Origin of the sequence: Kribbella sp. NPDC058693 (assembly GCF_042715335.1) — a bacterium.
Lineage (GTDB): Bacteria > Actinomycetota > Actinomycetes > Propionibacteriales > Kribbellaceae > Kribbella > Kribbella jiaozuonensis.
In genome coordinates, this window is record NZ_JBHXSQ010000005.1 from 168,479 (window position 1) to 387,776 (window position 219,298).

Consider the following 219,298-nt stretch of genomic DNA (forward strand, 5'->3'; position numbering starts at 1 on the left):
GCGGGCAAGAGCGGTGCGGGCAAGAGCGGTGCGGGCAAGAGCGGTGCGGGCAAGAGCGGTGCGGGCAAGAGCGGTGCGGGCAAGAGCGGTGCGGGCGAGAGCGGTGCGGAGGAGGCGTCGGGGAGCTCGTTTCGGGAGGCGGCGTACCAGGTGATCTGGGGTGAGGTGAGCACGCCGCAGTCGGATCGCGAGACCACCACCGGACAGGTCTCGATCGCGACTCCCCGGCCTGAGGCCCCGCTCGAGCCGCGCACCGAGCAGTCCGCGCAGCCGTCAGGCGATCCAGTGTCGATCGGCTCGCCGTCAGGCGAATCAGTGTCGAGCGGCTCGCCGTCAGGCGAATCCGTGTCGATCGGCTCGCCGTCAGGCGAATCGGTGTCGAGCGGCTTCCGGCGTGCGTCGTAGATGGTTGCCTACAGCAATGCATCCGTGGCTCGCCGTCGTGGGACCGCGAGCTCTCGTTCGACGGACCTCTGCGCCTGCTGTGGGTTGGCGCTGCGGGTGCGGGCACGTGGTCGGGAGTCCGCCAGCAACCATGCGTGCGGAGACCGCCAGCCATCACGCCTTGGAAGAGGCAGTCGGCAACTACGCCCTTGGAACAGCCTGTCGGCAACCACGCGCGAGGGCATTCCGTCTGCGACCGCACGAGGCCAGTCCGTCTGCGGCCACGCGTGGGTGAGTCCGTCGGCGGGCTTGTCGACGGGCTCACGTCGGCGCAGTAGACGTCCGCAGCCGATCGGCCGGCGACGCTCCTCAGCGAGATGACCGAGGAGCCCGACGGGGACCGGGTGTCAGGTGCGGGGGACTTTGAGTTTGTCCCAGGTTTCGGCGCCGGGGATTCCGTCGGCGTCGCTGCCGGGTTGGGAGACTGAGCCGTGGAAGCCTAGTTTTTGTTGCCAGGCTGAGTACGACTTGAGGTCGCCGGTGCCCCAGGTGTCCTTGTTTGTTTGGGTTTCGTACTTGTTGCAGCCGACCGCGACCAGGCGTGCGTGCATCGCGGCGATGATCGGGCTCTTGCGGCCCATTACGAAGAAGGACTTGCCCGGGAAGGTGACGAAGCCGGTGCGTGGTTCGGTGGAGTGCACGTACGACGGGCGGCCGTATCCGGCGATCACGTCCGACTTGCGGGTGTGGCGGTCGCACTTGTCGTCGAAGTTGCCTTCGATCGTGTAGATGTTCGCGCCGCTGACACCGGTGACGATGCCGACGTGGTCGATCTTCGACTTGACGTCGGTGCCGCCCCAGTCGAAGAACACGATGTCGCCGCGCTGGATGCCGGCGACGTCCTTGTGCCATTGGCTGTGGTTCTTGAAGGCGTGGGCGTGTGCGGTCGTCAGGGCGTAGTACCCGCCGTACGTCACCGCGTTCTGGTTGCCCGAATGCCAGGCCCAGTACGTGATCGACGCATCGCACCACGGGAAGTTGCCGCTGAAGGCCGAGCCGTTCTGGTCGCGGTACCACTTCTGGATCTTGTTCGGCTCGGTGAGGCCGAGGTCGAGTTCGGCCTGATGGACCATGTCCTCGATGCCGCTCATGAGCCGGTGCTCCCGCTGTACTCAGGCTCGGCAGCGGGTGGGCGTCCGTACCCGCCGCGTTCGGGTGGGCCGAACTCCTCTTCCAGCAGTTCGGATTCGTTGTCGAGCCGGTGATCGAAGCTCGGCTCGGTGAGCAGTCGGGCCTGCTCTTCCTGGGACATCTCGTCCGGGTCGTCCTCATACGGTCCGTCGGACCGCACGTCATCCATGGTCACAGCTCCCCCTCAAGACGTACTGAAGCCCCCAGCCTTGATCTGTTCATCATGCTCCGGCCCATGGTGTTCGTCCACGGGCCGGAGCATGCTCAAACGCTTCATCGACAACCAGTGTTAGAGCTCCCTGAAGTACACCGCGACCGGGAGTTTCACGCAGCCGAGACTCTCGTAGAACGCACGCGCCGGCGCGTGGAAGTCGTCGCCGCCAGTGCCGATCTCGACGTACTCCGCCTGTTCGGCGCGCATCGCCTCGAACGCGTGCTCGCACATCGCGGTCCCGGCATTCGACCGCCGGTACGCGGCTGAGACCGCCAGCAACTCGACCGTGCCTTTCGAGCGAACCGCGTCGACGTTCCAGGCGACGTACCCGAGCAAGACGTCATCCGATTCGGCGATCGCGACGTACTTGTGCTGCGCCGGGTCGTGCAACCCGGCGACCTCACGGTGGTAATCGCCCCGCCAGTCACCGTGCTGGTGCGTGAAGATGGTCTCGCCGACCAGCGGTCGGAACGAGTCTTCGAAGAACGGCCCGAAGGTGTCGATGGTCAGGTCGATGAGCCGGGCCAGGTCAGCGTCGACGTACGAACGAATCTGCATGGAGTGTGCCTCTCACAACGAAGGTGGAATCCGGGCAGGCGTCACCGGCGCGCCGCGCGTGCGGCAGCGGCGGGCCGGTGTCAGCGCCGAGTACGCCCGGCGGCGAAGCACTCCATGCGGAGGATCTTACCGACCGACGCTGACCGGGACGGTGAAGATCTGGCCGGTGCGCGGTCCGTTCTTCAGGCGGTCGAGGTTGTCGGTGATGCTGTCGTCCGCGTGCCACTCCGAAGTCAGGATGCAGAGGGTCGGGCCGTTGAAGTCGGCCAGGGTGAGCGCGAACGGCGCGCGGTTCTCGGGGAGGTCGATGTGCTGCAGGATCTCGCCGCCGTCGGCGACGCGTACGACGGCGTTTCCGCCGGTCTGTACCCAGATCGCGCCCTCGGCGTCGAGACAGATGCCGTCCGGGCCGAGGTTCTCCGCGAACACGCGGCGGTTGGACAACCCGCCGTCCGGCTCGACATCGAACGCGGACAGGCGGCCGGCGAACGACTCCGAGATGACCAGCGTCCGGCCGTCGTGCGTGAGGACCATCCCGTTCGGGAACTGGATCTCGTCCGCGACCTGGCGGACCTGCCCGTCCGGCGTCACCAGCTTGATGTAGCCGGGTTTCGGCGCCTCGCCGCCGGCGAAGTTGAAGTCTGCGCCGTTCAGATAGATGTTGTCGTGCGCATCCAGGACCAGCTCGTTCGCCTTCTGCTCGGCGAGGACCGTGACTGATCCGTCGGGTTCGTAGCGCCGTAGCTTCTCGCCGGTGGTCAGCATCCGGCCGTCGGCCAGCCAGTCGATCGACCAGCCCATGAGCTGTTCGACCGGCACCGGGAAGTACTCCGTCTTGCCGTCGGCGTCGACGGCGACCACCTGCTGCTCGATCCAGTTGCAGAACCACAGCCGCCCGTCGTGCCAGCGGCCCGACTCGGGCATCGCCAGGTTGTCCAGGAAAATCGTCGGTTCGGACATCACGTCACCTCATTCGTCGATCGGGTCGTTTCACCCCCTACACGAACGAGGTCCGGCCGGATCGACGGCTGAGCAGAAAAAGTACGGCGATCAGCGGCAGCGTTACCAAGTACGCCGTACGCAGATCGACAGCTCGTGCCAGTACGGCGAGGACCGCCGGCGCGAGCAGGATCGCCGTACCGGAGGCCAGTGCGCCGACTGCGGACAGGCGGGCTGAGCTGAGGCCGGGCGTCGCGACCAGGGATGCGAGGGTGACCGGATAGAGCGGCGCGACGCCGAGACCGGCCACCACCAGGCCGACGGCGACGATCGCCGGGGTGTCGAACAGGCTGACCATCAAGGTGCCGCAGGCCGCCAGCGCACCTGAGGGCAGTACGGGTGACCAGTTGCGCCAGCGGATCGGGCCGATCGCCCGGCCGACCGCCATCCCGATCGGGAACGCACTCCCGAGCAAAGCGGCGGTTGCCGTCGGCAAACCAGTTGCCACCAACCGCGCGACCGCCCAGACCACGAAGCAGAACTCGACCGAAACCGAGAGCACGACGCGCAACCACCCGATGCCGACATCGACAACCACCTGACGCCCCACCCGTCCGCGCCACTTCCGCCCCAACCCCACCGCCGGAGCCGAATCAATCAGCACTGCCACGGGCTTATCGACGCGCCCACCTGGCCGTCGGCCGTCGGTCGGTGTGACCGGGGCGATCGGGTTGGTGCGGCGAGTGAGAACGGCGAGGAGCAGCAGAGGTGGCGCGGCGGCGAGCATGGCTAAGCGGCCGCTGGGACCCAGGCCGTCGATGGCGCCGATCGTGAGTGGTGCGAGGATGCCTGCCCCGCTGGCGACCGCGTTGACGCGGCTCAGTCGCACTGCGGCTGTTGGTCCGTTGAGCATGAGCGGTGCGACCAGTGTGAGCATCGCTCCACCCAGTCCGACGCACAGTGCGCCGGCGATGACGACGGTGTACGCCGGGGCGAGGGCGAGCAGCCCCGCGCCGAACGCGCAGACAACAGAGCCGAACGCCATGGCCGTCGGGATCGACCACGAGCGCAGCAACCGCGGGCCGATCACCGCGACAACGAGCAGACCGACCGCGAAGCCAGACGACAACAGCGCGAGCCGGCCCGGTGGCTCGTCGAGGTCGCGGGCGAGGATGGCGACGCACGCGCCGAGGCCGGCCAGGACGAACCCCATCGCCGACAGGGCGATGCCGATCCGGATCTCGTCGCCGCGAGGTCCGGAGTCAACCCGCGCCTCCGTGGCCGCGGTCATTCCGAGCCTTTGAACAGCCTGCCGAGCTGGTGGAGGTCAGCCAACTCGATGTCGGCGACAATGCCCTTCAGCCCAGCGGTCAACGCACCAGATGCCCGGCCCGCAGTCAGGCCGACCACGGTGTCCTCGACGACCAGGCACTGCACAGCCGGTACGCCGAGCAGCTCCGCCGCCCGCAGATACCCCTCAGGATCCGGCTTGCCCCGCTTGACGTCGTCGAGCGTCACAAGGATCGACGGCGAGATCCCGACCGCGTCCAGCCGGACCTTCGCCAGCCGGGTCGAGGCGCTCGTGTAGACCGCCCACGGCAGACTCATCTCATCCAGCAGCGCAGTCAGCTCGAGGGCGCCCGGCGTGGCCACGACATCGGACACGTCGTCGCACTCGATGTCCAGCACCCGCGCGACCGCGGCCGCGCGTTCGGCCGGCGAGAGGTCGGGCCGCATCCGCGTGATGGTCGCCTCGGCCGGGTTCCCGTGCGCGATCGCGAGCACGTCGGCGGCAGGTACGCCGTACTCCGTCGCCCAGCGGCTCCAGCTCCGGTCGACGACCGCGTCGGAATCGACCAAGGTGCCGTCCATGTCGAACAGGACGGCGCGGATGTCCCGGATCTCCATGACCCCTCCCATTAAACTCGTCCCACGAGCATAAACTGCTCCGGGGACAGAACGAAAGGCAGCTATGAATCCTGTGCGTCGAGGACAGTGGCAGACGGCTTCGGACGTCTTGACCCAACTGACCCGTCAGCCGGGGATCACCCGCGCCGCGGTGGCGCGGACGCTGCGATTGAGCACGGGTTCGGCGACCGAGGTGACGGCTCGGCTACGCGACGTACACCTGGTGACCGAAGTACCAGCGCCCAGTCAGGGGCGTGGTCGGCCGACCACGTTGCTGCGGGCCCATCCGGAAGGACCTGTGGTGCTGGCGCTCGACCTGCGGCAGAGCAGTTGGCGGAGTGCAGTCGTGACGCTCGACGGCTCCCTGCAGGACCCGCAGTACCGCCGTCATCGGAGCAGGCGGCCGCAGGTCGTGCTGAACAATCTGCGACGCCTGGTGGAGCAGGCCCGGCAGCAGTACGGCGACCGGCTGCGGATGGTGAGCCTCGCCGTACCAGGAACCATCCGGGACAACCACCTGATGCAGGCGCCGACGCTGGAGTGGGCCGAGCTGGATCTGGAGACCATCACCGAAGGCACTGGGCTGCCGCTACTGGCCGGCAACGACGCGACGCTGAGTGGGGTGGCTGAGGCGCGCACGGGTGCTGCGGCGGGGGCGGGTACGGCGCTTCACCTCATCATCGAGGTGGGCATCGGCGGGACTCTGCTGATCGACGGGGTGCCGGCGCAGGGGGCGTCGGGGGCAGGTGGCGAGTACGGGCACATGCCGTTCGGTGACCGCTCCCGGTCCTGTCCGTGTGGCGCTCGTGGGTGCTGGGACCTGGAGATCGACGGGCGTGCGCTGGCGCGGCATCTGAAGCAGGGGCGGCCGGACGATCCGTACGCCTACACCGAGGACGTGCTGCGGCGTACGGACCGGAATGCGCGCGCTGCGGTGACCAAGGTGGTGGCGGCGCTGGGCAGTGGCATCGCAGGTCTCGTGAACGCGCACGACCCGGACGTGATCACCATCGGCGGGCTCGCGATCCCGCTGCGGGCGGCTGCTGAGCGGACCTTCAAAGAGGCGTACGAGGGTGGGTTGATGACGTTCCATCGCGGGACTCCCCCGCCGGTGCTGCCTGCGACGCTGTCCGATGGACCGCTCCGGGGCGCCGCCGCGCTGGCCCTCGACCAGCTCACGACTGAGCCCGCGATCGCCGCGTGGGTGGCGCAGCGCTAGTCGGCCACTTCCACTACCTCGTCCGCTGCCTCTTCTGCGACGTCCTCAACCTCTTCGACCTTCGGCTTGGGGACGATCGGCGGCTCGACCTTCGCCAGGATCTCGACGATGTCGTTCCGGTGGTGCTGGATCTCGTGCGCGGTGTGGCGGATGATCCAGCCCAGCGTGCGCGGCGCCCGCACCGGGTAGTTGTACAGCCCCAGCTTCCCCAGCTCCTGCGGCCGCAGTACTCGCGCCGCCGCACCGAAGTCCTTGGCGTTCCGCACCAGCGCGGCCGCCACTTCCATCGGGTCCTGGTTCTCGTACTTCTCCTGCTTCACCCGACCGGTCCGGTCCATCGGCGCGTACACCGGCCGGTCCTCCGCCAGGCACTGCGCGATCCGCAGCCGCTGCACCTCGAGTACGTCGCGCACGTGGCACGCGTACTCGATCGCCGACCACACGTCCGGCTCGGGCCGCAGGCGCACCACGTTCGCGTCCGGGCCGGCCGCGGCCTTGGTCAGCGCCATGCTGCAGTCCGCCGACTGCCGGATCAGCAGGGTCACAGTGCCCTGCAGGTCACCAGTGTCGTAGTTGAAGCCGCACTGCTCGCAGTACCCGTCGACCGGGGGCTGCTGCTTGGTCAACTGCTTCTCCCTCGAAATCTCCACGCATGATCGACCGGTCCGATGCCATCACCGAGCGCGAACCCGGCTGCGATCGCTCCGGTCACGTACTCCTTCGCGGCGCCGACCGCACCGGGTACGTCGTACCCACGTGCCAGGTACGACGCTATGGTGCTCGCCAGCGTGCATCCGGTGCCGTGCGTGTGCCTGTTGTCCGCGCGAACCGCACTGTACGAGCGCCGTACGCCTGGACCGTGCAGCACGTCCACTGCCGCCGTACCGACGTCGTGGCCGCCCTTCACCAGTACCCACTGCGCACCGGCGTCCAGGAGCAGCTTTGCCGCGAGCTCTCGGTCCTCGATGGTCTCCAGCTCGACACCGGCGACCGGTCCGAGCTCGGTGAGGTTCGGAGTGAGCACAGTAGCCAGCGGGACGATCTCGGTGCGTACGGCGTCCATCGCGTCAGCGGCCAGTAGTGCGTCTCCGTGCTTGGACACCGACACCGGGTCGACCACGATCGGCACGTCGTCCGGCAGCGTGCGCAGCAGCGAGGCGACGACCCGGACCATCGACTCGGAGGCGAGCATGCCGGTCTTCACCGCGTCTACCCCGATGTCGTCGACCACGCTGTGGAACTGGGCGCGCACCTGCTCCTCCGGCAGCTCCCAGGCGCCCTGGACGCCGAGGCTGTTCTGCGCGGTGATCGCGGTCAGCACGCTCATGCCGTGCACGCCGTTGGCGAGCATCGCCTTGAGGTCCGCCTGGATCCCGGCCCCGCCGCCGGAGTCGGACCCGGCGATGGTCAGCACTCGCGGCGGTGCACTCCCGACCGGCATCTCAACTCCTGAAGTGGGCGTGGCCTGTCTCGTCAGCATACGGCGAGCCGTCCACGGTCACGGTCCCGGCCGGGCGTTCCTCGTTGCCCTCAGCAACCGACCCGATGACGGTCCAGCCCTCGGGCACGTCGGCCGGTTCGAATGTGCCGACCAGGGCGTGGTCCTCACCGCCGGTCAGCACGAACTTGAGCGCGTCCACACCGGTTGCGGCCGCGACCGCCTGGAGTGGCTCCGGCACAGTCAGCGCCTTCGTGTGCACGTCGATGATCACCTGGCTCGCCTCGGCGATGTGGCCGAGGTCGGCGAGCAGTCCGTCGCTCACATCGCACAGCGAGGAGGCGCCGGCCAGCGCGGCGCGGGGACCTTCGGCGTACGGCGGTTGCGGGCGGCGATGCGCTTCGACCACGGCTCGCGGCGAGCGGAACCCGCGGGCGAGAACGGCCCAGCCCGCCTCGGCCCAACCCAGTCGGCCGACGTACGCGACCTCGTCGCCTGGGCGGGCACCTGAGCGCAGTACCGGTTGGCGTCCGTCCAGTGAACCGAACGCGGTGACCGACACGACCACCTTGTCCGACTGGACCGTGTCGCCGCCGACGATGCTCGCCTCGACCAGCTCGCACTCGTCGACGATGCCCTGGTTGAGCTCCAGCGCCCAGGCGGTCGGCAGGTCGGCAGGGCCGCCGAAGCCGACCACGAGAGCAGTCGGCCGCGCGCCCATGGCCACCACGTCGGCCAGGTTCTGAGCGGCGGCCTTGCGGCCCACGTCGTACGCGGACGACCAGTCCTGGCGAAAGTGGCGTCCCTCCACCAGCAGGTCGGTGGTGATCACCATCCGGCCGTCCGGCACCGCCATCACGGCCGCGTCGTCACCTGGACCGACCAGGACGTCCTCACCTGTGGACAGCCCTTTGGTGACGGCCGCGATCAGGCCGAACTCACCTGTGCTCCCCAACGTCTCTGTCACGTCAGCAGACCTCCCATATCGCTGACCGGAGTCTAGGCGGTACCGTGACCGGGCAACTATGAGTACGCCCGGCTGTCTCGCAGTACCGCCGTACAGCGGTGCGCACCGGCAGTTGGAGCCAGCTGAGGACGACTGAGTGGAGAACGACGTGGTGGTCCAGGCCTACATCCTGATCCAGACCGAGGTCGGCCGCGCGGCCGACGTCGCCGCGCAGATCGCCGAGGTCCAGGGCGTCACCCTGGCCGAGGACGTCACCGGTCCGTACGACGTGATCGTCCGCGCGGAAGCCCGCAACGTCGACGAACTGGGCAAGCTGGTGGTTGCCAGGGTCCAGAACGTTCCCGGCATCACGCGTACGCTGACCTGTCCCGTCGTCCACATCTGAGCCGTCCACACGAGGACCCGCCTGTTTTCGGTATGCCCAAATTCCTGCTCGCTGCACTCGGCGTGATCGTGCTCGCCGGGTGCAGCCCGGGTCCCACGCCCGTCCCGGTCCCCTCCCCCGCGCCTGCGGTCGCCGCCGCCTGCACGCAGCTCATCCAGGCGATGCCGGCGAAGGTTCTCGACCAGAAGAAGCGGAAGACCTCGCCCGAGAGCCCGCTGACCACGGCGTACGGCAACCCGTCGATCGAGGTGACCTGCGGCGTGGCGCCCCCGGCCGGCATGGCCGAGGCGCAGTCCCAGTGCTTCCAGGTGAACGGGGTCGGCTGGTTCGCCAAGCAGGTCCAGAACGGCTACATCTTCACCACCATCGGCCGCGAGCTCTACCTCGAGATGGCCGTCCCGTCGAAGTACTCCCCCGAAGCCAACGCCCTCACCGACGTCTCGGACGCTATCCACAATCACAACAAACTCGTCACGCCCTGTACCTGACGAGTGCATACTCCCTGGCGAGATCGAAAATCGTCTGCTGGTGGTGTCCGGTTGGGGGCCTCGGGGGCGACGTCTCGGGTGGAGGCGCCTGCGTGGGCGTCCTGACGATGGGAGACAGCGGTGAAGTACATGATCCTGACGTATGCGTCGCAGCAGGACTATGACGGGATGGCCGGGAAGGAAACCGGGAAGCCGGCGTGGACGCCGGAGGATTTCGCGGCGATGGGCGCGTTCATGGAGAAGTTCAACAACGACTTGGCCGAGTCGGGCGAGCTGGTCGAGACGCGGGCGTTGGCGGCGCCGGTGCTGACACGGCGGTTCGGGTCCAAGGACGGGCAGTCGGTGGTGACGGACGGGCCGTACGCGGAGACCCAGGAGGTGCTCGCGGGGTACTGGATCGTCGAGTGCGAGTCGTTCGATCGGGCGACCGAGATCGCGTCCAGGCTCGCGGACACGCCGGCGCCGGAGTTCCTGCGCGCGACGGCGTACGCCGATATCCGGCCGATCGTCGAGGGCCAGGACGAGCTGGTGGAGTGAGGCTCGGGGATGCGGTGAGGTGATCGACATGGCCGTCGCGGTCGAGGATCGGGTGGGGTGAGCGGGATGACCGTCGCGCTTGGGGAGCTGCTGCGGGAGCTGGCGCCGCAGGTGTTGGGCGCGTTGGTGCGGCGGTACGGGCACTTCGACACGGCCGAGGACGCGGTACAGGAGGCGCTGCTGGCGGCGGCCGAGCAGTGGCCGGTCGATGGCGTGCCGGACAGTCCTCGCGGGTGGTTGATCACGGTGGCTTCTCGTCGGCTGACGGACCTGCTGCGGCGGGAGCAGGCTCGTCAGCGGCGGGAGGATCGGGTCGCGCAGTGGGCGCCGCAGGGTGAGCCGGTCGGGGGTGCGGACGACACGCTGGTGCTGCTGTTCCTGTGTTGTCATCCGTCGTTGTCGCCGGCGTCGCAGATCGCGCTGACGTTGCGGGCGGTCGGTGGTTTGACGACGGCGGAGATCGCGCGGGCGTTCCTGGTGCCGGAGGCAACCATGACGCGGCGGATCACCCGGGCGAAGGCGAGCGTGAAGGAGAGCGGTGCGCGGTTCACGATGCCGGTCGATCGCGAGGAGCGGTTGGGGGCGGTGTTGAAGGTCGTGTATCTGATCTTCAACGAGGGTTACGCGAGTACGACGGGTTCAAGCCTGCAGCGGGTGGAGTTGGCGGCTGAGGGGATCCGGTTGGCGCGGATGCTGCATCGGCTGTTGCCTGACGACACCGAGGTGGCGGGGTTGTTGGCGTTGATGCTGTTGACGGATGCGCGTCGGCCGGCGCGGACCGGGCCGCTCGGGGAGCTGGTGCCGATGGCGGAGCAGGATCGGTCGTTGTGGATCCAGGAGTCGATCCGGGAGGGCGTCGAGCTGATCACGGCGACGCTGCCGCGGGGGCCGGTCGGGCCGTATCAGTTGCAGGCGGCGATTGCTGCCGTTCATGACGAGTCACCCAGTGCAGAGGAGACTGATTGGCCGCAGATCGTTGCGTTGTACGAGGTGCTTCTTCAGTTGACCGATAACCCGATGGTTGCGCTCAACCACGTGGTCGCCGTCGCGATGGCGCGCGGCCCGGGCGAGGGGCTCGCGCTGCTGAGTTCGATCGAGGACGACGACCACCTCGCCAAGGACCACCGGTTGGCGGCGGTCCGGGCGCATCTGCTGGAGATGTCGGGCGACGTGGCGGGAGCCCGGACGGCGTACGAGGAGGCCGCGGGTTGGGCGACGAGTCTTCCCCAGCAGCGTTACCTCCGGGCCCGGGCGAGCCGGCTATGACTGCGGGACGGGAGCATTTGGCCGCGGGGCGTCGGAGGGAGGTCGGGCGTCGTTACCGCCTGAGCGCGGTCGGGGCAGCGGGGCCGTGCGGTCAGCTGATCAGATCGGCGAACACGACGAGATTGGCCTCGTACTTCGCCGACTCGTAGTCGAGGCCGCCGCAGGTGATGAGCCGCAAGCCGGCGCGGTCGATGTCGCCGTAGACCGCGGCGCTCGGGAAGCTGGTCTTGGGGTACTGCTGAACCCGGGTCACCCGAAACACGGCGTTCGAGTGGTCCTGTCGGGTGACGACGATCGTGTCGCCGGGCTTGAGTTGTGCGAGTCGGGCGAAGACGCCTGCGCGTCCGGACCAGTGGACGTGGCCCGCGATGACGGCCGGGCCGCGCTCGCCCGGTGTGGGGGCGCCGGTGAACCAGCCGGCTGGGAATCCGTTCGGCGGGACCTGGAGAGTGCCGTCGCGTTTGAGGCCGAGGCGGATCAGGCCCGAGTCCACCCCGATCGCGGGGATCCTGACCCGGATCGGGATGGACTTCCGCATCGGAGCCGACTGTCCGCGTCCGCGGCCGGGGGGTGATGGCCGTTGGGACGGTGCAGTGGATGGCCCCGAGCGGAGCGCTGGGGTGTGGGGGCCTGCGGTGGTGCGTTGCGGCGTGCCTGCGGCAGGTGCCCTCGGTGTGGGGGTGATGACGGTGGTGGTTGGCGCGGTCGGGGTTGGCGCGGCGGTACCGCCGCGCGCGATCTCGGCCGGCATCGCATCGGGCTGAGTCGGCCCCGTGCCTGACTCAGCTGTGCAGCCGGCGACCGTCATGACGGTCGCGAGGAGCAGGACCGCCGCGCCGGTCCTCATGGGGTGCTGATCCCGCTCCCGCTGAACCAGTTGAGCCCGGCGACGCTCCAGCTGGACCAGATCAGTCCGGGGGCGCTCCAGGTGAACCAGGTGGGTCCGGATGCGCTCGGCGGCCTGATGAGGACGATCGACAGGCCGGACGCGTCACCTGTTCCGACCGAGCCTTGCGGGGTCTTGGTTACCTGAGGCGGCCTTGGCGAGACCGTTGGCGGGGAGGCGGTGGGCCGTGGGGTCGGCCGAGTCGATGGCGCGGTGGGGGTCGGCCGCGTCGGCGCGGTCGTCGGTGGGGCCGTGGGCGTTCCGGTCGGCGGCGTAGTGGGTGGAGTCGACGTCGTCGGTGGGGTCGTGGGCGGCGTCGTAGGCGGGGTCGTGGGCGGGGTTGTCGGTGGGGTCGTCGGCGGCGTTGTAGGCGGGGTCGTGGGCGGCGTTGTCGGCGGGGTGGTGGGCGGCGTTGTTGGTGGGGTGGTGCAGGTTGGTTTGGTGAGGGTGTTGGTGTCGAGGGTTACCGAGCCGTTGCGGGCCAGCATTCGGCCGACGGCGGTGGCGCCGGTGTTCATGGTGATCGAGGCGAGTGCCAGGACGGTTCCGCGGAACTGGGTTGCGGTGCCGATGGTGGCCGAGCTGCCGACCTGCCAGTACACGTTGCAGGCCTGGGCTCCGTTCGTCAGCACCACGCTGCTGCTGCTCGCGGTGGTGAGGGTCGAGCCCGCCTGGAACACGAAGACCGCCCCCGCATCGCCCTCCGCGTCCAGGGTCAGCGCGCCGGTCAGCCCGATCGAGGAGGCCGAGTTGTAGACGCCCTGGGTCAGCGTCTTTCCGCCCAGGTCGTCGGTGATCGGCGTACGCGGCGACTCCCCGGCGGCGACGTTGTAGGCCGTGACCAGGTCCTTCTTCGCCTCCTGGGTCACGGCGTCGCCGGCGTGGTTGGTACCGGTGATCGTCATTGTTCCGGTGCCGCTGATCGCCGGATTCGGGAAGCTGCCGATGTCTCCGGTCAGCACGGTCGGTCCGGTGTTGGTGATTCCGGCACCGCCGAGGATCACGAAACTCCCGGCGGTGCCGAGCGGTACGGCCACGGCTGCGGTCTGAGCGTTGCCGCTGGTGGCCAGGAGTCCGCCGGCGGAGGCGACGAGCGCGGCCGCTACGGCGAGTGCGCTCAGCCGCAACCGACTGCCGGGTATCGCGTAGGTGGAAGACTTCATAGTTGGGTTTCACCCTCAGTCCATCGTTGAACCGCGACCGGATCCGGTGGATCGGCGCGGCTCGTTACCCGAGCGGTTCATGGAGAAGGAGGATCCGCGGTCGCAAGAACGACATCGAGCGATCCGGGACAGGTCCAGGGCCCGGTAACAGGACATCGGGAGACCGCCACGAGCGGCAGGACAGGAGTTTCCCGAACCTGGCGCGTTGATGGCGTGGTCGCACCCCGTTGGATCGGCAGCTACAGCACGGGACTGTTTCGGGCCGATCACTATTCGTTACTGAAAGCTGACGTTATGTCAATGCTGACGCAGTGTCAACGACCTGTCGATGCATCCGGCAACCAGTTGAAGTAGTTGCCTCATTCAACCAAGCCGACCACCAGCCGTCCGCGCCACCCAACGGGCGCGGACCGGAACTGGGTCAGCGCAGGCCGGTGGGGCGGGTCATCGCCAGGGAGAGGAGGTGTTCGACGAGGGTTGCGTAGTCCTTGCCGGAGGCGGCCCACAGGCGGGGGAACATGCTGGTGGGGGTGAAGCCGGGCATGGTGTTGATCTCGTTGATGATCACGCGGTTGTCGGCGTCGAGGAAGAAGTCGACGCGGGCGAGGCCCTCGGCGTCGATGGCGTCGAAGGCGGTGAGGGCCTTGGCGCGGACCTCGGCGGCGATCTCCTCGGGGAGGTCGGCCGGGACCGAGAGCGCGGTGTACTCCTCGCCCTCGGGCAGGTACTTGGTCTCGAAGTCGTAGAAGTCGTGGCCGCCGCCGGAGATCGCGATCTCACCGCAGACGCTGACCTCGGGCTTGGCGCCGTTCAGGCCGCCCAGTACGCCGACCTCGATCTCGCGCGGGTCCTTCGCCGAGGCCTCGACGATCACCTTCGGGTCGTGGGCGCGGGCCACCGCGACCGCTTCGTCGAGTTCGTCGAGGCTGTTCACCTTGCTGATCCCGAGGCTCGAACCGCCACGGCAGGGCTTCACGAAGACCGGGTAGCCGAGCGCGTCGACCGCCTCGCGGCAGGCGTCCTGGTCCCGCGTCCAGTCGCGGTCGCGGATCACGACGTACGGCGTGACCTCGAGGCCGGCGGCCTGGAAGACGACCTTCATGTAGTGCTTGTCCATGCCGACCGCGCTCGCGAGTACGCCGGAGCCGACGTACCGGATGTCGGACATCTCGAGCAGGCCCTGGATGGTGCCGTCCTCGCCCCACGGGCCGTGCAGCAGCGGGAAGACCACGTCGACCTGGCCGAGGGTGCTCGGGACCTGCTCGGGCTCGCTGATCACGAGCTCGCGGTTCGCGCCGAACAGCACCGGCATCGCGGTCACGTCGACCTCGGGGAGCTTGCCGTCGGTGATCGACAGCCGCTCCGGGTCGCCGCTCTCCAGCACCCAGTGGCCGCTGGTGCTGATGCCGATCGGGACCACGTCGTACTTGTCCCGGTCGATCACCTGCAGGACGTTGGCCGCGGTGACGCAGGAGATGGCGTGCTCGCTCGACCGGCCACCGAAAACGACGGCGACGCGGGGCTTGCGCTGTTCTTCGTTCGAGTACTCACTCACCGGCTCGACTGTAGCGGCCCGGGGATCAGGTTCCGACCAGGGTTCGGTTAAGACCCCTTCAGATCGCGCTCCGTAGTGATCAGCAAACGGGTCAGTCCCAGGTGACTGGCAACGCTGTCACTCCGTACACGAGCGTGTTGTTCCGGTACTCGACTTCTTCGAACGGTACGGCGAGTCGCAGCGTCGGGATCCGCGCGTACAACCGGGTGAAGACCTCGTGCAGCTCGACCCGTGCCAGCTGCTGACCGAGGCACTGATGCGGCCCGAACCCGAACGCGACATGCGCCGGAGCCTCCCGCCGCAACTCCAGCCGATCAGGATCCGGGAACGCCTCCGAGTCCCGGTTCGCCGAGGACAGCGCAGCGATCAGGAAGTCGCCCGCCTGCAACATCGCTGCCCCGACTGGCAGGTCCTCCGTGACGTGCCGGAACAGCCCGAACTGGACGACCGACAGATACCGCAGCAGCTCCTCGACCGCCGCCGGCGCCAACCCCGGGTCAGCCCGCAGCGCGTCGAGCTCCACAGGGTTCCGCAGCAGTGCGAGCGTGCTCAGGGCAATCATGTTCGCTGTCGTCTCATGCCCGGCGATCAGCAGCGTGATCCCGATCGACACCAGCTCCGGCAGGCTCAGCGGCTCCCCCAGCTCCTCGCCACGAGTGATCACCCGGGACAGTAGGTCGTCCGAGCGCTCGGCCTGCTTCGCCAGCACCAGCCCGACCATGTACTGGTTGAGCTCGTCGCTGACCCGCATCATCTCGTCGCGATCCCCGTCGACCCGGACCAGCATCGCGCTCCGCTCCTGGAACTCGGCGCGGTCCGCGTACGGGACGCCCAGCAGCTCGCAGATCACCAGCGACGGGATCGGCAGCGCGAACGCCTGCACCAGGTCAACCGGCCCGCCGGCGGCGAGCATCGTGTCGAGCTGGCTTTCGATCATCTCGGCGATCCGCGGCCGCATCGCCTCCATCCGCTTGACCGCGAACTCGGTCGCCAGGATCCGCCGCAGCCGCCGGTGCGCCGCACCGTCCACATGCAGGATCGAGCCCGACTCGGCCTCCCGGTCCAGATCGGCGCCCGGTACGACGTGGTCCGACGGCGCCGACCGCGAGCTGAGCCGGCTGTCCCGCAGCAGCGTGCGTACGTCGTCGTACCGGCTGACCACGTAGGCGTCGACTCCGGCCGGGGTGGAGACCTTGGCCAGCTCGGGCGTACGGCGGAAGCCGGCGTACTCCTGAGCCGGGTCGAACGGGCACCCGGTCGGACGGCCAACGGGGAAGCTCTCGGTCATGAACCCTCCCAATCGATTCTGGTAGTGACTACCATATGGCTGAGTCATCCAAAGAGGAGCAACATCCGGCGAGTCGGCGAACCGGTACCCTGCCCGCGGAGGTGCTGATGGGACTGCGCGAGGTGAAGCGGGAGCGGACCCGCCGGCTGATCGCGGACAAAGCGTTCGAGCTGTTCAACGACAACGGCTTCGGCCGGACCACGGTCGAGCAGATCGCGGCGGCGGCCGAGGTCGGGCCGAGCACGCTGTACCGGTACTTCCCGACCAAGGAGACGCTCGTGCTCGAGTTCGTCGAGGACTGCCTCGGCGACGCGGTCGACTGGTTCCGCGAGCAGCCCGAGCTCGAGCTGACGGCCGGTCTGCAGGCGGTGATCGAGCGTGTCCTCGAGCAACTGGAGACCAATCCGGACCGGGTGCGGGCCGTGTTCGACCTGGCCGCGCAGACCGCGTCGGTGAGCGCCCATCTCAACGAGCTGATCTGGCGCTTCCGCACCGACCTCGCCGACGAGCTGGTACTGCGGCTGCCGGCCGACCACCGAGCCGAATTCACCGGCGCGCTGGCCGCCGGGATCGCGATGAACATCATCGAGACGGTCGTCCGCGTCTGGGTCGACACGCCCGACACCACCGACGCGAAGTCGCTCGCCCGCCAGGCGATGAGCCTGCTGCGCAGCGGCGGCATCCCCCTGCCCGCAGCTACCTATCGCGTCAGCGACAATTCGGCACATGAGTCTTGATCCGTCCACGGTCGTCGTTCATGCCGGGAGGCCGGAGCGGGTGCCGAATGCGCCGGTCGGCGAGTCGCCGGTGTTCAGCTCGACGTACGTCGCGGGCGGTGACCGCGGGTACGGGCGGTTCGGCAACGACGCGTGGTCGGCGCTGGAGGAAACGCTCGGCGAGCTCGAGGGCGGTCGCGGGCTGACGTTCGCGTCGGGGATGGCGGCGGCCGCGGCGGTGATCGACCTGGTCCCCGTCGGCGGGCGGGTCGTCGCGCCGCAGCACGCGTACTCCGGCGTGGTCGCCCTGCTCGATCAGCAGACCGAGACCGGCCGGCTCACCGTCGTACACGTCGACGTCGCGGACACCGAGGCCGTCAAGCAGGCCCTCGACGGAGCCGACATGCTCTGGATCGAGTCGCCGACCAACCCGGCGATGGAGGTCGCCGACATCCCGGCACTTGCCGAAGCCGGGCATGCAAAAGGTGCGACTGTCGTCGTGGACAACACGTTCGCCACTCCCCTGCTCCAGCAGCCGCTCCGGCTCGGCGCGGACGTCGTGATGCACTCGGCGACCAAGTTCATCTCCGGCCACTCCGACGTCATCCTCGGCGCGGTCATCACCGCGGACGACGACCTGTGGTCCGCAATCGAACTTCGCCGCCGCAGCCTCGGCGCGATCCCCGGCCCGATGGAGGCCTGGCTCGCGCTACGCGGTCTGCGCACGCTCGCCCTCCGCCTCGAGCGCGCCCAGTCGAACGCCGCGTTCCTGGCCGAACGCCTCCTCGAACACCCCCGCGTCAGCCGCGTCCGCTACCCCGGGCTGCCGAGCGATCCGGGCCATGACCGCGCCGCCGCCCAGATGTCCGGCTTCGGCGCGATCCTCGCCGTCGAGCTCGGCGGCGACGCGGCCCTCGCCCAGCAGGTCTGCGAGCGGACCGAACTGTGGGTGCACGCAACCAGCCTCGGCGGGGTCGAGTCGATGCTCGAACGCCGCCGCCGCTGGCCGATGGAAGTCCCGACGATCCCTGAGGACCTGATCCGCCTGTCCGTCGGCATCGAGCACCCGGACGATCTCTGGGCCGACCTCGAACAAGCCCTCAGCTAGCGTCCTGCTTCTTCAGCACCGGTCCGCCGAAGAACGTCAGTACGCACAGCACGACCGGCAGGATGAACGCGATGTTCAGCGGCATCCAGTGCGCGAGTCCGCCGATCAGCGCGGGCCCGGCGAGCAGTCCGACGTACCCGAGGCCGACGACGCGCGCCATCAGTGCACCGGAGGACCGCGGGTCGAGGTTGCCCGCCGCGGTGAACAGCTGCGGTACGCCGCCCGCGAGGCCCAAGCCGAAAATGGCCCAGCCGACAAGCGCGACCGGCACCCACGGTACGACGATCACCAGCGTCAGACCGACCGCCGCCATCGCCGCACCCCACCGCACGATCGCGGCCGGCCCGACGACGGCCGCGACCCGGTCGGTGAGGAATCGGCCGACGGTCATCGCGACCGCGAACGCGCCGTACGCGTAGGCCGCCGTACTCACGGATGTACCGAGGATGTCGCGGAAGTGCAGTGCGGCCCAGTCGTTCGCGACGCCTTCGGAGAGCATGAGCCCGAACGCAAGCCCGCCCAAGGCCCAGACCAGTTTGGCGGGAGGCCTCGCTCGCTCCTCCTCGACGTGATCCTCCGGCGGGACGGTTGCCTCTAGCAAGAACCTGCTGGCGACGAGCGACAGCACGATGCACAGCACACCGGCAGAGGCGAGCGTGATCTCCGGCGGTACGTCGGCCCGCAGCGTCGCCGCACCGACGACCGCGGCGATCGCGCCGCCGATCGACCACATGGCATGGAAGGCGGCCATGATCGGGCGCGGGTAGCCGCGTTCGACGACGACCGCCTGCGCGTTCATGCCGACGTCGATCGAACCGTTGCCGAAGCCGATCAGTATCAGCGTCAGACCAAGCGTCCACCAGTTCGTCGCGAGCCCGGGCCCGGCGAGCGCGATGCCGAGCAGGATGCCGGCGGCCGGGACGAGCCGGCGCTGACCGAGCTTGTCGACGAGCGGACCGGCGACCTGCATGCCGGTGAACGCGGCTCCGCCGAGCACCAGTAAGAGCAGGCCGAGCGTGCTATGGGTGATGCCGGTCTTCTGTTCGATGCTCGGGATGTGTACGACCCACATCCCGACCGCGAACCCGTTCAGACCGAAGTACATCCAGGTGGCGACCCGAGCGGCGCGCGGCGGCGCGGTCTGCAGTCGCGTGTCGGTCGCGGTCAAGAGGCCACCTCTACGATTACGCCGCGTTGGGTCAGGAGTATGCGTTGGTCTTCGGGAGCCGACTCGTCGGTGATGATCAGGTCCGGGCGGTCGGCGGGGCAGACGTAGGCGAGGGCGGAGCGGTCCCACTTGGCGCCGTCCGCGAGTACGACGGTGCGCGTGGCGACGGTCATCGCCTCCTGTTTGACCTCCGCATCGCCCAGGTCGAACGCAGTCAGCCCGGCATCGAGACTGAAGGCGCACGGGCTCAGTACGGCGGCGTCGAAGCGCAGCGCCCGCAGCGAGGCGACTGTCAGCGGACCGACCAGCGACAGCTCGCCCTTGCGCGCCTCGCCGCCCGGCATCAGCAGCCGGATCCGCGGCGCATCCGCCAGCTCATGCGCAACGTGCAGCGACAGCGGCATCACGGTCATAGCGCGGTCGTGCAGCAGCCGCGCGGTCTCCAGCGCCGTCGTACCGCTGTCGAGCACGATCGTCTCGCCGTCGTGGAGGTGCGCGACCGCGGCCCGCGCGATCGCCTGCTTGGCAGCGACAGCGGCCTGGGCGCGCAGCGAGTGCGGCGGCTCGAGGCCGGACGGCAGCGAGGACACGGCGCCGCCATGGACGCGCTTCAGCACGCCCTGCGCCGCCAGGAAGTCGAGGTCGCGGCGAACCGTCATGTCCGATGCCTCGGTCGCCTCGACCAGCTCCTGGACCGACACTCGGTCGACGACTCGTAGTCGTTCTACGATCACTTGATGCCGTTCTGCACTTCTCACGTGCAAAAAACTACCATCCGCCTGATCGTTCAAACAGATAGTGTGTTTGCTTGTGACCGATGACACCGCCCTCGTCAAGCGCTCCCGGTACGCCGTGGCCGCCGTCTTCTGCGTGCACGGATCGGTGACCGGGTCGTTCGCGACCCGGGTGCCGTGGATCCAGGAGCACGCAGGCGTGTCCGCCGGCCAGCTCGGGCTGGCGCTCGCGTTCCCGGCGCTCGGCGCGGCGGTGATGATGCCGCTCGCCGCCCGGGTCACCCACCGGTTCGGCAGCCGGAACGCGTTGCGCGGTCTGCTCGCGCTCTGGACCCTCGCGCTGATCCCGCCGTCGTTCGCACCCGGTCTCCTGACGTTGTGCGTCGCCCTCTTCTTCTACGGCGGCACGGCGGGTATGGCCGACGTCGCGATGAACGCGCTCGGCGTCGAGATCGAGCACCGGCTGAAGAAGTCGATCATGTCCGGGCTGCACGGGTTGTGGAGTGTGGGCGCGCTGATCGGCTCGGCAGTCGGGACGGTGGCGGCGCATGCGAATGTCAGTGCGCAGGTCCATCACGTGGTGGCGGCCGTCGTGCTGACGGTGGTCGGTGCGGTGGTGTGTCAGTTCGTGCTGAACATCCATCCCGAGGAGGACGAAGAGCCGCCGGCGCGGTTCGCGTTGCCGCCGAAGTCGGCGTTGCTCATCGGGGCGGTCGGGTTCTGCGCGGTGTTCGCGGAGGGCGCGAGCCTGGACTGGTCGGCCGTCTATCTGCGGGACATCCTCGACAGCACGGCGGGTGTCGCGGCCGGTGCGACGACCGGGTTTGCGTTGACGATGGCAATCGCGCGGTTGACCGGTGACGCGGTGGTCGACCGGTTCGGCGCCGTACGGACGGTGCGGTGGAGTGGCGTGATCGCGACGCTCGGCGGCTTGCTCGTGGTTGTTTCGCCGACGGCGGCCGTTGCGATGGCCGGGTTCGGCCTGATCGGTGTCGGGATCGCGGTCGTCGTACCGCTTGCCTTCGCCGCGGCCGGCCACACCGGGCCGAACCCGAGCCAGGCCATCGCGGGCGTCGCGACCATCACCTACGCGTCCGGCCTGGTGGCGCCGTCGATCATCGGCGGCATCGCGCAGGCCAGCAACCTGACCATGTCGTTCATCGTGGTCACCGCGCTGACGGCCGGACTGGCTGTGTTCGCGCGCGTGCTCGCACCGCGTCCGTCAACCACGGCAGGAGCTGGACCAGTCCAAAGCTGACCTCGAACACGAGGAACAGCACCAGCAGTTTGGTCGCGCCCTGTGTGAGCGCGTACGTCTGCCAGGTCGCGAACAGGACGCGCGCGATCCCGTCGTACAAGCCGTGCAGTGGCAGCGTGCGGAACAGGCGAAGGAGTGCCCAGACGACCACGACCGAGCCCATCAGGTTCGCGTAGAGGATCTGGATGGTGTCGGTCGGCGGGAAGGTCCCGAGCGATGACAGGGCGCGGTGGACGAGGACGTAGGTCCAGGGCGTGGCGAAGCCGGCGGTGACGACCAGGTCGTACCAGGCGCTGGCGCGAACGATGCGGAGATAACCGCTGGTTTGGGGAGACACGCATTCGAAGGTAAACAGTGGAGTGCTGTCCAAGGTCAAGCCCGACGGAGGCCCCACGTGCGCATCGGTGAGCTCGCCCAGCAGACGAATCTGTCCAAGGACACCATCCGCTTCTACGAGCGGATCGGCCTCGTCGAGGGCGAGCGGCGGCCCAACGGCTACCGGGACTTCCCCGCGGAGATGGTGCCGTGGCTGCACTACGTCCGTACGGCGCAGGCGCTCGGCTTCTCGCTCGCCGAGATCGGCAAGCTCGGCGACCAGGTCCGCGACTCCCCCGACTCGGCCGCCGCCCTGTCCGCGCTGCTCGTCGAGAAGGTCGAGATCATCGATCAGCGGATGGCTGAGCTGGCCACGCTGCGCGCCGACCTGGCCGAGCGCATCGGGACCGGTTGTCCGCTCAGTCCAATAGGCGGTTGAGTACGTCGCCGGCCTCGTCGTATCCGGCGTCGCTGATGCGCTGAAGCTCCCGCAGGTCCTTCGCGGCGGCAGCCCGGCGGGTGAGGTGTTCGCCTGCGCGGTCGGAGCCCTCGTCGAGTAGCTCGTTCAGGGTCTCGACGTCGTCGCGCTCGTCGGCGAGGTCCGCGAGGCGTTCGAGGGCCTTCTCGTTGCCGTCGTCGGCGAGTGCGCGCAGGGTGTCCCAGTCGGTCATGGCCCCATGGTGCGACATTGCCCTAGGGGCAAGGTCAAGAATGGTGTCGTGCTCACCATCGGACAGCTGGCGCGGTACGTCGGGGTGTCGACGAAGACCGTCCGCGTCTACCACGCGAAGGGCCTGCTGCCCGAGCCCGAGCGCGATTCGTCCGGATATCGCCGGTACTCCGCTCGGGCGGTCGTCGAGCTGGTCCGGATCCGCATGCTGGCCGACGCCGGCGTACCTCTCGCCCGGATCCGCGAGCTCAGCTCAACCGACGTATTGGGCCCCGCGCTCGAGCAGATCGACGCCGACCTCACCGCCCGCATCAAGCGCCTCCGCGACACCCAACGCCGACTCCGGATGCTGGCCGCCGGTGACATCCGGATCCTGCCCGCGAACGTGGAAGCGCATCTCGTCGGGCTGGCCGCACTCGGCTTCACCCAGCGGTGGATCGCGATGGAGCGGGACCTGTGGATCGTCGTCTACGCAACCCACCCGGACCTCGCCGGCACGTTGTTCGAGGACCAGGCGCAGTCGCTCACGGATCCGGACTTGAGGAGCCTGTACCTCGCCGCCGATCACGCCCACGACCTCGACCCGGACGACCCGTCCCTGACCGAGCTCGCCGACCGGATCGTTGCCGCCAGCATCGAGCGCTACGGCACCGAACCACCCGGGGCCTCCGTGGATCCCGCCATCCCCGACCTGCTGCAAAGCACCCTCAACGCATCCTCACCCGGCTGGCAACGGCTCGACTCGTTGATCCGCCGCCGGCTCGCGGACGCCGGGTTCACCCTTCGGACAAGCCCTGATGGCGACGACCGCGAGTGATACGAATTCGAGAGTGAATGAGCTGCGGTTTCGCACGGCTGGGGCAGATGACGCGGCGGCGGTGGCCGAGCTGCACGGGGACAGTTGGCGGCGGCACTACCGCGGTGCGTACGCCGATGCGTTCCTCGATGACGAGTCGGCCGAGTACCTCGGCGCGATGTGGGCCAAGCGGCTGGCCTCACGGGAAGGCACGCACACGACGGTTGCGGAGTACGACGGGAAGCTCGTCGGGCTCTCGCATCTGATGATCGGCGCCGACACGAAGTTCGGCGCGCTCGTCGACAACCTGCATGTCCGCGCCCCGCTCAAGCGGCAAGGCATCGGGACCCAGCTGCTCGCGTTGACGGCGCAAGCCCTGGACCAGGCATCGCCGGGCTCTGGGCTGTACCTGTGGGTGCTGGAGCAGAACACCGCCGCGCAAGGGTTCTACGAGGCGCGTGGCGGCATCCGTGGTGACCGCAAGGACGTCCCGCCGCCCGGTGGGGAGCAGCGGCGGCTCAACGGTCGGCCGGCCTGTTTCAGGTACTACTGGCCGGATCCTTCGCTTCTTGCTTGATGGTCTCGATCAACGCGTACGACGCCTGACTCGCCGCCTCGGGATCACCCGCCCGCATCGCCTCGAGTACGTCGACATGCGCGTCGAGGATCCGGTGGTCCTCGGGCATCGTCGCGGTCTGGTGGATCGACTCGGTCAGTACTTCGGCGATCGCGTCGTACAGCCGCAGCAGTAACGGGTTCCCGCTGGCGACCACGACGCCACGATGGAAGTCTGCGTCCACGGCAACAAAGGCCTCGAAGTCACCGGCGACCAGAGCGGCGGCCCGGGCATCGAGAGTGGCGGCGAGGGCAGCCAGGCTGTCCGGATCCGGATGCTGCGCGGCCAGGCGAGCGGCTGCGGCCTCGATGCCCGCGCGGGCGTCGAGCACGTGCGTCAAGGACGCGGAGAGCTCGTCCCGGACCAGCACGCCGCTGATCTCGTTCGTTGCGCGGACGTACGTGCCGTCGCCGACGCGTGGCTCGAGCAGGCCGGTCAGGCTGAGCGACCGCAGGGCCTCCCGTACCGTGCCGCGGCTCACGCCCAGCTCGGTCGCGAGCTGGTTCTCGCCGGGGATCCGCGAGCCGCGCGGCCAGGCCCCGGACTCGATCTGCGCCCGGAAGCGCTCCGACACCTGCAGTACGAGCGGCACCTGCCGCACAGGTCCTTCGAGTGACACCGAGATCGGCCTCCCTTCGCGAGTAGCGTACAGTGTAAATGTAGGACATCTACAGGGAAGCCTAGAGAGAGGTGTGTCGTGGCGGTGTTGACCGAACCAGGGACTCGGGAGCGGTCGGCGCTGATCACCGCGACTGCCTTCGTGGTCGCGCTGAGCCTCCGGCCGGCGCTGACCGCGGTCGGTCCGGTGCTGCCGCGGATCGGTCTCGACCTGCACCTGGGCGAGGCCGCGCAGGGTCTGCTGGGCACGCTGCCGCTGCTCGCGTTCGCGGTCGCCTCCCCGCTCGTCCACCTCGCCTCCCGCCGCTTCGGAATGGAGCGTGCGGTCTTTGTCTCGCTGCTGGTACTCGCGCTCAGCAGCGCGCTGCGCCCCTACACAGGCCCAGCAGGTCTGTGGATCGGTACGGCGGTGGTCGGCGCCGCGATCGCGGTCGGCAACGTGCTGGTCCCGGTCATCATCAAGCGGGACTACGCGGGCAATGTCTCGCGGGCGACCGGGATCTACACGGCGTTCATCACCGGCGGTGCCGCGATCGCCTCGATCCTGGCCGTACCGATCGCGGACGCCGTCGACTGGCGGTTGTCACTCGCGGTCTGGGGCGGTCTGGCCGTGCTCGTCGCGGTGATCTGGCTGCCGCGGACTCTCTCGCCGGAGCCGATGCCGGCGGCGAGGACTGAGGACGGCGCTCCCCCGGTAAGCGTGTGGCGGCAGCCGACGGCGTGGCTGGTGACCGGCTTCATGGGGCTGCAGTCCACGGCGTTCTACCTGTTCGTGAACTGGCTGCCGACCATCGAGATCTCCACCGGCGGCGTGTCAGAGCGAGCGACCGGCGTACACCTGTTCCTGTTCCAGGTCTTCGGCCTGATCGGCGGCCTCAGCATCCCGTTCCTGCTGAAGCACCCGACCAATCAGCGGGTCGGTCTGATGACGGCGAGTACGCCGATCCTCGTCGCACTGCTCGGTCTGCTGCTGGCGCCACACCTGGCGATCGTCTGGGCGATCGTTGGCGGGCTGGGCCAGGGCGCCGGGCTGGTCGCCGCGCTGTCGCTGATCAGTCTCCGCGGCCGCGGGCACCATGAGACCACGCAGCTGTCCGGGATGGCCCAGGCGGTCGGCTACACGCTGGCCGCGGCCGGACCGGTCGTCGCCGGCTACTTGACCCAGGTGACCGGCGGCTGGAGTACGACGCTCGTCGTCTTCGCCGTACTCGCAGCCATGCAGGTCACGCTGGGATTCGTCGCCGGGCGCGACCGGCGCTAGGGACTACTTGTCGGTCGCGAAGGCCGCGTCGAAGGCAGCAGTCGGCTTGTCGAAGGCGAGTGCGCGGATGACGTTGACCGCCTCCGCGGCGCCGACCTTGCGCTCCATGCCGGCGTCCTCCCACTCGACCGAGATCGGGCCGTCGTAGCCGATCGAATTCAGCACCCGGAAGCAGTCCTCCCAGTTCACGTCGCCGTGACCGGTCGAGTAGAAGTCCCAGCCGCGCCGCGGGTCGGCCCACGGCAGGTGCGAACCGAGCCGGCCGTTGCGGCCGCCGCCGACCCGCATCTTGGTGTCCTTGCAGTCCACGTGGTAGATCCGGTCCTTGAAGTCCCAGAGGAACGCGACCGGGTCGATGTCCTGCCAGACCATGTGCGACGGGTCCCAGTTCAGCCCGAACGCCTCCCGGTGACCGATCGCCTCCAGCGCGAACGTGGTGGTCCAGTAGTCGTACGCGATCTCCGACGGGTGCACCTCGTGCGCGAACCGGACGCCCTCCTCGTCGAACACGTCGAGGATCGGGTTCCAGCGGTCGGCGAAGTCGCGGTACCCGGCCTCGATCTTCTCGGCGGGCACCGGCGGGAACATCGCGACGTACTGCCAGATCGACGAGCCGGTGAAGCCGATGACCGTGTTCACGCCGAGCTTCTTGGCCGCGCGGGCGGTGTTCTTGAGGTCCTCGGCGGCGCGCTGCCGGACGCCCTCGCCGTCGCCGTCGCCCCAGATCCGGGACGGCACGATCGCCTGGTGCCGGAAGTCGATCGGGTTGTCGCAGACCGCCTGACCCACCAGGTGGTTGGAGATCGCGAAGACCTGCAGGTTGTACTTCTCCAGGATGTCCTTGCGGCCCTGGACGTAGGTGTCGTCGTCGACGGCCTGCTGGACGTCGAAGTGGTCACCGGAGCAGGCGATCTCGACGCCGTCGTACCCGGCCTCGGACGCGAACTGGCAGACCTCCTCGAACGGCAGGTCGGCCCACTGACCGGTGAACAGCGTGATCGGGCGTGGCATCTGACTAGCTCCTAAGCGTTGTTGTCGACGGTGATCCAGGCAGAGTCCGCCGCGGCCGAACGCAGTACTGCGTCGACCACGCGAGCGGACCGCGCTCCGGCGGCGAAATCGGGCAGGCCGTCCGGGTGGTCACCCAGTACGGCGGCATAGCTGTCGGCGACGAACGAGTCGAACGCGTCCTGGTACCCCTGCGCGTGCCCAGCCGGGAGCCGGTTCACCCGCGCGGCGGGCGGGCTGAGCGTCTCCGGATCGCGCGTCAGCAGCTTGCTGGCTTGACGGCGGCCGACCCACAGCCGGTCCGGGTCCTCCTGGTCGAAGCCGAAGCTCGACTCGGTGCCCGACACCTCCAGGTACAGGCGGTTCTTCCGGCCGGCCGCGACCTGGCTGACCACGATCGTCCCGACCACTCCGGCCTCGGTCCGGAACTGTGCGGTGGCGAGGTCCTCGGTGCGTACTTCGACTCCACCACGCTGGGCCCGGACCGTCCGCAGTTGCGCGCTGATCGCGGCGATCCGGTCGCCGGTGACGAACTCGGTCAGGTCACACCAGTGCGACCCGATGTCGGCGAACGTCCGCGACGGACCGCCGGTCGTGTCGTCGACGCGCCAGTTCTGGTCGTCCGCGCCGGCGAGCCAGTCCTGCAGGTACGAGCCGTGCAGGCTGGTGATCGTTCCCGCGTCGCCGGCCGCGATCCGGGTCCGCAGCTCGCGGACCATCGGGTGGTAGCGGTACACGAACGGTACGGCGCCGACCAGGCCCGCCTCGAAGGCCGCTGCCTGCAGCCCGGTGGCATCGCCGACCGAGGTGGCCAGCGGCTTCTCGCAGACCACGTGCTTGCCGGCCTCGAGCGCCTTCAGCGTGACGTCGCGGTGCGTGTTGTTCGGCGTACAGACGTGGACAACGTCGATGTCGGAGGCGAGCAGCTCGTCGAGGGTCGCGAACCCGCGCTCGGCCCCGGTCGCCTCTGCGGCAGCGTCAGCCCTTGCGGGCGAGGAGCCGACCGCACCCACCACGGTCGCGCCGGAAACCAGCGCAGCCCGGCCGTGGACCTGGCCCATGAACCCGCCGCCGACAATCCCGACCCGAAGCTTGCGCGCATTGGTGGACACGTCGAAGGACGCTATGGGACCCTTTTGAACCCTGTCAAGCAAAAGTCCACGGCCAGTACGACGAAAGTCCGGTGATGAGCGATCTCGGTACTGCGGACGCGGTCCTGCGGCTGCTCCTCGACGGACAGGCCCGGACCCGCGCCGAGCTGATCGACGACACCGGCCTGGCCCGATCCACGGTCACCGGCCGGATCGAGGCGCTGCTCGCGGCCGGTCTCGTCGTACCGTCGGGTGAGGCAGCGTCGACGGGTGGACGGCCGCCGGCCCGGTTCCGGTTCAACCCGACGGCGCGACTCGTTCTCGCCGCGGACGTCGGCGCGACGCACCTGTCCGTCGCCGTGACCGACCTGGCCGGCGAGATCCTGCACCGGTCGACGACACCGCTCAAGATCGCCGAAGGACCCGAGGTCGTCCTCGAGGCAGTCGCCCGAGCCGGGCATGCGTTGCTGCGAGAGGCGAACAGGTCGCCGGACGATCTGGCCGGCACCGGCGTCGGACTGCCCGGACCGGTCGAGCACAGCACCGGCCGACCGAACCATCCGCCGATCATGCCCGGCTGGGATTCGTACGACGTGGTCGGCCGGCTGAGTCGTGAGCTTCCGGGTCCGGTGCTGGTCGACAACGATGTGAACATCATGGCGCTCGGCGAGCACGCGACGGCGTACGCGGACGTCGAGCACCTGTTGTTCGTGAAGGTTGCCACCGGCATCGGTGCGGGCGTGATCAGCGGCGGCCGCCTGCACCGCGGAGCTCAAGGTGCGGCCGGCGACATCGGCCACATCCAAGCGCCGGGCCACACCGAACTCTGCCGCTGCGGCAATATCGGCTGCCTGGAAGCAATCGCCTCCGCAGCGGCACTCGCCAATACGCTCGGCGTCGAGACCAGCAGGGACATCGTCGAACTCGTCCGCGCGGGCAACACCACCGCGACCACGGCCGTCCGTCAGGCAGGCCGCGAGATCGGCACGATCCTCGCCGCCGCGGTCAGCCTGCTCAACCCCTCGGTGATCGTCGTCGGCGGGTCGCTGTCGCAGGCCGGTGACAGCCTGCTGGCCGGCATCCGGGAGACCGTCTACGCCAGGTCGTTGCCCTTGGCTACCACTGACCTGCAGGTCCGCACCTCCCGGACCGGACAGGACGGCGCGCTACGTGGCGCCGCCATCCTGGTCCTGCACCACGCCCTCAGCCTCTGACCGGCTCCGTCCACTGCACGGCGAGTTCGTCGACGAAGGCAACCATCTCGTCGCGCTTACCGCCGCTCCGGGCGCGGCCGAATCCGTACCGCCGACCCCAGAACGCCGTCTGGACCATGTTCAGCTGAGCCCACCGCCGGATCCGTTCGGGATCGAGCTCGGCGACGTCGGCGAACAGTTCGAGCTCGCGGTCCAGCACGTTGATCAGGTCGTCGACGCCGAGCTGATGAGCGGCACGGGTGCGCAGGAACGTGGTCGCGTCGTACGCCGGGTCGCCGACGTACCCCTTCGGATCGACCGCCAGCCAGGGCTCGCGCTCGGCGCGGAGGATGTTGCGCGGGTGGAAGTCCCCGTGGATCAGGATCTCCGGCTGATCGCGACCGAATTCGTCGACGACAGCAAGGGCCGCGTCCACGACGTACTCCGGCAGCGGGTGGTCGAGCTCGGCGGCATCCTTGCGGAGTTCTTCCTCCCAGTCGTCGGCCCGCTCCGACATGCGCGGCAGACCCTCCGGAGCTGGGATCGTCAACCGGCGATGCAGCTCTGCGGCGATGGCAACGACGTCGTCGTTGTGATCGAAGAGCGTCGTGGGGTGCGCGCGTTCGAGCAGCATCGCGTATCGGTCGTCGTCGCGTTCGTGGAGCTGGACCGCACCGCGTCCGCCCCACGCCACGAAGGCGTCGGCCTCGTAGTCGTTCCCCGGATGCGGGAACGAGATCTTCACGACCCGATCGTCCTCGACCGGGATGACGACGCCCACCTGGCCGTGCATCGCCTCGCCGGTGGGCGTACATTCCCAGACCGTCAGAACATCGTCGATGATCCCCGGCAGCGAGGCCAGCCAGGCTTCGCCGACGGCGCCTTCACGATCGATGGTGGCCTTGGCGAACGCGGCCGGGATCATCCCCAGCGCTCCGGCTTGGCCGAGCGGGAGACCAGGCTGAACAGCATGTCCTTCGGGGTCATCTCGCCTGCGATGACCTTGGTGACGTGTTCGGCGATCGGCATCTCGACGTCGTGGTGGTGCGCCAGCTCGGAGATCGATGCGCAGGACTTCACGCCCTCGGCGACCTGCCTGGTCCCGCCGGCGATCTCCGCGACGCTCATGCCCTGGCCGAGTTTCTCGCCGAAGGTCCGGTTCCGCGACAGCGGCGACGAGCACGTCGCCACCAGATCGCCCAGCCCGGCCAGACCAGAGAACGTGTGCTCGTCCGCGCCGAGCGCCGTGCCCAGGCGGGCGATCTCGGCGAGGCCGCGGGTGATCACCGAGGCGCGGGCGTTGTCGCCGAAGCCGAGTCCGACCGCCATCCCGACGGCCAGCGCGATCACGTTCTTGCAGGCGCCGCCGAGCTCACAGCCGACGACGTCGTTGTTCGTGTACGGGCGGAACGTCGGCGAATGACACAGCTTCTGCAACCGCGCCGCCGTACCTTCGTCCGCACAGGCGACGACCGACGCGGCCGGTTGGCCTTCGGCGATCTCGCGCGCCAGGTTCGGTCCCGAGACGACCGCGATGCGTTCCGGCCCGGCGCCGGTCAGCTCGGCGATCACCTCGCTCATCCGCTTCGTCGTACCGAGCTCGACGCCCTTCATCAGGCTGACCAGCGGTACGGCGTTCGGCAGCACGCCGGCCCAGTCCGTCAGGTTGTCCCGCAACGACTGCGACGGAACCGCGAGCACGATCGCCTCGGCTCCGTCGGCGGCCGCGGCCGGGTCGTGGGTCGCGGTGATCGCGTCCGGCAACCGCAGACCGGGAAGGTACTCGGCGTTCTCGTGCCCGGCATTGATCGACTCGCAGAGCGACTCACGCCGACCCCAGACGGACACCTGGTTCCCAGCGTTCGCAAGCACCACCGCGAACGCCGTACCCCAGGATCCGGCTCCGAACACCGCTACCTTCGTCATGCCGTCTCCTCACCTTCAGCCTTGCGAGCCTTGCGCAGGTCGTACAGCTCCTTGGGCGGGGTCTCGCCGCGCAGCTCGCCCAGGGTCTCGGCGACGCGGGCCATGATCACCTCGGTTGCCTCGTGCAACAGCTGGTTGGTCAGCGGCCTGCCCTCGAACGCACTCAGGTCGACCGGTGCACCGGCCCGGACCTGCAGCGTCTTGCGCGGCAGCAGACGGATCCGGATCTTGCCGGTGTACGACTTCACGATCTCCTGCGCGCCCCAGTTGGCGACCGGGATCACCGGGCAGCCGGTCATCAACGCGATCCGGGCCGCACCGGTCTTGCCGGTCATCGGCCACATGTCCGGGTCACGGGTAATGGTGCCCTCCGGGTAAACGCCCACACACTCACCGCGTTCGACCGCGGCGACCGCGTCCCGGAATGCATCCGCGGCCTGGGTCGAATCGCGGTACACCGGGATCTGTCCCGCGCTGGTGATGATCTTGCCGAGCACCGGGATCTTGAACAGCGACGCCTTACCCAGGAACCGCGGGATCCGCCGGCACTCCCAGATGAAGTACCCGAGCAGCACCGGGTCGAAATGCGAGATGTGATTCGGTACGTAGATCACGCCGCCGGTGCGCGGCATGTTCTCCCGCCCGGTGAACCGGCATTTGGTGAACACGATCATGAACGGCTTGACGATCGCGACGATGATGCCGAACCAGAAGCCCCGCGGCGGTCGCGGATCACCCTGCCGGTTGTCCAGCCGATTGTCCACCGGGGCCTCCTGCTGCTCGTTACTGCCATCCGTCATGGGAGAATCCTGCCTGATGGCAGACCTACAGGTCGCTCCCTGGACCCTGGCGATCCCGGTGAAGCGTACGGCGATCGCAAAGAGCCGGCTCGCTCCGGCCTACCCGCAGCACCGTCCCGAGCTGGCCCGTGCGTTCGCTGTCGACACTACTGCGGCCGCGCTCGCCTCTCCCCTGGTGCGGGCCGTCCTGGTCGTCACGGACGACCCGCTGGTCGCGGCGGACGTGACCGCGGCCGGTGCGTACGTCGTACCGGATCTCCCGGCCGCCGGGCTCAACGAGGCCTTGCTGCATGGAGCCACTGTTGCGGCTGCGGAGTTCCCGGACAATGGCGTCGCCGCGTTGTCGGCGGATCTTCCCGCGCTGCGTCCGGCCGAGCTGACCGCCGTACTAGCGGCCTGTACGGCGCCGCGCTCGTTCGTGGTGGACCAGCCCGGCACCGGTACGACGTTGCTCGCGGCGGCTCCCGGCGTACCGCTGGATCCCCGCTTCGGGGTGGGTTCCGCCCTGGCACACCAGGCGTCCGGGGCGATCCCGATCGAGCTGCCCGGGATCGAGTCGGTACGTCGTGATGTCGACACGGCTGCCGATCTGGCGCACGCGGTACAGCTCGGGGTGGGGCCGGCGACCGCCGACGTGATGTCGCTGGTTCTCGGTGCCGCGACCGGGACCGAAGGGCTAGCCTGCTGATATGCAAGCGACGGTGAGCCGCTACGACGGCGAGACGTTCTCCGGGGCAGTGCTGACTGACACCGGCGTCGAGCTCCCGTTCACCGTGCACGCCGTCGCCGATACCCCGGTCCGCCATCTGCGGGTAGGACAACGGGTGCGGATCGAGACGAGCGGGTCGGGCGCCGACCTGAGCATCACCAAGGTGGAGTTCGGAACGCGTCTCTAGTTGCCACCGACAACGGCGAAGGCCGGTCAACCCCTGGAGTGGGGTGACCGGCCTTCGCTGTACTGCAGGTGGTGCAGGTGCCGCAGTGCGTGAAGATCAGCGAGCGGTACGCTTCGCCGCGGTCTTCTTGGCGGGGGCCTTCTTGGCCGGCGCCTTCTTCGCAACGGTCTTGGCCGGGGCCTTCTTCGCCGGGGCCTTCTTGGCAACGGTCTTCGCCGGAGCCTTCTTGGCAACCGTCTTGGCCGGGGCCTTCTTGGCGACCGTCTTCTTCGCAGCGGCGGTCTTGGTTGCAGCGGCCTTCGCCGGTGCAGCCTTCTTCGCCGGGGCAGCCGCCTTGGTGGCGGTCGCGGCCGGCTTCGGGGCTACCAGCTTCGGCAGCTTCTTGGCGCCGGAGACAACGGCCTTCAGCTCCGCACCCGCGCGGAACTTCGGCACCGTGGTCTTCTTGGCACGCTTGGTCTCACCGGTCCGCGGGTTGCGCACGATGCGCGCACCACGCTCGATGGCCTCGAAGGCACCGAAACCGGTGATGGCGACCTTGCCACCCTTCTTGGTCAGCTCACGCTGGACGGTGTCGATCACCGATTCCAACGCGTGCTGGGCCTGGCGGCGGTTTCCGTCGAAGTGCACTGCGAGCGCTTCGACCAACTGGCTCTTGTTCACTGCTTCCCTCCGTGAACACTAGGCGTCGAGCACAGCGCTCGATCTCACAGGAACGTTATGGACTCAACACGCCGTTCACAAACACCAACGCGGCAATTCGCCCTTGTTTTGGGCGATTCGTGCCACAATTTGGCCCGATCCGGGCCCTGAGGGCTCTTTTGGCAGCTAACTCACAGCCAGCCGCGGCGTTTGAAGATCTGGTGCAGACCTCCACACACCAAGGCCATCAGGCCGATCGCGAAGGGGTATCCGTACTGCCAGTGCAGCTCCGGCATCTTGTCGAAGTTCATCCCGTAGACGGTGCCGATCAGGGTCGGGGCGAACAGGATCGCCGCCCAGGCAGAGATCCGCTTCACCTCTTCGTTCTGCTCGCTGCTTGCGATCGCGAGGCTCTTCATCTCCTCGTTCTGCTGCTGGGCGACCAGGGTCGCGTTCACCGTCAGGATGTCGCGCAGCAGTTCGCGGAACCCGTCGACCTTCTCCACCACCTCGGTGACGTGGTCGGCGACATCGCGCAGTGAACGTTGCAGTTCCTCGTCCACGCCGTACTTCTGGAATCCGCCGCGCAACTGCTCGAGCATGCCGACCAGCGGCCGGGTCGCGCGCTGGAACTCGATCACCTCACGGGACAGTTCGTAGATGCGCCGCGACACCTTCGGGTCACCGCGGAACACCTCGGTCTCGATCTCGTCGATGTCGTTCTCGAGACCGGCGACCACCGGAGCGTAGCCGTCGACGACCTTGTCCATGATCGCGTAGAGGACCGCTTCGGCACCTCGGCTGAGCAGCTCGGGATCGCGCTCGACACGACGCCGTACCGCTGCCAGGTTGGGCGCTTCGGCGTGCCGGACCGTCACCACGAAGTCCGGTCCGACGAACACGTGCACCTCACCGAACTCGACCTCCTCGGTCGCGTCCCGGTACCGCGCGGCCTTCAGTACGACGAACAACGTGTCGCCGTACCGCTCCAGTTTCGGCCGCTGATGCGCCTCGTTGGCGTCCTCGATCGCCAGCTCGTGCAGGTCGAACTCCTGCGCCAGCGAGGCGAGCTCGCGGCGGTCCGGCCGGTACAGACCGATCCAGGCCAGGCTGTGCGGGGCCTGGTGCAGCTCGCCGTAGGTCTCGGCGAGCGAATCCGGAGAAGCGACCCGGCGGCCGTCGCAGTAGATCGCGCTGTCCACGACGCTGTGCCCCTTGGGCATCTGCGGATCGCGGGACTGCTTCTCGGCCGGCTCAACGGTGGCGGCGGAAACGGCAGCAGCGTGCTTGCGCGCGGCGGCACGCAGTGACGGGGTGCGGCTGAACGCACGGATGGTGCGAAGGCGCAGGTCGGACATGAGTCCTCCAGGTGCGGTGGATCAGGTGAGTGATGAACACACGTCTGCCCGACCCCACAACTGCTAGAGGAGCTGCCATTCCTTGCCGGAGAGGCCCCCCGAAGGTCGAGCGAGACCCGTATGTCTGGAGGGTTCGCTCATCAGCGCCCCACCTCCTTGGTCTCGCAAGCCTTGTTCTGACAACCACGCAAGGGTAACACCAGAGTTATCGCCACCGACCCGCCCAGCGTTACGGCAGCGATAACTCTGGTGGATGATCAGGCCTTCGCCGGAAGGGTTGCCGGCTTGAAAGCAGGCCGGCTTGCTTCGTACGCAGCGATGTCGTCGGCGTGCGACAACGTGATGCCGACGTCGTCCAGGCCGTTCAGCAACCGGTAGCGGGTGTAGTCGTCGATCTCGAAGGGTGCCGACACGTCACCGGCTGAGATCGTCTTGTTCTCAAGGTCGACCGTCACCTTGGTGCCCGGGTCGCTCTCGATCGTCGTCCACAGCTGCTCGACGACGTCCTGCTCCACCAGAGCTGCGAGCAGTCCGGCCTTACCGGAGTTGCCGCGGAAGATGTCGCCGAACCGCGACGACACGACCACCCGGAACCCGTAGTCGAGCAGCGCCCAGACCGCGTGCTCACGCGACGATCCGGTGCCGAAGTCCGGTCCCGCGACGAGCACCGAGACGCCGTCGTACTCCGGCTGGTTCAGGACGAACGAAGGATCGTTGCGCCAGGCAGCGAACAGTCCGTCCTCGAAGCCGGTGCGCGTGACCCGCTTCAGGTACACGGCCGGGATGATCTGGTCGGTGTCGACGTTGCTGCGGCGCAGCGGGGCCGCCGTACCGATGTGCTGGGTGAAGGCTTCCATGATTCCGTTGCTCCTCAGGCGTTCGCAGGTACGGCGACGGGCGGCAGGTCGGCCGGTGCGGCCAGGGTCCCGGTGACGGCGGTCGCGGCGGCGACCAGCGGCGACACCAGGTGGGTGCGACCGCCCTTGCCCTGGCGGCCTTCGAAGTTCCGGTTCGAGGTGGAGGCGCTGCGCTCACCCGGGGCCAGCTGGTCCGGGTTCATCCCCAGGCACATCGAGCATCCGGCCCCACGCCACTCGGCGCCGGCGTCCTTGAAGATCGTGTCCAGGCCCTCGGCCTCGGCCTGCAGCCGGACCCGGCCCGAGCCCGGGACCACGAGCATCCGGGTGCCCTCGGCAACCTTCCGCCCGGCGAGTACGCCGGCCGCGGCGCGCAGGTCCTCGATCCGGCCGTTGGTGCAGGAGCCCAGGAACACCGTGTCCACGTGGATCTCGCGCATCGGCGTACCGGCGGTGAGGCCCATGTACTCCAGCGCGCGCTCGGCGGCGACCTTGTCGTTCTCGTTGTCGAAGTCGTCCGGCGACGGCACGCTCTCCGACAGCGGGATGCCCTGGCCCGGGTTCGTGCCCCAGGTGACGAACGGCGCGATGTCCTCGGCCCGCAGGACGACCTCGCGGTCGAACGTCGCGTCCTCGTCGGTGGCGAGGCTCTTCCAGTACTCGACCGCTGCTTCCCAGTCGACGCCCTGCGGCGCGTGCGGCTTGTCCTGCAGGTACGCGAAGGTGGTCTCGTCCGGCGCGATCATGCCCGCCTTGGCGCCCCACTCGATCGACATGTTGCAGATCGTCATCCGGGCTTCCATGCTCAAGCTCCGGATCGCCTCACCGCGGTACTCGACGATGTAGCCCTGGCCGCCGCCGGTGCCGACCTTCGCGATCAGCGCCAGCACCAGGTCCTTGGCCGAGACACCGTCCGGCAGTACGCCGTCGACCGTGACGGCCATCGTCTTCGGCCGGGCCTGCATCAACGTCTGGGTGGCCAGCACGTGCTCGACCTCGCTCGTACCGATGCCGAAGGCAATCGCTCCGAACGCGCCGTGCGTCGAGGTGTGGCTGTCACCGCAGACCACGGTCATGCCGGGCTGGGTCAGTCCGAGCTGCGGGCCGATCACGTGCACAACACCCTGGTCCGGGTCGCCGAGGGTGTGGATCCGGATGCCGAACTCCTGGGCGTTCTTCCGCAGCGTGTCCACCTGGGTGCGCGACACCGGGTCGGCGATCGGCTTGTCCACATCGAACGTCGGGACGTTGTGGTCCTCGGTCGCGATGGTCAGGTCAGGACGCCGTACGCCGCGGCCGGCCAGCCGCAGACCGTCGAAGGCCTGTGGGCTGGTCACCTCGTGAACCAGATGGAGGTCGATGTAGAGAAGGTCGGGTTCTCCGTCGGCATGGCGCACGACGTGCGCATCCCAGACCTTTTCCGACAACGTCCTACCCATCAGACTCTCCTTTGAGATTTGTGGTGAGGTGCTATCGCTCACACTGCGCTTGAAGTCAGTGCAGAAGCGACTTGCGTTCCACGATTCGAGACGGCAGTATCGTCTCATGGACAACTCTAGCGGAGTCGGCGTTCTCGACAAAGCAGCCCTCGTTCTGTCCGCGCTCGAGTCCGGGCCGGCGACCCTGGCCGGTCTCGTGGCGGCCACCGGGCTGGCCCGCCCGACCGCGCACCGGCTGGCTGTGGCGCTGGAGCACCACCGTCTGGTCGGCCGGGACATGCAGGGACGGTTCGTGCTCGGACCGCGACTCAGCGAGTTGGCCTCCGCCGCCGGTGAGGACCGGCTGCTCGCGACCGCCGGCCCGGTGCTGGCGCGGCTGCGGGACATCACCGGTGAGTCGGCGCAGTTGTTCCGCCGGCAGGGTGAGTACCGGGTGTGCGTCGCCGCCGCGGAGCGTCCGTCCGGTCTGCGCGACACCGTCCCCGTCGGCAGTCAGCTGACCATGGCCGCCGGTTCGGCTGCCCAGATACTGCTTGCCTGGGAGGACCCGGAGCGGATGCACCGCGGTCTCCACAACGCGTCGTTCAACGCGGCCGCGCTGGCCGGCGTACGGCGTCGTGGCTGGGCGCACTCGGTCGGCGAACGGGAGCAGGGTGTCGCGTCCGTCTCGGCCCCGGTCCGCTCCCCCAGCGGCAAGGTGATCGCCGCCGTCTCGGTCTCCGGCCCGATCGAACGTCTGTCCCGCCAGCCGGGTCGGATGCACGCTCCGGCCGTCATGGCCGCGGCCGAGCGACTGTCCGAGGCGCTGCGCCGCGCATCTGAGTAAGTTGCGTTGGTAGTTGTCACGTAGCGCCACCAGGATCACCATGAGGGTGGGAACCCCTCAAGGAGGTCCGACATGGAGCGGGACTGGCTGACCCTCGGCTGGAAGATGTTGCTCGTCCGCGGTGCAATCGGCATCATTTTCGGGATTCTCGCGATCGTGTGGCCGATCCACACCGCGATCGCGTTGGCATTGCTCTGGGGCATCTGGGCCCTGGTCGACGGGATCGGCTCGATCGCGCAGGCGTTCCAGCCCGAGTCGAAGGGCAGCCGGTTGTGGCTGGTCACGCTCGGGGTGATCGCCTTGATCGCGGCCTTCTTCGCGATCACCAGCCCCGGGATGGCAGCGACGACGCTGACCTGGATCCTCGGGATCTGGCTGATCGTCCGGGGCATCTTCGAGCTCGCCGGCGCCTTCAGCAGTCAACAGGTGGTGCCACGCTGGCTCCTCGTGCTGAGCGGTCTGCTGTCGATCCTCATCGGCGTACTGTTCGCCGCCAACCCGGGCGCAGGCGCAGTAAGCGTCGCCGTCGTCCTGGGCGTCACAGCGCTGGTCTGGGGCGTGGTCCTCATCGGCGTCGGCTTCTCCGTACGCCGAGAACTCCACAGCGGCCCCGCCCACTCCAGCCCCTCACCCGCATAACAAGCAGCAGCTAGCCAGGCCGAGCCGATCGCGCTGCCCCGGTCCCACCGGGCACGCGATCGGCACCGGCCCTGGGCAGGCCGCCCCGCGGCCCGTGCTCGAGATTCACGTCGGTGTGCCGGCGCCCCCGGGCGTCGCCGCAGGCGCGCCGCGCTGGGCTTAGCCCTGCACGGGCGATGCCGGCGCTGCCGGGAGTCGCCGCGGGCGCAACCGCACGCTGGGTTTAGCCGAGTGTGTTGCCGCGCTCGGCGCCGGCGGCGCGGTCGGCCGCCTGCCGTGACGAGTCGGCGGCGACTGCTGAACCCGCTCCAGCGCCGCCGGGCGCCGTTGGGCCGGTGACACCTGCCGCGCCGGCCACGCCTTCGCTTGCCAGGCGTGTGGCGGCTGCGGTGTCGGCTGTGCGGGTGGCCTCGTTGGCGGGGGTGGTTTCGGCCGGCTCAGCCTCGCGTTCGAGGCGGGTGATGGCGCGGTGGGTGTCCTCGCCGATGCGTCGGCCGAGGACATCGGCTCGGTCCAGGCGTGCCGGCAGCGACTCCCGTGAGTCGTCCAGTTCCTTCATCGCCGTGGTGAGCTGGTCGCCGATCACCGAGGTGAGCCGGTCGGCCGCCGCCGTACGAACCGCCGCGTCCGCCTGCTGAAGCACCGGCGACCGGTTGACTAGGATCTCCGCCGCAACCCTCGCCTTGTCCAGCCCGTCCGAGGCGTGCACGCGATCCAGCAGCCGCCCTTCGCCCGGAGTCCGCCGCTCCACCGGGTCGAGGTTGTCCGCGAACGCTTCCACCAGCCGCTCGTTCGGCGTCCGTCGCGCCCACCCGTTGCCGCTGCGCAGCGCCCGCTCGACGTCCTGCGAGATCGTCCCCTGGCCCACAAGCTGCGAGACCACATGCCCGTAGTGGAAGCGCGCAACCGCCGTACCGATCGCGTCGGCCAACTGCGACCCCGGCCGGTTCATATCCACACTCAACCGGTTCTGCGCCCGGTCCTGCCGATCCCGCAGCTCACGATCGGCCCCACGCCCAACCCCCGCACTGAGCTCACACGTCAGCCCGACGCCGAGCCGCTGCACCTCCGAGATCTCCTCACCGGCAGGCCAACCACGAGACCGACGCCAGCCCGTACTGCGACCAAGCTTCTCCAGCCTGTCCGCATCGTCGAACCCAACACCCAGCACACCATCGGTGTGCTTCTCCGGCGAGAAGTACGGCCCGAGCAACACCCGCCGATCCCGCCGAACCGGCGGCGTCTCCGCCAGCCGCTCGCGGACAGCCGCCTCCCACGCATCAACGAACTTCACCGCTGTCTTCGAGACCGGTACCTCTGCCACAGGCGGATGATCCGTTGGATCGGTGAACTCCGCACAAAGTCAGGTTCAACAACCGCAGGACGTACTGGGAACCAATTCGTAGTCCAGCACGTGCCGCGCGGCAGCTGGGTTCCCGCGGTCGAGCAACAACTCGACGGCCTGTCGTGCGGTCTCCTCGATCGGCTGGCGGACGCTGGCCAGCGGGGGGATCGTCACCGTGCACTCGCTCGTGCCGTCGAATCCCATCACCGCAACGTCTTCCGGCACCCGCAGCCCGGCCTCCCACGCCGCGAACAGTACGCCGAACGCCTGCTCGTCGGTCGAGCAGTAGATCGCCCGCGGCGGCCGCTTCTGCTTGAACCACGGCTGTACTGCGTCGCGTGCCGCGAACCGCGACACCGGGCAGGCGACGTACCGCGCCGACGCCCGCGGATGCTTCTCCAGCGCCCGCTCGATCCCGCGCCGGTGTTCCGACGTACCGGGCGAATCCTCCGGCCCGGTGACGACACCGAGGGCGCGGTAGCCGTGCGACAGCAGGTGATCCGTAGACGCCTCCGCAGCTGCCACATAGTCGATCGACAGCGTCGACACCGTCACGCCCTCAGGCACAGGATGCAGAGCAACCACAGGTACGCCGGCCGCCGCGAACCGCTGGATCGCCGGCTCCACCAGCAACGAGACGAGTACGACGCCGTCCACCTTGCGCTCGATGAACGACCCGATGTGCGCGGACTCCTGCTCCGGATCCCCCGCCGAATCGCCGATCAGCAGCAGGTGGTCGTGCTGGCGCGCGAAGTTCTCCAGGTGCTCGGCAAGCGTGGCGAAGTACGGGTTGCGGATCTGCGGGATCAGCAGGCCGAGCGAGTACGTGCGTCCCGCGCTCAGTGCACGGGCGAGGATGTTGGGCCGGTAGTCCAGCTCCGCCGCGGCCTCGAGCACGCGCCGACGCGTCTCCGCGGACACAGGCCGGGGGCCGTTGTTGAAGACGTAGCTGACGACAGCGGTCGACGTACCGGCCCGCTCCGCGACATCACGAGCCGTCGCCATCGATCTCCCCATGAGGTGCAGCGTATGCCTGCCCTGCCGCCACGATCCGCGCCGTGATCTCCTCAGCCACGGCCTCGGCGTCGACCTCGGTCACGATCCGCACGGATCCACCGGCGTCCGGCGTGAACACACTGCGCCCGGCACCGTCCCCACCAACCTGAATCGCCACCTGCCCAACATCCGACGTCTTGAACAATTCCGGGCGACTCAGCACAAGCACCGCAACCGGATCATGCGGCACGTTCCACGTCTCGCTCCAGTACGCCCACCACTGCTCGATATCCGCACCGAGCGCCGCCCCCAACGCACCAGCCGCCCGGATCCGCTCCAGCCGGGATGCCTCGATCGCCACCTGCTGAGTGATCTCGAGCCCGGTGATCGTCGTCGGAATCCCCGCGCTCAATACAACCTGCGCAGCAACGTCATCGGACTTGAAGTTGTGCTCGGCCTTGTCGTCGCCGAACGACCCACCCATCACCCACAGATGCCGGATCCACCCGGCCACCTGCGGCTCGAGCTGCAACGCCTTCGCCACATTCGTCAGCGGACCGATCGCGGCAACGTCGAGCTCACCAGGCTGCTCACGTAACCGCGCCACCAGCCGCTCCGGCGCACTCCCCGCACTGACCGTCTCGGAGGCCAGGTCGTCGTGCAGCGTGCCCTCATGCCCGGCCCACCAGACCTCACGCCCCGACAACGTCTCCACAGCACCCGGTACGACGACCAGCTCGCGCCCGGCGAGTGCGGCGTACCGGCGGGCGAGTTGAGCGCGCAGCCGGGTATCGCCGTACACCGTGTGGACCTCGAGCAGCTCGAGGTCCGGGCTGCCCATGATCTGGGCGAGCGCCATGGCGTCGTCGACGTCGGAGCCGATATCGGTGTCGAGAATGAGCTGGTGCATGGTCTCCCTATTTCAGGCCCGTGCTGGACACGGACTGGACGAAGTACCGCTGGAAGCCGGCGATGACCACCAGCGGGATGACGGTGAGTACGACGGCGCCCGCGAACACCAGACCGTAGTCCGCGAAGTTCTGACCTTGCAGGTTGGACAGGGCCACCGGGCCGAGGATGTGCTTGGCGTCGGTGCCGATCAGCAGCGGCCAGACGTACGACTGCCACTGGAACAGGAACAGCATCAGACCGGCGCCGATCAGCGCGGGCCGGGACAGCGGCAGGTAGATCCAGCGGAACACACCGAACCAGCCCAGCCCGTCGAGCCGTCCGGCCTCGACCAGTTCGGCCGGGATGCCGAGAAAGAACTGCCGGAGCAGGAAGATCGCCATCCCGTTGCCGATCCCCGGCAACACCAGCCCGGTGAACGTGTTCGTCAGGTGCCAGTCGCGGAACATCGTCGACAGCGGAATCGCGATCGCGTCGAACGGCACCAGGAAGCTCAGTACGACGATGCCGAACACCAGCCCGCGCCCGCGGTACTCGAACGCCGCCAGCCCGAACGCCGCCGACGCACAGACCGCGAGACCGATGACGACCGTGGCCGCGCTGACCAGGATCGAGTTGAGCGTCGCGCGGCCGACATCGCTGCTCAGCAGGGCCGAGTAGTTGTGCAACGTCGGCTTCAACTCGAAGAACGTCTGCCACGACAACGTCAGATGCGCGAACGTCTCCGAACCCGGCCGCAGTGAGTTCGTCAACACCCACAGCAGCGGCAGGAAGAACAGAATGCCGATGACTCCGCCGAGCACCGACAAGCTCGCGCGCTTCACTGGTCACCTCGCAACAGCCGGAACTGCCCGGCCACGATCGCGAGCGTCAGCGCCACCAGGATGACGACCTCGGCCTGCGCCACGTGGATGTCGCCGATCGCGTACGCGCGGGTGTAGACGTCGTACATCAGCAGGTTGCTGTTCCCGTTCGGACCGCCCTTGGTGAGGATCTGCACCGGCGCGAACACGAGCAGATTCGAGACCGTGTCGGCGACAAGGACGAACGCGAGCGGTCGGCGTACCAGCGGGAGGATGACCGACACCATCCGGCGCCAGGCACTCGCACCGTCGAGCAGCGCGGCCTCGCGGACCTCGACCGGGACCTCCTGGATGCCGGCGATCAGGAACAGCATCCAGTACCCGACGCCGATCCATGAGAGCAGCACGATCAGCGACGGCAGCACCTGGCCGGACGACGTCAGGAACGGCTGCGCGGGCAGACCGAGCCGCTCGAGTACGCCGTTCGCGAGGCCGTCCGGGCGGTAGATGACGCTCCAGATCACTGCCGACACCGCAGGCGGGGTGGCTATCGGCAGGATGACCAGAGTGCGCCACAGCTTCGAGCCCGCTGCGCGCTGGGTGAACAGAACTGCCAGGAAGAACGAGACGACGACCTGGATCGGGTTCACCAGCACGGTGAAGAGCAGCGTCACGCCGACCGACTGCCGGAAGTCCTTGTTCGACAGCAGATCCGTGTAGTTGCCCAGCCCCGCGAACACCCGCCCACCGCGCAGCAGACTCTCCGTGTAGAAGCTCTCGACCACGGCCGAGATCGCCGGGACGATCCGCAGTACGGCCAGACACAGCAGCGCCGGCGCGAGGAAGGCAAGGGCGATCAGCCCTTGCCCACGCTTCCTCATCTAATCGACTTCCAAGCGTCGGTGAGCTGGCGGGTCGCCTCCTGCAGCCGCGTGTCGGAGTTCGTGCCGTTGCGGATGTCGGCGAACGCCTTGCCCATGACTTCCTCGAACTGGATGTACCCGACACTCACCGGCCGCGACACCGCGGTGTGCTCACTCTCGTACGCCGTGATCGCCGCGGCGCCGGCCGTCTTCGTACCGGAGAACGCGTCCATCTTCGGGGTGTACTGCTTCTGCGCCTCGAGGTTGGCCGGGATGATCGTCGTCGTACTGGTCGTGGCCAGATTGCCGGCGGCATCGAGCGTCGCGAACTCGAGGAACTTGCGCGCCATCCCCTGCTGCTTCGACGCCGGGTTGATGCCGAGCGACCACGACCCGGTCGGCGTGACCGGCTTGCCGCCCTGGAAGTACGGCAGCGGCGCGACGCCCCAGTCGATCTTCGAGCTGCCGAAGATCTTCAGGTCCCACGGACCGCCGACGAAGAACGCCACGTTGCCGTTCGCGAACACCGGGCCGGTCTGGAACCCGCCGATCCCCCGCGGCGACAGTCCGCTCGCGAAGGTCGCGCCGTACCACTGCATGGCCTTCTTCCAGCCGTCTGTCTCGACCGCCGGGGTCAGCGCGTCGTCGCCCTCGATGCCGGAGCCGCCGCCGAGCGACTCGGCCAGCGGCTGCAGCTGGTAGTACGCCTCGGGCTGCTCCATGAACAGGCCGTACTTCGTGCCGCCGGACTGCATCGCCTTGCGGCCGGCTGCCTCGACCTGCTCCCAGGTCCAGCGCTGCTGCGGATCCGCTGTCGGCGGAGTCACCTTCGCCTTGGCGAGCGCGGTCTTGTTGTAGAAGAGGAACTGCGTCGAGTTCCACATCGGCAACGACCACAGCTTGTCGCGGAAGTGGTTGGTCTTGTACGCCGCCGCGCTGACCTTCGTCTTCACCTGGCCGTCGAGGTCGCTGAGATCGCTGAGGAAGCCCTTCGCGGCGAGCTGCGAGACCCGCGGCTCGTCGACCGTGTACACGTCGATGCCCGCGTCCTTCGCGCTCAGCCGCTGCTGCATGGTCGCGTTGAACTGGTCGAACGGAATCTGCGTGTAGGCGACCTTGATCCCCGGGTTCTTCGCCTCGAAGGCCTTGATCACCGGCTGGTAGGTCTCGGCGTTGTCGGTGCCGGTGAACGTCACGGTCCCGGTCGCCGGGCCGGAGTCGGTCGCAGCCGGCTGGTCGGACGTGCCCGAGCCGCACCCGGCGACGAGCAGGGTCGCCGTGATGACGGCGGCTGGCAAGAGGTTCCGGCGCACGGCGGTCCCCTTTCTGGTGTGGTCTAAGCGCTTAGACTCTAAGCGGTTAGATCTCGCCGTGTCCAGCCATCGGGGCAGAACGCACGAAGGCCCCCGTCCGTGAGGACGGGGGCCTTGTTCTCTGGTAGCCCCGACGGGATTCGAACCCGCGCTACCGCCTTGAGAGGGCGGCGTGCTAGGCCGCTACACAACGGGGCCAGAGTGTTGTCAGCCGGACCTTGCGGCCCGGGCAACGAGGTTGAACTCTACCGATTCTCATCGGTGCGGTCCAATCCGCTGGGGTACTAGGACTCGAACCTAGACTAACTGAACCAGAATCAGACGGGCTGCCAATTACCCCATACCCCAAAGGCATTTCACCGTTGCTGGGAGTTTGTTTCCGCCCTCACCAACCCGGCTCGGAGAGCTTACCCGAGGCGAGGACCGGACACCAAAACGGGCCCCCTCCGGCGCGTTGTCACTCCCGTCACACCAGACTCTTCCGGTTGTCCGTGGTCAGGCCGAGCCGGCGCGCGATCACCAGCGCGACCGCACCGAACGCGACGAACTTCACCACGTCGACCGTCACCAGCGACCACGGCGCATCCTTCACGCCGAGGCTCGCCCCGACGGTGTCGGTGAGCGCCGCGAAGATGAACGTCACCACGTTGTTCGCCGCGTGCGCCGAGATCGACGCCTCCAGACCACCCGTGCGTACGACGAGCACCGCCGCGACCAGACCGAACGCGAGCCGGTCGACGAACAGCGCCGGACTCTGCCACGGCCAGATCCCGTGCGCCGCCGTGAACAGGAGAGCGGTCACGACAACCACGATCGCCGTACTGCGAACCAGCGCGCCCATCGCCTGCAGCAGGTACCCGCGGAAGTAGTACTCCTCCCCCGCGGCCTGGAACGTCGAGGTGAGCAGCGTGACGACGATGACCGCGATCGCGTCCGGCGCCGCGCCACCGCTGTGCCGCTCACCGGTCGCGAGCTGGATATCGCCGAACTGGACCACAGCCAGCGCCAGCAGCTCGATCACGATTGCCGCGACGGCGAACCAGGCCAGCGGCCGCCAGCGCAGTCCGCCGGCCACCGAGGACAGCAGCCCCGGTGGCTGCCGGTTGAGCTTGCGGGCGACGAGCATGCTGAGCGGGATCAGCACGATCAGTGTCAAGTTCGTCGCAAGCAGTCCGAACCAGGACAGCGTGCCCTCGGGGTCCTTCCGGATCGCCTGCTGGATGCCGAGGATGATCACGCTCGCGACCATCCAGCCGACCAGGATGGTCAGCGCGCCCAGGACGACGTACCCGCTCGGGGCATCGGGGTTGCGCAGCAGCCGTTGGTACGACGTACGCGGTGTCAGCTCGCTCATGACAGCGACGACACGGTACGGCGGGCCTGCTCGAGGCGGCGCAGGGACTTCTCCCGGCCGAGCAACTCGAGCGACTCGAACAACGGCGGCGAGATCCGGCGACCCGAGATCGCCACCCGGACCGGGCCGAACGCGTTCTTCGGCTTGAGCCCGAGGCCGTCGATCAGAGACGCCCGCAGGGCCGCCTCGATCGCTTCGGTCGTCCAGTCGCAGTCGCCGAGCGCCTTGGCCGACGCATCCAGTACGGCGCCGGCGTCACCGGTCAGCACCTTCGCGGCGGCATCCGGGTCGATCGTGAACGCGTCCTCGTCGACGAACAGGAACCCGAGCATGTCGACCGACTCGGACAGCGTGTTCATCCGCTCCTGCACCAGCGGTACGGCGGCCTGCAGCGTCGCGAGCTGGTCTGCCGACGGCTCCGCCGGGAGCACACCCGCGCCGGCCAGGAACGGGATCGTCCGCTGCGCGAAGTCGTCCGGCGGCAGCATCCGCATGTGCGCCGCGTTGATCGCCTCGCACTTCTTCGGGTCGAAGCGGGCCGCGTTCGAGTTCACCTTGCGGACGTCGAAGGCCTTCACCATCTCGTCCATTGTGAACACGTCGCGGTCGTCGGCGATCGACCAGCCGAGCAGGGCCAGGTAGTTCAGCAGACCCTCGGGCAGGAACCCGCGCTGCATGTACTCGCCGAGGCCGGAGCCCGGGTCGCGCTTGGACAGCTTCTTGTTGCCCTCGCCCATCACGAACGGCAGATGCCCGAACCGCGGCGTCCGGCCGCCGCCGACACCGATCTCGGCCAGCGCCTCGTACAAGGCGATCTGCCGCGGCGTCGACGAGAGCAGATCCTCGCCGCGCAGTACGTGGGTGATCTCCATCAGCGCGTCGTCGACCGGGTTCACCAGCGGGTAGAGCGGGTAGCCGTTCGCGCGGACCAGGACGTAGTCGCCGAGGTTCTCCGGGAGGAACGTGATCTCGCCGCGGACCAGGTCGTCGAACACGATCGGTCGGTCGGGCATCCGTAGCCGCACCACGGGGCGGCGGCCTTCCTCCACGTACGCCTGGACCTGCTCGGGGCTGAGGTTGCGGCAGTGGCCGTCGTACCCACTGTGCTCGCCGGCCGTGCGGGCGGCCTCGCGGCGCTGGTCGAGCTCCTCCTGCGAGCAGTAGCAGTGGTACGCCTTGTTCGCGGCGAGCAGCTTGGCGACGACGTCGGCGTACACGTCCATCCGCTCGGACTGCAGGTACGGCCCGAAATCGCCGCCGACCCCGGGGCCTTCGTCCCAGGTGAGGCCGAGCCAGCGCAGCGAGTCGTAGGTGTACTGGTAGCCCTCTTCGGTGTTGCGGGCGGTGTCGGTGTCCTCGATCCGGAGCACGAGCTTGCCGCCGTAGTGCCGGGCGAAGGCCCAGTTGAACAGCGCGCTGCGGATGTTGCCGACGGTCAGCAGGCCGGTCGGCGACGGTGGGAACCGAACCCTGACCCCCGCGGGCTCGAGATCTCCCAGTACGTCGTCAGTCACGGACGATCACCCTGTTCGTCAGAGTTCCGATGCCCTCGACGCTGACCGAGACCTCGTCGCCGGGCAGCATCGGGCCGACCCCCGCCGGGGTGCCGGTGAGCACCACGTCGCCGGGCAGCAGCGTGGTGAACGAGGTGATGAAGGCAAGCACCTCGGGGATGTCGAAGATGAACTGCGACGTCCGGCCGTCCTGCTTGGGCTCGCCGTTCAGCTCGGTGCTGACCCGCAGGTCGGAGGCATCGAGCTCGGTGCTGATCCACGGGCCGAGCGGGCAGAACGTGTCGTACCCCTTGGCCCGGGCCCACTGCCCGTCGGTCTTCTGCAGGTCGCGCGCGGTGACGTCGTTCGCGATCGTGTAGCCGAAGATCACCTCGTTGGCGCGCTCCTTGGGCAGGTCGCGGCAGATCCGGCCGATCACGATCGCCAGCTCACCCTCGAAGTTCAGGTCGTGGGTCTGCTCCGGGTAGACGATGCCGTCGCGCGGGCCGATCACGCTGGTGTTCGGCTTCAGGAAGATCAGCGGCTGTTCGGGTACGTCGTTGCCGAGCTCCTGCGCGTGCGCCGCGTAGTTGCGGCCGACGCAGACCACCTTGCTGCGCGGGATGACCGGCGCGAGCAACCGGACGTCGGCGAGCTGCAACCGCTCCCCGGTGAACTGCACCGGCCGGTAGAGCGGGTCCGAGTCGAGAACGTTGACCGTCCCGACGAGTCCCTCGGGGTCATCGGTCTCGACCACGCCGTACTTCGGCTCGTCATCCACAGAGAATCTGGCGATACGCACGGGGCGAGCCTACCGTCGCCTTCGGATGAGACAGTTAGCTGGTGACTGTGGAGATCCGCCTGGCTGTTCCTGCCGAGTACGACGCCGTTGGCGAGCTGACCGTGGAGGCGTACTCGCACGACGGTTTCGTCCGCGGTCAGTACGCGATGACGCTGCGCGCCGCCGCCGACCGCGCCGCCAAGGCCGAGCTCTGGGTCGCGGCGGACTCCTCCGGTCTGTTGGGCACAGTCACCTACTGCCCTGTCGGCTCGGTTTACCGCGAGATCGGACGAGACGACGAGGGCGAATTCCGCATGCTCGGAGTAGCCGGCCGGGCACGCGGCCTCGGCGTCGGTACCGCGCTCACCGAGCGCTGTATAGAACGGTCCCGCGAGCAGGGCCTGCACCGAGTAGTCCTGTGCAGCGCCAGCTACATGACCACAGCCCACCGCATCTACGAACGCCTCGGCTTCACCCGCCTCCCCGAACGCGACTGGGCCCCCATCCCCGGCGTAGATCTGTACGCGTTCGCCCTGGACCTATGACCAGCACGCTCACCTTTGCCGAGTGGTCGTCGTACGCGATGGACCATGCGGCCCGCGTCGACGGGATGGTGGCCGGGCATGTCGAGCGGCGGCAGCGGCGTGAGGCGCATCCGGTGGAGGACTTTCTGTTCACCTACTACTCCACTCGTCCGAACCAGCTGCGGGTCTGGCATCCCGGGCCGGGGGTGCGGTTGCTCGAGGCGTCGGAGTACGGCGATCGTCGGGGTTATCTGGTGGTCGACGGAGCCGCGTCGCTCGACCCGGCTGAGATCGCGCGGCGGGCGGACAACATCGCCTGGATCCGGCGGTTGCTCGCGGCGACGCTGGAGCGGCAGGCGCAGTTCGGGTGTTTCGGTCTGCACGAGTGGGCGATGGTCTACCGGACGTCCGACGTACGGCATGAGAAGTGGCCGCTGCGGTTAGGGGCCGAGGGCACCGATCGGGTCGTCGAGTCGCACAAGGTCGCGTGCTCGCACTTCGACGCGTTCCGGTTCTTCACGCCGTCCGCGCGGCCGTTGAACGTGTTACAGCCGACGCGAGAGTCCCAGCCGGCGTTGGAGCAAGGCGGGTGCCTGCACGCCAACATGGATCTCTACAAATGGGCGACCAAGCTCATGCCGTTCACGCCGAGCTCACTGCTGCTGGACTGCTTCGAGCTCGCCCGCGACATCCGCACGCTCGACATGCGGGCGTCGCCGTACGACCTGGCTCCGCTCGGCTACGCGCCGGTCCGGATCGAGACGGCTGAAGGCAAAGCGGAGTACACGGCAGCCCAACGAGCCTTCGCCGACCGCGCTCGTCCCCTCCGCCGCCAACTCGTGACCCTTTGCGACGAGCTCCTCGGCTAACCTCGCACCATGGGAAAGATCGTCGCCACCGCCATCGCCGCACTCCTCATCGCGATCGGCTGCGTCTGGACCCTGCAGGGCCTCGGCTACGTCAAGGGCAGCTCGATGACCGGCAGCACCCTGTGGGCAACGGTCGGCCCGATCGTGGCCGCCTTCGGTGTCGCCCTCATCTTCGTGGCCTTCCGCGGCCCTAAGAAACGCTGACCACAGCCCACTGGTAGTGCATGGCGCGGTCGTCGTCCCAGGTCGTCCACTCGTCCAGGACGCCGTACCGCTCGAGTGCCGAACGCAGTCCGTCGTCGGTGCGGATGCTGAAGAACCGCCCGGGCCCGAAGCCCGTCCCGTCCTCCCAGACCTGCTCGCCGCCGGTAGCGCTCCCCCACAATCCGATCGCCAGCGGCGCACCCGGCTTGAGCACCCGGACGATCTCGGTCAACGCTCGATCGAGATCCTCATCGGCGACATGCAGCAGCGTGCTCATCGTCCAGCCCGCGTCGAACGCCCCGTCCTCGAACGGCAGCTCCAGCACGGACGCCACCTGAGCCTCCAGCCCGAGCGCCCGGCACGCCTCGACGCTAGCCGGTGAGAGGTCCACGCCGATGTAGGCGAATCCTGCGGCGGCGATCGCCTCGCCGTCGCGGCCGGGACCGCAGCCGAGCTCGATGACGCTGTGTCGGCCTTCGCCGCGCAGCCGTTCGAGGAAGGCGGTCCGATGAGCCACGCGCGGCTCGGGCAGAGCGCGATCGGTGCGCGCCCCGACCTCGTTGGAGTAGTAGGTGATGAGGTCCTGCTCGCGTTCGCTGCGGCTCATGGCTTGGTGACCTTCAGGGCGAAGAGGAGTGGGATGCGGGGTGCGTCGTCCGGGAGGCGCCACCAGCCTTCGGGCGTCTGTTCCATCGTCGACCAGCGCGGCCATGGGAGTACTTCAGATTCGCGGAGGGTCGTGAGGTGGAAGCCGGCTGTGGCGAGGGTGGTGGTGATTTCGCCGAGGCCGTGGCGCCATTCGTAGCTGGTCTGGCGGCCGGGGACCTCGTCGCCGGTGTAGGTGACAGTGGAGTCGTGGGCAATGGGACCGCGGCCTTCGAGGTAGTCGGCGCGAAGGACCAGCTCGTCGGACTCGCCGGGGAGGGAGACCTCGCGGAGTGAGTTCAGCAGCGGGTGGAACTCGACGATGTAGAGCACGCCGCCAGGCTTGAGCAGGCTGTGGACGGCCTCGGCCCACTCCTTCAGGTCAGGCAAGTAACACAGCGCACCTTTGCCCGTGTAGACGATGTCGAACTGCTGTCCACCGACCGCCTCGACCGCGTCGTACACATTCGCGTGTACGTAGTCGACCTCGACGCCCGCCTCGTCCGCGATCCGCCGCGCGGCCTCGAGCGACTCGCTGGACAGATCGAGCCCGCTGGTCCGCGCACCCCGGCGGGCGAACGCGATGGTCTCGGTGCCCAGATGACACTGCAGATGCAGTACGTCGCGACCGTCGAGCGGGCCGAGATCCTCCCACTCGTAGTCGGCGAACCAGAACTCCGCGGGCCGGTCGTAGAAGTCGCTCGCCGCATGCAACGGCGCTCGGGCGTCCCAGTCGGCTTCGTTGGCGGCCACCATCTCCTGTGTCTGCGCGTCGAGAGTCACAACGAGCAGTTTGCCCACAGGTGGGTCCACAGGCGGGTGCGCTCCCATCCACAGCTCTTGTTCAAGGTTTGTGGATAAGGTTGAATAAGGGTATGGCACGGGTGGAGTTACATCGGTGGCCCGGGCACCCCGACGGGTTCACGCGGGCGGACCGGCTCGGCGGGTCGTACGAGCTGTACTTCCCCGATCCGCTGGTCGGGCGCGAGTTCGACCTGAGTGACGACGTACTCGCGGTGCTCGAGGACGCCGCGGGTGATCTGGCGCGCCTGGATGCGACCGCGGCGGTGCTGACGAACAGCGAGGCGCTTGCACGGCTCCTGCTGCGCGCCGAGGCGGTCGGCTCGTCGCATATCGAGGGGCTCGTCGTCGGGGCGCGGCGGTTGCTGAAGGCCGACGTACTGCGGGCGAGCACGCGGGACGTGACCGCCGAGGAGGTGCTCGGCGCGGTCGACGCGATGACCTGGGTGACCGAGTCCGTGCAGGCCGGCGACAAGCTCGAGGTGGATCACCTGCTCGAGGCGCATCGCCGGTTGATGGCGCAGTCGCCGCACTCGGAGTACGCCGGCGAGATCCGCTACCTGCAGAACTGGATCGGCGGCCGCTCCCCCGCCGAGGCGTACTACGTCCCGCCGCCCGCGCAGCTGATCCCCGAACTGCTCGAGGACCTGGTCAGCTTCATCCGCGAATCGCGGCTGCCGGTGCTCGCGAAGGCCGCGATCGCGCACGCGCAGTTCGAGACCATCCATCCCTTTGCCGACGGCAACGGCCGGACCGGGCGCGCGCTGATCCACCTGATCCTGCGCGCCGAGGGCCTCGTCACGCGCACCGTGCCGCCGGTCTCGCTCTCGCTTGCTACGCACGCATCGGAGTACGTCGACGCCCTGACCGCGTTCCGGTACGTCGGGCGCGCGACGACCCCGAAGGCACGCGCTGCCGCGAACCCGTGGCTGCGGATGTTCGCCATGGCCTGCACGCATGCGACGGCCGAGGCCGCGCGCTTCGAGCGGGCCGCAGTCGATCTCAAGGCGGCCTGGCGGGAACGCGCGGCGCCGGTCCGCGCAGGATCCGCGACCGAGCTCCTGATCGACGCGCTGCCCGCCGCGCCGGTCCTCACGCTCGCCGCCGCGGCGCAGCTCATCGACCGCTCGCAGCAGGCCGCCAACCAAGGGCTCGCGCGGCTGGTCGAGGCGCGCATCCTGCGCGAGGTCACCGACGGGCGGCGCAACCGCGTCTACGAGGCGCCCGAGCTCATCGACGCCTTCACGCTGCTCGAACGCCGCTTCGCCAGCCCGGCCTCGGACACCCGGATCGAGCCGCCTAGCAGACCCGTTCCGGCGAGGCCAGAACCGACACACCAGTGAATTGACTTTCGTCTCCCCGGCGAGCAAGAATTCGAACATATGTTCGATCGTACAGGGGAGAAGTGATGTCGGAGGCGTTCGACTGGGACATCCTGCACAAGCCATCGGCGATGGCCATGGTGCGCGGCCAGCTCGGCTTCAGCTGGATGGTGCTGTCCGGGCGCCTCGCCCAGTTGACCGACGAGCAGTACTTCTGGCGACCGAGCAGCGAGGCGCTGACCGTCGTCCGGCGGCACTACGCCGGCCACTTCCGATCACTCGGGTCCGGCGAATGGGTCGCGCAGTGGCCCGACGAGCCGGACCATCGCGGTCCCCGCACGATCGCCTGGCTGATCGCCCATCTCACCGAGACGTTCTTCGAGCGATGGGAGTGGACATTCGGCGCGAGTCAGCAGGGGCGCGCGGATATCAACCTGCACGGCAACGCGCGCGACGCGGTGGCTTGGCTGACCTATTGGGTCGAGGCCTGGCGCGACGCGATCGCTGCGCTCGACGAGGACGAGGTGATGACGGTCGGGCTGAGCCAGGCCAACGAGCTCGACGCCGGCGAGCCGTTCGGCCACGTCGTGCTGCGGCTGAATCGCGAGCTGATCCACCACGGCTCGGAAATCATGACGCTCCAGGATCTCTATGCGGTCGCGGCGTGAGATTGCGGACCACAAGATGTGCGACACGCGGCGTGGCGCTACCACAAGATCTAGATCGCTCCGCCTAGCATCACTACTGCTGGTGGTTCGGAGTGGCCGGCACCACAAGATGTGGGCCACTTTGAGGCAACAGGGGAATCCGGTGCGAATCCGGAGCTGCCCCGCAACGGTGAGCGGATGTGCTGTCGAGAGACGTCCGCAAGTCCGGATACCTGCCACTGGTACGTGCACCGCCGGTGCATGTGGTCCGAGACCTCGCGGGTGGGTCGCAGGGCGTGACGGCAGTGATCCCGGCCGGTGCTGCCGGTCCCGTCGTGCGCCTGCTCGCGTGGTCCCAGGCCTCCGAACTCTTGTGGAGAGCACACCTGTGACTATTGCTTCCTCAACGGCTGCATCCCCGTCCTCATCCTCAGGGATCGCGGCGGGCCAGCCGGTCGAGCTCACCGTCATCCGTCGCGACGGCAGCAGTACGCCGTTCGACGCGACCAAGATCTCCGTCGCCGTGACGAAGGCGTTCCTCGCGGTCGAGGGCGCCGACGCCGGTGCCACCCACCGGGTCCGCGACCTGGTGACCGACCTGACCGGCCGGGTCGTCGGCGCCCTGACCAGCCGCGGTGACTCGCGCCGCAGCGTGCAGGTCGAGGACATCCAGGACCAGGTCGAGCTGGCGCTGATGCGCGCCGGCGAGCACCAGGTCGCCCGCGCCTACGTGCTGTACCGCGAGGAGCGGACCAAGGCGCGCACACCCGCCGATGCAGCCGGCGTCACCGAGAAGCCGGCGCTGACCGTCCGCGCGGCCGACGGCACCCGGTCCCCGCTCGACGTCGACCGGCTGCGGGTGATCGTCGCGGAGGCGGCAGCCGGCCTCGACGCCGTCGACCCCGAACTGATCCTGAACGAGACGCTCGGCGCCTGCTACGACGGCATCGCACAGCACGAGGTCGAGCTCGCGCTGGTGATGGCCGCGCGCGGTTTCGTCGAGACCGAGCCGCAGTACAGCTTCGCCGCGTCGCGCCTGCTGCTCGACCAGATCCGCCGCGAGGCGCTCGGTCGCGTCCACGGCGAGCCGCGACAGGCCAGCCAGGCCGAGATGGCCGAGGCGTACGCGTCCTACTTCCCGCAGTACATCCGGACCGGGATCGAGGCCGGCCAGCTCGACCCCGAGCTCGGCACCTTCGACCTCGAGCGGCTTGCGGCGGCGATCAGGCCGGACGCCGATCTGGACTTCACGTTCCTCAGCCTGCAGACGCTGTACGACCGGTATCTCCTGCACATCGACAAGGTTCGGTACGAGCTGCCGCAGGCGTTCTTCCTCCGGGTCGCGATGGGGATGGCGCTGCGCGAGGACGACCGCGAGGCGCGGGCGATCCAGTTCTACGAGCTGCTCAGCTCGTTCCGGTTCATGTCGTCGACGCCGACGCTGTTCAACTCCGGCACGACCCGGCCGCAGCTCTCGTCGTGCTTCCTGACCACGGTCGAGGACGACCTGGCCGGCATCTTCCACGGCATCCGCAACAACGCGCTGCTCGCGAAGTACTCCGGTGGTCTCGGCAACGACTGGACCCCGGTCCGCGGTATCGGTGCCAAGATCCGCGGCACCAACGGCGAGTCCCAGGGCGTCGTGCCGTTCCTGAAGATCGCCAACGACACCGCCGTCGCGGTCAACCAGGGCGGCAAGCGGAAGGGTGCGGTCTGCGCATACCTCGAGACCTGGCACATCGATATCGAGGAGTTCCTCGATCTCCGGAAGAACACCGGCGACGAGCGTCGGCGTACGCATGACATGAACACCGCGAACTGGGTGCCGGACCTGTTCCTGCAGCGGGTCGAGGCCGGCGGCGAGTGGACGCTGTTCTCGCCCGACGAGGTCATCGATCTGCACGACCTGTACGGCACGGCCTTCGCCGAGGCGTACGTCGCCTACGAGGCGGCCGCCGACCGTGGTGAGATCCGGGTGTTCAAGCGGGTCAAGGCGATCGACCTGTGGCGGCGGATGCTGACGGTGCTGTTCGAGACCGGGCACCCGTGGATCACGTTCAAGGACGCCTGCAACCTGCGCTCGCCGCAGCAGCACGACGGTGTCGTGCACTCGTCGAACCTGTGCACCGAGATCACCCTGAACACCACGGTCGAGGAGACCGCGGTCTGCAACCTCGGCTCGGTCAACCTGGTTGCACACCTCACCGCAGACGGTCTCGACGCCGACCTGCTCCGGGACACGGTGAAGACCGCGGTCCGGATGCTCGACAACGTCATCGACGTGAACTTCTACACGACGCCCGAGTCGGAGCGCGCGAACCAGCGTCACCGTCCGGTCGGCCTCGGGCTGATGGGGTTCGCGGACGCGCTGTTCGCGCTGCGGATCCCGTACTCGTCCGATGCCGCGGTCGAGTTCGCGGACACCTCGATGGAGCAGATCAGCTACCACGCGATCGAGGCGTCGAGCGATCTCGCCGCCGAGCGCGGTCGCTACTCGACGTACGACGGATCGCTGTGGAGCAAGGGGATCCTGCCGATCGACTCGCTCGAGCTGCTGACGTCCGCCCGCAACGGCGACGTGATCGTCGACGAGAGCAGGCGGCTCGATTGGGACACGCTGCGGGCGAAGGTACTGCGCGACGGCATGCGGAACTCGAACGTGATGGCGATCGCGCCGACCGCGACGATCTCCAACATCTGCGGCGTGAGCCAGTCGATCGAGCCGACGTACAGCAACCTGTTCGTGAAGTCGAACATGTCCGGCGAGTTCACCGTCGCCAACCCGTACCTCGTCGCCGACCTGAAGGCGCGCGGGCTGTGGGACCAGGTGATGGTGTCCGACCTGAAGTACCACGACGGCGTGCTGGCCGGTATCGAGCGGATCCCGGCGGACGTGCGTGAGCTGTACGCGACCGCGTTCGAGATCGACCCGCAGTGGCTCGTCAAGGCTGCGTCGCGCCGGCAGAAGTGGATCGACCAGGCGCAGTCGCTGAACCTCTACATGGCGAAGCCGAGCGGTCGCGCGCTGGACGAGCTGTACCGGTCGGCGTGGCGCTATGGCCTCAAGACGACTTATTACCTGCGTTCCCAGTCAGCGACCCACGTGGAGAAGTCCACGTTGAAGGGCACCGACGGCCGGCTCAACGCAGTGCCAGTAGCAATTCCCGAACCCACCGGAGCCGTCTGCTCCATCGACGACCCTGACTGCGAGGCCTGCCAGTGAGCACCATTTCCGTTGGAGCGGCACGAGTCGAAGTTGCCGACAAGGCGATGATCAACTCGCGGGCAGACGTCAACCAGCTGCTGCCGCTGAAGTACACGTGGGCCTGGGAGAAATACCTTGCCGCGTGCAACAACCATTGGATGCCGACCGAGGTCTCCATGCAGGCGGACATCTCGCTCTGGAAGTCGCGCGACGGCCTCACCGAGGACGAGCGGCTGATGCTCAAGCGCAACCTCGGCTTCTTCGCCACCGCGGAGTCCCTGGTCGCGAACAACATCGTCCTCGCCGTGTACCGCCAGCTGAGCAACCCCGAGTGCCGGCAGTACCTGCTGCGCCAGGCATTCGAGGAGGCGGTGCATACACACACCTTCCAGTACATCTGCACCTCGCTCGGGCTCGACGAGGGCGAGCTGTTCAACATGTACCGCGAGGTGCCGTCGATCTCCGACAAGGATGCGTGGGCGCTGAAGTACACGCAGCACCTGGAGGACCCGGACTTCAGGACCGGGACGCCCGAGGCCGATACCGCGTTCCTGCGCGATCTGATCGCGTTCTACGTGGTGTTCGAGGGGATGTGGTTCTACACCGGGTTCGCGCAGATCCTGTCGCTCGGCCGGCGGAACAAGATGGTCGGCATCGCCGAGCAGTACCAGTACATCCTGCGCGACGAGTCGATCCACCTGAACTTCGGCATCGACTGCATCAACCAGATCAAGCAGGAGAACCCGCACCTGTGGACGACGGAGTTCCAGGCCGAGGTCCGGCAGATGCTGACCGAGGCGTGCGAGCTCGAGGTCGCGTACGGCCGGTCCACGATGCCGAACGGCATGCTCGGCCTCACGTCGGAGCTGTGCGAGCAGTACATGCACTTCATCACCGACCGCCGTGCAGAACAGATTGGTATCGATCCGATCTTCGGTGAAACGCGGAATCCCTTCGGCTGGATGTCAGAGGTGATGGACCTGAAGAAGGAGAAGAACTTCTTCGAGACCCGAGTGATCGAGTACCAGTCCTCCAGCGGACTCAGCTGGGACTGACACCAGATCCACACAGACGGAAGGCCCGCGGAGCTACTCGCCGCCCCGCGGGCCTTCCTTTTCTCGGTCTTCGGCTCAGCCGGCCGACGGCGCGTCGTACTTGCGGATGAAGTCGAGCGCCGTGCGGGCGACCTCCTCCCAGCCGTGGTCGATCACCAGCGAGTGACCCCGGCCCGGGAGCTCGGTGAACTCGGTGATGCCGTCGTTCTTCAAGTGCTGCTTGTACGCCGCGTGGGTGATCGCATGCGGAACAGTGTGGTCCTTCTCGCCCGACACGAGCAGGATCGGCCCGCGGTCCTCCGCCTTGTACTCGACCTTGGTCTCGCTGAACGGGTTCAGGTTCGCGACCGCGGCCTGGAAGATCGGTACGCCGGACGCCGCGACGTGGTACTCGTCGTACAACTGGCGCGCCTCGTCCTCGTCGAGGTTGTTCGCCCAGCCGTACTTGAACTCGTCGAAGGTCAGCGTGACCGAGCGCCGCGCGTTCGCCGGGTTCCCCAGCACCGGCGAGCCCGACTTCAACGCCGACGCAGGCAACGGCAGAACGCCGCGTCCCGGCGCCGGATCGATGGCCACAGTGACCGCCGCAGCGCCCTCCCCCGCGATCTTCTGCGCGATCAACCCACCGAACGAGTGCCCGACGACGGCCGGCTTCCGGTCCAGTCCACGGATCGCCTCGAGGTAGTGGTCGGTGACCGCCTGCACCATCTTGTGCGCGAACACCTCGGGGTGCTCCCGCGCCTCCGCCACCGTCTCCGGATCGTCCGGCCACCCCGGCGCGATCGTGCTGTAGCCGTTCTCCTCGAACAGCTGACGCCACCGGTCCCAGCTGCTGGACAACAGCCACAACCCGTGGATGAACACCACAGGTTGCTTGCCGGACGTGTTTGCCTGCCCGACTTCCGACCGCTCGCGATCAGTCAGCGACATAGTCCCCCTCCAAAGACTCGAATGCTCGCGATGCTAGCCGCGCAACCTCACCGACAACCAGCGATCCAGCAGATGGATCATCGTCAGCCGAGCAGCGCGATGATCTCCGCAGTCGTGCCGGACTCGCCGAGGCGGGGGAAGATTCGGGTCAGCGAGTGTTCGTGCGACTCGGCGGCGAGGTCCGTCATTGCGTCGGTCGCGAGCGTGACGTTGTAGCCGTGCTCGTACGCCGCCCGCGCGGTCGACTCGACGCCGATGCTGGTGGCGACGCCGGTCAGCACGATCTGGGTGATGCCGCGGCGGCGCAGCTGTACGTCGAGGTCGGTGCCGTGGAACGCACCCCAGTTGCGCTTGGTCACGACGATGTCCTCGGGATGGCCGGCCAACTGGTCGACGATCTGGTCTGCGCCGGCCGGCGGCGTACCGCCACCCGACCTGGCCGGCTGCTCGGTCCGGCCGGTCAGGCGGTCGGAGCCGTCGGCGGCGAAGCTGACCCGGACGAGGACGACCGGAAGGTCGTGCTTGCGGAAGGCGTCGGCGAGTTCGACGGTCTTGCCGATGACGTCCGCGGTGCTGTGAGGCTCGCCGGGGAGGGCGGCGACCGCGTTCTGCAGGTCGATGACTACCAGTGCGGTCTTCGGGTCGAGGGTGGTGACTGACACAGGTGGAGCCTCTCTATTCGGGGAGTTGCGTGAAGGTCACCAGCACGAGCAGACCGGCGATGACGAGCAGGAAGATCGCCATGTCGTGCAGTCCGGCCGTCGTTGCACCGTGCTGGAAGAAGTGGGCGTTGGCCGCCGCGGAGATCAGCGCGCCGACGTACACGCAGGTCCGCAGTAGCCCTGCGGATGAGCCGATCCGGGCTGGATCGGCCTGCTGGTAGAGGGCGGTCTGGTTGGCGAGGTTGTTGAGGCCCTGCGGGACACCGGCGATCACACCGACGACGGCCAGGATCCAGATCGACGTACTCGGACCGACGAACAGCTGCGCGGTCGCGGCCACCACCAGACAGATGCTTCCGGCAACAAGTTTGCCGCGGATCGCCGCGCGCCGGCCGGTGGCCAGCGTGACCAGCACCGCGGCCAGGGACAGTGGTAGAAGGAGCAGACCAGCAGCGGATGCACTCAGGCCGCGTGCCTCCTCGAGCCATTGGGTGAAGCCGTAGAGGAACGAGTACGCGCCGACGAACGCGAGCACCTGCCGGGTGTACGTCAGGATCAACGGACGGTTGCCGCCCAGCACCCGCAGGTCGATGAACGGCGCGACGACGCGCAGCTGCGTGACCACGAACGCGACGCCCAGGACCAGTGCAAGCACCAGTACGTACCACCGCGACACCTGCGGCTGCATCAGGAACAGCATCAGCGAGACCAATGTCGTTGTGAACAACGCGATCCCCGCGTAGTCCAGTCCCCCGGCACCACGCGAACGCGCCCGCCGCGGCAACCACAACGAGCCGAGCACCACGCAGATCACCGACAGCGGGACATTGATCGTGAAGATCAGGTGCCATCCCCCCAACCCGATCAACAGGCCGCCCAGCGTCGGGCCGATCACCGCGATCACCTGGTTCGCGACCGACAAGCTGCTCAGGATGACCGCAGGCGTCTCCATCCCGGTCCGGTCGGCCTCGCTGCGGATCAACGACATCGCCGCCGGGTACGCCGCCGACGTACCGAGGCCGAGGAGGACCCGGGACCCGACGAGTACGCCGAGGTTCGGGGCCAGCGCGCCGAGCAGGCCGGCCACGCCGACGAGCGAGGTCGCGATCAGGTAGAGCGGTCGCGGACCGAACAGGTCGACGAGCCGACCCATCACGGGCTGACCGACCGCGGTCGCGATGTACAGCCCGGTGACGAGCCACGCGGTCTGCGACGGCGGTACGCCGAACGCCGCGCCGATCGGGATCAGCGCCACCGCGAGCATCGACGAGTTGATCGGGTTCAGCACCGACCCGACGAGCATCGGTGCGATCAGCCGCCGGTCGAACCTCGAGGGCTCCAAAATCACAGCCCAGTCACCGGGCCGCCTCGATCGCGCGATCGAGCAGCGCCAGCGCCGTGATGATCTTCTGCCGCTCGGCCTCCGTGCAGTGGTCCTGCAATGTCTGCGCCAGCCACTCCTGCCGCACCTTGCGATCCCCCTGCAGGCGGTGACGACCGGCCGACGTCAGCGACACCACCTGCCGGCGACCGTCCTGTGGATCGGGGTGCCGCTGGATCAGGTCGGCCTGGCGCAGCGCGGCCAGGATCGCCGCGATCGACTGCGGCCGGATCCGCTCCGCCGTGGCCAGTTCGCTCGCCGAGGCCGGTCCGTCCTTGTCGAGCCGGCTCAGCACCGAGGACTGCGACGGGGTCAGATCGTCGGTGTCGGCCAGCGCCTTCAACCGCCGTTTGACCCGGCCGAAGACCACCCGCACCTCGCTGGCCGCGCGCGCCGCGGACGCCGATATCTCCATACCGACCACCATAACTCATCAGTCCAGACTGATCAGTTCGGGCTGTCATTGGCCACGCCAACGACACCGGAGGAAGTTTCCGGAATCCCTGGACACGGCCCGCCGGACCGGACTAGCGTCTCAGTCTCAACCAATTCTATTCACCGTGAGAATAAATGGCGAAGCTCGAACGAGGCAGTGTCGGCACCCGGACGGCGAACCGCGGAGCGGTCATCGCCGCACTGCTGTCCGGCGCCGGGATCGACCGGCGGCAACTGGTCCAGCAGACCGGACTGAGCTGGGCCACGGTGGCCCGGATCGTCGACGATCTGCTCGCCGACGGACTGGCTCTGGAGCAGCACAAGATCGTCCGCGACGGCCCCGGCCGGCCGGGAGCCGCGCTCGGTTTCAACCCGCAGTCCGGGCTGGTGTGCGGGATCGACCTCGGCGGCACCTACTGCCGGATGGTGATCGCCGACGGCATCGGTACGGCGATCATCCGCTGCCGCGACGAGACCCCGCGGGACCTGGGCGCCGCCGAGCTGGCGTCCTGGATCGCGACGCGTGTCCTCGGGCTGGTCGAGCGGTACGGCGACGGCGTACCGCTCACGTCGGTGGCGATCGGGTTGCCCGGTGTCGTTGCCTCGACCAAGGATCGCGTGGTCGGCGCGTTCAACCTGCCGCAGATCCTCGGCACCACCTTCGTCGAAACGGTCGCCGCGGAGCTCGGCGTACCGACGATGATCGACAACGACTCGAACCTGGCGCTGCTGGGTGAGCTGCACTACGGCGAGTTGCCCCGGGACGAGACCGTCGTCCTGCTCAGCCTGGGCACTGGTCTGGGCTCGGCGGTCGCGTTCAACCGGCAGGTGCTCGCGGGACCCGAGGGTCTGCTCGGCGAGTTCGGCCGGCTGCGGCTGCCGGGCCGCAAGGAACGGCTGCGGGACCTGCTCTCCGGCGCGGGCCTGCTCGCTCTCGCGCACCAAGCCGGTCACCGCCTCAGGAAGGCCGACGAGGTCTTCGCCGAACCGGACCGCTTCGGCGGCCTGGTCGACGAGATCCACGAGGCACTGCTGCACCTGGTGTCGATCGTTGCCCTGGCCTACGAGCCGAGCACGGTGGTCTTCACCGGTGGCTTCTCCGGCGCGTTCAGCGACTCCGTACTGGAGACGGTGAGCGCCGAGACGTACGAGACGGTCGGCGTTCACTGCGATCTGCGCCGGTCTGTGCTCGGGGATTCAGGCGGTCTGCTGGGAGCGATGGCCGCCGCCCTGAGTGGTTACTACACCGCGATCGGGGTGGCCCGCCACCAGGTCGCCTCGATCACTACGTCCGCCCCCGGTGTCGTGGCCCAGCTGGACGGCTGCGCTGTCGACCCATCCGACACAGAGGAACTCGCATGAAGCCCTGGAAGACCTTGGCTCTCCTCGCATCGATCTCGCTCAGCCTGGCAGCCTGCGGCGGATCCGGCCCGAGCAAGGCCGCGCCGACGAACAAACTGACCGTCTGGATGATGACCGGCGGTCCCGGTGACAACAAGATCATCGGCGACGTCACCAAGCAGTTCAACGAGAAGCACCCCGACGTGAAGGTGACCGTCGAGATCCAGCAATGGGACAACATCGTCACCAAGCTGACCACCGCGCTCGCCTCCGACAACCCGCCCGACATCGTCGAGATGGGCAACACCCAGACCCCGATGCTGACCGCCTCCGGCGCGCTGGCCGAGCTGACCGACAAGAAGGGCGAGTTCGAGTCGTCCGACCAGTGGCTCGCCGGGCTGGCCGGACCGTCGACGTACCAGGACAAGCTCTACGCCACTCCCCTGTACGGCGGCACCAAGGTCGTCATGTACAGCAAGAAGATGTTCGCCGCCGCGGGGATCGCCAAGCCGCCGGCGACCGTCGACGACCTGATCGCGGACTGCGGAAAGCTCGCGAAGGCGCACACGGCGACACCGAACTTCTCGGCGTTCTACATGCCCGGCCAGTACTGGTTCGCCGGGATGCCGTTCCTGTTCGGCAAGGGCGGCACGATCGCCACCGACCAGGACAACAAGTGGACCGCGCAGATGAGCAGCGCGGAGAACCAGGCCGGCCTCGCCGAGTGGAAGAAGTTCCAGAACGCCTGCTCGACGCCGTCCTCGATCGGCGCCAACACCGACAGCCCCGACCAGGACCAGATCTTCGCCGACCAGAAGGCCGCGATGATCTACGTCAAGGCGTGGGAGCCCGGCGCGGTGGCGGAGAAGAACGCGAAGGCGGCCTCGGACGCCGGGTACTTCATCATGCCGGGCTACGAGGCGGGCAAGCCGCTGCCGGTGATCGTGGCCGGCTCGACGATCGGCATCGCCCAGAACAGTCCGAACAAGGACATGGCCGTCGACTGGTTGAAGATCATCACCGGCAAGGCGTTCCAGCAGACGATGACCCGGACGATCCACCAACTCCCGGTGGCCGCCGCGTTCCTGCCGACCGGCAACGTTCCTGAGGTGCTGAAGCTCGGCGCGCAAGCAGCCACCGTCAGCCAGGCGCTGCCGTCCACGCCGGGCGAGGCGACGCTCGAGACCGAGAGCTACAACGAGCAGTTCTTCTCGAAGATCGCCAAGGGCGCGGACATCGCCGGAGCCGCGAAGGACTACGACAAACACGCGACCGAGGCGTTCAACGCCCAGTCGGGCCAGCGCTGACGATGGCTTCGCTCACCGAAGAGGTGGCGGTTGCCCCGCGCACAGGAGGTGCGGTGCGGGGCAACCGGCTGGCACGGTTCACGCCGTACGGGCTGATCGGACCGGCGCTGATCGCGTTCGCCGCCGTGCTCGGGTATCCGATCGTGCGGCTGATCTGGCTGTCGCTGCAGGACTTCGGGCCGCGGTCGCTGTTTACCGGCGAGGCGCCGTTCGTCGGGCTCGACAACTTCACCCGGGTGCTCGGCGACGGCGACTTCTGGTTCACGCTGCTGCGTACCCTGATCGTCAGCGTCGCCTGCGTGAGCGGGCTGATGGTGATCGGCTTTCTGCTGGCGTCCCTGCTGATGCAGGTGTCGGGGTGGGCGCGGGTGATGCTGTCGGTCTGCCTGGTGCTGGTCTGGGCGATGCCGATGGTGTCGGCGACGATGATCTGGCGGTGGCTGTTCGAGCCGCAGTATGGGGTACTGAACTGGGTGATCACGCAGCTCAAGGTGTTCGGCGACTTCTCCGCGCACGACTGGTTCTCGTCGCCGAGTCAGGCGTTGTTCCTGATCATCGCGCTGATCGTGTGGAAGGGCCTGCCGTTCGTGGCGCTCACGCTGTACGCCGCGATGGGCCAGATCCCGGGTGATCTGTACGAAGCCGCCGCGCTGGACGGTGCTGGACGGTGGAACGTGGCGCGGCATGTGACGATGCCGATCCTCGGACCGGTGCTCGCCGTACTCGTGCTGCTCGAAGTGATCTGGTCGGTCAACTCGTTCACACCGATCTGGGTGCTGACGCAGGGCGGACCGGACGGCGGCACGACGACGCTCGGCGTCTACTCGTACCTCGAGGCGTTCACCCGCAACGACTACAGCGGCGGCGCTGCGATCGCGATCATCACGGTGCTGCTGCTCGCCGTACTGTCCGTGCTCTATGTGCGGCGTTTGTTCGCGCAGGACGAGGCGATCGCATGAGGCGCAAGCGGGCTCTCCCGAACACCATCGCGGTACTGGTCTCGCTGGTCGTGATCTTCCCGGTCTACTGGATGTTCGCGACCGCGTTGAAGCAGCCCGGCAAGATCCTGTCGGCGACGCCCGAGTTCATCCCGTGGCCGTTGAGTCTCGACAACTTCCGTACGGCGCTCACGCACGGGCCGTTCCTGCACTACGTCCGCAACTCGTTGCTGGTCTCGGTGTCGACCGTGCTGATCGCGCTGGTCGTTGCCCTGGGCGCCTCGATCGCGCTCGCCCGGTTCCGGTTCGTCGGGCGGCGGGCGTTCCTCGTCGGGCTGGTGCTGGTGCAGATGGTGCCGGGCTCGGCGATGGTCATCCCGCTGTACCTGATGCTGCGGTCGGTCGGGGCGATCGACTTCGTGCCCGGGCTGATCATCACGTACATGACGTTCGTCCTGCCGTTCACGATCTGGACGTTGCGCGGGTTCGTGGCCGGGATCCCGCTGGAGCTGGAAGAGGCCGCGATGGTCGACGGCTGCGGCCGGCTCGGCGCGTTCTGGCATATCCAGCTCCCGCTGCTCGCGCCGGGCATCGTGGCCACCTCGATCTTCGCCTTCATCAGCGCGTGGGACGACTACCTGTTCGCCTACGTGTTCCTGAAGTCGCAGAACAACTACACGCTGCCGGTCTGGCTGGTCTCGTTCCAGACCTCCGACGGCATCGACAACGGCGCCACCATCGCGGCGTCGGCGATCTTCTCGCTCCCGGTGCTGATCGTCTTCCTGCTGATCCAGCGCCGGCTGGTCGGCGGGATGACGGCCGGCGCGGTCAAAGGCTGAAACCCCCTGCACATGGAGGATGTTGTGACTTCAGAGCTGAACCGGCTCGCCCATGGCGTGCTGTTCCCCGCGCTCGGCCGGCCGAAGGTGCCGAATTGGGTCCCCTCGCGGATCGACGCCGGGCTCGGCGGGTTCGTGATCTTCGGCAGGGACACCGTCGACGGGCCGCAGTTCCGGCAGTTGGCGGCTCAACTGCACGGTCTGCGCGACCATGTGCTGCTGTCGATCGACGAAGAGGGCGGTGATGTCAGCCGCATCGCGGACCTCGGCGGTTTCTCGATGCCGGGTAACCGCGCGCTGGGTGAGTTGAACGACGTGGAGCTGACGCGTAAGGCGGCGTACCAGATCGGGCTGTCGTTGGTTGACGCCGGGATCGATTGGGACCTGGCGCCGGCGGTCGACACGGCGGTCAACCCGCTGAGCCCGAACGGGATTCGCTGCTTCGGGTCGGATCGCTCGCTTGTCAGCCGGCATACGGCCGCTTGGGTGTCAGGGCTGCAGGCGGCGGGGGTCAGTGCGTGCGCCAAGCATTACCCGGGGCACGGCATGAGCGGGACCGATGCTCACCTCGCGACGCCGCTGGTCGACGTATCGCGGGAGGAGTTGCTGGCGAGCTACCTCGATCCGTTCCGGGCGGCGATCGAGGCCGGGGTGGACAGCATCATGGTGTCGCACGACCTGGTGCCGCAGGTGGACGACGTACCGGCGACGATCAGCAAGGTGCTGTTGACCGACATCCTGCGGGGTGAGCTCGGGTACGACGGGGTGGTGATCACCGACGCGCTCGAGATGTACGGGATCGCGGACGTGGCGCCGTTGCCGGAGGCCGCCGTACGGGCGATCGAGGCCGGGGCTGACGCGCTGTGTCTTGGGTCGTGGGCATTCCTGGACGACGTGGATGTGGCTGCGGCTGCATTGGTTGAGGCTGTTGAAAGCGGGCGGTTGCCGTTGGAGCGGTTGGAGGAGGCGAACGCGCGGCTGGCCCGGCTCGGGACGCGGGCGAAGGCGGATGTGGCGGAGCGGGACAGCGGGCTGGGCTCGCGGTTGGCTGAGCAGGTTGTGGTGACGCACGGGGATGTGTGGGTGCGGAGTGACGCCGTACTGATCATTCGACTGGAGCCGACGCATTCGCCTGCTGCTGGGTCCTCCGGGTGGGGCGTGGAGACGTTGCTGCGCGATGCGGGGAAGGTTGTCGAGAGCATCGGGTTGTCGGGGTCGACGTACAACGGGCCGGGGATGGCGCGGGCGGGGGTGGGTGAGTTCCGGTCGGAGTACGGCGCTGACAGTCAGGTGGTGCTGCTGGTTCGCGGGGCGCATCGCTTCGACTGGCAGGAGAAACTGATCGGCGAACTCCAGACCCAACACCCGGACATGATCGTCGTCGACATGGGCGTCCCCGGGGTCGACTACTCAGGTTTCACCGGCTGGATCCAAACCTTCGGCAGCGCAAGAGTCTGCGCAGAAGCAGCCGCACGCCACCTGCTTGCCCCGTGACCACCTTCGTCAACGCCCACCTCTGCACACCGGAGCCGGTCCACGGCTGGCTGCAGGTCGAGAACGGCCGAATAGTCGCCATTGGCCCCGGCATGCCACCAGAAACCCCCGCCGGTGCCGGCTACGCCGGCACTGGCGGGGAGGAGGAGATGGGCACCGCGCAGCAGGCGGGAGCGCGGGCTGACGACCAGGCGGGTGGGCGGGCTGACGACCAGGCGGTGGTTGATGCTCGGGGGCGGTGGTTGGTGCCGGGGTTTGTTGATACGCATTGTCATGGGGGTGGTGGGGCGGCGCTGTACTCCGGTGAGGTGGCGGATGTCCTGCTGGCGGCTCGTAGTCATCTTGAGCACGCGACGACGAGTCTGGTTGCGTCGGTGGCGACGATGCGGCTGGATCGGATGGTTCGAGCTGCGGAGGCGATTGCCGAGGCGGGTGCGCCGAACATCCGCGGGATTCACCTGGAAGGGCCGTTTCTGTCGCAGCGGCGGCGGGGGGCGCAGACGGCGGACGCCTTGCTTGAGCCTGATGAGGAGGTGTTTGGGGAGCTGATCGCGGCGGCTGGTGGGCTGGCGGTGAGTATGACGATTGCGCCCGAGTTGCCGGGAGCGATCGAGTTGGTCGAGCGGCATCGAGACGAGATCACCTTCGCCGTCGGGCATACTGATGACGACGGGACCTGGACGCGGCGGGCGTTCGACGCCGGTGCGCGAACCGCGACGCATCTGTTCAACGCGATGCCGCCGATGACGCACCGGCAGCCAGGTCCGGTCGGCGCTGCACTGACGGACGACCGCGTCGCCTGTGAACTGATTGCCGACGGCATCCACCTGTCACCCGAAGCGCTGACCGTCGCGACCCGCACCGCCGGCCTCGACCGAGCCATGCTCGTCACCGACGCAATGGCAGCGACCGGTCTCGGCGACGGTAATTACTCGTACGCCGACCGCCACGTCCACGTCCACGACGGCATCGCCACGCTCCGTGGCACCGACACGCTCGCCGGCTCGGTCCACTTCCTCGCCGACGCGCTGGCAACCGCCGTACGCGTCCTCAAGCTCACCGTCCCCCAAGCCGTCCAACTGGTAGCGACCAACGCAGCCCACCACTACGGCTGGCACGACCGCGGCACGCTTGCCGTCGGCAACGTCGCCGACCTGGTCCTGCTCTCGCAAGACCTCACCGTAGAAGCCGTCTACCTGGCAGGCACCGAGGTCAGCTGACCGACACCTCGAGCACACCGATCACCTTCTCCAGCCGCGCCGCCACCCGCCCGGCGTCGAACCCATTGCCCTCGACAACGATCCGCAGCTCGCCGCGATCCAGCGACAGCTCGAGCTCGCGGACGTCGTACGGATTCAGCAGTACGGCGATCCGCGCCAGCATGCCGCCGGTCTCGACGACCTCGGCGGTGAAGACCGTCATCGTTCGCTCGACCGCGAGCAGACTCATCGTGCGACCTCCTTGTGACGCAGCAGACCGAACGTGACCCCGTCGACCAGCGCCTCCCACGACGCCTCGACGATGTTGTGACCGACGCCGACCGTCACCCACGAGCCCTCGCCGTCCGCGGTCTCGATCAGGACTCTGATAACGGCGTCGGTGCCATGGCCCGAGTCGAGGATGCGGACCTTGTAGTCGACCAGCTCGAACTTGTTCACCACCGGGTACGCGCGCTCGATCGCCGTCCGCAGCGCATGGTCGAGCGCGTTCACCGGACCGTTGCCCTCCCCCGTCACGATCTCCCGCTCGCCGCCCGCGACCAGCTTCACCGTCGACTCGGACACCGCCTCGCCGTCAGCGCGGGACTCGGTGATCACTCGCCACGACTCGACATCGAAGAACGAAGCCCGCTTCCCGGTGACCTCTTCGGTCAGCAGCAGCGAGAACGACGCGTCCGCGGCCTCGAACGTGTACCCGCGCGACTCCATCTCCTTCACCCGCTCGGTCACCCGCGTGACCACGTCGCGGTCGTTCCCGAGGTCGAACCCGAGCTCGCGGCCCTTCAGCTCCACACTCGCCCGCCCGGCCATCTCGGACACCAGCATCCGCATGTCGTTCCCGACCAGCGCCGGATCCGTGTGCTGGTAGAGATCCGGGTCCACCTTGATCGCGCTGGCGTGCAGGCCCGCCTTGTGGGCGAACGCGGACAGGCCCACGTACGGCTGCCGGGTCGACGGCGGCACGTTCGTGACTTCGGCGATCGCGTGCGCGATCCGGAACGACTCGGCCAGGTTCCCCGGCGGCAGCAGTTCGTGCTCGCGCTTCAGTTCGAGGTTGGCGACGATCGCCAGCAGGTCGGCGTTACCGGTGCGTTCGCCGTACCCGTTGATCGTGCCCTGGACGTGCGTGACGCCGGCCTCGACGGCGGCGATCGAGTTCGCCACCGCGCAGCCGGCGTCGTTGTGACAGTGGATGCCGAGCCGGGCCCCGGTGGAATCGAGAACATCCCGTACGACGTCCTGCAGCTCCCGCGGCAAGGTCCCGCCGTTGGTGTCGCAGAGCGCGACCACATCGGCGCCGGCCTCGACGGCTACCCGTACGACTTCCAGCGCATACGCGCGGTTGGCGCGGTACCCGTCGAAGAAGTGCTCGGTGTCGAGGAAGACCCGCTGACCGTGCTCACGCAGATGCTTCACGGTGTCGGCGACCATGCGCAGGTTCTCTTCGAGCGTCGTCCGCAGCGCGCGCTCCACATGCGCATCGTGGCTCTTGGCAACGAGTGTGACGACGCCGGCGCCGGAGTCGCGCAGAGCGGCGACCTGCGGGTCGTCGGCGGCCGCGGTCTCCGGCTTGCGGGTCGCGCCGAAGGCCGCGAACGTGGCGTTCTTCAGGTGCAGCTCGGTCCGCGCCCGCTCGAAGAACTCGGTGTCCTTGGGCACCGCGCCCGGCCAGCCGCCCTCGATGAACCCGACCCCCAGCTCGTCCAGGTACTGCGCGATGGCGATCTTGTCGGCCACGGACAGCGCCAGCCCCTCCTGCTGCGCGCCATCACGAAGAGTCGTGTCGTAGACGTGGAAATCGTCCGAGATGCTCATAGGGGGCCGGCCTTCCGAGGGGGGTGTTGGGCAAACAAAAAACCTCCCGCAAGGTGCGAGAGGTCTGCGCGCTCAGGTACAGCTTGCTGAGCGCGCCTAGGGAATAATGCCCTGGTAGTTCTTCATGACGTTTTGCAGTCTGCCACACAATGTCCGAACGGTGGCGTCACTGTCTCGCATCACGAACATTCAGTACTCCGGCCCGTACTGGAGTTCAGGCGGTAAGCGACCAACCGGGATCATCCCAGGCTGTATAGAAGTCTTCGCGTGACAAAGGCCGCAATCCCCACTCCTCGCGGTCCAGTGCCTGGTCGGTGAGCATGCCCTCGTCGTCCTCGAGCCGCTGCCACCAGTACCGGGTGACCTCGCCGTCCTCGCCCGAGCCGAGCTGCCGGATCACGACCCACTCGCGCTCGTGCCAGACCGCCTCGTACAGCCAGTCGGTCCCGTGGTCGTCGACGACCGCGCCGTACGTCCGCGGCGCCGTACCCCGGTCAAGATCCCGGATCAGCTCGACGGTCGACCGGATCGCCGCCGACGTCTCGTCCGACCATCCCCGACGCTCGGCCAGCTCGACGTAGTAGCCCTCGACCTCATCCGGAAACCCGCTCATGCCGCCCGACCCTACCGAACCGAGGTTGCCGGCAGCGACCACCGGTCCACGCAGCAGACCTGAGAAGATGCTGTGAAAACAGCAGTGGCCCGGCACCGTTGCGCCGGGCCACCAACTGGAAGAACTCAGACGATGCGGGTCATCCAGCCGTGCGGGTCGGCTGCGCGACCGTACTGGACATCGAGAAGGGCGCTGCGGACGGCGGCAGTAACAGGGCCGCCGTTGCCGTCGCCGATCTGGGACTCGCCGTCCTTCCACTTGAGCGAGGCGACCGGGGTGACGACCGCGGCGGTGCCGCAGGCGAACACCTCCTTGACCTTGCCGGAGGCCGCACCCTCGCGCCACTCGTCGACCGAGATCTTGCGCTCGGTGACGGTGTAGCCGAGGTCGGTGACCAGCTTCAGGATCGAGTCCCGGGTAACGCCCTCGAGGATCGTGCCGGACAGCTCCGGCGTCACGACCGTGTTGTCGTCGAGGACGAAGTACAGGTTCATCCCGCCGAGTTCCTCGACCCATTTCTTCTCGACCGCGTCGAGGAACGCGACCTGGTCGCAGCCCTCCTCGATCGCCTCGGCCTGCGCGAGCAGCGAGGAGGCGTAGTTGCCGCCGGTCTTCGCCGCGCCGGTGCCGCCGGGGGCCGCCCGGGTGTACTCCTCGCTCAGCCAGATCCGGACCGGCTTCACGCCCTTGGCGAAGTACGAGCCGGCCGGCGACGCGATCAGGCAGTACGTCACGTGACTGGACGGGCGTACGCCGAGGAACGGGTCGGAGCCGAACATGAACGGGCGCAGGTACAGCGAGGTCTCACCGCCGCCCGGCACCCAGGCCTTGTCGAGCTCGACCAGCGTGTGCAGCGACTCGAGGAAGACCTCGGTCGGCAGCTCCGGCAGCGCGAGGCGCTGCGCGGACCGCTGGAACCGGGTCGCATTGGCCTCGGGGCGGAACAGGTGGATCGAGTCGTCGGGATGCCGGTAGGCCTTCATCCCTTCGAAGATCGTCTGGGCGTAGTGGAACACCGCGGTCGCGGGAGACAGCTCCAGCGGTCCGAAGGCGGTGATCCGCGCGTCGTGCCAGCCCTTCTCGGCCGTCCAGGTGGCGATCGCCATGTGGTCGGAGAAGTACTGCCCGAATCCCGGGTTCGCCAGGATCTGGGCGCGCTGGTCGTCGCTGGCCGGTGTGGTGGTTGGCTCAACGGTGAACTCGCTCATAGCCGCACCGTACCTCTCGACCAACTGGTCATGCGAGCGTCGTGCGCGGGCACCGGTCAGCCCGCCGCGCGCTTGGCGATGGCGTCGCCGATCTCGGCGGTGGTCCGGACGGCGCCGGTGCGCTCTTCGATGTCCGCGGTGACGGCTGCCTCGATCGCGGCCGCGGCCTCGGTCAGGCCGAGATGGTCGAGCAGCAGGGACGCGGAGAGGATGGCCGCGGTCGGGTCGGCCTTCTGCTGGCCGGCGATGTCCGGCGCGGAGCCGTGCACCGGCTCGAACATGCTCGGCGCGGTCCGGTCCGGGTTGATGTTGCCGCTCGCGGCCAGCCCGATCCCGCCGCTGATCGCGGCCGCCAGGTCGGTGATGATGTCGCCGAACAGGTTGTCGGTGACGATCACGTCGAACCGCGCCGGGTCGGTGACCAGGAAGATCGTCGCCGCGTCCACGTGCAGGTAGTCGACGGTGATCTCCGGGAACTCCTCGGCGACCTTGTCGACGGTCCGCTTCCACAGGTGACCGGCATACACGAGCACGTTGTTCTTATGCACCAGCGTCAGCTTCTTGCGCGGCCGCGCCTGCGCCCGGGCGAACGCGTCGCGGACGACCCGCTCGACGCCGTACGCCGTGTTGACCGACACCTCGGTGGCGATCTCGGCCGGCGTACCGACCCGGAGCGCGCCGCCGTTGCCGACGTACGGACCCTCGGTGCCTTCGCGGACGACGACGAAGTCGACCTCACCCGGGTTCGCCAGCGGGGAACCGACCGACGGATAGATCTTCGACGGCCGCAGGTTCACGTAGTGGTCGAGGGTGAAGCGGAGCTTGAGCAGCAGACCACGCTCGAGTACGCCGGACGGGACGCTCGGGTCGCCGACCGCACCGAGCAGGATCGCGTCGTGCTTGCGGATCTCCTCCAGCTCGGCGTCCGGCAGCGTCTCGCCGGTGGCATGCCAGCGCCTCGCGCCGAGGTCGTACTCGGTCCGCTCGAACGTCACGCCGTGCTGTGCGGCTACCGCGTCGAGGACCTTGAGCGCCTCGGTGGTGACCTCCGGTCCGATCCCGTCACCGGGAACGACGGCCAGCGTGAAGTTCTTGTTCTCGCTCACTTCTTGGGTTCTCCCCCATTGTCACGGCGGTTCATGGCCTCTTGGACAGCCTTGACCTCGTCACTGGCCGGGCGGACGGTACGGCGACGGCGCGCCGCCTTCCGCTCCCGGGCGTCGATCGCGGGCCAGTTGGCTGGATACATGTCGTACATGCTGCTCCTTCCCAATATGTCGTGGGCGGCAGGATGCGCACGAATTTACTCGCACGTCCGACTAATTCGCCACTATGCGGGCAGCCTGTCCCGAAATGTGAGATCCCAGTGCTGGTCCTGGACCAGACCTGTGCAACTCTCAGCCGGTGAGTGCTCCTCCAGAACTGCCGCCGCTGGTATCGGCGGCCCTCAGCCTGTCCGGCCGGCGCGGATTCGTCAGCTCCACCCGGAACGAGACCGGCCGGCTGCTCGCCACGCTCGCCGCGTCCAAGACCGGTCTGCTCGGTGAGCTCGGGACGGGCTGCGGCGTCGGCTCGGCCTGGTTGCGCAGCGGCGCCGGGGAGTCGACGAACATCGTCACCGCGGAGAGCGATCCGCAGCTGGCGCAGGTAGTCGCGGAGCTGTTCGCGGCCGACGAGCGGATCGAGGTCGTCTCGGCGGACTGGACCGCGCTGATCGAGCGCGGACCGTTCGCACTCCTGTTCGTGGACGCGCGCGAGGCGAAGCTGTCGGCCCGCGACATCATCGCGGACGTGGTCGAGCCCGGCGGCTTCGTCGTACTGGACGACTTCACGCCGTCAGCGGTCTGGCCGCCGATGTACGAGGGCCGCGTCGACACGCTTCGGCAGGAATGGCTGATGGACAAGCGCTTCACCACCGTCGAGGTGATGGTGGCGCCGGACGCCGCCGTACTGCTGGCGACCCGCCACTAGAACTGAAGCGGGCCCGGGCTATTGAGCCCGGGCCCTTGCCGGCCGCCATGCGCCTGCGGGCGGCTGGCCGCCTCCAGTAAATCAGTCGTTCGTGTGACTCAGGCCTCGAGGTCCACGGTGCGGGCGGTGTCGGCCTGGACCGCGGCGGCGATGTCGTCGAGGACCGCCGGGGCGATCTTCGAGTCGACCGACAGCGCGACCAGGGCCTTGCCGCCCTTGCGGTCGCGGCTGACCTGCATGCCGGCGATGTTCACGTCGGCGTCGCCGAGGATGCGGCCGATCTGGCCGACCGCGCCCGGACGGTCCTCGTAGGTGAGGAAGGCCAGGTGCGCCGCGAGCTCGATCTCGACGTCGTACCCGTCGATCTCGACCAGCCGCTCCGACTGCCGTACGCCGACCAGCGTGCCCGACACCGAGACCTGGACACCGTCGGCGAGCGTGCCGCGCAGCGTGATCAGGTTGCGGTGCTCGGGGCTGTCGTGGTCGGTGACGAGCCGGACCTCGAGGCCCCGCTCGGCCGCCAGCAGCGGCGCGTTCACGTACGAGACGTTGTCCTCGACGACATCCGCGAAGACACCCTTCAGCGCGGCCAGCTCGAGCACCTTCACGTCGTACTGCGTGATCTCGCCGCGGACCTCGACATCGAGCTGCTGCGCGACGCCACCGGCCAGCGCGGTGAAGATCCGGCCGAGCTTCTCGGTCAGCCCGATGCCCGGGCGGACGTCCTCGGCGATCACGCCGCCCTGGACGTTGACCGCGTCCGGGACCAGCTCGCCCGACAGCGCCAGCCGGACCGACTTCGCGACCGCGATACCGGCCTTCTCCTGCGCCTCGTCGGTGGACGCGCCGAGGTGCGGGGTGACGACGACGTTCTCGAACTCGAACAGCGGCGAGTCCGTGCACGGCTCGCTCGCGAACACGTCCAGGCCGGCGCCGGCGACGCGACCCTCCTTGAGCGCGCTGTACAGCGCCTGCTCGTCGACGATGCCGCCGCGGGCCGCGTTCACGATGATGACCTCGGGCTTGACCTTGTGCAGCTGCTCGTCGCCGATCAGGCCGATGGTCTCCGGCGTCTTCGGCAGGTGCACCGAGATGAAGTCACTGGTCGCCAGCAGCTCGTCCAGGGTGGCGAGCCGGACGCCCATCTGCGCGGCCCGGCCGGCCTGCACGTACGGGTCGTAGGCGATCACGTTCATGCCGAAGGCGGCCAGCCGCTGCGCGACCAGGACGCCGATCTTGCCGAGGCCGACGATGCCGACGGTCTTCTCGAACAGCTCGACACCCGAGTACTTGCTGCGCTTCCACTCGCCCTTCTTGAGCGACTCGTTCGCGGCCGGGACGCGGCGCGCGGACGCCAGCAGCAGCGCGACCGCGAGCTCGGCGGCGCTGGTGATGTTGGAGGTCGGCGCGTTGACGACCATCACGCCGGCCTGGGTGGCGGCCTTCACGTCGACGTTGTCGAGACCGACGCCGGCGCGGGCGACGACCTTCAGCTTCTTCGCGGCGGCGAGCGCCTCGGCGTCCACCTTGGTGGCGCTGCGGATCAGGATGGCGTCGACGTCGGCGATGGCCGGGATCAGCTCGGCGCGGTCGGCGCCGTTCGCGTGGCGGATCTCGAAGTCGGGGCCGAGCGCCTCGACGGTGGCCGGGCTGAGCTCTTCGGCGATCAGGACGACGGGCCGGGTTACGTCAGTCATGGAGGAATCTCCTGCAGAAGCGGTAGGGGCTCGTGATCTTCAGAGCACCGCGCTGTGCCCGCTGCCTCGATGGTACCGCGTCCGCATCCGGGGCTGTTGGAGGGCCCGGATGACGGTCAGTCACTGTCGCAGCTCACCGGGGTCGCCATCGGCACGGTCCGGTCGATCAGCAGCTTGCCGTCCACCCGGACCAGCTGGAAGCGCACGTCGAGCCGGTTGCAGTTCTGGCCGCCCGCACCGGTCGCGGTCGGCGCGAACAGGATGTCGTACGCCATCCGGGCGTACGAGCCGTCCGGTGCGACGTCGGTGATCCTCGGGTTGAAGAAGTACGACGTCCTGTGGTTGTTCAGGTCCCGCGCTTCGGTCATGCCCTTGGCGAACCGCGCCGAGTACAGCGACTGCAGTGCCCGGAAGTCCTGCTGGTTCTCCAGCGTGACGTAGTTGCCGAACAACCGCTGCACCTCGACGTTCAGCGGCGTCCTGGCGACCTGCAGAGCCGGAACGACCGCGGCCTGCGGACCGCGCGACAGCGCGCAGGTCCCGGCCGTCGCGAGGTCGAGTCCCAACGGCGACGCGGCGACGTACCCCCGGAGCTTCTCGAGCGGGACGATAGCGCTGGCCTGCACCGTCGCGCCGGTGACGAGCCCGATCAGGCCGCCGGACTTGTCGACAACCGGGCCGCCGAGCTTGGCCGCGTTCATGACCTCGCTCAACGCCCGCGGGTCGGCCGTCGAGCCGACCTGGTTGATCGTCTGCTTGCCCGCGGCGGTGTAGCCGATCAGAGCGCGCTGCGCCTTCGGGTCGGGATCGGCGGCCGCGAGGTGCATCGGCGTACCGTCGAGACCGATCGACTGCAGTACGGCGACGCCGTCCGCGCTGGTGCCGAGCAGGTTCGCTCGCCGGATCCGGCCGTCCGACGTCACGATCACGATAGACCGCGGGTTCGCGACCGCCGACGCCGCGGTCAGGACCCGCCCGTTGTCGATCAGTACGCCGGATGCCTCGCCGCTCGAGCCGCACGTCGTAGCGAGCACCCGGACCACCGCCGGGCCGGCCGACTTCAGGATTTCGTCGGTGTTCATCCCCAGCCGTCGCTCATGGACGAACCAGCCTGCACCCGCGCCGGCCGCGATGATCACCAGCAGTACGACGAACCCGGCCAGGATCCGGCCGAAGAGCCACGGCCGGCGGCCGGGCGGCTGGGGTGCGGCGGGCCGGCTGGGGACCTCCAGCTGCGTCAGCGAACCGGCGTTCGCGGGGATCCGCCGAGGCGGCCGCGGCAGCCCGTTCCTGCCGTCCTCCACCGCCGGTCACCTCCCCCGCAATCACGTGCTCGAACTACAACCGTCACACATTGTGTCAAAGGAAGGGGCCCGGGCCATCCACCTGGATGGTCCGGGCCCCGACAGCTGGTGTGTCAGCGGGCGGCGCTGCCCTCGACGTAGTCGTCGTCGTGCGACTTGACCCACGCCATCAGGCCGCGCAGTTCCTTGCCGACGGCCTCGATCGGGTGCTCCTGGCTCTTCTTGCGGAACTCGGCGAACTCCGGCGCGCCGGCGTCCTGGTCGGCGATGAAGCGGGCCGCGAAGGTGCCGTCGGTGATGTCGCCGAGGACCTCCTTCATCCGGGCCTTGACCGATGCGTCGATGATCCGCGGACCGGACACGTAGTCGCCGTACTCGGCGGTGTCGGACACCGACCAGCGCTGCTTGGCGATGCCGCCTTCGTAGATCAGGTCGACGATCAGCTTGAGCTCGTGCAGGCACTCGAAGTACGCGACCTCGGGCTGGTAGCCGGCCTCGGTCAGTACCTCGAAGCCGTTCTGGATCAGCGCCGACACGCCACCGCAGAGGACGGCCTGCTCACCGAACAGGTCGGTCTCGGTCTCCTCGGTGAAGGTGGTCTTGATACCGCCGGCCCGCAGACCGCCGATGCCCTTCGCGTACGACAGCGCCAGGTCCCACGCCTTGCCGGTCGCGTCCTGCTCGACCGCTACCAGCACGGGTACGCCGCGGCCCTCGGAGTACTCCCGGCGGACCAGGTGGCCCGGGCCCTTCGGGGCGACCATGAACACGTCCACGCCGGCCGGCGGCTTGATGTAGCCGAACCGGATGTTGAAGCCGTGACCGAAGACGAGCGCGTCGCCGTCGACCAGGTTCGGCTCGATGGCCTCCTTGTAGAGCTTGCGCTGGGCCGGGTCCGGCGCGAGTACGACGATGACGTCGGCCTCCTCGACCGCCTCGGCCGGGCTGAGCACCCGCAGGCCCTGGGCCTCGGCCTTGGCCCGGCTCTTCGAACCCTCCGGCAGACCGACCCGGACGTCGACGCCGGAGTCGCGCAGCGAGAGCGCGTGGGCGTGGCCCTGGGAGCCGTAGCCGAGGACGGCCACGTGGCGGCCCTGGATCACCGACAGGTCGGCGTTGTCGTCGTAGAACATTTCAGCTGCCACTTGCGGCACTTCTCCTTAGTGTTGATTCGGTACGGCGGCCGCGGCTCGGCCTGGCGGCGGGCCCGGCACCGGGTGGTGTGTACGTTCGGCGGGTCGTGCCTGCACGGTCGGAGGACCCGACTGGACGTGCGGCGGCGGCACCGGGACCGGCCGCAGCGTGCGGTCGGAGATGGAGCGGCTGCCCCGGCCGATCGCCACCATGCCGGACTGCACCAGCTCGCGGACGCCGAAGGGTTCCAGCACCCGGAGCATGGCTTCGAGTTTCTCGGGATTGCCGGTCGCCTCGATCGTGATCGCGTCCGGTGCCACGTCGACCACCTTCGCACGGAACAGCTGGACGGTCTCCAGCACCTGTCCGCGGGTCAGGGTGTCCGCCTTCACCTTCACCAGCAGCAGTTCGCGCTGAACCGTCTGGCTGGGTTCGAGTTCGACGATCTTGATCACGTTCACCAGCTTGTTCAGCTGCTTGGTGATCTGCTCCAAAGGCTGCTCGTCCACGCTGACCGCGATGGTCATCCGGGACACCTCGGGGTGCTCGGTCGGACCGACCGCGAGCGAATCGATGTTGAAGCCCCGCCGCGAGATCAACGCGGCCACCCGGGCCAGCACACCGTGCTTGTTCTCGACCAGGATGCTCAACGTGTGCTTCGACATTTACAGCTCCTCCCCGTCCCACTTCGGCGCCATGTCGCGGGCGATCTGGATGTCGTCGTTGCTGGTGCCGGCCGCGACCATCGGCCACACCATCGCGTCGCGGTGCACGACGAAGTCCACGACGACCGGCTGGTCGGTGACCGACATCGCCTTGTCGATGGTGGCGTCGACGGACTCCTTGTCCGAGCAGCGCAGCCCGACGCCGCCCATCGCCTCGGCCAGCTTGGCGAAGTCCGGGATCCGGGCCGAGTGCAGGTCGGTGTTCGAGTAGCGCTTGTCGTAGAACAGCGTCTGCCACTGCCGGACCATGCCCAGCGACTGGTTGTTGATCACGGCAACCTTGATCGGGATGCCCTCCAGCGCGCAGGTGACGAGCTCCTGGTTGGTCATCTGGAAGCAGCCGTCGCCGTCGATCGCCCAGACGGTCTTGTCCGGGCGCGCGACCTTGGCGCCCATCGCGGCCGGCACGGCGTACCCCATCGTGCCGAGGCCGCCGGAGTTCAGCCAGTGCCGGGGCTTCTCGAACGGCAGGTAGTGCGCGGACCACATCTGGTGCTGGCCGACACCCGCGGTGTACACGGCGTCCGGTCCGGCGATCTTGCCGATCCGCTCGATCACGTACTGCGGGGACAGCGTGCCGTCCTCGGGTTCGTCGTACGCGACCGGGTACTTCGCCCGCACCGATTCGAGCTGGTTGCGCCAGGCGTCGTACGACGGGGTGCGGCCGGAGGCTGCGATCTCGGTCCGCAACGCGGCGATCAGGTCGGTGATGACCTCCTTGCAGTCACCCACGATCGGGACGTCGGCGGCGCGGTTCTTGCCGATCTCGGCCGGGTCGATGTCGGCGTGGATGACCTTCGCCTCGGGGGCGAACGAGTCGAGCTTGCCGGTCACCCGGTCGTCGAACCGCGCGCCGAGCGTGATCAGCAGATCGGAGCGCTGCAGTGCGCCGACCGCGGACACCGAGCCGTGCATCCCGGGCATCCCGAAGTGCAGCTCGTGGGTGTCCGGCAGCGCGCCGCGGGCCATCAGCGTGGTGACCACCGGAATACCGAGCAGCTCGGCGAGCTCCTTCAGCTCGGCGCTGGCCTGGGCCCGGATCACGCCGCCGCCGAGGTACAGCACCGGCTTCTCGGCCGCGGCGATCAGGCGGGCCGCCTCACGCACCTGCTTGGGGTGCGGGCGGGTCACCGGCCGGTAGCCGGGCAGCGCGAGCTCGGTCGGCCACTGGAAGTCGACGCCCTGGGTCTGCATCGCATCCTTGGTCACGTCGACCAGCACCGGGCCGGGGCGACCGGTCGAGGCGATGTGGAACGCCTCGGCGATCGTGGTGGCGATGTCGGCCGGGTCGGTCACCAGGAAGTTGTGCTTGGTGATCGGCATCGTGATGCCGCGGATGTCCGCCTCCTGGAAGGCGTCCGTGCCGATCGCGGCGCCGGCGACCTGACCGGTGATCGCGACCATCGGCACCGAGTCCATGTAGGCGTCGGCGATCGGCGTCACCAGGTTCGTCGCGCCGGGCCCCGAGGTCGCCATGCACACGCCGGTCTTGCCCGACGCGGCGGCGTACCCCTGGGCGGCGTGGCCGGCGCCCTGCTCGTGACGTACCAGGATGTGGCGGATCTGGGTCGAGTCGAGCATCGGGTCGTACGCCGGGAGGATCGCGCCGCCCGGGATGCCGAAGACGGTGTCCACTCCGGCATGTTCCAGTGCGCGGATCAGAGCCTGTGCCCCGGTCAGCTGCTCACTCATGAGAGAGCCTTCCTGTCCTGTCACGATGTTTGCTTTTGTCGCGACCGATCCATCCTCGCTTGTGGTTGCTGACGTTGCTCATCTGGGTCGCAGATAGTCGCATTGGCAACAAAAAACCCCTTCGGCCGGGTTGGCTGAAGGGGCGCGCTCGACTCGGTGGTCGCGTCAGTCGGCGCGCCGCACAAGTACGAGGAGAATCGATCGCATGTAGGCATTATTCGCCCGCAGACCGCGACCTGGTCAAGTTGGGCGTCTCCGTGTCTCACCATTTGATACAGCCGTCCCTAGATGCAGACAGCTCCTTCGGACGCGGACCGGACCAGCCGCGTGTATTTCCCGAGCACGCCCTTGGTGATCGCCGGTGTCTTCGGGGTCCAGCCCTGCTTGCGGCTCTCGAGTTCTTCGGGAGTGATGTGCAGGTCGAGGGTGCGGTTCGCGACGTCGAGCGTGATCCGGTCGCCGTCGCGGACGAACGCGATCGGTCCGCCGTCGACGGCCTCGGGCGCGACGTGTCCGACGCAGAGTCCCGTCGTACCGCCGGAGAAGCGGCCGTCGGTCAGCAGCAGCACGTCCTTGCCGAGACCGGCGCCCTTGATCGCGCCGGTGACCGCGAGCATCTCGCGCATCCCCGGCCCGCCCTTCGGCCCTTCGTAGCGGATCACGACCACATCGCCGGGGTTGAGATCCGGTACGGCGTCCATCGCGGCGCGCTCGCCGTCGAAGACGCGGGCCGTCCCCTCAAAGACGTCCGAGTCGAAGCCCGCGCTCTTGACGACCGCGCCTTCCGGGGCGAGCGAGCCGTGCAGGATCGTGATGCCGCCGGTGTGGTGGATCGGCTTGTCGAGCGCGCGGATGATCGTGCCGTCGATGTCCGGCGGGGCGATGTCGGCCAGGTTCTCCGCCATCGTCTTGCCGGTGACGGTCAGGCAGTCGCCGTGCAGTAGGCCGGCGTCGAGCAGGGCGCGCATCACGACCGGGATCCCGCCGACGCGGTCCACGTCGGTCATCACGTACCGCCCGAACGGCTTGAGGTCACCGAGGTGCGGAACCTTCTCGCCCACCCGGTTGAAGTCGGCGAGGGTCAGCTCGACCTCCGCCTCCCTCGCGATGGCCAGCAGATGCAGGACCGCATTCGTCGAACCTCCCAGCGCCATCACGACGGCGATCGCGTTCTCGAACGCTTCCTTGGTGAGGATCTGGCGGGCGGTGATGCCCTTCTGCAGCAGGCCGACCACGGCCTCGCCGGACTTCCGCGCGTAGCCGTCGCGGCGGCGGTCGACGGCAGGCGGAGCGGCTGAGCCCGGCAGCGACATACCGAGGGCTTCAGCTGAGGCGGCCATCGTGTTCGCGGTGTACATGCCGCCGCAGGCGCCTTCGCCCGGGCAGATCGCGCGTTCGACCGCGTCGACCTCGTCGCGGGTGATCAGGCCGCGTACGCAGGCGCCGACGGCCTCGAACGCGTCGATGATCGTGACGTCCTTGTCCCCGAGCCGGCCGGGCATGATCGAACCGGCGTACAGGAAGACACTTGCCAGATCCAGGCGCGCGGCCGCCATCAGCATGCCGGGCAACGACTTGTCGCAACCGGCCAGCAGCACCGAGCCGTCGAGCCGCTCGGCCTCCATCACGGTCTCGACCGAGTCGGCGATGATCTCCCGGCTGACGAGGGAGTAGTGCATGCCGACGTGACCCATCGAGATCCCGTCGGACACGCTGATCGTGCCGAACTCCAGCGGATACCCACCGGCCGCGTGCACGCCGTCCTTGACGGCCTTGGCGAGCCGGTCGAGGGACAGGTTGCACGGGGTGATCTCGTTCCAGCTGGAGGCAACCCCGACCTGCGGTTTGACCCAGTCGTCGTCCCCCATCCCGACCGCCCGAAGCATGCCACGACTGGCAGTGGCCTCCAGCCCATCGGTAACCGTCCGACTCCGAGGCTTCACATCGACCATGCGCCTCACTCTATGCCTTCGTAACTTAACGACACTGTGATTGCTTTGTGTGGTTAGTTAATTACATACTCATTGTGCTAGCCGCCTGGGGGGATTTGTCCCAATCCGAAACGGAGCAAGCTGATGCGCCCCACATTGCGACTCCTGTTGTCCGCTGTCGTCCTTTCCCTGCTGGGCTCGCTGTCGCTCACTGCGGCAGCGGCTGATCCCCGGACCAAGATCGTCAACGCCGCCAACGGTGAGGTTGGGCAGGGTGAGACGCCGCCTGGCAGTAACTGCAATCCGTACGGCGCCTGTGAGTCCTGGTGTGCGCATTTCGCCACCTGGACCTGGCGCAAGGCCGGAAGTGACATCCCGAACTACGGCTTCACCGGTGACATCTACACCTGGGGTCAGCGCAAGGGTCGGGCGCACTCCGGGAACAGCGGGATGAAGCCCGGCGACATCGTGCTCTACGGGACCGGGCCGCAGAACACGAGCACCAGTCTGCACACCGGTGTTGTAGTTGCTACTGGCAACGGGAAGATCACGACCGTCGAAGGCAACTCGCACGACAAGGTGCAGAAGCTCGGGCCGTTCGATCCGAAGCACGCGAAGAACGCCGGCCGGCCCGGGAACATCTACGGCTGGGTCTCGGCGCAGTAGTCCCATCGACGAGCCGGTGCGGTTCTCGCCGACCGCACCGGCTCTTATTTCGTTGTCGTCCGGCGGATCCGCTTCTAGCATTCGCGGGTGAGTGACGATGCGTACGGCGACGAGCAGCTGGTGGAGTTGTACGACCTCGACAACCCACCCGGTGATGACCATGCCTACTACCGCGCACTGGCCGCGGATGCCCGCAAGGTTGTGGACTTCGGTTGCGGCACGGGTCTGTTGACCCGTTCGCTCGTCGCGCCGGGTCGGGTGGTGATCGGCGTGGATCCAAGTGCCACGATGCTCGACTACGCGCGCCGTCAGCCGGGCGCCGACGCAGTCACCTGGATCGACGGAGACTTCCGTGCCGTGGAGCCGACGCACGACACCGACCTCGTGATCAGCACGGGCAACACGATGATGCACGTCGGCAACCAGGCCGAGGCGTTCAGCGCGCTCGCGGACGCGCTCCGGCCCGGCGGTGTCATCAGCTTCGAGTCGCGGAATCCGGCAGCACGTGCGTGGGAGCAGTGGACCCGCGAGGCGACGTACGGCGAACGGGACACGTCCGTCGGACACCTCGTCGAATGGCTCGACCTGATCGAGGTCGCCGACGGCCGCGTGGTGTTCGACGCGCATAACGTCTTCCCCGACGGCCACGACGCCGTCTACCGGAACACGCTCTACTTCCGCTCCCCCGAGGCAATCACCGCCGACCTCGCAGCCGCGGGGTTGGTCGACGTCGCGGTGCACGGCAACTGGCAACAGGAGCCGGCGACCGAGGACTCGCGGCTATTGATCTTCCACGCACTCAGGAGTTGACGACCGTGGACCAGCTCGAGGCGTACATCGACGGATGGCGCCGGCACGACAGCGCCGCCGTACTCGAGACGCTGACCGACGACTGCGTCGTGATCGAGTGCTACGGGCCGGTCTACCGCGGCAAACCGCGGGTCGAGCAGTGGATGGATGCCTGGTTCGGCGCGGGCGGGACCGTCGACGCGTGGGAGATCACCTCGCGGGCCGCGGCCGGCGACGTACTGGTTGCCGAGTGGCATTTCGAGTGCACGTGGAAGGGCGAGCCTGGCGCGTTCGACGGGGCGACCGTCGCGCGGGTCGACCAGGGGCGTATTGCGTATCTCCGCGAGTACGCGACGACGGCGCCGCTGTACGACTGGACCGGTGTGTGGACGTAGGCTGAGGGCAGCGCGACTGGCGAGGGTGGGTTACCACCGGGGAGCGAAGAGTAAGGCGTCGTCCGCCTGGGCGCCTCCGAACGAGTTCGGAGGTTGTCGTGCGTTATGGGATGAATCCGCATCAGTCGGCTGTGATGGTGCCGGTCGATCGGGCGCCGTTCACGGTCGTGGCGGGTGAGCCGTCGTACATCAACGTGCTGGATGCGCTGACCGGGTGGCAGCTGGTGCGCGAGGCTGCGTCGGCGTTCGGTACGCCGGCGGCCGCGTCGTACAAGCATGTGTCGCCGGCCGGGGCGGCTCTTGGCGGGAGTGTCGCCGAGGCCTATACCCGGGCGCGGGACGCGGATCCGAAGTCGTCGTACGGCGACTTCGTGGCGGTCTCGCATCCGGTGGACGCGGAGCTGGCGGCTGTGTTGAAGCGGGTCGTGTCGGACGGGATCATCGCGCCCGGGTACGACGAGGGCGTGGTCGAGGTCCTCGCGGCGAAGAAGCGCGGCACGTACCTCGTCCTCGAGGCGGACCCCGACTTCGAGCCGCCGGCCGAGGAAGTACGCGAGATCTACGGCATGCGACTCACGCAGCAGCGCGACGACCTGCCGTTGCCTGCTGACCTCTCCGATGATCTGAAGCTCGGGATGATCGTTGCCCGGTACACCCAATCCAACACCGTCGTGCTGGTGAAGGACGGCATGACCATCGGTGTCGGGGCCGGCCAGCAATCCCGCGTCGACTGCACCCGGCTCGCCGGCGAGAAGGCCGCGCTGTGGTGGTCACGTCGTTCGAGCGAGCCACTCACCGGCGTGTCGATGGTGTCCGACGGCGCACTCCCCTTCGCCGACAACGTCGAGGAGGCGCACCGGTACGGCGTGACGCACATCGCCGAGCCGGGCGGTTCGATCCGCTCGGCCGAGGTCACCGCCGCGTGCGCGGAGTACGGCATCAGCTGGCGTGCGACCGGCGTACGGCTGTTCAGGCACTGAGCAGGTAGTCGCCGGAGGCAACAGCTTTGCGGACCTCGGCGGCCGTCGCGGCGGGATCGAGCGTTGACGTGTCGATCGCGTGCGCCTCGAGCTCGCCGAGGTCCGCGAACGCGCCGTGCAGCCCGGTGAGCGCGTCGACGTCCGTCAACTCGACCCCGTCGCGCGCCTGACCGCGCCGTAGCGTCGTGTCCAGGTCCGGACGCAGTACGACGTACGACATCCGCCAATCGGCCGCCGCCGCGCGGAACGGGCCGAGGAACCACGGCCCGATGATCCCGTCCACCACGACGTCGTACCCGCCGCGTGTGTAGACGCCCACGGTCGCGACGATCGCGTCGACCACCACCTCGTTCTGGTGCTGTGCCTCGGCCAGCCACGGCGCGACGAAGCCGGTGCGGATGGCGCGGTAGAACTCGTCGGTCGTCAGATGCACTGTGGGACCAGAGGCGTCAGTGGCGACGAGTCGTGCCACAGTGGTCTTGCCCGAGCCGGACGGGCCGGTCAGCAGAAGCACATCGCTCATGCCGACCGACCGTACCCGGTCAGACGTGCTCGACCTCCCGAGCCGGCTGCGGCGGCGGTTGCGGACCGCCCTCGAGTTGGATGTCGGGGACGATGCGGTCGAGCCAGCGCGGCAGCCACCACGCCCGATCGCCGAGCAGCGTCATCACCGACGGGACCAGGATCATCCGGACCACGCTGGCATCGATCAGTACCGCGACCGCCATGCCAACGGCGAGCATCTTCACCGTCGGGTCGTCGTCGAGCACGAAGCTCAGGAAGACCACGATCATGATCGCGGCCGCGGTGGTGATCACCCGGGCCGTCGCGCCGATCCCGATCGCCACCGCTCGGTGACTGTCCTTCGTCGCGATCCACGCCTCGTGCACCCGCGACAGCAGGAACACCTCGTAGTCCATCGACAGCCCGAACACGATCGCGAACATCAGCATCGGCACGAACGACGGGATCGGCACCTTCTCGTCGATCCCGACCAGCGACGATCCCCAGCCCCACTGGAAGACCGCCACGATCACGCCGTACGCCGCGCCGACCGACAGCAGGTTCAGAATCGCCGCCTTCACTCCGATCAGCAACGAGCGGAACGCGACCGTGAGCAGCAGGAACGCAAGCACCACGACCGCCCCGATCAGCCACGGCATCCGGCTGCCGACCTTCTCGGTGAAGTCGACGTACCCGGCCGTGGTGCCGACGACGTACGTCGGTTCCTGCTGGCCGGACAGCACGTCGTCGCGGATCCGGTTGACCAGGTCCTCGGTCTCCGCAGCCGACGGCGAGGTGGTCGGGATGACGTTGATGATGGCTGTCGTACCAGCGCTGTTCGTGCTCGGCGGCTGGACCGCGGCGACCCCCGGCGTCTTCTGCAAGGTGGATGAGAGCCCGCTCAGCAAGGTCTGCTTGTCACCCGAGGACGGCAGCTGTACGACGACCGTCAGCGGACCGTTGGCGCCGGGGCCGAACCCTTGCGCGATCAGGTCGTACGCCTTCCGGCTGGAATCGGCGGCCGGATCGGTGCCGGCGTCGAGCTGGCCGAGGTTCATCGACAGCAACGGGATCGCGAGGACGAGCAGCACCAGCGTCGCGGCGATGCCGTACGGCCACGGCCGATCGCTCACCTTGCGGCCCCAGCGGGCGAACGCGCTCTGCTCGTGCTTGGCGTCTCGGCGTTCGCGTTCCTCCGCGCGGTGCTCGGCGATCGCCGTCTCGTCCGGGAGCGACGACTCCAACTCGCGCTCATCGGCGAGGTGATGCCGGTCCTTGCGATTGAGGACCGTGAACTTCGCCAGACCGAGCAGCGCCGGGATCAGCGTGAGCGCGGCGAGCACGGTGACCGCGACCACGATCGCCGACGACAGGCCTAGCGCGCCGACGAACGGTACGCCGGACACGTACAGCCCGAGGATCGCGATCACGACGGTGCCCCCGGCAACCAAGATCGCCGCGCCGGAGGTGGACTCGGCCCGGCCCGCCGACTCGACGACCCCCATGCCGTCGTCCAGCTGCTCTCGATGCCGCGACACCAGGAACAGGCCGTAGTCGATCGCGACACCGAGCCCGAGCAGGGTCGCCACCGTCGGCGCGGAGACCGGGAAGTCCTTCACGGCCGCGAGCAACCCGAGGACCGCCAGCCCGCCGCCGACGCTGAACACGGCCGACACCAATGGCAGCCCGGATGCGACCACGGACCGGAACATGAGGAACAGCAGCAACAGCGCGAGCGCGAGACCGATCGCCTCCGACGGGCCGTCGTCCGCCTGCTTCCCGATCTGGCCGGTGCCCCCGCCGTACTCGACCTGGAGCCCGGCGGCCCGGGCCGGCTGGACGGCCGCGTCCAGCTTGTCGACGTACGACTTGTCGAGCGACGCCGGAACGACCGAGAAGGAGACCGGCGCGTTGACGATGCTGCCGTCCTTCGAGATGTACGCCGTCTGCGAGGTCGCCAGCGGATCGATCGCGGTGACGACGTCGGGCAGCTTGCCGACGGCCTCCATCGACGACTTGACCGCGTCGGCGTGCTCGGACACCGTGCCGGTCTTGGCGTGGAACACGATCGAGCCCGAGTACCCGCCGGCGCTGGTGAAGTCCTTGTTCAGGATGTTCAAACCAGCGGACGATTCACTGCCCGGGACCGTGTAGTTGTTGACGTACGTCCCGCCGAACGCGGACCGCAGTACGAACAGACCGACCACGACCACCAACCAGCCCGCGATCACGAACCAGTGAAAGCGTGCCGCTCCCCGGCCGAGCCGATCCAGAAATGCGTGCATAAGGCGCCCCTCCCCCAGGGCGCCCCCCAGGCGACGGCCCAGCCGTCGGCCCCTTCGGGCGAATGTAAATCGGCACCGGCCAGGCCCACAACCCTTCGGCACCGACAGTCACCACAACGCCATCGGCCGGTGACAGCGGGTTCTCAGCCGCCGGCAACGCTCGGCAGGACCAGCAGCTCGTCGCCGTCGGCGAGCGGGGTGTCGAGGCCGTCCAGGTCGCGGATGTTGTCGTCGCGGAGATAGATGTTCACGTGCCGGCGCAGCCCGCCCTGCTCGTCGGTGAGCCTGCGGCGCAGCGGCGACTCCAGGGCCGCGAACGCCTCGGCGACCGTCGTGCCCTCGACCTCGACCCGCTCGGCGCCGCCGGCGAACGGGCGGAGCACGGTGGGCAGGCGGACTGCGATCATCCGACCACCGCGGCGCGCACCGTGAGTACGTCGGGGAGGTGACGGGCGACCTCGACCCAGCTGTCGCCGGCGTCGGCGCTCGCGTAGACGCAGCCGTCGCGCGTGCCGACGTACACGCCGGCCGGGTCCGCGGCATCGGTGGTCAGCGCGTCCCGCAGTACCGGCACGTAGGACACGTCGGGCAACCCGGCGGAGAGGGCCTCCCAGGTGGAGCCGGCGTCGCGGGACCGGTAGACGCGGCATTTCGCCTCGGTCGGGATCCTGTTGCCGTCCGCAACGAGCGGGAATACGTATACGGTCTCCGGCTCGTGCGGATGCACCACGATCGGGAAGCCGAAGTCCGACGGCAGCCCGTCCGCGATCGACTTCCAGATCTCCCCACCGTCGTCGGAGCGGTAGACGCCGTGGTGGTTCTGCGCGAACAGCCGCTCGGGTACGTCGGGATGCCCCGCGAGCTTGTGCACGCACTGACCGAACTCCGGGTCGGGATCCGGCATGAAGTACGCCTTGATCCCGTGGTTCGCCGGCGACCACGACGTACCGCCGTCCGTGGTCTGGTAGACGCCGCCGGTCGACATCGCCACGCTGACGCGATCCGGATCGGATGCGTGCGGGAGCACGGTGTGGACAGCCTGCCCGCCGAAGCCCGCATCCCACTGGGTCCGGTGCGGGTGGTCCCAGAGCCCGCGGACGAGCTCGAACGTCACTCCCCCGTCGGTCGACTTCCACAGCGCGGACGGCTGCGACCCGGCGTACACGACACCCGGCTGACCGGGAGGCGCCGGCTGGATCTGCCAGACCCGCTCGAGCGAGGCACCGGCATCGGCCGGGAACCCGATCGAGCCCTCCGGCGGCTCGGCCCAGGTCGCGCCGAGGTCGTCGGAGTGGAAGACCGCCGGACCCCAGTGCTCGCTGGTGCCGCCGACGAACAGCCGCGGCTGGTCGCCGCGGGTGTCGATGCCGACGGCGTACACACCCTGCATCTCGAACTCCGGGACCGGCCCGTCCAGCCGCCACTCCGTGCGGGCGGCGTCGCTCCGGCCGATCCAGAGACCCTTCTTGGTCCCGATCAGCAGTACGGCCTCGGACATTCTTGCCCTCCTAGCGTTGCGGACCTGCCACGACGTTGATCAGCGGCTCACCAGTTGCGTAGCGCTCGAGCTGCGCGCGGACCAGGCGGGCCACCCGCGGCGCGAACGCCGTCGACGCGCCACCGCGATGCGGATTGATCAGTACGTTCGGAGCTGACCACAGCGGATGTCCGGTCGGCAACGGCTCAGGGTCGGTCACATCGAGGGCGGCGCTGATCCGGCGCGTGCCGAGCTCGGTCAGCAGGGCGTCGGTGTCCACGACGACACCGCGCGCGACGTTCACCAGCAGCGCACCGTCCTTCATGCTCGCCAGGAACTTGGCGTCCACCATCCCCGTCGTCTCCGGAGTCGCCGGCGTCAGCAGTACGACGACGTCCGCGCGCGGCAGCAGCTCGGGCAGCTCACTCGTCGGGTGTACGCCGTCGCGCTCGCGCCGGGCCACCCGGATCACCTCGCACTCGAACCCGTTCAGCCGCCGTTCGAGCGCCTCGCCGATCGCGCCGTACCCGAGGATCAGCACGGTCCGGTCCGCGAGCGAGTCGTCGACCTCGTCGTACGAGTCCGGCCAGATCTCCCGCTCCTGGTCGCGGACCGCCCGGGGCAGCCGCCGGTACGACGCCAGGATCAGCCCGACCGCGAGCTCCGCCGTCGAGGCGTCGTGGACGCCGCGCGCATTGCACAAGGTCACGCCCTCGGCGAGCCGCGACTGGACGTGCTCGAACCCGGCCGTCTGCAGCTGGACGACCTTCAGCGCGGGCATCTCGCGGACGATGTCGAGCACGTCGCCGCCGCCCATGTAGCTCGGCACGTAGAACTCGACCTGGTCCAACGACGCCGGCCGGTCGCCGCCGGCGTAGAAATCCACGTCGTAGCCCGTGGGCACGCCGCGGAGGAAATCGTCGGGGTCCTCCCAGGGCAGCCAAGCCTTCACGTCAGCCATGTGACGAACCTACTATCCCGTGCCGGACGCGGTGCATCGTCGTACTCTGGATCGGTGCCTTCGACATCGGATCTGGCGGCGACGCTCGCACACGATCAGGCCGTCGGGCGGCTGCGGGAGTCGTACGAGCGCATCCCGCAGGGCGACCCGGTCCGGCTGGCGAAGCGCTCTTCGAACCTGTTCCGGCCGCGAACCGAGCTCGACCGGCCCGGCCTGGACGTATCCAAGCTGACCGGCGTGATCAGCGTCGACCCGGCCGCCCGGACCGCCGACGTCCAGGGCATGTGCACCTACGAGGACCTGGTCGCGGCGACCCTGCCCTACGGGCTGACGCCGATGGTCGTGCCGCAGCTGAAGACGATCACGCTCGGCGGGGCGGTGACCGGGCTCGGCATCGAGTCGTCGTCGTTCCGGGCCGGTCTGCCGCACGAGTCGGTGCTCGAGCTCGACATCCTCACCGGCGCCGGCGACCTCGTCACGGCCCGCCCGGAGGGTGAGCACGCGGACCTGTTCCGGATGTTCCCGAACTCGTACGGCACGCTCGGGTACGCGACCCGGCTGCGGATCGAGCTCGACAAGATCTCGCCGTACGTCGCGCTCCGGCACGTGCGGCTCGGGCTCGACGAGCTGGCTCCGGCGATCGACCAGATCGTTGCCTCCAGCACGTATGACGGGGAGCCGGTGCACTTCGTCGACGGGGTCGTGTTCAGCCCGGCCGAGGCGTACCTGACGCTCGGCCGCAACAGCGACGCCGCGACCCGGACCAGCGACTACACCGGCCAGCAGATCTTCTACCGCTCGATCCAGCAGCGGCAGCAGGACTTCCTCACCGCGCACGACTACCTGTGGCGCTGGGACACCGACTGGTTCTGGTGCTCGGCGGCCTTCGGCGCGCAGCAGCCCGTCGTACGGCGGTTGTGGCCTCGACGTTGGCGGCGGAGCGACGTGTTCCACAAGATCGTCGGCTTCGAGAACCGGCACGGCTGGATGGCAGGTCTGAACCGGCGCCGCGGACAGCCGGACCGTGAGCGGGTCGTCCAGGATGTGGAGATCCCGGTCGAGCGACTTGCGGACTTCCTGCGCTGGTTCGACACCGAGGTCGGTATGCGGCCGGTCTGGCTGTGCCCGCTGCGGCTGCGCGGCTCCGCGGCCTGGCCTTTGTATCCACTCTCGCCCGGCGAGACGTACGTGAACGTCGGCTTCTGGGGCACCGTGCCGATCGCCCCCGGCGCCTCCGACGGCGATGTCAACCGTCGCATCGAGGCGGCCGTGACCGAGTTCGGCGGGCACAAGTCGCTGTACTCCGATGCCTACTACGACCGAGACACCTTCGACCGGCTCTACAACGTCGCAGCGCTGGCCGAGGTGAAGAAACGCTACGACCCGGATGCCCGGCTCACCGGGCTCTACGAGAAGGCGGTGACGCGCCGATGACGACGCTCGCACATCAGGTTTCGATCGCTGATGCCCTCACCACTGTGCTCCCCGACGGGCTCCCGTTCCGCTTCACGGCGTACGACGGCAGCGCGGCCGGACCGGAGGACTCGCAGATCCACATGCACCTGGCCACCGAGCGCGGGCTGTCGTACATCCTGACCGCGCCCGGCGATCTCGGCATGGTCCGCGCGTACGTGATGGGCGACCTGGAGATCACCGGCGTCCACCCCGGCAACCCGTACGAGCTGATGCGGCTGATCCTTGACAGCTTCCACTTCCAGCGGCCGTCCGCCGCGGAGGCACTGCGGATCGTCCGCGGTCTCGGCTGGAGCCACCTGAAGCCGCCGCCTCCCCCGCCGCAGGAGCATCTGCCGAAGTGGCGCCGTACGTTCGAGGGGCTGCGGCACTCGAAGGCGCGGGACAAGTCCGCGATCCACCACCACTACGACGTGTCGAACACGTTCTACGAGTGGGTGCTCGGGCCGTCGATGACGTACACGTGCGCGGTCTACCCGACGGCTGACGCGACGCTGGAAGAGGCGCAGTACGAGAAGTACGACCTGGTCGCGCGGAAGCTCGACCTGAAGCCGGGGATGCGGCTGCTCGACGTCGGCTGCGGCTGGGGCGGGATGGTCCGGCACGCGGCGCGCGAGTACGGCGTACAGGCGCTCGGTGTGACGTTGTCGGCGGCGCAGGCGGAGTGGGGCGCCGCCAAGATCAAGGAAGACGGGCTGGAGGACCGGGCCGAGGTGCGGTACCTCGACTACCGCGACGTACCCGAGCGGGACTTCGACGTGATCAGCTCGATCGGCCTGACCGAGCACATCGGCGTACGGAACTACCCGTCGTACTTCGGGTTCCTGCTGGACCGGCTGAAGCCGGGCGGCCGGCTGCTCAACCACTGCATCACCCGGCCGGACAACCGCTTCCGCCACACCGGCGCGTTCATCGACCGCTACATCTTCCCCGACGGCGAGCTGATCGGCTCCGGCCGCATCATCGCCGAGGCCCAGGACGCGGGCTTCGAGGTCCGCCACGAGGAGAACCTGCGCGAGCACTACGCCCTCACGCTGGCCGCCTGGAACGACAACCTCGAAGCCCACTGGGACGAGGCCGTCGCCGAGGTCGGCCCCGCCACCGCCAAGATCTGGGGCCTCTACCTGGCCGCCAGCCGGGCCGGCTTCGAACACAACACCATCCAGCTCCACCAGGTCCTCGCGGTGAAGCCGGACGAGCGCGGCAACTCGCACTTCCCCCTCCGACCCACCTGGGGAAGCTGAACCATTCGTTGACCTGCGGTGTAGTAAGTAGGCAGGTCTAACGGAGGAGATTGGTGTGCGCGGTCGGGCTGCTGTGGTGGTTGCGGCGTTGACGTTGGTGAGTGGGTGCTCGGAGGCGACTCCGAGCAGTTCGGGGTCTACTTCGGCGCCGCCGAGCAGTGCGAGCACGGTTGGTGGGCCGGCGGCGGTGACGTTGACGGTGGCCTCGACGGTGGCGACCGGGATCGAGGTGCCGTGGGGGCTGGCGTTCCTGCCGGACAAGAGTGCGTTGGTGGCGGAGCGCGACTCGGGGAAGGTCAAGCGGATCGCCGGTGGGCAGGTGTCGGAGGTCGGCACGGTCGATGACGTGAAGTCCTCGTCCGAGGGTGGGCTGCTGGGGCTGGCGGTGGATCCCGGGTATCCGGGCAAGCCGTACATCTACGCGTACTACTCGGGCGGGGACGACAACCGGATCGCGCGGATCACGTACCAGGACGGGAAGCTGTCCGACCAGCAGGTGATCCTCGAGGGGATTCCGAAGGCGGCGATCCACAACGGCGGGCGGTTGCGGTTCGGGCCGGACGGATTCCTGTACGCCGGGACCGGGGACGGCTCGGACCGGCCGAACTCGCAGGACGACAACTCGCTCGGCGGGAAGATCCTGCGGATCACCACCGACGGGAAGGCCGCGCCGGGGAACCCGGACGGGCGGGTGTGGATCACCAAGGGGCACCGGAACGTGCAGGGGCTCGCGTTCGACGGGAACCAGCTGTACGCCGCGGAGTTCGGGCAGAACACCTGGGACGAGCTGAACGTGATCACGCCCGGCTCGAACTACGGTTGGCCGGCCGCCGAGGGGATCAGCCAGCTGGACGGGATGACCGATCCGATCGCGCAGTGGCACACCGCCGACGCGTCGCCGTCGGGGATCGCGTTCGCGCAGGGGCACATCTTCATGGCGTCGCTGCGCGGTGAGCGGCTTTGGGCGATACCAGTTGCCGACGGCAAGCGAATCGGCGAGCCGCAGGCGTTCTTCACCAACAAGTACGGGCGGTTGCGTACGGTCGAGGTGGCGCCGGACGGGTCGTTGTGGGTGACGACGTCGAACACCGACGGTCGCGGGCAGCCGCGGGACGGCGACGACCGGATTCTGCGCGTGACTATCGGCACGTCTTAGGTCGTCAACCGTTTCAAGTCTTGGGTCGTCTGGTACTTGTGAAGTAAGCAGACGACCTGAGGAGGAGATCGGTATGCGGACCGGCCAGGGGCCCGGCGTTCCCAGCAGTGTGATCGCTGCGGTGAGCACCTACGAGGATGCTCAGCGGACAGTTGATTACCTGCGAAGTTACGGGATGGACGCGGCCCGCCTGGAGGTGGTCGGCGCCGGACTCCGCCAAGCAACCAGACACCGGACCGTCCCGGTCGCACGGCTCGCGGGCGTGGGCGCGCTGAAGGGCGCGGCCCTCGGCGTACTCGCGGCCGTCTTCACCACGTTGGTCGCCGAGACGACGCTCAACGGTCTGGCCGTCGTGGTCTGGGGCTTCGTGTACGGCGTGATCGTCGGGCTGCTCTGGGGTCTGTTCCGCGGCCTCATCCGCAACCGCCCCGAGGCGACCATCACCCAGACCCTCCCCACCAGCTACGAGGTCCGCTGCCCCACCGACGACCTCCCCGTAGCCCAAACCCTCCTCGCCGACGCCACGGACGTCGAGGACGGCCGAGTCGAACGCGAGGTCATCGCGAACGCCCCCACAGAACACAAGAACGCCGCCTAAAAAGCACCCGCCCCTCGCTCCGCTCGAGGCGGGGGTGGGTGCTGAGCCGCGCCGGGTGCGCCCGGTGGGCGTGTGCGGGGTCGCCGGAGGCGGCGACCCCGCACACGGTTGTTAGATGCCCAGCTTTTCGTTCAACAGTTGGCGGACCTTGGCGGCGTCGGCTTGGCCTCGCATGTCTTTCATGACGGCGCCGATGAGGGCGCCGGCGGCGGCTGGTTTGCCGGAGTTGACCTTTTCGACGACGTCGGGGTTGGCGGCGATGGCTCGGTCGATGGCTTCGATCAGGGCCGAGTCGTCGGACACCAAGGCCAGGCCGCGCTTCTCGATGATCTCCGCCGGCGTACCCTCGTCGGCCAGCAGACCCTCGAAGACCTGACGCGCCAGCTTGTCGTTCAGCGTGCCTTCGTCGACCAGCTTCTGGACCTCGGCGACCTGGGCCGGGCCGACGCCCAGCGCGTCCAGGTCCTGACCCGACTCGTTCGCCGAACGAGCCAGCTCACCCAGCCACCACTTCTTCGCAGCAGCCGGCGTCACCCCGAGCTCGATCGTCGCCACGATCGGCTCGAGCGCGTTGCCGTTGATGACGTCGCGCATCTCGAGGTCGGTGAAACCCCACTCCTCCTGCAGCCGGACCCGCCGCAGCGAAGGCGCCTCGGGCAGCGTCGCGCGGATCTCCTCGACCCACTCACGCGACGGCGCGACCGGCACCAGGTCGGGCTCCGGGAAGTACCGGTAGTCCTCGGCGTCGGACTTCTCCCGCCCGGACGTCGTGATGCCGGTGTCCTCGTGCCAGTGCCGCGTCTCCTGCACGACCTTCCCGCCGGACGACAGCACCGCCGCCTGCCGGGTGATCTCGTACGTCACCGCACGCTCGACCGACCGGAACGAGTTCACGTTCTTCGTCTCGGTCCGCGTGCCCAGCACCGACGACCCGCGCGGCTTCAGCGACACGTTCGCGTCGCAGCGCAGCGAGCCCTGGTCCATCCGCACGTCGGACACGTCGAGCGCGAGCAGCAGGTCACGCAGCATGCTCACGTACGCCCGCGCGACCGCAGCCGCCTTCTCCCCCGGCACCTCGATCGTCTTCGTGACGATCTCGATCAGCGGGATACCGGCGCGGTTGTAGTCGACCAGCGAGTGTGAGGCGCCGTGGATGCGACCGGTCGCGCCACCGATGTGGGTGGACTTGCCGGTGTCCTCCTCCATGTGCGCGCGCTCGATCTCGATCCGGTACGTCTCGCCGTCGACGACGACCTCGGTCCAGCCGTTGAACGCGATCGGCTCGTCGTACTGCGAGGTCTGGAAGTTCTTCGGCATGTCCGGGTAGAAGTAGTTCTTCCGGGCGAACCGGCACCACTCGGCGATCTCGCAGTTCAGCGCCAGGCCGATCTTGATCGCCGACTCGACGCCGCGGGCGTTCACCACCGGCAGCGCGCCCGGCAGACCGAGGCAGACCGGGCAGGTCTGCGTGTTCGGCGGCGCGCCGAACTCGGTCGGGCAGCCGCAGAACATCTTCGACTTCGTGTTCAGCTCGACGTGGACTTCCAGACCCATGACCGGGTCGTACTGCGTCAAAGCGTCATTGATTTCGAGAACATCAGCGGTCATCGGGTCACCTCCAGCTCCGGAGCCTTCGTCATCAGTACGCCGCCCCACTGCTCGGCCAGCGCGGACTCCAGCGCGGCGCCGACCTGGTAGCACAGGTCGTCGCGCATCACCGGCGCCATCACGTGGAACCCGACCGGCATACCGTCCTCGTCGGCGAGACCGCACGGGAACGACGCTGCCGCGTTACCGGCCAGGTTGGACGGGATCGTGCAGAGGTCGTTCTTGTACATGGCGATCGGGTCGTCGATCCGGTCGCCGATCGCGAACGCGGTCGTCGGCGTCGCCGGCGAGACCAGTACGTCGACCTGCTCGTAGGCCTTGGTGAAGTCGCGGGCGATCAGCGTCCGCACCTTCTGTGCCTGGCCGTAGTACGCGTCGTAGTACCCGCTCGAGAGCGCGTGGGTGCCCAGGATGATGCGGCGCTTGACCTCGGCGCCGAAGCCGGCCTCGCGGGTCACGCTCGTCACCTTCTCGGCGCTGTTCTCGCCGTTGTCGCCGACCCGCAGGCCGTACCGCATCGCGTCGAACTTGGCCAGGTTGGACGAGGCCTCGCTCGGCAGGATCAGGTAGTAAGCCGGCAACGCGTACTCGAAGTGCGGGCAGGAGACCTCGACCACCTCGGCGCCGAGCTTGGTGAGCAGCTCGACCGCCTCGTGGAAGCGCGCCTCGACACCCGGCTGGTATCCCTCGCCGCCGAGCTCCTTGACCACACCGATCCGCAGACCGGCGACATCGCCGTTGCGCGCGGCCTCCACGACGGCCGGGACCGGCTGGTTGATCGAGGTCGAGTCCATCGGGTCGTACCCGGCGATCGCCTCGTGCAGCAGCGCCGCGTCGAGCGTCGTCCGCGCACACGGACCGGGCGTGTCCAGCGACGACGCCAGCGCGATCAGCCCGTACCGCGAGGTGCCGCCGTACGTCGGCTTGACGCCGACCGTGCCGGTGAACGCACCCGGCTGGCGGATCGAGCCGCCGGTGTCGGTGCCGATCGCGAGCGGCGCCTCGTACGCCGAGATGGCCGCGGACGAACCGCCGCCGGAACCGCCCGGGATGCGGCCTAGGTCCCACGGGTTGTGGGTCGTGCCGTACGCCGAGTTCTCCGTGGAGGAGCCCATCGCGAACTCGTCCATGTTGGTCTTGCCGAGGATCACGATCCCGGCCGCCTTCAACCGCTTGACGACGGTCGAGTCGTACGGCGGCTTCCAGCCCTCGAGGATCTTCGAACCGGCCGTGGTCGGCACACCCTCCTGGGTGAGCACGTCCTTCAGCGCCAGCGGTACGCCGGCCAGCGGCGCGAGCTGCTCGCCCGCCGCGCGCTTGGTGTCGACCGCCTTCGCCTGCGCCAGCGCGCCCTCGGTGTCCACGTGCAGGAACGCATGCACGTCACCGTCGACGGCGGCGATCCGGTCCAGATGCGCCTGGGTGATCTCGACCGAGCTGGCCTGCCCGGACGTCATCAGCTCCGCGAGCTCGGCCGCGGTCTTCCTGGTGAGATCTGACATGTCAGTCCTCCTCCAGGATCCGCGGCACCCGGAAGCGCTGCTCCTCCTGGGCCGGCGCGCCGGAGAGCGCCTGCTCGGGCGTGAGGCACGGAACGTTCTCGTCCGCGCGCATCACGTTGGTCAGCGGCAGGGCGTGCGAGGTCGGCGGGATGTCGTCCGCCGCCACCTGGCTGACCTGCCCGACCAGTCCGATGATCTGGTCGAGCTGCGGCGCAAGGTGGTCGAGCTCGTCGTCGCTGAGCTCGATCCGCGCCAGTCGCGCCAGGTGCGCAACCTCTTCGCGGGTAATCGATGGCATGAACTATCCAATGAGTGCAGTAACCGGAGGTGCAAGACCGAGAGGTTCTCGGTGTTACCCCCGCCATCTTAGGGGGCCAGATGACACTGATGTTTCGCCGTCCCCCAGGCTGTGGACAAGACCTCGATGAGATGGGCGCGCGTGTTTGTGGCTACCGCTCTGTAACATGGGCGGCGACAGGGCGTTACGCGCTTGGTGATCGGCTGGGAGATGATCGTTCGGTGTTCTTGCTGCGCTTGATCATCCCCGACCGGCCCGGTTCGCTGGGCACCGTGTCAACTGCCCTCGGCGAGGTGAATGCCGACATCCACGCGATCGAGATCGTCGAGCATCGCCGGGAGAACGGCACGGCCGTCGACGACATCGTGGTCGACCTTCCGCCCGGCGTGCTGCCCGACCGGCTGGTGTCCGCGTGCAACGGCGTACCTGACGTCGAGGTCATCTGGTTCTCGCGGTACGGCGCCGGCGGCGGCCTGCACATGGACCTCGAAGCGGTCGAGCAGATGACGTCTGCTCCCGCGGACGCGATCGACATCCTGGTCGAGCAGTCCCCCGCCGTACTGCATGCCGACTGGGCCGCGCTGCTCGACGGCACCGGCAGTGAGGTGAAGGTCGCGCTGGAGACGAGCGCGACGCCTGAGTTCGGCGATGTGGCCGGCCGGTGGCTGCCGATGGAGAAGGCGACCACGCTGGAAGCTCCGGACCACAAGGGTCTCGCGGAGTCGGTGCTGGTTGCGGCGCCGCTGGAGTCCGACCGCCGGGTCCTGGTGATCGGCCGTCGCGGTGGGCCGGAGTTCCTCGGCTCTGAGGTAGCGCGCCTGTCCTACCTGGCCTCGCTGGCCGTGACGATCCGCGCCACCGCCTGACAAGTCCTACAGACATGCCGAAGCCCCCGCCAACTGGCGGGGGCTTCGCTCTGCGTGGGGTCAGGTGAACTGGAAGTAAGCGAATGCCCAGAGCGCCGCGATGATCAGCAGGACCACCGCGCCGACCAGGGCGACGATCAGGATCGCCTGGCTGTTGCTGCCGTTCTGATCCGGGAGGTCGAACTGCGTGGGGCCCCAGGCCCCGCCGCCGTCGACGCGCCGCCCCGCCTCGGGCGGTGGGGCGACCACCGTCCGCTGCTCCCGCTTCTCCCGGGGGAACTTCATCCAGCCTCCGAAGAACTACACGTAGAACGACTCGTACGTGATCTCGACCTGCTGCGAGGAATAGCTGTCCGAGCTGTTCCCGCGGATCTCGACCCGCCAGCCGGCCACGTAAGAAGCGTACGACTTCCCGTCACTGTGCGCCTGGATGTACGACTTCAGTGCCCCGAGATCGCCGCCCTTGAGCACCCCGAACGCGTCGTTCAGCGCGGTCGGCAGCGCCTTCTTCACATCCGAGGCGTCACCGGAGGCACTGACCTGGATGTCCTTGATGCCCTCGCCGTCGCTGGCGTAGAAGTACACCCGCTGCTGTCCGTACTTGCCGATCTCCTTGGTGCAGGAACTCGTGCACACGTAGGCCTTCGCCTTCAGCGCCGCGAGCATCTGCGGCTTGGTGGTCTCGAAGGTCTTGTCCGGAATGTCGAGCGACTCCTCGCCGGACTTCGCGCCGGACAGCTCGTAGGTGTCACCGTCGTTGCGCAGCTCGAACTCGCCCCAGCTGCTGTCGATCTTCTCCGACTTCTGACCCTGCTTGACCGCGTCCTGGACCTTCTTCACCTGGTCGCCGCCGAACGTGTCGTTGCCGACCGCCTGCAGCACCTGGTCGAACACGACCGCGGCGTTGTTGTTGTTGTCCTCGTTCACCGACTGGAACTGGATCGCGATGATCGTGCCGTCCGACTTGAACTGGAACAGCGCCTCCGCCTGCGAGCGGTCCTCGTACTTGAAGCAGCCGCGGTGTGCGCCTTGCGCGGTGTTGAACAGGTCGCTGCAGCCGAAACCGTTGCCCTGCAGCTTCTCGGTCGCGTTCTTGGCCTGACCGGTCGCGTTGCCGAGCTCGCCGTTCTCGCCGCCCTTGGACTGGCCGCCGGTCGGCTGCTCGGTGGCGGTCGGGTTCGACTCCGGGGTGTCGCCACCACCGAACTGGTGGATGCCGAGGAAGACCAGCAGCGCGATCACGATGATGCCGACCACACCGCCGCCGATCACGAACGGCAGCTTGTCCTTGCTGATCCCGAACGGGCCCTTGTCGCGACCGCCCGAACCACCTGGACCACCGGGCTGCCACGGCGACTGCCCCTGTTGCTGCTGCCAGCCGCCCTGCTGCTGACCAGTCCGCTGCCCCCAGGACTGCTGCTGGTACGGACCGCCCTGCGGCTGCTGTCCCCAACCCTGTGCCGGCTGACCCTGCTGACCACCCTGGCCGCCCTGCTGGGGATGCTGTCCCCAGCCCTGCGGCGGCTGACCCTGCTGGCCGCCCTGGCCAGGCTGCGGACCCCAGCCACCTTGTTGCGGCTGACCGTGCGGGGGCTGACCCTGCGGCGGGTACCCCTGGTGCGGGGGCTGTCCCTGCTGCGGCGGGCGCTGGCCCCATCCGCCGCCCTGCGGCGGGGGCTGCTGCCCCCAGCCCGCCTGCTGCTGCGGCTGCTGCCCGCCGTGCGGCGGCTGCTGGTTACCCTGCTGAGGCGAGTGGCCGCCGTGCTGGCCGTCCTGCCCGTCCTGTCCCCCGTGCTGCCCGCCTGGCTGGCCCCCCGGCTGCCCAGGACCCCATGGTCCTTGCGGCGGCGTCGTCATATCTGCTCCTTCTGACCCACGTCTCGACGTGCAAAGTTAACAGTCCGACGGCTCAGCACAGCCGCCGGATCCACCTCGCACGAGGCAGTTGTGAATCGTTATCCCGCGTCCGGCGAACCGGTGGTCGCGACCGCGCTCGCCGCCTCGGCGCCGTCGGCCAGCAGGACCTCGAACCCGGCCGCGTCCAGGATCGGCACACCGAGCTGGACCGCCTTGTCGTACTTCGATCCCGGCGAGTCACCGACCACCACGAACGACGTCTTCTTCGACACCGAGCTCGCGACCTTCCCGCCGCGCCCGACGATCGCCTCCGTCGCCTCGTCCCGGCTGAACCCTTCGACGGTCCCGGTCACCACGACCGACAGCCCGCTCAGGATCTGCGGAAGGCTCGGCCCGGTGCGCTCCTCGCGCATGACCACGCCGGCCGCGAGCCAGTTGTCCACGATCTCCTGATGCCACGGCACCTGGAACCACTCGATCATCGCCTGCGCGATCGTCGGCCCGACGCCCTCGATCTCGGCCAGCTGCTCCTCGCTCGCCGAGCGGATGTCCTCGATGTTGTCGAACACCTCGGTCAACGCGGCGGCCGCGGTCGGCCCGACGTGCCGGATCGACAACGCGACCAACGCCCGGGACAGCGGCCTCGTCTTGGCCTCCTCCAGGTTCGTCAACAGCTTGCGCGCGTTCGCCGACAGGGCGCCGGCCTTCGTGGTGAAGAAGGCGCTCTCGGCAAGCTTCTCCTCGGTCAGCCCGAACAGGTCGGCCTCGTTCACGATCAGGCCGCCGGTGATCAACGCATCGGCCGCCTTGAACCCGAGCCCTTCGATATCGAACGCCGACCGACCAGCCAGGTAGAACAACCGCTCGCGCAGTTGTCCCTGGCAGTACTGCGAGTTCGGGCAGCGGATGTCGACGTCGGACTCCTTGGCCGGCGCCAGCACGGTGTCGCACCACGGGCACCGCGTCGGCATCTCCCACGCCGGCAGGCCCTTCGGACGCAGGTCCACCACTGGTCCGAGTACTTCGGGGATCACGTCGCCCGCTTTCCGCAGTACGACGGTGTCGCCGGGGCGGACGTCCTTGCGGGCGACCTCCTTGGCGTTGTGCAGCGTCGCGTACTCCACGGTCGACCCGGCGACGCGGACCGGCTCCATGTGGGCGAACGGGGTGACGCGGCCGGTGCGGCCGACGTTCACCTCGATCTCGATCAGCTTGGTGTTGACCTCTTCCGGCGGGTACTTGAACGCGATCGCCCAGCGCGGCGCGCTCGAGGTGGATCCGAGCGCGCGTTGCAGATCGACCTCGTCGACCTTCACCACGACACCGTCGATCTCGTGGTCGACCGAGTGGCGGTTCTCGCCGTAGTACGCGATGAACTCGTTGACTTCCTTGAGCGTCCCGACGCGACGGGCGCGGTCGCTGACCGGCAGGCCCCACGCCTTCAGCTGCTCGTACGCCTCCGACAAGCGGCCGATGTGGTGACCCTCGACCTTGCCGAGTCCGTGTACGACGAAGCGCAGCGGCCGGACCGCCGAGACCCGCGGGTCCTTCTGGCGCAGGGATCCGGCGGCGCTGTTGCGCGGGTTGGAGAAGACGTCCTTGCCGGCCTCGACGAGCTGCGCGTTGAGCTCCTCGAAGTCCTCGACGCGGAAGTAGACCTCGCCGCGGACCTCCAGGAAGGACGGGAGGTCCTTGCCCTTCAGCTGGTTCGGGATGCTCTTGATCGTGCGGACGTTGGGGGTGACGTCCTCGCCGGTGCGGCCGTCGCCGCGGGTCGCGCCGGTGACGAGCTTGCCGTTCTCGTACACCAGGTCGAGTGCGAGGCCGTCGACCTTGAGCTCGCAGATGAACCCGCTGTCGTGGATCTGCTGGAGCGTGACCTCGCGCTCGAGGCGCTTGGCCCACGCCTCCATCTGCTCGGCGGAGAACGCGTTCGCGAGGCTCTCCATCCGCATCGGGTGCTCCACCGGGGAGAACAGCGTGGAGATCGGGATGCCGACCTTCTGCGTGGGCGAATCCGGAGTACGGAGCTCGGGGTACTTCTCCTCGAGATCCTGCAGCTCATGCATCAGCGTGTCGAACTCGGCGTCCGAGATGATCGGGCTGGCCAGGTAGTACCGCGCCCGGTGGTCGTCGATCTCCGTGCTCAGCTCCGCGTGCCGCACCCGCGCCTCAGGCGTCGCAGCGCCCTTCTCCTCCGTGCCCATGAGCTGAACTTACAGGGGAAGACCGACTATTTTGCTCAGGCGTCGGCGGCTTCTCCGACGACGTCGACGATCCGGCGGAGGAGTTCCAGTCGCGTTCTGGCGTCGCTCGGTGACGGAGCGGCGGCGAGGCCGCAGGCCGGGGTGATCACGATCTGTTTCATCAGCTCCGGGTCCAGGCCGAGTTCACGCCAGCGGCGTACTAGCGGTGCGGCGGCGTGGTCGGGCTCCGGGATCGGGCCGGTGGTGGGGACGAGTCCGGCGTACAGGGTCGTGCCGGCTTCGGTGGCGATCGCGATCTGGTCCCAGGCGGCGTGGTTCAGGAGCGAGACGTCTATTGCTACCCCAGCGGCGCCTGACTTGGTGAAGACCTCGATCGGTGGGCGGGCGGCGCAGCAGTGGACGATTGTCGGCGCGGCCGTGGTGAACATGCTCAGGAGCTCCACTGCACCCGGACCGTCGACGGAGCGGTGCTTGCTCCAGCCGGACGCCGTCGGGACCGCTCCAGCGAGTACGGCGGGCAGTCCGGGCTCGTCGACCTGCAACACGAGCTCAGCGCCCGGCACGCGCTTCCGTACCTCGGCCACGTGCTGCTGCACCCCGTCAGCCAGCGCCTGCGCCAGATCACGCCGAGCGCCGTGATCCGCCAGCACCTTGTCGCCACGCGGCCGCTCCAGCGAAGCAGCCAGCGTCCACGGCCCGGTGACCTGGATCTTCAGCGGCCCCTCGTACTCGTACGCGTACTCCTCCAGCACGTCCAAGTCTTCCTGTAGCTGAGCCCGTGCCCGCCGCTGGTCCAGACTCGCCCGCGCATCGCCCCCACCGGTCAGCCGCCAGCCTGCCGGCTGCAGGTCCGCAGCCAGCTCGGTCAGTACGGCGACGGTTCGGCTCAGCATGTCGCCGTACGGGCGTGCCGGCAGTTCCGGGAGGAACGGGATGTCTACCAGCTCGAGTACGGCGCGCATCCACTCGCGAATGTCGTCTCCGGGGACTGAGCCGAGGCCCGTTGTCGTCATACGGCGGAGGCTACGCGCTGAACTGCGTCAATGGTCGCGGAGCCGATCACCCGGGTGCCGTCGTACAGAACGACCGCCTGTCCGGGGGCAACCGCGGCGGTGGGCTCGTCGAAGGAGACCCGCACCTGGTCGTCCTGGACTGTTGCGGTGACGGCGACTTCCTCGCCGTGTGCACGGAGCTGGGCGGTCGCGTGCAGCTCGGCGGTCGGCTCAGGACCGCACCAGCGGGGCTTGGATGCAGTCAGCTCCGAGACGGCCAGCTCGTCGCGGGAGCCGACCGTGACCGTGCGGTCCACCGGGCTGATGTCGAGGACGAACCGCGGCTTGCCGTCCGCCGCCGGAGTGCCGATCTTCAGCCCCTTGCGCTGGCCGATGGTGAAGCCGTGCGTGCCCTGGTGGGAGCCGAGCTTGTTGCCCTGTGCGTCGACGATGTCGCCCGGCGCCTCGCCCAGGTGGTGGCCGAGGAAACCCGCGGTGTTGCCGTCGGCAATGAAGCAGATGTCGTGGCTGTCCGGCTTGGCCGCCACCGACAGCCCGCGCCGCTCGGCCTCCGCCCGCACCTCGGTCTTCACCGTGTCGCCGAGCGGGAAGAACGCGTGGGCGAGCTGCTGCTGGGTGAGAACGCCGAGCACGTACGACTGGTCCTTGGCCGGATCCACCGCCCGGTGCAGCTCACGACCGGACGCAGTGTCCACGATCCGCGCGTAGTGACCGGTAGCGACCGCGTCGAAGCCCAGCGCGAGCGCCCGCTCCAGGACGGCGCTGAACTTGACCTTCTCGTTGCAGCGCAGACACGGGTTCGGCGTACGGCCGGCGGCGTACTCGCTGACGAAATCCTCGACCACGTCGGCGTGGAAGCGCTCGGCCAGGTCCCAGACGTAGAACGGGATGCCGATCACGTCCGCGGCCCGGCGGGCGTCGCGGGAGTCCTCGATCGTGCAGCAGCCACGAGCGCCGCTGCGGTACGACTGCGGGTTCCGGCTGAGTGCCAGGTGTACTCCGGTCACCTCGTGCCCGGCCTCGGCCATCCGCGCCGCCGCGACCGCGGAGTCCACTCCGCCGGACATGGCTGCGAGTACCCGCATCAGGTGTTCCTTCCCACGTTCTGCAGACCGGCGGACTTCGCGCGCTCCACTACCGGTCCGATGTTGTCCAGGACGGCGTCGATGTCGGCCCGGGTCGAAGTGTGCCCGAGGGTGAACCGGAGCGAGCCGCGGGCCCGCTGGTCGTCGTACCCCATGGCCAGCAGGACGTGACTCGGCTCGGCGACCCCGGCGTTGCATGCGGACCCGGTGGACACCTCGATGCCGCGTGCGTCGAGCAGCAGCAACAGCGAGTCGCCCTCGCAGTCGCTGAAGGACAAGTGTGCGTTATTGGGCAAGCGGCCGGCCGGGTCACCCGACAGCTGCGCGCCCTCGACCGTGCTGGTGATGCCCTCGATCAGCGCGTCCCGCAGCTCGGTGAGCCGGCGTGCCTCGTCGGCCTGGTGCTTGATCGCGTGCTCCATCGCCACGGCGAAGCCGGCGGTCGCAGGTACGTCGAGCGTGCCGGACCGTACGTCGCGCTCCTGTCCCCCGCCGTGCAGGATCGGAGTCAGCTTGGTCTCCTTGTGGACGACGAGCGCACCGATCCCGTACGGACCGCCGAGCTTGTGCGCCGACACCGTCATCGCGTCCACGCCCAGCTCGCTGAAGTCCACCGGCACCTGCCCGATCGCCTGCACCGCGTCGGTGTGCACGGGTACGCCGTACTGCTGGGCGAGCTCCGCGATCTCCCGGACCGGCTGGAGCGTGCCGACCTCGTTGTTGGCCATCATCAACGTGATGAACGACACGGACTCCGGATCGCTCTCGACGGCCCGCCGTACGTCGTCCGGGCTCACCCGGCCCAACTCGTCGACCGGCAGCCACTCGATCTCGGCCTGCTCGTGCTGACCGAGCCAGATCGCCGGGTCGAGGACGGCGTGGTGCTCGATACCGCTCAGCAGGATCCGGCGGCGGCGCGGGTCCTCGGCCAGGCGGGACCACCACAGGCCCTTCAGCGCGAGGTTGTCCGCCTCGGTGCCGCCGGAGGTGAACACCACTTCACTGGGCTGCGCGCCGAGCGCGGCAGCGATCGACTCGCGTGATTCCTCGACCGTCCGCCGGGCACACCGGCCCGAGCCGTGCAGGGACGACGCATTGCCGGTGCGGGCGAGGTGATGGGTCATCGCCTCGATCGCAGCCGGGAGCATCGGAGTCGTCGCCGCGTGGTCCAGGTACACCGTGCGGCGGTCGGAAGCAGTCATGTCGGTTTCAAGAGTATGTCCGCCACGGATGTTCCCGCGTGTTGGGCCTGTCAGGCGGACTACCTGCGGATCCGGCCCGGCCAGGCGTGACCGGGGTGCAGGTGGTCGATCATGTCGGCCAACCACGTCCGCTGCGCCCGGCTGAGGAGCGGCAGCGCGGCGGCCAGGTCCTGCTCGTCCTTGGGCCGGGCGAGCTTGGCTTTGTAGGCCAGCGCCACCTCGGGGTTGAGATATCGGATTCCGTCGGGCGCCACCCAGGTGATCTCGTCGAGGGCGAAGTCGAGGCTGGGATCACGGCGGAAGACCCAGCGGCCGTCGCGGTCCGGGTTGACGACCACGTCGAACTCCCACGGCGACAGGGCGTGCTGCCGGAGCCAGATCTGGTCGGCCTCGTCGGGCTGCTCCGGGCGCTGGTCGGTCAGCGGCTGGAGCCGGCCGCCGGCGTTGGACCACAGGTCGTAGGAGCCCTGCAGGTGCTGCCGGAGCGGCTCGATGTCGCGGCGCCACAGCGACAGGTCGACGTCCTCGTGCTCCCGCCGTACGCCGGTGAACGCCTCGATCGCCCAGCCACCGGCGATCCACCACTGGCCGTCGTAGCCGTCCAGAATGCGCTGGGCGTCGGCCGGGGTGGATTGCTTCCAGGGGCCGTAGAGGCGCTGGAAGGCGAGCTCTTCGGGGTCCAAGCCGTCGGGGTAGCTGACCACCGGTCGATCATGGCACCCGTGCTTCGTCGGATCGAACGAATTGCGGTCGGCTCCTCGTTCGCCGGCACCAATACCGGGAGGTGGTCGCGCGCCTAACGTCGGCGCATGGCGACTCTGAGCGAGATCGAGACGTGGCTACAAGACCGGCTGGCGACGCTGCTCGCCGAGCATCAGGTCCCCGGTGCAGCGGTCGGCGTACTGCTGGGCGGCGAGGTGATCGACCACGCGGCCGGCGTACTGAGCAAATCGACCGGAGTCGACACGACACCTGACTCGGTGTTCCAGATCGGTTCGATCACCAAGGTCTGGACGACCACGCTGGTGATGCAGCTGGTCGACGAGGGCAAGCTGGACCTCGACCAGCCGATCCGGACCTACCTGCCCGAGTTCGTCATCGCGGACGAGGCCGCGGCCGCCGTGATCACCACCCGGCAGCTGCTCTGCCACACCGCCGGGTTCGAGGGCGACATCTTCAACGAGACCGGCAAGGGCGACGACGCCGTCGAGAAGTTCGTCGCCTCGCTGTCCACGACCACGCAGCTCTTCCCGCCCGGCGAGATGTTCTCCTACAACAACGCCGGCTTCGCAGTACTCGGGCGTCTCGTCGAGGTACTGCGTGGCACGCCGTACGACGCTGCACTGCGGGAGCACGTCTTCACGCCGCTCGGCCTGGCCCACGCCGCGACCGATCCGTACGAGGCGATCCTGCACCGGGCCGCCGTCGGACACATCCAGCCGGAGACCGACGCCGCGCCCGTAGCCGCACCGATCTGGGCGATGACCCGCGGCATGGCTCCCGCCGGCGCGATGCTGGCGATGAGTGCTCGCGACCTGCTCGCCTTCGCCAAGCTCCACCTGGACTCCGGTACTGCGGCCGACGGCAAGGCCGTCCTGAGCGCCGCCAGCGTCAAGGCGATGCAGGAACCGCAGATCAAGCTGCCCGCCCTCGGGATGATGGGCGAGTCGTGGGGCCTCGGCTGGGAGCTGTTCGACTGGGGCGGTACCAAGGTGATCGGCCACGACGGCGGGACGATCGGCCAGAACGCCTTCCTGCGTGTCGTTCCCGAGCACGGGCTCGCCGTCGCGCTGCCGACCAACGGCGGCGAGACCATCGAGGTCTACAAGAAGGTCTTCGGCCACCTGGTCCAGGAGCTTGCCGGACTGACCCTGCCGCCGCTGCCCACCCCACCGGCCGAGCCGGCGCCGGTGGACGTGGACCGGGTCCTCGGCACCTACAGCTGCGAGGTCGCCGACATCACCGTGCGCCAGGACGACGACGGGAAGATCTGGCTCGACCAGACCCCGAAGGGCATCTTCACCGAGCTCGGTCCGAAACCCGATCCGGTCGAGCTGGTCGGTCGCGACGAGCAGAGCCTGATCGCGGTCAAGCCCGAGCATGGCATGCACCAGCCGCACGTCTTCGTCGGCGACGACGGCTCCGGCCGTGCCCTGTACCTGCACAGCGGCCGGGCCCTCCGCCGCGCAGCTGTCTGACTCCCGGAGGCTTTCATGAGATGGGTACACATCGCCGCTGGTGCACTGGTCGCCGGTCTCGCACTGTCCGCCTGCAGTTCGGGTGAGCAGACCGCGAGTACCAATCAGGCCGCCGAGGGCAAGACGATGACCATGGCGATCAGCGCCGACCCCGGCAACCTCGATCCGCAGTTCACCTCGTTGTCGGTCACCATGCAGGTCGACTGGTTCCTGTACGACTCGCTGGTCGGCATCAGCCCGGACGGCAAGCAGGTGCCTGGTCTCGCCGACAAATTCGAGGGCAACAGCACCACGGCGAAGTACACACTGCGCAAGGGAGTCACCTGCGCGGACGGGAGCCCGCTGACGGCCAGTACGGTCGCGCAGAACATCAACTTCGTCGGCGACCCGGCCAACAAGTCGACGCGGATCGGTGTGTTCATCCCACCGGGCGCAAAGGCGACGGCCGACGACGCGACCGGCACAGTCACCGTGACAGCGCCGGCACCGGACGCCTTCCTGGTGCGCAACGTCGGTGGGCTGCACATCGTGTGCAGCAAGGGGATGAAGGATCGCACCATCCTCAAGCAGGGTTCGGACGGCACGGGCATGTACACGGTCGCGGAGGCCGTCCCCGGCGACCACTACACGCTCACTCGACGCAAGGAGTACGCGTGGGGGCCGGGTGACTTCAAGCAGGGACAGTCCGGTCTGCCGGACAAGGTTGTGCTGAAGGTGGTCAGCAACGAGACCACTGCGGCCAACCTGCTGCTGTCCGGGCAGGTCAACGTCGCCGCGATCGCCGGACCGGACAAACAGCGGCTGCAGGCTCAGAAGACGTTCCAGCGTGAGGCAGGCACCCCACTGGGTGAGCTCTGGTTCAACCAGAAGTCCGGTCTGCCCACCGCGGACATCGGAGTACGCAAGGCGCTTACGCAGGCACTCGACCTCGCTCAGCTGGGCAAGGTGATCACCAGCGGTACTGGTTCGCCGGCTACCCGATTGGTTGCCCCCGGCATGGGCCCGTGCCCGGACGACACCGTCACCGGCAACCTGCCCGGTCACGACCTGGACGCGGCCAAGGCAGCGCTCGACGCGGCGGGCTGGCGACCCGGAGCGGGTGGCATCCGGGAGAAGGCCGGTACGAAGCTGTCGCTGGTCTTCTACTACCCGACCAGCCTCGGCCCGACGCTGCAGTCCGGCGCGGAGCTGCTCCAGAAAGCGTGGAGTGAGCTGGGTGTCGATGTGTCCCTCAAGGCCGTCTCCACTGCCGAGATCAGCACTGTCGTCCTGGCCGGGCAAGGCACCTGGCATGCCGGTCTGATCCCGCTGACCGTGTCCCTGCCCAGCCAGCTGGTCAGCTTCCTCTCCGGCACCGGTCCCCCGAACGGCAGCAACTTCTCCTCGATCAAGAACCCGGAGTACGACGCTGCCGTGGCCAAGGCCGCCGCGATCCCCGGCGCCGATGGCTGCGCGGACTGGGCGACGGCCGAGCGCGCTCTGTTCAAGCAGGTCAACCTGGTGCCGTTCGTGAACGCAACCGTGCCGGTCTTCGGCAAGGGCGCGACCTTCGACCTGAGCGAGGGCAGCGTGATCCCGTCGTCGATCAAGATGCTCAGCCAGTGACGGCCACCGTCAGCAGCCCGGTCCTCACCACACACCCGTGGCTGGGCTTCGCCGTACGGCGGCTCGGCCGGCTGGTCGGCTCTGTCCTCGTCCTGGTCAGCGCTGCCTTCCTGATGATCCACCTGATCCCAGGTGACCCGGTCCGGGGAGCTCTCGGACCAGCTGCCGCACAGAGCCTCGTCGACGCCCAGCGCGCCTCGCTGGGCCTCGACGACCCGCTCTGGCAGCAGTACCTGAACTTCTTGCACCACCTGGTCACAGGCAACCTCGGTACGTCGATCACGACCGGACTGCCCGTCTCCGACGTGATCCGGGATCGCCTACCGGCCACGGTCGAGCTGGCCGTGGCGGCGTTCCTGGTGGCCGTGCTGATCGCCGTACCGCTCGGTCTGGTGATGGGCGTCCTGACTCGCGGAGGCCGTCGGCCACGAGCTGAGCTGGGCTTCACCTCGACCGCTGTGGTGCTCGCTGCGATTCCTGAGTTCCTGTTGGCGGTTGGGCTCGTCTACGTGTTCGCGGTGACGCTGCACTGGTTCCCGGTCGCGGGTCGCGGCAGCGTCGCGTCGTACGTGCTGCCGGTGCTGTCGCTGGCAGTTGGTCCGGCTGCTGTGCTCGCACGGATCTGTCGCGTGGAGTTGCTAGCCGTGCTGCAGACGGACTACCTGCGCACGGCCCGCGCGAAGCGCTTGCCTCCGGCGGCTATCTACCTGCGGCACGCACTGCCGAACGCAGTGACGGCCACGATCACGCTGGGCGGTCTGCTGCTCGGTGGCATGGTCGCCGGGACCGTCCTGGTCGAGAACGTCTTCGGCTGGCCCGGGCTCGGCAGCACGATCGTGTCCTCGATCATCGCGAAGGACTACCCGCTGGTGCAGGGCGTGGTCCTCGTGTACGGCGTCGGCGTACTGCTGGTGAATCTGGCCGTCGACGTGACGCTCGCCCTACTCGACCCCCGATCCACCATCAGGGAGAGCTGATGCGCCGCCGTTGGATGGCAGTACTGCGAACCCCGGTCGGCGCCGGTGCCGCCCTGCTGCTGCTCGTCGTACTCCTGCTCGCCGTCTTCGCGCCGGTCCTCTGGTCAGACCAGGCGAACGCGATAGACACCGACCACCTGCTGCAGGGACCGTCTGCGGAGCACTGGCTCGGCACCGACAACCTCGGCCGCGACATCTTCTACCGTGTGCTCGTCGCATCGCGTACGTCGATCCTGCTGGCACTGCTCGCGACGTCAATCGCAGTGGTCACCGGGCTCGCGCTGGGCAGTGCGCCCGCGATCCTGGGCAGGCGTGGCGGCCGGATCGCGACGGCTGTCGTGAACATCGCGGTCGCGTTTCCCGGGCTGCTGCTGGCGCTGTTCTTCGCCGTCGTGTTCGGAGTGGGCGCGAAGGGCGCCGTACTGGCGATCGGCTTCGCGGGTGCGCCGTCCTTCGCGCGGCTGACGCAGACGCTGGTCGCAGGGGTCGCGGAGCGGGACTTCATCTCGGCGGCGCGGATCGCGGGGGTCGGCCGGTTCCGGATGCTCGTGCGGCACATCCTGCCGAACATCGCCGAGCCGCTGGTGGTCAACGCGACGATCGGCGCGGGCGGCACGCTGCTCGCCTTCGCAGGACTGTCGTTCATCGGGCTGGGCGTGCAGCCGCCGGCGTACGACTGGGGCCGGATGCTGGGCGAGAGCCTCAGCGGCATCTACGTGCATCCAGCCGCGGCACTCGCCCCCGGAGTCGCTGTGGTCATTGCAGGGCTGGCGTTCAACCTCTTCGGCGAGGCGGTGGCGAAGGGTCTCGGCGTACAGGTTCCCCGCGCGCGCTGGACCGACCGTACGCCGGAAGCCACGCCTGCACGTGACGACGACAACGACGCTGTGCTTGTGGTGGAGGACCTGCAGGTCAGCTTCCCCGGACCGGTCACGCCAGTCCGCGGTGTGAGCTTCACGATCCACAAGGGCGAGATCGTCGGCGTGGTCGGCGAGTCCGGCTCGGGGAAGAGTCTGACCGCACTCGCGGTCGCCCAGCTGATCGAGCCGCCTGGGCAGGTACGTGCCGCCGAGCTCTCGTTTCTCGGCGCTCCCCTGCTCGGCCGGCTGCCGGTCCGCAGTACGGCGGCGGTGCGGCGACGGCTACTGGGTACGTCGTTCGCGATGGTGTTCCAGGACCCGATGACCTCGTTCAACCCGACCAAGCGGATCGGCGTACAACTGGCTGAGGGTGCACGCGAGCATCAGGGCCTCACTCGTCGGGCCGCGATGGACCGGGCGATCGACCGGCTGCGGGCGGTACGGGTACCTGCTGCAGAGCGCCGGGCGCGGCAGTACCCGCATGAGTTCTCCGGCGGCATGCGGCAGCGGGCCATGATCGGCATGGGGCTGATGGGTGCGCCGGCGTTGATCGTCGCCGACGAGCCGACGACCGCCCTCGACGTCACCGTGCAGCGGCAGGTACTGCGGTTGCTGGAGACCATCCGCACCGAGGACGACGTCGCAGTGCTGCTGATCAGCCACGACATCAGCGTGGTCTCCCAGATCTGCGATCGCGTCCTGGTGATGTACGCCGGACGCATCGTCGAGGACCTCCCGTCGACGGAGCTGGCCACTGGTGCGCGGCATCCGTACACGCGGGCGCTGCTGGCCGCAGTGCCCGATCTGGATACTCCGCTCGACGAACCGCTCGCGGTGATCCCAGGGCGTCCGGTGGATCTGGCGCGGATGCCGGTGGGGTGTGCGTTCGCGGAGCGCTGTGCGTTCGCGTCGGACCGCTGCCGGGCCGAGGACCCTGTGCTGGTCGATCAGGTGGCGTGCTGGCATCCGCAGGCGCAGGCTGAGTACTCGAACTTCCGGACGGGGCAGCGATGAGCGAACTGCGCTTCGAAGACGTGACGGTCCGGTACGGGCGCGCGCTGACGGCTGTCGACGGGGTCGACCTGACCGTGCCGTCGGGTCAGGTGGTCGGACTGGTCGGTGAGTCCGGGTCGGGCAAGTCGACGCTGGCCCGGGCGGCGGTTGGGTTGGCCGAACCTGCGGGCGGGCGGATCCTGCTGGACGGAGTACCGATGCGGGATCGGCGTCCGCTGCAGATGGTGTTCCAGGATCCGTACTCCTCACTGGATCCACGGATGACCATCGGCGACTCGATCGCCGAGGCGATGCCCGGAGCGGATCGTCGACGCGACGAGGTGGTCCGGTTGCTCGAGCTCGTCGGACTGGAGGCCGACCGGGTGTCGGCGTACCCGGGTGCGCTGTCGGGCGGTCAGCGGCAGCGGGTCGCGATCGCGCGGGCGCTGGCGGGCAAGCCGGAGGTGCTCATCGCCGACGAGATCACCTCCGCTCTGGATGTGTCGATCCAGGGCACGGTGCTGAACCTGGTCCGGACGCTGCAACGCGAGCTGCGGTTGTCGATGCTGTTCATCTCGCACAACCTGGCCGTCGTGCGGTACGTCAGCGACATCGTCGCCGTCATGTACCTGGGCCGGATCGTCGAAGTCGGACCGGCCTACGACGTACTCAGCAACCCTCAACACCCTTACACGAAAGAGCTTCTCGCGGCCGCTCCGCGACGCGGCTCGACCTCGTTGCCGCCACCGGACGAGGACCTGGTCGCCGACGCCGAGCCGGCCGATCCGCATCATCCGCCGGCGGGCTGCCGGTTCCATCCGAGGTGCCCGATAGGTCCGCTGATCCGGACCGACCGCGAGCACTGTCTGACCCTCGATCCCACTCCCGAGGCCGATCACCGTCTGCACCGCGCCGCCTGTCACCACGCAGCCGGCGTACTGCGGGCGGTCGGCTCGAACCCGCCTGTACTGCAGGAACTCAAGGAGGACTCCCAGTGACCCGACGTCTGCGCATCGACGACCTGACCGAGCTAGCCGTACCTGAGCAGCCGGCGCTGTCGCCGGACGCCACCCAGCTCGTCTACGTCCTCCGGACCACCGACGTGAAGGCCGACCGCACACTGCGGAGTCTGTGGCGGATCCCGGCCTCCGGTGGTACGCCGCAGCACCTGACCCGCGGCGAATCGGACACCACCCCTGTTTGGTCGCCGGACGGATCGCAGTTGGCGTTCCTGCGAGCCAAGGACGGGCCCGCGCAGATCTGGCTGCTGCCGGCCGGAGGTGGTGAGCCGTCGCAGCTCACCGAGCTGCCGCTGGGTGCGGGAGCTCCGAAGTGGAGTCCGGATGGCAAGCGGATCGCTTTCGCTGCACCAGTCGAGACTGCGGCTGGTGACGAGCACGCGCCGATCGCCACGGAGCGGCTGGACTACCAAGCGGACGGCGCAGGCTGGCTGCGGACGATCCGCAAGCACCTGCACCTGGTGGAGGTCGAGTCGAAGGAGTGCCGTCAGGCCACGGAGGGCGACTGGCACGCCGGCGACCCGGCCTGGTCACCGGACGGGTCCAAGCTCGCCTTCGGAGCAGCCACCGCACCTGACGCTGACCTGACCCCGACTGCTCCGGCGTACGTGCTCGACGCCTCAGATGCCAAGGCGAAACCGCAGCTGGTCGGTCTGGCTGACGGACTGACCGGCACGGTGACATGGACCGCGGACGGCGCCGGACTGCTCATCGTCGGCATGCTCTCCGGACCGGTTGGTCACGCTGGGCTTCTGAAGCTCTCCCTGGACACCGGCGACGTGGTGAACCTGGCGGCGCCGCTCGACCGCAACGTGATGGCCGGCGGACCGGCGTACCCGGGTGCCGTGCCAACCCTCGTGGACGAGGCTGTCCTTCTCGCGGTCCGGGACCGCGGGTGTACGCACCTGTTCTCGGTGCCCGTCGACGGTGGCACGCCTCAGCATGTTTTTGGCGAACCGGGGCAGGTCGTGTCCGGCCTGTCCGTGGCGGCTGGTGTGGCGACGTTCGTGCTCAGCACGCCGACGTCCTTCGGGGAGATCGTCACGCTGGACCTGGCGACCGGCGAGGCGACAACGCGGACGACGTACGGCGAGAAGGTCCCGGACGCGTTTGTAAGAGAGGAGAGGCAGTTCACGATCTCCGACGGGACAGTGGTGTCCGGCTGGCTCGTCCGCGACCCGGCCGCCGACGGTCCGCAGCCGCTGCTGCTGGACATCCACGGCGGTCCGCACAACGCGTGGAATGCTGCAGCCGACGAGGTGCACCTCTACCACCAAGAGCTCGCCGCCCACGGCTGGACCGTACTCCTGCTCAACCCTCGTGGCAGTGACGGCTACGGCGAGGAGTTCTTCAACGCAGCCCTCGGCGCCTGGGGTACGGCGGATGCGCCCGACTTCCTCGAGCCGCTCGACGAACTGGTTGCCGAGGGCATCGCTGACGCCGACCGCCTGGCCGTCGCGGGCTACAGCTACGGCGGATTCATGACCTGTTACCTGACCAGCCGCGACGACCGGTTCGCCGCAGCCGTGACCGGCGGTGTGGTCAGCGACCTCACCAGCATGGCCGGTACGTCGGACATGGGCCACTTCCTCGACGTGTACGAGCTGAACAGCTCCACCGACTACAGCTCGATGTCGCCGTTCGCCGAGGTCAGCAAGGTGGCAACGCCGACGCTGATCCTGCAGGGCGACGCCGACGTGCGCTGCCCGATCGGACAGGCTCAGCAGTGGCACACTGCGCTGCGCGAGAACGGCGTACCGAGCCAGCTGGTGCTGTACCCGGACGCCAGTCACCTGTTCATCGTCGAGGGCCGGCCGTCGCATCGCCTCGACTTCAACCGGCGCATCCGCGACTGGGTCGAGCAGTACGCCGGTGACGCGAGCGGTCCGCGCCGGGCGAAGATCGACGCGGCGCACTGGCAGCGCCGGTTGACCACGCTGGCCGCGCGGCACGGCGTACCAGGTGCGACGCTCGGCATCCTGCGGGTGCGGCCGGGCGTGGAGGACGAGCTGGTGGAGGCGGCGACCGGCGTACTGAACAAGGACACCGGAGTGGCGACCACGACCGACTCGGTCTTCCAGATCGGTTCCATGTCGAAGGTCTGGACGGCGACGCTCGCACTGCAGCTGGTCGACGAAGGACTGCTCGAGCTGGACGCACCGATCAGCCAGGTGCTGCCAGAGCTGCAGCTGGGCGATCCGGACGTCGCGAAGCAGGTGACGATGCGGCACCTGCTCACGCACACCAGCGGGATCGACGGCGACGTCTTCACCGACACGGGCCGAGGTGATGACTGCCTGGAGAAGTACGTCGACCTGCTGGCCGATGTCGTCCAGAACCATCCGCTCGGCGCGACGTGGTCGTACTGCAACTCCGGCTTCTCGCTGGCGGGCCGGGTGATCGAGAAGCTCACCGGCTCCACCTGGGACCAGGCGCTGCGGGACCGGATCATCACACCGCTCGATCTGCAGAACACAGTCACGCTGCCAGAAGAGGCGCTGCTCCGTTCGGCTGCGGTCGGGCACGTGAGCGAAGGCGAAGAGGAGCCGAAGCGCGCACCGGTCTGGCAACTCCCCCGCTCGCTCGGCCCGGCCGGACTGATCACGTCAACCGTGGCGGACGCGCTGGCGTTCGCCCGACTGCACCTCAACGACGGCGTCGCGCCGGACGGCACCAGGCTGCTCAGCGAGGACTCGGTGACGGCGATGGCCGCGCAGCAGGCGGAGCTGCCGGACAAGTACTCGCTCGGTGACTCGTGGGGGCTCGGCTGGATCCGGTTCGGTTGGGACGGCCGTCGGTTGATCGGGCACGACGGCAACACGATCGGCCAGGCCGCGTTCCTGCGGGTACTGCCGGACGAGGGGCTGGCCGTCGTACTGCTGACCAACGGCGGTCACACGCGTGACCTGTACGAGGACCTCTACCGGGAGATCTTCGACGAGCTGGCCGGCGTCTCGATGCCGACGCCGTTGGCTCCCCCGGCAGAGCCGCTGGAGGTCGACGTACGCCGGCATGTCGGCCGGTACGAGCGGGCCAGCACGATCCAGGAGGTGCTGGTCGACGACGAGGGTCCGCTGCTGCGGATGACGATCACCGGGCCGCTGGCCGAGCTGCTGCCCGAGCCGACGGAAGAGCTGCGCATGACGCCGGTCGACGACAGCGGCGACCTGTTCGTGGTCCGAGCGCCCGGGTCGCTCACGTGGACTCCGGTGACGTTCTACTCGCTGCCGACCGGCGAGAAGTACGTGCACTTCGGAGTCCGGGCTACGCCGAAGGTCAGCGGATGAGTGAGTCGGTCTTCGCGGCGCGGTTGCCGCAAATGCTCGCGGATCTCGAAACGCTGGTCACCTGTGAGTCGCCGTCGTCGGATGTCGCGGCGGTGGCTCACAGCGCGGATGTCGTGGCCCAGCTCGGAGCGGAGCGGCTGGGCTCCAAGCCGGAGTACGTCGTGGTCGACGGCTGCACGCATCTGCGGTGGCGGCTCGGTGACGGACCGCGCCGGGTCCTGGTACTCGCGCATCACGACACCGTCTGGCCACTCGGTTCGCTGACCACGCATCCGTTCACGATCGAGGACGGCGTACTGCGGGGGCCGGGGTGCTTCGACATGAAGGCCGGCCTGGTGATGGCTTTGCATGCGATCTCCACGTTGCCGTCGGCAACTGTCACACTGCTGGTGACCGGCGATGAGGAACTCGGTTCGCCGTCGTCGCGGGAGCTGATCGAGACCGAAGCCGCGGGATGCTCGGCCGCTTTGGTGCTGGAGGCGTCGGCGGATGCCGGTGCGCTCAAGCTCGAGCGGAAGGGCGTCTCGGTCTACGAGGTGCGGATCACCGGCCGGGCCGCGCACGCCGGCCTGGAGCCGGAGCTCGGCATCAACGCCTCGGTCGAGGCCGCGCACCAAGTGCTTGCCGTGAGCAACCTTGGCGACGCCGAGCTGGGTACGACGGTGACGCCGACGGTGCTGACCTCGGGGACCACGCGGAACACCGTGCCGGCTGCCGCTGCGTTCTTCGTCGATGCGCGTGCGTGGACGGTCGAGGAGCAACTGCGGGTGGACGAGGCGATGCACGCACTGCTCCCCGTGCTGCCCGGCAGCTCACTGGACATCATCGGCGGGCCGAACCGGCCGCCGCTGGAACGGAAGATGTCCGAAGAGCTGTACGCGCGAGCTTCCCGGCTCGCGGTGGATCTGGCCCTGCCGGCTTTGCGGTCGGTTGCGGTCGGCGGCGGATCGGACGGCAACTTCACCGCAGGCATCGGTACGCCGACCCTCGATGGCCTGGGCGCCGTCGGTGGTGGCGCGCACGCCGACAACGAACACGTCGTGGTTGCCGAACTCGCCCCGCGGACAGCTCTACTGGCCGCTTTGCTGACCGATCTGATGGACCGGCCATGACGCTCGATCTCAGCCCGTCGATTGCCGCCGCGACGGAGGCGGGTATCGACGCGGCGGTTGCGGCCGGAGTGCGGGTGCGTGAGTTGCGGGAGCTGGCTGAGCTGGATGAGGTCTATCAGCTGTACGACTCGATCTGGCGGCCGGATCCGAGCAATCCGCCGGTGACGACCGAGCTGCTGCGGGCGTTGACAAAGGCCGGCAACTACGTCGGCGGCGCGTACGACGGCGACGAGCTGATCGGCGCCTGCGTCGGGTTCTTCTCGGCACCGGCCGAGGTCTCGATGCACAGCCACGTCGCCGGGGTATCGGGGGCTGCGCGCGGACGCAACGTCGGGTTCGCGTTGAAACTGCATCAGCGCGCCTGGGCCTTGCGCCGCGGCGTGTCGACGATCTCGTGGACGTTCGATCCGCTGATCCGGCGCAACGCGTACTTCAACGTGGCGAAGCTCGCGGCGCGGCCGACGGAGTACCTGACGAACTTCTACGGCGATATGCGCGACGGGATCAACAGCGGCGACGACACCGATCGGTTACTGGTCCGGTGGGAGTTGGACACTCCTGCTGTGGGTGCCGCTGCGGCTCGCCGGTCCGCGATCACCGACGTCGGGTTGATGCCTGGGGCAACGGTTGCGCTGGCGTGTGGAGCGGACGGGCGGCCGACTGAAGGTGCACCCGCTGGTGACGTGCTGCTGGTCGCCGTACCGCCTGATGTCGAGGGGTTGCGGCGTACGGATCCGGGTGCCGCGAAGGCGTGGCGGGCGGCGTTGCGTGAGGTACTGGGCGGGTTGCTCGCGGATGGTGCGCGGGTGACCGGATTCGATCGGGCCGGATGGTATGTCGTCGAGCAGAAGGGGTTGTGATGAAGCTGACCGGATTCGAGCTGCGGCGGATCTCGATGCCGTTGGTGTCGCCGTTCCGGACGTCGTTCGGCACCGAGACGACGCGGGACGTGCTGCTCGTGCGCGCCGTGAGTACGGAGGCCGAGGGGTGGGGCGAGTGCGTTGCGATGAGCGCGCCGCTGTACTCGTCGGAGTACGTCGACGCGGCGGCCGACGTACTGCGGCGGTTCTTCGTACCGGCACTGGCTTCGGTGGATTCTGCTGTCGAGGTCGGGCCCGCGTTGAGTCGATTCCACGGGCATCGGATGGCCAAGGCCGCGGTGGAGACCGCCGTACTCGATGCTGAACTGCGGGCCGAGAACAGGCCGTTGGCGCGTGAGTTGGGTGCCGTGAAGGATCGGGTGCCGTGCGGGGTGTCGGTCGGGATCATGGACTCGATCGGTGAGTTGCTGGATGCCGTCGGTGGGTATCTCGAGCAGGGGTACATGCGGATCAAGCTGAAGATCCAGCCGGGGTGGGACATCGAGCCGGTGCGCGCCGTACGGGAGCAGTTCGGCAACATCCTGCTGCAGGTCGACGCCAACACGGCGTACACGCTGGCGGACGCACGACACCTGGCTCGGCTCGATCCGTTTGATTTGTTGCTGATCGAGCAGCCCCTCGACGAGGAGGACGTGCTCGGGCACGCGGATCTGGCCCAGCAGATCAGTACGCCGGTCTGCCTGGACGAGTCGATCACGTCAGCGCGCGCGGCGGCCGCTGCGATCCGGCTGCGTGCTTGCGCGATCGTCAACATCAAGCCGGGACGCGTCGGCGGATATCTGGAGGCGCGGCGCATCCACGACGTCTGCGTCGCCAACGACATCCCGGTATGGTGCGGCGGCATGCTCGAAACCGGCATCGGCCGAGCCGCGAACGTTGCCCTAGCCGCCCTACCTGGTTGCACGCTGCCCGGCGACACGTCGGCCTCGGACCGTTACTACCGGACCGACATCACGCCGCCGTTCACCCTCGACGACGGGTATCTGCCGGTGCCGACGAGCCCCGGCATCGGGATCGAGCCGCTCGAGGCCGAACTGGCCGCCGTGACCACTGCTACCGAATGGCTGCCGCTTTGACGCTTACCCTGGGGGCTCGGAGGTGAGCGGTGACGAATCGACCGCGGGCAAGCCTCGGCCGGGTTCTCGACGACCTGGGCGCGACCTTGCTGGAGCTCGTACACGGTGATCCGGATGGGCCGGCGGAGATCGGCGGGATCGTCATCCACGACCCGCTCGACGAGCCCGTGCTCCCCTCGAACGCGCTCGTCCTGGGCGTCGGGCTCCACGAACCCGACCGGATCGCCGACGTACTGCGTGACCTCGGCCGCCAGCAGGCCGCCGGGCTGGTCGTCCGCTCCCCCATCGCGGCCGGTGACCTCTTGGCTGCTGCTGTGGCCGAGTCGGGCGTCGCGCTGCTGGCGTTGACTCGCGGCGCGTCGTGGGACCAGCTCGCCGTACTGCTGCGGTCTCTGCTCGCCGACGGCGATGTCGGTGAGGTGCAGACTCTGGCCGGCATGCCCTCCGGCGATCTGTTCGCGCTCGCCAACGCGACCGCCGCGCTGCTCGACGCGCCGGTCACGATCGAGGACCGCAGCTCGCGGGTGCTTGCGTTCTCGGGGCGGCAGGACGAGGCCGACAAGGCGCGGGTGGAGACGGTGCTCGGCCGTCAGGTACCGCAGCGGTACTTCCGGCTGTTGACGGAGTACGGCATCTTCCGCGAGTTGTACCGGACCGATCGGCCCGTCCACGTGCCGCCGTTGCCGGCCGCCGGCGAGACCTTCACGATCCCGCGGGTGGCGGTCGCGGTCCGCGCCGGTGACGAGATCCTCGGCTCGATCTGGGCGGCCGTGCGCGATCCGCTGACCGCCGAACGCTCCCAGGCGCTCTGCGACGCCGCGAAATTAGTTGCCTTGCACATGCTTCGCATCCGCGCCGGTGCCGACGTCGAACGCCGCCTGCGCGCCGACCTCGTCAGTACGGCGCTGGAAGGTGGCGCGGGGGCTCGCGCGGCCCTGGACCGGTTGGGCCTGGCCGGCCAGGCTGTCGTCGTACTGGCTCTGGGGATCATTCCTTCCGACTCGGACGAGTCCGTCATGGCCGACGTTGCGGGTGAGTCGCTCGTCAGCCAGGCCGGGCTGGCCGGGGAGCGTCAGCGGCTGGCCGACGCGTTCGCCATGCATCTGGGCGCTGTGCATCCGCGGGCGGCTGCTGCGTTGGTTGGGGATGTTGCTTATGGGCTGATTCCGGTGCGCCCGGACCGGTCCGACGGCGAGGAGCGCGCCGTACGGATCGGCAGGCACTTCCTCGAGCGGATCGGCGATCGCGTTGCCGCCAGCATCGGAGTCGGCCCGGTCGTCGCCGATGCAGCGCACCTACCCAACGCACGTGCGGGAGCTGACCGCGCACTTCGGGTACTGCGAACCGGCCGTGGCGAACCACGTGTCGCCCGGCTCGCGGACGTCCACGTGGACACTCTGCTGCTCGAACTGCGCGATCTGATCGAAGCGCGTGGCGACGAGCCGACCGGTCCGATCGCTCGGCTCGTTGCGTACGACCGTCAGCACAACACCGACCTGGTTGAGACGCTGCGGGCGTGGCTCGACGCCTTTGGCGACGTCGCAGCAGCTGCTGCGGCGGTCTACGTACATCCGAACACGTTCCGGTACCGCCTGCGCCGCCTGGCCGAGGTAGGCGGACTGGACCTCGACGACCCAGACTCCCGCTTCGCCGCCATGCTCCAGCTCCGCCTGGTCCCCACGACTTGATGACCCGGCGGCACGGCATCCTTCCGGAGAGCAACGGCTTCGGAGGGGACCATGACGAACTGGTGGCAGGAACAGCGGCAGAACGAGCAGCTCGAAGATCTGCAGAGCGAGATGTCGTACGCGCGGCAGCAGACCTCGCGGCTGCAGTCCCAGCTGTCCCAGATCCAGGGTGGTCTGCAGGAGCGGGTCAATCGCCTCTCCACCGCTTTCGACGCGTTCGTCGAGCTGTCCGATCTCCGCTACGAGATGGCGGGATTCCTCGAGGCAGCTGAGCTCCGGCGGTATGCGACTCGGGTGCTGACGGCTATGGCTTCCGGTACGCCGCTGCCGCCGGTTGGCGCGGCGGTCCCCCAGTACTGGCTGGGGCCGGCTACTGAGGCGCTGATCGCGGGCCAGGACGAGGCGGCGCTTGGTACGGCGATGGGGCTGGATGAGCGCCGTACGTCGACGTTCCTGGCGCTGGCGTTGGCTGCGCTCGGGCAGCGTCATCAGGTGCGGAGTGAGTGGCTGGATGTGGCGTTCGGCGCACTGGCTGCGGATGGGACGGTTACCCGGGTGCAGCGGGTGCTGTGGGCTACTGCGGCTCGGGGTGGGTTCGGGGCGGACGGGCTGGCGTTGGTGGTGAAGCGGCTGCAGTCTGCCGCGCCCCCTGCGGACGGCTGGTTGCCGAAGCTGGAGAAACGCGGCGAGGCGCCCCGCGCCTCCGGCACCCGCTTCGAAGCCGTCGCCGACCAGGAAACCGCCCGCACCCGCCTCACCCGAATCCGCAACGCCATCGAATCCATAGCCGGCAACACAGAAGCCCGCGAACCCGCTCCGACCCTCAGCTACATCTCCCCCACCACCGACTCCACGAACAACACCGACCGCCCAATCGCACCCGACAACGGACGCGACACCGGGGACGCCTCCAACCGCGACACCATCCGCGATGGCGGGCACGCCGCCAACCGCGCCCTCGACCACGACGCCACACGCGACACTGGGCACGGGCCGGTCGATGGCTCCGGGCGCCAAACCACACGAGACACCCGCCTCGACGCCGCCGGCGGGCACGGCTCGGGCCGTGGGTCCGGGCGGGGTTCCAGGCGCCCGCAGGGCGGGCGTGGTCGGGGTGCTGCGGGTGCCGGTACTGAGGGTGCGGCTGCTGCGGACAGCGCCGCGGGGTTGTTGCGGTTGTTGATCTCCGAAGGGAGTGAGTCGGAGCGTGAGTCGCTGGCACGGGTTGCCGTACTGCGTGCTCAGATCAGCGGTGCCGGTGAATCCGCCGTCGAGCGCCTCGAGGACTCGGTCGGCACAGTCGAGGAGCTGCTAGCCAACGACCTGAGTCAGACCGACGACCCACACCTGGCAGCAGCCGTACTCCGCGTCATCGGCCCGTCCGTTCTCCCGGCGATCGAAGACCTCGCGCAGGTCGCGGGCCAACCGAGCCCGACCCAGATCGACGTGACCAGCGATTCCCACACGATCGTGATCCGCCCCGACGGCCCCGACCAGCTCCAACTGAACACAGCCCTGTCCACGATCAAGCAATCCGCCGGCAGCGTCACACCTGCCAAGCTCGCCGTCCCGGCCGTACTCGTCGGCGTCGGCGCAATCGTGGCGATCGGCCTCGGCTTCGTGAACGCGATCTGGATCGTCGCCGGCCTGATCCTGATCGGCATCGGCGCCTTCCGCTACTGGAGCATCCGCACCGCCAGCAAGAACGACAAATCAGCTGCGGCCGACCGAGCCACCCGCCTCACCGACCGCTGCACCACAGCCGCCGCCCAGCTCGCCAAGCACACAAACGCCACCGAATCCCGCCAGACCGCCGTCACCACCGACCTAACCACCATCCGCCAACACCTCACCACCTAACCCGCCAAACCAGACGGATCCGGCCCCCACCAGCCCATCAGCCGCGGACAGGCGGGACCCGAGCCCATCAGCCGCGGACAGGCGGCACCCACGCCCCCTGAACTACTCCGGCAACAGGTGCAGCGGTAGGACCAGCGCACGCCCCCGACGGCTCGGCCACAGGCTCGGCGCCTGCGACCTGAAGGCTGATCACCCGCAGCGCCGCGGCTGAGCTAGTGGGCGCGCCGGGCAGCGGTAGGTCCAGCGCACGACCCCGACGGCTCGGCCACAGGCTCGGCGCCTGCGACCTGAAGGCTGATCACCCGCAGCGCCGCGGCTGAGCTAGTGGGTGCGCCAGGTGCTGTGGTGGGTCCAGCCAATGATGTCGGCGGCTCGGGTGGTGTCGAACAGGGAGGTGGTGCCCTCGAGGTTCGTGTGGATCTTGGTGTGGGGTGAGTAGGTGGCCAGGAGGTCGGTGGTGGGCTCGTGGCGGCCGGTGTCTTCGGCGGCGATGACGAGGGCGGCGTACGGCTTGTGGGTGCGGGGCTGGAGCGAGAGCGCGCAGGCGCGGGCGGCTTCGGTCAGGTCGACGTAGCCCCAGAGGTTGCGGCGGTTGTCTTCGGGTGGGGCTTCGGCGATGTACCGGCGTACCTCGTCGGGGGTAAGGATCCAGTGGAAGCGCAGGGCTGTGACCTGTACGCAGCGGCGTGCGTACGTCTGCCCCATCCGTTCGAGGACGTCCTTGGTGAGCGCGTACGGGTCGACGTACCGGAGTTCGGTGTTCTCGTCGATGGGGACGTCCGGTGTGCCGATCTCGTCGGGCGACCAGGCGGTACCGTAGATCGATCCGCTGGAGGCGAGTACCGCCGTACGGATGCCTTGTTTCCAGGCTTCTTCGAGGGCGTTGAACGTCGTGATCGTATTGATCTCGAACAGGCGGACCGGCTCGATGTTCTCGGGGCTGGCGATGGCGGCGCAGTGCACGATCGCATCAGCACCACGCAGCGAACGGGCAACTGCTTCCCGGTCCATCAGATCGACCGGGTCAGGTCCGGTGACGTCCGCCTCGATCACCTCGTGGCCGTCGGCAACCAACTGCCGACAGACCTCCGCACCCAACTTTCCTCGTGCTCCACTGACCCAGATCCGCATCTACCGCATGCTAGCCGGGCAACGGCCAAACCAACTGCCTGATGTATGCAGCTGGCCGGCTCCGCAGGAGAGCCGGCCAACTGCACCACGTACTGCGGGATCAGGACTTGCGCTTGGTGACTTCTTCGGTGGCGGTCGGGAGGACCTTGTGCAGGTCGCCGACGACGCCGAAGTCGACCAGCTCGAAGATCGGGGCCTCAGGGTCCTTGTTGACCGCGACGATCGTCTTCGAGGTCTGCATACCGGCGCGGTGCTGGATCGCACCCGAGATACCCGCCGCGACATACAGCTGCGGCGAGACCGTCTTGCCGGTCTGCCCGACCTGGTACGCGTGCGGGTACCAGCCCGAGTCCACCGCCGCGCGCGACGCACCAACGGCCGCGCCGAGCGAGTCCGCGAACGCCTCGACCGGACCGAAGTCACCACCCGTACCGCGGCCACCGGACACGATGATCGCCGCCTCGGTGAGCTCCGGACGACCCGTCGCCTCCCGCGGCTTCGACTCGGTGATCCGCGCCGTCTTCGCCGTATCGGAGATCGACACGTCGAACTCCTCGACCTCCGGCGACGTCTCGGCGGCCTCCGGCGTCGCGGCGTTCGGCTTCACCGTGATGATCGGCGTCCCGTGGGTGATCTTCGACTTGACGGTGTAGTTGCCCGCGAACACCGACTGGGTGGTGACGGGACCTTCCTGCACGTCGACGGCGTCGGTGATCAGACCCGAGTCGAGCTTGACCGCGAGCCGCGCCGCGATCTCCTTGCCCTCGGCGTTCGACGAGATCAGGATCGCCGACGGCTCGACCTTGGCCGCGACCTGCTGCAACGCCTCGGCCTTCGGCGCCACCAGGAACTGCGAGAGCTCCGGGTTCGTCAGCGCGATCACCTTGGTCGCGCCGTACTGCCCCAGGGCCGGCAGGGCATCCTGCACACCCTCGCCGATGAATACCGCGACGGGCTCGCCGAGACGGCGGGCGATCGTGAGGAGCTCGGCGGTCGTCTTGCGGACCTTGCCCGCGGCGTGGTCAACCAGAACCAGAACGTTCGACATAACTAAGACCCCGCTCCTCAGAGGAACTTGTTCGTGGACAGGAACTCGACCAGTTCGGCGGCGCCGCTGCCGTCCTCGTCGGTGACGATCGTGCCGGCGCTACGCGGCGGACGCGCGGTCACCTCGACCACCTCGGTCCACGCCGACGAGCCGCCGACCTGCTCGGGCGTCAGCTCCAGATCGGCCAGCGACCAGGTCTCGACCGGCTTCTTCTTCGCGGCCATGATCCCCTTGAACGACGGGTACCGCGGCTCGTTCGCCTGGTCGGACACCGACAGCACCAGCGGCAGCGTGCCCTCGATCGTCTCGCTCGCGGTGTCACCGTCGCGGCGGATCCGGACGGTCTGCCCGTCGACGGTCACCTCCGAGCCCAGCGTCACGGCCGGCAGCCCGAGCCGCTCCGACACCATCGCCGGGACCACACCCATGCCACCGTCGGTCGAACCCATGCCGAACACGACCAGGTCGGCCTCGAGCCTGGCCAGCGCCTTCGACAGGATCAGCGAGGTGGCGACCGCGTCCGAACCGTGGATCGCGTCGTCGACCACGTGCACGCCGGCGTCGGCGCCCATCTGCAGACCCTTCTTCACCGCGTCAGCGGCCTGCTCCGGACCAACGGTGAGAATCGTCACCTCACCGTCCCCGGACTCCTTCACGGTCAACGCGGTCTCGACGGCATACTCGTCCAGCTCGGACAGCAACCCGTCGACACCGGCACGATCCACCGTGTTGTCCTCGGAGCGGAAGCGGCGGTCCGCCGTGGCATCCGGCACGAACTTCGCGCAGACGACGATCTTCATAGCGTGTGGGACCCCTTCTGGTTAACGGTCTCTCCCAAGCCTGCCACGGATGTTACTCGCGAGAAACATAAGCACCATGCGAGTCCCATCACAGTTCCGGCCACGACTACTCTGACTCAGGTGACCGAGACGTTACCGCTCACCGGCGAGAGGACCGCACCCGGGATCTGGCACGAGAACTACTGGTTCGCGCGCCACGATGCGGCCTATCGCTGGATCACGGCCCAACTTCTGACCAAGCCGACCGGCCGGATCCTCGACGCCGGCTGCGGCGAGGGCTACGGTGCGGAGCTGCTCCGCCTGGCGGGCGCGGACTCCGTGACCGGTCTCGACTATGAACATACGACGTTGCGCCACGTCCGCCGGGTTTATCCACAGACCAATGTCGTCCGGGGCAACCTCGTCCAGACGCCGTTCGCGAACGGCGCGTTCGGCTTCGTCACCTCGCTGCAGACGATCGAGCACCTCTGGGAGCAGCCGCGGTTCATCGCGGAGTGCGCGCGCATCCTCGCGCCGGGCGGCACCGTCGTCCTGAGTACGCCGAACCGCCTGACCTTCCCGAGCGGGAACTGGTATCACACGCGCGAGCTGACCGCCGCCGAGTTCATCGAACTGCTCGAGCCGTACTTCGAGATCACGCACGCGCTCGGGCTCCACCACGGCAAGCGGCTGACGTCATGGGAGGCGCAGTACGGATCGTGTGTGGATGCTCAGCTCGCGGCCGAGCACGACCAGTGGGACGACAACCTGGCCGCGCTCGTGCGGAGTACGACGTACACAGACTTCGAGATCCGCCCAGGCGACCTGGACGGATCTCTCGATCTGATCCTGGTAGCTACGGCCGGATGATGCGCTCGACGATCTTGCCGGCGATCAGGTAGACCAGCGCCGCGATACCCCAGTTGACCAGCAGGGTGTTCTTCGCGGTTTCCAGCCGGAACAGGTCCTTGAACGGGCCGACCAGGTCATGACCGCGCTCGAGGATCCAGCGCACGATCTCGTTGCTCTGGTTGGTCTGGTCCAGCGCGGTGAACAGCGCGCCGAGTGCGAGTACGGCGGCCGCGAGCACCGCGATCAGCCAGATCAGCGAGGCGATCAGGTTCCGCAGCTTCCGGACCCCCGACCCGACCGAGGACAACGCCTGCTTGCCCTTGCCGGAACCCGACGATCCCGACGCGCCACCCCGGGCCGTCGGCGGTTTGTTGCCTGAGGCACCAGTCGGGCCGGATGGCTTCGCCACCGGTTTGACCGCCGCGGTCGCCGAAGTGGTTCCGGTCGCGGCTTTGTCCTTGGTCTCGGCCGGCTGCTCGGGTGCGGCATCCTCCGAGGCGGCCGCACCCGACGGGGCCTCGGCCGCCGCCTTCTCCCGCGCACGCTGTTCCGCGACGATCTCCGCCGCGGTCTTCGGGCGAGCCGTCTTGGTCGCCGTCGCCGTACCCGAGCCGGTCGCCGCGCCCGCTCCACCGGTCGCGTCAGCGCTCAGATCAGCGCTCACCTCGGATCCCGTACCGGCATCCTTGTCCGGCGTCGCGCCGGCCGTGCCCTTCTCGTCCTGCGTACCCACGTCGTCCATCTCCTCAGCCGGGGTCCGTTCCTCGTCCGTGGCCACCTTGCCGGTGGTCACCTCGGTCGCTGCGGCCGGCGGTCTCCTCCGCCGACTGACCGGGACCGGGCGCGGTGACAGCCGGCGGCGGGCACCCGCTACCGGTGCCGGTTCCGCAGTACTGCCGTCCGCTGCCTGTGCTTCGGTGTTCATCCGTCCGTTCACGCCCATGTCTGGTTCGTTTGTTTCAAGCACTGGTTCCAACGTAGCGCCGGCAGGTGCTGACTGCTGCACGACGACCGGTACGACGATCGGCACCGGGTCGACCGCACGCGTCCTGGCCTGTGTGATCGAGTCGTCGGCCGCGGCCTGGTCGAGCAACGACCGGGCGGCCGGATCGGCCGGATCGATCGCAGCCGGGTCCGCCACGCTACTTCTCCTCTCCGACGCTCAACCGGTCGTGGGCGTCCGACCGGACGTGGGGGCCATAGTGCCCGACTGGTGAGTAACTTGAGAACCCCTCGCGGTTCTCTTTTTCACCACCTGCTTCTACCTCATCACCACCCGCATCCGCCTCACCGACGCTCCGAGGAGCCTCCGGCGGGTTTTCAGACGGGTTCTCCGGAGCATCTTCGGCCGGTGTCGGCGTCGCTCCGGCGCGGAGTTGAGCGCTCGTCCGGTCGTTGGCCGCGGCCAGGCCGGCCAGGTACTTACGCCGCTCTGCGTTGGCAGTGAACCGGGCCGTGCGATCGGCCACCACGACGGCCGGGATCCCAACAGCCACGGAGTACGCCGGGATGTTGCCGCGGGCAACGCTATTGGCGCCGATCACGGTACCGCGGCCGATGTCGGCACCGCGGGTGACCGTCACCTTCGTGGCCAGCCAGCAGTCAGGACCGATCCGGACCGGCGACTTCACCAGCCCCTGGTCCTTGATCGGCAGGTCGAGGTCCTCGGTCTTGTGGTCGAAGTCGCAGATGTAGGTCCAGTCCGCGATCAACGTCGACGCGCCGATCTCCACATCCAGGTAGCAGTTGACCGTCACGTCGCGGGCGAACACGACCTTGTCGCCGATCCGCAACGTCCCCTCGTGCGCACGCAACCGCGTCTCGTCACCGAGGTGCACCCACTTGCCGAGAATGATCCGGCCGTGACCGCGCCGCGCCACGATCTCCAGGTGCTTGCCCAGGAAAACGAAACCCTCGGTGATCACCTGCGGGTGGCGCAGCTTGAACCAGGCGAACCGCCAGTAGCGCTTGAGGTAGTACGGCGTCCACGCCCGATGGCGCACCACCCAGCGCAGATTCGCCACGGACAGCAACCGCATCAACACACCCTACTGCGCTACCCCGGTAATGGAGACGTTGTAGTACAGCTCGTCCGGCACGACGGTCGACAGCACCTTGTCCACCTTCGACAGTTGCAGCCACGACTTGTACGCGAACATCCGCCAGCCGAACCCGAGCTTCTGCTCCGGTACGGCGGCCTCGAACGTCCGGATCGGCCACCCGACCCATGCCGCCAGCAACTCTTCCGTCACCGTCTTGACCTGCGAGGCACCGGCCCGCGTCGCCATCCGCGCCAGCGTGTCCGGGTCGAACGTGTGCAGGTCGACGACAGCCTCGAGCGCGGCCGCCCGCGAGGACTCGTCGAGTTCCTCCTGCGGCCGGCGCCAGTGCGCGAGCGCCGGCAGCTTGGTCACGTTCGTCGTCGCCCACCAGGTGAAGCGGGACAGTCGCCGGGCGACGAAATCGCCGTACCGCGTGGGCTCGCCGCAGATCACGAACCGGCCGCCCGGCTTGAGCACCCGCAGCATCTCGCGGAACGCCAGCTCGACGTCCGGGATGTGGTGGATGACCGCGTGCCCGATGACGAGATCGAACGTGTCGTCGTCGTACGGCAGCTTCTCCGCGTCCGCGACCTGACCCTCGATCGCGAAGCCGAGCGTCTTCGCGTTCTTCTTCGCCGCCTCGACCATGCCCGGCGAGAGGTCGGTGACGTGCGCCTCGTCGAGTACGCCGGCGAGCTTGAGGTTCAGCGTGAAGAAGCCCGTACCGGCGCCGATCTCGAGCGACTTCCCGTACGGCCAGCCGCGCGAACCGGCGACCGCGGTGAAGCGTTCGCGGGCGTAGTCGACGCAGCGTTCGTCGTACGAGATCGACCACTTCTCGTCGTACGTCGACGCTTCCCAGTCGTGGTAGAGCACCTGGGCGAGCTTGTTGTCGTTCCAGGCCGCCTCGATGTCCTCGGCGGACGCGGCGGGCTTCGAAGTAGCAGACATCACTTTCCCTTGAACTCAGCTTTGCCAGGACCGTTCTCGACGAACGACGTCATGCCGATCGCGCGGTCCTCGGTGGCGAACAGCGCGGCGAACTGCTGCCGCTCGATCTCCAGGCCGGTGGCCAGGTCGACGCCCAGTCCGGAGTCGATCGATTCCTTGGCCGCGCGCAGTGCCATCGCGGCGCCGCGGGAGAACTGCGAGGCCCAGGCAACGGCCGCGGTGTAGACCTCGGCAGCGGGTACGACCTTGTCGACCAGGCCGATGGCGAGCGACTCGGCGGCGTCGACGAAGCGGCCGGTGTAGATCAGGTCCTTGGCCTTCGACGGGCCGACCAGGCGGGACAGGCGCTGCGTGCCGCCGGCGCCGGGGATGATGCCGAGCAGGATCTCCGGCTGACCGAGCTTCGCGTCGTCGGCGGCGATCCGGTAGTCGGCACAGAGCGCGAGCTCACAGCCCCCGCCCAGCGCGTATCCGGTGATCGCGGCAACGGTCGGCTTCGGGATCGCGGCGACTGCGGAGAGCGAGGACTGCAACGGGCCGGAGCGCTTGGCCATGTCGGCGTACGACATGTCCGCCATCTCCTTGATGTCCGCGCCGGCCGCGAACACCCGCTCGCCGCCGTAGATGACTACTGCGCGTACGGCGTCGTCCTCGGCCGCTGCGGTGGCGGCGGCCCGGATCTCCTCCTGGACCTGGACGTTCAGTGCGTTCATCTTCGGCCGATCCAGCCGGATCGTCCCGACCCCATCACTCACGGTCAGATTGACGAACTCGCCCATAACCCAGCTCCTTCGCGACTACCCACGGGTCACATCTCGGGAACCGTACCGGACCACAGCAAACAACCGCACGCCGCCTCCGCTGCCTGTGGCAGCAGAGGCGGCGAGGAGAGCGGTGGTGCGACTACAGGTCTACGGCTTGGCCAGATGCCGCGGAGCGGCGGGCGGCGTCGACGATCTTGAGGGTGCGGAGGCCTACGGCGCCGTCGGGTTGGGGGATGACGGCGGGGGCGGTGCCGGCCTTGGACGGGCCTGAGGTGCGGACGGCGTCGAGGAACGTGTCGAGCATCGACTCGTCCAGGTTGCCGCCGATTCCGAGGAAGACCTCGCCGTTGGCGTCGGTACCGCCGACGTGCGGGAGGAACGGTTCGATCTCGACCGAGCCGTTGGTGCCGGTCACCTGGAGTGAGACGCCGCCCCAGGTCGGGCCGTTGTCCGGGACGCTCCAGGAGAAGTCGATAGTTGCCATCAGCCCGTTGTCGTAGTTGATCGTGACCAGACCGCCGGTCTCCACCTCCACCCCCTTGTCCTGATGCAGGATGCGGTTCGACGCGGCGTACACGCGGGTGGCGGACGCGCCGCCGGTCAGACCGTCGATCAGGTCCGCGCAGTGCACGGTGTGGTCGACCATGGCTCCCCCACCAGCCTGCTTGGCGTCAACGAACCACTGCCGCGCGGCATACGGGATCTTTCCGTTGTTGGTCCCCAGTACGGCGAACACATCGCCCAGCCGACCCGCTTCGACGTTCGCCCGCAGCTGCAGGTACGACGGCGCGAACCGGACCGGGTACGCGACCATCAGGATCACACCAGCCGCCTCGCACGCCGCGAGCATCGCCTCGCCGTCAGCGACCTCGGTGGCCAGCGGCTTCTCACACAGCACATGTGCACCGGCTGCGGCGGCCCGCTCGACCAGTGCGCGGTGGCCGGCGTTCTCGGACGTCACGATGACGGCGTCGGGTCCCCAGTCGAACAGTTCGTCGTACGTGTCGACGTACGGGATGCCGAACAGCTTGGCCAGCTCGGCGCCCCGCGGCCCCTCGTCCGGTGCGGACGCACCGTCAGGATCGGCGGACAGTACTTCGACGTCAGGCATCGCGGCCAGCAGGTGCGCGTACGACCCGGCGTGGACGTGGGCAAACGAAGCCAGAGCAACCTTCAGGGTCATGCCACTGCTCCACTCGAGACGAAGGTCTTCATGTCGATCGGCTGACCGGACTCCATCGACGCACGCGCCGCCTCGGCCAGATAGACGGCGGTCGCGCCGTCGGATGCGAGCACCCGCGGCTCCGGTCCACCGCGCAGCCCGATGGCCAGCTCACGCAGCTGCGTCAGGTAGGGGCTCTCCCCCAGCGTCGACGCCGGAATCAGCAGGTCGCCGCCGGCACCGCCGTTCTGCAGCTCCTCCTTGTACCCGGTGTCGCCCTCCGACGTGAACTTCAGTATGCCGGTGGACCCCGCCACCTGGAACCCGGTCTGGAACGTCGTACCCGTCGCACCCCAGGTCGCCCGGCAGTGGCTGATCGCACCGGACTCGTGCGTGAGCGTGACATGCGCCGCCACGTTGACCGGGCTGATCCCGTCGACCGTCGGCGGGTTCTGCGCGGCGTACACCGTCGTCACCTCGCCGCACAGCCAACGTGCCTGGTCGAGGTCGTGCACCATCAGGTCCATGATCACACCGCCGGAGTGGGCCACGTCGCGGTACCAGCCGGCACCCGCGGGCGAGGACGCCTGCCGGTAGAACCGTGCCACCGCGACCTCACCGATCCGCCCGGCCTGGATCGCGTCGTACGCCGCCTTGTACTCCGGGAAGAACCGCACCACGTGCGCCGGGTACAACCGGACGCCGGCCGCGCGGGCCGCGTCGATCACCTCGTGCGAGTCCGCCGCGGTCAGCGTCAGCGGCTTCTCGCAGATCACGTTCTTGCCCGCCTTGATCGCGGCCAGCGTGATCTCCTTGTGCGTCGCCGACGGTGTGACGATGTCGACGAACTCGGCCTCGGCCAGGCAACCGTCCAGCGTCGCCGCGACCTCCAGCCCGTACTGCTCCGACAGTTCCTCGGCGCCCTCCAGCGAATGCACCAGGACGCGGGCCCCGAGGGCCTTCCACGCAGCCACGTGGACATGGCTGATGTTGCCCGCGCCGATCAGACCCACGGTCAGACCGGCAAGCTCTTCCGACATGAGATCCCCTACAACCCTGTGGGTAAATTAGTAACGGTCCTTGCGTATCACTGCGCACAGGCGTTCGCAACTACCGTCTCACGAACAGAAGTACCTCACTATCGAGAACTCACCCCGAACTGTGCAGAATGTGCCGGTGAAAGAAGCGACCGCCGCCCCGAGTGCTTCCGGCCCGAGCGCCGGCACTGGTCCGCGTCCGGGCGCAGTGGTCCAGACCGATGGGACCACCTTCACCCTGTGGGCCCCAGCCGCCGAACGGGTCGAACTGGCCCTGGTCGCGGACGACGGCAGCCAGCGGAACCTGGACCTTTCGCACACGGGTGAGTTCTGGACCGGGTTCGTGCCCGGCGTCGGAGCCGGCCAGCGGTACGGGTACCGCGTGCACGGCCCGTTCGACCCGTCGCACGGGCTGCGCTTCAACCCGTCGAAGCTGCTCCTCGACCCGTACGCGCGGGCGGTCGACGGCTCACTCGACTTCTCCAGCCCGCTGATCTACGACTCCTCCGACGGCGATTCCGCCGGCCACGTCCCGGTCGGTGTCGTCGTCGCGGACTCCGAGCCGCCGCCCCCGATCAGCAGGCCGGTGCACTGGGGCGAAACGGTCATCTACGAACTGCACACGAAGGGCTTCACGAAGCGGCATCCCGACGTACCTGAGCACCAACAGGGCACGTACGCCGGACTCGCGCATCCGTCGGTGATCAGGTATCTGACCGAGCTCGGCGTGACCTCGGTGGAGCTGTTGCCGATCCACCACTTCCTGACCGAGCCGTCGATCGCCGCGCGCGGCCTGCCGAACTACTGGGGCTACAACACCCTCGGCTTCTTCGCGCCGCACGCGCCATACTCGTCGTCCGGTTCGCGCGGTGAGCAGGTGGCCGAGTTCAAGGCGATGGTCGCCGCGTTCCATGCCGCGGGCATCGAAGTGATCCTCGACGTGGTCTACAACCACACCGCCGAGGGCGGGTTCGACGGTCCGACTCTGAGCTTCCGCGGGATCGACAACCGTGCCTACTACCGGCTCGCCCACGGCGCCGCGATGTACGACGTGACCGGGACCGGCAACTCTGTCGACACCTCGCACCCGCAGGTGCGGGCCCTGGTGATGGACTCGCTGCGCTACTGGGTCGAGGAGATGGGCGTCGACGGGTTCCGCTTCGACCTGGCGGTGACGCTGGTCCGGAACGAGCGGCACGAGGTCGACATCCCCGGCCATCCGTTCCTCGCCGAGGTCGCGGCCGACCCGGTGCTCGGCCGGGTGAAGCTGATCGCCGAGCCGTGGGACGTCGGCCCGTTCGGCTACCAGGTCGGCAACTTCGGCCCGCCGTGGTCGGAGTGGAACGGTAAATTCCGCGACAGCGTCCGCGACGTCTGGCGGAACACCTCCGACGGCGTGAAGGACCTCGCGTACCGGCTGTCGGGGTCGAGCGACCTGTACGGCGACGACGGGCGGTACCCGTACGCGTCGATCAACTTCGTCACCGCGCACGACGGGTTCACCCTGCGGGACCTGGTCAGCTACGACCACAAGCACAACGAGGCGAACCGCGAGGACAACCGGGACGGCACCGACGACAACCGGTCCTGGAACTGCGGCGTCGAGGGCGAGACCGACGACCGCCGCGTGATCGCGTTGCGCAAACGGCAGATGGCGAACCTGATGTCGACGCTGATCCTGTCCACCGGCGTACCGATGATCACCGCCGGCGACGAATGCGGCCGGACCCAACACGGCAACAACAACGCCTACTGCCAGGACGACGAGATCTCCTGGTTCGACTGGTCGCTCCCCGCAGCCTGGTCCGACCAGCTCGAGCTGACCAAGCAACTGATCGCCCTGCGCTCGGCCCATCCCGCGTTGCGCCAATGGCACTACTTCTCCGGCCAGCCCGTCGTCCCCGGCGGTCGCAAGGACCTGTCCTGGATCGCGCCCCACGGTGGCGAAATGACCGACGCCGACTGGTTCGACGGCAACCTCCGGACCATCGGCATGTTCCTGGCCGGCGACGCCCTGAGAGCCACCGACACCGAAGGCAACGCCCTCACCGACAGCTCATTCCTCCTGGCCCTGAACGCCACCCCCCAAACCCAGCCCGTCGTAGTCCCCGACGCCTCCTGGGCCCCGGCGTACGAGGTAGTCCTGGACACCAGCCACAGCATGGTCACCGAGGTAGAAGCCGGCGCCACCGTCCCCCTGGCCGCCCGCTGCCTGGTCCTCCTCCGCGCCCTCTAACAAGTCTTCACATACGGCCGCGCCCCGAAGTTCTCCCGCCACTCGTCGGCCGTCAACTGCCGCCCGGCCATCCGGCACGCCATCGCGATCGTGTGCTCCAGCCGGGTGTCCCAGTGATAGACGCCGTCGTCGTACGCCGCAATCGCGACGGTACGGCCGTCCGGCAGGAAATCGGCCGTGACGAGTTGCTGGTTCGGCGTCATGATCGTGCCGAGCAACGCAGCCGTCTTTCCGTCGAAGAGCGCGACGCCGCCGTCCCATCCGGACGAGACCAGCAGCGAGCTGTCCGGAGAGAACGCAATCCCATTCACCCACCCCTGGTGGACGATCCGCGGTGCGGCGAGGTTCTCGCCGGTGGTGGGATCCAGTAGCAGTACGTCTCCCTTCTCGCTGCCGACGGCCACCCGTGTCCCGTCCGGCGCGAATGTCACGATGCTGGGGACACTCATCGGGAAGGTTCCGCGTCGGACGACGCGCCCCTCCATCAGGTCTACCAACGCCCACCGATCGGACGGGGCGTCGAGACGGTCGGAGATCTTGCGGCCCCCGATCACCAGGAACGCCGACCGGTTGTCCGGGCTCGCCGACAACCACGCGATCGGTCCACCGACCTGAACGGGCTTGCCGACCGGTCGGAGCGTGGCACTGTCGAGGAGCGCGGCGAGGCCGGACTCGTCACCGACCACCAACCGGCTGCCGTCGCGTCCGCTGTAGTCGAGGTCCTGGATCTTGGCGGCCGTGACCTTCTGCCTGGCCAGGAGGTGGCCGGTGCGGGCATCCTCGACGAAGACTTCCCCGGTGGCATTGCCGAGCGCGAACCTGGCTCCGCTCGGGTGCCAGGTACCGCAACTGTTCGTCGTCTCGCCGAGGGGGATCGCGTCGAACCGGACGAGTTTTCCGGTGACGGTATCGACGAAGACGCCGGCCGGCTGGCCCGGATCGAGATAGGCGGCGTCGGAGTTGAGCAGCCGGAAATAGCTCCTCCCGCCGGGGGCGATGAAGCGGCATCCATAGGCGAAAACGGGCGCAGCCCTTTGCTCGCTCAGAAGCCGGTTGCTGCCGGTGAGATCCCAGCTCCGCAGCGCGCTGTCGCCTGCCGAGGTGTACAGCTTGTCGTCCCGCGGCCCGAAGGCGGCGGTCAAACTGTCGCGTTCGGCGATCGGGATGTTCTCGCCCGGCGCTCCACTGGCCGTGTCCCAGACCACGACCCGATAGTCGGCTCCGACCGACACCAACGACTTGCCGTCATGCGAGAAGTGGGCATTGAGCGGATTGGCCCCGTGACCGTCCATCCGGCGCAGGGTTGCGCCGGTCACCGTGTCCACCAGCACGACCTTGTCGTAGTCGCGGCCGGCGGTATCCCTCGCCTCCCCGGCGAACGCCAAGGTCTTCCCGTCCCGCGCGACATCGGCCTGGGTGAAGACGAGATCCGGTTGCGACCACAGTTGTTTGCCAGTAGCAACGTCGTACGCCGAGGCCGGCTTGCTCAGGTAGATCCGGTCGCCGGACGGGCTGAGTACTGCGTCCTGAACGGATGCGGCCGCCAGCGGCGTGATTCGCCGCACGGACGGCGCGCGGCCCGGGCTGATGTCCCAGATGAAGACGGCGCCGCTGCTGAAGTCGTTCGCGATGCCGTCGCCGTAGTACTGGATCACCGCGACGAGCGAGCGCCCGTCGCGGCTGTAGCCGACGTGCGTCGCGCGGGCAGGTGTCTTGCTGAAGCCCGGCAACCGGCGGCCGGTCGGCTTCAACGTCGCGGGATCGAGCAACACCACCGGTTCGGTGGTCGGGGGCGGCGTCCCGACGGCCAGTTCGCGATCGCCCGGGCTCAGCGCGATGGGGTCCAGGAAGTCGAGATGGTTCGCGCCACGCGATCGGTTCGGCGGCTTGTACGCAGCAACCTGTGTGCCGTTGGTCAGGTCGTAGCTGAGGACATGCCCGCTCGCGGAGTAGATGAAGGCCCGGCGACCGTCCGCACTCACCTCGAGGCCATAGGAATCCACTTTCTCGGTCTCGACCGAGGTCATCAGCTGTGGGTGTTTGGCGATCGTGGCCAGCAGGCTGGAGCGGGACTCAGGTGAGTCGTTCATGCGGACCGCGGCGATCGCGAGCAGCAGCGAGGTGTCGATGTCGGTCTCCACGACGGCCTTTGCGCCGGCCCGGCCCGCATCCGCCACGACGGCCGCTCGTTTGGCGGCGAGGGCCTGGCGGTCGGCTCGTTGAGCTTGGCCGGCCGCGAGGAATCCGGCGATCAGGGCCCCGGCGAGGAGAAAGGCGGCTGTGCCGAGCGCCGTACGGAGGCGGCGGTTGACGCGGATCTGGTGGCGCGCCTGCTCCTCGGCAGCTCGGAGTTCCGCGACCGAGAGGCGTTCGCTCGCGGTGAGGAACTCCCGCTCGGTGTCCGTGAGGTCCGGGTGTGCGTCGTCCCGCCACTGCAGCGCCTTCGCGAGCCGGACGCCGCGGTACAGCTCGCTCTCCGGACGCTCCAAGGAATCCCAGGAGTCAGCGACCTGGGTGAGATGGTGGAAGATCCGCTGACCTTCCAGGTCGTCGTCGAGCCAGCCGAGAAGGCGTGGCCAGGCTCTGGCCAGAGCTTCGTGAGCAAGCTCCACCACACCGTCGTCGCTGGTAACCAGGCGAGAACCGATGAGCAGATCGATCAGGAGTTCCGACTCGGGGCCGGTGACGACCGTACGTCGCGGCAGCCTGCTGCGAACGGGTTGGCCGTCGGGGCCGGGAGTGACCAGACGAAGCAGCAGCGCGCGGAACAACGGCCGCTGCTCCGGCGTGAGTTGTGCATAGACCCGCTCGGCGGACTGGGCCACCGCACCTTGGATGCCGCCGGATGCCTGGTAGCCCGCGACGGTCAGGGTGCGGCCTTCGCGGCGCTGCCAAGTCTCGGCGAGGACATGGGACATCAGTGGCAGGGCACCGGGCCGGCCGGCCACCTCGCTTACCAGCAGGTCGACCAGGCCCGGTTCTACGACCAGAGCGGCTTGCCGCGCGGGCTCAGTGATCGCCGTCCGCAGCTCTTCGTCGGACATGCCGGTGAGCAGGTGCAGGCCGTCTTCCAGCGTCCGGGCGAAACCGGGGTGCGTTGCGATGTCGGCCAGCCGATCGGCGCGGAACGACAGGATCAGCGACGCGCTGGTCGCGTGCGCTGTCAGGCGGGCAAGGAAGGCCTGACGTTCGCTGACGTCCTGACACACCGAGAAAACCTCTTCGCACTGATCGACAACCAGCGTCGGCGACGGTCCCTCGCCAGGCATCGCGGCGGCGAGTGCCTGCATCGGATGGAGGCCGGGCGTGATCGTCACTATCCGGCCGCCGTCCTGCTGCAAGGTTGCGGCCACACCGGCCCGGATCAGCGAGGACTTGCCGCATCCGGACGGCCCGACGACCGCGAGGATCGAGCGATCGGACAGCTTCCTGAGTCCGGCGGCGACCTCGGTGTCGCGGCCGAAGAACAGTTCGGCGTCGTTGACGTCGTACGGCTTCAGGCCTTGGTAAGGACAGCTCGCACTCGGTTCCGGCAGCGCGGCCGCTCCGAGCAGGGCCGGGTCCTGGCGCAGGATGCCCCGCTCCAGCGCGTCGATCTCCGGACTGGGGTCGAGTCCGAGCTCCCGGCCGAGCACCATCCGCAGCCGCCGGAGCGTCTCCAGCGCCTCGCCCTGCCGGCCGGTCTGGTACTGCGCTGTCGCCAGCAGAGCCCATCTCCGTTCGCGCAGTGGTGCCTCCGCGGTCAGCGCCTGCGCCTTGGCCAGCACGCCGTCCTGACCACCAGAACGCAAGGACGACTCGACGTACATCTCCTCGGCGACCTGCCGTAGCTCGGTCAGCCGGGCAGCCTCGATCCGGGCGGAGTCCCACTCCGCGACCTCGTCGAACGGTGTGCCGCGCCACAGCGTCAGTACGTCTGACAGCACCACAGCAGCACGCTCTGCCTCACCACCAGCGAGCAGCACCCCGGCCCGCCCGACGGCGCGTTCGAAGCGTTGGCTGTCTAGTTGGTCGTGCGGGATGGTCAGGCGGTAGCCGTCCGGCGATGTTTCGATCGAGTGGCTGCCGAGGACCTTGCGTAGCCGGACCACGCAGCCCTGGATGACTTTGGCCGCCGAGGCGGGCGGTCGTTCTCCCCATAAAACATCAGCTAGAACCCCAGCGCTGACAACCTCCCCCGGGTGCACTGCGAGCGCGGCCAGAACGATCCGGTCCCGCCGTGCGAGGTTCTTCCACTCCCCCTCGATGGTTAGTGGGCCGAGTACGGCGATACCCACTCTTCGACCCTCCACCCGCTGGGAACACCCGTCAAGGGCACCGGCCCCGGGCTGATACCGGGCTGATACCGGCGTCCGCCGGGCCGATACCGCCGAGCGGGACAACGGATCCAAACCTCGAGGCGCAACCGGATCGCCGACCACGGAGATCCCGCCGGAAGAGGAGAGGAAGCCATGAACACCAAGCACGCAGGTAACTCGAAGCAGTCCATGACCCGCCGACTCAGCCGGCTGGCCGCAGGCGGAGCGCTCGTCGCCGCCGCCCTGACCACAGTCGCTCCGGCGATGGCGTACCAGCCCCGGGATCCTTCCCCGCACGGTTCGTACGTGGCCCCGACCGACCCGCCGGTGCCGTCGCAGCCGCCGGCATCCGCAGAGGTCTCCGACTCGGTCGACCTGAGCTCGGCCGGGCTCGGGGTACTCGCCGGAATCGCGCTCGGGGGCGCGGGCCTCGGCATCTCGTTGGGAATCCAGCGCCGCCGCGACCGCTCCGCTTGAAACCGGAAGAGCGGGCCGGGCTCGTCGTCAGGGCCCGGCCCGCAGTTCTGAAGGTTGTTAACCTTCCGCCTGTACATTCATCGGTCACCTGCTGTTCACCTCTGGGGGGATCGATGTTCTTGCTGCAGCGAGGGCGTGAGCGGACTACGCCTATTGGGGCTTTACATCGCGGGATCATGCGGTGGGGGCAGGCTGAGCGGACCAGTTCGCGGTTGGCGATTCAGCGGTGGGTGGATGGCGTGGCGTACGTCGATGTGCAGGCGCGGACGTATGCGGAGTACTGGAACCGGCAGAACTCGGCCGCCCTGTCGGCCGACGGACCACTCTGGGTCGTGCTGGGTGACTCGACGGCACAGGGGCTGGGTGCCTCGTCGCCGCTGCACGGGTACGTCGGGCAGGTTCTCAATGCACTGCGTCGGAAAGGCACGCCGTGGCGGGTGCTGAACCTGTCGCGGTCCGGTGCACAGACGCGGCATGTGCTGGATGATCAGCTGCCACTGCTGGACGGACTGGCTCCGGCGCTGGTGACCTGTGGCATCGGCAGCAACGACATCCTCGCTACGCCACCGAAGCGGCTCCGCGACCACCTGCGCCAGGTGATCGACCGGCTCCCCTCCTCGTCGGTCGTGATGGACCTGACCGTTCCAGACCGGCTCTGGCGAGTAGGTGGAGCAGTCAGCCCGTACGTCGCCGGCATCAACCAGCTGATCAGCAACTCGGCCACATCCCGCGGACTGCCCGTCGCCGAGGTCTCCCGGTACGCCCGCCCGCCATGGCGCGGCATGCTCGCCCCAGACGCCTTCCACCCGAACAACCTGGGTTACCGCCGCCACGCCGACGCCCTGCTCGCCGCACTGCCGGCCGGCGTACTCAAGCCCTGAGCAAGCGCTCCAGACGCTCGAAGGTCCTCACACTCTCCTGCCGGACCCGGATCGGCACGATCGCCGCACGGCCCGGTACGCGAATGCCACCGGTAAGGGCGACACGAGTACCACCGCCCGGCTCGGCCGCGACCGCCATGCCGATGATCACGAACCGGCTCTGCAACCAGCACCACCCCGGCCGGAACTGCCCCACCAGCCGAGCACGTTGGCCGCGACGCCCCTTCGCCAGTACGACGACGCGGTCGCCGGAACGCTCGAGCACAGTCGCCGACACGAAGTCGGCCTGGATCTCGGCGAAGACATCCAGGTCGGCAAGCATCGCCTTCACCTGATCGGGATCGGCAGGCAGGACGCGCTCAGTCACCGCGGCACCGGGCACGCCCGCGGCGAGCGCGCGGAACCGCTCGACGTCGGTCAGTTCGATGGTCGGCCAGTCCGTCATGATCTCCACGCCTTCCGAAAGCTCGCCCGCGCCCGGTGCAGCCGCGACTTCGCCGTACCTGCTGGGACATCGAGTACGGCGGCCGCCGCCTCCTCGCCCATTCCTTCGAGGTCCCGCAGTACCAGGACCGCACGATGCTCCGGCGACAACCGCCGGAGCACATCCCGTACGTCGACCAGCAGCTGCGGATCGTCAGCCGCAGGCAGCTCCGACAACTCAGCCGGCTCCTGCCGCTGCCCGCGCTGTGCAACCCGAACCGCCTCGCGTACGGCGATCGCGCGAGCCCAGCCGAACAGCGCGGCCGGATTCTCCAGGCCGCGCAGTCCACGGAAGATCGCGATCAACGCCTCCTGCGCCGCGTCCGGGCCGTCGTTGAGCGCGATCGGCCCGCAGATCCTCCCGACGTACGGCGTGAGCGCGTCGAGCACGTCGTTCATCGCGACCGTGTCGCCGCGCTGCGCTGCGCGGACGAGTTGCTCGTCGATCATCTGACGAAGGCACTCAGCAACGGGGTCACCCGGTCCGCGCAGTCGACGGTGAGCGCGTGTCCACACCCCGGCAAGATCCGGACGGTTGCGTTCGGCAACAACTCTCCGAAGCGGGCGGCCTGCGCGACCGGCAGCACGGTGTCGTGGTCGCCCCACAGCACGAGCGTGGGCTGCCGCGTCGACGGGAGTGCTTTCTCGGTGACGCTCCAGTCGAGGCCGCGCTCGAGGGCGTACATGGATCGCACGTTGTCACGATACGTTCCGGGGATCCACATCGAGTCGACGAGCTGCGGCGTAACCAGGTTCTGGTGCACGAACAGGCTGCGAACCGCCGACTCGACCATGCTGCGGTTCACCGTGAGCTTGGCGAGTGCCTCGCCGATCAGTGGCTGTTTGAGGATCTCCCAGCTCCAGACGTCCGACACGTCCAGACCGGACGGGGCCAGCAAGACAAGCTTGCTGACCCTGTCCGGATGCTGTTGTGCATAAGCGAGTCCCCAGCCGCCGCTCCACGAGTTGCCGCCGAGTACGACGCTCTCGAGCCGCAGTGCGTCAAGGAACTGACCAATCGCGTTGGTCATGCCGTCCAGATCGAACGCGAACCGCTCGTCGTGCAGACGAGTCTCACCCTGGCCGGGAAGGTCTACGGCGTAGACGGTGTGGTCGTGTGCGAGAGTCGCGAGCTCGGCATCCCATGCAGTGGCAGGCGACGCGCCTGGTGCCAGAAGCACCACGGGCGAGCCGGTGCCGCGTTGCAGGTAGTGGAAGCGGGCCAGCGGCGTCTCGACGTACCGCGAGTGAGCCGACTCGGCCGGGTGTGCCTGCTCCGCCGGCTGGTAGACGTAGGCGATCAGCGTAAGCACTGTCACCACGGCCACTGGGCCGGCGACTACGGCTGCCTTCAGCCAGCGCACTCGCAGCAGCCTCACATCGGCAACACACAGCGCGATGCAGGCCGGTGTGTAGACCAGCAGATTGAGCCAATAGAAAGCGCTGTCGGTAAAGATCCACACCAGGCCGAATGCGGCCCGGGCGGCCAGCCCCGCTGCGAGGCCGGCTACTACGGCACGGCAGAGAGCGGACCGGTCGGACCGGAGTACCGCGAACGCCAGTAGTAGGTGCAGCGCTGCCAGCGGCAGCACCACCTGTGGAGCGAATGACAGTTCAACACCGAGGACCGCTCGGGAGAGTGATCGCTCGTCGGGCGCGGGCCAGGTGGCGCCGGTCGCCCAGTAGATGTGCAGCGCCGCAAGCAGGACATGCACGCCTGCGACGATTCTTCGAGACCCCATCCCGACCCCTCCTCAGATGTACCTGACATCTGCGAAGAGGAGTCGTTCGGTCAGGACGTTCCCTGCGGTGACGCAGGTCTCAGTCCTCGGGGTCCTGTTCGGTCTGGATCGGGGCGTCAGCCAGCAGCAGGTAGAGCGAGCGGCGTGCTTCGGCCAGGATCTTGGCAGCGGCGGTGCGCTGCTCTTCGGAGCCGGTGCGAGCGACCTGTCGAGTGGCTGAGGCCAGCTCGTCGAGCAGTCCGCGCAGGTCGGCGCCAGGGGCAGTGCTTGCGAACGGCGCGAACGGGTCGACCGACGTCTCGCGGCGCCCTTCGACGTACTCGCGACCGGCGTCGGTCAGTGTGACGAGCTTGCGGCCGGCTTCCGCGGTCACGGTGACCAGGCCCTCGTCCTCGAGTTGGTTGATGGTCGGGTAGATCGCGCCGGGGCTGGGGGTCCAGCGTCCGTCGCTGCGGTCTGCGATGGCCTGCATCAACTGGTAGCCGTGCATCGGCTCCTCGGCAAGCAGCATCAGGACGGCCGCTCGGACATCGCCGCGCGGGGCGCGACCACGGCCGGAACCGCGGCGTGAGCCACGCTCCGGTCCCCGGCCACCGCGGCCCCGGGGGCCACCGCGTCCGCCGTGCATCGGCATGCCTTCTCCCATTCGCGGTCCACCGCGACGGGGGTGATGGTGGCCGCCTCCGCGGCGGCCTCTGATCTCGTTGGGGGTGTTCATAATATCCTCCTCGATATTGTTCATGACACTAACGATATATCGTTACCGTCTTCTACACAACCCCCTTCCGGAAACTCGGTTGCGGGCGGCCCCCGCCGTACCGAACGTGGGGAGATGGACACCTTCGAGGAACTGATGGGTGAAGTGCTGTCGACCGCCGAGCGGTTCGGCCACCGCGAGCACGTGCGGCTGACCTGGCTCGCCGTACGACGTTGCGGGACGGCCGGCGCGGTCGATCTGGTCAGCAACGGGATCCAGCAGACGGCGCGCTACGCGGGCGCGCCGCAGAAGTACAACGCGACGGTCAGCCGGGCCTGGGTCGAGCTGACGGCGTACCACATGAACGAGGCGCCGGACGAGAGCTTCGACGAGCTCGTCGGCCGCAACCCGGGCCTACTGAACAAGCGCCTGCTGACGCACTTCTACGAACCGCGGACGCTTGCCTCACAGGAGGCCCGAGCGGGATGGGTCGAGCCCGATGTGAGGCCGTTCCCGGTGTGACACCCCCACAACCGCCACGAGCGAAGCGAGTGGCGGTCTTTACCTTGCCCTTGGGGCAAAGGGTTTGATGAGCGTGTGTTGACGATCAGTGAGTTCGGGAAGCGGGCCGGGCTTTCGCACAAGGCCTTGCGGCTGTACGACGTGTCCGGGCTGCTCGCGCCCGCTCAGGTCGACCCGGCCAACGGCTACCGCTTCTACGACGAAGCGCAGCTGGAGCGGGCCCGGCGGATCAGCGTGCTGCGGCAGTTGGACATGCCGCTGACCACGATCGCCGAAGTACTGGCGGGAACCGACGAGGAAGGCTTGATCCGGCTCGACCGCTGGTGGGCCGCCGAGGAGGCGACCACGGAGGCCCGGCGGTCGACGTTGCAGTACCTGCGCGACCGCCTGTCCCGATCCGGTACGCCGGGACTCGCGCCGCGGCCGGTGCTGACCCGCGACGTACCGGCGACCAAGATCGCGTCGATCCGTGCCGACACCAACCAGCAGCTGCTGGTCGGCGTGATCGTGACGTGCACCGACGAGATCATGTCGTACCTGACCGCCGCCGGCGCAAGCGCGACCACCGGGTCGTGGGTGATCTACCACGGCGCGGTGACGCCCGAGGGCGAGGCGACGGTCGAGGTGTGCGTGCCGTTCGACGGTCTCGTGGACCCGTCCGGCCGGATCGCGACCAGGGTCGAGCCGGCCCATCGGGAGGCGTACTGCACGATCACGATGAACGAGTGCGCGTACCCGCGGATCATGCTCGCCTACGACCTCGTGACGGATTGGGTCCGGGCCACCGGCGTACCCGAAGCGGGTCCGCCACGTGAGGTGTACCTCCCGGACTGCCAGCTGATCCCCCGCGACGAACCGGCCGTCGACATCGCTCTGCCCATTCTCGAGAGGAACGCCTGATGGACTACACGACCCAGACCCGGTTCAGCGACCCCGGCGACCACGCCGGACTGTTCGACGCGCTGCCGGACGACATCCCCGGAATCGCCGCGGTGGTTCGCAACCTGCTGATCCACTACCGCGGCGGCGGTATCGAGTTCACCGGCGAACGGCTCGCCGAGATCGACAATCGCTGGGTGTCGGCGATCCTCGCCACGGACCAGAAGCGCAACGGTACGGCGCTCGCCGTACCGCGGGAGCCGATCGATCGCGTCGTCGGGTGCTGCCGCGACTACACGCTCACGTTCGTGTCCGCGCTGCGGCACAAGGGGATCCCGGCGCGCAGCCGGATCGGGTTCGCGGACTACTTCACCGATGGATTCAACCCCGACCACGTGGTCGCGGAGTACTGGAACGGCGACCGCCGGGTGATGATCGACGCGCAGCTCGACCCGGCCGAGGACCGTCCGTTCGATGTGCAGGACATGCCGACCGGGCCGTTCCGGTCAGCCGCCGAGGTCTGGCTCGGGATCCGCGCCGGCGACCTTGATCCCGACCTCTTCGGTGTCGACCCCGGGATGCCGATCGGTGGCGGGTGGTTCGTGCGCAACTACGTGCACTACCAACTCGCACATCTGAACGGCGACGAGCTGCTGCTCTGGGACAACTGGGGTGCGATGTCGGACCGGCTCGACGGCGCCGATGTCGACCTCACCGACCGGATCGCGCACCTGATGGTTGCCTCTGACAACGGTGACGAGACCGCAACGAAGGAGGTCAACGAGCTTTACCGCACCGACCCCGAGCTGACCTTCGCCGGACGCTCGTTCATCACCTCGCCGACCGGCGCGCCGTTCGCCTGGATCGACGTCAACTGACGAGGTCTGCGACCACCTGGTCGATGCTGTTCAGCAGGGAGAGGTGGCCTTCGCCCGGCAGGAAGTGGAAGGTGCAGCCCGAGACGTGTGCGGCCAGCCAGTGGCCGTGGTCGGCGGGGACCATGCGGTCCTGATCGCCCTGCCAGATCGCCACCGGAGTGGTGATCTGATCCAGCCGGAAGCCCCAGTCCTTCACGAACGCCAGATCATCGTCGCGCCAGCCGGCGATGCTCTCGGCAACAGATCGACGCGACGAGGCCGCGAGCCAGTCCAGGATCGGACCGGTCATCGCGGCCTTGTCGACGTCGGAGACCAGATCGCCGAACGCGGCCGCGAGGTCTTCCGGTTCGGCACCGGCCAGCGCGCTCGACATTTCCTCGAGCACTGGCTCGAGCGCATCGCGCCCCTCGAAGGCTGCGCCGAACTCGGCAAGGTTCTCCTCCCCCATGCCGACCATGAAGTCGAGCCCGTCAGCGTCGGCCGGTCCCACGCCGGCCACAGAGGCCGCCGCGATGCAACGCTCCGGGAGCAGCGCCGCGCACGCCAGTGAGTGCGGTCCCCCACCGGACATGCCGATGCTGTAGAAGCGGTCGGCGCCGATCGCGTCGAGCAGGCCGGCGGTGTCGGCTGCCACATCCGCGATCGACCGCCCAGGGTGCGGGGTCGACGCGCCGTACCCGGCCCGGCTGGGGCTGACCAACCGCAGCCCGTGCCTCTCGGCCGCCTCCGCGAGCGGCGCGAACCGCACCGCAGCACCTGGGGTGCCGTGATGGAACACGAGCGGTACGCCGTCCGCCGGTCCCTCGATCAAGTACTCCAACTTGCGGCCATCGGCGAGCTGCACGAACTCCATGCCGGAAGCGTAGCCCGCTACCCGACCCCGTTGCGGAGGCCGTCGAACAACCGGTCCAATCGGGCGCGATGGTCGGCCGCCACATCAGCGTCTCCCGCGGTCACGCGGCGGGCAGTCTCGACGAGCACGGCGGTGTAGCCGGCGATGAAGAACGCGGCCAGGAGCTCCGGGTCGCCGTCGAAGTCCGGGTCGCGATCGAGCTCCTCGGTCAGGACCTGCTGCAGCTCGGCCGCGATCTCCCTCGACCGGGCGATCAGCGCGGGCGAGGCTGCGACGGTCCGGTAGAACGGGACGGATCCGTCCTTGACCCCGGAGAGCGCGTGCTCCTCGTCGAGGAGACGGACGGTTGCCTGCTGCAAGGACGTCAGTACGTCGGTGCTGCGGTCGCGTACGGCCGAACGCAGTACCTCGACCGCGTCGTCCGTGCGGTCCAGGAGCAGGTCCTCCTTGCGCGGAAAGTGCTTGAAGACGGTCACGCTCGAGACGCCGGCCTCGCGCGCGACCTCGGCGACTGTGACGCCGTCGAACCCGCGCTCGAGGAACAACTGCGTCGCGACGTCCGAGATCCGGGCGCGCGTCTGCGGCCCGCCGCGCGCATCGGTTCTAGGCATGTGACCTCACTCTCTTGTGTCACTAAGCTTAGTCAGTTAACTTAGTGGCATGACCTCAACCCAGACAACCGTCATAGCAGCTCACCGGCCCCGCTCGCTGCGGGACGCGTGGGTGGCGCTGGCCGGACTGTCCGCGGTGTTCCTGGTCGAGATGCTCGACAACTCGATCCTGAACGTCGCGCTGCCCACGATCGGGCGCGAGCTGCACGCCTCGACGACCGCGCTGCAGTGGGTGACAGGCGCGTACGCCGTGGTGTTCGGCGGGCTGATGCTCTCGTTCGGGGCGATCGCGGACCGGTTCGGGCGGCGACGGATCATGCTGGTCGGGCTGGCGCTGCTCGGTGTCGCGAGCCTGGCGACGGCGTTCGTGTCGAACGTGGAGCAGTTGATCGCCGTACGGGTGGCGATGGGGGTCGCCGCCGCGATGACGACGCCGGGGTCGCTGGCGTTGTCGTTCCGGCTGTTCGAGGACGACGAACTGCGGGTGCGTGCGACGACGCTGATCTCGACTGTCGGGCTCGTCGGGCTGGCGGTCGGTCCGACGGCGGGTGGTTTCGTGCTCGCGATCGCGCCGTGGCAGGTCCTTCTGCTGGTGAACGTGCCGATCGCCGCACTCGCTCTGGTCGGGGTGCGACTCGGGATCGCGGCGGATGTCGCGACCGAGCTGCACCGGGATCCGATCGACATCGCCGGTGCGGTGCTGGGTACGGCGACGATCGTGCTCGCGCTGGTCGCTCCGACGCTGTTCGTCAACGAGGGCGCTCAAGCGTGGTCTGCGTGGGCGACGACTGCGGCTGCTGTTGTTACGGCCGTCCTGTTCTACCTACGCGAGCGGTCGGCGCGGTACCCACTGCTCGACCCCAAACTCGTTGCCCACCCACTGGTCTCCAGCGGCCTGGCCTTCAAGGCCGCAGCGGGCCTGGCGACCGCCGGCCTCGGCTACCTCGTCACGCTGCAACTCCAACTCGACTGGGGCTGGTCCCCCGCGCTGGCCGCGATCGGGATGCTCCCGCAGGTTGTAGTGCTCGTCGCCGGCGGCGCGCTGATCGGCCCGTTCGTACGACGCGTCGGCCTTGGCCGTGCTGCCTGGATCAGCGCTGCTGCCGTGGTCTTCGGCCTGGCCGTCTACGGCTCCCTGAACCGCTTCGGCTACCTCTGGGTCGCGGTCGCTTTGGTGCTCGTCGCCGCCGGCATGCGCGTCGTCGGAGTGGTTGCCGGAGTCAACGTCCTCCGAGGCCTACCCGAAAACCGCACCACAATCGGCGCAGCCCTCACCGACACGGCCACCGAAGTAACCTCCGCCGCCGGCATAGCCATCTCCGGCACCCTCCTGGCCCTCCTCTTCACCGGCCCCATCACCACCCCCAACTGGACCACCCACCAAACCACCCAGTTCCACCAGGCAACCACCACCGCAGCCCTCACCCTCACCGCCCTAGCCGCAGCACTAGTTGCCTACGGCATCATCCGCACCCGCGGCGCGACACAAACAAACAACCCCGCCTGGTGAGGCAGGCGGGGTTGTGTCTTTTGTGTTGGGGTTAGAACTCCGAGCCGGCTGGGAGATCCGGGGTGGAGGGGTCGTCGGGGTCGGACGGGCCGGCGGCGAGGCCCAGTTCGGCGACGCTGGCCAGGCCGGCGTGGTTCGGGACGACGCGGACGGTGTAGCCGAACGGGCCGGTGCGGTCCAGTTTCAGTTCGCCCTCGTAGCGGTGGCGGTTGCCCTCGTACGTCTCGGCCAGCGACAGCGACGCCCGGACCGGGTCCGTGATCTCGTCGTTGGCGTCGACGCGACCGTGCAGGACCTCGACGCAGATGTCGGCCGGAGCCAGATCACCCAGCGCAGCGAACGCGCGGATCCCGACCGTCGTACCGAGCTGCGGTACGTCGCCAAGCCCCTGCAGCTCCACGTGGTCGACACGGATCTGCGGCCAGGCCGCAACCACCTTCTGCTTCCACGCCGCCAGTTCACGAGCACCGTCGTACGTCGAGTTGAGCGAGCGCGACGACTTCGCGGCCGGCACGTACAGCTGCTCGACGTAGTCGCGCACCATCCGGGTGGCGAGCACCTTCGGGCCGAGCTCCTTGATCGTGTGCCGGAGCATCTCGATCCAGCGGCCCGGGACCTCACCGTCGTAGAAGCGCGGCGCGACCTGCTTCTCGATCAGGTCGTACAGCGCGTGCGCCTCGAGGTCGTCGCGGCGGTCGGTGTCTTCGATGCCCTCAGCGGACGGGATCGCCCAGCCGAACTCGTCGTCGTACCACTCGTCCCACCAGCCGTCGCGGATCGAGAGGTTCAGCGCGCCGTTCAGCGCCGCCTTCATCCCCGACGTACCGCACGCCTCGTAAGGACGCAGCGGGTTGTTCAGCCAGACGTCGCAGCCCGGGTACATCGGCTGCGCCAGCGCGATGTCGTAGTCCGGCACGAACACGATCCGGTGCCGCACCTCCGGGTCGTCGGCGAAGCGGACCATCTCCTGGATCAGCTTCTTGCCGCCCTCGTCGTGCGGGTGCGCCTTGCCGGCGATCACGATCTGGACCGGCCGCTGCTGGTGCAGCAGCAGCGACTTCAGCCGGGCCGGGTCGCGCAGCATCAGCGTCAGCCGCTTGTACGACGGAACGCGTCGCGCGAAGCCCATGGTCAGGACGTCCGGGTCGAGGATCGAGTCGACCCAGCCGAGCTCGGCCTCGCTCGCCCCGCGGTTGATCCAGGACTGCCGGACCCGCGACCGGGTGTCGTCGATGAACCGCTGCCGGAGCAGCCGCTTCGTCTCCCAGATCTGCTGGTCGGTGGTCTTGTCCAGGCCGTCGAAGATGTTCTCGTCGGCGGTGTAGTTCGCGTACGTCAGGTCGTGGATCTCGCGTGCCACCCAGGTCGGCGCATGTACGCCGTTGGTGATCGAGGTGATCGGCACGTCGGTGGAGTCGAAGCTCGGCCACAGCCCGGAGAACATCCCGCGGCTGACGACGCCGTGCAGCTTGGACACGCCGTTGGCCCGCTGCGCCAGCCGCAGACCCATGATCGCCATGTTGAACAGCGCCGGGTCGCCGCCCTCGAAGTCCTCGGCGCCGAGCTCGAGGATGCGGTCGATCGGCACCTCGGGACCGAACACGTCGGCCGAGAAGTGCTGCTGGATCAGCTCGACCGGGAACCGGTCGATACCGGCCGGGACCGGGGTGTGGGTGGTGAACACGGTGCCGCCGCGGTTGACCTCGAGCGCGGTGTCGAAGTCGAGGTCCTTCTCGGCGGCCAGCTCGCGGATCCGCTCGACACCGAGGAAGCCGGCGTGGCCCTCGTTGGTGTGGAACACCTCGGGCGCCGCGTGACCGGTGATCCGGCAGTACGTGCGGACGGCGCGGACACCGCCGACGCCGAGCAGCAGCTCCTGGAGCAGCCGGTGCTCGGTGCTACCGCCGTACAGCCGGTCGGTCACCTCGCGCTCGGACGGCTCGTTCTCCTCGATGTCGGAGTCGAGCATCAGCAGCGGGACACGGCCGACCTGGGCGACCCAGATCTGCGCGTGCAGCTCGCGGTTGCCGGGCAGCGTCAGCGTCACAGTCGCCGGCGCGTCACCATCGCGCAGGAGGCTGATCGGCAGGCCGTCCGGGTCCACCAGCGGGTACCGCTCCTGCTGCCAGCCTTCACGGTTCAGCGACTGCGCGAAGTACCCGTGCCGGTACAGCAGGCCGACGCCGATCAGCGGTACGCCGAGGTCACTCGCCGCCTTCAGGTGGTCACCGGCGAGGATGCCGAGACCACCGGAGTACTGCGGGAGGACGTGGGTGATGCCGAACTCCGGGGAGAAGTAGGCCACCGCGTTCAGCGGCGATCCCGCACTCTGGAACCACCGGTCCTCGGTCACGTAGCTGTCCAGGTCGGCTACTGCCAGTTCCAGCCGGCGCAGGAAAGCGTGGTCGTTGGCCAGCTCGTCGAGCCGGGCCGCCGGTACCTCACCGAGCAGCTTGACCGGGTCACCGCCGGTGCTCCGCCACAACTGCGGGTCGACGGCCTCGAAGACGTCCTGCGTCTCCGGGTGCCAGGCCCAGCGGAGGTTGTTCACCAGGGTGCCCAGGCCGGTCAGCGGCGCAGGCAGGACAGGGCGGACGGAAAATCGTCGTATCGCTCGCACCGGGACACCGTACCGGGCCGGGGTGCGCAAAACACCTTCGGGATGCATCGATCTTGCAACGCGAGCAAGATTTTGCAGGCCCGTGTGGCACAGACGACTACTGGGAACCGATAACGTCAGTCCTGTAGTTCGGCAAACGTACAGAACCGTCGGATCGACATTCGGAAAGCGAGTTCACCTACGCCATGACTGGGCGCATCCCGATCACCGAGGTCACCCCGACCGTCGACGCCGGAGCGTATCCGGCCAAGGCGGCGGTCGGCGAGACGTTCACCATCGCGGCCACGGTTTTCCGCGAGGGCCACGACGCGGTGAACGCGAACGTCGTACTGACGTCGCCGTCGGGACAGACCAGACGGATGCTGATGAGCCCGGTGGGCCAGGGCTCCGACCGCTGGACCGTCGACGTGACGCTGCAGGAGCAGGGTGCGTGGACGTTCGCGGTCGAGGGCTGGAGCGACCCGTACGGCACGTGGCGGCACAACGCCGAGATCAAGGTGCCGGCCGGTCTCGACGTCGACCTGATGTTCGCCGAGGGCGCAGCGTTCTTCGATCGGGCGGCGGCCGGCGTACCGCCCGCGGTGCGCGCGGATCGCGGCACGTTGAGCGATGCCGCGCACGCGTTGGCGAACGGCGCGTTGCCGCCGGAGGCGCGCTTGGCCGCGGGCATCTCGCCTCAGGTCCGGGCCGCGCTCGGTCGGTACCCGGTGCGTGAGCTGATCACGTCGTCCGAGACGTATCCGGTGTGGGTCGACCGGACGCGTGCGCTGTACGGCAGCTGGTACGAATTCTTCCCGCGCTCCGAGGGTGCGAAGTACGACGAGGAATCGGGTCAGTGGACCTCGGGCACCTTCCGTACTGCGGCGCAGCGGCTCGAGGCCGTCGCGAAGATGGGCTTCGACATCCTCTACGTGCCGCCGATCCACCCGGTCGGCCACTCGTTCCGCAAGGGCCCGAACAACACCCTCGACCCGAAGCCGGGCGACCCGGGTTCGCCGTGGGCGATCGGCTCCGAGGAGGGCGGGCACGACGCGATCCACCCGGAGCTCGGCACGTTCGAGGACTTCGAGTACTTCGTCGGCCGCGCGCGCGAGGTCGGACTCGAGGTCGCGATCGACCTTGCCCTGCAGGCGTCGCCGGACCACCCGTGGGTGAAGGACCACCCGAAGTGGTTCGCCAAGCGCGCCGACGGTTCGATCGCGTACGCCGAGAACCCGCCGAAGAAGTACCAGGACATCTACCCGATCAACTTCGACGACGACCCCGAAGGCATCTACGCCGAGGTACTGCGGATCGTCCGGCTGTGGATCTCCAAGGGCGTCACGGTGTTCCGCGTCGACAACCCGCACACCAAGCCGGTCAACTTCTGGGAGTACCTGCTCGGCGAGATCCGCAAGACCGATCCCGATGTGGTGTTCCTGTCCGAGGCGTTCACGCGGCGGCCGATGATGCGCGAGCTGGCGAAGGTCGGGTTCCACCAGTCGTACACGTACTTCACCTGGCGCAACGAGAAGTGGGAGCTCGAGGAGTACCTCACCGAGCTCACCAAGGAGACCGGGCACTACCTGCGCCCGAACTTCTTCGTGAACACGCCGGACATTTTGACGGCGTACCTGCAGTACGGCGGGCCGGGCGCGTTCAAGATCCGCGCGGCGATCGCGTCGACGTCGTCGCCGGCGTGGGGTGTGTATGCGGGGTATGAGTTGTTCGAGCATGTCGCGTTGCGGCCCGGGTCTGAGGAGTACTTGGACACGGAGAAGTTCCAGCTGCGGCCGCGGGACTGGGCTGCTGCGGAGGCGGAGGGGCGGTCGTTGGCGCCGTACCTGACGCTCCTGAACAACATCCGCCGCCGGCATCCGTCGCTGCAGCAACTGCGCAACCTGTCCCTGCACACGGTCGATGACGAAGCAATCATGTGCTACTCGAAGCGGTCCACGGCGCCGGACGGGCACACGGACACGGTGATCGTCGTGGTCAACACCGACCCGCACTCGGTCCGCGAGTCGATGGTCCACCTCGACATGACCGCGCTCGGCATGCGCCCCGAGGACACGTTCACCGTGTACGACGAGATCAGCGGCGCAACCTGGCGCTGGGGCCAACAGAACTACATCAAACTGGACCCGAACGCCGAGCCCGCCCACATCCTCGCGGTACGCCGCGGCCAAGCCTGACCGGTGTGATGGGTGGGGGCTAGAAACCCCCTCGCGGTGCTACGCACGACTCCTTCGTCGCCGTGCTACGCGCCGCCCCACCCACCCCCGGGCTTATCGCCCGGAGCATCCCTTCCGGCTATCGCCGGAGGTGGCGAGCTGCCGCTCGCGGGCGAGTACACCCGGTCCGCGGCATGCTGTGATTCGTGAACGGATCGCACTCGGGGCCGGGGGCTTGACCGCTGCCGGGCGGGCGCGGCTGGGTGTGTGCAGCTGCACCCGAAGCGATCGACGTGGCGGTCGATCGCGGGCTCAGCCGGCAAACCGTCACGACAGCGGCAGCACGCGGCGATAAGCCCGAAAGGGAATGCACCGCGATGAGCGGGGGTGGGTGGGAGCGCGGGGGGCCGACTACATCAGCTCGGCAGCGGCACGGTCTCCGGGTATTTGAGGCCGGCGCCGGTGTTGAGGGCTACTACCTGGTCGTCGGCTCGGATCCAGCCGGATTCGCGCAGCGTGCGGATGGCGGCGAAGTTGGCTGCGCCTTCTGGGCAGATGAAGGAGCCTTCCATCCGAGCCACCTTGTGTTGTTCCGCGAGGATGTCTTCGTCGTCGACGGCGACCGCGCAGCCATCCGTCTCCGCGATCGCCTGTAGGACGAGGAAATCGCCGAGCGCCTTCGGGACGGTGATGCCGAAGGCAACAGTTTTCGCGTCCGGCCACGGTTCGCTCTCCGGCAAACCCTTCTCCCACGCGCGGACGATCGGCGCGCACCCCGTCGATTGCACGGCGACCAGCCGCGGCAGCGGCCCCGAGATCCAGCCCAGCTCGCGCAGTTCCAGGAGGCCCTTCCAGATGCCGATGATGCCGACGCCGCCGCCGGTCGGGTACACGATCACGTCCGGCAACTCCCAGTTCAGCTGCTCCGCGATCTCCAGCCCCATCGTCTTCTTGCCCTCGATGCGGTACGGCTCCTTCAGCGTCGACGCGTCGAAGTACCCGGGCTGTTCCCGCACGTACGCCGCCGCATCTCCGATCAGCCCGTCGATCAACTGCAGCCGACCACCCACCACCGTCACCTCGCGCCGGCAGATCTCCGGCGCCGCGATCGGCATCGCGATCAACGCCTCCATCCCGGCGCGCGCGGCGTACGCGGCCCACGCGGACCCGGCGTTCCCGTTCGTCGGCATCGCGATCTTCCGTACGCCGACCTCGTACGCGCGCGACACCCCCACCGCCGCACCGCGCGCCTTGAAGGTACCCGTCGGGATCAGCCCCTCGTCCTTCATCAGCAGACGATCCACCCCGAGCTCAGCGCCGTACCGAGGCAGAGGCAGCAGCGGCGTCATCCCCTCCCCCAGCGTCACCACGTTGTCCGGCGACCGCACCGGCAGCAGCTCGTGGTACCGCCACAGGTTCGGTGCTCGATCAGCCAACGAAGCAGGCGTCACCGTCACCGACGGCAGGTCGTACCGCGCGAGCAACGGCGACCCGCACGGGCACAGCCCGATGATCTGGTCGGCGTCGTGGGTCGCTCCACAACGAGGGCATTCGAGATGACTCAGCGCAGAGAAGGAGGTCACATCCGAAGAAACTACCCCGCGCGCAGATCGGTGATCATCGGGCGTTGGTGATCCGTGAGACGGAAGCCGATCCCACGGACGGCGTCGATGGTCACCGTCGTACCGAGTTCGTCGAGTTTGCGACGCAGCCGCTTCACCACCGAGTGGACGTCGGCGGTGCCGCGGACGTTGAGGTCACGCCAGACGGTCTGGTGCAAAGCGTCGTACGACCAGACCCGCAGCGGCGTCGACATCAGCCGGGTCAGCAGATCGTGCTCGAGGTCGGTCAGCTGGATCTCGCCGCCGCGCCAGCGGGCGACCGAGCGGGCCCGGTCGATCGTGAGTACGTCGGCGTCCGGCTCCTCCACCGTGGCTCGGACCGCGGCGGCATCGACCGCATCGGGCTCCGGCGGTTCGGGGCGCTCGGGCGCGGCGGGCGGTGGCTGCTGGGCGGGAACCAACAGTCGGCGCAGTTCGTCGAGACTGGAGACCAGCAGCAACGGTGCGACGTCGTCGACGAGCTCGGCCAGGCGGACGCGCTGCTCAGCAGAGGCCGCGACCGCGATCAGCAGCGGGAACGGCTCTTCGTCGGGTCCGGTCGTGGTCAGGTCTATACGGGCGGTGACCATCTGATCACGATGTCAACCTCTGCCTCAGATCGTCAACGGATTGCCAGCCTTTGCCCAGGTTGCCTCGATTCGCGCGACAGCTAGTCACATCTTGCTCACCAGGTGTGCTTGTTACCACGTTGTTCTGACACATAGATTCCTCGTCAGGCTTGCGGTGTCACATGCCGCGACCTGGGGGGCACAGAGCGTCTTCGCGCCCTCCTGCAGCAAATGACTCGGGGGAGTCGAGCTCGGGGTCGTTCAAGTGAGGGGCTGCAGAGATGTCACATCCACGAAAGGGACTCGCCAGATCCGTGGTGAGCACCCTGGCGGCGCTGGCCGTCGTCGCGACCGGGATGGCCGCCGCCGGCCAGGCCCAAGCGTCACCGCCGACCAAACCGGAAGCCACGCCATCGCCCGCCGCCAAGATCAAGCCGGAGCTGAAGGCACAGCTGGAGGGCAAGGAAGCCAAGTCCGCGACGGACTACTGGGTCCGTTTCGGCGCGAAGGCCGACCTGACCGCCGCCAGCAGGATCACCAACTGGAACGAGCGCGGCACGGCTGTGGCCGCCGCGCTGAAGGAGGCCGCAGCGGACAGCCAGGCGTCGATTCGCGCCGAGCTGGACGCGCAGCACGTGAAGTACCAGGCGTTCTGGGGCACGAACGCGATCCGGATCGAGAGCGGATCGCTGGCCCTGGCGCAGGACCTGGCCACCCACAACGAGGTCGAGGGCCTGTACGCGCCGGTCCAGATCGAGGTACCGAAGGTCACGCCGGGCCAGCAGGAGAAGGCGATCCAGGCCGTCGAGTGGGGCGTCGCGAACATCAAGGCGAACCAGGTCTGGTCGCAGTACGGCGACAAGGGTGAGGGCATCGTCGTCGCCAGCATCGACACCGGGGTGCAGTACGACCACCCGGCGCTGGTGAACCAGTACCGCGGCAACAACGGTGACGGCACCTTCAACCACAACTACAACTGGTTCGACGCGGCCGGCACCTCGCCGAACGCACCGTCCGACGGCAACGGCCACGGCACCCACACGATGGGCACCATGGTCGGCGACGACGGCGCGGGCAACCAGATCGGTGTCGCCCCGGGCGTGAAGTGGATCGCCGCGAACGGCTGCTGCCCGAGCGACGCCGCGCTGATCTCGTCCGGCCAGTGGATGCTCGAGCCGACCGACCTCGCCGGGCAGAACCCGGACGCGAGCAAGCGGCCGAACGTCATCAACAACTCGTGGGGCTCGACCCTGCCGTCGAACGACCCGTTCATGGAGGACATCACCCTGGCCTGGACCGCGTCCGGGATCTTCGGTGCGTTCGCCAACGGCAACAGTGGTGAGGGCGGCTGCAACACCTCCGGTTCGCCGGGCAGCCTGACCAGCAACTACTCGGCCGGCGCCTACGACATCAACAACAACATCGCGTCGTTCTCCGGTCGCGGGGTCGGCCAGGACGGCACCATCAAGCCGAACATCTCGGCCCCCGGTGTCAACGTCCGGTCCAGCCTGCCCGGTAACACGTACGGCGCTTTCAACGGTACGTCGATGGCAACGCCACACCTGACGGCAACTGTCGCCCTGCTGTGGTCGGCATCGCCGTCCCTGAAGGGTGACGTCGCGGCCACGCGCGCGCTGCTGAACCAGACCGCGATCGACACGCCGAACAGCCAGTGCGGCGGGACCGACGCGAACAACAACGTCTTCGGTCAGGGTCGTCTGGACGCACTCGCGCTGCTGAACGCTGCCCCGATCGGCGACACCGGCACGCTGTCCGGCACGGTCACCGCCGCCACCGGTGGCGCTGCCCTCGCGGGCGCCAGCGTGACGGTGCACCAGGACGGTCAGGCCGACAAGACGCTGACCACCAGCAGCAACGGCACGTTCTCGTCGGTGCTTCCGGCCGGCGACTACACGCTCACGGTCGCGTCGTTCGGGTACAAGACCCAGACCGCCACGGCCACCATCACCACCGGTCAGACCACCACCAAGAACTTCGCCCTGGAGAGCACTCCGCAGGTGAGTGTCGGTGGCACCGTCACGGACGGCTCCGGCCACGGCTGGCCGCTGTACGCGAAGGTGTCGGTGGAGGGCCCGGGTGGCGTGTTCGACTACACGACCCCGAGCAACGGCCGCTACAGCCTGAAGGTCCCGTCCGGTGCGGCGTACTCGCTCAAGGTCGAGTCGAAGTACCCGGGCTACCAGACCGTCAGCCAGCCGATCACGGTCGGCAGCGGCAACCTGACCAAGAACATCTCGGTACCGGTCACCGCTGACTCCTGCACCACCGCGCCGGGCTACAAGTACGGCTCGGACGGCGTCTACCAGACCTTCGACTCGGGTGCGACCCCGAGCGGCTGGAACCTGGTCGACAACAAGGGCAACGGCCAGGTGTGGCAGTTCAACGACCCGGGCAACCGGACCAACCTGTCCGGCGGCAACGGCGGCTTCGCGGTCATCGACAGCGACCACTACGGCCCCGGCGGTTCGCAGGACACCTCACTGGTCAGCCCGGTGGTCGACCTGAGCTCGGTCACCGCTCCGGTGATCCGGTTCAACCAGGACCTCAACTGGCTCGGCGGCGAGAAGGCCGACGTCGACCTGTCGATCGACGGCGGCGCCACCTGGGCCAACATCCTGACGCAGGCCGCGGACGCCCGTGGCGTCAAGGAGATCGCCATCCCGCAGGCGGCGGGCAAGTCCGCCGTACAGGTGCGGTTCCACTACTACGACGCGTCGTACGAATGGTGGTGGGAGGTCGACAGCGTGCTGATCGGCAGCCAGATCACCTGTGAGCCGAACGGCGGCGGTCTCGTCGTCGGCAACGTCAAGGACGCCAACACCAGCGCTTTCGTGAACGGCGCGGTCGTCACCCGTGACGGCTCGTCGGAGAGCGCGACCACCGTCGCGACGCCGGAGGACACCGGCCTGAACGACGGCTTCTACTGGCTGTACTCCTCCGTGGACGGCGACCAGGGCTTCACCGCCAAGGCCGGCAACTACGTCAGCTCGACCGCGACCGTTCCGGTCGAGGCCGACTGGACCACCACGGCCGACTACACGCTGAAGGCCGGCCAGCTGTCGGTCACGCCGGGCAGCATCACCGGCAACCTGAAGCTGCCGACCGGCACCGTGACCAAGTCGTTCAAGGTCACCAACACCGGCGGCGCGGATGTCGACGTGAAGTTCGGTGAGAAGGACAGCGGCTTCGTCCTGGAGAACGCGAACGGCACCAAGACCAGCAAGGCCGAGGTGGAGAGCGGGACCGGCGCGCCGCTGCAGCGGATCGCCGTGAACACCTCGTTCGCCCGGATGATGTCGGGCAAGACCGGCACCGCGCCGGTCGCCGCGAAGCCGCAGGCGGCTCCGTGGGCAGACATCGCCGACTACCCGGCGACCGTGATGGACAACCGGGTCGTCAACCTCGACGGCAAGGTCTACTCGATCGGCGGCGGCAACGGCAGCGCGTCGACGGCCAACAGCTACGTGTACGACCCGGCCACGCTCGCGTGGACCGCGATCGCCCCGCTGCCGGGTGCTCGCAACGCCATCACCGTCGGCGTCGTCGGCGGCAAGATCATCGCCAGCTCCGGCTGGGCGGACGCCGGCCCGGCGCCGGAGACCTGGTCGTACGACCCGGCCGCCAACGCCTGGTCCGCACTCGCTGCCAACCCGGCTCCGCGTGCGGCTGCCGGTGAGGCTGTGCTCGACGGCAAGCTGTACGCCGTCGGCGGTTGCACCACGTCCGGCTGCACCCCGATGAGCAACACCGTGGTGAGCTACGACGCGGCCAGCAACACCTGGGCCACGCTGGCGAACTACCCGCAGTCGGTCGCGTTCGCATCCTGCGGCGCCATCGACGGCAAGCTGTACTGCGCCGGCGGTAACGACGGCGTGAACTCGCTGAAGTCGGCGTACGTCTACGACCCGGGAGCAGACTCCTGGACCGCGATCGCGGACGCTCCGGCCGACCACTGGGCGGCGTCGTACGCCGTCGCCGGTGGCAAGCTGCTGATCGTCGGCGGCGTCCAGGCCGGTGCGGTGACCAACGCAGGGTTCTCGTACGACCCGGCGGCGGACAGCTGGACCGCGCTGCCGAACTCCAACCTGCCGCGGTACCGCGGTGGCGCGGCGTGTGGCTTCTACAAGGTCGGCGGCTCGTCCGGCGGCTTCACCGCGACCGCGGACAGTGAGGCCCTGCCGGGTCTCGAGGACTGCACCGAGTCGTCGGCCGACGTGAGCTGGCTGTCGCTCGACAAGACCGAGGCCACGCTGGCCCCGGGACAGTCGACGACCGTCAAGGTCACGCTCACCGCGAATGTCGACCAGCCCGGCGCCTACACCGGTGCCGTGACGATCGGCGAGAACACCCCGTACAACGTCGCAGCGGTCGGCGTGACGATGAACGTCACCCCGCCGAACACCTGGAGCAAGCTGCTCGGCACCGTCACGGGCGTCAGCTCGTCCGGCGCCACCGCCGCCCTCCCGGGTGCGATCGTCGAGGTGGACTCGTGGGCGCAGTCGTACACCTTCATCACCGACAAGGACGGTAAGTACGCCTACTGGCTCGACCGTCGCAACAACCCGCTCACCCTGATCGCCGCCAAGGACGGCTACAAGCCACAAACCCGTACGACGAAGCTCGTTGCCGGCACGCCGGTCACCGAGAACTTCGCACTGAAGTCGATCAAGTAGTCAGGCAGTAAAGAGCTCGGCCCCCGGACCGCATGGTCCGGGGGCCGAGCCCTTTCTCAGGCCGTCGGGAGAAGGTGGAAGCCGACGCCGCGGACCGCGTGGATGGTGACGGTGGCGCCGAGGTTCGTGAGCTTCTGGCGCAGGCGTTTGACGACCGAGTGGATGTGCGAGCCGTGGCCGAGGTGCTCGTTGCCCCAGACCGCGTGGTGCAGACGCTGGTACGTCCAGACCCGTCCGGGCTCTGTCACCAGGCAGTGCAGGAAGTCGTGCTCCAGCCGGGTCAGCGGCATCTCGCGGTCCTTCCAGCGGACCACGCGGCGGTCGACGTCCAGCCGCAGTTCGGCCACCGGTTCTGGCACCGCCCTGATCGGCTTGGCGACCGGTGCGACGGTGGGAGCCAGCACTGCCGAGCTCGGCGCGATGCTGACTCCGGTGAGCTCCAGGAACGCGCGGGCCTGGTCCGCGCTGGACACCAGGAGCAGTGCGTCGGCTTCACCGAGCAGACGAGCCAGGTGTACTCGTTCGGCCGTGGACGCGGCCACGCCGATGATCAATGACGAATCGGACGACCTCTCCATCGACTCCATCGACACCACAGCAAGCCCCTCCCACTCGATCCGGCCCGCCATAAGTACGGTTCACGGCGCGAACTAAGTCAAGGGATTCACTGCGCACCGAGCTGGCACATATGCGTCCTGTCCGAGACAGGACAGCTCCCCAGACGGCTTCCGCAGAAGGAAAAACGGCGACGCTCCCCGTTGGAGTGTGCGGAGCCGGGGCGATGCGGAGTAGTCTCCTCGCGCACGGCCACTCTGATCGCATCCACGGAGGAACAGTGCCCGGTCTGGTTCGGCGGCCGCTCGTCATCTGGTTGCTGGCGGCCCTCGCAGTACCTGTACTGCTGACGGCTGTGCTGATTCCCGCCAGGGCCGGCACCACCGAGGACGATCTGCGCGACCGTACGGTCGCCGCGCTGAAGGCCCGCGGGATCGAGAACGCAGCGGTCGATTTCGACGGCCGGGACGCGAAGATCGTCGTACCTGATGCGGTGGATCCTGCGCAGGTGCAGGAGATCGCGGCCGGGGTCGAAGGAGTTCGGTCGGTCCGGATCGAGGGTGGGGCCAGTCCGACGCCGACACCGACGGCGACGAGTGCGCCGACGGAGGAGTCCGCCGTACCGGCGTTCGAGGTCGGGCGGACGGATCGGTCGATCCGGGTGCAGGCGCCGGTGAAGAGCCAGGCGGTGAAGGACGCGTTCTCCGCGGAGGTTGAGCAGTTGCTCGGCCCGGACCGCGAGTACGACGACCGCACCACGATCGACCCGGCCAACGGGTTCGCCGATGCGGCGACGATCTCCGCGCTGCTGCGGGCGCTCGCGATCGGGACGGGCGACGCTTCGGTGCGGTACGACGGGGACACGGTCACGCTGTCGGGCGAGGTGCCGGACCAGGCGACCAAGGCGACTGTCGGACGGGCCGCTGCGAAGGCGGTGCCCGGCGCGGTCGTGGCCGACCAACTGCAGCTGCCGGCGCCGTCGAAGTCGACGGTGAGCGAGCCGTGCCGTACGTTCCCGACCCGGCTGGCCGAGTTCAGCCGGCAGTACAAGATCAACTTCCTGTCCGGTACGTCGATCGTGAACGACGCGTCGAAGCCGTCGGTGGCGCGGGCGGCCGCCGTACTGAAGTCGTGTACGACGATGCGGGTCGAGGTTGCGGGTCACACCGACGACCTGGGTTCGCCGGCGACCAGCCTGCCGTTGTCCGAGCGTCGCGCCGCCGCGGTGAAGGCGGAGCTGGTGCGGCTCGGGGTGAACGCGGACCGCATCCTCGCGCACGGGTACGGGCAGGCCTTCCCGATCGCTTCCAACGCCACCGGCGCCGGGCGGATCGCGAACCGCCGGGCCGAGCTCCGAGTAGTGCAGGGGAACTGAATGAGTTGGCTGATCGCCGAGACCTGGATCCTGCTACTGGTCGCCTTCGTCCTGGGCAGCGCGGCCGCGTGGCTTGTACATCGCCTGGTGAGGGAGGCGCGCGGATGAGCTGGCTGTTACGCCACAACTGGCTGTGGTCGATGCTCGCGTTCTTTCTCGGTGCGGCGATCACGTGGGTCCTGCTGGATCGCCGCAAACCCGCCGCCGCTCCCCCGCTCGAAGAGCCCGCACTCGAGCCAGAGCCAGTGCTTGTTGGCGCCACAGCATCCCAAGCAGCCCCAACACCACACCCCACCCCGGCCGCTCCAGCCACCCCGGCAGCACGGGCGACCCCGGCAGCGCCGGCGAGCCCAGCTGCACCGGCCGCTCCGGTCCGGGAGACGGTCGAGCCGGTCTTCTCTCGGGTGATGGACTCTGAGCCGACCCTGTTCGACGCGGAGATGACTGCGCCTGAGCGGCAGGCGACCGTGGTGCAGCCCGGGCGGTACGGCGAAGGTTCGGCCGAGGCGGTGCCGCACCAAGGGCCGCCGGACGGGTTCACGATCAAGGGCAACGCGCAGTCGAAGCTGTTCCACACGCCGGATTCGCCGTACTACGGGCGTACGAAACCTGAAGTGTGGTTCCGCTCCGAGGCCGATGCCGAGCGGGCCGGCTTCACGAAGTACACCCGCCGCCCCCGCAAGTCCGCGGACCCCCGCGACTGACCACGAGGAGACGCAGTTGCCCGAGCTCCACGTCCCCTACGTCGTCGAACAGGACGAGGACGGCACCTGGCTCGCCGAGGCAGCCCTCACCCCCGACATCTTCCTCCAGGGCGAAGGCGAAACCCGCGAGCAAGCCCTGGAAGACCTCCGCACCTCAATAACCCAAGCCACCACCGACACCGGCATCCCCGACCACCTGGTAATCACCCTCCCCGACTGACCCACCCCCAGCCCTACGATCGCAACAACACTCAGCAGCCAGGAGGCCAGGAAGTCGGCGTGCCCGAGCAGTTGGTGGTGACGGTCGAGGACGCCGCGGGAAAGAGGGTTGGACTGTGAAGAGCGAGGTCACTGTCCCCTACACGATCGAGCAGGACGAGGACGGTGTTTGGTGCGCGCACGCGCTCCTGCGCCATGGCGTCGGCGCGAACGGTGAGGGCGATAGCCCGGAAGCAGCCGTCGAGGATCTCCGAGAGGCACTGACCGGACTGATCAAGTCGTTCGGGGTGCCGAACCTGATCACCGTCACCGTCGAAACGCCCTGATGGCCAGCAACATCCCGGCGATGCGCGGCGCCGACGTCGTCGCCGCTCTCGAGAAGTGGGACTTCACCGTCGACCGGGTCGAGGGCAGCCACCACATCATGAAACATCCGGACGGTCGCGGTACGACCGTGCCGGTGCACAACCGGGACGTGGCCAAGGGCACGATGGGCAGCATCATGCGAGACACCGGCCTGACGGCCGAGCAGCTCCGCAACCCGAAGCTGGCCAGGCGCCAAGCGCGGGAGTTGACCCCGCAGGAGGTCGCCCAAGGAAGCGCGCCCGCGGCACAGGCCGTGCAGTCCGGGGACGGAACAGGTCGCCCCGGCGGGCGCGGGGCAGCGAGACAGCCGTCGCGGGAGAAGGGCGAGCGAGGCCGCCGCAGGTAGCTCGCATTGCCGAACAAGGGAGAGAGGCCGATGGAGCCGGACGCGACGGAACCCCTCGAGCCGGATCAGGTGTTCACGGCTGAGGAGTTGCTCAGGCAGCGGGACCCGCGGGACGGGGTCGCGGATGCCAACGGGGCGGTCAAGAGACGGCCCCGGTTGCGCCGCGGAGCCGGTCGGCGAAGTACCGCGCAGGGGGCCGAACGGCAGAACGAAGGCCGTCGTCGCTGAGTGAGTGCGTGCCTATTTGCTTGTACTGGCAAAGGGCCGTCAGACTATGCGGAACGCCTTGCGGGACCGTCCGACCGACGGCGTCACCACATCACCGGAAGCGTCCGGATCTACGTACTGCTCCTTTTAGGTGCGCCCTGGTGGGGTACCTGAGATCAGTGCATGTCCAGGGCGGGTCCACACACCGTCGTCACGTTCGTGGCGGCGTGCCGTAGTACAAGCCGCAGTACCGCTAGGTTTGGAGACACCCGATGGAGGTGAGCGTGACCGACATGCTGCCGGAGCAGCACCACGGACTGACGAAGAGTGACCCGCTGTGGTTCAAGCGGGCCGTCTTCTACGAGGTCCTCGTGCGGTCCTTCAAGGACTCGAACGCCGACGGCATCGGCGACCTGCAGGGTCTGACCGAGAAGCTCGACTATCTCGAGTGGCTCGGTGTCGACTGCCTCTGGTTGCCGCCGTTCCAGCCGTCCCCGCTGCGCGACGGCGGTTACGACGTCTCCGACTACACCGGCGTGATGCCGGAGGTCGGCACCGTGCAGGACTTCGAGGAGTTCCTGGTCCAGGCGCACGCGCGCGGCATCCGGGTGATCGTCGACTTCGTGATGAACCACACCTCGGACCAGCACCCCTGGTTCCAGGCCTCCCGGCAGGACCCGGACGGCCCGTTCGGCGACTTCTACGTCTGGTCCGACACCGACGACAAGTACGCCGACGCGCGGATCATCTTCGTCGACACCGAGAGCTCGAACTGGACCTGGGACCCGGTCCGCGGCCAGTACTTCTGGCACCGGTTCTACGCCAACCAGCCGGACCTGAACTTCGAGAACCCGGCCGTCGGCGACGCGATCGTCGACGCGCTGAAGTTCTGGCTGGACCGCGGCGTCGACGGCTTCCGGCTGGACGCGGTGCCGTACCTGTTCGAGACCGACGGCACGAACTGCGAGAACCTCCCCCGGACCCACGAGTTCCTGAAGCGGATCCGCAAGGAGGTCGACGCGAACTACGAGGACCGCGTCCTGCTCTGCGAGGCGAACCAGTGGCCGGCCGACGTGGTCGAGTACTTCGGCGACCGCGACTCCGGCGGCGACGAGTGCCAGATGGCGTTCCACTTCCCGGTGATGCCGCGCATCTTCATGGGCGTACGGCGCGAGTCCCGCTTCCCGATCTCGGAGATCCTGGCCCAGACGCCGGAGATCCCGGACACCTGCCAGTGGGGCATCTTCCTGCGCAACCACGACGAGCTCACGCTCGAGATGGTCAGCGACGAGGACCGCGACTACATGTGGGGCGAGTACGCCCAGGACCCGCGGATGAAGGCGAACATCGGCATCCGCCGCCGGCTGGCACCGCTGCTGGACAACGACGTGAACAAGATGGAGCTGTTCACCGCGCTGCTGCTCAGCCTGCCCGGCTCCCCGATCCTGTACTACGGCGACGAGATCGGCATGGGCGACAACATCTGGCTGGGCGACCGCGACGGCGTCCGTACGCCGATGCAGTGGTCCCCGGACCGCAACGCCTCGTTCTCCACCGCGACGCCCGGCAAGCTGAGCCTGCCGGTGATCATGGACCCGGTCTACGGCTTCCAGGCGGTGAACGTCGAGGCCGAGATGGAGAACGCCTCGTCGCTGCTGCACTGGACCCGCCGGATGATCCAGACCCGCAAGCAGCACCCCTGCTTCGGGATGGGCACGTTCACCGATCTCGGCGGTTCGAACCCGAGCGTCCTGTCGTACGTGCGCGAGTTCGGCGACGACGTGGTGCTGTGCGTGAACAACCTGTCCCGCTTCCCGCAGCCGATCGAGCTGGATCTGCGGCAGTGGCAAGGAGTGGAGCCGATCGAGTTGCTCGGCGGTGTGCACTTCCCGACGATCGGGGAGTTGCCCTACCTTCTGACCCTCGGCGCCCACGGTTTCTACTGGTTCCGGCTGGCGAAGCCGGCTGACCACGAGGAGAGCATGTAGTGAATTCGCATCTGGACCAGGTCCAGTCCTTCTGCGCGGGCCAGAGGTGGTTCGGGGAGAAGGGACACGACGTCCGCGTCGAAGCGATGGCCACGTCGGTGTGGCTGTCGGACGAGGGCGCCTGGCCGGCGGTCCGGATCGGGTTCGTCTACTGTGCGGGTCCGCCTGGGGTGGAGATCCCGATCCGGGTCTACCAGCTGCCGCTCAGCTACCACCGCACACCGGTCGACAACCTCGGCCATGCGCTGATCGGTGAGTGGGTGGAGCCGGATCTCGACGACGCCGAGGTCTGGGTGTACGACGCCTTGCACGACAAGGAAGCAACGCCGTACTGGCTGGACGGGCTGACCCACGGACGGCAGCTGGACGGGCTGGAGTTCCATCCCGTCCAGGCTCCGGACCGCAAGATCGAGGTGCCGGAGGACGCACAGTCGCTGGTCCTCACCGTCGAGCAGAGCAACACCTCGCTGGTGTTCGGCGATGTCGCGCTGCTGAAGGTGTTCCGCCGGCTCGAGCCCGGGAGCAACCCGGGGGTCGAGATCGAGTCGGCGCTCACCGAGTCCGGGTCCGAACTGGTCCCGGAGGTGCTGGGGTCTGCGCGCGGTAGGTGGCCGCGCGCCGGCGGCGGCACCGACTCGGGCGAGCTGGCGATGATGACGGCGTTCCAGAGCAACGCCACCGACGGCTGGTCGTTCGCGACCTCCTCGGTGCGGGACCTGTACGCCGAGGCCGACCTGCACGCCGAGGAGGTCGGCGGCGACTTCGCACCCGAGTCGCACCGGCTCGGCGCGAGCACCGCGCAGGTGCACTCGGAGTTGGCCAAGGCGCTCGGCACCGACATCTGGGAGCCGGCCAAGCTGGTCGAGCACGCGGACGCGATGCGCCGCCGGCTCGACAAGGCGGCGGCCGCGATCCCGGAGCTCGCGCCGTACGCCGACGGGCTGACGCGTGCGTTCGACGCGCTGGCGGCGTACGACCAGCCGGTCACTGTCCAACGCATCCACGGGGACTTCCATCTCGGACAGGTACTGCGGACGATCGACGGCTGGAAGCTGATCGACTTCGAGGGCGAGCCGGCCAAGTCGCTGATCGAGCGGCGGGCGCTGGACACCCCGGTGAAGGACATCGCCGGGATGCTGCGCTCGTTCGACTACGCGGCCCGGTCGTTGCTGGCCGATCATCGCGGCGACCAGCAGATCGCATACCGGGCGACCGAGTGGGCGGCCCGCAACCAGCAGGCCTTCTGCGACGGGTACGCCGAGGTGGCGGGCACCGATCCGCGTGAGCAGACCGTGCTGCTGAACTCGTTCCTCGCCGACAAGGTCATCTACGAGGTGCTGTACGAGGCGCGGAACCGGCCGACCTGGCTGCAGATCCCGCTGTCCGCAGCGGCGCATTTGGCCGGACAGTAGTACCCCAAATCTCTGCCAAGTAATCCAACTCCGGCGGAGAATTACAGAGCGTGGGTGGCCGACCACTGTAATACTTGCGGGTATGCCTCCCGAGCCGCTGCTAGAGGTCCGTGTTCTCGGCCCTCTGGTGGTCAGGGTTGGCGGCACCCCGCTCTCGGTCGACCGCCCGCTGGAACGGGCGCTGCTCGTCCGGCTCGCGCTGGCCGGTGGCATGTCCGTTCCGGACAACCGGCTCGCGGCCGACCTCTGGGGTGACGTCGACCTGGCCCGCCCGACCGAGCGCCTGCGCGTCCTCGCGTCCCGGCTCCGGTCAGCTCTCGAGCTCCCTTCACTCCTCACCCGCTCGAACGGCGGGTATGCACTCGCCGCCCGCGTCACCGACCTAACCGAGGCGCGAGCCGCAGCCGAGCAGATGCACGCAGCCGTACGGTCCGGTGACCACGCCCTCGTCCGTACGTCGGCCCGCGCGGCGCTCTCCCACTGGCGAGGCCCATCCCTCGCCGACCTACGCACCGTCCCGTACTCCGTTGCCGAGGGCGAACAACTCGACGCGTGGCGCCTGGCTCTCCAGGTCGAACTCCTGGACGCCGAGCTAGCCCTGGGCCACGCAGCCGAAGCCGCCCGCGAGCTCGAGGCGCTGGCGGGCGAAAACCCTTTACACGAACGCCTCTGGTGCCTACTAGCCCTCGCCCTCTACCGCACCGGCCGCCAAGCCGACGCCCTCTCCCGCCTCTCCAAACTCCGCACCCGCCTAGCCGAAGAACTAGGCGTAGACCCCACCCCAGACACAGCGGCGATGGAACTCCGCCTACTCCGCCAAGACCCAACCCTCCTACTCAAAACCCCGAAGACCACGGTTTCACCACCTCCTCCTGACACCCCAACGGTTCAGCTGCCGGCGCCTCTCACCAGCTTTGTGGGGCGGGACGCTGAGCTCTCCTCGCTCGTGCGGCGGTTGGAGCAGCCTGGGTTGGTTACGTTGACGGGTGGGCCGGGGAGTGGGAAGTCGCGGTTGGCGTTCGAAGCTGCGCGCGCCACGAAGCGGGTCGTGCGGGTTGTGGAGTTGGCGCCGTTGCAGCGGGAAACCGCAGTACTGGAAGCGATTGTGGGGGATGACGCCGGCGGGCACGATCCGATTGGGGCGGCTGCGGCGAGCCTGGATGGGTCCGTGTTGGTGCTCGACAACGCGGAGCACGTCGTCGAGCAGACGGCCGAGATCGTCGCCGGACTGCTCCGTCAGGCGCCCGCCCTGACCATCCTGGTCACCTCCCAGCGACCACTCCAGCTGGCAGCCGAGGAAGTCTGGCCGATGCGCCCCCTGGACGCACTGGACGCGGCCAAGCTGTTCACCGAGCGCTGCGCCACCGACGCCCACAGCGCCGACCCCGAGCAGATCGCAGCCATCTGTACGGCGGTAGACCGCTACCCACTAGGCATCGAGCTGGCCGCCGGTCTCACCCGCACCCTGACCGTCCCCCAACTCGCAAAGCGCCTGGCCGACCGCATGCGACTACTGGTGGCCGGCTCCCGCGACGCCCAGCTCAGACACACCAGTCTGGTCGCCGCACTCGACTGGAGCCATCAACTCCTAGGTGACCGAGAGCGCGCAGTACTCCGCCGCATAGCCGTATTCGCCGGTGGCTTCACCCTCGAAGCCGCCGAACAGGTCGCCGACGACCCCCGCGACGTAGCACCGGCCCTGACCGAGCTGGCCGACCGCTCCCTCCTCACAGTCGAAGCCGTGAACGGCCGCCGCTTCCGCCTCCTGGAAACCGTCCGCGACTACGCACTGACCAAGCTCGAGGACGCACGCGAGACCGACCAAGCCCGCACAGCACAACTCGACTGGGCCCTCAGCTTCGTCCAGACAGCCGCCCGCGACGACGACTTCGCATCGGCCGACTCCGTCACCGAAGTCTTCGCCGAATGGCCCAACCTGCTCGACATCCTGGACCGCGCCCCAGGCACAGACCGCGCCGTCGTAGGCCTCCGACTAGCCCTAGCCCTCCACACCCCCTGGCTGATCAGAGGCTGGTACGCCGAAGCCGCCCGCCACTTCGCAGCACTCGCGGACGCCCCGAACGCAACCACCGCCGAACGAGTTGCCGCCCTCAGCAACCACGGCTTCGTCCTCACCATGCGCGGCCGCTTCGACCAAGCCGCAGAAGCCCTCACCGAAGCCGAAGCACTGGCCCGAACACAGGACGACGACACCCTCACCCTGACAGCGCTCTACTACCGCAGCATCGTCGAGATCGAACGCGGCCATCTCACAGACGCGTTCACCCCCTTGCTGGCAGGCCAAGCACTCGCCCGGACCTCACCGCAACACGAACGCAGACTCTCCGCCTGCACCGACGCACTGGGCACCCTCTACGTCTACACAGGCCAACCTGCGAAGGCCCTCGAGTGCTACGAGACCTGCATCGTCGCGGACCGCGAGTACGGCGACGAGCACGGCCTGTCCCGCGGCCTCAGCAACCTTGCCGGCGCACTCGTCAGCCTCAACCGGTACGACGAAGCACTCAAGGCGGCCGCCGAGTCCGACCACTACGCACGCCGCCTCGACGACCGCCAGATCCTCCCGCTCAACGAGGTGATCCGCGGCGTGGTCGCCGTCGCCCGCGCTGACCTCGACGCCGCCGAGAAGTACCTACGGTCCGCAGTCGAGTACGCCGTTGCCGACGACAGCGGCGTCACGCACGCGTACATCGACCTGGCCGATCTCCTCATCCTGCAAGGCGAAGTGGACGAGGCAGCCGCACTCCTCGACGCAGTCTTCGCCGAGACAACCGAGCAGAGCACCTCCTGGCTGGCGGCTCGGGCAGTAGCCACCGCGCTCGCCGTCGCACAGGGCAACGGCCCGCAGGCCGCCACGCTGCTGGCCGAAACCACCACGATCTACACGCAGACAGGCTTCGCCTGGCCCCGGTACGCCGCCCGCCTCAACGCCGTACGAGAAGCTTTGGCCGACTGAGGATTGTGTACGTCGGGACTCGGCGGGTACGGGGTGCAGTGAAGACGGGGTTGATCGGGCAGGATGGGATTCATGGGAGAGCGCGAAGCTTTTGAGGAGCCTGTGGTGGCGGTTGAGGAGCCTGTGGTGACAGCGGTACCGGTCGATCGGACCGAGCTGGAGAGACTCGTCGGCGGCACGTACCACGATCCTCATCGGGTGCTCGGCCCGCATCTCGGTGAGCACGGTGTGACGGTGCGAGCGCTGCGGCCGTTCGCGAAGAGCGTCACCGTGCTGTACGACGACCACCGCCTCGATCTCCGGCACGAGTACGACGGCATCTGGGTCGGCGTACTCGACGTCGACAAGGTCCCGGACTACCGCCTCGAGGTGACCTACACCGACGGTCCCGCGACCGTGGTCGACGACCCGTACCGCTATCTCCCGTCGCTGGGCGAGGTCGACCTGCACCTGATCGGCGAGGGCCGGCACGAGCAGCTGTGGACCGTGCTGGGTGCCCACGTCCGGCGCTACGACGGCCCGACCGGGACCGTCACCGGTACGTCGTTCGCGGTCTGGGCCCCGAACGCGCAGGGGATCCGGCTGACCGCGGACTTCAACTTCTGGGACGGCCGCGCCCACCCGATGCGCTCGCTGGGCTCTTCCGGCGTCTGGGAGATCTTCGTGCCCGGCGTCGGCGCCGGCACGCGGTACAAGTTCGACATCTGCGGCCGCGACGGCGTCTGGCGGCAGAAGGCCGACCCGATGGCGAACCTGGCCGAGACTCCCCCGGCGAACGCGTCCGTCGTCACCGAGTCGGCGTACGAGTGGAGCGACGCGGCCTGGCTGGAGCGGCGCGCGCAGGCCGAGGCGTACGCGGAACCGATGAGCGTGTACGAAGTACATCTCGGCTCCTGGCGGAAGGGCCGCTCGTACCGCGAGCTGGCCGACGAACTTGTTGCCTACGTCAACGACATGGGGTTCACCCACGTCGAGCTGATGCCGGTGATGGAACACCCGTTCGGCGGATCGTGGGGCTACCAGGTCACGTCGTACTTCGCGCCGACCTCGCGCTTCGGCGACCCGGACGACTTCCGCCTGCTCGTCGACCGGCTGCACCAGGCCGGCATCGGCGTGATCGTCGACTGGGTGCCCGCACACTTCCCGAAGGACGCCTGGGCCCTGGCCCGCTTCGACGGTACGCCGCTGTACGAGCACCCGGACCCGCGCCGCGGCGAGCAGCCGGACTGGGGCACGCTGGTCTTCGACTTCGGCCGGCCGCAGGTGCGGAACTTCCTGGTGGCGAACGCGATCTACTGGGCCGAGGAGTTCCACATCGACGGCCTGCGCGTCGACGCGGTCGCCTCGATGCTCTACCTGGACTACTCGCGCCAGGACGGCCAGTGGGTCCCGAACCAGTACGGCGGCCGCGAGAACCTGGAGGCCGTCTCGTTCCTGCAGGAGATGAACGCGACCCTGTACAAGCGGGTCCCCGGCGTCATCACCGTGGCCGAGGAGTCGACGTCCTGGCCGGGCGTCACCCGCGGGACGCATCTCGGCGGGCTCGGCTTCGGCTTCAAGTGGAACATGGGCTGGATGAACGACTCGCTCCGCTACCTGGAGCACGAGCCGATCCACCGCCAGTACCACCACCACGAGCTGACGTTCTCGATGATGTACGCGTACTCCGAGAACTTCGTCCTCCCGCTTTCCCACGACGAGGTCGTGCACGGCAAGGGATCGCTGCTGCGCAAGATGCCCGGCGACCGCTGGCAGCAGCTGGCGAACCTGCGTGCGTACCTGGCGATGATGTGGGCGCACCCGGGCAAGCAGCTGCTGTTCATGGGCTGCGAGTTCGGCCAGGAGTCGGAGTGGTCGGAGAAGGGCGAGCTGGACTGGTGGCTGCTGGACCACAGCGACCACCAGGGTCTGCAGCAGCTGGTCCGCGACCTGAACCGGGTCTACAAGGACACTCCGGCGTTCTGGCGCACCGACCATGACGCGGAGAAGTTCAGCTGGATCGACGCGAACGACGCCAGCAACAACATCTTCTCGTTCGTCCGGTACGGCGGCGAGGGCGAGCCCAGCGTGGCGTGTGTCGCGAACTTCTCCGCGATCCCGCACCACGGCTACCGCCTCGGCCTCCCGTACGCCGGCCGCTGGGAAGAGGTCGTCAACACCGACGCCAACACGTACGGCGGCTCCGGCGTCGGCAACTTCGGCGCCGTCGAGGCCGACGGACCGGAGTGGCACGGGATGACCACCAGCACCGAACTGTCCGTCCCACCCCTGGCAACGGTGTACCTACGCTTCACCGGGTAGCGTTCAGGGGTGACCGCCGTGGACCCCCTGTCAGATGGTGAGCTGACGCTGCGACCTTCGCCGCCGAACGGGCAGATGACGACGTTCACCGTCGAGCACATCCATCCGGGCGGCCCGGAACACGCGGGAGACACCCTGGGCACGGTCGAGGTACGCCGGACCACGCCCGGGGTCGCTCTGGTCGTCTGGTCGCTCGACGGCGGCCCCGGACCGGCCCAGCAGGCGCTGCGACTCGTGTCGGAGTACGCGTTCGCCGAGCTCGGGCTGGAGCGGCTGCAGGTCGAGGTCGACCCCGAGCTGCACTCGAGCGCCCGGGTGGCGATCCGGTCCGGTTTCCGGCGTGAGGGCGTGTTGCGTGGCGGCGCGCTGGTCGACGGCGAGCGCCGGGACGTCGCGATCTACGGGATGCGCAAGGACGACCCACGGCCGGACTCGGTGACGGGCTGGACGGCGTTGATGGACTCGACCCTGCCCAAGAAGCGGGTGATCGCCCACGTCGTCGTACGCGACACGGCCGGGCGCGTCCTGCTGTGTCAGGTCAGCTACAAGAAGGACCTGGAGCTGCCCGGCGGTGTGGTCGAGCCCGACGAGGACCCGGCGACCGGTGCGTCCCGGGAGATGCAGGAAGAGATCGGTACGGCGCTGCCGCTGCTCGCCGTACTAGCGATCGACTGGCTACCGCGCTGGGAGGGCTGGGGCGACGCAGTCGAGATCCTGTACGACGGCGGCGTACACGACCCGTCACTGATCGACGAACTGCATCCGGACGGCTTCGAGATCCGCGGCCTGTCGTGGCACGCACCCGAGGAGCTGGAAGGCCTGGTCTCGCCGCTGAATGCCAGGCGGCTCCCGATGCTTCTGGCCGCGCCGGACCAGCTCCACAACCTGCGAGCCGGCGTACCGATCACTTCGTGAGCTGGTTGACACACCAGAGGTAGTGGCCGTCTCCGGCGTTCTCGTCGTAGATGGTCGCGGTGATGATCGCGTACGCCTGCCGGTAGAGCCGCATCCGCTCCCGGTCGTGCCCGAGCTCTTCGAACCGCCTCAGCAGCAGCTCGTCCAGCCGCCGTGCCTCCGGCCCGTACATGTCGAAGAACCCGGCCGCCAGCGACGCCTCGAACGTGTTGTCCCCCGCGGTCGACAAGAACCCCCAGTCCAACACCGCCGCGACCCGTGCGCCGTCCATCAGCACGTTGGGCGGGCAGATGTCGCCATGCACCACACTCAACGTGAGGTCAGGCAGGCTGCACAGCCCCTCAACCACCTGCTCCAACAGCCGAGGGAAACCAGGCACGTCCCGCTCGAGGTGAACCTTCGAGGCCGCCGCGCGACGCCCCACCAAGCCCGCGAGGCTCTCGCCCCAGGACTGCTTCCAGAAAGGCTCGTTGATCACGGTCATCGCCGTGGCCGCCGGACCGGGGTGGGTGGATCGCAGCGCTTCGACGACCAGCACGAACGCGTCGAGGGCCTGCTCCTCCGCCAGACCGGCCTCGCGCAGCGGTACGCCGGTCAGCTTGTCCTCCACGCTGACCGCCAGCCCGTTCTCGCCCACGCCGACCTCGCGGATCCGCGGCGTACGGAACGGCAGCTCCGGCAGCTCGTCCAGGAACGCCTTCAGGGGCAGCACATCCTCCGGCCGCCGGTCGAACCAGACCTTCCGCACGGTCCCGTCCCCGAGGTCGTAGACCGCGCCTTCCATGCCCTGGCCGATGAGTTCCACCGGCCCGACCCTAGCGGACCGTCAGCGGATGAACCTGATCGTCAGCGGATACCGGTAGTCCTGCCCGCTCGACGCCGCGATCGTCGCCATCACGATGACCACTACCGCCGCGACCGCGCCGATCACGATCAGCGGCACGATGATCAGCACCCCGAGACCGAACGTGATCAGTACCAGCACCACCGCGATCGCCGTGTAGATCAGCAATGAGATCTGGAAGTTCAGCGACTCCACCGCGTTCTTGCGGACGAACTCGGACCGCCCGCGGAACAGCAGCCAGATGATCAGCGGACACAGGAACCCCATCGCGAACCAGGCCGCGATGAACACCCCCACATGCGCGAGCATCGCCCACGTGCGTTCTTCCGAGGCCGACAGCGCCGACCCTGAGCCCGGAGTGCTCATGCTCCCAGTGAAGCACGCCGATTCCTTTTCGCGGCAGCGCTGGTCAGTACCGATAACGACCAGCAACGAAAGGAACCACGATGGCGAGCAAGGAGTCGGAAGCAGTCCGCCGGCATTGGGCCAAGTCGCGGGCAGCGGCCGAGCAGGACACCCGCGAAGGCGACCAGGAACTGGACGACCATCGCTGGGCCGAGCTGACGACCGAACCGTCGGACGTGGACTACCTGTCCGTCGACGGCCGCGAGGCGCTCTGGATCAACCCGCACAACGCCGCCACGGACCGGGTCCTGCTGTGCCTCCACGGCGGCGGCTACGTCGGCGGATCGCGGTTCTCACACCGGAAGCTGTTCGCTCACCTGGCTAAAGCAGTCGGGTCCCGTGCGCTCGTCTTCGACTACCCGATGGCGCCCGCGCACACGCACCCGGCTCAGCTCGACCACGCGGTCGACACCTACCGCTGGCTGCTGAACCAGGGCCTCGCACCCGAGCACATCGTGTTCGCCGGCGACTCGGTCGGCGGCGGCATGGCCATCACCACCCAGCTCCGCGCCCGCTCGATCGGCCTGCCGCTCCCGGCCGGTGCGCTGCCGTTCTCCCCCGCGGTCGACTTCGAGGCGACAGGTGCGTCGTACGACGGCAACCGCGACCGCGACGCGTTCTTCCACCGCGACCTGGTCCGTGGACTCGCCTACCTCTTCCTGGGACCGGACGGCTCGCCGCGGGACCCGTTCGTGAACCCGCTGTACGGCGACCTCACCGGGCTCGGGCCGATCTACATCCAGGTCGGCGGCGACGAAGTACTGCTCGACGACGCGAACATGCTGGCCGAGGCGGCGGAGAAGGCCGGGGTCGACGTACGGCTGGATGTGTTCCCGGAGATGCAGCACACGTTCCAGATGGCGGCGGGTCGCGCGCCGGAGGCCGACGATGCGATCCGGCGGATGGCACGCTGGGCACGGCCGGTGCTGGGCCTGTGACGATCGAGGAGGTTGTAGTGAGTGACTTCGGTAGCCGGACGGAGCCGTTCCGGAAGGAGCTGCTCGCCCACTGCTACCGGATGCTCGCTTCTGTGCACGAGGCCGAGGACGCCGTACAGGAGACGTACCTGCGGGCTTGGCGGTCGTGGTCGGCCTTCGAGGAACGGTCCTCAGTGCGGGTGTGGCTGTACCGGATCGCGACCAACGTCTGCCTGACCGCACTCGAGCAACGCGGCCGCCGCGCCCTGCCGTCCGGTCTCGGCGCTCCAGCCACCGACCTCTCCCCCGGCACACCTCCCGACGACCCGTCTGTGCTCTTCGTGGAGCCGATCGCGGAGTTGCTGGTGCACGACCCGGCGACCATCGTGACCACGCGGGAGAGCCTGCGACTGGCGCTCATCGCGGCGCTGCAGTACCTGCCGGCCAAGCAGCGCGCCGTGCTGATCCTGCGCGAGGTGCTGGCGTTCCCGGCGGCCGAGGTCGCCAGCATGCTCGACACCTCGGTGGCGGCGGTGAAGAGCACGCTGCAGCGAGCGCGAGCCCGACTCGACGAGAACCCGCCCTCAGAGGTTGTCGAGCCGGACGACCCACAGGCCCAAGCCCTGCTCGCGGATTACATCTCCGGCTTCGAGAACGCCGATCTGGCTGCTCTCGAACGGGCGCTGCGCGCAGACGCGGCGATCGAGATGGTCGGTACGACGGCCTGGTTCAACGGTCGGGTGATGTGCCTGCAACTGCTGGAGTCCGCGCTCGGCGAGCCCGGGGACTGGCGGATGATCCCGATCGTCGCGAACGGTCAGCCTGCGGTCGGCGCCTACTTCAAGGGCGAGGCGTACGGCGTCGCCGTACTCACGCCGACGGCCACTGGTCTGACCGGCATCCACGTCTTCAGTACGCCGAGCCTCGTCCCGTACTTCGGTCTGCCGCTCACACCGCCTGCGCGGTAAGGAGCGCTCGGCGGCTCGTACTCACCAGGGCCAGCGCCAGTACGACGAGTCCCATCGCGATGATCGGCCACCAGACCAGGTGGGCGGCGTGGACGAACGCCTGCGGATCGGTCGTCGCCTTGGCACCGACGATCGATCCGGCGATCGCGACGCCGAGCGACGTACCGGTCTGCCGGCCGACCGACGCGAGCGATGCCGCAAGGCCGGTCATCGAGGCGGGCATGCCGGAGACCGCCGAGTTCGCGATCGGCGGGTTGATCGTGCCGAGGAAGACGCCGAACAGCAGGAAGATCGCGAGGATGACGGGCAGTGGAGTGGAGACACCGATCGTCATCGACGCGGCCGCTCCGAGTGTCAGCGCCGTACCGGCGACGACTAGCGGCCAGCGTGGGCCGTGCGAACCGACCACGCGGCCGGTGAGCGGCGACAGTACGCAGATCAGCAGACCGACGGGCAGCAGGGACAGGCCGGCGTCGAGCGCGGACAGGTTCCGCACGCTCTGCAGGTAGAGGGTCGTGACGAAGAGGAACGCGCCGAAGCCGCTGTAGGCGAACAGCGCGATCAGTACGGCGGAGCTGAACGGGACGCTGCGGAACAGGCGAAGCTCGAGCAACGGCTCCGCCCGCCGGCGTTCGTACGCGATCAGCGCGACCGCCGAAACCGCTGCGATCACGAGCAGACCGACGATGAACGGCGTACCCCAGCCGTGCTTCTCGGACTCGATGATCGCCGACACGACGCCGCCGAGCACGAAGATGACGAGAAGCTGACCGACCGGGTCGAACCGCCGGCCGTGCGCGGCGCGGGACTCCGGGACGAACAAGCTGGTGAAGACCACCGCGAGTACGACGATCGGAAGGTTCACCCAGAAGATCGACCGCCAGCCGAGACCGTCGACGAGAGCGCCGCCGACGATCGGACCGAGCACCAGCGACAGGCCGGCCGTCGCACCGAAGATCCCGATCGCCCGCGCCCGCTCGGCCCGGTCCGGGAACACCCCCACCACGATCGCCATCGCGACCGGGTTCAGCATCGTGCCGCCGACCGCCTGCACCGCCCGCGCGGCGATCAGCCAGCCGATCCCCGGCGCCAGGCTGCACAGCAGCGAACCGATCCCGAACACGATCAGCCCGAGCCGGAACATCCGGCGCCGGCCGAACCGATCCGCGGTCGAACCGACCAGCAACAGGAAGCTCGCCAGCACCAGCGTGTAGGCGTCGACGGTCCACTGCAGCCCGGCCGTCGAGGCCCCGAGCCCGTCCCGGATCGCGGGCAGGGCGACGTTCACGATCGAGATGTCCATCACCGAGATCAGCAGGCTCGCGCAGCAGATCACGAGGACGGCGTACCGGCGGGCACTGGTCAGACCAGTGTCCTCGAGCGTTGAGAGGGTCATACCGACCACGCTAGGATTTAGAGCGTGCTCGAAGTCAATGAACGCGGGATCAGCATCGCCGAGGCCGCCGAACGCACCGGCGTCAGCGTCCACACGCTCCGGTACTACGAACGCGCCGGCCTGGTCGTCACCACCGTCGACCGCACCTCAGGCGGGCGCCGCCGCTACCGCAAGATCGACCTGGACTGGATCAAGATCTGCACGAAGTTCCGGGCCACCGGGATGCCGATCCGCGTGATCCGGCAGTACGCCGAGCTCGTCCTCGCCGGGCGTGGCAACGAGAAGGACCGGCTCGAACTACTCGAGCGGCACCGTTCCGACGTACTCACCCAGCTCGCCGAGCTGCAGGAGAGTCTGGAGCTCATCGACCACAAGATCGACGTGTACCGCGGCCGGATGGAAGCCGGCGACGCCGATCAGCTCTGGGCGCCCCGCGCCTGAAGCCTCGCCGTCAGGAAGCGGCGCTCGGTCTCGTTGGCGGTGAGCTCGATCGCCTCCCGATAGGCGTCGGCGGCCTCGTCCGCGCGACCGAGGCGGGTGAGCACGTCTGCCCGGGTCGCAGGCAGGTACGCGTACGCCGCCAGCGCGGGCTCCTTGCTCAAGGCATCCAATTCGTCGAGGACCGCAGCGAGGTCCGCGCCGGGCACGAGGCTGTGTGCGGCAGCCCGATTGAGCGCGACGATCGGGGTCGGCCAGCTCACCATCATCGCGTCGTACATGCGGACCACCTGGCGCCAATCCGTCCTCTCCCACGACGGCGCAGTCACGTGCAGCCCCGCGACGGCCGCCTGCAACGCGAAGCGCCCATGCCCTCGCTGGAGGGCCGAGGTCGCCCGCGAGACGCCCTCCGCCAGCAGTGGCGCGTCCCACCGCGAACGGTCCTGATCCGCGAGCAGAACCAGCTCGCCGTCCGCACTCACCCGCGCATCACCACGCGCCTCGGTCATCAACAGCAACCCGAGCAACGCCTGCGGTTCCGGCTCGTCCGGCATCAACCGCTCCAGCAGCCGCGCCAACTCCACCGCCCGACCGGTCAGATCCGACCGCGTCAGCTCAGACCCGGCCGCCACATGACCTGCCGTGTAGACCAGATGTACGACGGTCAGCACGACGTCCAGCCTCTTGGGCAGCTCGTGATCCGCGGGGATCCGGTACGGAATACCCGCGGCCGCGATCTTCTTCTTGGCCCGGGTGATCCGCGCCGCCGCCGTCGATTCGCTGATCAGCAGGACGGCCGCCACCTCGCGGGTCGTCAGCCCGCAGATCAGCCGCAGCGTCAGCGCCACCTGTGATTCGCGCGCCAGCGCCGGGTGGCAGCAGGTGAACACCAGCCTGAGCGGGTCCGTCGGCTGCTCGACCTCGCCGGGCTCCTCGACCAGCAGCGGCAGCTTCCGCCACAGGTTGGTCTCCCGCCGCAGCCGGTCCAGCGCGAGACGCCGGGCGACCGTCGTCAGCCAGCCACCCGGATTCGACGGGATCCCGTCCGGCCAGGTCCGCAGCGCCTGCACGAACGCGTCCTGCGTGCAGTCCTCGGCCAGGTCGAGGTCGCGCGTCAGGCGCACGACCGACGCGAGCACGGTCGACCAGCTCTCGCGATGAGCCTGGTCGACCACTCGCGTGACTTCTACCGCCTCAGTCATCGCTCGTCCCCCGCGGGTACGCCGACGGGACGGAACGTCGGCGTACCCGGCTCAGGCATGTCAGGCCGACGGCTGCGAGTCCGACGAGGTGTCCATCACCGGACGGACCTCGACATTGCCGGACGGGCAGATCTTGGCCAGCTCCAGCGCCTGGTCGAGATCGCGGGCCTCGATCACGTAGTAGCCGCCGAGCGCCTCCTTGGTCTCGATGAACGGACCGTCGGTGACCAGCGGCTCGGCACCCTCGCGCTGCTTCACCGTGCTCGCCGTCGTGGACCGCTCGAGCGCCTCCCCGCCGAGGATCCGCGCCCCGGCCTTCTCCACCGCCTCGGCGAACGCCCCGTGCAGCTTCATCGCCTGCTGCCAGTCGTCCGGCGTGACGTTGTCGTACCACTCTTCGCTGTCGTACAGCAGGAACATGTACTGCGCCATCTCAGGCTCTCCCTCGTGTAGGGCTTGTACTGAACATCTTGCTGACGATCGCCGCCACACGGAATCGACAACACCCGGGAAGAATCTTCATTACTGTTGAGTACTGTGAGTTCCATGGAGCACTTCGACGTGCTGGTCGTCGGCGCGGGGCTGTCCGGGATCGGCGCGGCGTACCGTCTCCAGACCCGCTGCCCGGACCGGACGTACGCCGTACTGGAGGCCCGAGACGCGCTCGGCGGCACCTGGGACCTGTTCCGGTATCCGGGGGTGCGGTCGGACTCGGACATGTTCACGCTCGGGTTCCCGTTCCACCCGTGGAAGGCGGCGAAGGCGATCGCGGACGGGCCGTCGATCCTCGACTACCTGCACGAGACGGCGTCGACGTACGGCATCGACAAGCACATCCGCTTCGGGCAACGCGTCGTACACGCCTCGTGGTCGTCCTCGGATGCGTTGTGGACCGTTGAGACTGGCGACTCGCTGTACACCTGCTCGTTCCTGTACGTGTGCAGCGGGTACTACGACTACGACTCGGGGTATGTGGTCGACTTCCCCGGGCAGAGCTCGTTCGAGGGCCGGATCGTGCACCCGCAACACTGGCCGGCCGATCTGGACTACACCGGTCAGCGAGTGGTCGTCATCGGCAGCGGTGCGACCGCGGTAACGCTCGTGCCCGCCATGGCCGGTGCGGCGGAACACGTGACGATGCTGCAGCGTACGCCGAGCTACGTCGCCTCCCGGCCCGCCCGCGACGCGTTCTCGGACCGGCTCCGCGCCGTACTGCCGGAGAACCTCGCGCACCGGGTGATTCGCGGCAAGAACGTTGCCGTGAGCACCGCGCTCTACAGCGCGTTTCGCAAGTGGCCGGCGCATGCGGCGTGGTTGCTGAACGCCGGTGTGGCCCGAGAGCTGCCGGAGTCGATCCCGGTTGATCCGCACTTCACGCCGCAGTACAAGCCGTGGGACCAGCGGTTGTGCCTGGTGCCGGACGCCGATCTCTTCAAGGCGTTGCGGGACGGGTCGGCGTCGGTGGTGACCGACGAGATCGTCCGCTTCACGCCGACCGGTCTGTTGCTGCGGTCCGGCGCCGAGCTCGATGCCGATCTCGTGGTCACCGCGACCGGGTTGCGGATGGTTGCGCTCGGCAACATCAAGGTGACGGTCGACGGGCGGCCGGTCGAGCCGCACGACACCTTTGTCTACAAGGGCATGATGCTCAGCGGCGTACCGAACCTTGCCTGGTGCATCGGGTACACCAACAACTCCTGGACGTTGCGCTCCGACCTGACCTCGCAGTACGTGTGCCGGCTGCTCAACCACCTGACCGCGACCGGCACGCGGATCTGCGTCCCGGAGGTCGACCCGGCCGAGTACGACGCCCCGCCGCGGCCGGTGGTCGACCTGTCGTCCGGGTACATCCGCCGGGCGGCCGCGATCCTCCCGCGCCAGGGCAGTCAGGGGCCCTGGCGCCTTCGGCAGAACTACCCGCGCGACCTGGTGACGCTCCGGTTCGGTGCGGTCGAGGACGGGGTCATGCAGTTCGTCGCTTAGTTGATCGGGGCCGGCGGTTGCGGGCCGACGTACGTGGCGATCGGGCGGATGATCTTCGGGTCCTGGGCCTGTTCGAGGATGTTGGCGGACCAGCCGATGATGCGGCTGACCGCGAACGTCGGCGTGAACATCGCGCGCGGGATGCCACAGAGCTCCATCACGACGCCGGCGTAGAACTCGACGTTCGCGTAGAGGTTCCGGCCGGGCTTCAGTTCGGCGAGGACGTCGACGATGCGTTGCTCGACGGTGGTCGCGAAGTCGACCAGGTCGCCGCCGATACCGCGGGCGATGTCGCGGAGCATCAGCGAGCGCGGGTCCTCGGTTCGGTAGACCGCGTGGCCGAAGCCCATGATGCGGTCGCCGGCGGAGACCTTCTCGCGGACCCAGGCGTCGATGCTGTCCGGCGTACCGATCTCGTCGAGGCTGGCGAGGGCGCGGTCCGGGGCGCCGCCGTGCAGCGGTCCGGAGAACGCGCCGATCGCGCCCGCGACGGCGGAGACGACGTCGGCGCCGGTGGAGGCGATCACGCGGGCGGTGAAGGTTGAGGCGTTGAAGCCGTGGTCCAGGGTCGAGACGAGGTAGTGCTCGATCGCGGTGGCGTGTACGGCGTTCGGCTCGGTGCCGGTGACGAGGTAAAGCCAGTTCGCGGCGGCGGAGAGGTCGGCGCGGGGCTGGAGCGGCTGCTGACCTTCGCGGAGGCGGTAGAGGGCGGCGAGGATGGTCGGGGTGACCGCGCAGACCAGCATCGCGTCGGCCTTGCGGCGGGCTGGGTCGATGTCCCACAGCGGCTTGAGACCACGGACGGCCGCGAGGAGCGAGAGCGCGGTGCGAAGACCGGCGAGTGGGTTGAACTTGTCGCCGGCGGCCGCGATCGCGGGCAGGACCGCGCTGACCTCGTCGGGAAGGACGCGCAGCGGGGCGACTTCGGCGATGAACCGGTCGCGCTCGGCCTCGGTCGGGAGGTGGCCCTCGAACATCAGGTACCAGACGTCTTCGAGCGTCTTCGACTTGGCGAGATCGATCGCCGAGTACTGGCGGTAGTGGTAGAACCCCTCGTCCCCACGGACGTCACCGAGGGTCGTCTCGGTGACGACGACGTTGCGCAGACCGGGCGGAACATTGATCACTGTTGACATAGCTTCAGAGTTGACAGCCAATCAACTATTGTCAATATTGATCCAGTCAATGTGAATCCGTTGGGGAGCGTGGATGACCGCCGAAGGTGACGAGAATTACCTGACCACCGCGGAGGTCGCCCGCCGCCTCCAGGTCAAACCCGAAACCATCTACGCCTACGTCAGCCGAGGCCTCCTCACCAGCACCCGCGCCCGAGGCCGCCGAGGCAGCCTCTTCCCAGCCACCGAAGTAGAACGCCTGGCCAGCCGCTCGGTCGACCACTCCGGCGTAGTAGAACGCATCGAATCCCAACTAACCCTCCTCCAGAACGACGAACTCCACTACCGAGGCCACCCAGCCAGCACCCTCTCCACCACCTGGACCGTCGAACAAGTAGCCCACCTCCTGTGGACCGGCGCAGCCCCGAGGCCCTCCCCCACAGACGCGACGTCCGCAGCCAGCACCACCGGGGCAGCGTCAGCCGGCCCTCCCGGGACGGCTGGAGCGACCTCCGCCCTCAGCTCAGCCGCGAGCGCGGAGGCGGGGGCGGGCTCCGCCGTCAGCTCAGCCGGGAGCGCGGGCGGCTCGGCCGCGAGCGCGGCCATGTTCGCGGCCGGCTCTTCCGGGGGCACGGGGGCGGCCTCCGCCGCGGGTGCGTTTGTGGGGACGGATGATGGGGTGGAGCTTGCTCGGGCGGCTGTTGCCGTGGTGCCGGAGGGGGCTCGGTTGACGGATCGGGTGCGGGTTGCGGTGGCTGTACTTGGGGCTGCGGATCCGTTGCGGTTCGACTTGTCGGTGCCAGCAGTTACTGCTGCGGCCGGCAGGCTGATCGGGACTCTGGTGACAGCGCTGCCCGACCTGACCGAGCAGCCGCGGGATCACGGTGACTACGCGGCCCCCGACACGACCCTCGGGGCACGGCTCTGGCCCAAGCTGTCGGACGAACCGGCTCGGCCGGAGGTGCTTGATGCGGCTCTTATCCTGCTGGCTGACCACGGGCTTGCTGTTTCGACGGTTGCGGCGAGGGTTGCCGCCAGCGCACGCGCGAACTTGTACGCCGTCATCTCCGCCGGGCTCGGCGCCCTCGACGGGCAGTACCACGGTGCCGCGCCGACCCTCGCCTACGAGTTCCTCCAACGCGCACAGCAGGACCCCCTGAAAGCACTCTCGGACCAACTGCGATCAGGCGAAGCCATCCCCGGCTTCGGCCACCGCATCTACCAGCACCGCGACCCACGCGCCGAAGTACTGCTAGGTCTCCTCGGCGACCACCCGATCGTCGCCACGATCGCCGCCATCACCGAGCGCGCTCCGACCTTCCCGAACAGCGACCTCGCCATCGCCGCGATCATGCACGCGTACAACTTCCGCCCGGACGCCGGCGACGCCCTGTTCGCGCTCGCCCGGATGATCGGCTGGACCGCGCACGCCCTGGAGGAGTACGCGGCCCCGGCCCTGCGCTTCCGCGCGATGGGCATCTACACCGGTCAGACCACCTGACTACTTCACGCCGAGCTTGACCAACGTCGCCGCCCCAGGAGCCAGCGAGACCTGCACCGGCCCGACCCGCTGCGACACGTACTTCCCCCTCGCCGGCTGGAACACCCCAACCGACCCAACCGTCTGCTCGTTCACCGCCAGAACCACCCGAGCCCGCGCGCTATGCGACCGGTTGGCAACCAACACCCACCGATCACCCAACGAGGCATCCCGCGACCGGAAGGTGCCCACGACAACCGAATCCCCCGAGACCGCCGAGACCAAGGCCGTCGGCGTGAACCCAACCGCACCGTTGGGCAACGGAGTCTCGTTGGCATGCACCACGGACTCCGACACCAACGGCTTCAGCTCCCGCCCGACCTGATGCAACCAACCGGTGTTGATCTGCTTCGCAGCGTCGTACCGCGCCGTCCGCTTGCCGTCGACCGTGATCAGCGCCGGCCCGAACCCCTCACCGCGAGCAGCCTCCGGCGTCCAGTACGTGAAGTACTGGATTCCCTTCGCGCCGTACGCAAGGCTGACGTTGATCTGCCAGAGCAGCTCGGCCGCGGTCGGTTCGCGATGGTTGTTGTAGGCAAGCGTCTGGATGTAGACCCACGCCGGGATATCGCCGTACAACGCCGCGTCCCGGACGATTGCCCAGTTGTGGAAGTAGTTCTCGTCCTCGCGCCCCTCGGACAGCAGCGGGTACCGGTCGAAGGAGATCAGCGACGGCTTCACCACGTCGACGAAGTTGCGATAGTACGTCGCGTCGTCGGACGGCAGCAGGTTGATGTACGGCAGCAACTGCGGCGCGAGCTCACGCGAGATCGCAAGCGCCTTCGCCAGCGTCGCGAACCAGCCCGCGCCCGGCTCGTCGTAGAAGTTGAACCCGGCCAGCGACGAGTACGGACCGTACGCGTCACGGGCTCGGATGTAGAGCGCACTGGCCTCGGCCGGGGTCACGCTGAGGAAGTCGGTGGTGGTGTCGGAGATCGAGAACCAGCGGGACATGTTGCGGATCTGGATGTCGTCCGAGATCAGCATCTTCAACCCGGCGTCGCGGGCGAGGCCGAGCTGGTACTGGAAGATGTTGCCGTCACCGGCGTAGTTGCCGGAGATGACGAAGTCGAACCCGGCGTTCTTGATCTCCGCGAACCGCTGCGCGGTGCTCGCATACGGGTGCGGCGGCCAGAACAACCCGATCGGAAAGTCAGGCCCACCCGTCAACGGCAACGTGTCCGGCGACGGTACGGCGGCAGCCGCGACACCACCCGCTGCAGCGGAAGCAGCCGAGGCGCCTCCCGCCGCCGACGCCGCTCCTGCCGACGCCGCTCCCGCCGAACCGGCCCCGGCGGCAGAGCCGGCTCCGGCGGAGGTGGTCGAGGCGGCTGCGGTTGTGGCGGATGCGGCGCTCGCTGCGGCTGCAGTCAAGGCAGTGGCGCCGGCGCCGAGCAGTAGGCTGCGGCGGCTGGGGCCAAGGATCTGGTGCGGACTCTGCATGATTCTCCTTCGGAAGGCGGACGAACGGAGCTTGCGGCAGAAGGCGTTTCAGGATCGTTGACGGTGATCGGCGACGGCCTCGGCAGTGGCGTCGAAGGCCTGCTCGGCCAACGGATAGTCGCGCTGTGCGACGCCGAGATAGAGCGCATCCAGCACGATCATCTGCGCGTGCCGGCCGGCCAGATCCCCGGTCCGGAACGTGACGTCGCGCGCCGCGGTGACCAGCACGATGTCCGCCGCCCGCGCCAACGGCGAGCGCGGATAGTTGGTGATGGCAACAGTCGTCGCGCCCTGCCGCCCGGCACGCACCACCGGTTCCAGCACCTCGATCGTCTCGCCACTGTGCGAGATCCCGATCGCGACATCACCGGACCCGAGCAACGCGGAGCTGGCGAGCGCGGTATGTACGTCGCTCCACGTACTAGCGCCCCGCCCGATCCGATGCAGCCGCAACCGCAGGTCCTCAGCGACAGCCGCCGACCCCGCCACGGCGTACAGGTCGATCCGGCGCGCGTCCGAGATCGCCCGCACCGCACGCCCGAGCGCATCGACGTCGAGAGTCGCGACCGTGTCCTCGAGCGCCCGCGTGTCAGCACGCAGCAACGTCCGGAGTACGTCGTCAAGCGAGTCGTCTGGTCCGACCTCCGAACCGGTCCCACGCTCCCAGCTGAGACTGGTCCGACCAGTCTCAGCCGCCAGCGCGAGCCGCAGCTCGGCGTACCCGGACAGGCCGAGCGCGAGGCAGAAGCGCGTCACGCTCGGCAGCGACGTACCGCAGCGGGCTGCCAGCTGGCCGATCGTCGAGCCCGCGACCGCCGCCGGATCCCGCAGTACCTCGGCGGCGATCCGGGCCTGCGCCGGGCTCAACGCCGGCAGCAGGCCGTGGATCCGCGCCTCGAGACTCGGCGGCGGCGACGCGACAGCACTCATGTGAAGAATTCTCAGAGCACTTCAGTACCAATTACAAGAATTCACACTGTCCGATTCCGGCCAGCTCAGCTCACCCCCATCCGCCGGATAGTGAACTGGTCAGACCAGCCGCCCGCGATCAGCACATCGATCCGCCCACTCAGTACGTACGTCCCGTACGGCGTGATCGCAGCCGTCGTCGGACCGGAGACCGGCCACGGCTCGACCGACCGCACCTGCGCGGTCCGGTAGTTGTCCCGACTGCTCAGCACCGTCGCCCGCTCGACACCCGCTGCCCCGAGCTTGTTGGTGATCGCGATCAGCCGCCCGTCCCGCTGGAGCGCTAGGCCGTCTCCCCCGACCAGTGCACTGGTCAGACCAGTCGTACTGAGTTCACCCCGCAGCGAGATCCGGAACAGCGTGCCCACGTCATACCGGACCACCAGCAGATAGCCGCCCGGATGCCAAACGATGCCGTTGGGCCCGATCGTGTCGCTCTGCAGCCGCGCATCGCGGACGAGAACCGACGCCGAACCACCAGGCGTGATCCGATAGATCGCGTCACCCGACGGATCGGTGACATAGGCGTTGCCCACGGCATCGATCGCCAGATCGTTCACGCTATGGCGACCGCCGGCCGGATTCAGCCGCGGCGTGTTCAGATCGACCTTCCGCTCGAGCCGGCCGGTCCGCAGGTTGTAGATCGCAACCCCGGACTGCTTGTAGAGCGTCGCATCCGACGACCGCTCACCGTTCCCGATGTCGGCGTACGTGACGAGCACACGGTTGCGCACGGCATCGACATGCAGCCCGAACGTCGACACGCCCGGCGCGACAGCGAACGGATGCGGTACGCCGTCCCGGCCGACCACCGAGATCCGCCCGGTGGCCAGCGACCCGATCAGGAACGCCTGCCGGGTCGGATCCCACGCGATCCCCTCCGGATACCTGTCCGCCGTCCGGCCGTCAATCTGCACGGGAATCCCGTGCGAAGCGGCGGCCTGGACGGGTACTGCGGCCGGCGACGCCGACCCTGCGGCCAGGGCAAGGAGCGCCACGGCCACCACACGAAACTTCATCAAGAACCCCTCCTCGAGATGAATACGAGCACAGAGATTAATCAGAGCTCTGATGATCGTCAATGCATATATCATCAGCGCCGTTCGTAGGATGGTCCGCATGCGGATGTCCTTCGACGAACGGCTCGGCAGTCACCTCAAGCGGGTCGAGCAGGAGCTGCAGGCCGCGAAGTCAGCGGCGGTGAAGCCGGCCGGACTCACGGTTCCGCAGTACGCCGCTCTGTTCGTGCTGGACGAGCAGCCGGGAATCTCGGCGGCAGAACTGGCTCGCCGCTGCGCCGTCACCCCGCAGACGATGACGACGATCCTGCGGAACCTGGAGGCCGGCGGCCTGATCGAGCGCACGCCGCATCCGCTGCACAAGCACGTGATCGAGACCCGCCCGACGTACGCCGGGCGCAAGGCTCTCGATCAGGCGGACAAACGGGCCACCGGCGTCGAACGCCGGCTCGCCGCAGCCTTCAGCGAGGAGGAGGCGGAGACCCTCCGCGCCCTCCTCGCCCGGGTCTCAGAAACCCTGACAACAGATCCGATACTGAAGGGCTAGAACAGGGCCGACATCAGCCGACGGCGGGCCTTGATCACCCGGTCGTCGTCCGCGCCAACGACCTCGAACAGCTCGAGCAGATGCAGCCGGACGGTGTTCCGCTCGTCGCCCGAGGTCGCCTGGACCGTGCTGATCAGCCGCGCGAAGGCGTCGTCGACATGCCCGCCCATCAGGTCGACATCGGCGACCAGCATCTGCGCCTCGACATCGGCCGGGTTGTCGGCCGCACGCGTCCGTACGTCGGCCGGCACGTCCTGGGTCCGCTTCACCAGCTGCACCCGGGCCAGCCCGGACTTCGCCTCGGCGTCGGCCGGCGTCTCCTTGAGCAGCTCCTCGTACGCCGCGATCGCGCCGTCCAGGTCGCCCGCGGCGACAGCGTTCTCGGCCTTCTCGTACCGCGGGTTCGGCGGCGGCTCCTCGGCCGAGTCGGCGTCGGGATCAGCCGGACCGACCGGCTCGGCGCGACCGGTGATCCCGTTCGCCACCGCCACAGTCAGCAGCTGGTCGAGGTACTGCCGTGCCTCCGGCTCGCCGAGCGCGCCCTGGAACAGCGGCACGACCTGCCCCCGCAGTACGGCGATCACCAGCGGAACCGTCTGTACGCCGACCGCCTGGGCCAGCTGCGGGTTCGCGTCGATGTCGATCCGCGCGAGCAGGAACTTACCGGCGTACTCCGTGGACAGCCGCGCGAGCACCGGGCCCAGCGCGACCGATCCCTGCGAGCGCTGCGACCAGAACTCGACCACGACCGGCACCTGCAGGGACCGCTCGATGACGTCGCTCTGGAAGGTCGGCTCGCTCACGTTCAGCACGTACGACCCCGCGGCGCCGCCACCGCCCTGACCGCCCGGCGCGCCGGGTGCACCAGGAGCCGCACCGGCCGGCTTGCGCAGGCCCGACAGGTCGATCGCCCCGGGACGGGAGAAGTTGGACTGGCTCACCACTGTCCTCGCATTCCGTGCGCACTACGTACGTTCACAGGTCCATCCTCTACGACGATGCCGAACTCTGCTGCCCCCGGGTCGCCATCAACAGCCGAGCCAGCCCACTCCGGGTCCCGGCAACCGCCATCCGATCCCCCGCCCGAAGCTCCCGCTCAACCGCTGGCACCCGCTCCACCACCGGCGCCCGCCCCGCGGACCGCGACTCCCGCTCGCCGGCCGGCCCACGCCCTGCCGCGCGGGGCTCCCGCTCAGCTCCCGGCCCGCGCCCACCCGCCCGCGGCTCCCGCTCGCCCGCCGGCACCCGACCGTTCTGCCGCGCATCGCGGCCGTTCTGGCGCTCGCCGCCCGACGTCGGACTCCAGTCCCAGGGTTCGCCCAGGTCCTGCCTCGCCAGCACCCGCAGTCCCCCGGCCTCGTCCAGCTCCCCCATCCGCTTCCCAACGGCGATCGACCCGGGCTCAACGGTCACCTCGGTCAGCAACAGCACCCGCCGACCAGCAGGCACAGTGACCTGACTCCGCCGGTTTGCCACCGCGGCAGCCACGGCCGGAGCGACCAGCATCGACACCGACCGGCTATGACCAAGACCGAGCCGCCGTTCAACCCGCTGCGCCAGGTCGTGGTCGAACATCCGCATCGTGATCCAGGCATCCGGGTTCAGATCCCGCGCCATGATCGCGCACTCCAGGTTCGTGATGTCCCCGTCGGTGATCGCAAGCACCGACTGACACCGCTGCACCCCCGCCGACCGCAGCGTCTCCTCATTGCTGCTGTCCCCGACCACCACCGGAATCTTCAACCGATGCGCAGTCTGGATGCCAGGAGCCTCGTCATCCTGATCCACCCCCACCACCGCAACCCCACGCTCGGTAAGAATCTCCAGCACCCGCGACCCAACCGTGCCAAGCCCACACACCACCACATGGTTCCGCGGCCGCCCACGAACCCCACCGATCAACCGCGACAACCGCGCACCAATCAGCGAGTCGACCACCACCGCCGTCAGCAGCGCCATCAACACGATCCCGGTCAGCTGCACCAGAACCGCACTCACCTTCACCCATGGCTGCGCGTCGTTGAACTTGTCGTCGTCGATCCCGGCCGACGTCACCACCCCGGCCGCGAGGTACAGCGCCCGCCACCACTCGATCCCGCCGAAGAAGTGAATGACCCCCGTCCCGGCCACGATCAGGAACGCCATCACCGCCGCGATCTTCCGCACCCGGCTGTCGAGAATGTCCCGCAGCGCCATGAACCAGCCCGCCGGCCGTACGTCGCGACTCCGCCAAACCGTCCGTACGCCGGTGCCCAGCACGATGTCGCCATCCGGATCCGAACTCGACAACGGCAACAACGTCGGCGTCGCAGACGAACTCGTATCCGCCAGCACAGTCAGATGCGGCTCCCGAATCAGATCGGCCTGCCCCGCCACCAGCCGACGCCCGCCAAGATCCAGCCAGGTCAGCTCGTCGTCCTCCAAGGCATCCGACACGAATGCCGGCGCAGCCAGCGACGGCCCGTTGATCACCACGCAGTCGCCGAGCAGCCGGTTCATGTGCTTACCCAGCCGCGGATTCACCATCTGTACGACGATCCGCAGCTCCGGATCCATGTCGCGCGCGGTCAAAGCCGTGTGCACGTTGTGAACGTCGTCGTTGTCCAGCAGCACCAGGGCGCGCGCCGTGGACGGCGCCCCGTCATCGGCAGCGTCGACCCCGGCGCGGCGCAGCAGCGATTCGCTGATCACGCGGGCGCCCATCACGTTCGCGCCCAGCTCTTTGATCCGGTCGTAGTGACGGGAGTCCGGGTTGACGATCGCGGTGACCCGCTCGCCCGAACTCACCAGCTCGGTGGTGACCCGCAGCATCGTGCGGTCCGATCCGCAGACCACCACGCGGCGTCCGTCCGGCGGCCCGATCGCGCTGGTCGCCGCGGCAGTCAGGTCGGGCGGTGACGGCTCCTCAGAATCGGGCGGGCTCTCGGTACTCGCCCCACTGTTCCCGAAGAACGTGACAGATTTCCCCCATCGTGGCCTCCGCACGCACTGCCTCCAGCATGGGTTCGATCAGGTTGCCAGTGCCGCTGGCCGCCTCCACCAGAGCCGTTAGCGTACGCCGTACCAGGTCCTCGTCACGCCCTGCCTTGCGTTCCGCGAGCACCCGGCACTGCTCGATCTCGACCTCGTGCGAGACCCGGAGGATCTCCAGGTTGCCGGACACGGTGTCGGTCAGCGTGTTGACGCCGACAATCTTCTTCTCGCCCTTCTCGAGCTTCTGCTGGTACTCGAACGCGGCGTCGGCGATCTCGGCCATGAACCAGCCGTCCTCGATCCCGCGCAGGATGCCGCCGGTCATCGTCTCGTCCGGGCTCATCTCCTTGATCCGGGCGAAAATCTGCTCAGCCTCGGCCTCGATGGCATCGGTGAGCGCCTCGACGTACCAGGAACCGCCAAGCGGGTCGGCAACGTTCGTGACCCCGACCTCTTCCATCAGCACCGACTGCGTCCGCAGCGCGATCTCCGCGGACTCCGCGGTCGGCAGCGCGAGCGTCTCGTCGAGCGCGTTGGTGTGCAGCGAGTTCGTCCCACCGAGGACCGCGGCCAGCGCCTCGACGGCCGTCCGTACGACGTTGTTGACCGGCTGCTGCGCGGTCAGGGACACGCCGGCCGTCTGGGTGTGGAACCGCAGCGACTGGGCCTTCTCCGTCTTCGCGCCGTACACATCGCGCAGCCAGCGGGCCCAGATCCGGCGGGCCGCACGGAACTTCGCGATCTCCTCGAAGAAGTCCAGGTGGCTGTCGAAGAAGAACGACAGGCCAGGCGCGAACACGTCGACGTCGAGCCCGCGGGACAGCCCGAGCTCGACGTACCCGAAGCCGTCGGCGAGTGTGTACGCGAGCTCCTGCGCAGCCGTCGAGCCGGCCTCACGGATGTGGTACCCGGAGACGCTGAGCGGCTTGTACGCCGGGATCGTGGTCGCGCAGTACTCCATCAGGTCGCCGATCAGGCGCAGATGCGGCTCCGGCGGGAACAGCCACTCCTTCTGCGCGATGTACTCCTTGAAGATGTCGGTCTGCAGCGTCCCGTTGAGCTTGGTGATGTCCGCGCCCTGCCGCTCGGCCGAGACGAGGTACATACAGAACGCCGGTACGGCGGGGCCGGAGATCGTCATCGACGTCGTGACGTCCTGCAGCGGGATGTCCTTGAACAGCCGGTCCATGTCCGCGGCCGAGTCGATCGCGACGCCGCAGTGCCCGACCTCGCCGAGCGACTTCGGGTCGTCGGAGTCGCGGCCCATCAGCGTCGGCATGTCGAACGCGACCGACAGGCCGCCGCCACCGCCGTTCAGGATCATCCGGTACCGCTCGTTGGTCTGCTCGGCGTTGCCGAAGCCGGCGAACTGACGGATCGTCCAGGTCCGGCCGCGGTACCCGGTCGGGTACAGCCCGCGGGTGAACGGGAACTCCCCCGGCCAGCCGATCCGCTCCATCCGCGGGTCCTCGACCCCCTCGGGCGGCCCGTAGACAGGCTCGACCTCGGTGCCGGAGAGCGTGGTGAAATCCGCCTCCCGCTTGCGCGCCGCGTCGTACCGCTGCTGCCACCGGGACCGTCCGGCGGCAATCTGCTCGGCATCCATCAGTCAGACCTCCTCGGGAACTGGTCCCAAAATACTAGGACGTCCAACTATTTCCAACCGCGGAGCGACCGGGAAGCCTCGATCAGAAGTCGCCGGCGTTGTGGCGGAGGGGTTCCAGCACGGTCCAGAGCATCTTCAGTTGCTCGTCGGTGAGGCCGGATACGGCGAAGTCGGCGGCTACCAGGTCGGCGGTGGCGCGCTCGACCAGGTCACGCCCCTCGGGAGTGATCTCGCACAGGATCGCGCGGCCGTCGTCGGGGTGCGGCGTACGCGTCACCAGGCCGGCCGCCTCCAGCCGGCGGACGATCGAGGTCACCGATGTGGGGTGGACCTGCAGGCGCTCGCCCATCTTGCCCAGCGGCAGCGAGCCGCGCCGCGAGAACGTCAGCAGCACCAGCGCCTCGAACCGCGCGAACGTCAGCCCGTGCTTGCGGAGGATGTCGTCCAGCTCGTTGATCACGATCTGCTGCGCGCGCATCAGCGACGTGACGGCACGCATCTGCTCGACCGCGCCCCACCGCCGCCCCCACTGCCGCGACGCCTCGTCGATCGGATCGAACGGCAACGCCCTCTTCCTCGCCATGGGCCGAAGATTAGCCCGACACTAGGCAGACCATGTCGAAACTCAGAGATTCGGACTTCCCCGCCCTCGGGACCGAGACCCCCGCCGAACAGCTGATCAGCCTCCGGTTCCAGTGGTACAACCGGCAGGCCAACTGGGCCCGCATCGCCTACCGCGGCCTCGGGACCGTGCAACTCGTCGCCGCGCTGCTGATCGCGATCTCGGTCGCGTTCGACATACCCAAGTGGCTGGCGCCCGCGCTCGGTGGCGTGATCGCGCTGGCCGAAGGGATCCGGACGCTGTTCGGGTTCAAGGACTCCTATCCGACCTATCGCCGTACCGCGGAAGACCTGCGGAACGAGGCGTGGCTGTACGTCCAGCGCGCCGGGCAGTACGCGACCGCCGACGATGCCGGGAAGTTGCTGACCCAAAGGGTCGTCGAGATCAGCCACTCGGAGACTTCGGATTGGGAGGAGGCACTCAAGGCGCGGAGTGTATGAAACTGTCCGCGGGGTCTGGGAGGGTGCGGGCATGAGATTTCTCGAGCATGTGCGGGCCGAGAGTGCGCGGCTGGGTGAGGTGGCGCGGATGGGGCTCGACGCGGCCGTGCCCAGCTGTCCGGGGTGGACCGTGGACGACGTTGTTCGCCATGTGGCGATGGTCTATGTGCACAAGGTCGAGGTGCTGAAACTCGGCGCCCGCCCCGACCCGTGGCCGCCGGACTTCACCGGCAACGAGACCCTCGCGTGGTACGACGAGGCGCGCGCGGCGCTCATCAGCGCACTGGAGGCGGCCGGGACCGATACGGAGACGTGGACGTTCAACCCGCGCGACACGACCTCCACCTTCTGGTACCGGCGGATGGCGCACGAGAGTCTCATCCACCGCATCGATGTCGAACAGGCCCACGACGTCGTCACGCCGATCGACGCCGACCTGGCGCTCGACGGCATCGACGAGGTGCTGTACCCGAATCTCGCCGGCCCGTGGTGGGAGGAGGGCGACACGGAGTACCCGATCGATGCCACGCTCCGGATCACCGCGGCCGGCCGGTCCTGGACGATCAACGCCGACGCGACGAGCATCGACGTACAGCAGGGCTCCGAGGGTGAGGCGGCGGCGGAGATCTTCGGTGATCCGGCGCCGATCTACCTGTGGCTGTGGGGGCGGGTCGGCGAGGACGCGATCCAGACCGTCGGCGACCCGAACGTCGTTCGTGCGTTCCGCGGCAGGATCTCGGAAGCCACGCAGTAGCGATGTCCTCTGCGGGTCCTGCTGTTCGTTCCTTTGACGAGAGACCACAGTGGTCTCAGCGAGAAGGAGGACTCCGATGGCGCAGTACCTTGCACTGACCTACACCGCGGACGTCGATTGGTGGGCGCCCGAGCAGGCCGAGGAGCTGGCCGAGTACCGGAAGTTCGGTGTCAAGTACGCCGAGCAGGTCAAGGCGAGCGCCGTGCTGCATCCGACCGCGACGGCGACCGTCGTCCGGGTCGAAGGCGCACGCGGCGGGCCGGTGATCACCACCGACGGCCCGTACGCCGAGACCAAGGAAGCGCTGACCGGCTACTACCTGATCGAGGCCGACGACCTCGAGGCGGCGGTCAAGATCGCGGCCGAGATCCCGGCAGCGTGGGGCGGAGCGGTCGAGGTGCGGCCGGTCATCATCGCCAAATGAACCAGCGGGCCAACTTGAACGAGCGGTTTGGCGCCGTTGCCGACACGATCCGGATCGAGGGGACGCGGATCCTCGCCACCCTGATCCGGACCGTCGGCGACGTGCAGCTCGCCGAGGACGCCGTCCAGGAGGCAGCCCTGGCGGCGCTCGGCGCGTGGGAGGTGACCGGCGTACCGCCGGAGCCGCGCGCCTGGCTGACCGTGACCGCCCGGCGTAAGGCGATCGACATCATCCGCCGCGAAGGCGCCCGCGCCGGCAAGGAACGGGCCGGCGCCGACCTGATCGAGCTTTCCCGGGGTGAACCAGACTCGGACGAGGTCGTGCACGACGATCTGCTGCGACTCATCTTCACCTGCTGCCACCCGTCGCTCTCACCGCCGACCCGGGTCGCACTCGCCCTACGCACGCTCTGTGGGCTCTCTCCCGCGCAGATCGCGGACGTACTGCTCACCACCGAGGTCGCGACCACCAAGCGGCTGGTCCGTGCCCGGCAGAAGATCGCCGCCGCTCGCATCCCGTACCGGGTCCCGCCTGAGGCCGACCTCCCCGAACGCCTGCCTGCGGTCTGTGCGGTCATCCACAGCCTCTACACCGCGGGCCATGCTCCGTCCGAGGGCGAGGCGGCGTACGACGTCGACGTCTGCGCGGAGGGGATCCGTCTGGCCGAGCTCCTGCACACGCTGCTGCCGGACCAACCCACGCCGACTGCGGTGTTGGCGCTCCTGCTCCTGACGGAAGCTCGCCGGCCGGCTCGTGTCGACGAGTCCGGTGAGGTGGTGACGCTGGACCTGCAGGACCGCTCCCGGTGGGACCAGAGCCTGATCACGCGCGGGGTCGGGCTCCTGAACGAGTCGCTGGAGCGCTCGGATCGTCAGGCCGACGCGTATCAGCTGCAGGCCGCGATCGCGGCCGAGCATGCGCGCGTCCCGAGCTATACGGCGACCGACTGGCGCGAGATCGTCCGCCTGTACGACCTGCTCGTCGAGGTCTCCCCCAGCCCGGCCGCCGAGCTGGCCCGCGTGGTCGCGATCGCCGAAACCGGCGAGGTCGATACCGCCCTCAACCTGCTGGACGCCATCCCACCCAGCTCACGCCGGCACGCAATCCGCGGCGAGCTCCTCGCCCGCCACCACCGCTACGCCGAAGCCGTCCAAGAGCTGGACGAAGCACTAGCCACCGCCCCGGCAACTCACCCCGAACGCGCCCACCGCGAACGCCGCCGAGCCCACTTCCAACAACTAGCCGCGCGTCCGGCTGGTTAATCCTCGTCGGTCCAGTTGCCGCGTTCGCTGTTGAAGATCGACTTGGTGGCGGACGGGGACGACGAGGGGCGGGCCTGCGGTGCGGTGGTCGTGATCACCGGAGCGGTGGCGGTGACCTCCTGTGCCGAGTCCATCCCGATCGGACCGGTGCCGTCGTCGTCGGAGTCCTCGTCGCCCTGCAGTACGTCGACGCTCGCCGACGCGCGCAGACCGGTGCGCTGGATGACGCGCTGGATAGTCAGGTCGCGGTCATCGGGCCGGCTGACCCATTTGATCTCGCGGAAGCCCTGGTCCTGCGCGGCCGACTCGAAGACGAAGTGGCCGTAGCCCAGCATCCGTCCGATGATCGGCTTCTGCAGCGTGATGTCGAGGACCCGGGCGATCGGGGTGGTCGCGACGGTCTGGGAGAAGACGCCGCGGATCCGCATCACCCGCATGTTGGTGACCACGAAGCGGTCCCGATGGTGGGTGAGGAACTGCCAGAAGGCGTGGGTCAGCAACACCAGCACGATCGCCAGCAGCACCGGCTGCCCACCGATCGCGGTGGCGGCCATCGTCAGCAGCAGCGCGGCCGCCAGCGCAACCTCGAGCATCGGCACCGAATACACCACCCAGTGCTGCCGCACCTCGTCGATGACGACCTCGCCCTCGTCCGAGATCAGGTGGCGCCGGACCTTCGGGTCGAAGATCCGGAACACGCCTATGCCGGCCATCCACTCACTCCCCTGGCGCGCTGTTGTGTGACCCCGTACAGCCAAGTGTCCCGCACGATCGCTCGCAACGGGACACTCAGACGGCAGATCAGCTGAACAGCGCGGTCAGGAAGGTGATGACGCTCCCGAACGCGTCACCGACGGCCGAGAACGCGCCTCCCACCGCGTTGGCGGCGTTCGCCGGCTGAGTGAACAGATAGAAGCCGGCAAAGGCGATGAGCGACCAGATCAACAGCTTCTTCGGCATGTCGCCACTCCTTGTTCCTAACCACTCGGTCGACTGTGTTGGAATTTGTATCACGGACCGTCACCAATTGTCACTGACTGAACACAGCCCACCGCACAATGCTCACCAGCTACAAGGTCCATTCTGTAACGGATTCGGGGGCACGGCAGCCACCGGCGCGCCGCCCTGAGACGCGTATCGGCTGGCGGAGCGTAAATCCTGCGGCATTTGCCCGAATTCGGCACAACATCCGATGAACGGAAAGCAAAGACACAATGTGACACTGCGTGGTCGAGTGTTCCAACAGTGCGACCGAGGTCACAAAGCCGCGATCAACTCGTCCGCCGCAGAATACGGGTCGGTGCCGCCGTCCGCGACCTTGGCCGCCAGTACGTCGAGCCGCGCGTCCCCGTGCAGATGCGCGAACCGGGCCCGCAGCGCCGTCGTCGCGATCGCCTCGATCTCGTCCCGGGCCCGAGACTGCCGGCGCTCGGTGAGTACGCCGTTCCCGCGCGTCCAGACCAGCCGGTCCTCGATCGCCTGGACGACCTCGTCGACGCCTTCATTGCGCGAGGCAACCGTCTTGAGGATCGGCGGCGTCCAGGCGCCCTCGGACCGCTCGGCCAGCGCGAGCATCGCCCGGAGATCCCGGGTGACCGACTGGACGCCGTCGCGGTCCGCCTTGTTCACCACGTAGATGTCGCCGACCTCGAGGATCCCGGCCTTGGCCGCCTGGATGCCGTCGCCCATCCCCGGCGCCAGCAGGACCAGCGTCGTGTCCGCCATACCGGCGATCTCGACCTCGGACTGCCCTACTCCGACCGTTTCCACCAGCACAACGTCGAATCCAGCCGCGTCTAGGACCCGGAGCGCCTGCGGCGTCGACCACGACAGCCCACCGAGATGCCCGCGCGAAGCCATCGACCGGATGAACACGCCGCGGTCGGTCGCGTGGTCCTGCATCCGCACCCGGTCCCCCAGCAGCGCACCGCCGGAGAACGGCGACGACGGGTCCACCGCGAGTACGCCGACACGCTTGCCGGTCCCGCGGTACGCCGAAACCAGCGCCGACGTCGACGTGGACTTACCGACGCCGGGCGAGCCCGTGATGCCGACGATGTGGGCGTGGCCGGCATGCGGCGCCAGCGCGGCCATCACCTCGCGCAGCAGCGGGGACTCGTCCTCGACCAGCGAGATCAGCCGAGCAACCGCGCGCGAGTCCCCCTCGCGGGCACGCTCGACCAACTCACCGACCGGTGGCGTCCGCCGCGGCATCAGACCCCGTGCCCCTCGACGAGCGAGCGGCACGGCTCCGACCCGGCGGGCGAGTGCGGGACCAGCATCAGCTCTTCGGTACCCGGACGATCAGCGCGTCGCCCTGACCGCCGCCACCGCACAGGGCCGCGGCGCCGACGCCACCGCCGCGGCGGCCGAGCTCCAGCGCGAGGTGCAGCACGAGGCGGGCGCCGGACATGCCGATCGGATGGCCGAGCGCGATCGCGCCGCCGTTCACGTTGACCTTGTCGTCGCCGACGTTCAGCTCGCGCGCGGACGCGATACCGACCGCCGCGAACGCCTCGTTGATCTCGATCAGGTCGAGGTCGGCGGGCTCGATGCCTTCCTTCTTGCAGGCCTTGGCGATCGCGTTGGCCGGCTGGCTCTGCAGCGTCGAGTCCGGCCCGGCGACCGAGCCGTGCGCACCGATCTCGGCGATCCAGCTCAGCCCGAGCTCCTCGGCCTTCGCCTTGCTCATCACGACGACAGCGCAGCCGCCGTCGGAGATCTGCGAGGCCGAACCGGCCGTGATCGTGCCGTCCTTGCCGAACGCGGGCCGCAGCTTGGCCAGCACCTCGACCGACGTGTCGCCGCGGACACCTTCGTCGCTGTCCACCACGATCGGGTCGCCCTTGCGTTGCGGCACCTCGACCGGGACGACCTCGTCGGCGAACACGCCGTTCTTCCACGCCTCCGCGGCGCGCTGGTGCGAACGAGCGCTGAACTCGTCCTGCTCCTCGCGGCTCAGCTTCTCGTCGGCGTTGTTCTTCTGGTCGGTCAGCGCGCCCATGGCCTGATCGGTGAACGCGTCCCACAACCCGTCGTACGCCATCGAGTCCACCAGCGGCACATCGCCGTACTTGAAGCCCTCGCGGGACTTCGGCAGCAGGTGCGGCGCGTTCGTCATCGACTCCATGCCGCCGGCGACGACGATCTCGTACTCGCCGGCGCGGATCAGCTGGTCGGCGAGCGCGATCGCGTTCAGCCCGGACAGGCAGACCTTGTTGATCGTGATGGCCGGAACGTCCATCGGGATACCGCCCTTGACCGCGGCCTGGCGGGCGGTGATCTGACCGCCACCGGCCTGCAGCACCTGGCCCATGATCACGTACTCGACCTGGTCCGGCGCGACGCCGGCCTTGTCCAGCGCGCCCTTGATCGCGAAGCCGCCGAGCTCGGCGCCGGTGAAGCCCTTGAGTCCGCCCAGCAGCCGCCCGATCGGGGTCCGCGCGCCGGCGACGATAACGGTGGTGTTCCGCGTGTCAGACATATCGTCACGATACCTGCGACGGCACTGGTACGCCGCTGCCCGGACGCGTCAGACGGGTCACACGGATCGTGTCGGCTGGGCCACTTTCGATGGCCTGCCGAACCGGGTTTACGCCACCCTGGCTGGATGGATCAGCTGTTCGACGCGATCGACCATGTCGGTATTGCGGTCGCCGATTTCGACGAGGCCGTCCGGTACTACGCGGACGTGTTCGGCATGACGGTGACCCACGAGGAGATCAACGAGGAGCAGGGCGTCCGCGAGGCGATGCTCTCGGTCGGCGACTCGGGTTCGTCGATCCAGTTGCTGGCGCCGCTGTCGGACGCGTCGCCGATCGCCAAGTTCCTCGACCAGCGAGGCCCGGGCATCCAGCAGCTCGCGTACCGGGTCAGCGATCTCGACGCGGTCTCCGAAGTACTACGGGAACGCGGCGCCCGACTCCTGTACGACGAACCGCGGCGCGGGACGTCCGGATCACGGGTCAACTTCATCCACCCGAAGTCCGCCGGCGGCGTCCTGGTCGAGCTGGTCGAACCGGCCTGACAGCGGGTTTGAAAGCTGATTGACTCCGGTCAGGCAGCGGCCGCGGTGGGAGGGTGTGTCGGTACGGCGTTCTCGGGGACGCTCGGGGCCGGCAAGGCGATCTGTAACGGGAACTATCTGGTGCGGATGCAGACCAACGGGGACCTGGTGCTGCGGGTGATCTCGACGGGTGCGGCGTGCTGGGCGAGCGGGACCGCGGTCGCGCCCGGTGGTGACACGTCGGCGACCTTCCACGGCGGTCCGGTCGGGGCGCCGTTCGTCACCATCGACAGCGTCTCCCAGGGCCAACTGAAGCAGATCGTCGGCGCGCACACCTATCTCCACCTGGGGACGAACGCCAACGTGAACACCAGGGGCGAGTTCTGGATCGGCTACAAGAAGATCGCCGCCTGCTAGCAGCGGCCCGGGGCCCAGTGTTACGGGTCGCCGACAGGGTGTGACGGCACGCGCAATTAGCCTGCTCGGTTGCTCCGGGCGGACTACTCTGTTCAGGTGCTGAAGGACAGCGCCACCGACTCCTTGCACGGTGCGCCGGCCGGGTTCAAGCATGATGCCTTCGTCCATGGAACAGACGAGGAGTTCGTGCTGCGCGCGGTCGCGTTCGTTCGCGAAGGGCTGGCGGCGGGGGAAAAGGTCGTGGCCGCGCTACCACCGGAGCGGATCGCGGTACTGCGTGACGCCCTGGAGTCACAGTCGTCCGAGGTGACGTTCGTCGACATGACTGTTGCCGGGGGCAACCCTGCGCGGCTGATCCCGTTCTGGCGGGCGATCCTCGAGCAGGAGCCCGGCCGACGGGTGCGCGGTCTCAGCGAGGCCGCGTACCCGGGCCGGAGCGCCGCGGAGTACGACGAGGTCCTGCTGCACGAGGCGTTGAGCGAGATCGCTTTCGCCGCGGACCGTTCGTTCCGGCTCTGCTGCGGGTACGACGCGTCCGTGGGTATCGACCCGACCGCGACCCACTCGGGACATTCCGGCACAGAAGCCCTTGCGGACAAGGCGTTCCGGACGGCGCTGAGCGACGTACCGGATCGTGCCGAGCGGTGGGAGTTCGGTCCGGACGAGCTCGGGCAGGTGCGGCAATGGGTCGGCGGCCAGGCGTCGTCGCATGGGGTGTCGCGGGACCGGCTCGAGGATCTGGCGCTGGCGTTGCACGAGATCTGCACGAACAGCATCCGGTTCGGCGGCGGTCACGGGGCGCTCGCGGTGTGGATCGCGGACGGTGCGCTGATCTGCGACGTGACCGACCGCGGCCGGATCGACGACCTGATGGTCGGACGGGTGCTGCCGCCGCTGGACGGGCTTGGCGGGCGGGGTGTCTGGCTGGCGAACCAGCTGTGTGACCTGGTCCAGTTGCGGTCCGGCGACGACTTCACCCAGGTTCGGTTGTACACCAGGCTCCGGTAAGACCACTGACAACGGTGGACTGCAAAAGTGACGGTCGTCTCAACCGTCGCTCGCTGTGTTACAGGGCACAGCCAGGCGTGCATACTCAGCGGTAAGTTCCGCTCACCAGGCCGCCGCTGCAGGAGGTTACTTTCGTGAAGCAGATCCTCGAAGCGATCTTGTCCGGTGACACCGCCGCCGTCGGCGAGCTCGACGTACCGGAGCACTACCGCGGCATCACCGTGCACGCCGATGAAGCGGGCATGTTCGAGGGCCTGGAGAGCAAGGAGAAGGATCCGCGGAAGAGTCTGCATCTGGACGACGTACCGACGCCGGAGCTGGGGCCGGGCGAGGCGCTGGTCGCGGTGATGGCGAGCGCGATCAACTACAACACCGTGTGGACGTCGATCTTCGAGCCGGTGTCGACGTTCTCGTTCTTGAAGCGGTACGGGAAGCTGTCGCCGCTGACGGCCCGCCACGACCTGCCGTACCACGTGGTCGGTTCCGACCTGGCCGGCGTCGTACTGCGAACCGGGCCGGGCGTGAACGCTTGGAAGCCGGGCGACGAGGTGGTCGCGCACTGTCTGTCGGTTGAGCTGGAATCGCCGGACGGGCACAACGACACGATGCTCGACTCCGAGCAGCGGATCTGGGGATTCGAGACGAACTTCGGCGGTCTCGCCGAGCTCGCACTGGTGAAGTCGAACCAGCTGATGCCGAAGCCGGCCCACCTGACGTGGGAGGAGGCGGCGTCGCCGGGGCTGGTGAACAGCACGGCGTACCGGCAGCTGGTGTCGGCGAACGGCGCCAACATGAAGCAGGGCGACGTCGTACTGATCTGGGGCGCGTCGGGCGGACTGGGGTCGTATGCGACTCAGTTTGCTTTGAACGGCGGGGCGATCCCGGTCTGCGTGGTGTCATCGCCGGAAAAGGCGGAGATCTGCCGGGCGATGGGGGCTTCGTTCATCATCGATCGGTCGGCGGAGGGATACAAGTTCTGGTCGGACCCGGTGACGCAGGACCAGAAGGAATGGAAGCGGTTCGGGGCACGGATCCGCGAGCTGACCGGCGGGGACGACCCGGACATCGTGTTCGAGCATCCGGGCCGCGAGACGTTCGGGGCTTCGGTGTACGTCGCTCGCCGCGGCGGGACGATCGTGACGTGTGCGTCGACGTCCGGATTCATGCACGAGTACGACAACCGGTACCTGTGGATGAACTTGAAGCGAATCATCGGCTCGCATTTCGCCAATTACCGCGAGGCCTGGGAGGCGAACCGGCTGATCGCCCGCGGGATGGTGCACCCGACGGTCAGCAAGGTCTATGCACTCGAGGACACCGCGCAGGCGGCGTACGACGTGCATCGCAACCTGCACCAGGGCAAGGTCGGTGTCCTCACCCTCGCACCCGAGGAGGGCCTCGGCGTCTCCGACCCGGCGCTGCGCTCGGAGCATCTGGACGCTATTAATCGCTTCCGCAACAGGTAGTTGTCCCCAGCACTCGATTGGCTGGTTTCGGGTGGGTTCTGACAGGCTTATGGTGGGGGATTCACGCTGAGCCGCCAGAAGGGAATCTCGGGAGATGCCTGACGAGTCGAGCCTGCCGTTCTTCGACCGCACGGCGACCGCGGCCGGGGGCTTCCCGGTCAGCCGTCGTGGGTACGACAAACAGGCGGTGGACGACTATGTCCGCGCGCTGGAGATGCAACTCGTGCAGGCGCGTAACCGCGCCGACGAGCTCCAGCACAGTGTCGCGCCGATGCAGCACCAGCTCGAGGAGACGCGACGCCAGCTCGAGGCCAGCGCCAACCCGTCGTACGCCGGACTCGGCGACCGGGCCGCGCAGATCCTCCGGCTCGCGCAGGACCAGGCGTCCGAGGCGCTCGAGGAGGCCAAGCGCGAGGCCGAGGAGCTGCGGGCGAACGCGGCCAAGGAGGCATCCGCGGCCCGGGCGACCGGTGACCGCGAGGCCGAGGACATCCGGACCGTCGCGCTCAACGAGGCCGACAGCATGCGGCGTACCGCCGAGGGTGACGCGGCGGAGGTCCGGCGTACGGCAGAGACCGAGGCGGCCGAGGTGCTGGCTGCGGCGCGGCGGAAGTCCGAGCAGCTGCAGCTGACGGCCGAGTCGCAGGCGAGCACGCTGAAGAACGGCGCGCTGCACGAGGCGGAGAAGATCCGGACCGCGATCCAGCGCGAGTCGGCGGCGCTGCGGGCGCGGCTGGCGGACGAGCGCGAGCAGCAGGCCAAGGAGCTCGCGGACAAGCACCAGCAGATCGCGGCCGACACCGACAGCCTGACCACCCAGATGAAGGACGCCGCCGAGGCGTCCGAGCGCCGGGTGGCCGAGGCGACCGAGCAGGCCCGCAAGATCCGCTCCGAGGCCGAGGAGTCGGCCGAGCGGACGTTGTCCCGCGCCCGTCGCGAGGCCGAGCAGCTGCTGACTACCGCGCGGACCCGCGCCGAGGCCGAGCTGGCGAACGCGGCCGACGAGGCGGAGCGGTCCCGGACGGTCGTCGCCCGCGAGACCGAGCGGCTGGCCAAGCGCCGCGACGGCATCCTCACCCAGATCGCCGGGCTGAACGAGATCGCCAGCAACATCGCGCGGCAGGCAGCCGAGCTCGACTCCGAGACCGCGGCACCGGCGTACGTCAACCCTTTCGCCCGACCGAACACCGGCCCCACCACTGGTGGAGCCGGCACCGCTGACGCCTCGTCCGGCAGCCCTTTCAGCTCCACCCCCGGCTCCGGAATCGGCAGTCCGTTCGCCACCACCGACCCGTCGGACGCCTCGTTCACCCCGGGTGCGGCAGGCGACAGCCCGTTCAACTCCGGCACCACGCCGTCGACCGACAACGGATTCGGTGGCGGGGCGACGTCCTCGCCGAGCACGTTCGGCGCCGGGGCAGCAGGCTCGGGCGCCAACTCGCTCGACTCGGACACGACGGACTCGGACGACAACCCGTTCGGCGCTGGTACGGCGTCCTCGTCGGCCAGCGCGTTCGGCGCCGGAGCGGCGGGCTCGAGCGGCAGCACCCTCGACTCGGACGCATCCGACTCGGACGACAGCCCGTTCAGCGCCGGTACGGCGTCCTCGCGGAGCAACTCGTTCGACGTCGGTTCAGCCGGCGCGGGGAGCTCCCTCGACTCGGACGCATCCGACTCGGACGACAGCCCGTTCGGCGGCGGTACCCCGTCCTCGCCGGGCAGCTCATTCGACGCCGGTTCGGCCGGCGCGGGCGCGAGCTCGCGCGCCGCGGACGCGGCCGACTCGGACGACAGCTCGTTCGGGGCCGGTGCGGCTGGTTCGGTGGCGCCTGGTTCGACGAGCGACGACAACCCGTTCCCGGGTGCGACGCCGGCTGCGAGCGGGTACGCGTCTTCGGACGCCGCAGGTGATTCGGCGTACGACGATGGGGACGGACCGTTCACCGGAGCCAGCCCGTTCGTCGGGATCGGTGCCGGCGACGCGCGCGTCGACGAGACCCGCATCGACACCGCTCTGCGGGTGGACCCGAAGGACGCGTCCGACCTGGCCGACAAGACGAGCAAGACCGCAGGCGGCCCGGCCGACTCCCCCGTTGCGCTGAACGGCTCCGCGAGCGCTGACGCCGACTCCGACGACGCCTCGGACGAGGAGGACGAGCCGAAGGATTCGACGAAGGTGGACGAGTTCCGGCTCGATGACCTCGCCGACGAGGAGACTCGGGTCCAGACGCGGTCGTCCGCCTCGGCGAAGTCCTCCGGGGGCAAGTCGTCCGCCGACGACAAGACCGATGCGGCTACCTCGAGCGCACGATCCCCGAAGGACAAGATGTGACGCCAGCCGGCGACGACACCTCCACAGCGACCGACCCGGACCTCGCGGAAGCCACCCGCGCCGCGGAGACCGCCGCCGCCCAGGCCGAAGCCGCCGCCGACAAGGCCGACGACTCGGCCGAAGAGGCGGAAGCTGCTGCTGGACAAGCCGCCGGCGCGGCAAAGGCCGCCGACTCCTCCGCGGACAAGGCCGATGAGTCCGCTGACAAAGCCGACGAATCCGCTGACAAGGCCGACGACTCTGCCGACAAGGCTGATGAATCTGCTGAAGAGGCGGAAGCGGCCGCGGATGCTGCCGCTGAGAAGGCTGCGGCAGCGGCCAAGGATGCGGACGCCGACGGGGACTTCGTCGACGAGATGCTGATCGAGGAACGCCACCCGTCCGTCGGGATGGGCGTTCCCGGTCCGCCGCTGCGGCGCGGCAACCCGTTCACGTTCGGGTTCTTCGCGGCGCTCGGCGTACTCGTCGCCTGGGGCTTGTGGAACGCGGCCGGCCAGGCCCGTTCGGTGCTCATCCTGCTGCTGGTGTCGATGTTCATCGCCGTCGGCCTGAACCCGCTGGTCGAATGGTTCATGCGCCGCGGCCTGAAGCGTGGTGTGTCGGTCGCCGTGGTGTTCCTGCTGATGATCCTCGCGGTCGCCGGCGTCGGGTTCGCGATCGTCCCGGTCGTCACGGATCAGATCGACAGCCTGATCAAGAACGCGCCGGGCTACCTCGACCTGCTGCAGAAGTCGAAGACGCTCAACCAGCTGGACGACAAGTACCACTTCATCCAGAAGGCCCAGGACTACATCCAGGACCCGGCGCTGGCGCAGCGCGCGTTCGGCGGCATCCTCGGCGTCGGCAAGGTGGTCGCGAACGCGCTGTTCAACACGTTCACGATCCTGGTCCTGACGCTGTATTTCCTCGCGTCGCTGCCGTCGGTCAAGCGCGCGGCGTACAGCCTGGTCCCGCGCACCCGCCGTACCCGCGTCTCGATCCTCGGCGACGAGGTCCTCGGCCGCGTCGGCGGGTACGTCAGCGGCCAGTTCCTGGTCGCGCTGTGCGCCGGCGTCTGCATGTTCATCTTCCTGGAGATCGCCGGCCTGCGTGACTACGCCGTCGCACTGGCGATCGTGGTGATGTTCTGCGACTTCATCCCGATGGTCGGCGGCCTGATCGGCGTCGTCGTGGTAGCCCTGATCGGCTTCACCACCGGCCTCTGGACCGGCATCGCCTGCCTGATCTACGGCATCATCTACCAGCAGGTCGAGAACTACATCGTCGCCCCCCGCATCATGCGCCGCGCCGTAGACATCCCCGGCGCCGTAACAGTCATCGCCGCCCTCCTCGGCGGCGCCCTCCTAGGCGTAGTAGGCGCCCTCCTAGCCATCCCCTCCGCCGCCGCCATCCTCCTAATAATCCGAGAAGTCTGGGTCCGCAAAGCCGACGACTCCTAGAACCAGCCAGCCCATCGCGGTGCTACGCGCGACTCCTTCGTCGCCGTGCTACGCGCCGCACCCGCCCACCCCCGGGCTCATCGCCCGGACCATCCCATCCGGCTACCGCCGGCACCATCCGGCTGTCGCCGGGACCATCCGGCTGTCGCCGGACTTGCGGGCTGGCGCCCGCACCCGTGCGCGCTACCGCGCGTCCGACCGCAGCGTGGTGCCGCGGGCTGCGAATACCTGATCAGATGCGGTGGCACATCCTCGCGTCGTGGCGGCACCTGACGTAGATACGTGAGGCGAGCGCGGCGTCCTGCCGCGAACTGCGACCTCGCGTGCCTGCACGTGTCGTGCCAGGTCACGGTGACCCGTCGAGACGTGGTTTACGCGGCCGCTGGCAAACGGCAGACGAGGCGGAGCGCCGGATGGGTCAAACGCGCTCCGCCTCCCGCGTCACACGCTCTGCTTTTGCGAAGCCGACCGGCTGGCCGGGCGCTTGGCAGGGCGGGGGTGTGGCGCCTTTCGAACCGATGGCCCGCTCCCCTGCTGCACAGGTTCCTTGGACTGCCGGTTCTTCTTCGGCCCGGTCACCTCGACGAGTCGCACGGCTCGGCCGTCGGCGAGTTGGATGACGAGGTCGTGGGCGAACTCCTGTCGGGACTGTCGGATCACCTTCGTTGAGTCGCCGTCGCTCTGCGCGGCTGCCTGTACCAGTTGCGAGACGCGTTGGTGGGAGATTCCGAGTACGTTGCTCACGTCTCTTACCGGAACACTCGCGTCCGTCAAGGACGACGCAACCTCGCGGGTGAGCTCGGCGATCATGGCTTCGAGGTCCTTGGCCCGGCGACGCAGTCCGTCCACGAGAGTCTTCGCTTCGAGCAGATCCTGGCCGTCGGCGGCGATGCCGGATACCTCGACGGCAACCCGAGAGAGCGGAACGTCAGTCGTAACGGCGATGTATTCGCGGGCCATCTGCTCGACCTCGTCCAGCCTGCGCGCTTGGGTCAGACCATCGAGCTCAGGCACCGCCACCATCCACCATCGGCCGTCACGCTCAACCGTCACCTCGTATGTCTTCACTGGCCTGTCCCCTCACATTCAGCGAGTGCCTTACCGGCCTTCCGCACGACGCCCGGTGAGATCATCCGATGGCCGTCCGGCAAGGCGAACGCGTGCTGACCACAGGAGCACTCGTACAAGCTGTGCGACCCTTCCGTCCTGATCTGCCGCCAACCAGCATCCTTGAACGCCTTCACGACCTTCCGTGTCGGCTGCTCACTAACCATGCATTTTAGTCTAGGAAGCTAGACAGTTTCAAGGCAAATCGTATAGACAGAACTCAGTTGGTGACGTTGAGGATGAAGTGTTGGGCTGGGGTTAGGCGTTTGTAGGTTTGTACGCGGATGTAGGACTGCTGGTCCAGCTGCTGGGGGAGGTGGCGGAGGGCGAAGTAGGAGTGGAGGGCTCGGCGGGGGGATTGGGTTTGGTTTTGGGTGCCGCCGTGCCAGAGGTGGCTGTTGAAGATGACTACGGTGCCGGCTTTGCCGGTTAGTTGGATCTGGTCGGGGTGGGGGTCGCCGGGGTTGGGCATCTCGTCGCCGGGCAGGGTGCCGCGGCGGTGGGAGCCGGGGACTACTCGGGTGGCGCCGTTCTCGGGGGTGAAGTCGTCGAGGAGCCAGATCGAGTTGCAGACCTCGTATTCACCTGGTTGGACAGGATGCCCGGAGTCCGCATGCAGCCCCTGGTGGCCCTCGCCGGGTAGAGCCGCGCGGCTGTTGAGGGACGACAGTTTGAACTCGCCCAGCACGTGCTGCATCGCGGCCAGCACTCTCGGATGGCTGAAGCAGACCTCGAACTTCGCGTCCTTGTTGACCAGGTCGGCGAGCCGGTCCGTGCCCTTCTCCTGATGTACTTCGAGACCGGCCCGATCGCCTTCCGCCGCGGTGAGCTCCGCCAGCCGTTTGTTGAGCGCGGACACCTCCTCCAGCGTCAGGATCCCCTCCAGCGGGAGGAATCCGTCGCGGTCGAGCTTGTCCTTCTCGGCTTGGGTGAGTACGTCGTCGGTCACGCCGAGGTCGCGTAGTGCGGTCGCCATATCCATCACAGCTCTCCTTCCCAAGATGCACGAATCGATGCCAGCATCAATCCGACGTACCCGAGAAACAATGCAGAAGGCGACAGGGCTTATGCACAAATCGCTACGGCTGCTCGGCGCCGGCGTACACACCGCAGCGCCAGGCAAGGACTACCCGCTGCACGCGCACACGTCCTGGGAGCTCGTGTACTACGTTCGCGGCCGCATCACCTGTCCCGTCGGCGAGGAGACGTACGCCGCGACGCCCGGCACCGTACTGCTGACTCCGCCGAGCACCTGGCACGCCGAACAGAGCCGCACCGGGTACGCCAACCGCTTCCTCCAGGTCGACGCGGCAACGACCCACCCCTGGCCCCGACTCTGCTACGACGACGCCGACCACACGCTCGGCCGGGTCTTCGACGCCCTCGTACGCGAGAACAACGACGACCTCCGCGCGCTCCTGCTCTCCGAGCTCGACCTCCGCCTGAGGCGCGCAGCCGCAGCCCCGCCCACAACCCCGGCTGAGCAACTAGTCATCGAAGCAGAACGCATCTTCGAGGAACGCTTCGCCAGCGGCCTCCGAATCGCCACCGTCGCCGCCGACCTGGGCATCTCTCAGTCCGGCCTGCGCGCCGCCTTCACCCGCCTCCGCGGTACGAGCCCGCAAGCCGCACTCCAAGCGGTACGCCTACGCCACGCGCTCTCGCACATCCGGAACTCGACGCTCCCGCTGCAAGCGATCGCGGACCTCACCGGCTACCACTCCGTCAGCCACCTGACCCGCCACATCAAGGCAGCCACCGGCTCACCGCCCGGGGCTCTCCGCAGTACCGAGTTCGCCCTTGAGCAGTGAACCGATCCACGCATCCACCCGCACCCCGCGATGCACCAGCCCGCTTGCGCAACTCCCCCTCCATGACGAACTCAGCAACGCGACGCATCGTTGCCGATCTCCGCACGCCATTCGACGAGCTCCAAGCACTGCGTCTCCATCAGGGCCGCAGCAGCAGCCGGCCTGCGCTGATCACGAGAAGGCGGCGGCGACCGTTGTGAGCTCGATGCCGCGTTCCTCGATTGCCTTGCGGATCTCGGGATCGGTGACGAGTTCCTGGTCGGACAGCCGGTACTCCTCGGCCCAGCGATACGTGTAGGACCCGGGCTTGTGCAGTGCCCCGAGCTCAGGCTCCGCCGCGGCGCAGTGCGTCACGAGCAGATGCACTCCCGGCGTCAGCTTGTCGAGGTACTCGAGCAGCCACGCCCGCTTCACGTCCGCGTCCCGATCGCTCAACGTCTCGATCGACCCGAACCGCTGCGACTCCACCGCCCCATAAATGAACGGCTTGCCCGCCGCGCGAGACACCTCGTCGTACGCCGCGGGCGTCGCCGACTGACCCATGTGTACGTCGAGGTACTCGATCGCCAGCCCCTCCGCCGCGAACTTCGCGACCTGAGCGTTCAACTCGGCCACCGAGTCCTCATAAGTCACCGACGCCTGCGCCTCAGCCACCGACCGCAGGAACGTCCCGTCCTCCCCCACCAACGACGCCCCATCCGTCAACGGCCGCCACCGCAGGAAGTCCCACTCACACGTCAACGTCTGGTGCACACCCAGCGGAATCCCGAACTCCCGCGCCAACGCCGCCGCCTCGGTAAACCAAGGACAAGCCGCCATCGTCGACACCTGCGTGACGATCCCGTCCCGAAACGCCTCCACCGTCCCGACGTTCACGGCATGCAACATCCCGAAGTCATCCGCTTGCACAACCAACCGAACCTCAGCCACGCCCACTCCATCCATAGCCGACAGAACCGCCTACGACCGTACTTCCTGCATGCCGTCGACCGCACCGCGAGATCTACGGACCGGCGAGTTTGGTGACCTCCGGGGTCTGGTTGGTGTGGAAGGCGCAGGCTCGGGGGTAGGACGCCAGGCAGCCTCGGGTGGTCATCAGGGCGGTGTAGTAGTCGATGTAGCGGAAGCCGTAGGTTTCGCCGCGGGCGAAGGCTTGGTGGCGGATGGCGGAGACCCAACGGTAGAAGGCCTCGTCGGGAATGGGGACGTAGAGGGACGGCGTGAAGCCCTCCATGTCCTCCCAGTTCTCGGCGTGCAGGAAGCTGCGTACGCCGTGTCGCGGGAGGGCAGCGAGCTTGGCCACCAGGTCGGCGTACGGCGTGGCGAGATCGTCGGTCGGATCGATCGGTAGCCCGGCCAGGAAGCGGGCGCGTTCCGACAGGGCGGCGGCGTTCTCGTGGTCGCTGTGGATGGAGTGTTTCCAGTGGGTGATGATCGTGTCGGGCTGCTTCTCGCGGATGATCCGGGCCAGCTCCAGCGCCACGTCGTCGGTCGCTCCAAGGAACCCGTCGCTCTGGTCGAGGACGACGAAATCCGCGCCGATCGCGTCCGCGAACGCCGTACCCTCGGCGATCTTCTGCTTCTTGTACTCCGTCGGCGTCAGCCGCGGGTGACCGCGTTCGCCCGGCGTCAGCGCGACGATCGTGGCCGACGCGCCTTCCATGATCAGCTTGGCCAGCGTCGGCCCCGCGGTCAGGTCCATGTCGCCGATGTGCGCCCCGATGGCGAGCACCGTTCTGTTCACAAGGGTCACAACCGTCTCCTCATTTCAGGCCACTGAGTACGACGCCGCGCACGTAGTACTTCTGGAACAGCAGGAACACGACCAGCACCGGCAGCGTGCTGATCACCAGTCCGGCCATCACGATCGGCATCGTGCGGTCCGGGTCGAGGAAGCTCTGCAACAACTGGATGCCGACCGGCAGCGTCTGCAGGTCGGGGTCCGAGGACGAGATCAGCAGCGTCCAGATGTACTCGTTCCAGGTGCCGATGAACGTGATCAGGCCGAGCGTGATCGCCACCGGCTTGGTCTGCGGCAGCACGATCAGCCGCCAGGTCTGCCACTGGTTCGCGCCGTCGATCTTGGCCGCCTCGAGCATCTCGTCCGGCAGCGACACCATGAACTGCCGCATCAGGAAGATGCCGAACCCGCTCACCGCGAACGGCAGGATCAGCGCGACCAGACTCGTCGTCAGCCCGCCGTCACCGCCGCGCCCGAGGATGTCGTTGCCGCCGGCAAGCGGCCAGTTCAGCATGATCAGGAACGTCGGGATCAGCAGCAGGAACGGCGGCAGCATCATCGTCGCGAGGATGAACCGGAAGATCACCGCCCGGCCGCGGAACCGTAGCTTCGCGAGCGCATAGCCGGCCATCGACGACGTCACCAGCACCGACACCGTCACGCTCACGGTGACGATGACGCTGTTGCGGAACAGCCGGAGCAGTTCCAGCTGCGAGAACGCCTCGCGATAGTTGTCCAGGTTGAACGACTCAGGCAGGAGCTTGTACGGGATCACGCCGTACTCCCCCGGGCCCTTGAACGAGCTCATCACCATGTCGAGAAAAGGCATCACCATCGCGATGCCGCCAAGGATCACCACCAGGTACGCAAACCACGGAAATCGTCGTTTCACGAGGTCTCCTCTCCGCGCCGCCGGGCGATCCACAGCTGCAGCAGCGTGATCGCCAGGATGATCACGAACAGCACCATCGCCATCGCGCTGGCCGTCCCCCAGGCGCCGAACTTGAACGCCCGCTGGTACATCTCGAACGCCGCCACGTTGGTCGCGTTCACCGGCCCGCCGTCACCGGTCATCACGATGATCAGCGCGAACGACTGGAGCCCGCCGATGAACTGCGTGATCAGCACGAACAGCAACGCCGGCCGCAGCAACGGCAACGTGATCGACCAGAACATGTGCCACGAGTTCGCCCCGTCCACCTCGGCGGCCTCGTAGTACATCTCCGGGATCGCCTTCAGGCCGGCGGTCAGGATCAGTACGGCGCCGCCGATCGACGCCCAGGCGTGGACGACGGTGACCGACGGCAGCGCGTACGACGAATCGGACAGGAACCCGACGCTGTTCACCCCGAGCTTGTTCAGTACTGCGTTGATCAGGCCGGCCGGCTGGTACATCATCTTCCACACGTTGCCGATCGCAACCACCGTGGCGACGACAGGCAGGAAGTAGAGCACCCGCCAGAATCCCTGGAACGACAAGCGGTCGATGCAGTAGGCAACCAGTACCGAGCCGAACGTTGCCAGGAACACCGATCCGAACGCGAACAGCAACGTGTTGACGAGGATCGGCTTGACGAACGTCGCGTCGAAGCTCAGCACGTCGCCGAAGTTCGAGAACCCGGCCCACTTCAACGTCCTGAGGTCGAACCCGCCCCAGTCCGAGAACGCCAGCACGATCGCGAAGATGAACGGCAGGATCAGGAACACGCAGAAGAACAGCAACGCCGGTGACAGGAACAGGTACGCCGCGAGCCCCTCGCGATGCAGCCTGCCGACCCGCCGGGCCGGCGTGGCGGCCATGCCGTCAGTGCCGACCCGGCCGACCGCGGTGGTCATTGCGGCTTGACGGCCTTCGCCGCCTGCGCCAGCGCATCGTCCGGATTCTTGCCATCAGCAAGCACCGTCATGATCGCGTTGTGCAGCGCGGTCTTCGCCTCGTACGCCCCCGGCTGGTTCGGCTCCGCCATCGCGTACGTCGCCGCGTCGTAGATCGGCGCCAGGTTCGGGTCCGACAACGACTTCTTGTACTCCGCCTGGTCCGCCGTCCGCGGCGGGATCAGGCCCTGGTCGGCGAGCCACTTGCCGGTCTCGGTCACGCTGCCGCCCTGAGCCTTGTGCTCGTTCATCCAGGTCAGGAACTTCCACGCCTCGTCCGCGTGCTTGCTTCGCTGGTTCACGCCCATGAAGAACCCGTACGCCAGCGAGCCCTTGCTACCCGGCGTCGGTCCGGGGATCGCGGTCACGCCGACGTCCGAGCCGTACTTGTCCTTCATCTGGGTCTTCAGGCTGCCGATCCACCAGCCGGCCTGGATCGCCATCGCGACACCGCCGCTGCGGAACTGCTTGGTCGGCGAGATCGAGGTGTTCGACGCCTTCGCGGCGGCCAGATCACCCTCGAACTTCAGCGCCGCCTTGCCCTGGTCGTTGTCGAACTGCGGCGTGCCGTCGGGGCCGAGGAACTTGCCGCCGGCCGAGTCGAGCAGCGACAGGAACGGGTGCACGGACTTGTTGTCGCCGTCCTGGATCAGGCTCAGGCCCTCGACCTGGATGTTGCCCTTGGCATCGCGCTTGACCGTCTTCTTGGCGGCGTCGGCGAGCTCGGCCCAGGTGGTCGGCGGCTTGGTGATGCCGGCCGCGGCGAGGATCTTCTTGTTGTAGAAGAGCACGTAGGTGTTCAGCTCGGTCGGGTAGCCGAGGAGCGTGTCGCCGGTGGTGACCGCGCCGAGCGCGGCCGGGCTGTACTCCGCCTTGATCTTGGTCGCGATGTCGTCCGGCACCTTCGCCACGACGTTCGCCTTCATCAGCTGTCCGCCCCACAGGCCGTACGCGCTGACGATGTCCGCGCCGCGACCGCCGGTCTGGCGGACCGTCATCGTGGTCAGCAGGTCGTCGAACTTGACCACCTGCGCTTTGACCTGGATCTTCGGGTTGTCCTTGTTCCATTCGGCGATCATCTTGTCCAGCCCGTCCTTCGACGGGCCGTCGCTGTAGTGGCTCAGCAACGTCAGCTCGACCTTGTCGCCGCTGCCGGAGTCGCTTCCACCTCCGCAGGCGGCGCTCGTAGCCAGGAGCCCCAGGACAACGGCAAGCCGCAAACCTCTGGCAATGCGCATGTCACTCCTCAAAGTCAGCCGGGCGCAGGGGCGCCCGGAGAATGGTGAACGTGCGGGTGATGTCGAACCCCGTCTTCAGGTACAGCTGCCCGGCCGCGGACTTCTCCCCGGTCCACAGGAACCAGGCAGAGTGGGCGCCGGCGGCAACCATCCGCTCGAGCGTCAGGTGCAGCAGCACCTTCCCGAGTCCGGTGCCGCGCGAGCTCGGCAGTACGCCGAACGGGCCGAAGCGGTCGATCACTCCTTCATAGGTGCCGTGCATCGCCCAGCCGAGGATCGCCCGGCCGGGGTCGCGCGCCACGACAATGCGCTCCAATGGCAGACCGGAGACGACGCCTTCGCGGATCGCGCGGGCCCAGTCCGGGTTGAACTCCGCGCCGGCGATCGTGATCAGCGCGGTCAGCTCGTCATCGGTTGGTATACCAAAGCCGTAGCCCTCGGCCGTCAGGGCATCGATCCGCTTCCGGACCTCGTCCGGAATGGCATACCCGACCAGACCGCGGTCCATCGCGACCGCGTCGTACTGCCGCTCGAAGCCCAGCTCGGCCAGCAACCGGGCGGCGGACGGATAGCGAGCGCTGTCGAGGCCGGGGAGGAAGTAGTTCGGCGTGTACGACGAGAAGAACACCTCGGACCGGCCGTGCGACCGCAGCCAATCCATTGCCGCCGACAACAATGAGCGACCGATGCCGCGCCCGCGGTACTCCGGATGCACGAAGAAGAACGGGATCCAGCCGGCCGTGGGCTCGAGGTCGTCGGCGTCGACCGCGATCAGGCGGCGCACCGCGTACGCAGCTCCGACGATCCGATCATCGGCCACGGCAACCTGCAGACCGGCAGCGTCGAAGTTGCGATCGAGCAGGAACAGGTCGCGGAACCGCTGATAGGAGATCGGGTCGGCGGGCGCCGCGGCGGTCCAACAGTCGGCGAGAGTCGGTCCGTCGCCGACCTGGAACGAGCGGATCTTCACATCCGACGACGTCATCGGGCAGTCCCTTCGTAGAGCAGCACGCCAGGTCGTACCCACCCGGACGGCGTCGTTGCCGCGGGCAAGAGATCGACCGGGTCGTCGCCGGCCTCGAGCGCCTTGCGCAGCGAGTCCGAGCCCCACAGCCGATCGAGCGACGGCAGCATCCCGAAGTTGTCCGGGTACAGCTCGTTCAGCACCCGGAGCATCACCAGCGCGGTCCGCACCGGCTCGAACGCATCCCGATCGACAACATGAAGCTGTACGCCGGACACCGCCTGGCCGGCGTACTTACTGAACACCGGCTCGAACCAGGTCCGCCGGAAGATCACGCCCGGCAACTCACACGCAGCCAGCGCCGGCACCAGCCGATCGTCGACGTACGGCGCCCCGATCGTCTCGAACGGCCGCGTCGTACCGCGGCCCTCGCTGAGGTTCGTGCCTTCGAACAAGCCGGTCCCGGGGTATACCAAAGCTGTCTCCGGCGTCGGCATGTTCGGCGACGGCGGCACCCATGGCATACCGGTCCCCCACGACCCGGGCGTCCAGCCGTCGACCGGGATGACCGTTGCCTCACCCAACTGTCGCGCGAGCTCGCCAACAGTCAGCCCATGTCGCAACGGAATCGGCGCCCGGCCGACGAAGCTCTCGAACCCCGGCTGTAGCACCGGTCCCTCGACCCGCACGCCCCCGAGCGGGTTCGGCCGGTCGAGGACGACAAATGGCATACCAAGCCGAGCGGCTGCCTGCTGGCAGTCGTACATCGTCCAGACGTAGGTGTAGAACCGAGTCCCGATGTCCTGGATGTCGAAGAGCAGCACGTCGACACCGGAGAACAGGTCGTCGAGCTCCCGCCCGTGCCGCAGATAAGTGTCGAAGACCGGGAGGCCGGTGTCGGGATCGACGCCTTCACCTTCACTCGCACCAGCTTGCGCCGTACCGCGGAGGCCGTGCTCGGGACCGAACAACGCCGTCAACGGCAGGCCGGCCGCACGCAACGCGACCGAGGTCGGCGTGAGGTCCGGCAGTACGCCGGTGAAGTTCGTGATCAGTCCCAGGCGCCCGTCGGGCACCAGCCCCCGGTCCTCGGCCAGACGCTGCGCGCCGGTCCGGACCACCATCGCCGCCACCACCAAACCCCAGATCATGGATCCTGCAGGAACTGGGTTGAAAACTTACCGATGATGTCAGGCGGAGGTCAATGGATTACGGACAAACGTTTACCAACGTCAGGCAAGGAACGGCGTGAGGGCTGCCAGGAAGTCGTCGAGCCGCTCGGCGTGGACCCAGTGCCCGGCCTCGGGGACCTCGGCGTACTGGACGTGCGGGAAGTAGGCGGCGATCGTCTCGCGGTGGTCCTGCTGCACGTAGTCGGACTTCCCACCGAAGATGAACAGCGTCGGCCCGTCGTACCGCAGACCGGCCGCCTCCGCGGGCCAGCCCGAGATCGCCGGCAGAGCGGCCTCGATGACCGGGAGGTTCGGCCGCCACCGCGCACCATCAGCGTCGAGGATCAGGTTCTGCAGCAGGAAGGCGCGCGTCCCCGGCGTCGGTACGGCGGACACCAACTGCGCGTCCACCTCGGCCCGACGACTCACTGACGACAGGTCGGCGTTCCGCATGGCCTGCGCGTACTCGACGAAGGCCGGCGGATACACGACCGGAGCTGCATCAACCACAACCAGACGCGAGACCACTTCCGGATACTGCAGAGCGGTCAGCATCGCGGTCTTACCACCCATCGAGTGACCGACCAGGGCAACCGGCCCGACCCCGAGCGACTCGATCGTCTCGCGGACATCGGCCGCCATCTCCGGGTAGCTCATCGTGTCGACGTGCGGCGAGGTCCCGTGATTGCGCAGGTCGAACGCGAACACCCGGTGCTTGTCGGCGAGCCGGCGCGCGGCAGTCATCCAGTTCCGCCCGGAGCCGAACAGTCCGTGCATCACCACAACAGGCGTCCCCGACTCGCCGTACGACGTGACCGGAAGCTTCATGCAGACACCTTTCAACGGCTCCGTTGCCAGCACGCGGTATGCCAATGGCGCCGCTCGTCGAGAGACTGGGCGCCGCCGATCGCGCCGAGCAGGCTGGGGTTCTCCGGCCACACGACGACGTGCGGGGTGGCCGGCAGGATCTGCTGGTCGCAGCCCGGGCAGCGGTACGACTTGGCGGACGCCGACCCGGAGACCCGCCGTACGTTCCACTCACCGTCGGCCTTGGCCTCACGGCTCTGGGTACCACCGAGCAGCGGGGGGGGCCGGTCCCGGCCCGGCGCCGGGGGGGGGCGGGGGGGGGGCCAAAACCCCCGCTCGTATAAAAAAAATGAGCCGCCCCCCCAAAGAAATTTTTTTTTATAAGTGGGGGGGGGGGGGATTAA

General features: G+C 68.4%; 203 protein-coding genes, 2 tRNA genes, 2 pseudogenes and 2 riboswitches. Of the genes and pseudogenes, 89 read left to right on the forward strand and 118 right to left on the reverse strand.

Going from position 1 to position 219,298, the window contains the following annotated elements; all coding sequences use genetic code 11:
- Nucleotides 1-405, forward strand: a 405-nt coding sequence (locus ACFWUU_RS35070) for a hypothetical protein (RefSeq protein WP_380182241.1), incomplete at its 5' end; no start/stop codon positions are given.
- A gap of 386 nt (nt 406-791) precedes the next feature.
- Here the strand turns inward: ACFWUU_RS35070 and ACFWUU_RS35075 are convergent.
- The 6 genes from ACFWUU_RS35075 to ACFWUU_RS35100 form a co-directional block, all read right to left on the reverse strand.
- Entirely contained in the window at nt 792-1,535 is a 744-nt protein-coding gene (locus ACFWUU_RS35075) for a peptidoglycan-binding protein (protein ID WP_380182242.1), read from the reverse strand.
- Nucleotides 1,532-1,744 (reverse strand): hypothetical protein, encoded by a 213-nt coding sequence (locus ACFWUU_RS35080; RefSeq protein WP_380182244.1) that lies wholly within the window; start codon nt 1,742-1,744, stop codon nt 1,532-1,534. The genes ACFWUU_RS35075 and ACFWUU_RS35080 overlap by 4 nt, the downstream gene beginning before the upstream one ends.
- 120 nt (nt 1,745-1,864) lie before the next feature.
- Nucleotides 1,865-2,347, reverse strand: a complete 483-nt coding sequence (locus tag ACFWUU_RS35085; protein ID WP_380182246.1) for a GNAT family N-acetyltransferase — start codon at nt 2,345-2,347, stop codon at nt 1,865-1,867.
- 126 nt (nt 2,348-2,473) lie between these two features.
- The gene (locus tag ACFWUU_RS35090; protein WP_380182248.1) at nt 2,474-3,307 is read right to left on the reverse strand and encodes an SMP-30/gluconolactonase/LRE family protein; all 834 of its coding nucleotides are present in this window, start codon (nt 3,305-3,307) and stop codon (nt 2,474-2,476) included.
- 37 nt (nt 3,308-3,344) lie between these two features.
- Nucleotides 3,345-4,577: an MFS transporter gene (locus ACFWUU_RS35095; protein ID WP_380182250.1), complete on the reverse strand. Its 1,233-nt coding sequence runs from the start codon at nt 4,575-4,577 to the stop codon at nt 3,345-3,347.
- A complete protein-coding gene (locus tag ACFWUU_RS35100) occupies nt 4,574-5,194 on the reverse strand; it encodes an HAD-IA family hydrolase (protein WP_380182252.1) in 621 nt (206 codons plus the stop codon). The genes ACFWUU_RS35095 and ACFWUU_RS35100 overlap by 4 nt, the downstream gene beginning before the upstream one ends.
- 64 nt (nt 5,195-5,258) lie before the next feature.
- On the opposite strand from ACFWUU_RS35100, the gene ACFWUU_RS35105 reads away from it, so the two are divergent.
- The gene (locus ACFWUU_RS35105) at nt 5,259-6,413 is read left to right on the forward strand and encodes an ROK family protein (RefSeq protein WP_380182254.1); all 1,155 of its coding nucleotides are present in this window, start codon (nt 5,259-5,261) and stop codon (nt 6,411-6,413) included.
- Here the strand turns inward: ACFWUU_RS35105 and ACFWUU_RS35110 are convergent.
- From ACFWUU_RS35110 to ACFWUU_RS35120, 3 genes are read right to left on the reverse strand one after another with little or no spacing between them, the layout of a single operon-like run.
- Nucleotides 6,410-7,039, reverse strand: coding sequence for a DinB family protein (locus tag ACFWUU_RS35110; RefSeq protein WP_380182256.1), 630 nt, complete (start codon nt 7,037-7,039; stop codon nt 6,410-6,412). The genes ACFWUU_RS35105 and ACFWUU_RS35110 overlap by 4 nt on opposite strands.
- On the reverse strand, nt 7,036-7,854 hold the full coding sequence (gene thiD, locus ACFWUU_RS35115; protein WP_380182258.1) for a bifunctional hydroxymethylpyrimidine kinase/phosphomethylpyrimidine kinase: 819 nt from the start codon (nt 7,852-7,854) through the stop codon (nt 7,036-7,038). The genes ACFWUU_RS35110 and thiD overlap by 4 nt, the downstream gene beginning before the upstream one ends.
- Nucleotide 7,855: 1 nt before the next feature.
- On the reverse strand, nt 7,856-8,818 hold the full coding sequence (locus tag ACFWUU_RS35120; protein WP_380182260.1) for a thiamine-phosphate kinase: 963 nt from the start codon (nt 8,816-8,818) through the stop codon (nt 7,856-7,858).
- A gap of 151 nt (nt 8,819-8,969) precedes the next feature.
- Here ACFWUU_RS35120 and ACFWUU_RS35125 point away from each other — a divergent pair, with 151 nt between their 5' ends.
- The 4 genes from ACFWUU_RS35125 to ACFWUU_RS35140 all read left to right on the forward strand — a co-directional run bounded on the left by ACFWUU_RS35125 (nt 8,970) and on the right by ACFWUU_RS35140 (nt 11,494).
- A complete protein-coding gene (locus ACFWUU_RS35125; RefSeq protein ID WP_198682133.1) occupies nt 8,970-9,203 on the forward strand; it encodes an Lrp/AsnC family transcriptional regulator in 234 nt (77 codons plus the stop codon).
- Nucleotides 9,204-9,235: 32 nt separating this feature from the next.
- Nucleotides 9,236-9,691: a DUF3515 domain-containing protein gene (locus tag ACFWUU_RS35130; protein ID WP_137259273.1), complete on the forward strand. Its 456-nt coding sequence runs from the start codon at nt 9,236-9,238 to the stop codon at nt 9,689-9,691.
- A gap of 129 nt (nt 9,692-9,820) precedes the next feature.
- On the forward strand, nt 9,821-10,228 hold the full coding sequence (locus tag ACFWUU_RS35135; protein WP_380182896.1) for a YciI family protein: 408 nt from the start codon (nt 9,821-9,823) through the stop codon (nt 10,226-10,228).
- 66 nt (nt 10,229-10,294) lie between these two features.
- A complete protein-coding gene (locus ACFWUU_RS35140) occupies nt 10,295-11,494 on the forward strand; it encodes an RNA polymerase sigma factor (protein WP_380182262.1) in 1,200 nt (399 codons plus the stop codon).
- A 91-nt stretch (nt 11,495-11,585) separates the two neighbouring features.
- Here the strand turns inward: ACFWUU_RS35140 and ACFWUU_RS35145 are convergent, their stop codons facing one another.
- The 4 genes from ACFWUU_RS35145 to ACFWUU_RS35160 all read right to left on the reverse strand — a co-directional run bounded on the left by ACFWUU_RS35145 (nt 11,586) and on the right by ACFWUU_RS35160 (nt 16,386).
- Nucleotides 11,586-12,032 carry a class F sortase gene (locus ACFWUU_RS35145; protein WP_380182264.1) on the reverse strand — a complete coding sequence of 149 codons (447 nt, stop codon included), beginning with the start codon at nt 12,030-12,032 and terminating at the stop codon, nt 11,586-11,588.
- A 305-nt stretch (nt 12,033-12,337) separates the two neighbouring features.
- On the reverse strand, nt 12,338-13,543 hold the full coding sequence (locus tag ACFWUU_RS35150; protein ID WP_380182266.1) for an ice-binding family protein: 1,206 nt from the start codon (nt 13,541-13,543) through the stop codon (nt 12,338-12,340).
- Nucleotides 13,544-13,964: 421 nt separating this feature from the next.
- Nucleotides 13,965-15,098 (reverse strand): D-alanine--D-alanine ligase family protein, encoded by a 1,134-nt coding sequence (locus ACFWUU_RS35155; RefSeq protein ID WP_380182268.1) that lies wholly within the window; start codon nt 15,096-15,098, stop codon nt 13,965-13,967.
- A 91-nt stretch (nt 15,099-15,189) separates the two neighbouring features.
- Nucleotides 15,190-16,386 carry a cytochrome P450 gene (locus ACFWUU_RS35160; protein ID WP_380182270.1) on the reverse strand — a complete coding sequence of 399 codons (1,197 nt, stop codon included), beginning with the start codon at nt 16,384-16,386 and terminating at the stop codon, nt 15,190-15,192.
- A gap of 107 nt (nt 16,387-16,493) precedes the next feature.
- Here ACFWUU_RS35160 and ACFWUU_RS35165 point away from each other — a divergent pair, with 107 nt between their 5' ends.
- Both ACFWUU_RS35165 and ACFWUU_RS35170 read left to right on the forward strand, forming a co-directional pair.
- Nucleotides 16,494-17,123 (forward strand): TetR/AcrR family transcriptional regulator, encoded by a 630-nt coding sequence (locus tag ACFWUU_RS35165; protein ID WP_380182272.1) that lies wholly within the window; start codon nt 16,494-16,496, stop codon nt 17,121-17,123.
- Entirely contained in the window at nt 17,113-18,210 is a 1,098-nt protein-coding gene (locus tag ACFWUU_RS35170) for a trans-sulfuration enzyme family protein (protein ID WP_380182274.1), read from the forward strand. The genes ACFWUU_RS35165 and ACFWUU_RS35170 overlap by 11 nt, the downstream gene beginning before the upstream one ends.
- On the opposite strand, the gene ACFWUU_RS35175 is transcribed toward ACFWUU_RS35170, so the two are convergent.
- Both ACFWUU_RS35175 and ACFWUU_RS35180 read right to left on the reverse strand, forming a co-directional pair.
- Complete coding sequence (locus ACFWUU_RS35175; protein ID WP_380182276.1) at nt 18,203-19,378, reverse strand: MFS transporter; 1,176 nt, start codon at nt 19,376-19,378, stop codon at nt 18,203-18,205. The genes ACFWUU_RS35170 and ACFWUU_RS35175 overlap by 8 nt on opposite strands.
- Entirely contained in the window at nt 19,375-20,112 is a 738-nt protein-coding gene (locus ACFWUU_RS35180; RefSeq protein ID WP_380182278.1) for a DeoR/GlpR family DNA-binding transcription regulator, read from the reverse strand. The genes ACFWUU_RS35175 and ACFWUU_RS35180 overlap by 4 nt, the downstream gene beginning before the upstream one ends.
- A gap of 76 nt (nt 20,113-20,188) precedes the next feature.
- Between ACFWUU_RS35180 and ACFWUU_RS35185 the strand changes: the two genes are divergently transcribed.
- Nucleotides 20,189-21,370 (forward strand): MFS transporter, encoded by a 1,182-nt coding sequence (locus ACFWUU_RS35185; protein WP_380182280.1) that lies wholly within the window; start codon nt 20,189-20,191, stop codon nt 21,368-21,370.
- On the opposite strand, the gene ACFWUU_RS35190 is transcribed toward ACFWUU_RS35185, so the two are convergent.
- The gene (locus ACFWUU_RS35190; protein ID WP_380182282.1) at nt 21,279-21,707 is read right to left on the reverse strand and encodes a hypothetical protein; all 429 of its coding nucleotides are present in this window, start codon (nt 21,705-21,707) and stop codon (nt 21,279-21,281) included. The genes ACFWUU_RS35185 and ACFWUU_RS35190 overlap by 92 nt on opposite strands.
- 57 nt (nt 21,708-21,764) lie before the next feature.
- On the opposite strand from ACFWUU_RS35190, the gene ACFWUU_RS35195 reads away from it, so the two are divergent.
- Nucleotides 21,765-22,124 carry a MerR family transcriptional regulator gene (locus ACFWUU_RS35195; protein WP_380182284.1) on the forward strand — a complete coding sequence of 120 codons (360 nt, stop codon included), beginning with the start codon at nt 21,765-21,767 and terminating at the stop codon, nt 22,122-22,124.
- Here ACFWUU_RS35195 and ACFWUU_RS35200 read toward each other — a convergent pair.
- Complete coding sequence (locus ACFWUU_RS35200; RefSeq protein WP_380182286.1) at nt 22,105-22,356, reverse strand: hypothetical protein; 252 nt, start codon at nt 22,354-22,356, stop codon at nt 22,105-22,107. The two genes, ACFWUU_RS35195 and ACFWUU_RS35200, sit on opposite strands and share 20 nt — an antisense overlap.
- 48 nt (nt 22,357-22,404) lie before the next feature.
- Here ACFWUU_RS35200 and ACFWUU_RS35205 point away from each other — a divergent pair, with 48 nt between their 5' ends.
- Together ACFWUU_RS35205 and ACFWUU_RS35210 are read left to right on the forward strand one after the other, a co-directional pair.
- Nucleotides 22,405-23,172, forward strand: a complete 768-nt coding sequence (locus ACFWUU_RS35205) for a MerR family transcriptional regulator (protein ID WP_380182288.1) — start codon at nt 22,405-22,407, stop codon at nt 23,170-23,172.
- Between the two features lie 13 nt (nt 23,173-23,185).
- The gene (locus tag ACFWUU_RS35210) at nt 23,186-23,728 is read left to right on the forward strand and encodes a GNAT family N-acetyltransferase (RefSeq protein ID WP_380182290.1); all 543 of its coding nucleotides are present in this window, start codon (nt 23,186-23,188) and stop codon (nt 23,726-23,728) included.
- Here ACFWUU_RS35210 and ACFWUU_RS35215 read toward each other — a convergent pair.
- The gene (locus tag ACFWUU_RS35215) at nt 23,691-24,386 is read right to left on the reverse strand and encodes a FadR/GntR family transcriptional regulator (RefSeq protein ID WP_380182292.1); all 696 of its coding nucleotides are present in this window, start codon (nt 24,384-24,386) and stop codon (nt 23,691-23,693) included. The genes ACFWUU_RS35210 and ACFWUU_RS35215 overlap by 38 nt on opposite strands.
- Nucleotides 24,387-24,464: 78 nt before the next feature.
- Here ACFWUU_RS35215 and ACFWUU_RS35220 point away from each other — a divergent pair, with 78 nt between their 5' ends.
- Entirely contained in the window at nt 24,465-25,646 is a 1,182-nt protein-coding gene (locus tag ACFWUU_RS35220) for an MFS transporter (RefSeq protein WP_380182295.1), read from the forward strand.
- A gap of 3 nt (nt 25,647-25,649) precedes the next feature.
- Here ACFWUU_RS35220 and ACFWUU_RS35225 read toward each other — a convergent pair whose 3' ends face one another.
- Nucleotides 25,650-26,657, reverse strand: coding sequence for a sugar phosphate isomerase/epimerase (locus ACFWUU_RS35225; RefSeq protein WP_137259289.1), 1,008 nt, complete (start codon nt 26,655-26,657; stop codon nt 25,650-25,652).
- An 11-nt stretch (nt 26,658-26,668) separates the two neighbouring features.
- Nucleotides 26,669-27,766 carry a Gfo/Idh/MocA family protein gene (locus ACFWUU_RS35230; protein ID WP_380182298.1) on the reverse strand — a complete coding sequence of 366 codons (1,098 nt, stop codon included), beginning with the start codon at nt 27,764-27,766 and terminating at the stop codon, nt 26,669-26,671.
- Nucleotides 27,767-27,840: 74 nt separating this feature from the next.
- Between ACFWUU_RS35230 and ACFWUU_RS35235 the strand changes: the two genes are divergently transcribed.
- Complete coding sequence (locus ACFWUU_RS35235; RefSeq protein ID WP_380182300.1) at nt 27,841-28,959, forward strand: ROK family protein; 1,119 nt, start codon at nt 27,841-27,843, stop codon at nt 28,957-28,959.
- On the opposite strand, the gene ACFWUU_RS35240 is transcribed toward ACFWUU_RS35235, so the two are convergent.
- Genes ACFWUU_RS35240 through ACFWUU_RS35250 form a run of 3 tightly spaced genes read right to left on the reverse strand, consistent with a single transcriptional unit; the run spans nt 28,949 to nt 31,664 of the window.
- Nucleotides 28,949-29,863 carry an aminoglycoside phosphotransferase family protein gene (locus ACFWUU_RS35240; protein WP_380182302.1) on the reverse strand — a complete coding sequence of 305 codons (915 nt, stop codon included), beginning with the start codon at nt 29,861-29,863 and terminating at the stop codon, nt 28,949-28,951. The genes ACFWUU_RS35235 and ACFWUU_RS35240 overlap by 11 nt on opposite strands.
- Nucleotides 29,860-30,864: an NAD(P)H-dependent glycerol-3-phosphate dehydrogenase gene (locus ACFWUU_RS35245; RefSeq protein WP_137259293.1), complete on the reverse strand. Its 1,005-nt coding sequence runs from the start codon at nt 30,862-30,864 to the stop codon at nt 29,860-29,862. Before ACFWUU_RS35245 ends, ACFWUU_RS35240 begins: the two co-directional genes overlap by 4 nt.
- The gene (locus ACFWUU_RS35250) at nt 30,861-31,664 is read right to left on the reverse strand and encodes a lysophospholipid acyltransferase family protein (protein ID WP_380182304.1); all 804 of its coding nucleotides are present in this window, start codon (nt 31,662-31,664) and stop codon (nt 30,861-30,863) included. The genes ACFWUU_RS35245 and ACFWUU_RS35250 overlap by 4 nt, the downstream gene beginning before the upstream one ends.
- A gap of 16 nt (nt 31,665-31,680) precedes the next feature.
- Here ACFWUU_RS35250 and cofC point away from each other — a divergent pair, with 16 nt between their 5' ends.
- Both cofC and ACFWUU_RS35260 read left to right on the forward strand, forming a co-directional pair.
- Nucleotides 31,681-32,352 carry a 2-phospho-L-lactate guanylyltransferase gene (gene cofC / locus ACFWUU_RS35255; RefSeq protein WP_137259295.1) on the forward strand — a complete coding sequence of 224 codons (672 nt, stop codon included), beginning with the start codon at nt 31,681-31,683 and terminating at the stop codon, nt 32,350-32,352.
- A gap of 1 nt (nt 32,353) precedes the next feature.
- A complete protein-coding gene (locus tag ACFWUU_RS35260) occupies nt 32,354-32,560 on the forward strand; it encodes a hypothetical protein (RefSeq protein WP_371403719.1) in 207 nt (68 codons plus the stop codon).
- A gap of 96 nt (nt 32,561-32,656) precedes the next feature.
- Here ACFWUU_RS35260 and ACFWUU_RS35265 read toward each other — a convergent pair whose 3' ends face one another.
- The 4 genes from ACFWUU_RS35265 to leuC form a co-directional block, all read right to left on the reverse strand.
- A complete protein-coding gene (locus ACFWUU_RS35265) occupies nt 32,657-33,223 on the reverse strand; it encodes an HU family DNA-binding protein (RefSeq protein WP_137259297.1) in 567 nt (188 codons plus the stop codon).
- Nucleotides 33,224-33,393: 170 nt separating this feature from the next.
- The gene (gene corA, locus ACFWUU_RS35270) at nt 33,394-34,560 is read right to left on the reverse strand and encodes a magnesium/cobalt transporter CorA (RefSeq protein WP_380182308.1); all 1,167 of its coding nucleotides are present in this window, start codon (nt 34,558-34,560) and stop codon (nt 33,394-33,396) included.
- 257 nt (nt 34,561-34,817) lie between these two features.
- Complete coding sequence (leuD, locus tag ACFWUU_RS35275) at nt 34,818-35,417, reverse strand: 3-isopropylmalate dehydratase small subunit (RefSeq protein WP_380182310.1); 600 nt, start codon at nt 35,415-35,417, stop codon at nt 34,818-34,820.
- 14 nt (nt 35,418-35,431) lie between these two features.
- Entirely contained in the window at nt 35,432-36,856 is a 1,425-nt protein-coding gene (leuC, locus tag ACFWUU_RS35280) for a 3-isopropylmalate dehydratase large subunit (RefSeq protein WP_380182312.1), read from the reverse strand.
- A gap of 106 nt (nt 36,857-36,962) precedes the next feature.
- Here leuC and ACFWUU_RS35285 point away from each other — a divergent pair, with 106 nt between their 5' ends.
- Entirely contained in the window at nt 36,963-37,682 is a 720-nt protein-coding gene (locus tag ACFWUU_RS35285) for an IclR family transcriptional regulator (RefSeq protein WP_130387568.1), read from the forward strand.
- A gap of 72 nt (nt 37,683-37,754) precedes the next feature.
- Complete coding sequence (locus tag ACFWUU_RS35290; RefSeq protein ID WP_137259300.1) at nt 37,755-38,321, forward strand: HdeD family acid-resistance protein; 567 nt, start codon at nt 37,755-37,757, stop codon at nt 38,319-38,321.
- Nucleotides 38,322-38,544: 223 nt separating this feature from the next.
- Here ACFWUU_RS35290 and ACFWUU_RS35295 read toward each other — a convergent pair whose 3' ends face one another.
- From ACFWUU_RS35295 to ACFWUU_RS35345, 11 genes are all read right to left on the reverse strand, one after another.
- The gene (locus ACFWUU_RS35295; protein ID WP_380182314.1) at nt 38,545-39,645 is read right to left on the reverse strand and encodes a hypothetical protein; all 1,101 of its coding nucleotides are present in this window, start codon (nt 39,643-39,645) and stop codon (nt 38,545-38,547) included.
- Between the two features lie 45 nt (nt 39,646-39,690).
- The gene (locus ACFWUU_RS35300; RefSeq protein ID WP_380182316.1) at nt 39,691-40,683 is read right to left on the reverse strand and encodes a LacI family DNA-binding transcriptional regulator; all 993 of its coding nucleotides are present in this window, start codon (nt 40,681-40,683) and stop codon (nt 39,691-39,693) included.
- Complete coding sequence (locus ACFWUU_RS35305) at nt 40,655-41,572, reverse strand: nucleoside hydrolase (RefSeq protein WP_380182318.1); 918 nt, start codon at nt 41,570-41,572, stop codon at nt 40,655-40,657. The genes ACFWUU_RS35300 and ACFWUU_RS35305 overlap by 29 nt, the downstream gene beginning before the upstream one ends.
- A gap of 7 nt (nt 41,573-41,579) precedes the next feature.
- Nucleotides 41,580-42,395, reverse strand: a complete 816-nt coding sequence (locus ACFWUU_RS35310) for a carbohydrate ABC transporter permease (protein WP_380182320.1) — start codon at nt 42,393-42,395, stop codon at nt 41,580-41,582.
- The gene (locus ACFWUU_RS35315) at nt 42,392-43,255 is read right to left on the reverse strand and encodes a carbohydrate ABC transporter permease (protein WP_380182322.1); all 864 of its coding nucleotides are present in this window, start codon (nt 43,253-43,255) and stop codon (nt 42,392-42,394) included. Before ACFWUU_RS35315 ends, ACFWUU_RS35310 begins: the two co-directional genes overlap by 4 nt.
- Nucleotides 43,252-44,550, reverse strand: coding sequence for an ABC transporter substrate-binding protein (locus tag ACFWUU_RS35320; protein WP_380182324.1), 1,299 nt, complete (start codon nt 44,548-44,550; stop codon nt 43,252-43,254). Before ACFWUU_RS35320 ends, ACFWUU_RS35315 begins: the two co-directional genes overlap by 4 nt.
- Before the next feature lie 122 nt (nt 44,551-44,672).
- A tRNA-Glu gene (locus tag ACFWUU_RS35325) sits at nt 44,673-44,748 on the reverse strand.
- A 78-nt stretch (nt 44,749-44,826) separates the two neighbouring features.
- A tRNA-Gln gene (locus ACFWUU_RS35330) sits at nt 44,827-44,898 on the reverse strand.
- 118 nt (nt 44,899-45,016) lie between these two features.
- Entirely contained in the window at nt 45,017-45,904 is an 888-nt protein-coding gene (locus ACFWUU_RS35335) for a CPBP family intramembrane glutamic endopeptidase (RefSeq protein ID WP_380182326.1), read from the reverse strand.
- Nucleotides 45,901-47,418 carry a glutamate--tRNA ligase gene (gene gltX, locus ACFWUU_RS35340; protein WP_380182328.1) on the reverse strand — a complete coding sequence of 506 codons (1,518 nt, stop codon included), beginning with the start codon at nt 47,416-47,418 and terminating at the stop codon, nt 45,901-45,903. Before gltX ends, ACFWUU_RS35335 begins: the two co-directional genes overlap by 4 nt.
- Nucleotides 47,411-48,199, reverse strand: a complete 789-nt coding sequence (locus ACFWUU_RS35345; protein WP_380182331.1) for a fumarylacetoacetate hydrolase family protein — start codon at nt 48,197-48,199, stop codon at nt 47,411-47,413. Before ACFWUU_RS35345 ends, gltX begins: the two co-directional genes overlap by 8 nt.
- Nucleotides 48,200-48,240: 41 nt before the next feature.
- On the opposite strand from ACFWUU_RS35345, the gene ACFWUU_RS35350 reads away from it, so the two are divergent.
- From ACFWUU_RS35350 to ACFWUU_RS35360, 3 genes are read left to right on the forward strand one after another with little or no spacing between them, the layout of a single operon-like run.
- On the forward strand, nt 48,241-48,723 hold the full coding sequence (locus ACFWUU_RS35350) for a GNAT family N-acetyltransferase (RefSeq protein WP_380182333.1): 483 nt from the start codon (nt 48,241-48,243) through the stop codon (nt 48,721-48,723).
- Nucleotides 48,720-49,571, forward strand: a complete 852-nt coding sequence (locus tag ACFWUU_RS35355) for a 3-methyladenine DNA glycosylase (protein ID WP_380182335.1) — start codon at nt 48,720-48,722, stop codon at nt 49,569-49,571. Before ACFWUU_RS35350 ends, ACFWUU_RS35355 begins: the two co-directional genes overlap by 4 nt.
- A gap of 9 nt (nt 49,572-49,580) precedes the next feature.
- On the forward strand, nt 49,581-49,775 hold the full coding sequence (locus tag ACFWUU_RS35360; RefSeq protein ID WP_137259312.1) for a hypothetical protein: 195 nt from the start codon (nt 49,581-49,583) through the stop codon (nt 49,773-49,775).
- On the opposite strand, the gene ACFWUU_RS35365 is transcribed toward ACFWUU_RS35360, so the two are convergent.
- Entirely contained in the window at nt 49,762-50,382 is a 621-nt protein-coding gene (locus ACFWUU_RS35365; protein ID WP_380182337.1) for a class I SAM-dependent methyltransferase, read from the reverse strand. The two genes, ACFWUU_RS35360 and ACFWUU_RS35365, sit on opposite strands and share 14 nt — an antisense overlap.
- Nucleotides 50,379-51,203 carry a class I SAM-dependent methyltransferase gene (locus ACFWUU_RS35370; protein WP_380182339.1) on the reverse strand — a complete coding sequence of 275 codons (825 nt, stop codon included), beginning with the start codon at nt 51,201-51,203 and terminating at the stop codon, nt 50,379-50,381. The genes ACFWUU_RS35365 and ACFWUU_RS35370 overlap by 4 nt, the downstream gene beginning before the upstream one ends.
- Nucleotides 51,204-51,295: 92 nt before the next feature.
- Between ACFWUU_RS35370 and ACFWUU_RS35375 the strand changes: the two genes are divergently transcribed.
- The 4 genes from ACFWUU_RS35375 to ACFWUU_RS35390 all read left to right on the forward strand — a co-directional run bounded on the left by ACFWUU_RS35375 (nt 51,296) and on the right by ACFWUU_RS35390 (nt 57,450).
- Nucleotides 51,296-52,564, forward strand: coding sequence for a Fic family protein (locus ACFWUU_RS35375; RefSeq protein ID WP_380182341.1), 1,269 nt, complete (start codon nt 51,296-51,298; stop codon nt 52,562-52,564).
- A gap of 65 nt (nt 52,565-52,629) precedes the next feature.
- The gene (locus tag ACFWUU_RS35380; RefSeq protein ID WP_130449042.1) at nt 52,630-53,211 is read left to right on the forward strand and encodes a DinB family protein; all 582 of its coding nucleotides are present in this window, start codon (nt 52,630-52,632) and stop codon (nt 53,209-53,211) included.
- Between the two features lie 66 nt (nt 53,212-53,277).
- Nucleotides 53,278-53,446, forward strand: a riboswitch (cobalamin riboswitch).
- A 132-nt stretch (nt 53,447-53,578) separates the two neighbouring features.
- Nucleotides 53,579-56,413, forward strand: a complete 2,835-nt coding sequence (locus tag ACFWUU_RS35385; protein WP_380182343.1) for a ribonucleoside-diphosphate reductase subunit alpha — start codon at nt 53,579-53,581, stop codon at nt 56,411-56,413.
- A complete protein-coding gene (locus tag ACFWUU_RS35390) occupies nt 56,410-57,450 on the forward strand; it encodes a ribonucleotide-diphosphate reductase subunit beta (protein WP_380182345.1) in 1,041 nt (346 codons plus the stop codon). Before ACFWUU_RS35385 ends, ACFWUU_RS35390 begins: the two co-directional genes overlap by 4 nt.
- Before the next feature lie 75 nt (nt 57,451-57,525).
- On the opposite strand, the gene ACFWUU_RS35395 is transcribed toward ACFWUU_RS35390, so the two are convergent.
- From ACFWUU_RS35395 to ACFWUU_RS35410, 4 genes are all read right to left on the reverse strand, one after another.
- Nucleotides 57,526-58,380: an alpha/beta hydrolase gene (locus ACFWUU_RS35395; protein WP_380182347.1), complete on the reverse strand. Its 855-nt coding sequence runs from the start codon at nt 58,378-58,380 to the stop codon at nt 57,526-57,528.
- Between the two features lie 83 nt (nt 58,381-58,463).
- Nucleotides 58,464-59,042, reverse strand: coding sequence for an isochorismatase family protein (locus ACFWUU_RS35400; RefSeq protein WP_380182349.1), 579 nt, complete (start codon nt 59,040-59,042; stop codon nt 58,464-58,466).
- 13 nt (nt 59,043-59,055) lie between these two features.
- Nucleotides 59,056-60,390 carry an MFS transporter gene (locus tag ACFWUU_RS35405; protein ID WP_380182351.1) on the reverse strand — a complete coding sequence of 445 codons (1,335 nt, stop codon included), beginning with the start codon at nt 60,388-60,390 and terminating at the stop codon, nt 59,056-59,058.
- Nucleotides 60,391-60,397: 7 nt separating this feature from the next.
- Nucleotides 60,398-60,838, reverse strand: a complete 441-nt coding sequence (locus ACFWUU_RS35410; protein ID WP_137259319.1) for a MarR family winged helix-turn-helix transcriptional regulator — start codon at nt 60,836-60,838, stop codon at nt 60,398-60,400.
- A gap of 155 nt (nt 60,839-60,993) precedes the next feature.
- Between ACFWUU_RS35410 and ACFWUU_RS35415 the strand changes: the two genes are divergently transcribed.
- The 6 genes from ACFWUU_RS35415 to nagA are packed head-to-tail and all read left to right on the forward strand — an operon-like array spanning nt 60,994 to nt 67,997.
- The gene (locus ACFWUU_RS35415) at nt 60,994-62,220 is read left to right on the forward strand and encodes an ROK family protein (protein ID WP_380182353.1); all 1,227 of its coding nucleotides are present in this window, start codon (nt 60,994-60,996) and stop codon (nt 62,218-62,220) included.
- A complete protein-coding gene (locus tag ACFWUU_RS35420) occupies nt 62,217-63,506 on the forward strand; it encodes an extracellular solute-binding protein (protein ID WP_380182355.1) in 1,290 nt (429 codons plus the stop codon). The genes ACFWUU_RS35415 and ACFWUU_RS35420 overlap by 4 nt, the downstream gene beginning before the upstream one ends.
- A gap of 53 nt (nt 63,507-63,559) precedes the next feature.
- Nucleotides 63,560-64,465 (forward strand): carbohydrate ABC transporter permease, encoded by a 906-nt coding sequence (locus ACFWUU_RS35425; RefSeq protein ID WP_380182357.1) that lies wholly within the window; start codon nt 63,560-63,562, stop codon nt 64,463-64,465.
- A complete protein-coding gene (locus tag ACFWUU_RS35430; protein WP_380182359.1) occupies nt 64,462-65,283 on the forward strand; it encodes a carbohydrate ABC transporter permease in 822 nt (273 codons plus the stop codon). Before ACFWUU_RS35425 ends, ACFWUU_RS35430 begins: the two co-directional genes overlap by 4 nt.
- A gap of 24 nt (nt 65,284-65,307) precedes the next feature.
- Complete coding sequence (locus ACFWUU_RS35435; RefSeq protein ID WP_380182361.1) at nt 65,308-66,777, forward strand: glycoside hydrolase family 3 protein; 1,470 nt, start codon at nt 65,308-65,310, stop codon at nt 66,775-66,777.
- The gene (gene nagA, locus ACFWUU_RS35440) at nt 66,774-67,997 is read left to right on the forward strand and encodes an N-acetylglucosamine-6-phosphate deacetylase (protein ID WP_380182363.1); all 1,224 of its coding nucleotides are present in this window, start codon (nt 66,774-66,776) and stop codon (nt 67,995-67,997) included. Before ACFWUU_RS35435 ends, nagA begins: the two co-directional genes overlap by 4 nt.
- Here the strand turns inward: nagA and ACFWUU_RS35445 are convergent.
- From ACFWUU_RS35445 to ACFWUU_RS35470, 6 genes are all read right to left on the reverse strand, one after another.
- Nucleotides 67,990-68,226, reverse strand: a complete 237-nt coding sequence (locus tag ACFWUU_RS35445; protein WP_137259325.1) for a hypothetical protein — start codon at nt 68,224-68,226, stop codon at nt 67,990-67,992. The two genes, nagA and ACFWUU_RS35445, sit on opposite strands and share 8 nt — an antisense overlap.
- A complete protein-coding gene (gene cimA, locus ACFWUU_RS35450) occupies nt 68,223-69,812 on the reverse strand; it encodes a citramalate synthase (protein ID WP_380182365.1) in 1,590 nt (529 codons plus the stop codon). Before cimA ends, ACFWUU_RS35445 begins: the two co-directional genes overlap by 4 nt.
- Before the next feature lie 214 nt (nt 69,813-70,026).
- Complete coding sequence (locus ACFWUU_RS35455; protein WP_380182367.1) at nt 70,027-70,425, reverse strand: hypothetical protein; 399 nt, start codon at nt 70,423-70,425, stop codon at nt 70,027-70,029.
- A 125-nt stretch (nt 70,426-70,550) separates the two neighbouring features.
- Complete coding sequence (locus ACFWUU_RS35460; protein WP_137259328.1) at nt 70,551-71,633, reverse strand: branched-chain amino acid aminotransferase; 1,083 nt, start codon at nt 71,631-71,633, stop codon at nt 70,551-70,553.
- A 56-nt stretch (nt 71,634-71,689) separates the two neighbouring features.
- Nucleotides 71,690-72,739 (reverse strand): 3-isopropylmalate dehydrogenase, encoded by a 1,050-nt coding sequence (locus ACFWUU_RS35465; RefSeq protein WP_137259329.1) that lies wholly within the window; start codon nt 72,737-72,739, stop codon nt 71,690-71,692.
- A complete protein-coding gene (locus ACFWUU_RS35470; RefSeq protein WP_170990021.1) occupies nt 72,736-72,891 on the reverse strand; it encodes a hypothetical protein in 156 nt (51 codons plus the stop codon). Before ACFWUU_RS35470 ends, ACFWUU_RS35465 begins: the two co-directional genes overlap by 4 nt.
- Nucleotides 72,892-73,037: 146 nt before the next feature.
- On the opposite strand from ACFWUU_RS35470, the gene ACFWUU_RS35475 reads away from it, so the two are divergent.
- The gene (locus tag ACFWUU_RS35475; protein WP_137259330.1) at nt 73,038-73,604 is read left to right on the forward strand and encodes an O-methyltransferase; all 567 of its coding nucleotides are present in this window, start codon (nt 73,038-73,040) and stop codon (nt 73,602-73,604) included.
- A 98-nt stretch (nt 73,605-73,702) separates the two neighbouring features.
- Here the strand turns inward: ACFWUU_RS35475 and serA are convergent, their stop codons facing one another.
- The 6 genes and pseudogenes from serA to ilvD form a co-directional block, all read right to left on the reverse strand.
- On the reverse strand, nt 73,703-75,301 hold the full coding sequence (gene serA / locus ACFWUU_RS35480; RefSeq protein WP_380182369.1) for a phosphoglycerate dehydrogenase: 1,599 nt from the start codon (nt 75,299-75,301) through the stop codon (nt 73,703-73,705).
- A 116-nt stretch (nt 75,302-75,417) separates the two neighbouring features.
- Nucleotides 75,418-76,605: a trypsin-like peptidase domain-containing protein gene (locus ACFWUU_RS35485; RefSeq protein ID WP_380182371.1), complete on the reverse strand. Its 1,188-nt coding sequence runs from the start codon at nt 76,603-76,605 to the stop codon at nt 75,418-75,420.
- Nucleotides 76,606-76,718: 113 nt separating this feature from the next.
- Nucleotides 76,719-77,738: a ketol-acid reductoisomerase gene (ilvC, locus tag ACFWUU_RS35490; protein ID WP_380182898.1), complete on the reverse strand. Its 1,020-nt coding sequence runs from the start codon at nt 77,736-77,738 to the stop codon at nt 76,719-76,721.
- Nucleotides 77,739-77,900: 162 nt separating this feature from the next.
- Nucleotides 77,901-78,404 (reverse strand): annotated as a pseudogene (ilvN, locus tag ACFWUU_RS35495) (acetolactate synthase small subunit); the annotation flags it as partial.
- Entirely contained in the window at nt 78,405-80,156 is a 1,752-nt protein-coding gene (locus tag ACFWUU_RS35500) for an acetolactate synthase large subunit (RefSeq protein ID WP_380182373.1), read from the reverse strand.
- Between the two features lie 284 nt (nt 80,157-80,440).
- The gene (gene ilvD, locus ACFWUU_RS35505; protein WP_380182375.1) at nt 80,441-82,108 is read right to left on the reverse strand and encodes a dihydroxy-acid dehydratase; all 1,668 of its coding nucleotides are present in this window, start codon (nt 82,106-82,108) and stop codon (nt 80,441-80,443) included.
- 123 nt (nt 82,109-82,231) lie between these two features.
- Between ilvD and ACFWUU_RS35510 the strand changes: the two genes are divergently transcribed.
- The 4 genes and pseudogenes from ACFWUU_RS35510 to ACFWUU_RS35525 form a co-directional block, all read left to right on the forward strand.
- Nucleotides 82,232-82,753, forward strand: a complete 522-nt coding sequence (locus ACFWUU_RS35510; protein WP_380182377.1) for a CHAP domain-containing protein — start codon at nt 82,232-82,234, stop codon at nt 82,751-82,753.
- Between the two features lie 87 nt (nt 82,754-82,840).
- Nucleotides 82,841-83,563, forward strand: a complete 723-nt coding sequence (locus ACFWUU_RS35515; RefSeq protein WP_380182379.1) for a class I SAM-dependent methyltransferase — start codon at nt 82,841-82,843, stop codon at nt 83,561-83,563.
- 5 nt (nt 83,564-83,568) lie between these two features.
- Nucleotides 83,569-83,937, forward strand: coding sequence for a nuclear transport factor 2 family protein (locus ACFWUU_RS35520; protein WP_380182381.1), 369 nt, complete (start codon nt 83,569-83,571; stop codon nt 83,935-83,937).
- Nucleotides 83,938-83,939: 2 nt separating this feature from the next.
- Nucleotides 83,940-84,016: riboswitch (ZMP/ZTP riboswitch) on the forward strand.
- A gap of 13 nt (nt 84,017-84,029) precedes the next feature.
- Nucleotides 84,030-84,917 (forward strand): annotated as a pseudogene (locus ACFWUU_RS35525) (5-aminoimidazole-4-carboxamide ribonucleotide transformylase); the annotation flags it as partial.
- Here the strand turns inward: ACFWUU_RS35525 and ACFWUU_RS35530 are convergent.
- From ACFWUU_RS35530 to ACFWUU_RS35550, 5 genes are all read right to left on the reverse strand, one after another.
- On the reverse strand, nt 84,907-85,440 hold the full coding sequence (locus tag ACFWUU_RS35530; RefSeq protein WP_380182383.1) for an AAA family ATPase: 534 nt from the start codon (nt 85,438-85,440) through the stop codon (nt 84,907-84,909). The pseudogene ACFWUU_RS35525 and the gene ACFWUU_RS35530 sit on opposite strands and share 11 nt — an antisense overlap.
- Before the next feature lie 19 nt (nt 85,441-85,459).
- Nucleotides 85,460-87,706 (reverse strand): MMPL family transporter, encoded by a 2,247-nt coding sequence (locus ACFWUU_RS35535; RefSeq protein WP_380182385.1) that lies wholly within the window; start codon nt 87,704-87,706, stop codon nt 85,460-85,462.
- Nucleotides 87,707-87,849: 143 nt separating this feature from the next.
- Nucleotides 87,850-88,113, reverse strand: coding sequence for a MoaD/ThiS family protein (locus tag ACFWUU_RS35540; RefSeq protein WP_137259342.1), 264 nt, complete (start codon nt 88,111-88,113; stop codon nt 87,850-87,852).
- Nucleotides 88,110-89,204: a WD40/YVTN/BNR-like repeat-containing protein gene (locus ACFWUU_RS35545; RefSeq protein ID WP_380182388.1), complete on the reverse strand. Its 1,095-nt coding sequence runs from the start codon at nt 89,202-89,204 to the stop codon at nt 88,110-88,112. The genes ACFWUU_RS35540 and ACFWUU_RS35545 overlap by 4 nt, the downstream gene beginning before the upstream one ends.
- A 10-nt stretch (nt 89,205-89,214) precedes the next feature.
- Nucleotides 89,215-90,144, reverse strand: a complete 930-nt coding sequence (locus ACFWUU_RS35550; RefSeq protein WP_380182390.1) for a 2-hydroxyacid dehydrogenase — start codon at nt 90,142-90,144, stop codon at nt 89,215-89,217.
- A 54-nt stretch (nt 90,145-90,198) separates the two neighbouring features.
- Between ACFWUU_RS35550 and ACFWUU_RS35555 the strand changes: the two genes are divergently transcribed.
- The 4 genes from ACFWUU_RS35555 (at nt 90,199) to ACFWUU_RS35570 (ending at nt 94,615) form a co-directional block, all read left to right on the forward strand.
- The gene (locus ACFWUU_RS35555) at nt 90,199-91,578 is read left to right on the forward strand and encodes an FAD-binding oxidoreductase (RefSeq protein WP_380182392.1); all 1,380 of its coding nucleotides are present in this window, start codon (nt 90,199-90,201) and stop codon (nt 91,576-91,578) included.
- Nucleotides 91,575-92,861: a class I SAM-dependent methyltransferase gene (locus ACFWUU_RS35560; RefSeq protein WP_380182394.1), complete on the forward strand. Its 1,287-nt coding sequence runs from the start codon at nt 91,575-91,577 to the stop codon at nt 92,859-92,861. The genes ACFWUU_RS35555 and ACFWUU_RS35560 overlap by 4 nt, the downstream gene beginning before the upstream one ends.
- A gap of 55 nt (nt 92,862-92,916) precedes the next feature.
- A complete protein-coding gene (locus tag ACFWUU_RS35565) occupies nt 92,917-94,017 on the forward strand; it encodes a sorbosone dehydrogenase family protein (protein ID WP_233715199.1) in 1,101 nt (366 codons plus the stop codon).
- Nucleotides 94,018-94,138: 121 nt separating this feature from the next.
- Entirely contained in the window at nt 94,139-94,615 is a 477-nt protein-coding gene (locus ACFWUU_RS35570; protein ID WP_380182396.1) for a general stress protein, read from the forward strand.
- Between the two features lie 111 nt (nt 94,616-94,726).
- On the opposite strand, the gene gatB is transcribed toward ACFWUU_RS35570, so the two are convergent.
- The 3 genes from gatB to gatC are packed head-to-tail and all read right to left on the reverse strand — an operon-like array spanning nt 94,727 to nt 98,023.
- Nucleotides 94,727-96,223, reverse strand: a complete 1,497-nt coding sequence (gene gatB / locus ACFWUU_RS35575) for an Asp-tRNA(Asn)/Glu-tRNA(Gln) amidotransferase subunit GatB (RefSeq protein WP_380182398.1) — start codon at nt 96,221-96,223, stop codon at nt 94,727-94,729.
- Nucleotides 96,220-97,725 carry an Asp-tRNA(Asn)/Glu-tRNA(Gln) amidotransferase subunit GatA gene (gene gatA, locus ACFWUU_RS35580; RefSeq protein ID WP_380182400.1) on the reverse strand — a complete coding sequence of 502 codons (1,506 nt, stop codon included), beginning with the start codon at nt 97,723-97,725 and terminating at the stop codon, nt 96,220-96,222. Before gatA ends, gatB begins: the two co-directional genes overlap by 4 nt.
- A gap of 1 nt (nt 97,726) precedes the next feature.
- A complete protein-coding gene (gatC, locus tag ACFWUU_RS35585) occupies nt 97,727-98,023 on the reverse strand; it encodes an Asp-tRNA(Asn)/Glu-tRNA(Gln) amidotransferase subunit GatC (protein WP_130448975.1) in 297 nt (98 codons plus the stop codon).
- Between the two features lie 221 nt (nt 98,024-98,244).
- On the opposite strand from gatC, the gene ACFWUU_RS35590 reads away from it, so the two are divergent.
- Nucleotides 98,245-98,889 (forward strand): ACT domain-containing protein, encoded by a 645-nt coding sequence (locus tag ACFWUU_RS35590; RefSeq protein ID WP_380092067.1) that lies wholly within the window; start codon nt 98,245-98,247, stop codon nt 98,887-98,889.
- Between the two features lie 60 nt (nt 98,890-98,949).
- Here ACFWUU_RS35590 and ACFWUU_RS35595 read toward each other — a convergent pair whose 3' ends face one another.
- The 7 genes from ACFWUU_RS35595 to ACFWUU_RS35625 all read right to left on the reverse strand — a co-directional run bounded on the left by ACFWUU_RS35595 (nt 98,950) and on the right by ACFWUU_RS35625 (nt 106,957).
- The gene (locus tag ACFWUU_RS35595; protein ID WP_137259351.1) at nt 98,950-99,174 is read right to left on the reverse strand and encodes a hypothetical protein; all 225 of its coding nucleotides are present in this window, start codon (nt 99,172-99,174) and stop codon (nt 98,950-98,952) included.
- 15 nt (nt 99,175-99,189) lie between these two features.
- Nucleotides 99,190-100,746: a hypothetical protein gene (locus tag ACFWUU_RS35600; RefSeq protein ID WP_380182402.1), complete on the reverse strand. Its 1,557-nt coding sequence runs from the start codon at nt 100,744-100,746 to the stop codon at nt 99,190-99,192.
- Nucleotides 100,747-100,844: 98 nt separating this feature from the next.
- Nucleotides 100,845-102,953: an NAD-dependent DNA ligase LigA gene (gene ligA, locus ACFWUU_RS35605; protein WP_380182404.1), complete on the reverse strand. Its 2,109-nt coding sequence runs from the start codon at nt 102,951-102,953 to the stop codon at nt 100,845-100,847.
- A gap of 35 nt (nt 102,954-102,988) precedes the next feature.
- Nucleotides 102,989-103,966 (reverse strand): methionine synthase vitamin-B12 independent, encoded by a 978-nt coding sequence (locus tag ACFWUU_RS35610; protein ID WP_380182406.1) that lies wholly within the window; start codon nt 103,964-103,966, stop codon nt 102,989-102,991.
- Complete coding sequence (gene mnmA, locus ACFWUU_RS35615) at nt 103,963-105,051, reverse strand: tRNA 2-thiouridine(34) synthase MnmA (RefSeq protein ID WP_380182408.1); 1,089 nt, start codon at nt 105,049-105,051, stop codon at nt 103,963-103,965. The genes ACFWUU_RS35610 and mnmA overlap by 4 nt, the downstream gene beginning before the upstream one ends.
- Nucleotides 105,051-106,253: a cysteine desulfurase family protein gene (locus ACFWUU_RS35620; RefSeq protein ID WP_380182410.1), complete on the reverse strand. Its 1,203-nt coding sequence runs from the start codon at nt 106,251-106,253 to the stop codon at nt 105,051-105,053. Before ACFWUU_RS35620 ends, mnmA begins: the two co-directional genes overlap by 1 nt.
- Before the next feature lie 59 nt (nt 106,254-106,312).
- A complete protein-coding gene (locus tag ACFWUU_RS35625) occupies nt 106,313-106,957 on the reverse strand; it encodes a nucleotidyltransferase domain-containing protein (RefSeq protein ID WP_380182412.1) in 645 nt (214 codons plus the stop codon).
- 105 nt (nt 106,958-107,062) lie between these two features.
- Between ACFWUU_RS35625 and ACFWUU_RS35630 the strand changes: the two genes are divergently transcribed.
- The 11 genes from ACFWUU_RS35630 to ACFWUU_RS35680 are packed head-to-tail and all read left to right on the forward strand — an operon-like array spanning nt 107,063 to nt 123,809.
- Nucleotides 107,063-108,451 carry a serine hydrolase domain-containing protein gene (locus ACFWUU_RS35630; protein WP_380182414.1) on the forward strand — a complete coding sequence of 463 codons (1,389 nt, stop codon included), beginning with the start codon at nt 107,063-107,065 and terminating at the stop codon, nt 108,449-108,451.
- A gap of 15 nt (nt 108,452-108,466) precedes the next feature.
- Nucleotides 108,467-110,056, forward strand: a complete 1,590-nt coding sequence (locus ACFWUU_RS35635; RefSeq protein ID WP_380182416.1) for an ABC transporter substrate-binding protein — start codon at nt 108,467-108,469, stop codon at nt 110,054-110,056.
- Entirely contained in the window at nt 110,053-111,033 is a 981-nt protein-coding gene (locus tag ACFWUU_RS35640; RefSeq protein WP_137259360.1) for an ABC transporter permease, read from the forward strand. The genes ACFWUU_RS35635 and ACFWUU_RS35640 overlap by 4 nt, the downstream gene beginning before the upstream one ends.
- Nucleotides 111,033-112,907, forward strand: a complete 1,875-nt coding sequence (locus ACFWUU_RS35645; RefSeq protein WP_380182418.1) for a dipeptide/oligopeptide/nickel ABC transporter permease/ATP-binding protein — start codon at nt 111,033-111,035, stop codon at nt 112,905-112,907. The genes ACFWUU_RS35640 and ACFWUU_RS35645 overlap by 1 nt, the downstream gene beginning before the upstream one ends.
- Nucleotides 112,904-113,884 carry an ABC transporter ATP-binding protein gene (locus ACFWUU_RS35650; RefSeq protein WP_380182420.1) on the forward strand — a complete coding sequence of 327 codons (981 nt, stop codon included), beginning with the start codon at nt 112,904-112,906 and terminating at the stop codon, nt 113,882-113,884. Before ACFWUU_RS35645 ends, ACFWUU_RS35650 begins: the two co-directional genes overlap by 4 nt.
- A complete protein-coding gene (locus ACFWUU_RS35655; RefSeq protein ID WP_380182422.1) occupies nt 113,881-117,192 on the forward strand; it encodes a serine hydrolase in 3,312 nt (1,103 codons plus the stop codon). Before ACFWUU_RS35650 ends, ACFWUU_RS35655 begins: the two co-directional genes overlap by 4 nt.
- Nucleotides 117,189-118,304, forward strand: a complete 1,116-nt coding sequence (locus ACFWUU_RS35660; RefSeq protein WP_380182424.1) for a M20 family metallopeptidase — start codon at nt 117,189-117,191, stop codon at nt 118,302-118,304. The genes ACFWUU_RS35655 and ACFWUU_RS35660 overlap by 4 nt, the downstream gene beginning before the upstream one ends.
- The gene (locus tag ACFWUU_RS35665) at nt 118,301-119,164 is read left to right on the forward strand and encodes a GNAT family N-acetyltransferase (RefSeq protein WP_380182427.1); all 864 of its coding nucleotides are present in this window, start codon (nt 118,301-118,303) and stop codon (nt 119,162-119,164) included. The genes ACFWUU_RS35660 and ACFWUU_RS35665 overlap by 4 nt, the downstream gene beginning before the upstream one ends.
- Complete coding sequence (gene menC / locus ACFWUU_RS35670; protein WP_380182430.1) at nt 119,164-120,261, forward strand: o-succinylbenzoate synthase; 1,098 nt, start codon at nt 119,164-119,166, stop codon at nt 120,259-120,261. Before ACFWUU_RS35665 ends, menC begins: the two co-directional genes overlap by 1 nt.
- 29 nt (nt 120,262-120,290) lie before the next feature.
- Nucleotides 120,291-121,949 (forward strand): PucR family transcriptional regulator, encoded by a 1,659-nt coding sequence (locus tag ACFWUU_RS35675; RefSeq protein ID WP_380182432.1) that lies wholly within the window; start codon nt 120,291-120,293, stop codon nt 121,947-121,949.
- 51 nt (nt 121,950-122,000) lie between these two features.
- The gene (locus tag ACFWUU_RS35680) at nt 122,001-123,809 is read left to right on the forward strand and encodes a hypothetical protein (RefSeq protein ID WP_380182434.1); all 1,809 of its coding nucleotides are present in this window, start codon (nt 122,001-122,003) and stop codon (nt 123,807-123,809) included.
- A gap of 321 nt (nt 123,810-124,130) precedes the next feature.
- Here ACFWUU_RS35680 and ACFWUU_RS35685 read toward each other — a convergent pair whose 3' ends face one another.
- The 3 genes from ACFWUU_RS35685 to ACFWUU_RS35695 all read right to left on the reverse strand — a co-directional run bounded on the left by ACFWUU_RS35685 (nt 124,131) and on the right by ACFWUU_RS35695 (nt 126,788).
- Entirely contained in the window at nt 124,131-124,940 is an 810-nt protein-coding gene (locus tag ACFWUU_RS35685; RefSeq protein WP_380182436.1) for an NAD-dependent epimerase/dehydratase family protein, read from the reverse strand.
- A gap of 100 nt (nt 124,941-125,040) precedes the next feature.
- Nucleotides 125,041-125,988 carry an electron transfer flavoprotein subunit alpha/FixB family protein gene (locus ACFWUU_RS35690; protein WP_137259369.1) on the reverse strand — a complete coding sequence of 316 codons (948 nt, stop codon included), beginning with the start codon at nt 125,986-125,988 and terminating at the stop codon, nt 125,041-125,043.
- A 17-nt stretch (nt 125,989-126,005) separates the two neighbouring features.
- Nucleotides 126,006-126,788 (reverse strand): electron transfer flavoprotein subunit beta/FixA family protein, encoded by a 783-nt coding sequence (locus ACFWUU_RS35695; RefSeq protein WP_380182438.1) that lies wholly within the window; start codon nt 126,786-126,788, stop codon nt 126,006-126,008.
- Nucleotides 126,789-126,908: 120 nt separating this feature from the next.
- On the opposite strand from ACFWUU_RS35695, the gene ACFWUU_RS35700 reads away from it, so the two are divergent.
- On the forward strand, nt 126,909-127,637 hold the full coding sequence (locus ACFWUU_RS35700; protein ID WP_380182440.1) for a class I SAM-dependent methyltransferase: 729 nt from the start codon (nt 126,909-126,911) through the stop codon (nt 127,635-127,637).
- Here the strand turns inward: ACFWUU_RS35700 and ACFWUU_RS35705 are convergent.
- From ACFWUU_RS35705 to ACFWUU_RS35730, 6 genes are all read right to left on the reverse strand, one after another.
- On the reverse strand, nt 127,624-128,760 hold the full coding sequence (locus ACFWUU_RS35705; RefSeq protein WP_380182442.1) for a hypothetical protein: 1,137 nt from the start codon (nt 128,758-128,760) through the stop codon (nt 127,624-127,626). The two genes, ACFWUU_RS35700 and ACFWUU_RS35705, sit on opposite strands and share 14 nt — an antisense overlap.
- A 1-nt stretch (nt 128,761) precedes the next feature.
- On the reverse strand, nt 128,762-129,658 hold the full coding sequence (locus tag ACFWUU_RS35710; protein WP_380182444.1) for an acyltransferase: 897 nt from the start codon (nt 129,656-129,658) through the stop codon (nt 128,762-128,764).
- Nucleotides 129,659-129,667: 9 nt separating this feature from the next.
- Nucleotides 129,668-130,612 (reverse strand): class I SAM-dependent methyltransferase, encoded by a 945-nt coding sequence (locus ACFWUU_RS35715; protein WP_380182446.1) that lies wholly within the window; start codon nt 130,610-130,612, stop codon nt 129,668-129,670.
- Nucleotides 130,612-131,391 carry an enoyl-CoA hydratase/isomerase family protein gene (locus ACFWUU_RS35720; protein WP_137259375.1) on the reverse strand — a complete coding sequence of 260 codons (780 nt, stop codon included), beginning with the start codon at nt 131,389-131,391 and terminating at the stop codon, nt 130,612-130,614. The genes ACFWUU_RS35715 and ACFWUU_RS35720 overlap by 1 nt, the downstream gene beginning before the upstream one ends.
- Nucleotides 131,392-131,515: 124 nt before the next feature.
- Complete coding sequence (locus tag ACFWUU_RS35725; RefSeq protein WP_380182448.1) at nt 131,516-132,559, reverse strand: Gfo/Idh/MocA family protein; 1,044 nt, start codon at nt 132,557-132,559, stop codon at nt 131,516-131,518.
- A complete protein-coding gene (locus ACFWUU_RS35730; protein ID WP_380182450.1) occupies nt 132,556-133,578 on the reverse strand; it encodes a Gfo/Idh/MocA family protein in 1,023 nt (340 codons plus the stop codon). The genes ACFWUU_RS35725 and ACFWUU_RS35730 overlap by 4 nt, the downstream gene beginning before the upstream one ends.
- 205 nt (nt 133,579-133,783) lie before the next feature.
- On the opposite strand from ACFWUU_RS35730, the gene glgX reads away from it, so the two are divergent.
- The gene (gene glgX / locus ACFWUU_RS35735; RefSeq protein ID WP_380182900.1) at nt 133,784-135,811 is read left to right on the forward strand and encodes a glycogen debranching protein GlgX; all 2,028 of its coding nucleotides are present in this window, start codon (nt 133,784-133,786) and stop codon (nt 135,809-135,811) included.
- Here glgX and ACFWUU_RS35740 read toward each other — a convergent pair.
- The gene (locus ACFWUU_RS35740) at nt 135,808-140,088 is read right to left on the reverse strand and encodes a BTAD domain-containing putative transcriptional regulator (RefSeq protein ID WP_380182452.1); all 4,281 of its coding nucleotides are present in this window, start codon (nt 140,086-140,088) and stop codon (nt 135,808-135,810) included. The genes glgX and ACFWUU_RS35740 overlap by 4 nt on opposite strands.
- 174 nt (nt 140,089-140,262) lie before the next feature.
- On the opposite strand from ACFWUU_RS35740, the gene ACFWUU_RS35745 reads away from it, so the two are divergent.
- Both ACFWUU_RS35745 and ACFWUU_RS35750 read left to right on the forward strand, forming a co-directional pair.
- Complete coding sequence (locus ACFWUU_RS35745) at nt 140,263-140,586, forward strand: hypothetical protein (RefSeq protein ID WP_137259380.1); 324 nt, start codon at nt 140,263-140,265, stop codon at nt 140,584-140,586.
- Nucleotides 140,587-140,825: 239 nt separating this feature from the next.
- Nucleotides 140,826-141,467: an SGNH/GDSL hydrolase family protein gene (locus ACFWUU_RS35750; RefSeq protein WP_380182455.1), complete on the forward strand. Its 642-nt coding sequence runs from the start codon at nt 140,826-140,828 to the stop codon at nt 141,465-141,467.
- On the opposite strand, the gene ACFWUU_RS35755 is transcribed toward ACFWUU_RS35750, so the two are convergent.
- From ACFWUU_RS35755 to ACFWUU_RS35770, 4 genes are all read right to left on the reverse strand, one after another.
- Nucleotides 141,457-141,912, reverse strand: a complete 456-nt coding sequence (locus ACFWUU_RS35755) for a hypothetical protein (RefSeq protein WP_380182460.1) — start codon at nt 141,910-141,912, stop codon at nt 141,457-141,459. The two genes, ACFWUU_RS35750 and ACFWUU_RS35755, sit on opposite strands and share 11 nt — an antisense overlap.
- On the reverse strand, nt 141,909-142,400 hold the full coding sequence (locus tag ACFWUU_RS35760; RefSeq protein ID WP_137259383.1) for an RNA polymerase sigma factor: 492 nt from the start codon (nt 142,398-142,400) through the stop codon (nt 141,909-141,911). Before ACFWUU_RS35760 ends, ACFWUU_RS35755 begins: the two co-directional genes overlap by 4 nt.
- Nucleotides 142,397-143,692, reverse strand: coding sequence for an alpha/beta fold hydrolase (locus ACFWUU_RS35765; RefSeq protein ID WP_380182462.1), 1,296 nt, complete (start codon nt 143,690-143,692; stop codon nt 142,397-142,399). Before ACFWUU_RS35765 ends, ACFWUU_RS35760 begins: the two co-directional genes overlap by 4 nt.
- A 79-nt stretch (nt 143,693-143,771) precedes the next feature.
- Nucleotides 143,772-144,203 carry a PadR family transcriptional regulator gene (locus ACFWUU_RS35770; protein WP_380182464.1) on the reverse strand — a complete coding sequence of 144 codons (432 nt, stop codon included), beginning with the start codon at nt 144,201-144,203 and terminating at the stop codon, nt 143,772-143,774.
- Nucleotides 144,204-144,524: 321 nt separating this feature from the next.
- Between ACFWUU_RS35770 and ACFWUU_RS35775 the strand changes: the two genes are divergently transcribed.
- The 3 genes from ACFWUU_RS35775 (at nt 144,525) to ACFWUU_RS35785 (ending at nt 146,668) form a co-directional block, all read left to right on the forward strand.
- On the forward strand, nt 144,525-144,911 hold the full coding sequence (locus ACFWUU_RS35775; RefSeq protein WP_380182466.1) for a hypothetical protein: 387 nt from the start codon (nt 144,525-144,527) through the stop codon (nt 144,909-144,911).
- 75 nt (nt 144,912-144,986) lie between these two features.
- Entirely contained in the window at nt 144,987-145,811 is an 825-nt protein-coding gene (locus ACFWUU_RS35780) for a MerR family transcriptional regulator (protein ID WP_380182468.1), read from the forward strand.
- The gene (locus ACFWUU_RS35785; protein ID WP_380182470.1) at nt 145,811-146,668 is read left to right on the forward strand and encodes a transglutaminase-like domain-containing protein; all 858 of its coding nucleotides are present in this window, start codon (nt 145,811-145,813) and stop codon (nt 146,666-146,668) included. Before ACFWUU_RS35780 ends, ACFWUU_RS35785 begins: the two co-directional genes overlap by 1 nt.
- On the opposite strand, the gene ACFWUU_RS35790 is transcribed toward ACFWUU_RS35785, so the two are convergent.
- Together ACFWUU_RS35790 and ACFWUU_RS35795 are read right to left on the reverse strand one after the other, a co-directional pair.
- Complete coding sequence (locus ACFWUU_RS35790) at nt 146,661-147,521, reverse strand: alpha/beta fold hydrolase (protein ID WP_380182472.1); 861 nt, start codon at nt 147,519-147,521, stop codon at nt 146,661-146,663. The genes ACFWUU_RS35785 and ACFWUU_RS35790 overlap by 8 nt on opposite strands.
- A 17-nt stretch (nt 147,522-147,538) precedes the next feature.
- On the reverse strand, nt 147,539-148,132 hold the full coding sequence (locus ACFWUU_RS35795; protein WP_380182474.1) for a TetR/AcrR family transcriptional regulator: 594 nt from the start codon (nt 148,130-148,132) through the stop codon (nt 147,539-147,541).
- Between the two features lie 49 nt (nt 148,133-148,181).
- Here ACFWUU_RS35795 and ACFWUU_RS35800 point away from each other — a divergent pair, with 49 nt between their 5' ends.
- Entirely contained in the window at nt 148,182-149,642 is a 1,461-nt protein-coding gene (locus ACFWUU_RS35800; RefSeq protein ID WP_380182476.1) for an MFS transporter, read from the forward strand.
- 31 nt (nt 149,643-149,673) lie between these two features.
- On the opposite strand, the gene glgP is transcribed toward ACFWUU_RS35800, so the two are convergent.
- A complete protein-coding gene (gene glgP / locus ACFWUU_RS35805; protein WP_380182478.1) occupies nt 149,674-152,262 on the reverse strand; it encodes an alpha-glucan family phosphorylase in 2,589 nt (862 codons plus the stop codon).
- A gap of 185 nt (nt 152,263-152,447) precedes the next feature.
- On the opposite strand from glgP, the gene ACFWUU_RS35810 reads away from it, so the two are divergent.
- Nucleotides 152,448-154,436, forward strand: a complete 1,989-nt coding sequence (locus ACFWUU_RS35810) for an alpha-1,4-glucan--maltose-1-phosphate maltosyltransferase (RefSeq protein ID WP_380182480.1) — start codon at nt 152,448-152,450, stop codon at nt 154,434-154,436.
- A gap of 395 nt (nt 154,437-154,831) precedes the next feature.
- Here the strand turns inward: ACFWUU_RS35810 and ACFWUU_RS35815 are convergent, their stop codons facing one another.
- Complete coding sequence (locus tag ACFWUU_RS35815; RefSeq protein ID WP_380182483.1) at nt 154,832-155,998, reverse strand: threonine synthase; 1,167 nt, start codon at nt 155,996-155,998, stop codon at nt 154,832-154,834.
- An 11-nt stretch (nt 155,999-156,009) separates the two neighbouring features.
- A complete protein-coding gene (locus ACFWUU_RS35820) occupies nt 156,010-156,606 on the reverse strand; it encodes a winged helix-turn-helix domain-containing protein (RefSeq protein WP_380182485.1) in 597 nt (198 codons plus the stop codon).
- Nucleotides 156,607-156,899: 293 nt separating this feature from the next.
- Between ACFWUU_RS35820 and ACFWUU_RS35825 the strand changes: the two genes are divergently transcribed.
- Entirely contained in the window at nt 156,900-161,279 is a 4,380-nt protein-coding gene (locus ACFWUU_RS35825; protein ID WP_380182487.1) for a S8 family serine peptidase, read from the forward strand.
- 56 nt (nt 161,280-161,335) lie between these two features.
- Here the strand turns inward: ACFWUU_RS35825 and ACFWUU_RS35830 are convergent, their stop codons facing one another.
- Complete coding sequence (locus tag ACFWUU_RS35830; RefSeq protein ID WP_380182489.1) at nt 161,336-161,908, reverse strand: winged helix-turn-helix domain-containing protein; 573 nt, start codon at nt 161,906-161,908, stop codon at nt 161,336-161,338.
- A gap of 206 nt (nt 161,909-162,114) precedes the next feature.
- Between ACFWUU_RS35830 and ACFWUU_RS35835 the strand changes: the two genes are divergently transcribed.
- The 10 genes from ACFWUU_RS35835 (at nt 162,115) to ACFWUU_RS35880 (ending at nt 174,644) form a co-directional block, all read left to right on the forward strand.
- A complete protein-coding gene (locus tag ACFWUU_RS35835; protein ID WP_380182491.1) occupies nt 162,115-163,209 on the forward strand; it encodes an OmpA family protein in 1,095 nt (364 codons plus the stop codon).
- Between the two features lie 104 nt (nt 163,210-163,313).
- Nucleotides 163,314-163,913: a hypothetical protein gene (locus tag ACFWUU_RS35840; RefSeq protein WP_380182493.1), complete on the forward strand. Its 600-nt coding sequence runs from the start codon at nt 163,314-163,316 to the stop codon at nt 163,911-163,913.
- Nucleotides 163,914-163,929: 16 nt separating this feature from the next.
- Nucleotides 163,930-164,133: a hypothetical protein gene (locus tag ACFWUU_RS35845; RefSeq protein WP_380182495.1), complete on the forward strand. Its 204-nt coding sequence runs from the start codon at nt 163,930-163,932 to the stop codon at nt 164,131-164,133.
- 115 nt (nt 164,134-164,248) lie between these two features.
- Nucleotides 164,249-164,458: a type II toxin-antitoxin system HicB family antitoxin gene (locus ACFWUU_RS35850; protein WP_380182497.1), complete on the forward strand. Its 210-nt coding sequence runs from the start codon at nt 164,249-164,251 to the stop codon at nt 164,456-164,458.
- Nucleotides 164,458-164,844 (forward strand): type II toxin-antitoxin system HicA family toxin, encoded by a 387-nt coding sequence (locus ACFWUU_RS35855; RefSeq protein ID WP_380182499.1) that lies wholly within the window; start codon nt 164,458-164,460, stop codon nt 164,842-164,844. The genes ACFWUU_RS35850 and ACFWUU_RS35855 overlap by 1 nt, the downstream gene beginning before the upstream one ends.
- A gap of 479 nt (nt 164,845-165,323) precedes the next feature.
- Nucleotides 165,324-167,039 (forward strand): maltose alpha-D-glucosyltransferase, encoded by a 1,716-nt coding sequence (treS, locus tag ACFWUU_RS35860; RefSeq protein WP_380182501.1) that lies wholly within the window; start codon nt 165,324-165,326, stop codon nt 167,037-167,039.
- Nucleotides 167,039-168,451, forward strand: coding sequence for an aminoglycoside phosphotransferase (locus tag ACFWUU_RS35865; RefSeq protein ID WP_137259401.1), 1,413 nt, complete (start codon nt 167,039-167,041; stop codon nt 168,449-168,451). Before treS ends, ACFWUU_RS35865 begins: the two co-directional genes overlap by 1 nt.
- Nucleotides 168,452-168,533: 82 nt before the next feature.
- Nucleotides 168,534-171,428, forward strand: a complete 2,895-nt coding sequence (locus tag ACFWUU_RS35870) for an ATP-binding protein (protein ID WP_380182503.1) — start codon at nt 168,534-168,536, stop codon at nt 171,426-171,428.
- Between the two features lie 72 nt (nt 171,429-171,500).
- Nucleotides 171,501-173,729: a 1,4-alpha-glucan branching protein GlgB gene (glgB, locus tag ACFWUU_RS35875; protein ID WP_380182505.1), complete on the forward strand. Its 2,229-nt coding sequence runs from the start codon at nt 171,501-171,503 to the stop codon at nt 173,727-173,729.
- 9 nt (nt 173,730-173,738) lie between these two features.
- The gene (locus ACFWUU_RS35880) at nt 173,739-174,644 is read left to right on the forward strand and encodes a GNAT family N-acetyltransferase (protein ID WP_380182507.1); all 906 of its coding nucleotides are present in this window, start codon (nt 173,739-173,741) and stop codon (nt 174,642-174,644) included.
- Here the strand turns inward: ACFWUU_RS35880 and ACFWUU_RS35885 are convergent.
- Nucleotides 174,634-175,449 (reverse strand): aminoglycoside phosphotransferase family protein, encoded by an 816-nt coding sequence (locus ACFWUU_RS35885; protein ID WP_380182509.1) that lies wholly within the window; start codon nt 175,447-175,449, stop codon nt 174,634-174,636. The genes ACFWUU_RS35880 and ACFWUU_RS35885 overlap by 11 nt on opposite strands.
- A 21-nt stretch (nt 175,450-175,470) precedes the next feature.
- Nucleotides 175,471-175,854, reverse strand: a complete 384-nt coding sequence (locus ACFWUU_RS35890; RefSeq protein ID WP_137259406.1) for a DUF4870 domain-containing protein — start codon at nt 175,852-175,854, stop codon at nt 175,471-175,473.
- 80 nt (nt 175,855-175,934) lie between these two features.
- On the opposite strand from ACFWUU_RS35890, the gene ACFWUU_RS35895 reads away from it, so the two are divergent.
- On the forward strand, nt 175,935-176,831 hold the full coding sequence (locus tag ACFWUU_RS35895) for an alpha/beta hydrolase (RefSeq protein WP_380182511.1): 897 nt from the start codon (nt 175,935-175,937) through the stop codon (nt 176,829-176,831).
- Between the two features lie 17 nt (nt 176,832-176,848).
- On the forward strand, nt 176,849-177,778 hold the full coding sequence (locus ACFWUU_RS35900; protein ID WP_380182513.1) for an RNA polymerase subunit sigma-70: 930 nt from the start codon (nt 176,849-176,851) through the stop codon (nt 177,776-177,778).
- On the opposite strand, the gene ACFWUU_RS35905 is transcribed toward ACFWUU_RS35900, so the two are convergent.
- The gene (locus ACFWUU_RS35905; protein WP_380182515.1) at nt 177,759-179,174 is read right to left on the reverse strand and encodes a DHA2 family efflux MFS transporter permease subunit; all 1,416 of its coding nucleotides are present in this window, start codon (nt 179,172-179,174) and stop codon (nt 177,759-177,761) included. The genes ACFWUU_RS35900 and ACFWUU_RS35905 overlap by 20 nt on opposite strands.
- Nucleotides 179,175-179,198: 24 nt before the next feature.
- Between ACFWUU_RS35905 and ACFWUU_RS35910 the strand changes: the two genes are divergently transcribed.
- Entirely contained in the window at nt 179,199-179,615 is a 417-nt protein-coding gene (locus ACFWUU_RS35910; protein ID WP_137259410.1) for a MerR family transcriptional regulator, read from the forward strand.
- Here the strand turns inward: ACFWUU_RS35910 and ACFWUU_RS35915 are convergent.
- Both ACFWUU_RS35915 and ACFWUU_RS35920 read right to left on the reverse strand, forming a co-directional pair.
- On the reverse strand, nt 179,591-180,814 hold the full coding sequence (locus ACFWUU_RS35915) for an RNA polymerase sigma factor (protein ID WP_380182520.1): 1,224 nt from the start codon (nt 180,812-180,814) through the stop codon (nt 179,591-179,593). The two genes, ACFWUU_RS35910 and ACFWUU_RS35915, sit on opposite strands and share 25 nt — an antisense overlap.
- A 60-nt stretch (nt 180,815-180,874) precedes the next feature.
- A complete protein-coding gene (locus ACFWUU_RS35920) occupies nt 180,875-181,246 on the reverse strand; it encodes a YciI family protein (protein ID WP_137259412.1) in 372 nt (123 codons plus the stop codon).
- Between the two features lie 114 nt (nt 181,247-181,360).
- Here ACFWUU_RS35920 and ACFWUU_RS35925 point away from each other — a divergent pair, with 114 nt between their 5' ends.
- Nucleotides 181,361-182,797 (forward strand): flavin-containing monooxygenase, encoded by a 1,437-nt coding sequence (locus tag ACFWUU_RS35925; protein WP_380182522.1) that lies wholly within the window; start codon nt 181,361-181,363, stop codon nt 182,795-182,797.
- Here ACFWUU_RS35925 and ACFWUU_RS35930 read toward each other — a convergent pair.
- Nucleotides 182,794-183,933 carry a citrate/2-methylcitrate synthase gene (locus ACFWUU_RS35930; RefSeq protein ID WP_380182524.1) on the reverse strand — a complete coding sequence of 380 codons (1,140 nt, stop codon included), beginning with the start codon at nt 183,931-183,933 and terminating at the stop codon, nt 182,794-182,796. The genes ACFWUU_RS35925 and ACFWUU_RS35930 overlap by 4 nt on opposite strands.
- A gap of 73 nt (nt 183,934-184,006) precedes the next feature.
- On the opposite strand from ACFWUU_RS35930, the gene ACFWUU_RS35935 reads away from it, so the two are divergent.
- Nucleotides 184,007-185,413: a citrate/2-methylcitrate synthase gene (locus ACFWUU_RS35935; protein ID WP_380182526.1), complete on the forward strand. Its 1,407-nt coding sequence runs from the start codon at nt 184,007-184,009 to the stop codon at nt 185,411-185,413.
- Here ACFWUU_RS35935 and ACFWUU_RS35940 read toward each other — a convergent pair whose 3' ends face one another.
- The 3 genes from ACFWUU_RS35940 to ACFWUU_RS35950 all read right to left on the reverse strand — a co-directional run bounded on the left by ACFWUU_RS35940 (nt 185,414) and on the right by ACFWUU_RS35950 (nt 188,883).
- The gene (locus ACFWUU_RS35940; RefSeq protein ID WP_380182528.1) at nt 185,414-186,895 is read right to left on the reverse strand and encodes a hypothetical protein; all 1,482 of its coding nucleotides are present in this window, start codon (nt 186,893-186,895) and stop codon (nt 185,414-185,416) included.
- A 48-nt stretch (nt 186,896-186,943) separates the two neighbouring features.
- On the reverse strand, nt 186,944-187,825 hold the full coding sequence (locus ACFWUU_RS35945; protein ID WP_380182530.1) for a MurR/RpiR family transcriptional regulator: 882 nt from the start codon (nt 187,823-187,825) through the stop codon (nt 186,944-186,946).
- 65 nt (nt 187,826-187,890) lie between these two features.
- Nucleotides 187,891-188,883: a hypothetical protein gene (locus tag ACFWUU_RS35950; RefSeq protein WP_380182532.1), complete on the reverse strand. Its 993-nt coding sequence runs from the start codon at nt 188,881-188,883 to the stop codon at nt 187,891-187,893.
- 100 nt (nt 188,884-188,983) lie between these two features.
- On the opposite strand from ACFWUU_RS35950, the gene ACFWUU_RS35955 reads away from it, so the two are divergent.
- Nucleotides 188,984-189,430 carry a MarR family winged helix-turn-helix transcriptional regulator gene (locus ACFWUU_RS35955; RefSeq protein ID WP_380182534.1) on the forward strand — a complete coding sequence of 149 codons (447 nt, stop codon included), beginning with the start codon at nt 188,984-188,986 and terminating at the stop codon, nt 189,428-189,430.
- Here ACFWUU_RS35955 and ACFWUU_RS35960 read toward each other — a convergent pair.
- The 4 genes from ACFWUU_RS35960 to ACFWUU_RS35975 all read right to left on the reverse strand — a co-directional run bounded on the left by ACFWUU_RS35960 (nt 189,427) and on the right by ACFWUU_RS35975 (nt 194,592).
- Complete coding sequence (locus tag ACFWUU_RS35960; protein WP_137259419.1) at nt 189,427-190,371, reverse strand: tetratricopeptide repeat protein; 945 nt, start codon at nt 190,369-190,371, stop codon at nt 189,427-189,429. The genes ACFWUU_RS35955 and ACFWUU_RS35960 overlap by 4 nt on opposite strands.
- A gap of 49 nt (nt 190,372-190,420) precedes the next feature.
- On the reverse strand, nt 190,421-192,415 hold the full coding sequence (locus ACFWUU_RS35965; RefSeq protein ID WP_380182536.1) for an NAD-binding protein: 1,995 nt from the start codon (nt 192,413-192,415) through the stop codon (nt 190,421-190,423).
- Complete coding sequence (locus ACFWUU_RS35970) at nt 192,336-194,009, reverse strand: methylmalonyl-CoA mutase (protein ID WP_380182538.1); 1,674 nt, start codon at nt 194,007-194,009, stop codon at nt 192,336-192,338. The genes ACFWUU_RS35965 and ACFWUU_RS35970 overlap by 80 nt, the downstream gene beginning before the upstream one ends.
- Nucleotides 194,010-194,091: 82 nt before the next feature.
- Complete coding sequence (locus ACFWUU_RS35975) at nt 194,092-194,592, reverse strand: MarR family winged helix-turn-helix transcriptional regulator (RefSeq protein ID WP_137259421.1); 501 nt, start codon at nt 194,590-194,592, stop codon at nt 194,092-194,094.
- A 32-nt stretch (nt 194,593-194,624) separates the two neighbouring features.
- Between ACFWUU_RS35975 and ACFWUU_RS35980 the strand changes: the two genes are divergently transcribed.
- The 4 genes from ACFWUU_RS35980 to ACFWUU_RS35995 all read left to right on the forward strand — a co-directional run bounded on the left by ACFWUU_RS35980 (nt 194,625) and on the right by ACFWUU_RS35995 (nt 197,511).
- Nucleotides 194,625-195,071, forward strand: coding sequence for a DUF4231 domain-containing protein (locus tag ACFWUU_RS35980; protein ID WP_137259422.1), 447 nt, complete (start codon nt 194,625-194,627; stop codon nt 195,069-195,071).
- Nucleotides 195,072-195,102: 31 nt separating this feature from the next.
- Complete coding sequence (locus ACFWUU_RS35985) at nt 195,103-195,825, forward strand: maleylpyruvate isomerase family mycothiol-dependent enzyme (protein ID WP_380182540.1); 723 nt, start codon at nt 195,103-195,105, stop codon at nt 195,823-195,825.
- 76 nt (nt 195,826-195,901) lie between these two features.
- On the forward strand, nt 195,902-196,249 hold the full coding sequence (locus ACFWUU_RS35990) for a YciI family protein (protein ID WP_380182542.1): 348 nt from the start codon (nt 195,902-195,904) through the stop codon (nt 196,247-196,249).
- A complete protein-coding gene (locus ACFWUU_RS35995; protein WP_380182544.1) occupies nt 196,246-197,511 on the forward strand; it encodes an RNA polymerase sigma factor in 1,266 nt (421 codons plus the stop codon). The genes ACFWUU_RS35990 and ACFWUU_RS35995 overlap by 4 nt, the downstream gene beginning before the upstream one ends.
- Here the strand turns inward: ACFWUU_RS35995 and ACFWUU_RS36000 are convergent.
- The 4 genes from ACFWUU_RS36000 to ACFWUU_RS36015 form a co-directional block, all read right to left on the reverse strand.
- A complete protein-coding gene (locus tag ACFWUU_RS36000; RefSeq protein WP_137259426.1) occupies nt 197,508-198,224 on the reverse strand; it encodes a PH domain-containing protein in 717 nt (238 codons plus the stop codon). The two genes, ACFWUU_RS35995 and ACFWUU_RS36000, sit on opposite strands and share 4 nt — an antisense overlap.
- An 88-nt stretch (nt 198,225-198,312) precedes the next feature.
- Complete coding sequence (locus ACFWUU_RS36005) at nt 198,313-198,471, reverse strand: hypothetical protein (protein ID WP_166678426.1); 159 nt, start codon at nt 198,469-198,471, stop codon at nt 198,313-198,315.
- A 297-nt stretch (nt 198,472-198,768) separates the two neighbouring features.
- Nucleotides 198,769-199,725, reverse strand: coding sequence for a methylmalonyl Co-A mutase-associated GTPase MeaB (gene meaB, locus ACFWUU_RS36010; RefSeq protein WP_380182546.1), 957 nt, complete (start codon nt 199,723-199,725; stop codon nt 198,769-198,771).
- Nucleotides 199,726-199,792: 67 nt separating this feature from the next.
- Nucleotides 199,793-200,995: an acetyl-CoA C-acetyltransferase gene (locus ACFWUU_RS36015; RefSeq protein WP_380182548.1), complete on the reverse strand. Its 1,203-nt coding sequence runs from the start codon at nt 200,993-200,995 to the stop codon at nt 199,793-199,795.
- 126 nt (nt 200,996-201,121) lie between these two features.
- Between ACFWUU_RS36015 and mce the strand changes: the two genes are divergently transcribed.
- The 6 genes from mce to ACFWUU_RS36045 all read left to right on the forward strand — a co-directional run bounded on the left by mce (nt 201,122) and on the right by ACFWUU_RS36045 (nt 208,179).
- Nucleotides 201,122-201,538 carry a methylmalonyl-CoA epimerase gene (gene mce / locus ACFWUU_RS36020; protein ID WP_137259429.1) on the forward strand — a complete coding sequence of 139 codons (417 nt, stop codon included), beginning with the start codon at nt 201,122-201,124 and terminating at the stop codon, nt 201,536-201,538.
- A gap of 45 nt (nt 201,539-201,583) precedes the next feature.
- On the forward strand, nt 201,584-201,934 hold the full coding sequence (locus tag ACFWUU_RS36025; protein WP_380182550.1) for a hypothetical protein: 351 nt from the start codon (nt 201,584-201,586) through the stop codon (nt 201,932-201,934).
- 96 nt (nt 201,935-202,030) lie between these two features.
- On the forward strand, nt 202,031-202,942 hold the full coding sequence (locus ACFWUU_RS36030; RefSeq protein ID WP_380182552.1) for an anti-sigma factor RsbA family regulatory protein: 912 nt from the start codon (nt 202,031-202,033) through the stop codon (nt 202,940-202,942).
- Nucleotides 202,943-203,076: 134 nt separating this feature from the next.
- A complete protein-coding gene (gene ccrA, locus ACFWUU_RS36035) occupies nt 203,077-204,408 on the forward strand; it encodes a crotonyl-CoA carboxylase/reductase (RefSeq protein ID WP_380182554.1) in 1,332 nt (443 codons plus the stop codon).
- 94 nt (nt 204,409-204,502) lie between these two features.
- Nucleotides 204,503-206,740, forward strand: a complete 2,238-nt coding sequence (locus ACFWUU_RS36040) for a hypothetical protein (RefSeq protein WP_380182556.1) — start codon at nt 204,503-204,505, stop codon at nt 206,738-206,740.
- Nucleotides 206,737-208,179, forward strand: a complete 1,443-nt coding sequence (locus ACFWUU_RS36045) for an AI-2E family transporter (RefSeq protein WP_380182558.1) — start codon at nt 206,737-206,739, stop codon at nt 208,177-208,179. Before ACFWUU_RS36040 ends, ACFWUU_RS36045 begins: the two co-directional genes overlap by 4 nt.
- Before the next feature lie 441 nt (nt 208,180-208,620).
- On the opposite strand, the gene ACFWUU_RS36050 is transcribed toward ACFWUU_RS36045, so the two are convergent.
- Together ACFWUU_RS36050 and ACFWUU_RS36055 are read right to left on the reverse strand one after the other, a co-directional pair.
- The gene (locus ACFWUU_RS36050) at nt 208,621-209,247 is read right to left on the reverse strand and encodes a hypothetical protein (RefSeq protein ID WP_380182562.1); all 627 of its coding nucleotides are present in this window, start codon (nt 209,245-209,247) and stop codon (nt 208,621-208,623) included.
- A 259-nt stretch (nt 209,248-209,506) separates the two neighbouring features.
- A complete protein-coding gene (locus tag ACFWUU_RS36055) occupies nt 209,507-210,268 on the reverse strand; it encodes a phytanoyl-CoA dioxygenase family protein (RefSeq protein WP_380182564.1) in 762 nt (253 codons plus the stop codon).
- 85 nt (nt 210,269-210,353) lie between these two features.
- On the opposite strand from ACFWUU_RS36055, the gene ACFWUU_RS36060 reads away from it, so the two are divergent.
- Nucleotides 210,354-211,097, forward strand: coding sequence for an AraC family transcriptional regulator (locus ACFWUU_RS36060; RefSeq protein WP_170990026.1), 744 nt, complete (start codon nt 210,354-210,356; stop codon nt 211,095-211,097).
- A 171-nt stretch (nt 211,098-211,268) separates the two neighbouring features.
- On the opposite strand, the gene ACFWUU_RS36065 is transcribed toward ACFWUU_RS36060, so the two are convergent.
- The 8 genes from ACFWUU_RS36065 to ACFWUU_RS36100 form a co-directional block, all read right to left on the reverse strand.
- Nucleotides 211,269-212,027, reverse strand: a complete 759-nt coding sequence (locus tag ACFWUU_RS36065; RefSeq protein ID WP_380182566.1) for a carbohydrate deacetylase — start codon at nt 212,025-212,027, stop codon at nt 211,269-211,271.
- Between the two features lie 73 nt (nt 212,028-212,100).
- Complete coding sequence (locus ACFWUU_RS36070) at nt 212,101-212,850, reverse strand: PIG-L deacetylase family protein (RefSeq protein ID WP_380182568.1); 750 nt, start codon at nt 212,848-212,850, stop codon at nt 212,101-212,103.
- 10 nt (nt 212,851-212,860) lie between these two features.
- A complete protein-coding gene (locus tag ACFWUU_RS36075) occupies nt 212,861-213,730 on the reverse strand; it encodes a carbohydrate ABC transporter permease (protein WP_380182570.1) in 870 nt (289 codons plus the stop codon).
- A complete protein-coding gene (locus ACFWUU_RS36080; RefSeq protein ID WP_380182572.1) occupies nt 213,727-214,674 on the reverse strand; it encodes a carbohydrate ABC transporter permease in 948 nt (315 codons plus the stop codon). The genes ACFWUU_RS36075 and ACFWUU_RS36080 overlap by 4 nt, the downstream gene beginning before the upstream one ends.
- Nucleotides 214,671-215,951, reverse strand: a complete 1,281-nt coding sequence (locus tag ACFWUU_RS36085; protein ID WP_233715210.1) for an ABC transporter substrate-binding protein — start codon at nt 215,949-215,951, stop codon at nt 214,671-214,673. The genes ACFWUU_RS36080 and ACFWUU_RS36085 overlap by 4 nt, the downstream gene beginning before the upstream one ends.
- 1 nt (nt 215,952) lies before the next feature.
- Nucleotides 215,953-216,936 carry a GNAT family N-acetyltransferase gene (locus ACFWUU_RS36090; protein ID WP_380182574.1) on the reverse strand — a complete coding sequence of 328 codons (984 nt, stop codon included), beginning with the start codon at nt 216,934-216,936 and terminating at the stop codon, nt 215,953-215,955.
- On the reverse strand, nt 216,933-218,066 hold the full coding sequence (locus tag ACFWUU_RS36095) for an exo-beta-N-acetylmuramidase NamZ domain-containing protein (RefSeq protein WP_380182576.1): 1,134 nt from the start codon (nt 218,064-218,066) through the stop codon (nt 216,933-216,935). Before ACFWUU_RS36095 ends, ACFWUU_RS36090 begins: the two co-directional genes overlap by 4 nt.
- Nucleotides 218,067-218,147: 81 nt before the next feature.
- Nucleotides 218,148-218,915, reverse strand: a complete 768-nt coding sequence (locus tag ACFWUU_RS36100) for an alpha/beta fold hydrolase (protein ID WP_380182578.1) — start codon at nt 218,913-218,915, stop codon at nt 218,148-218,150.
- Nucleotides 218,916-219,298 lie beyond the last annotated feature (383 nt).

What these genes read in the sequence shown, in the direction of transcription:
- ACFWUU_RS35075 (WP_380182242.1), bottom strand. Translation starts at nt 1,535, where the DNA reads ATGAGCGGCATCGAGGACATGGTCCATCAGGCCGAACTCGACCTCGGC.
- ACFWUU_RS35080 (WP_380182244.1), bottom strand. Translation starts at nt 1,744, where the DNA reads ATGGATGACGTGCGGTCCGACGGACCGTATGAGGACGACCCGGACGAG.
- ACFWUU_RS35085 (WP_380182246.1), bottom strand. Translation starts at nt 2,347, where the DNA reads ATGCAGATTCGTTCGTACGTCGACGCTGACCTGGCCCGGCTCATCGAC.
- ACFWUU_RS35090 (WP_380182248.1), bottom strand. Translation starts at nt 3,307, where the DNA reads ATGTCCGAACCGACGATTTTCCTGGACAACCTGGCGATGCCCGAGTCG.
- ACFWUU_RS35095 (WP_380182250.1), bottom strand. Translation starts at nt 4,577, where the DNA reads ATGACCGCGGCCACGGAGGCGCGGGTTGACTCCGGACCTCGCGGCGAC.
- ACFWUU_RS35100 (WP_380182252.1), bottom strand. Translation starts at nt 5,194, where the DNA reads ATGGAGATCCGGGACATCCGCGCCGTCCTGTTCGACATGGACGGCACC.
- ACFWUU_RS35105 (WP_380182254.1), top strand. Translation starts at nt 5,259, where the DNA reads ATGAATCCTGTGCGTCGAGGACAGTGGCAGACGGCTTCGGACGTCTTG.
- thiD (WP_380182258.1), bottom strand. Translation starts at nt 7,854, where the DNA reads ATGCCGGTCGGGAGTGCACCGCCGCGAGTGCTGACCATCGCCGGGTCC.
- ACFWUU_RS35130 (WP_137259273.1), top strand. Translation starts at nt 9,236, where the DNA reads ATGCCCAAATTCCTGCTCGCTGCACTCGGCGTGATCGTGCTCGCCGGG.
- ACFWUU_RS35135 (WP_380182896.1), top strand. Translation starts at nt 9,821, where the DNA reads ATGATCCTGACGTATGCGTCGCAGCAGGACTATGACGGGATGGCCGGG.
- ACFWUU_RS35140 (WP_380182262.1), top strand. Translation starts at nt 10,295, where the DNA reads ATGACCGTCGCGCTTGGGGAGCTGCTGCGGGAGCTGGCGCCGCAGGTG.
- ACFWUU_RS35145 (WP_380182264.1), bottom strand. Translation starts at nt 12,032, where the DNA reads ATGCGGAAGTCCATCCCGATCCGGGTCAGGATCCCCGCGATCGGGGTG.
- ACFWUU_RS35150 (WP_380182266.1), bottom strand. Translation starts at nt 13,543, where the DNA reads ATGAAGTCTTCCACCTACGCGATACCCGGCAGTCGGTTGCGGCTGAGC.
- ACFWUU_RS35160 (WP_380182270.1), bottom strand. Translation starts at nt 16,386, where the DNA reads ATGACCGAGAGCTTCCCCGTTGGCCGTCCGACCGGGTGCCCGTTCGAC.
- ACFWUU_RS35165 (WP_380182272.1), top strand. Translation starts at nt 16,494, where the DNA reads ATGGGACTGCGCGAGGTGAAGCGGGAGCGGACCCGCCGGCTGATCGCG.
- ACFWUU_RS35170 (WP_380182274.1), top strand. Translation starts at nt 17,113, where the DNA reads ATGAGTCTTGATCCGTCCACGGTCGTCGTTCATGCCGGGAGGCCGGAG.
- ACFWUU_RS35200 (WP_380182286.1), bottom strand. Translation starts at nt 22,356, where the DNA reads ATGACCGACTGGGACACCCTGCGCGCACTCGCCGACGACGGCAACGAG.
- ACFWUU_RS35225 (WP_137259289.1), bottom strand. Translation starts at nt 26,657, where the DNA reads ATGCCACGCCCGATCACGCTGTTCACCGGTCAGTGGGCCGACCTGCCG.
- ACFWUU_RS35235 (WP_380182300.1), top strand. Translation starts at nt 27,841, where the DNA reads ATGAGCGATCTCGGTACTGCGGACGCGGTCCTGCGGCTGCTCCTCGAC.
- ACFWUU_RS35240 (WP_380182302.1), bottom strand. Translation starts at nt 29,863, where the DNA reads ATGATCCCGGCCGCGTTCGCCAAGGCCACCATCGATCGTGAAGGCGCC.
- ACFWUU_RS35245 (WP_137259293.1), bottom strand. Translation starts at nt 30,864, where the DNA reads ATGACGAAGGTAGCGGTGTTCGGAGCCGGATCCTGGGGTACGGCGTTC.
- ACFWUU_RS35250 (WP_380182304.1), bottom strand. Translation starts at nt 31,664, where the DNA reads ATGACGGATGGCAGTAACGAGCAGCAGGAGGCCCCGGTGGACAATCGG.
- cofC (WP_137259295.1), top strand. Translation starts at nt 31,681, where the DNA reads ATGGCAGACCTACAGGTCGCTCCCTGGACCCTGGCGATCCCGGTGAAG.
- ACFWUU_RS35260 (WP_371403719.1), top strand. Translation starts at nt 32,354, where the DNA reads ATGCAAGCGACGGTGAGCCGCTACGACGGCGAGACGTTCTCCGGGGCA.
- corA (WP_380182308.1), bottom strand. Translation starts at nt 34,560, where the DNA reads ATGTCCGACCTGCGCCTTCGCACCATCCGTGCGTTCAGCCGCACCCCG.
- leuD (WP_380182310.1), bottom strand. Translation starts at nt 35,417, where the DNA reads ATGGAAGCCTTCACCCAGCACATCGGTACGGCGGCCCCGCTGCGCCGC.
- leuC (WP_380182312.1), bottom strand. Translation starts at nt 36,856, where the DNA reads ATGGGTAGGACGTTGTCGGAAAAGGTCTGGGATGCGCACGTCGTGCGC.
- ACFWUU_RS35285 (WP_130387568.1), top strand. Translation starts at nt 36,963, where the DNA reads ATGGACAACTCTAGCGGAGTCGGCGTTCTCGACAAAGCAGCCCTCGTT.
- ACFWUU_RS35290 (WP_137259300.1), top strand. Translation starts at nt 37,755, where the DNA reads ATGGAGCGGGACTGGCTGACCCTCGGCTGGAAGATGTTGCTCGTCCGC.
- ACFWUU_RS35300 (WP_380182316.1), bottom strand. Translation starts at nt 40,683, where the DNA reads ATGGGGAGATCGATGGCGACGGCTCGTGATGTCGCGGAGCGGGCCGGT.
- ACFWUU_RS35305 (WP_380182318.1), bottom strand. Translation starts at nt 41,572, where the DNA reads ATGCACCAGCTCATTCTCGACACCGATATCGGCTCCGACGTCGACGAC.
- ACFWUU_RS35315 (WP_380182322.1), bottom strand. Translation starts at nt 43,255, where the DNA reads ATGAGGAAGCGTGGGCAAGGGCTGATCGCCCTTGCCTTCCTCGCGCCG.
- ACFWUU_RS35335 (WP_380182326.1), bottom strand. Translation starts at nt 45,904, where the DNA reads ATGAGCGAGCTGACACCGCGTACGTCGTACCAACGGCTGCTGCGCAAC.
- ACFWUU_RS35355 (WP_380182335.1), top strand. Translation starts at nt 48,720, where the DNA reads ATGACCAGCACGCTCACCTTTGCCGAGTGGTCGTCGTACGCGATGGAC.
- ACFWUU_RS35360 (WP_137259312.1), top strand. Translation starts at nt 49,581, where the DNA reads ATGGGAAAGATCGTCGCCACCGCCATCGCCGCACTCCTCATCGCGATC.
- ACFWUU_RS35365 (WP_380182337.1), bottom strand. Translation starts at nt 50,382, where the DNA reads ATGAGCCGCAGCGAACGCGAGCAGGACCTCATCACCTACTACTCCAAC.
- ACFWUU_RS35375 (WP_380182341.1), top strand. Translation starts at nt 51,296, where the DNA reads ATGGCACGGGTGGAGTTACATCGGTGGCCCGGGCACCCCGACGGGTTC.
- ACFWUU_RS35380 (WP_130449042.1), top strand. Translation starts at nt 52,630, where the DNA reads ATGTCGGAGGCGTTCGACTGGGACATCCTGCACAAGCCATCGGCGATG.
- ACFWUU_RS35395 (WP_380182347.1), bottom strand. Translation starts at nt 58,380, where the DNA reads ATGTCGCTGACTGATCGCGAGCGGTCGGAAGTCGGGCAGGCAAACACG.
- ACFWUU_RS35410 (WP_137259319.1), bottom strand. Translation starts at nt 60,838, where the DNA reads ATGGAGATATCGGCGTCCGCGGCGCGCGCGGCCAGCGAGGTGCGGGTG.
- ACFWUU_RS35415 (WP_380182353.1), top strand. Translation starts at nt 60,994, where the DNA reads ATGGCGAAGCTCGAACGAGGCAGTGTCGGCACCCGGACGGCGAACCGC.
- ACFWUU_RS35420 (WP_380182355.1), top strand. Translation starts at nt 62,217, where the DNA reads ATGAAGCCCTGGAAGACCTTGGCTCTCCTCGCATCGATCTCGCTCAGC.
- ACFWUU_RS35430 (WP_380182359.1), top strand. Translation starts at nt 64,462, where the DNA reads ATGAGGCGCAAGCGGGCTCTCCCGAACACCATCGCGGTACTGGTCTCG.
- ACFWUU_RS35445 (WP_137259325.1), bottom strand. Translation starts at nt 68,226, where the DNA reads ATGAGTCTGCTCGCGGTCGAGCGAACGATGACGGTCTTCACCGCCGAG.
- cimA (WP_380182365.1), bottom strand. Translation starts at nt 69,812, where the DNA reads ATGAGCATCTCGGACGATTTCCACGTCTACGACACGACTCTTCGTGAT.
- ACFWUU_RS35455 (WP_380182367.1), bottom strand. Translation starts at nt 70,425, where the DNA reads ATGAGCGGGTTTCCGGATGAGGTCGAGGGCTACTACGTCGAGCTGGCC.
- ACFWUU_RS35460 (WP_137259328.1), bottom strand. Translation starts at nt 71,633, where the DNA reads ATGAGCGAGTTCACCGTTGAGCCAACCACCACACCGGCCAGCGACGAC.
- ACFWUU_RS35470 (WP_170990021.1), bottom strand. Translation starts at nt 72,891, where the DNA reads ATGTACGACATGTATCCAGCCAACTGGCCCGCGATCGACGCCCGGGAG.
- serA (WP_380182369.1), bottom strand. Translation starts at nt 75,301, where the DNA reads ATGACTGACGTAACCCGGCCCGTCGTCCTGATCGCCGAAGAGCTCAGC.
- ilvC (WP_380182898.1), bottom strand. Translation starts at nt 77,738, where the DNA reads ATGTTCTACGACGACAACGCCGACCTGTCGGTGATCCAGGGCCGCCAC.
- ACFWUU_RS35500 (WP_380182373.1), bottom strand. Translation starts at nt 80,156, where the DNA reads ATGAGTGAGCAGCTGACCGGGGCACAGGCTCTGATCCGCGCACTGGAA.
- ilvD (WP_380182375.1), bottom strand. Translation starts at nt 82,108, where the DNA reads ATGGTCGATGTGAAGCCTCGGAGTCGGACGGTTACCGATGGGCTGGAG.
- ACFWUU_RS35510 (WP_380182377.1), top strand. Translation starts at nt 82,232, where the DNA reads ATGCGCCCCACATTGCGACTCCTGTTGTCCGCTGTCGTCCTTTCCCTG.
- ACFWUU_RS35530 (WP_380182383.1), bottom strand. Translation starts at nt 85,440, where the DNA reads ATGAGCGATGTGCTTCTGCTGACCGGCCCGTCCGGCTCGGGCAAGACC.
- ACFWUU_RS35535 (WP_380182385.1), bottom strand. Translation starts at nt 87,706, where the DNA reads ATGCACGCATTTCTGGATCGGCTCGGCCGGGGAGCGGCACGCTTTCAC.
- ACFWUU_RS35540 (WP_137259342.1), bottom strand. Translation starts at nt 88,113, where the DNA reads ATGATCGCAGTCCGCCTGCCCACCGTGCTCCGCCCGTTCGCCGGCGGC.
- ACFWUU_RS35545 (WP_380182388.1), bottom strand. Translation starts at nt 89,204, where the DNA reads ATGTCCGAGGCCGTACTGCTGATCGGGACCAAGAAGGGTCTCTGGATC.
- ACFWUU_RS35550 (WP_380182390.1), bottom strand. Translation starts at nt 90,144, where the DNA reads ATGGCTGACGTGAAGGCTTGGCTGCCCTGGGAGGACCCCGACGATTTC.
- ACFWUU_RS35560 (WP_380182394.1), top strand. Translation starts at nt 91,575, where the DNA reads ATGACGACGCTCGCACATCAGGTTTCGATCGCTGATGCCCTCACCACT.
- gatB (WP_380182398.1), bottom strand. Translation starts at nt 96,223, where the DNA reads ATGACCGCTGATGTTCTCGAAATCAATGACGCTTTGACGCAGTACGAC.
- gatA (WP_380182400.1), bottom strand. Translation starts at nt 97,725, where the DNA reads ATGTCAGATCTCACCAGGAAGACCGCGGCCGAGCTCGCGGAGCTGATG.
- gatC (WP_130448975.1), bottom strand. Translation starts at nt 98,023, where the DNA reads ATGCCATCGATTACCCGCGAAGAGGTTGCGCACCTGGCGCGACTGGCG.
- ACFWUU_RS35595 (WP_137259351.1), bottom strand. Translation starts at nt 99,174, where the DNA reads ATGAAGTTCCCCCGGGAGAAGCGGGAGCAGCGGACGGTGGTCGCCCCA.
- ACFWUU_RS35600 (WP_380182402.1), bottom strand. Translation starts at nt 100,746, where the DNA reads ATGACGACGCCGCCGCAAGGACCATGGGGTCCTGGGCAGCCGGGGGGC.
- ligA (WP_380182404.1), bottom strand. Translation starts at nt 102,953, where the DNA reads ATGGGCACGGAGGAGAAGGGCGCTGCGACGCCTGAGGCGCGGGTGCGG.
- ACFWUU_RS35610 (WP_380182406.1), bottom strand. Translation starts at nt 103,966, where the DNA reads ATGACGACAACGGGCCTCGGCTCAGTCCCCGGAGACGACATTCGCGAG.
- mnmA (WP_380182408.1), bottom strand. Translation starts at nt 105,051, where the DNA reads ATGCGGGTACTCGCAGCCATGTCCGGCGGAGTGGACTCCGCGGTCGCG.
- ACFWUU_RS35620 (WP_380182410.1), bottom strand. Translation starts at nt 106,253, where the DNA reads ATGACTGCTTCCGACCGCCGCACGGTGTACCTGGACCACGCGGCGACG.
- ACFWUU_RS35630 (WP_380182414.1), top strand. Translation starts at nt 107,063, where the DNA reads ATGGCGACTCTGAGCGAGATCGAGACGTGGCTACAAGACCGGCTGGCG.
- ACFWUU_RS35635 (WP_380182416.1), top strand. Translation starts at nt 108,467, where the DNA reads ATGAGATGGGTACACATCGCCGCTGGTGCACTGGTCGCCGGTCTCGCA.
- ACFWUU_RS35645 (WP_380182418.1), top strand. Translation starts at nt 111,033, where the DNA reads ATGCGCCGCCGTTGGATGGCAGTACTGCGAACCCCGGTCGGCGCCGGT.
- ACFWUU_RS35650 (WP_380182420.1), top strand. Translation starts at nt 112,904, where the DNA reads ATGAGCGAACTGCGCTTCGAAGACGTGACGGTCCGGTACGGGCGCGCG.
- ACFWUU_RS35660 (WP_380182424.1), top strand. Translation starts at nt 117,189, where the DNA reads ATGAGTGAGTCGGTCTTCGCGGCGCGGTTGCCGCAAATGCTCGCGGAT.
- ACFWUU_RS35665 (WP_380182427.1), top strand. Translation starts at nt 118,301, where the DNA reads ATGACGCTCGATCTCAGCCCGTCGATTGCCGCCGCGACGGAGGCGGGT.
- menC (WP_380182430.1), top strand. Translation starts at nt 119,164, where the DNA reads ATGAAGCTGACCGGATTCGAGCTGCGGCGGATCTCGATGCCGTTGGTG.
- ACFWUU_RS35680 (WP_380182434.1), top strand. Translation starts at nt 122,001, where the DNA reads ATGACGAACTGGTGGCAGGAACAGCGGCAGAACGAGCAGCTCGAAGAT.
- ACFWUU_RS35685 (WP_380182436.1), bottom strand. Translation starts at nt 124,940, where the DNA reads ATGCGGATCTGGGTCAGTGGAGCACGAGGAAAGTTGGGTGCGGAGGTC.
- ACFWUU_RS35690 (WP_137259369.1), bottom strand. Translation starts at nt 125,988, where the DNA reads ATGTCGAACGTTCTGGTTCTGGTTGACCACGCCGCGGGCAAGGTCCGC.
- ACFWUU_RS35695 (WP_380182438.1), bottom strand. Translation starts at nt 126,788, where the DNA reads ATGAAGATCGTCGTCTGCGCGAAGTTCGTGCCGGATGCCACGGCGGAC.
- ACFWUU_RS35710 (WP_380182444.1), bottom strand. Translation starts at nt 129,658, where the DNA reads ATGCGGTTGCTGTCCGTGGCGAATCTGCGCTGGGTGGTGCGCCATCGG.
- ACFWUU_RS35715 (WP_380182446.1), bottom strand. Translation starts at nt 130,612, where the DNA reads ATGTCTGCTACTTCGAAGCCCGCCGCGTCCGCCGAGGACATCGAGGCG.
- ACFWUU_RS35720 (WP_137259375.1), bottom strand. Translation starts at nt 131,391, where the DNA reads ATGGGCGAGTTCGTCAATCTGACCGTGAGTGATGGGGTCGGGACGATC.
- ACFWUU_RS35725 (WP_380182448.1), bottom strand. Translation starts at nt 132,559, where the DNA reads ATGACCCTGAAGGTTGCTCTGGCTTCGTTTGCCCACGTCCACGCCGGG.
- ACFWUU_RS35730 (WP_380182450.1), bottom strand. Translation starts at nt 133,578, where the DNA reads ATGTCGGAAGAGCTTGCCGGTCTGACCGTGGGTCTGATCGGCGCGGGC.
- ACFWUU_RS35745 (WP_137259380.1), top strand. Translation starts at nt 140,263, where the DNA reads ATGAACACCAAGCACGCAGGTAACTCGAAGCAGTCCATGACCCGCCGA.
- ACFWUU_RS35755 (WP_380182460.1), bottom strand. Translation starts at nt 141,912, where the DNA reads ATGACGGACTGGCCGACCATCGAACTGACCGACGTCGAGCGGTTCCGC.
- ACFWUU_RS35760 (WP_137259383.1), bottom strand. Translation starts at nt 142,400, where the DNA reads ATGATCGACGAGCAACTCGTCCGCGCAGCGCAGCGCGGCGACACGGTC.
- ACFWUU_RS35765 (WP_380182462.1), bottom strand. Translation starts at nt 143,692, where the DNA reads ATGGGGTCTCGAAGAATCGTCGCAGGCGTGCATGTCCTGCTTGCGGCG.
- ACFWUU_RS35770 (WP_380182464.1), bottom strand. Translation starts at nt 144,203, where the DNA reads ATGCTGCTTGCCGAGGAGCCGATGCACGGCTACCAGTTGATGCAGGCC.
- ACFWUU_RS35775 (WP_380182466.1), top strand. Translation starts at nt 144,525, where the DNA reads ATGGACACCTTCGAGGAACTGATGGGTGAAGTGCTGTCGACCGCCGAG.
- ACFWUU_RS35785 (WP_380182470.1), top strand. Translation starts at nt 145,811, where the DNA reads ATGGACTACACGACCCAGACCCGGTTCAGCGACCCCGGCGACCACGCC.
- ACFWUU_RS35790 (WP_380182472.1), bottom strand. Translation starts at nt 147,521, where the DNA reads ATGGAGTTCGTGCAGCTCGCCGATGGCCGCAAGTTGGAGTACTTGATC.
- ACFWUU_RS35795 (WP_380182474.1), bottom strand. Translation starts at nt 148,132, where the DNA reads ATGCCTAGAACCGATGCGCGCGGCGGGCCGCAGACGCGCGCCCGGATC.
- ACFWUU_RS35800 (WP_380182476.1), top strand. Translation starts at nt 148,182, where the DNA reads ATGACCTCAACCCAGACAACCGTCATAGCAGCTCACCGGCCCCGCTCG.
- ACFWUU_RS35810 (WP_380182480.1), top strand. Translation starts at nt 152,448, where the DNA reads ATGACTGGGCGCATCCCGATCACCGAGGTCACCCCGACCGTCGACGCC.
- ACFWUU_RS35820 (WP_380182485.1), bottom strand. Translation starts at nt 156,606, where the DNA reads ATGGTCACCGCCCGTATAGACCTGACCACGACCGGACCCGACGAAGAG.
- ACFWUU_RS35830 (WP_380182489.1), bottom strand. Translation starts at nt 161,908, where the DNA reads ATGGCGGGCCGGATCGAGTGGGAGGGGCTTGCTGTGGTGTCGATGGAG.
- ACFWUU_RS35840 (WP_380182493.1), top strand. Translation starts at nt 163,314, where the DNA reads ATGAGCTGGCTGTTACGCCACAACTGGCTGTGGTCGATGCTCGCGTTC.
- ACFWUU_RS35855 (WP_380182499.1), top strand. Translation starts at nt 164,458, where the DNA reads ATGGCCAGCAACATCCCGGCGATGCGCGGCGCCGACGTCGTCGCCGCT.
- treS (WP_380182501.1), top strand. Translation starts at nt 165,324, where the DNA reads ATGGAGGTGAGCGTGACCGACATGCTGCCGGAGCAGCACCACGGACTG.
- ACFWUU_RS35870 (WP_380182503.1), top strand. Translation starts at nt 168,534, where the DNA reads ATGCCTCCCGAGCCGCTGCTAGAGGTCCGTGTTCTCGGCCCTCTGGTG.
- glgB (WP_380182505.1), top strand. Translation starts at nt 171,501, where the DNA reads ATGGGAGAGCGCGAAGCTTTTGAGGAGCCTGTGGTGGCGGTTGAGGAG.
- ACFWUU_RS35890 (WP_137259406.1), bottom strand. Translation starts at nt 175,854, where the DNA reads ATGAGCACTCCGGGCTCAGGGTCGGCGCTGTCGGCCTCGGAAGAACGC.
- ACFWUU_RS35895 (WP_380182511.1), top strand. Translation starts at nt 175,935, where the DNA reads ATGGCGAGCAAGGAGTCGGAAGCAGTCCGCCGGCATTGGGCCAAGTCG.
- ACFWUU_RS35905 (WP_380182515.1), bottom strand. Translation starts at nt 179,174, where the DNA reads ATGACCCTCTCAACGCTCGAGGACACTGGTCTGACCAGTGCCCGCCGG.
- ACFWUU_RS35915 (WP_380182520.1), bottom strand. Translation starts at nt 180,814, where the DNA reads ATGACTGAGGCGGTAGAAGTCACGCGAGTGGTCGACCAGGCTCATCGC.
- ACFWUU_RS35920 (WP_137259412.1), bottom strand. Translation starts at nt 181,246, where the DNA reads ATGGCGCAGTACATGTTCCTGCTGTACGACAGCGAAGAGTGGTACGAC.
- ACFWUU_RS35925 (WP_380182522.1), top strand. Translation starts at nt 181,361, where the DNA reads ATGGAGCACTTCGACGTGCTGGTCGTCGGCGCGGGGCTGTCCGGGATC.
- ACFWUU_RS35930 (WP_380182524.1), bottom strand. Translation starts at nt 183,933, where the DNA reads ATGTCAACAGTGATCAATGTTCCGCCCGGTCTGCGCAACGTCGTCGTC.
- ACFWUU_RS35935 (WP_380182526.1), top strand. Translation starts at nt 184,007, where the DNA reads ATGACCGCCGAAGGTGACGAGAATTACCTGACCACCGCGGAGGTCGCC.
- ACFWUU_RS35940 (WP_380182528.1), bottom strand. Translation starts at nt 186,895, where the DNA reads ATGCAGAGTCCGCACCAGATCCTTGGCCCCAGCCGCCGCAGCCTACTG.
- ACFWUU_RS35945 (WP_380182530.1), bottom strand. Translation starts at nt 187,825, where the DNA reads ATGAGTGCTGTCGCGTCGCCGCCGCCGAGTCTCGAGGCGCGGATCCAC.
- ACFWUU_RS35950 (WP_380182532.1), bottom strand. Translation starts at nt 188,883, where the DNA reads ATGAAGTTTCGTGTGGTGGCCGTGGCGCTCCTTGCCCTGGCCGCAGGG.
- ACFWUU_RS35955 (WP_380182534.1), top strand. Translation starts at nt 188,984, where the DNA reads ATGCGGATGTCCTTCGACGAACGGCTCGGCAGTCACCTCAAGCGGGTC.
- ACFWUU_RS35970 (WP_380182538.1), bottom strand. Translation starts at nt 194,009, where the DNA reads ATGGATGCCGAGCAGATTGCCGCCGGACGGTCCCGGTGGCAGCAGCGG.
- ACFWUU_RS35975 (WP_137259421.1), bottom strand. Translation starts at nt 194,592, where the DNA reads ATGGCGAGGAAGAGGGCGTTGCCGTTCGATCCGATCGACGAGGCGTCG.
- ACFWUU_RS35980 (WP_137259422.1), top strand. Translation starts at nt 194,625, where the DNA reads ATGTCGAAACTCAGAGATTCGGACTTCCCCGCCCTCGGGACCGAGACC.
- ACFWUU_RS35985 (WP_380182540.1), top strand. Translation starts at nt 195,103, where the DNA reads ATGAGATTTCTCGAGCATGTGCGGGCCGAGAGTGCGCGGCTGGGTGAG.
- ACFWUU_RS35990 (WP_380182542.1), top strand. Translation starts at nt 195,902, where the DNA reads ATGGCGCAGTACCTTGCACTGACCTACACCGCGGACGTCGATTGGTGG.
- ACFWUU_RS35995 (WP_380182544.1), top strand. Translation starts at nt 196,246, where the DNA reads ATGAACCAGCGGGCCAACTTGAACGAGCGGTTTGGCGCCGTTGCCGAC.
- ACFWUU_RS36000 (WP_137259426.1), bottom strand. Translation starts at nt 198,224, where the DNA reads ATGGCCGGCATAGGCGTGTTCCGGATCTTCGACCCGAAGGTCCGGCGC.
- ACFWUU_RS36005 (WP_166678426.1), bottom strand. Translation starts at nt 198,471, where the DNA reads ATGCCGAAGAAGCTGTTGATCTGGTCGCTCATCGCCTTTGCCGGCTTC.
- meaB (WP_380182546.1), bottom strand. Translation starts at nt 199,725, where the DNA reads ATGCCGCGGCGGACGCCACCGGTCGGTGAGTTGGTCGAGCGTGCCCGC.
- ACFWUU_RS36015 (WP_380182548.1), bottom strand. Translation starts at nt 200,995, where the DNA reads ATGTCTGACACGCGGAACACCACCGTTATCGTCGCCGGCGCGCGGACC.
- mce (WP_137259429.1), top strand. Translation starts at nt 201,122, where the DNA reads ATGGATCAGCTGTTCGACGCGATCGACCATGTCGGTATTGCGGTCGCC.
- ACFWUU_RS36040 (WP_380182556.1), top strand. Translation starts at nt 204,503, where the DNA reads ATGCCTGACGAGTCGAGCCTGCCGTTCTTCGACCGCACGGCGACCGCG.
- ACFWUU_RS36055 (WP_380182564.1), bottom strand. Translation starts at nt 210,268, where the DNA reads ATGGATATGGCGACCGCACTACGCGACCTCGGCGTGACCGACGACGTA.
- ACFWUU_RS36060 (WP_170990026.1), top strand. Translation starts at nt 210,354, where the DNA reads ATGCACAAATCGCTACGGCTGCTCGGCGCCGGCGTACACACCGCAGCG.
- ACFWUU_RS36080 (WP_380182572.1), bottom strand. Translation starts at nt 214,674, where the DNA reads ATGACCACCGCGGTCGGCCGGGTCGGCACTGACGGCATGGCCGCCACG.
- ACFWUU_RS36085 (WP_233715210.1), bottom strand. Translation starts at nt 215,951, where the DNA reads ATGCGCATTGCCAGAGGTTTGCGGCTTGCCGTTGTCCTGGGGCTCCTG.
- ACFWUU_RS36090 (WP_380182574.1), bottom strand. Translation starts at nt 216,936, where the DNA reads ATGACGTCGTCGGATGTGAAGATCCGCTCGTTCCAGGTCGGCGACGGA.
- ACFWUU_RS36095 (WP_380182576.1), bottom strand. Translation starts at nt 218,066, where the DNA reads ATGATCTGGGGTTTGGTGGTGGCGGCGATGGTGGTCCGGACCGGCGCG.
- ACFWUU_RS36100 (WP_380182578.1), bottom strand. Translation starts at nt 218,915, where the DNA reads ATGAAGCTTCCGGTCACGTCGTACGGCGAGTCGGGGACGCCTGTTGTG.